The sequence below is a fragment of the Phycisphaerae bacterium genome (assembly GCA_035275405.1).
GTDB lineage: Bacteria > Planctomycetota > Phycisphaerae > UBA1845 > UTPLA1 > DATEMU01.
Map to the genome: position 1 here is coordinate 864,206 of DATEMU010000003.1, position 230,686 is coordinate 1,094,891.

The 230,686-nt window shown below is 60.9% G+C and carries 198 protein-coding genes, 3 tRNA genes, 1 pseudogene and 1 riboswitch (2 of these 203 cut by a window edge); of the genes and pseudogenes, 93 read left to right on the plus strand and 109 right to left on the minus strand.

What is annotated here, in order from left to right; translation table 11 throughout:
- Positions 1-829 carry the beginning of a protein kinase gene (locus tag VJZ71_05595; GenBank protein HKQ47521.1) on the minus strand. It extends 1,733 nt beyond the left edge of the window, so 829 of the gene's 2,562 nt are visible here — the first part of the coding sequence; it begins with the start codon at positions 827-829; its stop codon lies beyond the left edge, outside the window.
- A 730-nt stretch (positions 830-1,559) separates the two neighbouring features.
- On the opposite strand from VJZ71_05595, the gene VJZ71_05600 reads away from it, so the two are divergent.
- The 7 genes from VJZ71_05600 to VJZ71_05630 all read left to right on the plus strand — a co-directional run bounded on the left by VJZ71_05600 (position 1,560) and on the right by VJZ71_05630 (position 9,377).
- Positions 1,560-2,066, plus strand: coding sequence for a hypothetical protein (locus VJZ71_05600; GenBank protein HKQ47522.1), 507 nt, complete (start codon positions 1,560-1,562; stop codon positions 2,064-2,066).
- A gap of 159 nt (positions 2,067-2,225) precedes the next feature.
- Positions 2,226-3,758, plus strand: coding sequence for a TolC family protein (locus VJZ71_05605; GenBank protein ID HKQ47523.1), 1,533 nt, complete (start codon positions 2,226-2,228; stop codon positions 3,756-3,758).
- A complete protein-coding gene (locus VJZ71_05610) occupies positions 3,755-3,964 on the plus strand; it encodes a hypothetical protein (GenBank protein HKQ47524.1) in 210 nt (69 codons plus the stop codon). The genes VJZ71_05605 and VJZ71_05610 overlap by 4 nt, the downstream gene beginning before the upstream one ends.
- A 29-nt stretch (positions 3,965-3,993) precedes the next feature.
- The gene (locus VJZ71_05615; protein ID HKQ47525.1) at positions 3,994-5,583 is read left to right on the plus strand and encodes an efflux RND transporter periplasmic adaptor subunit; all 1,590 of its coding nucleotides are present in this window, start codon (positions 3,994-3,996) and stop codon (positions 5,581-5,583) included.
- A 15-nt stretch (positions 5,584-5,598) separates the two neighbouring features.
- Positions 5,599-5,844, plus strand: a complete 246-nt coding sequence (locus VJZ71_05620) for a hypothetical protein (GenBank protein ID HKQ47526.1) — start codon at positions 5,599-5,601, stop codon at positions 5,842-5,844.
- Positions 5,845-6,162 (plus strand): peroxidase-related enzyme, encoded by a 318-nt coding sequence (locus VJZ71_05625; protein ID HKQ47527.1) that lies wholly within the window; start codon positions 5,845-5,847, stop codon positions 6,160-6,162.
- A gap of 38 nt (positions 6,163-6,200) precedes the next feature.
- On the plus strand, positions 6,201-9,377 hold the full coding sequence (locus VJZ71_05630) for a CusA/CzcA family heavy metal efflux RND transporter (protein ID HKQ47528.1): 3,177 nt from the start codon (positions 6,201-6,203) through the stop codon (positions 9,375-9,377).
- 227 nt (positions 9,378-9,604) lie between these two features.
- Here the strand turns inward: VJZ71_05630 and VJZ71_05635 are convergent, their stop codons facing one another.
- On the minus strand, positions 9,605-10,471 hold the full coding sequence (locus tag VJZ71_05635) for a zf-HC2 domain-containing protein (GenBank protein HKQ47529.1): 867 nt from the start codon (positions 10,469-10,471) through the stop codon (positions 9,605-9,607).
- Positions 10,468-11,124: a sigma-70 family RNA polymerase sigma factor gene (locus VJZ71_05640; GenBank protein ID HKQ47530.1), complete on the minus strand. Its 657-nt coding sequence runs from the start codon at positions 11,122-11,124 to the stop codon at positions 10,468-10,470. Before VJZ71_05640 ends, VJZ71_05635 begins: the two co-directional genes overlap by 4 nt.
- A 246-nt stretch (positions 11,125-11,370) precedes the next feature.
- Between VJZ71_05640 and VJZ71_05645 the strand changes: the two genes are divergently transcribed.
- From VJZ71_05645 to VJZ71_05665, 5 genes are all read left to right on the plus strand, one after another.
- Positions 11,371-12,639, plus strand: coding sequence for an efflux RND transporter periplasmic adaptor subunit (locus VJZ71_05645; GenBank protein HKQ47531.1), 1,269 nt, complete (start codon positions 11,371-11,373; stop codon positions 12,637-12,639).
- On the plus strand, positions 12,639-15,944 hold the full coding sequence (locus VJZ71_05650) for an efflux RND transporter permease subunit (GenBank protein ID HKQ47532.1): 3,306 nt from the start codon (positions 12,639-12,641) through the stop codon (positions 15,942-15,944). Before VJZ71_05645 ends, VJZ71_05650 begins: the two co-directional genes overlap by 1 nt.
- A gap of 48 nt (positions 15,945-15,992) precedes the next feature.
- The gene (locus VJZ71_05655; GenBank protein HKQ47533.1) at positions 15,993-16,820 is read left to right on the plus strand and encodes a hypothetical protein; all 828 of its coding nucleotides are present in this window, start codon (positions 15,993-15,995) and stop codon (positions 16,818-16,820) included.
- Between the two features lie 50 nt (positions 16,821-16,870).
- Positions 16,871-17,863: a heavy metal-binding domain-containing protein gene (locus VJZ71_05660; GenBank protein HKQ47534.1), complete on the plus strand. Its 993-nt coding sequence runs from the start codon at positions 16,871-16,873 to the stop codon at positions 17,861-17,863.
- A gap of 327 nt (positions 17,864-18,190) precedes the next feature.
- Complete coding sequence (locus VJZ71_05665; GenBank protein HKQ47535.1) at positions 18,191-19,603, plus strand: TolC family protein; 1,413 nt, start codon at positions 18,191-18,193, stop codon at positions 19,601-19,603.
- A gap of 648 nt (positions 19,604-20,251) precedes the next feature.
- On the opposite strand, the gene VJZ71_05670 is transcribed toward VJZ71_05665, so the two are convergent.
- The gene (locus VJZ71_05670; protein ID HKQ47536.1) at positions 20,252-20,443 is read right to left on the minus strand and encodes a hypothetical protein; all 192 of its coding nucleotides are present in this window, start codon (positions 20,441-20,443) and stop codon (positions 20,252-20,254) included.
- A gap of 24 nt (positions 20,444-20,467) precedes the next feature.
- Between VJZ71_05670 and VJZ71_05675 the strand changes: the two genes are divergently transcribed.
- The 3 genes from VJZ71_05675 to VJZ71_05685 all read left to right on the plus strand — a co-directional run bounded on the left by VJZ71_05675 (position 20,468) and on the right by VJZ71_05685 (position 23,357).
- On the plus strand, positions 20,468-21,634 hold the full coding sequence (locus VJZ71_05675; GenBank protein HKQ47537.1) for an SLBB domain-containing protein: 1,167 nt from the start codon (positions 20,468-20,470) through the stop codon (positions 21,632-21,634).
- A gap of 274 nt (positions 21,635-21,908) precedes the next feature.
- Complete coding sequence (locus tag VJZ71_05680) at positions 21,909-22,712, plus strand: S1C family serine protease (GenBank protein HKQ47538.1); 804 nt, start codon at positions 21,909-21,911, stop codon at positions 22,710-22,712.
- A gap of 297 nt (positions 22,713-23,009) precedes the next feature.
- A complete protein-coding gene (locus VJZ71_05685; GenBank protein ID HKQ47539.1) occupies positions 23,010-23,357 on the plus strand; it encodes a hypothetical protein in 348 nt (115 codons plus the stop codon).
- Between the two features lie 119 nt (positions 23,358-23,476).
- Here the strand turns inward: VJZ71_05685 and VJZ71_05690 are convergent, their stop codons facing one another.
- Complete coding sequence (locus tag VJZ71_05690) at positions 23,477-23,647, minus strand: hypothetical protein (protein HKQ47540.1); 171 nt, start codon at positions 23,645-23,647, stop codon at positions 23,477-23,479.
- Positions 23,648-23,693: 46 nt separating this feature from the next.
- On the minus strand, positions 23,694-23,984 hold the full coding sequence (locus VJZ71_05695) for a metal-sensitive transcriptional regulator (protein ID HKQ47541.1): 291 nt from the start codon (positions 23,982-23,984) through the stop codon (positions 23,694-23,696).
- Between the two features lie 201 nt (positions 23,985-24,185).
- On the opposite strand from VJZ71_05695, the gene VJZ71_05700 reads away from it, so the two are divergent.
- A complete protein-coding gene (locus tag VJZ71_05700) occupies positions 24,186-25,460 on the plus strand; it encodes a type II restriction endonuclease (protein ID HKQ47542.1) in 1,275 nt (424 codons plus the stop codon).
- 145 nt (positions 25,461-25,605) lie between these two features.
- Here VJZ71_05700 and VJZ71_05705 read toward each other — a convergent pair whose 3' ends face one another.
- Positions 25,606-26,070: a hypothetical protein gene (locus VJZ71_05705; GenBank protein ID HKQ47543.1), complete on the minus strand. Its 465-nt coding sequence runs from the start codon at positions 26,068-26,070 to the stop codon at positions 25,606-25,608.
- Positions 26,070-26,825, minus strand: coding sequence for a type II secretion system protein (locus VJZ71_05710; protein ID HKQ47544.1), 756 nt, complete (start codon positions 26,823-26,825; stop codon positions 26,070-26,072). Before VJZ71_05710 ends, VJZ71_05705 begins: the two co-directional genes overlap by 1 nt.
- A 551-nt stretch (positions 26,826-27,376) precedes the next feature.
- On the opposite strand from VJZ71_05710, the gene VJZ71_05715 reads away from it, so the two are divergent.
- Complete coding sequence (locus tag VJZ71_05715) at positions 27,377-28,336, plus strand: hypothetical protein (GenBank protein ID HKQ47545.1); 960 nt, start codon at positions 27,377-27,379, stop codon at positions 28,334-28,336.
- Between the two features lie 165 nt (positions 28,337-28,501).
- Here the strand turns inward: VJZ71_05715 and VJZ71_05720 are convergent, their stop codons facing one another.
- The 14 genes and pseudogenes from VJZ71_05720 to VJZ71_05785 form a co-directional block, all read right to left on the minus strand.
- Positions 28,502-28,636, minus strand: coding sequence for a hypothetical protein (locus VJZ71_05720; GenBank protein ID HKQ47546.1), 135 nt, complete (start codon positions 28,634-28,636; stop codon positions 28,502-28,504).
- A 415-nt stretch (positions 28,637-29,051) separates the two neighbouring features.
- Entirely contained in the window at positions 29,052-30,968 is a 1,917-nt protein-coding gene (locus VJZ71_05725) for a galactose oxidase-like domain-containing protein (protein HKQ47547.1), read from the minus strand.
- A gap of 99 nt (positions 30,969-31,067) precedes the next feature.
- On the minus strand, positions 31,068-32,012 hold the full coding sequence (locus tag VJZ71_05730; GenBank protein ID HKQ47548.1) for a DUF2231 domain-containing protein: 945 nt from the start codon (positions 32,010-32,012) through the stop codon (positions 31,068-31,070).
- A 155-nt stretch (positions 32,013-32,167) separates the two neighbouring features.
- Entirely contained in the window at positions 32,168-33,520 is a 1,353-nt protein-coding gene (locus VJZ71_05735) for a copper oxidase (GenBank protein HKQ47549.1), read from the minus strand.
- Positions 33,520-34,890: a TolC family protein gene (locus tag VJZ71_05740; protein ID HKQ47550.1), complete on the minus strand. Its 1,371-nt coding sequence runs from the start codon at positions 34,888-34,890 to the stop codon at positions 33,520-33,522. The genes VJZ71_05735 and VJZ71_05740 overlap by 1 nt, the downstream gene beginning before the upstream one ends.
- 199 nt (positions 34,891-35,089) lie before the next feature.
- Positions 35,090-35,173 (minus strand): annotated as a pseudogene (locus VJZ71_05745) (heavy metal-binding domain-containing protein).
- Between the two features lie 464 nt (positions 35,174-35,637).
- Entirely contained in the window at positions 35,638-35,868 is a 231-nt protein-coding gene (locus tag VJZ71_05750) for a hypothetical protein (GenBank protein ID HKQ47551.1), read from the minus strand.
- Between the two features lie 12 nt (positions 35,869-35,880).
- A complete protein-coding gene (locus VJZ71_05755) occupies positions 35,881-36,066 on the minus strand; it encodes a four-helix bundle copper-binding protein (protein ID HKQ47552.1) in 186 nt (61 codons plus the stop codon).
- 22 nt (positions 36,067-36,088) lie between these two features.
- Positions 36,089-36,214, minus strand: a complete 126-nt coding sequence (locus VJZ71_05760) for a hypothetical protein (protein HKQ47553.1) — start codon at positions 36,212-36,214, stop codon at positions 36,089-36,091.
- A 43-nt stretch (positions 36,215-36,257) separates the two neighbouring features.
- A complete protein-coding gene (locus VJZ71_05765; GenBank protein HKQ47554.1) occupies positions 36,258-37,298 on the minus strand; it encodes a DUF2314 domain-containing protein in 1,041 nt (346 codons plus the stop codon).
- Between the two features lie 11 nt (positions 37,299-37,309).
- On the minus strand, positions 37,310-37,633 hold the full coding sequence (locus VJZ71_05770; GenBank protein HKQ47555.1) for a hypothetical protein: 324 nt from the start codon (positions 37,631-37,633) through the stop codon (positions 37,310-37,312).
- Positions 37,630-37,806: a hypothetical protein gene (locus VJZ71_05775; protein HKQ47556.1), complete on the minus strand. Its 177-nt coding sequence runs from the start codon at positions 37,804-37,806 to the stop codon at positions 37,630-37,632. The genes VJZ71_05770 and VJZ71_05775 overlap by 4 nt, the downstream gene beginning before the upstream one ends.
- A gap of 3 nt (positions 37,807-37,809) precedes the next feature.
- Positions 37,810-38,166 (minus strand): four-helix bundle copper-binding protein, encoded by a 357-nt coding sequence (locus tag VJZ71_05780; protein ID HKQ47557.1) that lies wholly within the window; start codon positions 38,164-38,166, stop codon positions 37,810-37,812.
- A gap of 571 nt (positions 38,167-38,737) precedes the next feature.
- Positions 38,738-39,361, minus strand: a complete 624-nt coding sequence (locus VJZ71_05785; GenBank protein HKQ47558.1) for a class I SAM-dependent methyltransferase — start codon at positions 39,359-39,361, stop codon at positions 38,738-38,740.
- A gap of 79 nt (positions 39,362-39,440) precedes the next feature.
- Here VJZ71_05785 and VJZ71_05790 point away from each other — a divergent pair, with 79 nt between their 5' ends.
- Positions 39,441-39,674: a hypothetical protein gene (locus VJZ71_05790; protein ID HKQ47559.1), complete on the plus strand. Its 234-nt coding sequence runs from the start codon at positions 39,441-39,443 to the stop codon at positions 39,672-39,674.
- A gap of 148 nt (positions 39,675-39,822) precedes the next feature.
- On the opposite strand, the gene VJZ71_05795 is transcribed toward VJZ71_05790, so the two are convergent.
- From VJZ71_05795 to VJZ71_05835, 9 genes are all read right to left on the minus strand, one after another.
- A complete protein-coding gene (locus VJZ71_05795) occupies positions 39,823-40,554 on the minus strand; it encodes an MgtC/SapB family protein (protein HKQ47560.1) in 732 nt (243 codons plus the stop codon).
- A 511-nt stretch (positions 40,555-41,065) separates the two neighbouring features.
- Positions 41,066-45,265 (minus strand): efflux RND transporter permease subunit, encoded by a 4,200-nt coding sequence (locus VJZ71_05800; protein HKQ47561.1) that lies wholly within the window; start codon positions 45,263-45,265, stop codon positions 41,066-41,068.
- A gap of 30 nt (positions 45,266-45,295) precedes the next feature.
- Positions 45,296-47,263 (minus strand): efflux RND transporter periplasmic adaptor subunit, encoded by a 1,968-nt coding sequence (locus tag VJZ71_05805; protein HKQ47562.1) that lies wholly within the window; start codon positions 47,261-47,263, stop codon positions 45,296-45,298.
- 222 nt (positions 47,264-47,485) lie between these two features.
- Positions 47,486-48,130: a hypothetical protein gene (locus tag VJZ71_05810; GenBank protein ID HKQ47563.1), complete on the minus strand. Its 645-nt coding sequence runs from the start codon at positions 48,128-48,130 to the stop codon at positions 47,486-47,488.
- 1,490 nt (positions 48,131-49,620) lie between these two features.
- Complete coding sequence (locus VJZ71_05815) at positions 49,621-49,938, minus strand: hypothetical protein (GenBank protein HKQ47564.1); 318 nt, start codon at positions 49,936-49,938, stop codon at positions 49,621-49,623.
- Positions 49,939-50,184: 246 nt separating this feature from the next.
- On the minus strand, positions 50,185-50,499 hold the full coding sequence (locus VJZ71_05820; protein HKQ47565.1) for a hypothetical protein: 315 nt from the start codon (positions 50,497-50,499) through the stop codon (positions 50,185-50,187).
- Positions 50,500-50,553: 54 nt separating this feature from the next.
- Positions 50,554-51,027, minus strand: coding sequence for a DsrE family protein (locus tag VJZ71_05825; protein ID HKQ47566.1), 474 nt, complete (start codon positions 51,025-51,027; stop codon positions 50,554-50,556).
- A complete protein-coding gene (locus VJZ71_05830; GenBank protein ID HKQ47567.1) occupies positions 51,024-51,404 on the minus strand; it encodes a glycogen-binding domain-containing protein in 381 nt (126 codons plus the stop codon). Before VJZ71_05830 ends, VJZ71_05825 begins: the two co-directional genes overlap by 4 nt.
- 139 nt (positions 51,405-51,543) lie before the next feature.
- Positions 51,544-52,038, minus strand: a complete 495-nt coding sequence (locus VJZ71_05835) for a response regulator (GenBank protein HKQ47568.1) — start codon at positions 52,036-52,038, stop codon at positions 51,544-51,546.
- A gap of 284 nt (positions 52,039-52,322) precedes the next feature.
- Between VJZ71_05835 and VJZ71_05840 the strand changes: the two genes are divergently transcribed.
- Positions 52,323-53,735, plus strand: coding sequence for a SpoIIE family protein phosphatase (locus VJZ71_05840; GenBank protein ID HKQ47569.1), 1,413 nt, complete (start codon positions 52,323-52,325; stop codon positions 53,733-53,735).
- Here the strand turns inward: VJZ71_05840 and VJZ71_05845 are convergent.
- Positions 53,724-54,431, minus strand: a complete 708-nt coding sequence (locus VJZ71_05845; protein HKQ47570.1) for a hypothetical protein — start codon at positions 54,429-54,431, stop codon at positions 53,724-53,726. The two genes, VJZ71_05840 and VJZ71_05845, sit on opposite strands and share 12 nt — an antisense overlap.
- Before the next feature lie 1,253 nt (positions 54,432-55,684).
- Here VJZ71_05845 and VJZ71_05850 point away from each other — a divergent pair.
- The 17 genes from VJZ71_05850 to VJZ71_05930 all read left to right on the plus strand — a co-directional run bounded on the left by VJZ71_05850 (position 55,685) and on the right by VJZ71_05930 (position 69,072).
- A complete protein-coding gene (locus VJZ71_05850; GenBank protein HKQ47571.1) occupies positions 55,685-56,587 on the plus strand; it encodes a ParA family protein in 903 nt (300 codons plus the stop codon).
- Between the two features lie 10 nt (positions 56,588-56,597).
- Complete coding sequence (locus VJZ71_05855; protein ID HKQ47572.1) at positions 56,598-57,086, plus strand: hypothetical protein; 489 nt, start codon at positions 56,598-56,600, stop codon at positions 57,084-57,086.
- Between the two features lie 421 nt (positions 57,087-57,507).
- Positions 57,508-57,783: a UPF0175 family protein gene (locus tag VJZ71_05860; GenBank protein HKQ47573.1), complete on the plus strand. Its 276-nt coding sequence runs from the start codon at positions 57,508-57,510 to the stop codon at positions 57,781-57,783.
- The gene (locus VJZ71_05865) at positions 57,780-58,268 is read left to right on the plus strand and encodes a DUF3368 domain-containing protein (GenBank protein ID HKQ47574.1); all 489 of its coding nucleotides are present in this window, start codon (positions 57,780-57,782) and stop codon (positions 58,266-58,268) included. The genes VJZ71_05860 and VJZ71_05865 overlap by 4 nt, the downstream gene beginning before the upstream one ends.
- A 293-nt stretch (positions 58,269-58,561) precedes the next feature.
- Positions 58,562-59,374, plus strand: coding sequence for an ArdC family protein (locus VJZ71_05870; protein ID HKQ47575.1), 813 nt, complete (start codon positions 58,562-58,564; stop codon positions 59,372-59,374).
- Between the two features lie 213 nt (positions 59,375-59,587).
- Positions 59,588-59,791 (plus strand): hypothetical protein, encoded by a 204-nt coding sequence (locus VJZ71_05875; GenBank protein HKQ47576.1) that lies wholly within the window; start codon positions 59,588-59,590, stop codon positions 59,789-59,791.
- A gap of 16 nt (positions 59,792-59,807) precedes the next feature.
- On the plus strand, positions 59,808-60,806 hold the full coding sequence (locus VJZ71_05880) for a hypothetical protein (protein HKQ47577.1): 999 nt from the start codon (positions 59,808-59,810) through the stop codon (positions 60,804-60,806).
- 466 nt (positions 60,807-61,272) lie between these two features.
- On the plus strand, positions 61,273-62,175 hold the full coding sequence (locus VJZ71_05885) for a hypothetical protein (protein ID HKQ47578.1): 903 nt from the start codon (positions 61,273-61,275) through the stop codon (positions 62,173-62,175).
- A 24-nt stretch (positions 62,176-62,199) separates the two neighbouring features.
- On the plus strand, positions 62,200-62,355 hold the full coding sequence (locus VJZ71_05890; GenBank protein HKQ47579.1) for a hypothetical protein: 156 nt from the start codon (positions 62,200-62,202) through the stop codon (positions 62,353-62,355).
- Between the two features lie 510 nt (positions 62,356-62,865).
- A complete protein-coding gene (locus VJZ71_05895) occupies positions 62,866-63,318 on the plus strand; it encodes a DUF2726 domain-containing protein (protein HKQ47580.1) in 453 nt (150 codons plus the stop codon).
- A 47-nt stretch (positions 63,319-63,365) separates the two neighbouring features.
- Complete coding sequence (locus VJZ71_05900; GenBank protein ID HKQ47581.1) at positions 63,366-63,614, plus strand: hypothetical protein; 249 nt, start codon at positions 63,366-63,368, stop codon at positions 63,612-63,614.
- Between the two features lie 460 nt (positions 63,615-64,074).
- Complete coding sequence (locus VJZ71_05905; protein HKQ47582.1) at positions 64,075-64,299, plus strand: hypothetical protein; 225 nt, start codon at positions 64,075-64,077, stop codon at positions 64,297-64,299.
- 303 nt (positions 64,300-64,602) lie between these two features.
- Entirely contained in the window at positions 64,603-64,872 is a 270-nt protein-coding gene (locus VJZ71_05910; GenBank protein ID HKQ47583.1) for a hypothetical protein, read from the plus strand.
- A 53-nt stretch (positions 64,873-64,925) separates the two neighbouring features.
- Positions 64,926-65,303 carry a hypothetical protein gene (locus VJZ71_05915; protein HKQ47584.1) on the plus strand — a complete coding sequence of 126 codons (378 nt, stop codon included), beginning with the start codon at positions 64,926-64,928 and terminating at the stop codon, positions 65,301-65,303.
- Positions 65,304-65,590: 287 nt separating this feature from the next.
- Positions 65,591-66,238 carry a hypothetical protein gene (locus VJZ71_05920; GenBank protein HKQ47585.1) on the plus strand — a complete coding sequence of 216 codons (648 nt, stop codon included), beginning with the start codon at positions 65,591-65,593 and terminating at the stop codon, positions 66,236-66,238.
- A complete protein-coding gene (locus VJZ71_05925) occupies positions 66,225-66,929 on the plus strand; it encodes a hypothetical protein (protein ID HKQ47586.1) in 705 nt (234 codons plus the stop codon). Before VJZ71_05920 ends, VJZ71_05925 begins: the two co-directional genes overlap by 14 nt.
- Entirely contained in the window at positions 66,916-69,072 is a 2,157-nt protein-coding gene (locus tag VJZ71_05930; protein ID HKQ47587.1) for a TraM recognition domain-containing protein, read from the plus strand. Before VJZ71_05925 ends, VJZ71_05930 begins: the two co-directional genes overlap by 14 nt.
- 406 nt (positions 69,073-69,478) lie before the next feature.
- On the opposite strand, the gene VJZ71_05935 is transcribed toward VJZ71_05930, so the two are convergent.
- A complete protein-coding gene (locus tag VJZ71_05935; protein HKQ47588.1) occupies positions 69,479-69,781 on the minus strand; it encodes a hypothetical protein in 303 nt (100 codons plus the stop codon).
- A 355-nt stretch (positions 69,782-70,136) separates the two neighbouring features.
- Between VJZ71_05935 and VJZ71_05940 the strand changes: the two genes are divergently transcribed.
- The 10 genes from VJZ71_05940 to VJZ71_05985 all read left to right on the plus strand — a co-directional run bounded on the left by VJZ71_05940 (position 70,137) and on the right by VJZ71_05985 (position 81,189).
- Positions 70,137-71,186, plus strand: a complete 1,050-nt coding sequence (locus VJZ71_05940; protein ID HKQ47589.1) for a hypothetical protein — start codon at positions 70,137-70,139, stop codon at positions 71,184-71,186.
- Positions 71,187-72,530 carry a hypothetical protein gene (locus VJZ71_05945; GenBank protein HKQ47590.1) on the plus strand — a complete coding sequence of 448 codons (1,344 nt, stop codon included), beginning with the start codon at positions 71,187-71,189 and terminating at the stop codon, positions 72,528-72,530.
- 490 nt (positions 72,531-73,020) lie between these two features.
- Positions 73,021-74,955: a P-loop NTPase fold protein gene (locus VJZ71_05950; GenBank protein HKQ47591.1), complete on the plus strand. Its 1,935-nt coding sequence runs from the start codon at positions 73,021-73,023 to the stop codon at positions 74,953-74,955.
- A gap of 6 nt (positions 74,956-74,961) precedes the next feature.
- Positions 74,962-75,870 (plus strand): Qat anti-phage system associated protein QatB, encoded by a 909-nt coding sequence (gene qatB, locus VJZ71_05955; protein ID HKQ47592.1) that lies wholly within the window; start codon positions 74,962-74,964, stop codon positions 75,868-75,870.
- Entirely contained in the window at positions 75,867-77,174 is a 1,308-nt protein-coding gene (gene qatC, locus VJZ71_05960) for a Qat anti-phage system QueC-like protein QatC (protein ID HKQ47593.1), read from the plus strand. The genes qatB and qatC overlap by 4 nt, the downstream gene beginning before the upstream one ends.
- Positions 77,175-77,187: 13 nt before the next feature.
- The gene (gene qatD, locus VJZ71_05965; GenBank protein HKQ47594.1) at positions 77,188-77,949 is read left to right on the plus strand and encodes a Qat anti-phage system TatD family nuclease QatD; all 762 of its coding nucleotides are present in this window, start codon (positions 77,188-77,190) and stop codon (positions 77,947-77,949) included.
- Positions 77,950-78,345: 396 nt separating this feature from the next.
- A complete protein-coding gene (locus VJZ71_05970) occupies positions 78,346-79,323 on the plus strand; it encodes a tyrosine-type recombinase/integrase (protein HKQ47595.1) in 978 nt (325 codons plus the stop codon).
- Between the two features lie 96 nt (positions 79,324-79,419).
- On the plus strand, positions 79,420-80,028 hold the full coding sequence (locus VJZ71_05975; GenBank protein ID HKQ47596.1) for a type IV toxin-antitoxin system AbiEi family antitoxin domain-containing protein: 609 nt from the start codon (positions 79,420-79,422) through the stop codon (positions 80,026-80,028).
- Positions 80,029-80,035: 7 nt separating this feature from the next.
- Complete coding sequence (locus tag VJZ71_05980) at positions 80,036-80,911, plus strand: nucleotidyl transferase AbiEii/AbiGii toxin family protein (protein HKQ47597.1); 876 nt, start codon at positions 80,036-80,038, stop codon at positions 80,909-80,911.
- 53 nt (positions 80,912-80,964) lie between these two features.
- Positions 80,965-81,189, plus strand: a complete 225-nt coding sequence (locus VJZ71_05985) for a hypothetical protein (GenBank protein HKQ47598.1) — start codon at positions 80,965-80,967, stop codon at positions 81,187-81,189.
- 167 nt (positions 81,190-81,356) lie between these two features.
- Here VJZ71_05985 and VJZ71_05990 read toward each other — a convergent pair whose 3' ends face one another.
- On the minus strand, positions 81,357-81,950 hold the full coding sequence (locus tag VJZ71_05990) for a hypothetical protein (GenBank protein ID HKQ47599.1): 594 nt from the start codon (positions 81,948-81,950) through the stop codon (positions 81,357-81,359).
- A 209-nt stretch (positions 81,951-82,159) separates the two neighbouring features.
- On the opposite strand from VJZ71_05990, the gene VJZ71_05995 reads away from it, so the two are divergent.
- Positions 82,160-82,402, plus strand: coding sequence for a helix-turn-helix transcriptional regulator (locus tag VJZ71_05995; GenBank protein ID HKQ47600.1), 243 nt, complete (start codon positions 82,160-82,162; stop codon positions 82,400-82,402).
- A gap of 810 nt (positions 82,403-83,212) precedes the next feature.
- On the opposite strand, the gene VJZ71_06000 is transcribed toward VJZ71_05995, so the two are convergent.
- On the minus strand, positions 83,213-83,425 hold the full coding sequence (locus VJZ71_06000) for a hypothetical protein (protein HKQ47601.1): 213 nt from the start codon (positions 83,423-83,425) through the stop codon (positions 83,213-83,215).
- A gap of 1,368 nt (positions 83,426-84,793) precedes the next feature.
- On the minus strand, positions 84,794-89,224 hold the full coding sequence (locus VJZ71_06005; protein ID HKQ47602.1) for a strawberry notch family protein: 4,431 nt from the start codon (positions 89,222-89,224) through the stop codon (positions 84,794-84,796).
- 540 nt (positions 89,225-89,764) lie between these two features.
- Here VJZ71_06005 and VJZ71_06010 point away from each other — a divergent pair.
- From VJZ71_06010 to VJZ71_06020, 3 genes are read left to right on the plus strand one after another with little or no spacing between them, the layout of a single operon-like run.
- Complete coding sequence (locus tag VJZ71_06010) at positions 89,765-90,154, plus strand: helix-turn-helix transcriptional regulator (GenBank protein ID HKQ47603.1); 390 nt, start codon at positions 89,765-89,767, stop codon at positions 90,152-90,154.
- Between the two features lie 14 nt (positions 90,155-90,168).
- Positions 90,169-90,942 (plus strand): ImmA/IrrE family metallo-endopeptidase, encoded by a 774-nt coding sequence (locus VJZ71_06015; protein HKQ47604.1) that lies wholly within the window; start codon positions 90,169-90,171, stop codon positions 90,940-90,942.
- Positions 90,943-90,998: 56 nt separating this feature from the next.
- On the plus strand, positions 90,999-91,244 hold the full coding sequence (locus tag VJZ71_06020; GenBank protein HKQ47605.1) for a helix-turn-helix domain-containing protein: 246 nt from the start codon (positions 90,999-91,001) through the stop codon (positions 91,242-91,244).
- Between the two features lie 238 nt (positions 91,245-91,482).
- Here the strand turns inward: VJZ71_06020 and VJZ71_06025 are convergent, their stop codons facing one another.
- Positions 91,483-91,641, minus strand: a complete 159-nt coding sequence (locus tag VJZ71_06025) for a hypothetical protein (GenBank protein ID HKQ47606.1) — start codon at positions 91,639-91,641, stop codon at positions 91,483-91,485.
- 564 nt (positions 91,642-92,205) lie between these two features.
- Positions 92,206-92,385 carry a hypothetical protein gene (locus VJZ71_06030; protein HKQ47607.1) on the minus strand — a complete coding sequence of 60 codons (180 nt, stop codon included), beginning with the start codon at positions 92,383-92,385 and terminating at the stop codon, positions 92,206-92,208.
- A 361-nt stretch (positions 92,386-92,746) separates the two neighbouring features.
- On the opposite strand from VJZ71_06030, the gene VJZ71_06035 reads away from it, so the two are divergent.
- Positions 92,747-92,820: transfer RNA gene (locus VJZ71_06035), tRNA-Arg, on the plus strand.
- A 30-nt stretch (positions 92,821-92,850) separates the two neighbouring features.
- Positions 92,851-93,990: an aromatic ring-hydroxylating dioxygenase subunit alpha gene (locus tag VJZ71_06040; protein ID HKQ47608.1), complete on the plus strand. Its 1,140-nt coding sequence runs from the start codon at positions 92,851-92,853 to the stop codon at positions 93,988-93,990.
- A 92-nt stretch (positions 93,991-94,082) separates the two neighbouring features.
- Here the strand turns inward: VJZ71_06040 and VJZ71_06045 are convergent, their stop codons facing one another.
- Entirely contained in the window at positions 94,083-94,289 is a 207-nt protein-coding gene (locus tag VJZ71_06045; GenBank protein ID HKQ47609.1) for a hypothetical protein, read from the minus strand.
- Between the two features lie 290 nt (positions 94,290-94,579).
- Here VJZ71_06045 and VJZ71_06050 point away from each other — a divergent pair, with 290 nt between their 5' ends.
- Complete coding sequence (locus VJZ71_06050; GenBank protein HKQ47610.1) at positions 94,580-95,668, plus strand: matrixin family metalloprotease; 1,089 nt, start codon at positions 94,580-94,582, stop codon at positions 95,666-95,668.
- A gap of 84 nt (positions 95,669-95,752) precedes the next feature.
- Here VJZ71_06050 and VJZ71_06055 read toward each other — a convergent pair whose 3' ends face one another.
- The 9 genes from VJZ71_06055 to VJZ71_06095 all read right to left on the minus strand — a co-directional run bounded on the left by VJZ71_06055 (position 95,753) and on the right by VJZ71_06095 (position 106,051).
- Positions 95,753-96,142, minus strand: coding sequence for a hypothetical protein (locus VJZ71_06055; GenBank protein ID HKQ47611.1), 390 nt, complete (start codon positions 96,140-96,142; stop codon positions 95,753-95,755).
- 83 nt (positions 96,143-96,225) lie between these two features.
- Positions 96,226-97,845, minus strand: coding sequence for an NADH-quinone oxidoreductase subunit N (locus tag VJZ71_06060; protein ID HKQ47612.1), 1,620 nt, complete (start codon positions 97,843-97,845; stop codon positions 96,226-96,228).
- Entirely contained in the window at positions 97,842-99,572 is a 1,731-nt protein-coding gene (locus VJZ71_06065) for an NADH-quinone oxidoreductase subunit M (protein ID HKQ47613.1), read from the minus strand. The genes VJZ71_06060 and VJZ71_06065 overlap by 4 nt, the downstream gene beginning before the upstream one ends.
- A complete protein-coding gene (gene nuoL, locus VJZ71_06070) occupies positions 99,569-101,554 on the minus strand; it encodes an NADH-quinone oxidoreductase subunit L (GenBank protein ID HKQ47614.1) in 1,986 nt (661 codons plus the stop codon). Before nuoL ends, VJZ71_06065 begins: the two co-directional genes overlap by 4 nt.
- A 28-nt stretch (positions 101,555-101,582) precedes the next feature.
- Positions 101,583-101,885, minus strand: a complete 303-nt coding sequence (nuoK, locus tag VJZ71_06075; GenBank protein HKQ47615.1) for an NADH-quinone oxidoreductase subunit NuoK — start codon at positions 101,883-101,885, stop codon at positions 101,583-101,585.
- A gap of 13 nt (positions 101,886-101,898) precedes the next feature.
- On the minus strand, positions 101,899-102,666 hold the full coding sequence (locus VJZ71_06080; protein HKQ47616.1) for an NADH-quinone oxidoreductase subunit J: 768 nt from the start codon (positions 102,664-102,666) through the stop codon (positions 101,899-101,901).
- Between the two features lie 18 nt (positions 102,667-102,684).
- Positions 102,685-103,233: an NADH-quinone oxidoreductase subunit I gene (locus VJZ71_06085; GenBank protein ID HKQ47617.1), complete on the minus strand. Its 549-nt coding sequence runs from the start codon at positions 103,231-103,233 to the stop codon at positions 102,685-102,687.
- A complete protein-coding gene (gene nuoH, locus VJZ71_06090) occupies positions 103,226-104,413 on the minus strand; it encodes an NADH-quinone oxidoreductase subunit NuoH (GenBank protein HKQ47618.1) in 1,188 nt (395 codons plus the stop codon). Before nuoH ends, VJZ71_06085 begins: the two co-directional genes overlap by 8 nt.
- Positions 104,414-104,431: 18 nt before the next feature.
- Entirely contained in the window at positions 104,432-106,051 is a 1,620-nt protein-coding gene (locus VJZ71_06095) for a 2Fe-2S iron-sulfur cluster-binding protein (GenBank protein HKQ47619.1), read from the minus strand.
- Positions 106,052-106,503: 452 nt separating this feature from the next.
- Here VJZ71_06095 and VJZ71_06100 point away from each other — a divergent pair, with 452 nt between their 5' ends.
- The gene (locus VJZ71_06100) at positions 106,504-108,534 is read left to right on the plus strand and encodes a tetratricopeptide repeat protein (protein HKQ47620.1); all 2,031 of its coding nucleotides are present in this window, start codon (positions 106,504-106,506) and stop codon (positions 108,532-108,534) included.
- 3 nt (positions 108,535-108,537) lie between these two features.
- Here VJZ71_06100 and nuoF read toward each other — a convergent pair whose 3' ends face one another.
- The 11 genes from nuoF to pheA all read right to left on the minus strand — a co-directional run bounded on the left by nuoF (position 108,538) and on the right by pheA (position 117,372).
- Positions 108,538-109,914 (minus strand): NADH-quinone oxidoreductase subunit NuoF, encoded by a 1,377-nt coding sequence (gene nuoF, locus VJZ71_06105; GenBank protein HKQ47621.1) that lies wholly within the window; start codon positions 109,912-109,914, stop codon positions 108,538-108,540.
- 44 nt (positions 109,915-109,958) lie between these two features.
- Positions 109,959-111,263: a hypothetical protein gene (locus VJZ71_06110; protein ID HKQ47622.1), complete on the minus strand. Its 1,305-nt coding sequence runs from the start codon at positions 111,261-111,263 to the stop codon at positions 109,959-109,961.
- 2 nt (positions 111,264-111,265) lie between these two features.
- Positions 111,266-111,928 (minus strand): NAD(P)H-dependent oxidoreductase subunit E, encoded by a 663-nt coding sequence (locus tag VJZ71_06115; GenBank protein HKQ47623.1) that lies wholly within the window; start codon positions 111,926-111,928, stop codon positions 111,266-111,268.
- An 85-nt stretch (positions 111,929-112,013) separates the two neighbouring features.
- On the minus strand, positions 112,014-112,664 hold the full coding sequence (locus tag VJZ71_06120) for a phosphopantothenoylcysteine decarboxylase (protein ID HKQ47624.1): 651 nt from the start codon (positions 112,662-112,664) through the stop codon (positions 112,014-112,016).
- Complete coding sequence (locus VJZ71_06125) at positions 112,645-113,271, minus strand: flavoprotein (GenBank protein ID HKQ47625.1); 627 nt, start codon at positions 113,269-113,271, stop codon at positions 112,645-112,647. The genes VJZ71_06120 and VJZ71_06125 overlap by 20 nt, the downstream gene beginning before the upstream one ends.
- A complete protein-coding gene (locus VJZ71_06130) occupies positions 113,249-113,473 on the minus strand; it encodes a DNA-directed RNA polymerase subunit omega (GenBank protein HKQ47626.1) in 225 nt (74 codons plus the stop codon). The genes VJZ71_06125 and VJZ71_06130 overlap by 23 nt, the downstream gene beginning before the upstream one ends.
- A gap of 16 nt (positions 113,474-113,489) precedes the next feature.
- The gene (gene gmk, locus VJZ71_06135) at positions 113,490-114,065 is read right to left on the minus strand and encodes a guanylate kinase (GenBank protein ID HKQ47627.1); all 576 of its coding nucleotides are present in this window, start codon (positions 114,063-114,065) and stop codon (positions 113,490-113,492) included.
- Between the two features lie 23 nt (positions 114,066-114,088).
- A complete protein-coding gene (locus VJZ71_06140; GenBank protein HKQ47628.1) occupies positions 114,089-114,970 on the minus strand; it encodes a YicC/YloC family endoribonuclease in 882 nt (293 codons plus the stop codon).
- Positions 114,971-114,990: 20 nt separating this feature from the next.
- Positions 114,991-115,461 carry a preprotein translocase subunit SecG gene (secG, locus tag VJZ71_06145; protein HKQ47629.1) on the minus strand — a complete coding sequence of 157 codons (471 nt, stop codon included), beginning with the start codon at positions 115,459-115,461 and terminating at the stop codon, positions 114,991-114,993.
- Positions 115,458-116,264 carry a triose-phosphate isomerase gene (gene tpiA, locus VJZ71_06150; protein ID HKQ47630.1) on the minus strand — a complete coding sequence of 269 codons (807 nt, stop codon included), beginning with the start codon at positions 116,262-116,264 and terminating at the stop codon, positions 115,458-115,460. Before tpiA ends, secG begins: the two co-directional genes overlap by 4 nt.
- Positions 116,265-116,292: 28 nt before the next feature.
- A complete protein-coding gene (gene pheA / locus VJZ71_06155) occupies positions 116,293-117,372 on the minus strand; it encodes a prephenate dehydratase (GenBank protein HKQ47631.1) in 1,080 nt (359 codons plus the stop codon).
- 348 nt (positions 117,373-117,720) lie between these two features.
- Between pheA and VJZ71_06160 the strand changes: the two genes are divergently transcribed.
- The 5 genes from VJZ71_06160 (at position 117,721) to VJZ71_06180 (ending at position 129,686) form a co-directional block, all read left to right on the plus strand.
- Complete coding sequence (locus VJZ71_06160) at positions 117,721-120,438, plus strand: immunoglobulin domain-containing protein (GenBank protein ID HKQ47632.1); 2,718 nt, start codon at positions 117,721-117,723, stop codon at positions 120,436-120,438.
- Positions 120,439-120,670: 232 nt separating this feature from the next.
- Positions 120,671-124,093: a S8 family serine peptidase gene (locus VJZ71_06165; GenBank protein ID HKQ47633.1), complete on the plus strand. Its 3,423-nt coding sequence runs from the start codon at positions 120,671-120,673 to the stop codon at positions 124,091-124,093.
- 241 nt (positions 124,094-124,334) lie between these two features.
- Positions 124,335-127,772, plus strand: coding sequence for an immunoglobulin domain-containing protein (locus tag VJZ71_06170; GenBank protein ID HKQ47634.1), 3,438 nt, complete (start codon positions 124,335-124,337; stop codon positions 127,770-127,772).
- A 104-nt stretch (positions 127,773-127,876) separates the two neighbouring features.
- Positions 127,877-129,049, plus strand: coding sequence for a nickel pincer cofactor biosynthesis protein LarC (gene larC / locus VJZ71_06175; protein ID HKQ47635.1), 1,173 nt, complete (start codon positions 127,877-127,879; stop codon positions 129,047-129,049).
- Positions 129,050-129,092: 43 nt separating this feature from the next.
- Positions 129,093-129,686 carry a hypothetical protein gene (locus VJZ71_06180; GenBank protein ID HKQ47636.1) on the plus strand — a complete coding sequence of 198 codons (594 nt, stop codon included), beginning with the start codon at positions 129,093-129,095 and terminating at the stop codon, positions 129,684-129,686.
- A 33-nt stretch (positions 129,687-129,719) separates the two neighbouring features.
- Here the strand turns inward: VJZ71_06180 and VJZ71_06185 are convergent, their stop codons facing one another.
- Complete coding sequence (locus tag VJZ71_06185) at positions 129,720-131,468, minus strand: hypothetical protein (protein HKQ47637.1); 1,749 nt, start codon at positions 131,466-131,468, stop codon at positions 129,720-129,722.
- A 520-nt stretch (positions 131,469-131,988) separates the two neighbouring features.
- Here VJZ71_06185 and VJZ71_06190 point away from each other — a divergent pair.
- Positions 131,989-132,978, plus strand: a complete 990-nt coding sequence (locus tag VJZ71_06190; protein ID HKQ47638.1) for an NAD(P)-dependent oxidoreductase — start codon at positions 131,989-131,991, stop codon at positions 132,976-132,978.
- A 626-nt stretch (positions 132,979-133,604) separates the two neighbouring features.
- Positions 133,605-134,660 carry a type I glyceraldehyde-3-phosphate dehydrogenase gene (gap, locus tag VJZ71_06195; protein HKQ47639.1) on the plus strand — a complete coding sequence of 352 codons (1,056 nt, stop codon included), beginning with the start codon at positions 133,605-133,607 and terminating at the stop codon, positions 134,658-134,660.
- Positions 134,661-134,708: 48 nt separating this feature from the next.
- On the opposite strand, the gene VJZ71_06200 is transcribed toward gap, so the two are convergent.
- The 3 genes from VJZ71_06200 to VJZ71_06210 all read right to left on the minus strand — a co-directional run bounded on the left by VJZ71_06200 (position 134,709) and on the right by VJZ71_06210 (position 139,358).
- Positions 134,709-135,614: a transporter gene (locus tag VJZ71_06200; protein HKQ47640.1), complete on the minus strand. Its 906-nt coding sequence runs from the start codon at positions 135,612-135,614 to the stop codon at positions 134,709-134,711.
- A gap of 56 nt (positions 135,615-135,670) precedes the next feature.
- On the minus strand, positions 135,671-137,617 hold the full coding sequence (locus VJZ71_06205; protein HKQ47641.1) for an APC family permease: 1,947 nt from the start codon (positions 137,615-137,617) through the stop codon (positions 135,671-135,673).
- A gap of 134 nt (positions 137,618-137,751) precedes the next feature.
- Positions 137,752-137,891: riboswitch (cyclic di-AMP (ydaO/yuaA leader) on the minus strand.
- A gap of 96 nt (positions 137,892-137,987) precedes the next feature.
- Complete coding sequence (locus VJZ71_06210) at positions 137,988-139,358, minus strand: hypothetical protein (protein ID HKQ47642.1); 1,371 nt, start codon at positions 139,356-139,358, stop codon at positions 137,988-137,990.
- Between the two features lie 204 nt (positions 139,359-139,562).
- Here VJZ71_06210 and VJZ71_06215 point away from each other — a divergent pair, with 204 nt between their 5' ends.
- Positions 139,563-139,715: a hypothetical protein gene (locus VJZ71_06215; GenBank protein ID HKQ47643.1), complete on the plus strand. Its 153-nt coding sequence runs from the start codon at positions 139,563-139,565 to the stop codon at positions 139,713-139,715.
- A gap of 27 nt (positions 139,716-139,742) precedes the next feature.
- On the opposite strand, the gene VJZ71_06220 is transcribed toward VJZ71_06215, so the two are convergent.
- Both VJZ71_06220 and VJZ71_06225 read right to left on the minus strand, forming a co-directional pair.
- On the minus strand, positions 139,743-142,466 hold the full coding sequence (locus tag VJZ71_06220; protein HKQ47644.1) for a serine/threonine-protein kinase: 2,724 nt from the start codon (positions 142,464-142,466) through the stop codon (positions 139,743-139,745).
- A gap of 69 nt (positions 142,467-142,535) precedes the next feature.
- Positions 142,536-143,171 (minus strand): RNA polymerase sigma factor, encoded by a 636-nt coding sequence (locus tag VJZ71_06225; GenBank protein HKQ47645.1) that lies wholly within the window; start codon positions 143,169-143,171, stop codon positions 142,536-142,538.
- 179 nt (positions 143,172-143,350) lie between these two features.
- Between VJZ71_06225 and VJZ71_06230 the strand changes: the two genes are divergently transcribed.
- From VJZ71_06230 to VJZ71_06240, 3 genes are read left to right on the plus strand one after another with little or no spacing between them, the layout of a single operon-like run.
- Entirely contained in the window at positions 143,351-144,940 is a 1,590-nt protein-coding gene (locus tag VJZ71_06230) for a hypothetical protein (protein HKQ47646.1), read from the plus strand.
- Between the two features lie 33 nt (positions 144,941-144,973).
- Complete coding sequence (locus VJZ71_06235) at positions 144,974-146,491, plus strand: M12 family metallo-peptidase (GenBank protein HKQ47647.1); 1,518 nt, start codon at positions 144,974-144,976, stop codon at positions 146,489-146,491.
- A gap of 29 nt (positions 146,492-146,520) precedes the next feature.
- Positions 146,521-146,958 (plus strand): hypothetical protein, encoded by a 438-nt coding sequence (locus VJZ71_06240; protein ID HKQ47648.1) that lies wholly within the window; start codon positions 146,521-146,523, stop codon positions 146,956-146,958.
- 12 nt (positions 146,959-146,970) lie between these two features.
- On the opposite strand, the gene kdsB is transcribed toward VJZ71_06240, so the two are convergent.
- Positions 146,971-147,708: a 3-deoxy-manno-octulosonate cytidylyltransferase gene (gene kdsB / locus VJZ71_06245; GenBank protein ID HKQ47649.1), complete on the minus strand. Its 738-nt coding sequence runs from the start codon at positions 147,706-147,708 to the stop codon at positions 146,971-146,973.
- A 147-nt stretch (positions 147,709-147,855) separates the two neighbouring features.
- Between kdsB and VJZ71_06250 the strand changes: the two genes are divergently transcribed.
- The 4 genes from VJZ71_06250 (at position 147,856) to rfbD (ending at position 152,130) form a co-directional block, all read left to right on the plus strand.
- Complete coding sequence (locus tag VJZ71_06250; protein ID HKQ47650.1) at positions 147,856-148,557, plus strand: glutathione peroxidase; 702 nt, start codon at positions 147,856-147,858, stop codon at positions 148,555-148,557.
- A gap of 13 nt (positions 148,558-148,570) precedes the next feature.
- Positions 148,571-149,479, plus strand: a complete 909-nt coding sequence (gene metF, locus VJZ71_06255) for a methylenetetrahydrofolate reductase [NAD(P)H] (protein HKQ47651.1) — start codon at positions 148,571-148,573, stop codon at positions 149,477-149,479.
- Positions 149,480-149,509: 30 nt separating this feature from the next.
- A complete protein-coding gene (locus VJZ71_06260) occupies positions 149,510-151,183 on the plus strand; it encodes a hypothetical protein (protein ID HKQ47652.1) in 1,674 nt (557 codons plus the stop codon).
- A gap of 74 nt (positions 151,184-151,257) precedes the next feature.
- On the plus strand, positions 151,258-152,130 hold the full coding sequence (gene rfbD, locus VJZ71_06265) for a dTDP-4-dehydrorhamnose reductase (protein ID HKQ47653.1): 873 nt from the start codon (positions 151,258-151,260) through the stop codon (positions 152,128-152,130).
- Here rfbD and VJZ71_06270 read toward each other — a convergent pair.
- A complete protein-coding gene (locus tag VJZ71_06270; GenBank protein HKQ47654.1) occupies positions 152,127-153,038 on the minus strand; it encodes a hypothetical protein in 912 nt (303 codons plus the stop codon). The genes rfbD and VJZ71_06270 overlap by 4 nt on opposite strands.
- Before the next feature lie 157 nt (positions 153,039-153,195).
- Positions 153,196-153,873: a hypothetical protein gene (locus VJZ71_06275; protein HKQ47655.1), complete on the minus strand. Its 678-nt coding sequence runs from the start codon at positions 153,871-153,873 to the stop codon at positions 153,196-153,198.
- Positions 153,874-154,118: 245 nt separating this feature from the next.
- Here VJZ71_06275 and VJZ71_06280 point away from each other — a divergent pair, with 245 nt between their 5' ends.
- Positions 154,119-154,355 carry a hypothetical protein gene (locus tag VJZ71_06280; GenBank protein HKQ47656.1) on the plus strand — a complete coding sequence of 79 codons (237 nt, stop codon included), beginning with the start codon at positions 154,119-154,121 and terminating at the stop codon, positions 154,353-154,355.
- 3 nt (positions 154,356-154,358) lie between these two features.
- Here VJZ71_06280 and VJZ71_06285 read toward each other — a convergent pair whose 3' ends face one another.
- On the minus strand, positions 154,359-155,333 hold the full coding sequence (locus VJZ71_06285; GenBank protein ID HKQ47657.1) for a tetratricopeptide repeat protein: 975 nt from the start codon (positions 155,331-155,333) through the stop codon (positions 154,359-154,361).
- A gap of 394 nt (positions 155,334-155,727) precedes the next feature.
- On the opposite strand from VJZ71_06285, the gene VJZ71_06290 reads away from it, so the two are divergent.
- The 6 genes from VJZ71_06290 to VJZ71_06315 all read left to right on the plus strand — a co-directional run bounded on the left by VJZ71_06290 (position 155,728) and on the right by VJZ71_06315 (position 160,605).
- Positions 155,728-155,810, plus strand: a tRNA-Tyr gene (locus VJZ71_06290).
- A 108-nt stretch (positions 155,811-155,918) separates the two neighbouring features.
- Positions 155,919-156,530, plus strand: coding sequence for a CDP-diacylglycerol--glycerol-3-phosphate 3-phosphatidyltransferase (pgsA, locus tag VJZ71_06295; GenBank protein ID HKQ47658.1), 612 nt, complete (start codon positions 155,919-155,921; stop codon positions 156,528-156,530).
- The gene (locus VJZ71_06300) at positions 156,523-157,326 is read left to right on the plus strand and encodes an undecaprenyl-diphosphate phosphatase (GenBank protein HKQ47659.1); all 804 of its coding nucleotides are present in this window, start codon (positions 156,523-156,525) and stop codon (positions 157,324-157,326) included. Before pgsA ends, VJZ71_06300 begins: the two co-directional genes overlap by 8 nt.
- 264 nt (positions 157,327-157,590) lie before the next feature.
- Positions 157,591-158,934: a hypothetical protein gene (locus VJZ71_06305; GenBank protein ID HKQ47660.1), complete on the plus strand. Its 1,344-nt coding sequence runs from the start codon at positions 157,591-157,593 to the stop codon at positions 158,932-158,934.
- Positions 158,934-159,455, plus strand: a complete 522-nt coding sequence (locus VJZ71_06310; GenBank protein HKQ47661.1) for a hypothetical protein — start codon at positions 158,934-158,936, stop codon at positions 159,453-159,455. The genes VJZ71_06305 and VJZ71_06310 overlap by 1 nt, the downstream gene beginning before the upstream one ends.
- A gap of 763 nt (positions 159,456-160,218) precedes the next feature.
- The gene (locus tag VJZ71_06315) at positions 160,219-160,605 is read left to right on the plus strand and encodes a hypothetical protein (protein HKQ47662.1); all 387 of its coding nucleotides are present in this window, start codon (positions 160,219-160,221) and stop codon (positions 160,603-160,605) included.
- Between the two features lie 653 nt (positions 160,606-161,258).
- Here the strand turns inward: VJZ71_06315 and VJZ71_06320 are convergent.
- The 3 genes from VJZ71_06320 to VJZ71_06330 all read right to left on the minus strand — a co-directional run bounded on the left by VJZ71_06320 (position 161,259) and on the right by VJZ71_06330 (position 165,170).
- Positions 161,259-161,966, minus strand: coding sequence for a DUF2071 domain-containing protein (locus tag VJZ71_06320; GenBank protein HKQ47663.1), 708 nt, complete (start codon positions 161,964-161,966; stop codon positions 161,259-161,261).
- A gap of 197 nt (positions 161,967-162,163) precedes the next feature.
- Positions 162,164-163,738 (minus strand): glycosyltransferase family 39 protein, encoded by a 1,575-nt coding sequence (locus VJZ71_06325; GenBank protein HKQ47664.1) that lies wholly within the window; start codon positions 163,736-163,738, stop codon positions 162,164-162,166.
- Between the two features lie 880 nt (positions 163,739-164,618).
- Positions 164,619-165,170 (minus strand): GNAT family N-acetyltransferase, encoded by a 552-nt coding sequence (locus VJZ71_06330; GenBank protein HKQ47665.1) that lies wholly within the window; start codon positions 165,168-165,170, stop codon positions 164,619-164,621.
- Between the two features lie 152 nt (positions 165,171-165,322).
- Between VJZ71_06330 and VJZ71_06335 the strand changes: the two genes are divergently transcribed.
- Positions 165,323-166,789, plus strand: a complete 1,467-nt coding sequence (locus VJZ71_06335; protein ID HKQ47666.1) for a PQQ-binding-like beta-propeller repeat protein — start codon at positions 165,323-165,325, stop codon at positions 166,787-166,789.
- A gap of 102 nt (positions 166,790-166,891) precedes the next feature.
- Here VJZ71_06335 and VJZ71_06340 read toward each other — a convergent pair whose 3' ends face one another.
- From VJZ71_06340 to VJZ71_06350, 3 genes are read right to left on the minus strand one after another with little or no spacing between them, the layout of a single operon-like run.
- Complete coding sequence (locus VJZ71_06340) at positions 166,892-168,913, minus strand: tetratricopeptide repeat protein (GenBank protein HKQ47667.1); 2,022 nt, start codon at positions 168,911-168,913, stop codon at positions 166,892-166,894.
- A gap of 13 nt (positions 168,914-168,926) precedes the next feature.
- On the minus strand, positions 168,927-169,673 hold the full coding sequence (locus tag VJZ71_06345; protein ID HKQ47668.1) for an amino acid ABC transporter ATP-binding protein: 747 nt from the start codon (positions 169,671-169,673) through the stop codon (positions 168,927-168,929).
- A 47-nt stretch (positions 169,674-169,720) separates the two neighbouring features.
- Entirely contained in the window at positions 169,721-171,238 is a 1,518-nt protein-coding gene (locus VJZ71_06350) for an ABC transporter substrate-binding protein/permease (GenBank protein ID HKQ47669.1), read from the minus strand.
- Between the two features lie 114 nt (positions 171,239-171,352).
- On the opposite strand from VJZ71_06350, the gene VJZ71_06355 reads away from it, so the two are divergent.
- Positions 171,353-173,428 (plus strand): hypothetical protein, encoded by a 2,076-nt coding sequence (locus VJZ71_06355; protein HKQ47670.1) that lies wholly within the window; start codon positions 171,353-171,355, stop codon positions 173,426-173,428.
- 8 nt (positions 173,429-173,436) lie between these two features.
- On the opposite strand, the gene VJZ71_06360 is transcribed toward VJZ71_06355, so the two are convergent.
- From VJZ71_06360 to VJZ71_06415, 12 genes are all read right to left on the minus strand, one after another.
- On the minus strand, positions 173,437-173,784 hold the full coding sequence (locus VJZ71_06360; GenBank protein ID HKQ47671.1) for an FmdB family zinc ribbon protein: 348 nt from the start codon (positions 173,782-173,784) through the stop codon (positions 173,437-173,439).
- Positions 173,785-173,787: 3 nt separating this feature from the next.
- Positions 173,788-174,423 carry a nucleotide exchange factor GrpE gene (locus VJZ71_06365; GenBank protein HKQ47672.1) on the minus strand — a complete coding sequence of 212 codons (636 nt, stop codon included), beginning with the start codon at positions 174,421-174,423 and terminating at the stop codon, positions 173,788-173,790.
- A gap of 58 nt (positions 174,424-174,481) precedes the next feature.
- Positions 174,482-175,624 carry a molecular chaperone DnaJ gene (gene dnaJ / locus VJZ71_06370; GenBank protein ID HKQ47673.1) on the minus strand — a complete coding sequence of 381 codons (1,143 nt, stop codon included), beginning with the start codon at positions 175,622-175,624 and terminating at the stop codon, positions 174,482-174,484.
- 102 nt (positions 175,625-175,726) lie between these two features.
- Positions 175,727-177,349, minus strand: a complete 1,623-nt coding sequence (gene groL, locus VJZ71_06375) for a chaperonin GroEL (GenBank protein ID HKQ47674.1) — start codon at positions 177,347-177,349, stop codon at positions 175,727-175,729.
- Positions 177,350-177,393: 44 nt separating this feature from the next.
- Positions 177,394-177,693, minus strand: a complete 300-nt coding sequence (groES, locus tag VJZ71_06380; protein ID HKQ47675.1) for a co-chaperone GroES — start codon at positions 177,691-177,693, stop codon at positions 177,394-177,396.
- Between the two features lie 51 nt (positions 177,694-177,744).
- Positions 177,745-179,436 carry a chaperonin GroEL gene (gene groL, locus VJZ71_06385; protein HKQ47676.1) on the minus strand — a complete coding sequence of 564 codons (1,692 nt, stop codon included), beginning with the start codon at positions 179,434-179,436 and terminating at the stop codon, positions 177,745-177,747.
- A gap of 256 nt (positions 179,437-179,692) precedes the next feature.
- The gene (gene rpsG / locus VJZ71_06390; GenBank protein ID HKQ47677.1) at positions 179,693-180,169 is read right to left on the minus strand and encodes a 30S ribosomal protein S7; all 477 of its coding nucleotides are present in this window, start codon (positions 180,167-180,169) and stop codon (positions 179,693-179,695) included.
- A gap of 75 nt (positions 180,170-180,244) precedes the next feature.
- Positions 180,245-180,640 (minus strand): 30S ribosomal protein S12, encoded by a 396-nt coding sequence (gene rpsL, locus VJZ71_06395; protein ID HKQ47678.1) that lies wholly within the window; start codon positions 180,638-180,640, stop codon positions 180,245-180,247.
- 93 nt (positions 180,641-180,733) lie between these two features.
- Positions 180,734-185,158 (minus strand): DNA-directed RNA polymerase subunit beta', encoded by a 4,425-nt coding sequence (gene rpoC, locus VJZ71_06400; protein HKQ47679.1) that lies wholly within the window; start codon positions 185,156-185,158, stop codon positions 180,734-180,736.
- Between the two features lie 76 nt (positions 185,159-185,234).
- A complete protein-coding gene (locus VJZ71_06405; protein ID HKQ47680.1) occupies positions 185,235-185,753 on the minus strand; it encodes a hypothetical protein in 519 nt (172 codons plus the stop codon).
- Between the two features lie 61 nt (positions 185,754-185,814).
- The gene (gene rpoB, locus VJZ71_06410; protein HKQ47681.1) at positions 185,815-190,284 is read right to left on the minus strand and encodes a DNA-directed RNA polymerase subunit beta; all 4,470 of its coding nucleotides are present in this window, start codon (positions 190,282-190,284) and stop codon (positions 185,815-185,817) included.
- A 436-nt stretch (positions 190,285-190,720) separates the two neighbouring features.
- Positions 190,721-191,545, minus strand: a complete 825-nt coding sequence (locus tag VJZ71_06415; protein HKQ47682.1) for a hypothetical protein — start codon at positions 191,543-191,545, stop codon at positions 190,721-190,723.
- A 230-nt stretch (positions 191,546-191,775) separates the two neighbouring features.
- Here VJZ71_06415 and atpC point away from each other — a divergent pair, with 230 nt between their 5' ends.
- The 4 genes from atpC (at position 191,776) to VJZ71_06435 (ending at position 194,940) form a co-directional block, all read left to right on the plus strand.
- Positions 191,776-192,174 carry an ATP synthase F1 subunit epsilon gene (gene atpC / locus VJZ71_06420; GenBank protein HKQ47683.1) on the plus strand — a complete coding sequence of 133 codons (399 nt, stop codon included), beginning with the start codon at positions 191,776-191,778 and terminating at the stop codon, positions 192,172-192,174.
- 266 nt (positions 192,175-192,440) lie between these two features.
- Positions 192,441-193,277, plus strand: coding sequence for a methyltransferase domain-containing protein (locus VJZ71_06425; protein ID HKQ47684.1), 837 nt, complete (start codon positions 192,441-192,443; stop codon positions 193,275-193,277).
- 119 nt (positions 193,278-193,396) lie between these two features.
- The gene (locus VJZ71_06430; protein HKQ47685.1) at positions 193,397-194,425 is read left to right on the plus strand and encodes a cysteine synthase family protein; all 1,029 of its coding nucleotides are present in this window, start codon (positions 193,397-193,399) and stop codon (positions 194,423-194,425) included.
- Positions 194,426-194,451: 26 nt separating this feature from the next.
- Positions 194,452-194,940, plus strand: a complete 489-nt coding sequence (locus tag VJZ71_06435; GenBank protein ID HKQ47686.1) for a DUF3750 domain-containing protein — start codon at positions 194,452-194,454, stop codon at positions 194,938-194,940.
- Between the two features lie 127 nt (positions 194,941-195,067).
- Here VJZ71_06435 and VJZ71_06440 read toward each other — a convergent pair whose 3' ends face one another.
- From VJZ71_06440 to VJZ71_06485, 10 genes are all read right to left on the minus strand, one after another.
- The gene (locus tag VJZ71_06440; GenBank protein HKQ47687.1) at positions 195,068-195,484 is read right to left on the minus strand and encodes a DUF1801 domain-containing protein; all 417 of its coding nucleotides are present in this window, start codon (positions 195,482-195,484) and stop codon (positions 195,068-195,070) included.
- 92 nt (positions 195,485-195,576) lie between these two features.
- Positions 195,577-196,404, minus strand: a complete 828-nt coding sequence (locus tag VJZ71_06445) for a hypothetical protein (GenBank protein HKQ47688.1) — start codon at positions 196,402-196,404, stop codon at positions 195,577-195,579.
- A 338-nt stretch (positions 196,405-196,742) separates the two neighbouring features.
- The gene (locus tag VJZ71_06450) at positions 196,743-197,063 is read right to left on the minus strand and encodes an FKBP-type peptidyl-prolyl cis-trans isomerase (GenBank protein HKQ47689.1); all 321 of its coding nucleotides are present in this window, start codon (positions 197,061-197,063) and stop codon (positions 196,743-196,745) included.
- 73 nt (positions 197,064-197,136) lie between these two features.
- A complete protein-coding gene (locus VJZ71_06455; protein ID HKQ47690.1) occupies positions 197,137-197,772 on the minus strand; it encodes a YdeI/OmpD-associated family protein in 636 nt (211 codons plus the stop codon).
- A 32-nt stretch (positions 197,773-197,804) separates the two neighbouring features.
- A complete protein-coding gene (locus VJZ71_06460) occupies positions 197,805-198,182 on the minus strand; it encodes a hypothetical protein (protein ID HKQ47691.1) in 378 nt (125 codons plus the stop codon).
- Between the two features lie 123 nt (positions 198,183-198,305).
- Positions 198,306-198,767: a hypothetical protein gene (locus VJZ71_06465; GenBank protein ID HKQ47692.1), complete on the minus strand. Its 462-nt coding sequence runs from the start codon at positions 198,765-198,767 to the stop codon at positions 198,306-198,308.
- Positions 198,764-199,081: a hypothetical protein gene (locus tag VJZ71_06470; GenBank protein ID HKQ47693.1), complete on the minus strand. Its 318-nt coding sequence runs from the start codon at positions 199,079-199,081 to the stop codon at positions 198,764-198,766. The genes VJZ71_06465 and VJZ71_06470 overlap by 4 nt, the downstream gene beginning before the upstream one ends.
- 38 nt (positions 199,082-199,119) lie before the next feature.
- The gene (locus VJZ71_06475; GenBank protein HKQ47694.1) at positions 199,120-199,575 is read right to left on the minus strand and encodes an SRPBCC domain-containing protein; all 456 of its coding nucleotides are present in this window, start codon (positions 199,573-199,575) and stop codon (positions 199,120-199,122) included.
- Positions 199,572-199,901 carry a metalloregulator ArsR/SmtB family transcription factor gene (locus tag VJZ71_06480; protein HKQ47695.1) on the minus strand — a complete coding sequence of 110 codons (330 nt, stop codon included), beginning with the start codon at positions 199,899-199,901 and terminating at the stop codon, positions 199,572-199,574. Before VJZ71_06480 ends, VJZ71_06475 begins: the two co-directional genes overlap by 4 nt.
- A gap of 846 nt (positions 199,902-200,747) precedes the next feature.
- Positions 200,748-201,182 carry a DUF309 domain-containing protein gene (locus VJZ71_06485; protein ID HKQ47696.1) on the minus strand — a complete coding sequence of 145 codons (435 nt, stop codon included), beginning with the start codon at positions 201,180-201,182 and terminating at the stop codon, positions 200,748-200,750.
- A gap of 141 nt (positions 201,183-201,323) precedes the next feature.
- Between VJZ71_06485 and VJZ71_06490 the strand changes: the two genes are divergently transcribed.
- Positions 201,324-202,466 (plus strand): HD domain-containing phosphohydrolase, encoded by a 1,143-nt coding sequence (locus VJZ71_06490; GenBank protein ID HKQ47697.1) that lies wholly within the window; start codon positions 201,324-201,326, stop codon positions 202,464-202,466.
- Here VJZ71_06490 and VJZ71_06495 read toward each other — a convergent pair.
- The 3 genes from VJZ71_06495 to VJZ71_06505 all read right to left on the minus strand — a co-directional run bounded on the left by VJZ71_06495 (position 202,459) and on the right by VJZ71_06505 (position 206,915).
- Positions 202,459-203,763, minus strand: a complete 1,305-nt coding sequence (locus VJZ71_06495; protein ID HKQ47698.1) for an ABC transporter ATP-binding protein — start codon at positions 203,761-203,763, stop codon at positions 202,459-202,461. The two genes, VJZ71_06490 and VJZ71_06495, sit on opposite strands and share 8 nt — an antisense overlap.
- Positions 203,764-203,869: 106 nt before the next feature.
- Positions 203,870-205,687 carry an aspartate--tRNA ligase gene (gene aspS / locus VJZ71_06500; protein HKQ47699.1) on the minus strand — a complete coding sequence of 606 codons (1,818 nt, stop codon included), beginning with the start codon at positions 205,685-205,687 and terminating at the stop codon, positions 203,870-203,872.
- Between the two features lie 88 nt (positions 205,688-205,775).
- Entirely contained in the window at positions 205,776-206,915 is a 1,140-nt protein-coding gene (locus tag VJZ71_06505) for a hypothetical protein (protein HKQ47700.1), read from the minus strand.
- Positions 206,916-207,002: 87 nt separating this feature from the next.
- Between VJZ71_06505 and VJZ71_06510 the strand changes: the two genes are divergently transcribed.
- A complete protein-coding gene (locus VJZ71_06510) occupies positions 207,003-207,716 on the plus strand; it encodes a hypothetical protein (GenBank protein HKQ47701.1) in 714 nt (237 codons plus the stop codon).
- Positions 207,717-207,740: 24 nt separating this feature from the next.
- On the opposite strand, the gene VJZ71_06515 is transcribed toward VJZ71_06510, so the two are convergent.
- Positions 207,741-208,370, minus strand: coding sequence for a lysophospholipid acyltransferase family protein (locus VJZ71_06515; protein ID HKQ47702.1), 630 nt, complete (start codon positions 208,368-208,370; stop codon positions 207,741-207,743).
- A gap of 13 nt (positions 208,371-208,383) precedes the next feature.
- Positions 208,384-209,052, minus strand: coding sequence for a (d)CMP kinase (cmk, locus tag VJZ71_06520; protein ID HKQ47703.1), 669 nt, complete (start codon positions 209,050-209,052; stop codon positions 208,384-208,386).
- A gap of 170 nt (positions 209,053-209,222) precedes the next feature.
- On the opposite strand from cmk, the gene VJZ71_06525 reads away from it, so the two are divergent.
- Positions 209,223-210,290: a DUF6599 family protein gene (locus tag VJZ71_06525; protein ID HKQ47704.1), complete on the plus strand. Its 1,068-nt coding sequence runs from the start codon at positions 209,223-209,225 to the stop codon at positions 210,288-210,290.
- 125 nt (positions 210,291-210,415) lie between these two features.
- On the opposite strand, the gene VJZ71_06530 is transcribed toward VJZ71_06525, so the two are convergent.
- Positions 210,416-214,801, minus strand: a complete 4,386-nt coding sequence (locus VJZ71_06530) for a DUF5689 domain-containing protein (protein HKQ47705.1) — start codon at positions 214,799-214,801, stop codon at positions 210,416-210,418.
- A 453-nt stretch (positions 214,802-215,254) separates the two neighbouring features.
- Here VJZ71_06530 and VJZ71_06535 point away from each other — a divergent pair.
- Both VJZ71_06535 and VJZ71_06540 read left to right on the plus strand, forming a co-directional pair.
- Positions 215,255-215,338: transfer RNA gene (locus tag VJZ71_06535), tRNA-Leu, on the plus strand.
- A gap of 217 nt (positions 215,339-215,555) precedes the next feature.
- A complete protein-coding gene (locus VJZ71_06540) occupies positions 215,556-216,641 on the plus strand; it encodes a prepilin-type N-terminal cleavage/methylation domain-containing protein (protein ID HKQ47706.1) in 1,086 nt (361 codons plus the stop codon).
- 40 nt (positions 216,642-216,681) lie between these two features.
- Here the strand turns inward: VJZ71_06540 and VJZ71_06545 are convergent, their stop codons facing one another.
- The 3 genes from VJZ71_06545 to VJZ71_06555 are packed head-to-tail and all read right to left on the minus strand — an operon-like array spanning position 216,682 to position 218,914.
- Positions 216,682-217,128: a hypothetical protein gene (locus tag VJZ71_06545; protein ID HKQ47707.1), complete on the minus strand. Its 447-nt coding sequence runs from the start codon at positions 217,126-217,128 to the stop codon at positions 216,682-216,684.
- A complete protein-coding gene (locus VJZ71_06550) occupies positions 217,125-217,922 on the minus strand; it encodes a CPBP family intramembrane glutamic endopeptidase (GenBank protein HKQ47708.1) in 798 nt (265 codons plus the stop codon). The genes VJZ71_06545 and VJZ71_06550 overlap by 4 nt, the downstream gene beginning before the upstream one ends.
- Positions 217,919-218,914 carry a hypothetical protein gene (locus VJZ71_06555; GenBank protein ID HKQ47709.1) on the minus strand — a complete coding sequence of 332 codons (996 nt, stop codon included), beginning with the start codon at positions 218,912-218,914 and terminating at the stop codon, positions 217,919-217,921. The genes VJZ71_06550 and VJZ71_06555 overlap by 4 nt, the downstream gene beginning before the upstream one ends.
- A gap of 148 nt (positions 218,915-219,062) precedes the next feature.
- Here VJZ71_06555 and VJZ71_06560 point away from each other — a divergent pair, with 148 nt between their 5' ends.
- On the plus strand, positions 219,063-221,108 hold the full coding sequence (locus VJZ71_06560) for a S9 family peptidase (protein ID HKQ47710.1): 2,046 nt from the start codon (positions 219,063-219,065) through the stop codon (positions 221,106-221,108).
- A 25-nt stretch (positions 221,109-221,133) separates the two neighbouring features.
- On the opposite strand, the gene VJZ71_06565 is transcribed toward VJZ71_06560, so the two are convergent.
- Positions 221,134-221,862, minus strand: a complete 729-nt coding sequence (locus VJZ71_06565) for a class I SAM-dependent methyltransferase (GenBank protein HKQ47711.1) — start codon at positions 221,860-221,862, stop codon at positions 221,134-221,136.
- 147 nt (positions 221,863-222,009) lie between these two features.
- Between VJZ71_06565 and acnA the strand changes: the two genes are divergently transcribed.
- From acnA to VJZ71_06580, 3 genes are all read left to right on the plus strand, one after another.
- On the plus strand, positions 222,010-224,721 hold the full coding sequence (gene acnA / locus VJZ71_06570; GenBank protein HKQ47712.1) for an aconitate hydratase AcnA: 2,712 nt from the start codon (positions 222,010-222,012) through the stop codon (positions 224,719-224,721).
- 116 nt (positions 224,722-224,837) lie between these two features.
- Positions 224,838-225,713 (plus strand): ATP-binding cassette domain-containing protein, encoded by an 876-nt coding sequence (locus VJZ71_06575; GenBank protein HKQ47713.1) that lies wholly within the window; start codon positions 224,838-224,840, stop codon positions 225,711-225,713.
- An 8-nt stretch (positions 225,714-225,721) separates the two neighbouring features.
- Positions 225,722-227,053: a hypothetical protein gene (locus VJZ71_06580; protein HKQ47714.1), complete on the plus strand. Its 1,332-nt coding sequence runs from the start codon at positions 225,722-225,724 to the stop codon at positions 227,051-227,053.
- 44 nt (positions 227,054-227,097) lie between these two features.
- Here VJZ71_06580 and VJZ71_06585 read toward each other — a convergent pair whose 3' ends face one another.
- Positions 227,098-227,715: a CAP domain-containing protein gene (locus tag VJZ71_06585; protein ID HKQ47715.1), complete on the minus strand. Its 618-nt coding sequence runs from the start codon at positions 227,713-227,715 to the stop codon at positions 227,098-227,100.
- Positions 227,716-227,937: 222 nt separating this feature from the next.
- On the opposite strand from VJZ71_06585, the gene VJZ71_06590 reads away from it, so the two are divergent.
- Positions 227,938-228,591, plus strand: a complete 654-nt coding sequence (locus tag VJZ71_06590) for a protein-L-isoaspartate(D-aspartate) O-methyltransferase (GenBank protein ID HKQ47716.1) — start codon at positions 227,938-227,940, stop codon at positions 228,589-228,591.
- Positions 228,592-228,682: 91 nt separating this feature from the next.
- On the opposite strand, the gene VJZ71_06595 is transcribed toward VJZ71_06590, so the two are convergent.
- A complete protein-coding gene (locus VJZ71_06595) occupies positions 228,683-229,069 on the minus strand; it encodes a VOC family protein (GenBank protein HKQ47717.1) in 387 nt (128 codons plus the stop codon).
- Between the two features lie 1,297 nt (positions 229,070-230,366).
- Here VJZ71_06595 and VJZ71_06600 point away from each other — a divergent pair.
- Positions 230,367-230,686, plus strand: partial view of a class I SAM-dependent methyltransferase gene (locus VJZ71_06600; GenBank protein ID HKQ47718.1) — the start only. It continues 412 nt past the right edge of the window; 320 of the gene's 732 nt are visible here — the first part of the coding sequence; its start codon is at positions 230,367-230,369; its stop codon lies off the right edge, out of view.

A 230,686-nucleotide genomic window follows, 5' to 3' on the forward strand; every position in this document is an offset into this window, starting at 1 on the left:
AGGAGCGGATCTCTCGCGGGGGAATTATCTTAGCCGTCCGAATTTCTACGGGAAGCAGCGTCTCCTGATTCGTGTCAAAGGGGAAGGCCCCAGTCATCGCGTAATAGAGCATCATGCCGATGGAATAAACATCGGTCCGAACATCGATCAGCGATGGCCGCGCTTCGAGCTGTTCGGGTGAACTCCAAACCAGCGAGCCCATGAATTCGCCCGTCATACTGGCGGCGTCCGGGCTGCCGTGCCACGGGCTGCGAGCGATGCCGAAATCGAGGACGTGCGGAACGCCATCAACGTCGACGAGGATATTGGCCGGCTTGAGGTCGCGATGTATCACACCTGCACGATGAGCCGCCTCTACGGCCTCGCAGATCTGCACAAAGAGTTCCAGGACTTTTTTCAAAGGGAACTCAGGACGGGAGGATGAACTTTTCTCTGCCAAGGCCGCTCGGTCAAGGGCATGCACATACTCATTGACCGGCACGCCGTCGATGTATTCCGCCGCGAACCAAAGTTCGCCGGATTCCAGGCTCCCCTGGTCGACCACGCGGACAACGCTGCGATGCTTCAGCAATTCAAGGGTTTGCCTTTCCTTCTCGAAAATGGCGCGTGCGCGACTGTCATGACCGTGGCTCGGCAATATGAACTTGATGGCGACTTTGAGGCCGTCGGCCCCGCGAATCGCCTGAAACACATACCCTTGCCCACCATGCCCGAGCGACCTGATTACATGGTATCCAGCCACCCGCGGGAATGTTTGTGTCTTGGCCTGCGATTCACTGTGGCTCGCCAGCTTTTCCTGCTCGCCGGTTGTGAGGAGCGTTGTGTCCACGAGTCGCCATTATACCGCCTCCTTCCGAAAACCCGGAGCGAAACTGCCAATACTGCGCCGCAAAGGACCCTGCAGGATACCCAAGGACATCGCGATCGTCGCCCGGATCGCCGTACGCTCTGAATCGTCGCGAGCGACATGAACCATCACAGGTGTCAATGATCCGCGCCCCTGCTCGCCCTTCGAGTGCCCTGACGAAGTGGTGTCAAGACACGTTTCCGTGCGGCATCCTCATCCCCTTGTTCTGCGAAGTGCCAGAGCCCTCGACGGACAAGTGCCGAGTCGCTCACTCTTCGGGCCGATTCCGATTCGCGCTCTGAGGGCAGTTTGAGGGCAAACGGGAAGTCTATGATTGAGAAGCTTTGCAACGGGAGTTTCAAGAGCTTGTGAACTGCCTCGAAACAATAACGGAAAGGGAGGGATTCAATCTGCCCCGATTTACCAACCTCTTCCGAATGCTCACTTTATCGCCGAACTTGCGAAACGACAACGACTTCGCTCGTCTCGCAGATGTCCTGTTCCTACACGGTTTCTTACCGTGTCGTGATGCGTTTTGAGGGCAGGTTGAGGGCAGTTTCCGACGGTTCAACAACCGTTGGCCGTCGCAGTTCTCCCGCCCCCGCAACCCCTCAGTGCTGCCACCTGCATAAAGCTCCCGGTTGAGTGCAAGTGTTGCCTGTTAGAGCGGCTCCTGGACAATCGCCCGGTAGCCCCATAGCATCAACGAGTGATGTTCGGGGTACTCGGGACCAACACGGCAACGCAACCCGCGCGAGCACTCTTCGTATGCTTGCTGGCTCCACTTCTGGCCTTTAGACCAGCCGGGATCGGCGCCGTTCTATTTCACGACCACGGCTCGGAGGGCCGCCATTTTCATGCCGTCAGCGGCTCAGATTTCAGCCAGGTGAAAGATGAGCACGCGGCATTGCACGATCTTGAGCATGGGCAGCAAGGCCCCCTTTCGTTACCTCACGTCGATGTGACGGAACACAGCGAGGACTGCGGATCGCTGCTCCTCGTTTTCGGTGAAAGCCTCACGGTCCGGGCAACGAATAATTCGCGTACTGTCTTGGATCATTTGCCGATCGAATTGGATTCGGCCAACACGTTGGCCGTGCTCGATATCTACTCGCGATTGGCCGTACCGACGAAATCTCGCCCTCCGGGTTCATCAATCCCACGCGGCGAGCGGGTCATCTCCAGCATTCTGCTGAGCAGTAATTCCCTTCTGATCTGATCCCTTTCGTTTTGATTCCGCGTCAGGGTCTCCGTGCGCGCAATTGCGTCACGCACGTCCCCTTCGCATCGCCAGCGATCGAATTGCCGGTTCATTGGAACGATAGGACCACCGCGAATGTCGAAAAGAACGCCGCTGCGAATCGGTTTGAATCTCGTGATGTTGATTCCGACCGGCTGCGCGCAGGTAAACCCGAGCGCAGATTACCGGCGGGCCGCCACCGAAGTCATCGCGGCGACGGGGCAGGCCGCGGTTTACGACCCAACCGATGATGCGCGAGCGCGGCAAATGGTTTCCGAGCTTCTTGGCAACGGGATGACAGCCGAAGACTCAGTACGCATCGCGCTCCTCAACAATCCGACGCTTCAGGCGGCGTTCTTTCGCATCGGAATGGCGCGGGCCGACTTGGTTCAGTCCGGTCTTTTCTCGAATCCCTCATTGGCGTTCTCTCTCCAGTTCCCCGAGGGCGGCGGGCGTAGCAATCTTCAGGCGAGCTTGGCTCAAAATATCGTGGACCTGTGGCAGGTTCCAGTTCGCAGGAGGGTTGCCGAGGGCACGCTGACAGAAACCGTTCTCACGATTGCCCGCGAGGGCACTCAGCTCGCAGCCGACGCGAAGGCAGCCTACTTCGCCGCCGTTGCCGCCGACCGAAACCTTTCGATCGTGAAAGAAAACCTTGATGTCGCCCAAGGGCTGCTGAAGGCCACCTTGGCACGTCAAAAGGCCGGTGCTGTCGGTGAACTCGACGTGAATTTGGCGCGAAGCCCAGCACTGAACGCAGAATTGGAAGTACGCACGGCTCGCCTGGACGTTGGCACCGCGCGACGACGGCTGGCGACACTTCTCGGCCTAACAATCAAGGCCGAGGATCTGAACTTGACCGACCCTCTTCCGCAGCCGCCGGAATCGAGCTTGTCCCCGGACCAAGTCGTCGAAGTTGCGCTCTCGGCGCGTCTGGACCTCAAGGCCGCGCGGCAGGCCACGTCGGTCGCGGAGGAGCGAGTTCGCGAAGAATACCTCCAGGTGTTTCCCAACATCGAGGTTGGCCCCTTCCTGGAAAGGACTGAACGGCGGGCACTTCCGGGCCGAAACATCCTTGCCGATACCGCTCGTTCGTCCGTCGCTGCGGGATCGTTAACCGCCCCAGACATTCAATCTCGCGGTCAACGGAATCAAGAACGGCGTCAGGAGATCGACTCCATACTGGGACCGGCGCTAACAATGACCCTTCCGATCTTCGATCAGAACCAAGCTCAAATCGCAAAAGCAGAATACGCCTACCAGCAGGCTTTGAGGCAACTCGACGCGATTGAACGATCTGTCGTGCAGGAGACACGACAAGCGGTTGATCGGGCGATGACCGCATGGGAAGTCGCTCGCTTTTATGAAACGCAAATTGTGCCACAGGCGCAGAAGAGTCTGGACCTGTCGGATACATCTTACCAAGCGGGCAAGACTTCTATCGTTACCGTTCTTGAGGCCCAACGAACACTCTTGGCGACGCGTCGAATCGCGATAGATGCGCTGCGGACCGCCGCTGTAACCATCGCGGATCTGGAGCGGATCACCGGGCGTCCCGCGACCGTCCTGTTGTCGAAGGCGACAACCGCATCTCAGCCGACGACGGATCAGGATGCCAAACCGACGCAGGAACGAACACCGGCACAATCAAGCTCGGAGGTACAACCGTGAACGGCACGACTACTTCATCGCGACACCGCAGGCGAGCTTGGCTGTTCTCGATGCCAGCCAGTCTATTCCTGCATATAGGCTGCACGCCGGATGAGCAACAAAGCCTCGTCGATTCGGTCGGCGCCGCGTTGGGCGATGAAGCGGTTCAACTCATCGGCTTCGCAGCCGCCTTTGCGCGGAGCCTGCTTGCCGCTTTCTTGTTTTGAGTGAAATCCACTTGGCTGGAATGAAGGTCATGAAAATACTCACGAGAACAGGTCGCGTTCTTCCTCTGTTGGTCGTGCTTGTCATCGGCGTCGCTGGCGGCGTGTATATCCTCCGATCGGATGTGCAGTCCGTCAGAAACGATGCTCATCAACATAAAGCAGGCGACGACCACGGACACACGGAAGATCACTCGGGGCACGACGAAGAGGCCGCAAAAGGACCGCACGGCGGCCGTATGCTGGCCGATGGCGACTTTGCTGTCGAAGTCACCATCTTCGAGCGCGGTGTGCCGCCGCAGTTTCGCGTTTACGCCTCCGATTCTGGAAAGCCCGTCCCGCCGGAGCAGATCAACCTTTCAATGAAGCTTCATCGGCTCGGCGGACGCGTGGACGAGTTTTCTTTTGCCAAGGACGCCGACTACCTAAAAGGCGACAAGACCGTCGAGGAGCCACACTCGTTTGACGTTGAGGTCGAGGCCAAACACGCCGGCAAATCACATCGTTGGGAATACTCGACCTACGAAGGCCGGGTGACTCTCACAACGCAGATGGTGAAAGAGGCCGGAATCGAGATTCAGACCGCCGGGCCGGCCACGATCAAGTCGTCGCTCGGCCTGCCCGGCCAGATCGCCTTAAACACGAATCGACTGGCCCATGTGGTGCCTCGGTTGGCAGGGGTAACTACAAGTGTGAACAAGAATCTAGGTGATCACGTCAAGGCCGGTGAAGTCCTCGCCAGCATTGAGAGTCGAGAATTCGCTGAGGCGACAAGCGAATACGTCGAGGCCGTCCACAAACACGAATACGCACAACTCGCCTTCGTTCGAACCGTGGAGCTGTGGAAGCAGAAGATCACACCGGATCAAGAGTACCACACCACTCGCCACGCGCTGGAGGAGTCGGAGATCGCCAAGCAGGTTGCCGCCCAAAAGCTCCTTTCGCTCGGCCTCTCTCGGGAAGACCTCGAACTGCTCGCCAAGGAGCCCGGAGGCGAGGTCGTGCCCTTCAAAGTTCGCTCGCCGCTTCCTGTGGGCTTGCTGACCCGTTTCGACATCAAGGCCCCGATCGACGGCCAGATTATCGAAAAGCACATCACCCTCGGCGAGGCAGTGAAGGCCGATGCGGATGTATTCATGATTGCCGACCTTTCATCGGTCTGGGTCGAGATCATGGTCTATGCCGACGACGTGTCTCGTGTGAGCGCAGGCCAGTCCGTCATCATCCGATCCAAGTCCGTCGGCCGAGAGGCCACCGGACGAATCTGGTACGTCAGTCCCATCGTCGGTGAGGAGACCCGCAGCGCCAAGGCGATCGTCGATCTACCCAATTCCGATGGCGTCTGGCGACCGGGGCTGTTCGTCTCGGCGGAAACTCTTGGCAACGAGACCAATGTACCCATCGCCGTATCGGTCGATGCGATCCAGACCCTCCGCGATTGGTCGGTGGTCTTCGTCAACTACGGCGACATTTTTGAGGCACGGCCATTGGAACTCGGACGCAGAGACAGCCAGTGGGTGGAGGTGCTCAGTGGCTTGTCGCCGGGCGAACGGTATGCCGCGAAGAACAGCTTCATTCTCAAGGCCGATGTCGGAAAATCGGGAGCGACCCACGACCATTGACAAGGAGAAACACAGATGAGTTGGATACGGACCGTTGAAGAGAAGGATGCCCAGGGCGTGCTCGGGACGATCTACCAGGAGAGTCGTGCGAAGTTCGGATACGTCATGAATCTCGTAAGGATACAAAGCCTTCGCCCGGAGACGATGGTGCTTGGACGGCAGATGTACCGTCATCTCATGGACAGCCCGGGCGGACTCACGCGGCTTCAGCGTTATCTCATCGCGACCGTCGTATCCAAGGTCAATGGCTGCCTGTACTGAGTGGCCAGCCATGAAGCGGACCTCCGTGCCGAGGTCCAGGATGATACGAAGGTTAAGACGCTTCAGAAAGATTACCGGCAGTTGGCGCTCGATGCCGCAACTCGGGCAATGCTCGACTTTGCCGTCAAGACGACCACCACCCCCGACCGGATGTGCGCCACCGACGTTCAGCGTTTACGCGAGGCAGGCTTTCGCGACGAGGATATCGTCGATATCGCCCAGTTGGCAGCGTACTTCAATTACAGCAATCGATTGATGGATAGTCTTGGCATCGAACCCGATCCGGGCATGGACTATTCGGAGTCGGCCACGACGTGAGCAAAACCGACATGGGGCGAACATGAAAGTGATCCAACATGCTTGAACGCATCCTGCAATTCTCGATTCGCCAGCGGTGGATCATCCTACTGGCCACGCTCGGCATTTCCGGCCTGGGCATCTATGACTTCCAGAAGCTGCCCATCGACGCCGTGCCGGATATCACCAACGTTCAGGTCCAGATCAATACCGAGGCGCCGGGCTTTTCTCCGCTGGAGGTTGAGCAACGCGTCACGTTTCCGATCGAAACCGTCATGGCTGGATTGCCTAGCCTCGAAGAAACGCGCTCGCTTTCGCGTTATGGATTGTCGCAGGTCACGGTCATTTTCAAGGACGGAACCGACATCTATTTCGGCCGTCAACTCATCAACGAGCGCATCCAGGAAGCCAAGGGCAAACTGCCGCCGGGCATCGAACCGGTGATGGGTCCGATCGCCACCGGCCTTGGCGAGATTTTCATGTACACGGTGGAGGCCAATCCCGGCGCAACCAAGCCGGACGACGCGCCCTACACCGAGATGGACCTCCGCACGATCCAGGACTGGATCATCAAGCCACAGCTTCGAAATGTATCCGGCGTCACCGAGGTCAATACGATCGGCGGCTACGAAAAGCAGTTTCACGTCACCCCCGACCCGGACAGGTTGCTTGCCTATCGCTTGACGTTTCACAACGTGCTCGAAGCCCTCGCTCGAAACAATGCCAATGCCGGCGCGGGTTATATCGAGCGAAGCGGCGAGCAGTATCTCGTCCGCTCGCCGGGGCAGGTCACGACGCTCGACGATATTCGCCAGATCGTTGTCGGCACCCATCGCGGCATTCCGATTCACGTCGATGATGTCGCCGACGTGTTACTGGGGAAGGAACTCCGAACGGGGGCGGCAACGGAGAATGGCCAGGAGGTCGTACTCGGCACCGTCTTCATGCTGATGGGCGAAAACAGCCGATCCGTGTCTCACAACGTCGCTCAAAGAATGGAGGAGATCAACCGCACGCTGCCAGAGGGAATCGTCGCCCGGACGGTCTATGACCGTACGGTTCTGGTGGACAAGACTATCGCCACCGTGACTAAGAACCTCGTCGAGGGGGCGCTGCTCGTTATCGTGATTCTGTTTTTCTTCCTGGGAAACATTCGTGCCGCCTTGCTTACCGCGATGGTCATTCCGCTCGCGATGCTGTTCACCATCACCGGAATGGTTTCAAACAAGGTGAGCGCCAACCTCATGAGCCTCGGCGCCTTGGACTTCGGCCTCATTGTCGACGGCGCCGTGATCATCGTTGAAAACTGCATGCGCCGATTGGCCGAGGAGCAGCACCGACTGGGCCGGACGCTCTCCCTCAAAGAGCGACTGGCGCTCGTGTTTGAAGCCTCGAAGGAAGTACGAAAGGCGACGATGTTCGGCGAGCTGATCATCATGATCGTCTATCTGCCGATCCTCGCGCTCACGGGCGTAGAAGGAAAGATGTTTCACCCCATGGCGTTTACGGTCATTGCGGCCCTGCTCGGGGCGATGGTCCTATCGGTCACGTTCGTGCCCGCCGCCGTTGCGATTCTGCTCGGCGGGCATATTTCGGAGAAGGAGAACTTCCTCGTCAGGATGGCAAAGATTCCGTACGTTGGAACGCTCAACCTGTTTCTCAAGAACCGCGCAACGGTTGTGGCTGCTGCGGTCGTGCTTGTCGTGCTCTGCGGCTTGCTGGCAACACGGATGGGAACTGAGTTCATCCCCAGTCTGGACGAAGGCGACATTGCCCTGCACGCATTGCGCATTCCCGGAACCAGCCTGAGTCAGGCTGTGGCGATGCAGCAATCGCTGGAGCGACGACTCAAGCAATTCCCTGAAGTAGACAAGGTCTTTGCAAAAATCGGAACCGCCGAAATCGCGACCGACCCCATGCCGCCCAGCGTGGCCGACAACTTCGTCATGCTAAAGCCACACGATACTTGGCCTGAGCCGCGCCGCACCAAGGTTGAACTCGTTCGCGCGATGGAGGAAGCCGTGAAGGAGATTCCCGGCAACAACTATGAATTCACCCAGCCCATCCAGATGCGATTCAATGAACTCATTGCGGGAGTACGCAGCGACGTGGCCGTCAAGGTTTTCGGCGACGACATGGATGTCATGGTCGAAGCAGGCGAACGGATCGCCAAGGTCATCGAGGCGATTCCTGGCGCCGCGGACGTAAAGGTCGAGCAGGTCACGGGCCTGCCGATTCTGACCATTGAACTCGACCGCGCCGCAATGGCGCGGTACGGCCTCAGCGTCTCGGAAGTGCAAGATGTCATCCAAATCGCCATCGGGGGCAAGAGCGCAGGCGAAGTCTTTGAAGGAGACCGCCGCTTCGAGTTAATCGTGCGACTTCCGGAATCGATGCGCGAGGACGTAGAGAGGCTCAAGCGCATTCCCGTCACACTGCCCAAGGCGGAATCGAGCGTGTGGCTCATCGGACAGGAAAACGGGGCGGTGGGCGAAGTCCTCCCAAGCCATATCCCGCTCGGGTCCGTCGCTGAGTTTGTCATCAGCCCCGGCCCCAACCAGATTAGCCGGGAAAATGGCAAGCGGCGCGTCGTCGTAACTGCCAACATTCGCGGTCGCGACATCGGGTCGTTCGTTCGAGAAGCCCAGGCCGCCATAGAGTCGCAAGTGGACATCCCGGCCGGCTACTGGACTTCATGGGGCGGCCAATTCCAACAGATGATCTCCGCGGCCAAACGCCTTCGCATCGTCGTACCGATTGCACTCCTGCTTATTCTGGTGCTCCTGTTCGTCACGTTTGGAAACCTCAAAGACGCGATCCTCGTCTTCACGGGTGTTCCACTGGCGCTGACGGGCGGCGTCCTTGCACTGTGGATTCGAGATATTCCGCTATCGATCTCTGCCGGGGTCGGATTCATCGCCCTGTCAGGCGTGGCTGTGCTAAACGGCCTAGTCATGATTTCGTTCATCAACCAACTTCGAGCTGAAGGCGATAGCCTCGATGAAGCGATCACGCGCGGCGCCGTCACTCGGCTCCGCCCGGTCATGATGACCGCCCTCGTCGCTTCGCTCGGTTTCGTCCCGATGGCTCTTGCCACAGGCACGGGTGCCGAAGTGCAGCGACCGCTGGCAACCGTAGTGATCGGCGGCATCCTTTCCTCGACAGCCCTGACGCTAGTGGTGTTGCCCGTGTTGTATCGCATATTCAACCGCCCCGATGAGCAGCCAATCGGATAGCCGGGCAATACAAAACCCAATCACGAGGACTTCAAGCTTCGAGTACTCGAAATCGTTGACAGTCAGCAAGTCGATGCTCGCCCTCGCCGGCGTCAACGCGGCAACGAATCCTAGAACCGATTCTTTAAGATGAGCCACAATCACGGGCTAAGCATCCAAGCGAACGAGCCTCGAATCCGCGGTTGTTTCAAAGCGGGGGTGGGTCGGTAGGTCCTTACGCCTTTTCCTCATCGGCCGTGATCGCCTTCAACTTGTGGAAAACTGGGTGCTGACCCGGCTCGCGGCGCCACGGCCATGAGGACAGCCGGCAACTCGGAATTCTCATTCAGCTTGCTCAAAACACAATGACAGGTTGTTTCATCCGTCACATGCACGAGTTTCCATTCTCCGACTACGACCGCGTGGCCGCGATGCTTTCCGATTACGCACTCGTAATCCTTGTGCGTGCCGAATTCCTCGCGATGAACCGGACGATGAAAGATCGCTCCCAAGAACTCGCCGTTGCGGACATACATTGCCGCCGCACCCGACTCGTTGCCGAATCGAAGCGTGTAGGCCGACTCAAGTCGGAACCCACCGGGCAGCGACTCCGGGATGTCAAAGTCCAATTGCGACGCCGTTCGCTTGGCCTCGACAGGCTGGACTTGCCGTGCGTGGTAGTGGGAGAGAAACTTCTCGAATGCTGTAACGGCGTCATTCGGCAGGGCGTCAAGCAACATGCTGAAATCGACCGTGGAGGCTCTTGAAACCGAAGCGCCATCTCCGAATGAGAGTAAGGCCCAAGCTCCAAGCCCGACCGCGACGAGCACGCTCGCGGCGAGGGCGTACCGCCTGAGCAACACGAAACGACCTGGGCGCGCGGGAACCGTTTCGGCTGGACCGTCAAGCCGGCGCTCAATCGCACTCCAAAGGCCTTCTGGCACAACGACGGGGCCGGCCGGAGCGAGCCGCGTTGCAAGATCGCGAATCGACGCCAGTTCATGGGTGCAGCCGGGGCACGCCGCGAGATGGGCTTCGACTTCGCGACGTACCTGGAGCGGCACTTCGCCGTCGAAGTACGCGCCCAAATACTGTCTTGTCGTCTCGCAGTTCATGGACGTCCTCTTTCCATGCGGACCATGTCCGCTGGCGGTAGCGTCGTACGTGCGTTGTTCTCCCCTTCTGTTGGATGCGTTGGGGCTCGGCTTTCTTCCGCAGGATCATATCCATCGGCCAATAATTCTCGCGCCCGCTGCCTGGCCCGGATTAGCCGCGAACCGACCGTGCCGATGGGGCATTCCATGACGGCTGAAATGGCACGATAATCCAGCCCCTCTTGATATCGAAGGAGGAGAACGGCCCGATCGACGGGGTCCATCTGTCGGAAGACCTCCTCCAAATCCATCGCAGCAATGACCCTGTCGTTTTCGGAAGCCCCCGAGGACGCGGCCGACTCCGAATCCGCAGGGAGTCCTAACGGTTCTTTGCGGCGAAGGAACTGAAGCGCTTCGTTGACCGCGATTCGGTACAGCCAAGTCGCCAGCTTCGATTGCCCGTTGAACTGGCCGATTCGGCTGAAGGCCCGCAGATACGTCTCTTGGACAAGGTCGAAGGCGATATCCGGACTGCCGATCATCCTCAAAAGAAGCCTATGAATACGCTCTGAGGTCTGGTTGTACAATTCTTGTTGGGCCTCACGGATCCCCTTGCGACAGCGCTCAACCAGCTCTGATTCCGTCACGCAAATCCTCACCGAGGTGGTGGGCACCGTTTCTTGCTTCGAAAGCCTAGGCTAGGGCGGATTATATCCGTCAACGGCTTGCCTGTCCCCTGGCAGGCATCTCGCCAACGTGGGGATCAAAAAAACGTGGCAGCCCTGCGAAGAATCCACCCTGTCCACGCATCAAAGAATCGTTAGGGCCGCATAGTCTGCGCGCCGAGAGGACTGACCGTCGGAGCACCACGGGGAATACTTATGCGCTCGATTCGACGAAGTAGTCGGTATTTGCTGGTCTTGCCCATCTTAGCATCGCCGTTGGCTCTGTGGGCCCACGAAGGTCATGGGGGCAAGGAGGTCGGGGCCTTCGATTTGGACACCCCCCGCCAAGTGTCGCCGGAGACCGCGGCCCATATCGGGCTGAAGACCGCCGAGATTGATTTCGGACCCGTCGAGGAGACGCTGGCGTTATCCGGCATGGTTCGGGCGGCGCCGGACCGACACTGGACCATTTCAACTCTAGCGGCTGGAAAGGTGCTCGCCGTCCATGTTCAGGTGGGGAGCGTAGTACGCCGGGGCGATCTTCTCGTCGAAATCGACTCGCCGGAACTGGCCAGGCTGCTGCTCGATGTTGTTCGCGGTGAGGGGCGAGTCCAACAGCTTCGCGTCGAGGCCCAAAATGCCGATGAGACCGCAGCGCTGGCCGAGGCGGAATTGCATCGCGTCGAGTCGACCGGCGAAGGTGTCGTCCCGATCAATGTGGTCTCCGAGCGGCGAGCGGCCGCGCTTCGAGCAAGAGGCGAGGCCAAGCTCAAAGCCGTTGACTTAGATGTAACCACCAAGGAAGTCGCCGTTCTCAGGCAGCAGGCCCTACGATGGGCTCGTAACAGCGTTGGGGGAGAGGCGGACTCCGGAGCCGCGGACCTGACCGACGGTCAACTCAATCTGCAACGCCTTGTCGCACCGGCGGACGGTGTTGTCGTGGAGCGTTCGGCTCGACCTGGTCATTGGGCCGCCGCTGGTGAGACGCTTTTGTCTGTCGCCGATTACAGCGTCGTTCAGATTGAAGGCGAACTTCCGGAGTCCTTGATTCCGCGTGTCGCATCGCGTTCGTCCGATGCGGTTCGCGTTCGGATTCCATCACAGCCCGCCTTCCTGGTTGGGGGGCAAGTCAAATTCATAAGCCCGGCGTTGGACCCCGTCAAGCGCACCGCGCATGTCCTCATCGAGTGCGACAATAAAACAGGAATGCTCCGCGATGGCATGTTTGTTGACCTCGCTATTGTCCTGCGCGAGGAAAAGACCGCGGTTGTTGTGCCAGCCTCCGCTGTCGTCCAATACGGGCCGATGCACTTCGTGTTTATCAAGAGCGGTGAGGTCTACAGGAAGCAAGACATCACGCCGGGGCAATCCAACGACCAAGTGGTCGAGGTCCTTGCAGGACTCGCGCCTGGCGACGTTGTCGTCACTCAGGGCGCATACTCGCTGACGCAATTGCGGCCCAAGGCGCCTACCGCGTTGGCTATGGCCGCCCCAACCGCCCAAGCCGTCCAGAAAGAGCCGTAATGCTTAACGCGATCATTCGATTCTCCCTGCACAACCGCGTGCTCGTGCTCGCGGCTGCACTGCTGGTCGCGGCGTACGGCCTGTTTACAGCTTCGCGCCTGCCAACGGACGTGCTTCCCGATCTTAACCGCCCGACGGTCACGATTCTGACTGAAGCACCAGGGTTGGCGCCGGAAGAAGTCGAGACGCAGGTGACGTTTCACCTTGAAACCGCGCTGAACGGAGCAGTCGGTGTGGAACGGGTCCGGAGCGTCTCCGGTCTTGGTCTCTCGGTCGTCTATGTGGAATTCGCGTGGGGAACTGATATTCGGTACGACCGGCAGGTCGTTCAGGAACGTCTCAATCAGGTCGCCGAGAAATTGCCACCCGGCGTGATTCCAGTCATGGGACCGATCAGCTCCATCATGGGCGAAATCATGTTGGTCGGTCTGCGCAGCGACTCGCTGCCGCCGATGGAAATACGATCGCTAGCCGATTGGGTCCTCCGGCCGTCATTGCTCTCCGTCGGTGGCGTCTCGCAAGTCACCGTGATGGGCGGGGAGGTTCGACAGTTCCAGGTTCTCGCCGATCCGGAAAAACTGCGGCGGTATGACTTGACGCTCAACGATCTGGAAGAAGCGTTGGAGAAGACAAATGAAAACTCTGGCGGAGGCTTCATCGTCGGGAGCAGTCAGGAATTTGTCGTTCGCAATCTAGGGCGGGTCGCAACGGTCGTGGATATCGAGTCCTCACTCGTCGCCACGCGGACGAGTGAAGGCGTCACCCAGCCGATTCTCATTCGTGATGTCGCCACGGTCCGCGAGGGTGGAGCGCTCATCAAGCGCGGCGACGGCTCAATGAACGCCCGACCTTCGGTGATTATGGCCATTCAGAAACAGCCTGGCGCCGACACGCGGGATCTCAGCGCCCGCATCGACGAGGCGATGAACGGGCTGCGACCGACGTTGCCAAAGGACCTGATGATCAACGCGGATCTGTTCCGCCAATCGCATTTCATTCAGGCCGCAATCGAAAACGTGGTGGAGGCGCTGCGCGACGGATCTGTCCTTGTGGCGATCATCCTCATTCTGTTTCTTCTCAACGTCCGCACGACGTTCATCACGCTGACCGCCATACCCCTTTCGCTTTGCATCACAGCGTTGGTCTTCAAGGCCTTTGGAGAATCGATCAACACCATGACCCTGGGCGGCATCGCCGTCGCTATTGGCGAACTCGTCGATGATGCGATCGTCGATGTCGAGAATGTTTTTCGCCGACTCCGCGAGAACCGGCACGCGGCCAACCCGCGTCCGGCGATCGATGTCGTGTTTCACGCATCCAGCGAGGTGCGGAATTCGATCGTATTCGGTACTGCCGTCGTGGTCTTGGTGTTTCTGCCTCTATTTGCGTTGTCCGGCATCGAGGGCAGGCTTTTTCAGCCGCTGGCGGTTGCATACATCATCAGCATTCTCTCGTCGCTTTTGGTCTCGCTGACGGTGACACCAGCCCTTGCCTTCTACCTGCTGCCCAACATGAAACGTATGGCAGAGGACAAGGACGGCCTGATTCTTCGCGTATGCAAGCGGTTCGCTCGTCGGCTGTATGACGTCACGATGCCACGACCGTGGACCGTCATCGGCGTTGCCTTGGGGTTCATAGCGCTGGGCGTGTTTCTCGTCACACGACTTGGCAGCGAATTCCTGCCCGCCTTTAACGAGGGAACGGCGACGATCAATGTGATTGCCGATCCCGGCATTTCGCTAGCGGAGTCAGACCGCCTCGGAGCCAGCGCGGAAGAACTCATTCTTTCTGTTCCCGAAGTTAAGTCTACCGGGCGGCGAACCGGCCGGGCGGAACAGGACGAGCACGCCGAAGGGGTCCACTACTCCGAGGTGGATGTGGACTTCTGGACGCCCGAAGAGGCGCAAGAGCCGGCGAAATACACGACAGGCGAGCAGCGCTCCCCTCCGCAGCTCATTCGTCCCAAGCAAGTCGTACTCGCCGAGATACGCGAAAAGCTTGAGACTCTTCCCGGCGTCGCCGTGGGTCTGGGCCAACCGATCAGCCACCGCATCGATCATTTGCTCTCCGGTGTCAGGGCACAGATCGTTATCAAGATCACCGGGCAGGATCTCAATACGCTGCGCAATCTGGGAGATCAGGCGCGCGCGGCGATGGATGGCATTCCGGGCGTCGTCGACCTTCAGGTGGAGAAGCAGGTCCTCGTCCCGCAGGTTCGAATCCGGGTCAACCGGGAGGCGGCCTCGCGTGTGGGTTTCAAACCGGCTGATCTGGTGCGAACGCTCGAGACGGCCCTGAAAGGCAAGGTCGTCTCCCAGGTCTTGGACGGGCTGAGATCATACGACCTTGTATTGATGCTCGATGAATCGGTTCGCAACAGCGTCCGCCGTCTGAACGACGTTCGCCTAATCTCGCCGTCCGGCGCCGTCGTACTGCTCTCCGATGTGGCCGGCCTTACCGAGACGCCCGGGCCGAATCAGATCAGCCGCGAGAATGTGCAGCGGCGAATGGTCGTGTCGGCAAACGTGCAGGGGCGCGATCTGGGAAGCACGGTCGCGGACATAAAGGCATCTTTAGCAATGGACCTGCCGGCCGAGAAGATGCCGCCGGGATACACCCTGAGCATTGGCGGTCAATTTGAGGCCCAGGAATCGGCCACTCGGTTGATTCTGCTTTTGGGAGCGCTTTCGCTCGTGGCGATGTTTGCACTCCTCTACTCGCACTTCCGCTCGGTCGAGATGGTCCTCCAGGTGATGCTCAATATCCCATTCGCCTTCATCGGCAGCGCGTTTGCCCTGTGGATTGCAGGCGAGACCTTCAGCGTGGCGAGCCTGGTCGGATTCGTCAGCCTCTGCGGCATCGCCAGCCGAAACGGCATCCTGATGATCAGCCACTACATCCATCTGGTGACGCACGAGGGAATGGCTTTTGGCCGCGAAATGGTCGTCCGGGGAAGTCAGGAACGAGTAGCGCCGGTCCTGATGACCGCGTTGACGACGTGTCTTGGGCTGATTCCGCTTGTGCTCGCAGCCGGGCAACCCGGAAAGGAGATTCTCTATCCCGTCGCGCTGGTTGTTCTTGGCGGATTGACCACAAGCACATTCCTCGACTTTTGCGTCACTCCCACGGTCTTTTTGCACTTCGGCCGCAAGGCGTCCGAGCGCGCAGTGGCCGAATGGCGCGAGACGCATGTACCACCCGATTTGGTGCCCGGCTCCGATCACCGTCCCGTCGTAGCTGGCGTCGAAAAAATCGAAAGGGACGTAATCCTTGAACCTGCCGGCGTTGGTGCCGGGGCGGACTAGCCACATGAGCCACGGCAGTCTCGCTAACTCTTGAAAGGAGTGTTCAAAATGTCTGGTCGAACGTTGACTGTTTTCGTGACGCTGCTATTGGGCCCCACGGTACCGATCGCCCTGGCACAACACGGCCACATGGAGGGAGAGCATGGAAAACCGGCCGAGTTCAAGATGCCGACGACGTACAAAGACGGTGTAGCCGAGATTCAGCACCGGCTTCACGAGATTGAGGAGCTAATCGACTCCAGCAAACTCGCCGACGTGCATCGAGAGGCGGAGGTGATCCAGAAAGTCGGAAACGTCATCGGCCAACTTGCACTCAAGGCCGACTCCGGAGTGCCCAAGATCGCCATCAAGGAGATCAATAAAGCCGGACGCGAATTGGCGGGCAAGTTCGACGCTATCGACAAGGCCGGCGATTCCGGCGACGCGGCGGGCACGCGTAAAGTTTACGATGAGATGGTTACATTGACCGCGACACTTCAGAAGTACGTCGCCGGCGGCCCGCACGGAGGGTTGGTTGCATGGTCCGTCGATCGGAAGCGCCAAGTCGAGGCAACGCTCTCGGCCGCCAACGAAGTCCGCATTTACCTCTACGATGAACACTCCAAGCCGCTCCCGGTCGACGGGACGAAACCGCAGGCGCACGGCGGAAAGAAGGGCGGCGAACACACGCCGGTCAGTCTCGCGCCCGACGCTTCCAAGTCGTCTCTACGCGGAAGACTCGACTCGGGCACGAGGCCGCCGCTCGCGCTTATGATTTCGCTGGATCTGGGCGGCAAGACGCAAATGTTCACCTTTGATTTCGATGCTCCAACGAAGGCGCCGAGTAGGGAGCACGGCGCGCACGAAAAAGGCGAACACAAGGGCCACAAACCGTAACGGTCGGTAAGCGGCGAAGCTCGGTTAATCTCAGGAAAGGAAGAAAAAATATGTCAACAGTCAAGGGGCTCGGCTACATTGCCATTGTGACAGTCGCCGCCTATGCGGCTTCGGCAAGCGCTCAATCCCCTCACGGTGATCACGAGCACGGCAAACCAATCGCGTATAAGACGCCAAAAACCTTCAAAGACGCGGTCCGCGAGATTCGAACTCGATTGCACGAAATCGAGGACCTCATGGCGTCCGAGAAGCTTGATCAGATCCATCCCCACGCGGACGTTGTTCGAAAGGTGGGAGATCTCGTCGGCCAGCTTGCGCTGAAATCGGACTCGGGTGTGCCCCGCGAGGCGATCAAGGAGGTAAATAAGGCTGGACGAGAGCTTGCCTCCATGTTCGATGCTATTGACAAAGTCGCCGACGCCGGTGATGCCACGGGGACGCGCAAAGTTTATGGAGAGATGAAGGTACTGGTCGAGATACTTCAGCGACATGCGCCGAAAGAATATGTTTGTCCGATGCGGTGCGAGGCGGAAAAAACGCATTCTCAGCCCGGAAAGTGTTCGGTCTGTGGGATGAAGCTCCAGGACATTGATTCACACATGGACCATAAGCCCAAGCACGGCGGCGTTTTCTTCATGGCTCCCGATCAGACTCACCATCTTGAAGGAACCATCTCAGAGAATCGCGAGTTTCGCATTTACTTCTACGACGAATACACTAAGCCGATTAAGGCGGATAAGTTCTCCGCGAAAGGTCATGCACGAAACGCAGGAAAAGACGATGAAAAGCCGCTGGCTCTGAGCGTCGAGCCTGGTAGGGCCTTTCTCAGGGGTAACGTTGATGGGTCGGTGAAGTTCCCAATGGGCTTGAAAATCTTCATTGATTTCAAGGATGGACAGGAGCCGCAGGTCTTTGATTTCGATTTCATGGAGCCCAGCAAATCGTCCATGAGTCTAAAGGCTGAGGAGCAGCATGAAAGCGAAGATAAGGCGGCCGACCTTGAAACGAAGGCGTATAACGAACGCACTCCGAATGACGGCTAAAAGTACGGCGACCTGAGCGAGAGAGACCGGCTAACCAGATTTGCCCCTTGGCGCTTGCGCGTTAAGCTCTGGTTTGTTCGACCTACGATCTGTCGTGGCGCACGGATCGTAGCCATCACCATCGGATTTATTGTTCGACAAGGATTAAGCATAATGATCGGCCGACAGGCGAGTGGAAGGCTGGTTCTGATTGCTCTAATCGGAATCCTGCTTTCATCATGTGGGCGTGTTGACAGCGCAAATGACCTGCGACAAGCGGGCGAAGCTACCCGACAAGCGACGGGGACGGAGGTTTCGTGGTCTGGCGAGATGGAGCTAAAACCGCTCGTGCCGGCACAAGCGGATGTGGTTGCCATCGAGCAAGCGCTGGACTTGGCACTTTTCAACAACCGGGCACTCCGCGCAGACCTTGAAGTCATTGCCCAGGCGAAGGCGGACTTAGTTCAGGCGGGATTGCTTAGTAACCCGGTGCTCTCGTTTGCGGGCATGCTCCCCGAGGGAGGCGGACGTGCCGACCTAACATTCGGGCTGTCCAAAGACGTGGCCGACCTGTGGTTGATTCCGACGCGAAAGCAGTCTGCGCAGGCCATTCTCCAGCAGAGAATTCTGGCCGTCGCTGACACGGCTGTGACGTTGGTCACCGAGGTTCGCTCAAGGTATTACGATTTGCAATACCAATCGCAAGCCATCGATCTTCAAGAGCAGAACCTTCGCGTCTTGCGCGACGTGATCGAACTTACTCAGGCGAGGCTGAAGGCGGGCGAGGCGGGTCAATTCGATCTTTACCTGACGCGCGGCCGGCTGCTTGAGTCTGAACTCCAACAGCTTCAATTGCGCGCTGATTACGATTTGACGCGCCAAGCGCTCCTCCGCTTGATGGGCGTGGCAGACGCGCGGGAGCCGTGGTTCCCGACCGAGGCCGACACGCGGTTCAACGCCCTGGCCGCTGACGAGACGGCGATGATCGATACAGCCCTTCGCCAACGCCTGGATGCTCAGGCCGCGCACTGGGAATTGGAATCTGCGTTGGCGGACTTTCAGCAGCAGCGGCTGCGCGTGATCCCAAGTCTCAACCTCGGCGTGGGAGGAGAGCGTTACGAGCGGCGAGCCCTGCCGGGCCGCAAGATTCTGGCGGACACAGCCCGGGCTTCCGTTGCCGCAGGGCAGTTGACGGCGCCAGAGCTCGAATCACGGGGTGAACGAAATCTGGAACGTCGCCAGATCATCGACTTGGTTTTGGGGCCAATGATCGAGGTTCCTCTGCCAATCTTCGATCAAAACCTCGCTCAGATCGCCAAGGCTCAGTCGAGGGCTCGCGAGCTATTGCAGCGATATGAGGAGATCGAGCAGAGGGTGGTTGAAGGCGTCCGCTCGGCACTAACGCGACGACGACTGGCCGAGGACCGTGTTCGCCTGTATCGGGAGTCACTATTGCCCGTTCAGCAGACAGCCCTTGAACTGGCACGAAAGACTTACCAGGCCGGCCGGGAGTCGATTGTCGCGGTTCTCTTGGCGCAGGAATCCCTGATTCTCACGCGGCTAAGTTACGCGGCATCCGTACGAGACCTGGCAACTGCGACCGCGGACCTAGAACGCCAGCTCTCGGGACGCATTCCCGACGAGCTACTCCGTCCACTCACCACGCAGCCAGCCCCGGCCAGCCAACCGGGGAGTACGGATGCCCCAAAGAGCCCGGCCACGCAACAAGCAGAGAAAGGAGAATCGGAGACCGAAAGATGACGCCTACAGACCCCATGCAAGTCTTTTGGGAAGCGCTATCTGCGATCCTAACGGTGCTTATTACGTTCTTTGGCGATTTCTTCCGGCAAGGCTTCGCGGCGTTCCTTTTCTAAGAACCGTCGCACTCGGTAGGAAACCGCACTCTCAATGATGCGTTGTCATCCAAGGGAGCTGTTATGAAGCACGGCCCTATTAGCCAGCAGGGGGCCGGGCCATGTCCGCAGGAATGCGAGTTCTAGTCACGATGATGTCCACCGTGACGACCGCGGCGGGTGTAATACGGATGCCGGCTATGGCCTGAGAGATTGAAGTGCGGCGCCGGCCGGTAGTGGCCGTAGTTACGATGGCTGTACGAGTACGGCCGGGTCACTGCCCACCCCGACGGCGGGATGGCCCCTCATTTCTTCTTGTCCAGACACGACAGGCACTGAATCGTTAGGGGGATGAGTCTGGATGCACCGCCGGCGAGGCAGGTGCTGCGCGGCTCGTTTCTGGGCCCTCACTTTTTTTGAGACGTTGGGAAGAACGAGCCCGACCCGTGCATCAAACATACGGGCTGTGTGCCGTTCTTGACTGCCGATGGCAGCAGCGGAACCGTTGCGCCTCCTATCGCGTGCGTCCGGAACGGCGATGACCAATCGTTGTGCACTAATCTGTAGAAGCGTCGGTCCCACGGAAAGCCCCGTCCAACGTCGCTGCCTTTTTCAAGCCTTGATCTGCTTGTTGCTCGCCGTTGTAGGCTGCAAGAAACCAGAGAGCGCGAATTGGATTCGAAACGGATTCCTCGATCCCACGCAGGTAGGTCAGTTCCGCGAGCCTCAGCGCAATCCAATTCGCCATTCGCTCAGCCTCCTTGAGGAGCCGATGCATCTTGAAAGAGCCGAGGCTCCGGCAGCGGAAGACCTCGTCCCAATTTACGAAGAGTCGAAAATAGCGGGCGGGGATACGATCACGGTTTCGATCTTTGAACTACTCGCACCTGGACAGGATACCTCACAACAGATCAAAGTGGACAACGGTGGGGCCATTACACTGCCCATCTTGGGGCCGATCCGCGTTGCTGGGCTGATGCCGCATGAGATCGAGTTGGAGATCAAGTCACAGCTTCGAGCTAAGCAGATCCTCGAAGATGCCGATGTGCAGGTGCGGCTTTTAGAATCCCCTGGATTGAGCTACTCGATTCTTGGCGAAGTCCGGCGTTCCGGCGCCTACCCGATTCCGACTCCTGAGTATCGCTTGCTCAATGCGCTCGCGGATGCAGGCGGTGTTCCGCCCGAACTGCACGAACTCTATGTGATTCGTAGGGGCACAGCAACGGACTTGGAACCCACATCCGCGCCCGCGCATGGGCATGGCCATCATTCCGCTGCAAATAATATTCAAGTCCCTCACACGTCAGCCGCACCATCAAGTAAGGCGGCACCGCAAGCTCTTAGACCAATTCCATCCGAGACCCTGCTTCTGCACGAACATGGTACTGCGCCAACGACTCAACCAGAGTCCAACCGAGTCATCATGATCGATGTCGAGGATCTGATGAACGGAGTACCTAGCCAGAACATCGTCGTCCGCCCTTTCGACCTGATCTACGTCTCGCATGGCGCCATGGGCAATTACTACATGGCTGGCAACGTCGCCCGGCCCGGGGCTTATGAGTTACACGGACACGGCCCCACTCTGAAACAAGCAATCGCGTCGGCTGGCGGTTTCGGTCCCCTCGCCTGGCCGGCAAGGGCAGAGATCGTGCGCCGGTTGAATGACGACGAAGAGCAAATCATACAAGTAGATCTGGACGCGATCTTCGCTGGAACGGAGGCCGATGTGATGCTGAAGCCCAATGATCTCGTGAATGTTGGTTCGACGGCCTTATCACCGTTCTTGGCGAGCTTAAGAAACGCCTTTCGCTTCTCCTATGGATTCGGGTTCGTGTACGACCGCAATTTCGCGGATGGCGACACCGCGCAGGCTCGCGAGCAGGTCAAGTCGCGACGGCTTCAAGAGTCGCAATCGCGAGGTCTACCAATAAGGTGACCTACGGTTGGTTAGCGTAGTGTTTCCGCATGGCCCGCACCCAATGACTCCGCAAGGGAGGTACGTAACCTAGATGATCGCAATCAGTCGTTATTCCCGGGGCCTAATCACGGCGGCGCTTTCCGTCTCCCTTGCCTCTTGCCAACCGCGCCTTTGGGACAGGTCGTCTGCCGGGCGATCGACGCACGACGACCTGCGTCAGCAGTTGGAGGCGTGCCGGAAGGAACATGCCGCTCAGGTCTCTACGGCCGAGGTTGAAGCTCTGCGGTCTGAAATGCACCGCTACACGAAGGAGGAGACGCTTCGCCGCGAGTCCATGCGGCGCGTAATGGACACGTACGCCCAAGGCGTCTGTCTCATCCACGGTGTCTTCACGTTTCACGATCGCCGCGGGGCAACATCCGCGCCCGTCAAGGATTCGGAGGAAAAGCCGGTCGAGTTGGAGTATCTTGGGTCTGGCTTTCTCGTAAGCGAACATGGCCATGTCGTCACCAACCGTCACGTAGCCGAGCCCTGGTGGAACAACGAGCGCATCGCGCCGCTTGTGGCCGCTGGCTTGGAACCTGCGTTCATCCACTTAACTGCCACTTTTCCAAACCACGAGCCGATTCCCATTGACCCCCAAACGATCCGCGTCAGCGCCGAAGACGTGGACGTGGCCGTCTTCACAATATCGGCCAGTGATGTTCCCGTGCTTCCGCTCTCCGATCACGATCCGCGAGAGCTGCGCGGCGAGCCGCTCATGCTCTTGGGCTATCCGACCGGACTGTCAGCGCTCCTCGCCCGGGCAGACCCCGATGTTGCATCTGCGGTGTTGGCCGAGGCGAATGACACCACGACCATGATCGCAGCCCTAAGCCGACGGCATGCGATCTCGCCCGTCATCACGCACGGAACGTTGAGCGATGTCACCAATTACCAACTTATCTACGACGCGGTCACGACTTCGGGCGGTTCCGGCGGCCCCGTGTTCGGTCCAGACGGGGAGGTCATCGGAGTCAACTTCGCCATCCTGCGCGACTTCCAGGGTTCCAATTTCGGCGTACCGATCGGTTTTGCACGGCCTTTGCTCCCGTGACTCGCCAAAAGTCGAAGCTGAGGATCTCATCAACTTGATCGCCGAAGAGGTGTCCGGACGCTGAAATTGAAGTGTTATTGGCATCCTGAAAGAAAAATCATCTCCGAACGCCCCGCGTCTCGAAGCTTCGGGAACTGGCAGCGACGATATTGCCTAACCAAGGCTTGGATCCCGTGTCTTGATTGGAGACTCGCGTGTGTCGAGTCGGCCGGTGCAAGTGTCGGAGAGTCTCAATTCCCTCGCGAGCGGCGGCATCGGTGATTGGGTTTTGGCAGCAAAACTACGGGAGGTCCCCTTATGTCGTTTCGCAAACTTCGCAATGTGCTCGCTTTCGGCGTCGCCGCATTGGCACTCGGCTTCGCCGGCATCAGTCCGGTCCGCGCGGACCATGACAGTTGTGGTGGTGGTTCGTATTATTCGCCCTCGTATTCGTATTACGGCGGCGATGGATACGGCGGCTCTGGCTATTCCTCTGGCGGCTACAGCCACCATTCCCCGCGCGTCTACCTTCCAAGCTACCGCAGTTCGCGGCCCTACTACTCCCCGTCGTACCATGCTCCGCGGCACCACGGCTCCAGCCACGGTTTCTCTTTTCAACACAGCACAGGCCACCATGGCGGTCATCGCCGCGGTCATGGCTGGTGAGAAGCGCCACGACTGATGTCGAAATGAGTCTGAGTCAATGCATGGCGAAGAGGACCGAGGACTGCTCGGCCCTCTTCGCTTATTTCAGTCCAAACTGCCCCCGCACGCCCGACCGATCGCTATTTCTTGGGATTCAGCGGGCAGCACTTTGGGCAGGGCAGTTCCTCGCCCGTGAGCGGGCAGGTGTAGCCGTCCTTGGCGGGCTGCGTCTTCGTGGCCTTCGCGTACACGATCCCGCCGATTGCCAACGGCAGCGCCAACAAACTCATCAGAAACCATTTTCGACGCATGATACGTCTCCTTCCTAAACGAAATCCCAGCAGAACACGCGCCTGCCTATTTCATGAACCGGTACAACATCTCCAGCAGTTCGTCGTAAATCGCCTTGTCCCCGGAGCGGATCGCGTCAGTCGCGCAGCGCTCCAGGTAGTTCCGCAGCACCAGCTTACCCGTCCCGCGGAGCGCGGCCTCAATGCTGCTGAGTTGGTTCAACACCTCTACGCATGGCCGCTGGGCTTTGACCATGCTCGCGACCCCGCGGACTTGCCCTTCAATTCGGCTGAGCCGGTCCTCGATGCCGCGCTGCACCTCTTCGACATACATTGGAAGCAACGTTTTTTTCGCCATAGCCGTACCCCCTACCAGTATATCCGCGGCTCCGCTGGAGTCAAGCCGGCACGAAAAGGTCGGGAAAGTCGCCTATTAGCGAGGCCCGTGCTTCGCGGCACGTTCGCTTTATAATGCGGGCGCATCGCGATCGTTGCGTAAGTCGACATGACCGCAGCCCTTCAGGAGGGCCGATCCTGTTCATCTTGAACGAGGTCCGCTGTGGTTCGTGGTACTGTACAAATCTTGATCCAGCGTTGGCGTGACGACGCCAACGCCACCTACCGAACGTGGTTCCTCTGGGAAGAGCGGCTCAAAAACTTCCGCTCCATCCGCACCGGTATCGCCGAGGTGGTCCGCGAGATCGAAGCGGGCACCTTCGGCAACGTGTACAAAGGCTCCTCGCTCGAAACTGTCGTCGGCTCCATTGCCGAGCAGCGGCAGATCTTCAAGGGCGCCGACCACGCCTTTCTGTGGAAGCCGAAGCTCCGCATCCCCGACATCTACGAAAACCCCGACCACCAACGCGCCTTCGGCCGCTTCCTCCACACCTGCGCCTGCTGCAACGCCGAGCCGGCCGTGGTCGACGCCATCCGCAATCTCGCCGAGCACCGCATCAAGGGCCTCGGCCCCGCGGCGGCGAATCTGCTCTACTTCCTGCACCCCACGCTCATCCCGCCGTTCAACACCGCCATCGTCAAGGGCTACAACGCCCTGACCGGCTCAAAAGTCAAGCTCGGCTCGTGGGAAGAATACCTCGCCATGCGGGCGGGCATACTACGGATCAACGCCGAACACCGCGCCCTGCTCTCCAACGACCTCGGCGCGATCGCCGGGCTGTTGTTCGACGTGGGCACAGGCCGCTACGTTGCGCCGCCGCGGGAGGATGATGCCGGAGCGCTCGCTGCCTGGCAGGCCGATCTCGCCACGGTCCGCGAGGAATCGGCGGCGTCGCGCAAGGCGATGCAAAAGGCCGAGGAGCAGGACCGCACGCACACGGAGGTGCAGGGCTGGCTCCGCGACCTGGGGCTGGCACTGGGTTTTGGCGTGTGGGTCGCGTCTAATGACCGCGGCCGTCTCTGCGCGCAGGGCCGCCTGGGCGATGGCTGCCTCGACGCGCTGCCCGCCGGCCTGGCAGACAACACCGACCTCGACGCGGTCCGGCTGATCGACATCCTCTGGACCGACTGCGGCGACGGCGGCATCGTCGCGGCCTTCGAGGTCGAGCACACCACGAGCATCTATTCCGGCATCGTCCGCCTGCTGGACCTAGCCCTGGGCATCCCGGCCCGGACGGTGCGCGGCCTGTTCCTGGTCGCCCCGGATGACCGCGAGGAGGACGTGCGCTCGCAGATCCGCCGCCCGGCCTTCCGGCATGTCGCCGACCTGGATGTCCGCTTCCTGCCCTACAGCGAGCTGGAGCAGAACCGCGCGGCAATGGCCCGCTTCGGCGAGGGGCTGAAGGCGATCCAGGCGGTCGCAAGGCCTATTCGCTAATCCGTCTTGAACCCGACGTGATCCGGAAGGGTACCTCATCTGTGGGCGATGGTGGACAGCGGATCGCAGCACACTTGAAATTCTGGGCGCGGCTGACAGGCAAGAGCTTCACGCTCAGTCTTCGGCGGCGCGTGCGAGGATTGGCTTATTGGGTTGAATCGACTTGGTCGGCGACGATCGTCGGCGGACGGCTTTCTGCAATAGCCCGGTGACAAGAGTTGCACGCCTCCGCCATGGCTACGAACGCCGCGCGCGCGTCCTCCGGGCGACCATCGTCCCACGACTGTTCGAGCAAGGTCGCCTGACGGATCAGTTCGCGGGCCGACGGCGTAAACTTGGCATCACGACTTCGGGGGTCCGGCGCAAAGACCGCATAGATGTCCTGGGCGGTCTGGGCCAGCCGCTCCATCTCCGTGAAATCGGCCGGTAGATTGTCTCCCGACCGTTTCATCTCCACGGCGGTGGCCATGTAATGTTTGTGCATGCCTTCCATGTACGGTTTCACGCCACCGTATCGACTCACGTCGTGCGACCGCCACCAATACACGCCGATCAGGACTAACAGGAAGGCAAAAACGACGGCGATGACGACCTTGGGGCGGAAGTTCATCAGGGCAATTCCCAGGGCAAGCCGAGCTGGTCGTAATTGACCAGATGGTGATTTCGACTCCACTCGGCGTGGCCATCGCCAAAAAGGTAATTGCTTCCCTTGCGGTGCCGCAGGGGATTCGTCTCGTTGGCGTCAATCTGCAACTGCGTCTCGCGAACGTACTCCCGCGAACGGATGCCGCCCAGCGTGGTGAAGGCCTCGCCCAGCCAAATCAAATCGGCGCTACGATAGGTCGCCTTGTTCTTGTAGATACCGCCTGTCGGGAGCGACTGATTGTGTCCGGTAGCCACGTAGTCCGCCCGATATGAAACGGGCACCTCCGCCATGTTGCCCCACACTCGCTCGATTTGGGCCGGACACTGAAAAACCTTCGCCCGCTGGCTGGCCATCCCGGCCAAGTAGACGCCCGGCCAGTCTTCCGCGTGGTCCGGGTGCGGTATCCGATCGACATCGATTTCCGTCTCCAAATGGCGGCCCTTCAGGAGAAAATCGCTCCACGAGTAGGCGAAGTTCCGGTTCTCAAGGGTGATCGCGTCCCAGAGATAGGGGGGAAAGTCGTTCGCATTAAAGTAGTTCGAGGAGGCCACGCCAATCGAATGCAGGTTGGCCAGGCAAGCGGTCTGCAACCCCGTGGCCCGCGCGGAGGACAGGGCGGGGAGCAGCACTCCAATCAACAATGCAATGATCCCGATGGACACCAGAAGCTCGACGAGCGTGAACGCCCGAAATGGACACCCGGTTAAACGCTGCTGCATGATGGGCCGCCGTTGATTCTTGTTACTCGTTGCAGGACGGTACCCACAAGGGTTGTGACCATTCTAACAGCAAGGGATTTTTTAGGTGACATTTCCCCTCTGACTATTTTTGGAAGCGGACTTGCGGACCAAGTGGACATGATGCCGTGATCGAACGTCGCGACGCGATGATTTCTTCGTGCCGCCAGGCGCTTGGTGCGGTCGCGTACACGTTTCGAGACGGCGGAACGGCCCATCGGCCCTCTATCTCTTTACCCGTACCGGCACCGGCGGGACTCAATGCCACCTCTCCGGCATTTTGGCGCGTCGCCGACCTCATGGTCGGTTCCTGGCCCAACCGCAAATTAATCAAGTAGCGACGCGACGCTCACCTCGGTGAGGGTCTGAAGGCGATTCAGACAGTGGCCCGACCAGTGGTTTGATCAATCCCAAGTCCCAGCAGTAAGCATGTTTCTGATATTGATTCACGGCGAGCTGCTCTTGACGCAGGCGATGGGGCCGTTACGCTGCTCTAACTGAGACTCAGTCTCAATTAGTCAGGAGGGACCCAGATGGCCCGTAGTTCGATCCTCGTTGTGCTGTTGTGTGCCGGAGGATGTTCCCAGAACCGCACCGGCGTGCTGGTCATGGCCCACGGAGGCAGTCCGGAGTGGAATCGGGAGGTCGAGGCGACCGTCATCCCGCTTCAGCACCAGTACCCAACCGAAATCGCCTTCGGCATGGCCGCGCCTTCAACCATCGAGGCTGCAGTGGAGAGGCTTGAGGCTCGCGGCGTGCAAAGGATCGCCGTGGTGCGGATGTTCATCTCCGGTGAGAGCTTCGTCGAGCCGACCGAGTACATCCTGGGACTGCGCTCCGACCTGCCCGAGGATCCGCACGCGGGCCACGCGATGGCCGCCAAAGCACATGGCTCGCATGAGACGGCGTCACACCACCCTGTCGAAACGGTGTCCTCATTGGAAACGGGTCACGGACACGCTGCGCACTCCGGCGATTCACCAGACCATCACATGGAGCCGCCGAGGAGAATCACGGTCCATGCGCAGATCGTCATCAGTCGCGATGGCGTCGTCGACTCCCCGCTCATCGATCAAATCCTCGTAGATCGCGTCCGCGCTCTGAGTCGCGACGCATCGAGGGAGTCGGTGCTGATCCTCGGACATGGCCCTGGCGACGATAGCGAAAATCAGCGCTGGCTCGCGAAAATGGCGCAGCGGGCACAGGGCATCCATCAACTCGGGGCGTTCCGACATGTCCAATGCGAGACGCTTCGCGAAGACTGGCCGGAGAAGCGTGTCGAGGCGGAGAAACGCATCCGGCGATTCGTGCAAGAAGGGAATCGCGACGGTGGCCGCGTCATCGTCATTCCGTTCCGTGTCGCAGGCTTCGGGCCGTACAAAGAAGTGCTCGACGGCTTGACCTACGTCGCCGACGGACGCGGCTTCTGCCCCCATCCCAATATGACTCGATGGCTGGAAGAAACCGTTGATCAGACGGACGCCGCGCAATAGCTGTCTTCTATGTCTCCCGGTTCAGAGGCCGCACGCGGTTGCGTCCTCTATGCCTCGGGGCGCCAGGCACCGGTCACATGCAACGCCTTTCGGCGCGCAACAGGCATGTGGGCACGCCGGCGGCGTCTGCCTACCATCGCTTCCGACAGGTTGACCAGAGATGGGCTACGCCATCATCTGATTGAAAATCTGCTGCATCGATTCGAACATCGGACCGAAGAGCATCGTCATCATCTCGCCAAAAAACGACATCATACCCATGAATCCCATGAAGGCGCCGTCAAACATGCCACCCATCATATAGTTCTCCTATGGCTGCACCGGAAGGCGACGAACGGTCAATCGCCGGTCCGAAAGGATGCCAATTCCGGCCCGACTTCCGTCATCGGGCAACCGGAATGGGCTCATTATTCCACTGGCAATTTCCGTGCCACACTATCCTTCCATTACTGCAATCCCCTTCAAGGTCCGCCGTTTCTCTGTTGCCGATCTTTCGGGTTTATCGTGGATAGATTCGAATTTCCGAAGGCATCCCGACGGCGGTGTGGGTCTGCTTCCGAAGGCCCAGCGGAGAAGAAAAAGAGGCCATGAGGAAGGAGGCCTGAATGTAACTTATTGCCCCAGCATGGCTTGCATTCTTCATGGCTGTCTTTTCTCCTCGTTCGACATGGCCACGCATGACCAACTTCCTTCCAACCGCATTCAGAAAATCGAGCTACAGCGCGAGAAGCCGGGTAACAAAAGGTTGCAAGTCCGCACCATCGGCGACGCCGTTCATGCTTAGATCGGCCATGCTGATTTCAGCACATCCAGCGTCCGGGTCGAGCAGCACCGCAACAAATGGGGCGATGTCGGCTGTATCGACACGGCCGCTGCCATCAAAATCACCGGGGATCACTGTCTGAGAATCCACACGAATAATCTTCGCGACCGAGGGGATGTCATCAACCATCGCGAACAGCATGTAATGGCCCGCTGGAAGGGCATTGGCGTTCATAGGCAGAGTGACGCAAGCCTCTAAACTCGATTGCTGTACAGGCAGTTCCAGGCGGCGGGGGACGCCGCCATCGACCCAGTGCGTATGCGCCCCGCAGCCCATGAGCACAACGCCCGTCAAGCTCATGGTTGGGAAAATGTCGAGAGCAATAGTTTGCCCAAGGCGCGGCTGAGTCGTTGAAATCTGCGTGATCTGCGGACGCACACCCCGGAAAAGATATGGCGGCGAAAACGCTTCGATGTCCGCACTCGTCGGTCCAAACTGGAATTTAATGTGAGTTCCCCCGGTCATGACCACGCGGCCATCCGGCACTAGCAAGGTCACGGCGTGATACTCGCGGAACCAGTTCATATCCGCGACGCGCCGCCAGGTATTGCTTGGCGGGTCGTACAAGTCTGACCACTTGACAATGCCGAGGACACTGGGATCCGGCGGAGGATTAGCCTGGGTTTCGCCGCCCGCCGCGAGGACCCGTCCGTCGGGCAATTGAACGACCTCGGTCTGGAAGCGGACTAGCCCAGAATTCGATGTGAGGCTCCAGGTCTCGGTTGACGGGTTGTAGATCTCGCCCATGGTGGAGTTGGTTGTTCCATTTGGGCGAAGAATGCCGATTACGAGTGCCCGACCATCGGCCATCATGACCAGCGAATGATCCGAGTGCCCGGGCCAGCCGCGCGTCGGTTGATTGAAATTACCGGTAGCACGCCATTGACCGCTCACGGGGTTGTAGAGTTGCGGCGGCGACCAGGTGGCCAGCACTTCGCCGGTGTGCAGCAGTGCAGACGGCGGAAACTCGCAGGGATTGAGCATCGATCCCGTGTAACTCCAGGTCAGGGTAGACAAGTCCATTCTTTCGCAAGTCTCGGTGCGTACCGCCGAACAGCAGGTGCCGCCGCCCATCACCAGAAAGGAACCGTCGGCCAGGCGCGCGAGCCCAGGATACCAACGGCCGGTCGGGTGCTGGAGGTCCGGCGGATCGTCCCATGAATCCGTTAGTGAGTTGTAAGCTTTCACCCAACGCACGGCATTGGTGAATGAGCCGGGGTCGTCCCCGTCCTGTCCGCCGATCATCATGATCCGTCCATCCGCCAGCAGACTTGAACTCATGCAACCCTGCGAGGACCAGGAGCCGACCGGGAACGTTTTCACTCCGCTAACCGGGTCAAAGAGGACGGGGTCCACGGTGTCGTGACAGTAAAAGATCTTACCGTCGGGGCGAAGGATCGCGATGTCCGTAGCATCGAAGAACTCGGGCAGCGTGTTACCGATGACTGTCCACTGGCCTGGGTGCGACTCTGGACCGAGCAGGAACGTGTGTGCAAAAGTCCCACCCTTGACCACGGCTTCGATTTCGATGTACTCCCGACTCAGACTGCACGCGCCCAGCCGCCAGATATCGACAACGGGAAGATTTGCAAACGTGAACTGACCCAGGGCATCGCTGCGCGTTTCCTTGAAGAACGTCAGAGTTGGTTCGAAGAGGATGACGCGGGCATTGGGAATGGGCGCCTGAGTCGCACTATTGCGTACCTCGCCGGTCACTTCGTTGCCTCGCACCGGTGCGGTCACGGCAACCAGGCCGGTAAGAACATATATGCTCATCGAAGGCGAGAACTGCGCGCCAGGCCGAATCATGAGCTGCCCCTCCGAATAGTTGTACTCTGATTATACTCGACAGCAGGTGCCCAACGCATAAGTCAGCACCAGGGCACGCTATATGCGATCAGCCATTGTCTATTGGTGATGGTCGCGCGTTTCCACTTTGTCATGACCATGTCCAAAGGTCATCGTCGCCCCCAGATGGCCCTGCACGATCAGGGCCAGAAGCAGTGCCGTTGCACACATTAGATAGAGCTTCTCAGGTCTATCCCCACGTCTGTAAATGATCGCGCGCCAGAACGCAAGCCCTGGGATGAGGATCGCCAAGCAAGTGCCTAGCCATGGATGGATGGCCATTTGCCAGTGGCCCATGTCGCCGACTTCTCCAAGCCATCGCCAGCCTGCAAGCGCCGTAAATGGAGTCGTAATGGCTGCGAACAGCAATACCCACCAGCCTGCCGCGCTGAGCGACTGCCGATGAAGCAGGCGGCCCAGCCAGTCCGCCAAAACCGCGATGGGGAACAGACCGGCTGTAAAGTTCACCAAGAGCGGATGAACCGGTGGTAGCATGATGATGTGATCATGCTTATGCTCGCCCCGCCGGTCGTTGTGGCCGCTTGCGGCCTGATCATCTCGGTGCGAAGCGCTTTCGGTGTGCGCAAACTCTTCGCGATTCTCGCGCTCGTGCGGCGTGGCGTGCTCGTGCTCGCGTCTCTCTGCATCTTGGAGATGAGGGGCTGCCGCCGATTTCTGGTGTTCGACCTGGAGCTGTATCTCTCGCCATTTGCCATTGTCCCAGACATACATCGCGCTTGGTCGGATGGACCGAAAATCATCGAGAATCCGTCCCTCGACCTTCACCGTTGCCCCGGCGTACGGAGCGAGCACCGCCGGAGAGGTAAGCAGATAAAGCAGGTCCTGCAGCTTCTCGCCACCTTTGGGCAGGACCGCAGCCAGCCCACCTTCCGCCAGTCGCTTTGCTGCCTTTGCAAGACGATCGTTCTCGGAGCCTGGGTCTGAGGCAAACCATGCTGCATCGACGAGGATACCTTCAACGATCGTTGAGGTGGTCTGATCCATAACTTTTTCGGTCGGCTTGTCGGAACCTCCGTGCTGATGCTCTTGCGCTATCGCTATGGCCCCGACGAGGCAAAAGACTAGAGCACAAGAGATCACCAGCGAATTCAGGCGCCTTGCCTGAACTCTTTCGAAGTCTCGTGCCGGAGACCGCTTGTTCAATGGCGGTGGTCCTCCTGCGCATTCTTCTTTGCCGGTGCTGTAGTTGTCGGCTGATAGAGGGGTGCATTCGATTCCACTTCTCGCCATTCCACGGGTTCAGCGACCATTCCTGCGGCGTGATCGTACCAACCGGGATCTTGATAGCTCGTGATGTCCGAGCGAACTTTCAGCACGGTCATCATCCCGCCCATGTCGATCGTGGCAAACGGGCCTTTTCCGCCGACCATCGCGACGGTATTCCACGGCTGCTTCATGGCGTGCTCCATGCTCATGCCGCCCGTCCCCATCGTCATGTAATCGGGTACCAGCCGGCGGATCTTCGGCTCCAGGTCGTCGGTCTTCACGGCGATCATGTTCGGGAACCCGTGACCCATCTGGTTCATGATGTGATGCGTCATGTGGCAGTGCAGCGCCCAGTCGCCCGGCGCGTCGGCGACGAATTCGATGTTTCGCGTGCTGCCTACGGGCACCAGGACGGTCGTCTCCGGCCACTGCGCCGACTCGGGGATCGCCCCGCCGTCGGTGGCGGTAATCCGGAACTGATAGCCGTGCAGGTGAATCGGATGGTGACTCATCGCACTGAGGTTGCCGATGCGGATGCGGACGCGGTCACCCTGCTTCACGATCAACGGCTCCGTGCCAGGGAATGCCCGGCTGTTAAACGTGAGGATGTTGAACTCGGTCATTTCCAGCGGATTCGGTCGCCCCGTTCCCGCGTCGATGCGCCACTCGGTCAACATGATGGCGAAGTCGCGGTCGATGGGCGGATCGGGTCGATGCCGCGGGTGGATGATGAACAACCCCATCAGACCCATGCTCATCTGAACCATCTCATCGAAATGCGGGTGGTACATGTGCGTGCCGTGCTGCCGCAGCGTGAACTCATACTTGAACGTCTCGCCGGGCTTGATCGGCTTCTGATTGAGGCCAGACACACCGTCCATGCCATTGGGCAGCAGAATTCCGTGCCAGTGGACGCTGGTCGGCTCGGGCAGGTTGTTGGTCACATAGATGCGCACCCGGTCACCTTCAACCACTTCAATCGTCGGGCCTGGGGTTTGGCCGTTATAACCCCAGCAGTTCAACATCAGACCGGGCATGAACTCTCGCTGCACTGGCTCAGCAACCAGGTGAAAAACCTTGACGCCATCTACCAGCTTCCAGGGCAGCGTGTTACCGTTAGGTGTGAGTACTGGCGTGTAAGGCAGATCACCGCCATGCCCGTCCTGGGAGTCGGATCGAACCGGCGGAGGCGCATCAGCTCGTGCCTGCTCCGCGGCGCTAAGAAGTCCACGTCCGGCCGTCACAACGGCGGCGCTTGAAACGATCATCTCTCGTCGCGTGATCATCAGTGACCTCCGTGGCCATGCTCTTGAGTTTGTCGCTCCGGTTCGTGGGATTGTTGCCCGGAGGGCTCCGTCCCTGTCGGTTGCATAGTTGGCGAACTTGTCGGCAAACGCCCGCCCACCACCCGCTCCAACTCCGCGCGGGACACCCAATAGTTACGTAATGATTCGATGTACTGGCGCCCAGCATCAAGCTGTGCCTGTCGTGCCTGGAGCAATTGAATCGGCCCGATCTGCATGGCGTTGTAATGAAGCTGCGACTCCTGGACGATTCGCTCGCGCAAGGGCAGCGTGATCTGCTGGTAGCGCTCTGCCAGCCGGCGCGCCGCGAACATGCTCTCCTTTGCGACGCGAACTTCGGAGCGAATCTGTGCTGACAGCGCTGCAAAATGTTGCTGACTCTGTCGCCACATCGCCTCGGCGCGGGCCAAAGCAGGCTGTCCCTGATTGAATAGAGGCAACGTGATTTCGAGCGACGGCCCCGCCGTACCAATGCCTTCTGGCTCGCGCTCGTAGTGGCCGCCGATGTCCAGTTGAGTAACCCCGCCTGCCGCTCGCCGCAGGCGTGCAAGGCCCAGTGACTGTGCGACCGCTTCGATTTCTTGGCGGGCCTGAGAAAGTTCCAGACGTTGGGAGACCGCGAGAGACTCAAGATCATCAGGGGAAAGCTCCGGTTCCGGCAGATCGGGCAAGCGCCCGGCGATTTGCCACCGATCGGCATCTTCGCCCCACAAACCCATAAACCCGTTTAGTCGCTCGCGCAGCGTGCGCACCTCACCTTCGGACAGCGAAAGCTCTGCCATCGTTTGCTCGCGCAGCGCCTGTTCATTGCTTCGATCCAGCTCGCTGATGTTTCCAGCCTGGAATTGTCGGCTGGCTAATTCGGCCGATGCCTCGGTCGCTTGTGCAGCAGTGGCGCGCAACTCGCGAAGTTGCTTGGCGCCCTGAAGAGTGTAGAAGGCGCATCGCACCTGCGCGGCGTGTTCCACCACCGTTGAGGCGACGCGGGACTTGACCCGCTCAAATTCCGCCTCGGCCGCGCGCTTGCGCAGCGGGAGAATGAAGATGTCCAGAAAGTTCAGAACCACGTCAGCTTCAAAGGGCGTTGCGGGCCGGGCAGGAAAGCGGACCTGGCCAATGAAGACTGGGTTTTGAAGCAGTCCGGCTTTCACGAGATCGGCTTGGGCGACGCCGAGTTCTTCGTACGTTGCCTGAAGCCGTCGGTTGTTGAGCAGAGCCACCTGCACGCACTGGTCTGCGCTTAAGTCCAGAGTCAAGAGCTCTCGGACGGATTCGGTCGCCGCGGCATCGGCGTCCGTGGCCTGATTCCAGATGATTCGCTGGCCGATCCGTTCCCGCACGGCGTCTTGCACCGCACCGAATCCGGCCTCGCGCGGTACGTTCGCGCAGCCGGCAATCAGGCAGGCGAACCCGGCTGTGATTCCTCCGCCCCGCGCTTTCATTTGCTCTCTCGATCAATCAGGATTGCACCGATGCCCCTCGTCATTCGCGCGCATTCGGCGTTCCGGAAAAACATGGGCGAAGGCATCAACGACGACATTTGCATCACTTTTTCGGCACGAGTTCCATCCCGCACTTCGGGCACTTGCCGGGGGACCCCTGCTGCACCTCTGGATGCATCGGGCACGTATACACAACAGTAGCGCCGCTGTTCGGAGGCGATTCCGACTTGACGCCTCCGCTACCACCGCCGGATCCGCAGCACCCGCCGGTGCTTTGGGAGCAAGCCACGGGCATGAAGATGCCGGCACTCAAAACAACCATGGCGACGAATTTGCGAATCATGCAACCTCCATTCAGGTATCGCCAACATTATCTCAACTGGACCGCCTAATTTAGCTGATCGTCGCCCTTTCAGCGTCCGCGGCCCAGACCGGCTCCCGCACGAACGGGAGGCGCGGTGCCGTCGGGCCTGCGCAGATCATCCGCGCGGGGGGCGGCGGATCGCACAGTTTCGAGCCACGTGGTTGCGCGTCCAGTCTGCGGTACTATTCGGCACCCTGGTGACGCGTGATGGTGCAGCGTTGCAACTCGCTCGCCGGCCGCTCTCCATGTCGATGGGATCGCTCAATCTTATTTGGTGAGCAGTTTTCATGGGTTCATCCACACTGCCGATGTACGATGCCATCGAGAAGCCCAGCGATTCCCATGAGGGACAGCACGATCGCATCATTGAATAGATGTTGCTCGCTGAGGCCGAGGAACGTGCCGCCGCGCAGCGCCGCCATCCAGGCGCCCAAAAGGGCCAGGAACGCCAGCGTTCCCGCGACACGCGCGCCGACAATGGCGAACATGCCCATCCAGCGATTATCGAAGGACAACATTCGCATAGAGTTCATCGATCAGACCGTCGCCCCCGCCATCTTCCCACACGACTGGGCGCACTTGCGGCACACCTGCGCGCAGGTCTTCATTTGCTGATCCCCGTTAGCGATACGGTCGCAATCGGCAAGCAAGAACACACACGGAAGCCCGAACGCTATATAGGCCACCAGCCGCACGCATCCGTTCGTCAGAAACATTCGCATCGACGCACTCCTGAACGCCGCTTCACTTCATTCGCCCGCACATTGGACATCGCTCCATCGCCAGGAACCCGATGGCCGCGATGATCGCTGCCACCAGCACTACCACTGCGGCACCGATCAGCACTCCGCGCCAGAAGCGGTCCTTCACGGCTGTGTCTCCCGCGGGCGCACGGCCACGCACTGGCCAGCGTTTACGGGCGTGACGGAGCTTGAGCCTTCGCGGCTTCCGCGAGGACCTTCTGGGTGAAGCCGCCTTGGGGCTGCTTATCGGGGCCGACGTAGAGCCAGTCGTCCACGTCATCAAGTTTGATGTGCAGGTCCTGGCCGAACTCGAAGCCCTTTAGATCGACGGTCGCGTTAGCCAGCGTGCCATGCACCAGCTTGTCATCGATGTCGCTGATGGAGAGCCACGCGTATTCGGCGTTTTCGCCCTCCACGAGTCGGCCTTTGACAGCGAAGCGCTGGCCGGTCTTTTCACGAAAAGCGCGGACGAATTCCGGCCAGCGCTTCTTCGCCTCGTCTTCGGCCGCCTTCAAGCGCGGGTCATCATCGCGGATGAAGATGGTCGCCGGCTCGGTCAACGCCGACACGAAGCTTTGAAGGGGATCGTCTCCCTTGAGCGTTTCGGCCAGCGCCGCGTCATAGGGCAAAACACTGTCCGTGTCGGGGTTGCAAATCGCCAGCGTGTCCGGTCCGGCCAGGGCCACGGCCATTTTGCCGATCTGCTGGTAGGCCTTCTTCAGGTCACCCTCCTGTTCCGCCCAATCAATGGAAAGCCAGGCACGGTGTTCACGGATGGCCCTGGCCAATTGGCGGTCCTTCGTCTCGTCAGCCAGCTTGTAGGCATTCTTGAAGTAGGGCTCGGAGATGCTGTTGATGACAAACCTGCCCGCGTCGAGCTTGACCAGATAGTAAGGCGGCTTGGCCACGACGAAATGGGCCGCGTTTTCATCGTGCACATGCGAGATGCCGACGGCCTTCGTGATGGTGTTGGCCAACGAATGCTCGTCGAGTGGCCGCGGTTCACGAAGCAGCAGCACAAGGCACACGAGGCGATCCTCGTCTTTCGGCGGCGCCGGCGCCGGAGTGTCGTGGGCCTTCTTGTGTGCGTCTTGCGCAGCGGCGCGAGCGACGAACGGCGTCGCACTCGTAAGCGTCAGCAGCAGGCAGGCCGCCTCGGTGATCCATAGCGGCAAGCGCTCGTTGGGGCGGTGACTCCGATAGATCTTCATTTGGCTCTCCTCTAGCGATGGCGGTTGTGACTGCGGCTTCGGCCGATATTGAGTTCGAACAAAGGCCGATAGGTCTGCCGGTGATAGTCGTGACGATCGGAATAATAGATGCTGGAACGCGGATAGATCGGACGAGTTTCAAACCGGTAGTAATCGTGGTCGGAAGACCACCCATAGCCGTGGTCGCCAGAGCGGTAATAGCCGGAATAGCCCCGCGGCGCGTAGTGATGACCGGTCGATCCGCCTTCGTGGTGCTGCATTGCCGCGGCCGCGGCTGCGGCGCCACATGCTGCGATCAGAAACGCGAGCGACAGGACGAGTGAAGACGTTTTCATGAGCTGGTCCTTTCCCGATGGACGATGGCATCGATCAGCGCGGCGATCCCGAGCAGCGCCAGCAGCGCCAACATGGGCAACTCCCGCCCGACGATCACCATCGTGTGAGCGGCCCTTTCGGCGCGCACCCCGACATAGCTCGCCGGAGACGTTGATGGCGCGGTGGAGTTCATGGGTCAGACTCCCGCGCCGGCCATCTTTTCGCACGACTGGGCGCACTTGCGACACACCTGCGCGCACTGCTCCATCTGCTGGTTCCCGTTGGCGACACGGTCGCAATCGTCGGCGCAGGCGGTGCAGAGCTCCGCGCACTCGCGGCAGATGAGACTGTGGTGATGCGACGCCCGGCTCATAAACCGGGCCGCGGTCCCGCAGATGTCGGCGCAGTCCTGTAGGAGAACTTGATGCTCGGCCGACGCATGTTCGCCTCCAAGCTGGAGGCAATGAGTGGCAGTGCGGTGACAAATGTCGGCGCACTCGTAGCACTTTCGAGCGCATTCTTGAAGTTCCGGGTTGTTCATTTGATGAGGCATGAATAAGCTCCTGCGACCGAGTGCCAATTGGCAATTCTTCGGAACCGCGCTGGCACGAAGGTTCACCAATAGTAGATGCACCGCCTCAATGTTTTCTTCTTGACGGTTTGCGATAAATCCAACGTTATTTCATCGTCATCCAGAATTTAGCCCAATGTACGCGACAACCATGCTGTCTCCTGTTTATTCGCTCGCGCGGCCACGATTGCCACCAGTTGCAGGGGCCTCCGGTGACGCGGCCGGGATCGGTGGAAGGCATCGGTCGCAGGGTTGCCCTGCAGGTGCGCACCGAACGCAGCGAATCATGACCTTGCCGTCGCCACCCTCATAGAAAGCGACGTCGGTCTTGCACTCCTCACAACGGTGCCGCTGAATGTACTTGTACCGCCGGTGCTTCGGCGAGCCTGTTAAGACCCGGACCGTCTCGTCATAGCAGAGTTGACAACGGAGGCGATGCCCCTCGCCTGCCGGAATGACCTCGTGCACGACTTTCGACTCCGGTTGCCGACAACCAGCCAGTGCGAGCAAACCGATGGCAAGGCCACCGAATCGCAACCATCGGATCAGGAAGTTATTCATGGCACTCCTCCACGGATGAAATCGCGGACCTCGGCTTTCGTCCGCGTATCGCAAGGATGATGTCGAGATAGACGCTATCGATGCTCGTGATCTCAAACCCCGCCTTGAGGACGTTGCTTACGGTGTCTCGATTCATCTCCGTGCCGAGTCGACGGGTCCACAGCGTCATCAGGTCCAGCGTCAGGCCGAAGATCGTGTTGCGGCTGCGGACATGCTCGATCATCAGCAGCTTGCCGCCCGGCCTCAGAACTCGATACAGTTCCCTTAAGGCGCGAACAGGATCGGGCACCGAACAGAATGTACAGGAAGTGACTGCCATGTCGAATGAGGCATCGAGAAACGTGAGATCCATCGCGTCCGCTTCGACCAGCTTCAAATCGCCATTGTATCTCTTCTGCCGTCTCTCCGCGCGACGGAGCATTTCGTTGCTGATGTCCACCGCCACGATCCGGCGACCTGGGGGAAATTGAGCGATGTCAACGCCGGTTCCAACGGCCACGAAGAGAATACGCCCCTCCATGTCGCGGAACAGCGTAGATTTGGCCGGCCCGCGGCGTAGTGTCGAGCCCTCGCACACATCGTAAAGCCTGGCGCGCAGATCCCATACTGAAGACATCGCTCACCTCAATCGACATGAGTAGATTTCGCACAAGGATCGCTTCACCTTCGCGCCGTAAATTGCTACATAAATGAACATGGCCGCCCCAAAGCACGCCCCAAGTAAGATTGCCGTAGCGCCGCTGGATTCGCAGCCGAACATGTGCAAGGTGCAAATGGACATTGGACTGACCATCCCGATGACCATGGAGGGTGTCATGGTTTCAATGGAGCCGAGTAGCGGCGCGGCGCAGAACGCCATCAGCATCTGGACCAACATCGTCGCGGCCATCCCGACGATGCATGTCACGGCAAAGTTCCAGCCCAATTGATGCAAGCCGTACATCACCAATGTGGTAACGATCCCGACAGCAACTAAGAACAAAAGGTCGCCGATGCCAAACAGAGTGTTTCGCCATCGCTCTTCCAATCGGAATGATGGCCGCTTATGTAGCGCCCGATCATGGGCGGTTGTCGCGATCATCGAGTTGGCTCCTGTGCCGGAGGCGAGGCCGGCGTCGCCGTTTCGACGATCCGACGCACGCAGGACAACGCAGCAAGCGTCGCCAGAAAGCCGCGATGCTGGCGATGACGGACGCAACACCGAACCGACACGGCGCCGATCTCTTCAGTAGTGCATGCGAATGAGACAAGCTCGTCAGGAACTTGATGATCGTCGAGGATTTCTTGAATCAGCCAATGGGTTCTACCCTCACTGGGGTCGAAGTCGATCCGCATCGTGGCCCACTGGCACCGACCGCAAAGAACAGACTCGATGGTGCGCTCGGCTGCCAACGTACCAACCACTAACAGTGTGAAGAGAACGCCCGCTGCGGCGTAGCCGCTGCCTAGCACGACGCCGATGGCGGCGACTACCCAGATCGCTGCGGCCGTCGTGAATCCGGTCACCGCGCCTCGTCCGTGGATGATTGCGCCCGCGCCCAGGAACCCGATGCCCGTCACGACTTGAGCGGCGATGCGGCCGGGGTCGGCGCGGTCGCCGGCGACCAGCAGGCTGGCCTGTGTGAAGATGCTCGCACCCAGACAAATGAGCATCATCGTTCGCAGGCCGGCAGGTTTCTGCCGCTTGCCTCGCTCCACACCGATCACGGCGCCGCATAGGATTGACAGAACAGCCACGATCACCCAGCAGTACTGGTGCGGCAGCAGACCGTGGATGGTGCCCATCCAGCCTGGGATTCCATCGTTCATTATGCCGCTCCCTTAATCGCCCTAATGAATCTGATTGGTTCCACCGACATCAATCGCCTCGTCACAATCCGTAGCGCGCACGTCAAAAGCCAGTCTCGCTCGAATCACAACCGGAGCATGCGATCCGCAAAGGATAATTCACTGAACCGGCGCGTCCGGCGGTAAGCACAGGTCGCAATCCAACCCCGCAGGCGCGCACGTTTGACACTTGACCTTCAGTGTCCCCTTCTCGCGGTAAATCGACATTTCCGATTTACACTCGGGACATTGATGGGCCTTGACGATCACATTGAACATCGTGTCCGAGTGCGGCGCTTGGCGACGAATGGTGCTCACCTCGTCGTAGCACTTCTGGCATACAATCCGTGTTCCGGACTTAGCCTGAGCCATGCGGTGTTCGGGCCGTTCACATCCTGCAAACACGACACCGACCAGACAAGCTGCCACCAAACATGCTGAGTACTTCGTGAACCGGTACATGATCATTCCTTTCCTAAAAATTCTCACTCAACTATGATGCCGCACCTGCGGCAACGCTGTCTTCAGTGACGGAATGCAATCGGCGCCATTTGCGGCACTGATACCAGTTGAAGATCACCGGCAGCAGCAGGTCGATGACTTCATCGGCGACTAGCAAACCACCGAGCACGGGCGCGGCCATCGGCCGCATTACCTCCGCGCCTACGCCCGTGGCCCACAGCATGGGCACCAAGCCGATGATCGTCGTGCCCTCGGTCATGAGCTTCGGCCGCAGGCGATGCACCGCGCCGGCGACAACGGCCTCGGTTACTTCGCGGATTGAGCTGATCTTGGCCAGTCCGCCACGGGTATTGATCGCGTCGTGGAGATAAATCAACATCACAATCCCAGTCTCCGTCGCCATGCCGAAGCAGGCGATGTAACCAACCCAGACGGCCACACTGAAATTGAATCCAAACAAGCTTTGGAAGATCACGCCACCGGCCAGCGCGCCCGGAACGGCCAACATGATCAACAGCGAATCACGAATGTCATTGAACGTCACATACAGAATGACAAAGATGAGCAGCACGACCAACGGGAAGAGGACTTGAAGCGTCTTTCGGGCGCGAACCTGGTGCTCGAATTGGCCGCTCCATTCGATGAAAAAGCCTGGGGGGAGCTTGACCCGTTCGGCGACCGCCTGCTGCGCCTCCTCGACGAAGCCGACGATGTCGCGGTCACGGACATTGAGTTGGACGTAGGACCGCAGCATGCCGTTTTCGCTCTTGATGACGCTCGGCCCCTCGACGACCTTGATGTCGGTGACTTCCGAGATGGGAATCTGATACGCCTGCCCGCCGCCCATGCCGCTGGCGGCCGCCGACCCGATGGATGCCAGCGACATCCCGGCGCCAGCGCCCATAGCGACACTATCCGTCTCGGCCGGCGACGCGCCACGGCGGCCAGTCACCAGGATGCGCCGCAGGGCCTCCTCGGTCTGCCAATAGTCGCGTGCGTAGCGGACACGTACCGGAAAGCGCCTTCGTCCCTCGACCGTGGTCATAATGCTCTTCCCGCCCATAGCCACTTCAATCGCTTCCTGGATGTCCCCGACATTCACGCCATAGCGCGAGGCCTTCTCTCGGTCGATGTCGATTTGCAGATAGCTCCGCCCCACGATCTGATCGGGGAACACATCAACAGCGCCGCGGATCCCCCGCAAAACGCCCGCCACTTGATTGGCGATACTCTGAATGCCCGGTTCCTTGACAACCGTCTTCTTTACGCCTTCCTGCCCCACCTCCTCGGTGAGGTCCTCCTGTCGTGGGCCGAATACCTTGACACCGATCATGGTACGCACGCCGGTCGCCAGCATGTCCACGCGATTGATGATCGGCTGCGTCCAGATGTTGCCCCAGCCGCCCATCTGGAGTTCGCTGTCCAATTCCTTGACCAGGTCGTTCTTGGTCTTGCGCCAGAGGAAGACATTGCTGGCGAACTGCGGCTCGCGCTCTTGGCGGATGCGCTGAAGATCCGCCGCGCTCGGCGCTTTGTCCAAGAGATTGCTGGCCTTTGCTTGTTTGGTGAGGTTCTCAATCAGCGACCAGACCATCGCCCCCCGGGCCAGGTCCTCGAGTTCCCAGTTGACCACCTTGACGCGGGCGACCCACTCATCATGGAGGCGTTGCTCAAAGGCATTGAAGAGTTCGCTGAATACGGTGCTTTTCTCCTCGCCGACCGCGGTCATTACGACATCTCTCAAGTCGTGCCAAAGCGACGGCGCGGGCAATAAAAGCTCCGGCTTCTGCTCCACCACGCCCATCGACGCCAGTCGGCCGGTCGCCTCCGTCGCCAACTTCGTCATCTCCTCGCGCCGTGGAACCTCAACCAGCAGCAGGCCGTGTGCTGAGGTCAGCGATTCGGCCAATTCGTCGAGTTGCGCCGCCGAGGGCTCTGCGAGAAGCTCACCCTTGCGCCGGAAGAGCGCGAGCAGGTCGTCTAGTGTCGCCCGGACAAGCTTCTTCGCCAGAACCGGCGCGTACTCTACCTGTCGACGATGCGCCAGTTCCCGCATGTTCCGGTCGAACTCGGTCATCGCGTCCATCGTGGCCGTGGAGGCGAGATTGCCCAGTTCGTCCGGCTTGGCTGCCGCGGAAATAAACCCTTCCGCCTGCAAAGCCGCCACTACGGCCCCGCCCTCCTCTTCGGCATCCTCGAAGCGCACCTTCCGCTTGGGCCACCACTCCTTCGGCCGCATCGTGACGATGGTCTCAATCATGTCGATTCCGGATGGATCCGTGGGAGTGTCGGCCCGGCCCGCCTTGCCCACGACCTGGTCGATCTCCGGAAAACTCAGCATGATCTGGTCCCGCATCCGCAGGTCCTCGGCGGCCTGTGTAATGTTCACCCGCGGCACCGTCACAGGCATATCCAGGACGCTGCCTTCATCCAATGGCGGCATGAACTCGCGGCCCAGCTTGGGGAAGCGCCACGCCCAGGTGGCGGTGGCCAGCAGCAGGACGAGCGCCAGCGCCATGCTGGACCACCGCCGGAAGAACACACACCCGAAGAAGAGCGCCAATATCGTGATGCCGATGAAGAGCGAGCGGCTGCCGATGAATCCGGCGGCCAGGACATAAAGGAAGCCGACAAACCAGATGCCCGCACCGGGAACCCGCATCAACCAGGTCAACACCGGCTTATAGATGTTGATGAAGCTGCGGACAATCCAGTTCTGCTGTTCGGAGCGCAAGCGCCCTCTTATCAGGATCGGGATCATGGCGGGCACGAAGGTGATCGCCAGACAGGCGACCCCGACCATGGCGAAGGTCTTCGTGAACGCCAGCGGGTGAAACATCTTCCCCTCCGTGCCGCTGAGCGCGAAGACGGGGATGAAGGAGACCAGCATGATCATTACTGAAAAGAAGATGGGCTTGCCGACCAGGCGGCAGGATTTCACCACGATCTCCGTCGTGTCGCCGGTGATGCGGCCCGCGCCCCGTTCCCCGGTCAGGCCGTGGATAGCGTTTTCAACCATCACGATGGAGGCATCCACGAGAACGCCGATGCTGATGGCGATCCCCGAGAGGGACATAATGTTGCTGGAGACTCCGAGGTAATACATCAGGATGAACGACACGAGCGCGGCGATGGGTAAAGTAACGCAACAAAGCAGCGCGCTGCGAACGTGGCCAAGGATGAGGATGACAACGATACTGGCGACCAGGATCTCCTCTTTCAACGTACCGATAAGCGTGTGAATGGCGCCCTCGATCAGCCGTGTGCGGTCATAGAACGGCACGATCCGCACGCCGGGCGGCAGCCCCGGCTGTAATTGCTCGATGCGCTGCTTGATGGCCTGCGTCACGGTCAATGGGTTTTCGCCGTAGCGCATCATCACGACGCCGCCGACGGCCTCCTGATTGTTCTTCTCCAACATACTGCGGCGGTATTCAGGGCCGAGTTGCACCGCGGCCAGACTGCGTACGTAGATCGGCACGCCGTCGCGCTCGGCGACGACGACGTTTTCGAGATCCTTCACGCCGCGCAGCCAGCCGACGCCGCGAATCAGGTACTCGGCGCTATTCTCGAAGTAGACCTTGCCGCCGACGGCGATGTTGCTGCGCGCCACGGCGCTAAACACGGAACCGAGCGCGAGGTCATACGCTCGAAGCTTTTCTGGATCGACGTCGATCTGATACTCGCGGACGAATCCGCCGACGCTGGAGACCTGAGCCACGCCGGACACGTAGAGTTGGTAGCGAACGTACCAATCTTGGATCGCCCGCAATTCGTCCACGCTGTAGCCATCGCCCTCCACCGTGTACCAGAAGATCTGTCCGAGCGCGGTTGAATCCGGCGCCAGATACGGAACAACGCCGGCCGGAAGGAACGTGCCGGCGATATTGAGCCGCTCGAGAACGCGCGTGCGGGCGAAATAGAAATCAGTCTTTTCGTCAAAGATGATGTTGATCATCGAGAAGTTGAACTCGCTCGATGACCGCACTGCCTTGATACCGGCCAGGCCCTGGAGGTTTACGGAAAGCGGATACGTAATTTGATCGTCTATTTCCTGCGGCGATCGGCCCATCCAGTCCGTGAAGACGATGACCTGGTTCTCCGACAGATCCGGGATCGCGTCGATCGGCGTCTTTATGACGCAATAGACGCCCCAGACGGCCACGGCAGCGGTCAGCAGGATGACGATGAATCGGTTGCGAACGCAGTATTCGATGATCCGGGGCACCATGATGCGGCTCCTGCCAGACTACTTCATCCGCTATCCACCGTGCTGATGTTGCTTCTGCTCTCCGCCGGATGAGCCGCCGCTGGCGCCGAAGTACTGCACGCCGGCAGCCGGATTAAGACGGTTCTCGGCATCGACGATGAACGCGCCCGCCGTGGCCACGCGCTCCCCAGCCTTCAGCCCCGACTCCACGGGGAAGAAATCGCCGGCCTTCGGGCCTAGCCGTACTTCGAGCATGTCGTAGGTTCCCGGCGCGCTCTCGCGATACACCACCGTGCGCGTGCCCGTGTTGATGACGGCGGTCGCCGGAACTGCCAGGACCTTTTCGACTCGCACGAACTTCATGGGGAACTTGTCAATCGGACATTCGCGCGGCTCCTCGAAGAGTCGGTCCGGGTAGATCGGACAGAAATACCCCTCTGCGAACTCGCCGCTCTGATGGCCGGCCCCGCGCCGAATCCTGCCGGTGACCTGCCCGCACCGTGGCATCTCTGATCCGTAATAAGGGTTGGCGACTTCCTCCGATGTTTGCAGCCAATCGGCGTCCACCATCGGGCAATGAACCGTGAAGAGCGTCACATCGACCGGCGGGCGAGCGCGCAGAAGTTCGATGGTCTTCGCGCTAAGCGTCTTGAGAATGCCGCGCTGGCCCTTCAAGTCCGCGCCGGTCATCTTCTTGCCCAGTGCGGCGATCTCCGAAGCCAGCGATTTGACCGGCTCCTCGGCGTGCTCCGTGAGGGCCTTCGCTTCGTGGCCCACGTGCGCGATGGCGCCTGAGTCGGACTTGTCCTTCGCCAACAACTCCACGAGTGCCGCATAAGCGCGGGCCACGCCGTCGGTGGAAGGGCCGCTCGCTCGGGCCGGCGCCGATGTCGTAGCCTCGACTACGCGGCCGACCGGCAGACGGATGCTCGCGTTCGCGTACATGCCCGGCTTGAGTTTGAAATCCGGATTGCTGATCTCAACGCGAGCAGCCAGCGTCCGCGTTGCCGGATCGACCGTATACGAAATGAACGTAATCGTCCCGGCGAAGATCTCGTTGGGGTATGCAACACTGGTGACTTCGACTGCTGTGCCTACCTGCACGCCGCTGATCTGGTCCTCGAAGACCTTCGCCTGCATCCACACATTGCTCAGATCGGCAATTGTGAGAACGTCCGTTCCCTCGTCGACGTATCCCCCTTCCAGCACTTTTTTCTCGGTGACGATCCCCTCGATCGGCGAATAGATTGTCAGGTGCGTGTCCGCCTTGCCGCGCCGGATGATCTCCTCGACCTGAGCCTCAGTGATGCCCCAAAGGACGAGTTTTCGCCGGGCCGCTTCCAGAACCGACGCGCCGACCGCCGTGTCAAATTGGCTTCCGGCGCGGTCCTCCCTCATCTGGCGCATGGCCACGAGCAGTTCGTCCTGTGCGACGAGCAGATCGGGGCTGTAAATCCAAACCAACGGGTCGCCCTTGTTCACCTTTTGGCCGACATAGTTGACGATCAGCCTGTCGAGACGCCCCTTAATCCTCGACGCAATGAACGCTCGGCGAGTCTCATCATATTCGACGATTCCAACGGTCCTGATCTCTCGACTCAGCAGCCGCCGCTCGACCGCCGACGTGGCAATGCGGCCCATCTGGACCTTCTGCGGACTCATCTGGACCTGCGCCAGCACGCCTTCAGCCAGTTCCTTGCGTCCTGTCTTGGCGCGTTTCGCCAGCGGCATCCCGCAGATCGGACAGTTGCCAGGCTCGCCGCGGACGATGTTGGGATGCATCGGACAGTAGTATTCGATCTCCTGAGCCTGCACCGTCTCAGGCATTTCGGCCGGTCGGCGCCATCGGTCGTAATAGTTCTGGAGCCGCTCCCAGTTGGCCGCGACCAAACCGACCAGCACCATCAGGAAGATGAAGCGCAGCCGCACGTTCATAATTCGAACGAACGCCCAGACCCGCCCCATGACCGACGGATGCGAGGAACTCAGGAGTCCCGACGAAGGTCGTTCTTCTGACATCGTTTCAACCTTTCGTTACCGCGGCCAGGCGCAGGATATCTAACGTTGACCGCCGACGGGCGCGCCCCTGTTGAAACGACTCGGTGAACTCAGGAGCGGCCCGCGGCGGATTTCGCATTGCCGCGAAAACAAGTTGTAACGTAAGAGAAGACCGAGTCGTTTCAGTATTCAGAGCAAAAGAACGTGGACGCCTGGCCAGTCATTGGGCGCCCAATATAGCCATCACGGTGCCTTTTTCGTCAGGTCCAGACGGAAACCTTGCTCTTCCAGCTTGGGTGCAAACTGACGCGGGTCCTTGTGAAACTTGTCCGGGCAATCCTTTGAGCAAAAGAAGACGGTTTCACCGGCCGGAGCTGTAGCCGAGATCTGTGGGGCGATGGGCTTGCCGGTGACAGGACAGTTGTTCTGATACGTATAACTGTTGGCGAGGTTTGCCGCGTACTTGGCTGGGTCCTTTTCATATTTGCCGCGGCAGTTCTGGCAGCAGAAATACACCTTGCTTCCCTTATCCTCAATGAAAATGGTGCTCTTGACCGCCTCCCCGCTAAAAGGACAAATAATCTGAGTCCGGGGAAACTGGGCTAAGGCCTTGCGCTGGTCCGTCACCTTGTCAACGAATTTCTTGGGCTCCGCGTTGAACTTCTTGATGCAGTTTGGGCAACAGAAGAAAACTGGCCCGTTTTCCGAACTGGTTTGCACGGCGAAGCTGATTGGCTGCCCGCCGACCGGACAGTCGGGAAGGGGTCGCCCCGCCACCGTTATCGCCTTCGGCTTCGGGTTGGCCTGAGATTGCGCGAGAGCAACGATCAAGCTAATGCCAATGATGGGTACTCCGACGAGTACGATTGTGGTTCCGAGTCGTTTCATGATCGATTCACCCTTTCGTTTCTTGAACGCCTCATGCCGACGCCCGTTGACTCGCCTCTTCATGCCTGCAACTCACGCGGGCGATGACCGCCGGGACCGCCCCGGCTTTTTCGCGAGGAACGGGCGGCGGCATTAACGTTCATCCGATGGTTTGATGCACGGACCGGCTAAAATCTTCCCGCAGCTTGCCGAAGAGCATCAAAAGACCCGATTCAAGGAAAAGAGCAGCTAGCCCTCCTGGATCGTTGGCCTTGACGCGTAAGGAGGGTCACAGCCGGTTAGATCCTCCGGCCGGGCTTGCATCGGTCACAAGGAAGGCCCTCTGTAGCACATCGCGCGCACCTGACCCTTAGGCTGCCGCGCCTTACGCCAGCCGCACACACAACCCAAACCAAAAACGCGCCACGTCTTAGGGCTTAGACCCATGCACATGATCCGCCTGAGCCTTGGCGGCGGAACCATCGGTTAAACCCGCGGGAGCCGATGTCGCCGAAATCGTCGGCACATTGGATCCTATTGGCGCCTTTTGGCCGCACCAAGCACCACGCGCTTCTGAAAGCACCCGCAAGGTAGGTGACTGCTGGGGACGCGCAGTCCCAGGCTCGGTAAGAGACATCGGCTTTGAAAGTCGAGGGGGCAATCTATAGGCGCTCCTCAGAATAGTCTCCCGAAGTACCGAGTCCCAATCCGTGTTCTCAATTCCCGAGAATGAGCTAAGGCCATCAGCGCCATCGCCTTTAGAAGCTTCATTCTCGAGAGCGCGACTACGCCAATCAGCAAGGGAGTCATGGCCGTAGTGCTGGTTAAGAGAAAGCGGTTGGCGGGTAAAATAACTATTTATGTTCCGTCCGGCCATTTGCTGTCCATAGCCATCCATCAGATTGGAAGAAGACATCCCGCCATTGATTGGACTTGACCAGCGCGTCGATTGTGCCCAACCCATAGAGCGCGTGAGGCTTGACGCGAATGCGCGATTGTCGACGAAATTGCTTAATCCCGTCGCGGTGGCGGGATGAAATCCGTGGCTATTACCCGGGGAGCCGGACAACCGCGGAGTTCCATAAAACGATTTGTGGGCATCGCCAAGATGATTACCGCCCCAGGTGCGTCCGTTGCCGATCGTGCGACCTGCGGCGTGTCCCCCAATAGTATGGCCCCCACCGACATGAGTCGCCGACAAACCACTACCGTGACCACTCCCATGACCGCCCCCATGACCGCCGCAAGAGCCGCCACCCCCACCGCATTGAGCTTGCAATGCGCCAGGGAAAACTAACAAGGCCAGTCCGAAACAAGCCGCTACCCGTACATTGACTACCATCCAGTCGATTGACATATTGCACCTCACTCTAACTACCGATCGATAAGGGCCAGCCGCGCTACTCGAGACCATGCTGAGTGTCCTGGCTCTTTGTGCTGCTCCCTTAACAGACACTTGCCGTCTTGAGGAAAGTTTCTTGCTTCAGTCATCCAAGCCGACGACGAAATCCTCATGTAGCAAGATTCGCCTGCCACCTCCTTAGTGCGCCAGCTACAAGCCGGCCACGCCAACCACCATATTCGTTGGCCAACGATATCATGTCGCTTCGAATGAACTCATCGCCATTTTTGAAGCACGCAAAAAGCTCTGCGCCAAGGCGTCCCCAGAGCCGCATCCAGGATTTGAGATTGTCGATGGCAGGAAGCTGACACCCAGCCACATGAAGCAACAAGGGCCAGGCTGAGCGATGGAACCAAGTATATTCGTGCGGTCCCAACGCTTCAAATCCGCACGGCTGGAATTCAGTTGGCATTGACGTGCTGTTCATGGCTGCTCCCCAGCGTTGTGGTGCCATTCGAATATGCGTCCGTTGCCTGAGTGGTTACCGGATGGGTTCCGCTGTCGTGCTTCATCAATCCGCTGCCGCACATGGTGCCATGGGTTTTGTGGGACTGCGATACTCGATCCATGAGTCCGCCAACTCCCATGCACATGCAACCAACTGCCGATACGAGCACCAGCGTCATGATGCCAAGCCACAAAACCCGGAAAACTCTATCTGCCATAAAGGCACTCACCCCAGCAGCAGCGTTACCGCCTCGCGCGTCGAGGGCTCCGCGCTACTCACTGATTCGGGCTCCCCATACCGCGCAGAAATGTCGGAGGCAATCTCAGAGCGGGATCGGCTGTCCGGGTCAAAATCTAACACCGCCATGCACTCACGAAACAAGCGACAGCGCGGGCGCGAACAGCGCGCCACTGCTAGGGAAAAATGAGGTTCATGCCCCTCGTTGCGCTGCCGCGCGTGAATGACCTGAATGTCGGGCAAGTCGCCGGATTCCGGCGGCTTGCGGACGGCACAATCGCTGGCAGCATGAACGTCGAGCATGGGGCAAATCCCCTGAGTGGCCGCAAGAGTATTCAGGTCCCAATCGGCTTCCACCTAATAGTCTAGAATCTTGTGTGCGCTAAGAATCGCCCGCGACAGGTCTTCAACATCTGCCATCCTGGCACCCTTACGCAGATGGTCCGGGCTGATTTCCGCTACTTCAGAACAGTGATGGCACACAAGAACCTGGCCACCGTTGTCAACGAGCGATTTGTAAATCTCTGAGAACGGTCGGAATCCGGGCACTGGCCTTATCGCTCCGGCAATCTGGTCATCGGCAAGGCGTACAGCCCGAAGCTCCAAGAACAGCGTCACATTCGCCCCACTGTGCTGTAGCCGATCGGCAAGTTCAAGTGCCATGTAGGTCGCGTGAATTTCCGCGGTGTACTCTTTCATATGGATGAGAATGCGCTGTGTGTCTTGCGTCGTTGCTACCGGAGGTTGTGCTTGCGAAGCCAAGCCCGCGACGGCAATTCCGATCGTCAGCAAGAGAAAGGCGAAACACCAAGTCAAATGAGGCGGCTTCATAGGATTCCCCTCTCCAAACCCCCGACTTGCGATACCATTAGCGCGGCGCGATCTGTTTCGCTTTCCCGCTCATCCCGCGACGGAATGTCGATCATGTGGTTCATCGTTCCAAAGAGATTGGGCACGCAGTTCGGGTCCATTTCATCCTCGGAGTTTGGTTCACAACACCAGTGCCCATCAACGACGAATTTGAATTCATACCGCCCCGGAGGCAGATTCAGCGTGATGCGCCAGGTTCCGTCCCTCGCTCGCTCCATCGGCGTGGCTGATTCGTCCCAATTGTTGAAGGTACCCGCCAGGAATACTGCCTTCGCTCCGGGCGGCCGGCACTCGAACAGAGTTCCGTGGGCCGCCTTCTTATAAACCGACTTCATCATGACACGCTCCTTGAATTGTCAGGGAATCCACTGGGCAGGTCGTTGGCAAAGTCCCGAGCCGGCCCCAAACCACGATGGCCCAGCCGTGGAATCAATCGCCGGGTCGCCCCGCGGGCTGGCAATGGGGCAGAGCTGTCCATCATCGTTTTTGATGCACGAAGCGGCGAACTTCTTCGCGCGGATTCTGAGCCGCATTACCGTCCTGTATGGAGGGGGCACCAAACGAACCGCCGTTCCCGCTTGCCAGAGTCCCCCGCGGGGATTCGCCGATCGTGACGCCGACCTCCAATGCCCTGGCGATCGCTTCAAACAACCGTTTAACCGGCCCTGGCCAGTGCACGATGTCCCTCGCCCCAAGCGTGCGAGCCATCCGGGCACTACGAGGGGCTTCAAAACGAGACAGCCCGATCACAGGGGTTCGCGGGTGGAAAAACCGTAGCCGCGCCAACACGGCGGTTGCACTTCCATTGTTTCCACCGTAGTCCATGACAATCAGGTCGGGCTTACGGCCGCGAAGCAACCTTTCCGCTGCAAGACCGCCGTGAGCCGCGACAACCTTGTATTTGCCCGCCAGGATTGCGCAGAGTTCGTGGCGAAGCCGCCGGCAGTGATAGAGCAGAAGAACTGTGCTCATCGCTTATCCTCCCTAAGCTGTCGGTTATCCGCGTTATCAGTTGGATGCGAAAGCAAGCTCTTTTCTTCCCACAACTCACATATTCGAGTGGAAGGCGCGTTTGGGTACACGGAGGCATCGACGTGGAAGAAACCCCGTCTCTCCTGCATCAAACCAACAGCGCACTATTGCGAGGTAACGACCAGCGCGCAGGTGGTGACGGATTGGTCAAAAGGTAACGCATGCGTCATCAATTCGGAGGTGCCCCTGGCCCCGTGCGCCGGGTTCCGAGGATCTGGGATACCTTGGCCTTCCGCATCGGGGTACTTGTAAACCTTGCGGTGCTGTTGGTTCTCGGCATGGCGGCCGTACTCGGCTATCAACAGAAACGTGCCTCGCTCCTTACGGCTGAAGCGGAGCGGCTGAGAGAAGAAGCGAAGGTCATTGCGGTCGCTCGCGCTAAGATGCCGGATCAAGAGGTTTTCCGAAGTTTTCTCGATGAATTCTGCCATCAAATGAGCGTGGCGGTCTCACCGGGACATCACATCATCGCGCTCGATGAGAAGGGCCAGATTCTCTTCAGGGCCCATGCACGGGCGAAAGCGACGCTTGAGGCGGAAATGGTAAGGGCGGCACGCGATGGAACTCAGCAATTCACATCGGGTGCGGAGGGTTTCATCATAGCAACCGCACCCACCAGCGGACGCCTCATGATTGCTGTCGCGCAGTCAACCGATCAGATCCGAGAGACGATTCGGCAGGAAGCGGTTGGTCGCGCCATGAGTGTGGTCGTTTTGAGCCTGTTGATTTTCGTTGTCACCAGTCTTGGCCTGCTCGTTTGGGTTCGTCAGCCGATCGCCAACTTGTTGGAAATCGTCCGGCAGATTGGCGCGCGCGCCTTCGATGTTCGCGTGAAAAGTATGGGCACTACAGATCTCCGGTTGCTAGGAGACGGCGTTAACACCATGGCAGAGTCGCTGGAACGTGTCGAACGCGCGAGGCTGTCCGAAATGCTCCGCGCCAAGGAGATTCAAGAGCGCCTATTGCCGGTGCTGACCGACGAAGTCAACGGGTTCCGATGCGCGGCACAGTTTCTCCCCGCGGATAATGTTGGAGGCGACCTCTTTGATATCATTCGTCAGAAGGACGGATCGGTCTTGCTCGCTGTATTGGACGTGTCCGGACACGGCGTTGCCGCGGCACTCTACACGGCGCTCTTGCGCACCGTCTTCAGGTACGAGGCTGAACGGGCTCAGGACCCTGCTACGGTACTCGCCGAAATAAACGCACGATTGCACGCGGTTACTCGCCTCGAAGACTTTGCGACCTGTTTCCTTCTCCGAATCGCCCCTGGAGGCGATCTCGTGTCTTATGCAAGAGCTGGTCACGATCCCGCGGTACTGATCCGCGCGGATGGAACAACGCAGGAACTCGAAATCGGAGGTCTGCCCCTCGGAGTTTTGCCATCAGTTTCTTATGTGTCGTCTCAAGAGAGAATCGCTTGCGGCGATCGGCTCTTCCTCTACACGGACGGATTACACGAGGTCTTCGACAAGGAAGGCACACTCTTTGGTCGGGAGCGGTTGAAAGACTTGCTGCGCGGCACCATATCGTTTGCCCCGCCTGATCAAGTCCGTCATGTAATTGAACATGTCCGCCTGTTCGGGCACGCAACCGACCTCGCAGACGACGTGACATTGATCTGTTTAGCCAAATAAGATGGATGAATCACACGGCATCGGAGAGCCTAAACGTTTCCATGCTTGCGATCGATCATCGACAAGCACACTCGTTTTCGCGTCACAATTCATCGCAAGAGATTGTTCCACGAGCCGGCGAATGTGCGCAACCTGAGTATCACTTTCGGTCAAGTCCGTCACTCGCGAATCGCCGTACCGGTCTTGTTCCGGCGGCAATTCGGACTGGCTTTCTCCCCGCGTTCCCACAAGAAACCGGTGCTCAGAGGTTTGTTTCAGACGGGCATTTGCGGCATCCTCGTCGTCCTGTGTGATGAAGTGCCAGAGCTTTCGACGCGCCAACGTGGCGAACAATCCACACGGATTCCGCGTGCCGATGGCTTTCGCGTGCTCGGCCGCCGCGAAGAAGCGAAGTCGATCGCACTCAGAGGTGCTCACGAGCCTCGCGATGGCTGCCTGCCTGAAAAGCTCCAGGAGCCGCGTTGGATCTCGGAGGTCCTCAGCCACCACGTGCCGAAGCGTCGGTGTTGTTCCCCTTCCATTTTGCTTGAAAACACCAGCCGGCCCGTGCGCGGGTTTCTGGTGTTGATCAAATCTCGAAGAGAGTTTCTTGTCTTTATAAGGGGGTGCTGATCCGGTGGTGGAAAACGCCGGACGGGGTGATCGTTTGCCGCTCCGACTTGTGTCATTTCTCGACCAATCGAGGTTGATCCGCATACGCTGGCCGAATCGATTCAGGTAAGTTTGCCGCCGGACGAGTGGCAGAAGCCAGCCGATCGCCACCAGGTGTTGCCGGGCTGACTTGACGTTACGAAGACTCACACCGAAAACATCCGCGATCCACGATGCCTTGCACGATCCCTCCGGTTCGCAGCGACCGTTTCGGTAATAGAGGCAGCGAAGGAGGTGTGCCAGGATGGTTGCAATCACGACGCGCCGCGCGCCACCCGCGATGAGCCGGATGATACGACGTGGTACCGGCACTAGGCGCCGATGGTTCGGGACGTACGCAAAGACCAACTCCAGATCAAGATCTTCATCCGACAAGTCGGGCTTGGGGAACGTGATGCATGATTCGCCCCAGATGACAAGCCCCGATTTTTCAAGCCGACTGGCCGCGTGGCGGATATGTTCGCCCCCTGCTCCGCCAACCAACGACCGGACTTCGTCAAAGCTGTACTTCGGCCGGATGCCTTTTTTAGCCACGCAGCGCCTCGCCACGAGTTCAAGGCACGCGAACCATACCCTGAGGTCCAAAAGACGCAGATCGCCGCGCCTGTAGGCAGCCCAGGCCCTCAAAAGCGATGTTCCCGAGACAAGGCAGAATCCCCCAGCCGGTTTTCGCGGTGGGGCATCCCCTGCCCCGCTTAATTTTGATTCCATGAGTATCCTCATTCAACACACGAAGAGCGTTCACCCAAATTTCGGGCGGCGTAAGATACACGACATCGATACAGCGATGAGATAACTCTTGACGGAGTCGAAGGGCGCGGGCTAAGTTGAACGTGCGAGATTCACTTGGCCTTGCGATCTCCGGCCCTGCCGCAGATTCTCAAGCTACGAAAGAGGCGACCCAACGGTCGCTTTTTTCGTTTTTTGATGTTGGCGCTACGTCATACGCTCTCCAGAATTTGCACGGCGCCGGGCGGGAACAATTTCCCGCTCCTTCCGCCGATCATTCCAGCTCTTGCACGCCTGCAACTACCTGACAAGACACAATCTTCTGCATGCGCTATCGAATCCCCGCATGCCGGAATGCGGGCATTCGGGAGTGCGGGAGTTCACGCACGCGGGCACGCAGGATTGCGGGCATGCGGGACCGGTTCCGCCAGAAAATCCCATCTTGTTCAAATACTTGATTCATGATGGAACGGAGGAATGCGGGCGCGCGGGTGTTCGGGCAGGCCCGATCGCGGGCCAGCAGCCATGCGGGCATTCCCGCAGGCGGGATACGAATCAAGGAGGCAAACATGACGAATTCAAATCAAAAGAGCGTGGCGATCGCCGTTGGAAACCAGAAGGGCGGTGTAGGGAAGACCACCAACACCGTTCACATTGCCGCGGCGCTTGGACAACAGGGGTTTCACTGCCTGATCATGGACCTCGATCCTGCGGCAGGAGCGACGAAGCACTTGGGTATTCCCGTCAATAGTTTCGCAGGGACTCTGGAGCTTCTCACCACCGATGAAACGGTGGACACTCTCGCCATTGCCGAAAACATGCCGCAAAACGTGCACCTTGTTCCCTCGCGACCGCAGCTTAGCGAAATCGACAACCTCGTTTCCAAGTACGTGGACCGCACCCGGATTCTCGAACGTCCCATCGAGCAGGCGAGGGCGAAGTACGATTTCATTTTCCTCGATACAGGACCATCGGCCGCCTTCACCACCACCGTCGCGGCCTACTCGACCGCCGAATGGTTCTTGCTATCGGCCTTCCCGCATCCGCTTTCACTAGGCGGCTTGACCGAGGCCTTCAACGACATCGCCGACGTTCGCAAGCATCGCAACCCCGGCCTGGAGGTTCTGGGGGTTGTGTTTACGAATGTCGATCGGCGGGCCACGAAACTTCGCGCTCAACTGGAGGACGTGGTGAACGAAGCACTCCCCGGCCGGCGCTTCGACACATCGATCTCGCAGGCCGTGATCCTTCCCGATGCCTCGGGCCGCGGAAAGACACTCTTTCAGTTTCCCAAGTTCGAGAACATTCCCGTCGCTCAGCAATATCTGCGGCTCTCGATAGAGGTCGAACACCGCGTGCGACATCGGGAGGAGTTTCTGCAGGGCATATTGGGGGCTCCGCCCTTTGCCGCTTTCGGCATGCCCGACAGCGAGGCCGAGCAAGTCGCACCGGCATTGGCAGCCAACGAATAGGTGAGGGGATATGGCCAAACCGCTCCGCACTCTGCCGCCTTCATCATCCATCGCGAGGCTCTTCGACCTCGACGCCGCCGCACGAGCCGTCGCAGCGCCGGTCGTGACGCAAGAGACGACGGAGAGCCAGCCAGCGCAACAACCAGAGCCAGTCCTGTCCGCCAGGATTCCCGCCAGCCCGGCTCCAGCGATCGCTTCGCCACACATCAAGCGCGAATTCGTTTTCACGCCTGCGTCGGAGGCCACCTTCTCGCAACTCGTCGAGATCTACCGCCGAACCACGGGAACAAAGCTCACCGCGAGTCACGTCGCCCGTGCTTTGATGAAGGGCGTCGCTCACTGCATGGAGTACCTCGAAAAGGAAGCCAAGCGAATCGGACCGCTGAAATTGCCCTCCAATGCACGCGGAAAGGAGTTCGAGCGAGATCGCTTTGAGGCCCGAATCGCCGATGCCTTCATCACGGGTATCCGCTCCGCGCCCGCAATCGACCGCGAGTGACATCGGCCCAGCACGCGGCATGCGCTTGATTCGAGATTCACCGGCCGTTATCTGTTGGGCATGAATCCAAGCACACAGTCGCCATCGCCGTTTTTTCACTGGCTCTCCGTAAACCAGATACGCAAGATGCAGCGGATGCGCCGCCAAACTGTGATTCTTGCTATGGAATCCGGCGAGCTTCCGTTCGAGCGCCGTGGGCGGATTCGCTTCGCTCGGCTCGCCGACGTACTCGCTTGGGAGGAACGCCGTCTTTCGCATCCCGAGACACTCAGCACATTCACAATCCATCCCGATCTCGCCGATCTTGCTGGATAGCCGACACCCATCACTCGCCAAAGACGCCCTCAAGTTGCCCGCCGCTCCCGCGATTCGTCTGGCGAATTGGACTTGATTGCGGTATAATTATTTGACGAGGCGCACGATGCAGACGCTTAATTTCCCAGGACCCATAGAAGAAACGCTCAAAAAGGCGTTCGGGCAGGACCTCGACCAGGCCGCGCTGGAGGCGCTGGCGATTGAGGGCTATCGCTCCGCCAAACTCACGGCGGGCGAGGTGGCCAAGATTCTGGGACTTGCCACCTCCATCGAGGCCGTGGATTGGCTTGGCCGTCACGGCGTCGCCCTCAACTATTCGCTCGAAGACCTTGAGCAGGACCGAGCGACCTTAGCGAAGCACTTCCCCGAGTTGGCGCGATGATCGTTGTGTCCGATGCGAGCCCGCTGAATGTGCTCGTTCGAATCGGATTCATTGATACCCTTCCCAAGCTCTTTCAGATCGTTTTCATTCCCCCCGCTGTCGCCGCAGAACTCACCCATGCCGGGACGCCCGAGCCCGTTCGAAGCTGGCTCGCCTCAAAGCCCTCGTGGCTGACGATCAAGGCCCCGAGCCGCATCGATACGACGTTGGAATTCGACGACGCGGGAGAACGCGAAGCGATCAGCCTTGCCCTGGAGATCAAGGCCGACCTCCTCCTCGCCGACGACCGCAAGGCCCGCAAGGCGGCGCTCGCCCGCGGCCTCGCCATCACCGGAGCGGTCGGCGTTCTCGAAGCCGCTTCCGCCAAGGGCCTTCTCGACCTTCCCGAAGCCTTCAAGCGTCTCCGGACCACCTACTTCATCGTCGCTGAAAGCATTCTTGCCGAAGCGCTACGGCGCGATGCCGCTCGAAAAGGCGCCACTTAAGCCGACTCCCGTCGGCGCTGGTTGAAGGCACTCCATTCGACCGTTGACGAGCTTGCTCACTTTCTGATCGCTCCGCCTCCGGCCCGCTCCCGGCTTGACGCCGCCGGTCCGGGCTTGCATCGGTCGCGCCAGGCACACTTCGTTCTTCGCCTTCGGCTCCGGCCTGTCACGCCCGCTGCCATCAGCCCGCCCCTGGAGCGGCCCGGACGCGTCGCTCTTGTCCGTCCGGTTTGGGATTTGGTTTCCCACGGTTTGTGAGGAAACACAAAACCCCAAACACGGAGGACAAGACCATGAAAGTAGAGCAAGCCAAACAACTCGCCGAAGAGGCCCTCAACCAACTCATCGCCGACGTGGAGCGCGGCGGAAGCGACGCCTTCAAGGCCTATCTCGCCACGATGGCCCGCTTTCACCGCTACAGCTTCGGCAACTGCATGCTGATTGCGATGCAACGACCCGATGCGACGCACGTGGCCGGATTCAACCGCTGGAAGGAGATCGGGCGGTACGTGAAGGCCGGCGAGAAGGGTATTGTCATCATCGCGCCGATGCTGCTCCGGAACAAAGCCGACGAGGCAAAGGGCGAGCCGGCCACGGACGAGGCCGCCGAAAAGCTCTTGCGGTTCAAGGCCGTGTACGTCTTCGATGTCAGCCAGACCGACGGCCAGCCGCTGCCCGAGCTCCACCGCGTCGGCGGCAATCCCAACGGTCATACCGAGCGGCTCAGGGACTTCATCGCCAAGAGTTCCATCGCCCTCGAATACTCCGACGACATCGGTTCTGCCGACGGTGTCTCCAAAGGCGGAACCATCGTAGTTCGCACCACGCTCAGCCCGGCCGAGGAGTTCTCTGTGCTGGTGCATGAACTCGCCCACGAGATGCTGCATCGCACTGAGCGACGCAAGGAAACCACCAAGACCATCCGCGAAACCGAAGCCGAGGCCGTCGCGTACGTCGTCTCTCAGGCCATCGGCCTCGACACCAACGGCGCTGCTGCCGATTACATCAAGCTCTACAATGGCGACAAGGAGACGCTCACCGAATCGCTCGACCACATCCAGAAGACCGCCACTGCCATCATCGAGGCCATCAGTGGGGAGCCATGAGGCGTCGCCTCCCATGCGGCATGGTTGCCCGCCATGCCGTAATCCACCCGCGTCAAGACCCCCACAGAACAGGGCAGTTCTCAAAACTCATCACACTCAAAAACTCTTGTCTGGATGCTCCAGCCTGTCTTCCACCACCTTGAATCGAGCCCAGGGCGTGGTTACAATAGTGCATGTCGGTCGTAAGGCGAGTCTTGAAATAGGAGCACCATCATGTCGGTTCTCGTGAAGCTGGCTGGCCGCAGGATCCCCGAAGACCGTTTGAATTCAGATCCCCCACAATCCCCCGACTTGGCGGATCTTTCCTATGAAGATTATCTCTGGCATGTACATGTTCACGAGACGATGACCTCCTCCACCTTTTCGGCGTCAACAACATTTGGTTCCGACAACGACGCCGACGATAAGGACAAGTGAACTTCTCGGCCTAATAATGATCATCGTGGTCTCGTACCATGACGACCCCCATGCCGTACTGGTAGAGAAGGCCATTCGAGAAAGCGGCTTTTCAGATACCGTGTGGCTTGACCTGGAGCGCGTTCTCGATGAACTGCGCCTCGTGGTTGCGCCTGCCACTTGGACACTCACCGATCGAAAGTCGGGCAAACTCGTCTCTGCCCATGATGCCCGTACGATCTGGTGGCGCCGTACTGGGAAGCTGCCTACCCCCAATTCTCACGCAGACCTATCTCAGGCTGACTTTGTCGAGGCATATTGGGCTACGCGCTGGCTAATGGAATCTCTTCCGGATCGTTGCTTTCCTTTTGGTCATCCCCGTCACCTTCGGGTTGCCGAGAACAAACTCCTTCAACTTCAGGTTGCCCAGAAGGTCGGCTTTAAGTGCCCCGACTACTACATAGGCAATGACCGGGCGCAAATCATGGAATTCTGTCGCTCGCAAGAGCGATGCGTCGTTAAGCCACTTTACCTAAGCGCAGTGCGAGAGGGTACAAAGGACGCATTTACATTCTACACGACTGCGATTGAGTCGAGTACTCTCTTAGAATCGCTTGCCCAGCAAGAAAAAACCGCAATGCTTTTTGTCGAGACCTGCATCCAAAAATCCCGAGACGTGCGCGCAATCGTGTTTCCTGATGGAACGTATTTTGCATGCGAAATTGACAGCTCCACTCTCCCGTCTGGCGAAGTTGATTGGCGTCCCACCACTATGACTCACCCACATGTCGAATGTCAGCTACCAGCAGATGTATTGTCGAAGGGAATGGATTACCTTCGAACGATGCGTTTATCGAGTGGTTCCTTTGATTTTGGCATCACAAGCGACGGCCATTGGGTATTCTTTGAATGTAACCCGAACGGACAGTGGCTGTGGATGGAGCTAAAGACAGGGGTGCCGCTTGCGCGGCGCTTCGCCTCGATACTGACAGATCATCACCAAGGTAGTCTCGGTGGTAGCTGGCCGACAGATTGACCGATAAGCCCTGAAATAGGCGCAGAACAACTGGATAGTTGAATCCAGTATGTGGCAACAAATGATGCAGAGTTCGTTGGTCTCGTGAAAGATATGCTTGCGTTGCAAGTAAGTAGCACATCCACCAAGGATCGACACTGAGGGTTTCGGCGCGACACACGCAAATAGCTTCACTAATCAATTCCCCACCGATTCTGACGTTGCCACGCAACGATTCCAATTGTGCGAGATGAAACGCGTCTAGCGACATCAGGTAATTGCGATCCATGACTATTCAGATTCAAGTCGGCCAATGCTGGATTCTGGACCGGGACTGAAGTACTTCACGCCCCAGCTTGCTTTGGTGAGGATTCAGACGAATCTCCCGCTTGACTTGTGAATGCCGCTGCCGCGGGGCGCTGATTCATGCCGCGCTCCACACGTGTCACAACCTCCGCACAACTCCGCATAACATGGCATAGTTGTTATGACCCGTCACACGCAGCAACTTTTTGAGTGGGCGCAGGAATCACCCGACGCCCCGGTGTCTTCGCCGCGCGCATCGCCAGGGCCGCAGCCGGTGAAGCCGGACCTCCAAGCCAACCTCGAAACACTTCGAGCACCCGAATGGTCGGATGTTCCGCTCGCGAGGCCCTTGCCAGAGGCCGTCACCCAGGGAGTCTTTGGCGCCACCACCGACGGTTCGATGGAACCCGATGATGAAGAAATTCGCGGCATGACCGAGGAACATGGCCGCGAGATGGTCGCCATCCTCGCCGACATTCAGGCCGTCGAGGATGCGCGGCGAACAGGTGAAGACCCACGGACCGGCAAGCTGCCGCGAAAGCCCGAAGCCGAGGTGAAGCTTCGCGAGTTTCTTGACCAGGAGGAGCCGAGGCTTCGCTCCGCCTACGCAGCGGCACTTGACGCCTACGCGAAAGGCTTCGGTCCAGAGGCGACAGCGGCGCTCGATAGTTGGGCGCGAAAGACCGTCGCCGATTGCACTATTGAACCGAATGACCGTTACGACCCCAGTCATCCCTGGCACTATCTGGCCGAAGGCGACGCCGCCGCCCCGGTCCCCGTCGATGCGATCGAGCCGGACATCGACGTGGGGAAGTTCATCGAGCGGGAACTGCCCAAGAACCACGTCAAGCGGAAGGAAAAACTCCGTACGCTGCTGGAGCAGGAAAGCCAGCGCGTGGCCCACGATAAACGACGCTATCAGGAAATCGTCGAGCGGGGCGCAGAGGCACTCTCGCGGTACGACCGCGAGATCGCCCACACCGGCGACGAGATAGCCGTGGCGACGGCACTTGCGTTGAAGCACAACCACATCCGCTATGGCCTTGGCCGCGTCGCGTGGCTCCAGCGAGCGCTTGCGCCGTGACCATTTTCTTGGCATCATCCGGCGATGCGACTCTCCAAGGAAACAAATGACAAGCTCGAAGGTGTGTTGTGGCGTCTTCAAGAAGCCGCCAAGGACATCGAGGCGAAGTTCCCGTTCAAGGCCCAGTGTCTGCGCAGTAGTGCCGACACCATTGACCTGTACTATATGGCCCGGGAGTGAAAGAGGAGTTTTTCATCTCGCTGCCTTCCGGCCAATACTTGGTCAACTGTAAGGCGTTTGTGCTCGGCTCGACGGAAAGGCTTTACGTCGAAGGAGCGCCACTCGATCCGTAAGAGTCTCCGTCTCCAACCTTGATGTCGATGAAATCTGAAGCCGCGCTACCCAAATCATTGCTGGTGCGTTGCCGCCGATCTACCAGCTTGTCCAATGCATGAGCCCCCGACTCTGCACCGATCCGGCAGGGTAGGTGAGGGCAGGGGAGTGGGTCAGGTCTTCACCGGCCTGCCTCCATCGTCCGCCCTCGTCGGGGGCCCCTCTGGTGAGCCCCGACGACGACGGCCGAATACGGCAGGCGAGCATGAAGGATTTGAGTAGCAGCGCATCGCGTGCTACACGTTGAGGATGGGCAGATTCATCCGTCGTGCCAGCAGGTTCCCTCGGCTCCGCCGATTCCGACGCGCGCGGGGGCGAAGAATATGGAACTTCAGCAGTCGGCGACAGCGCAGATCCATGCCGTATACCAGCCGGGAGACGTTGCTGTCGAGAGGGGAGGCGGCGTTTCATGGACCGCTGCAGGAGGCCGTGGGCGGACAGTATCTCATCATGTGCAAGGTTCGGGTCGCCGATGTGCTTACCTGTACCGATGCCGATTGGCGGCGGGGGCACGGCGGCGCCATCTCCCAGAAACACCTGGACTTTGTGCTCTGCGAGCCGGCGAGTACCCGGATCGTATTGGCCATCGAGTTGGATGACCGCTCCCACGAGGCCGAACATCGCCGCCGGCGTGACCTGTTCCTGAACGAGGCTCTCGAAGTCGCCGGGGTGCGGCTCCTGCGGGTCAAGGCCCGCTCGAACTATTCCGCGGCGATCATCCGGACCTTACTCGACGCGGCGATCGGCCGCTCCTTCCCCGCCGAGAGCTCCATCCCCGCTACGTCACACGAACACGCCCCCACACCATAACCATCTTCACAGGTGGATTGTCCGACCTCCGGAAAGGATGGTGCGTTATGCCGAAGAACGAGAAGAATCGCCCGGTGCGGGAGATCCGTTACGGAAGCGTCAAGGTCCTGGTCTGGGAGAACGAGACCCAGAACGGTTCGATGCACAATGTGACGGTCTCGCGGTTATACAAGGATGGCGAAGAGTGGAAGGAGACCTCCGGCTTTCATGCCGAGGATCTCCCCATACTCGCCAAGGCCCTCAACGACGCTCACTCGTGGGTTCACGAGCAGGCGGCGGCGAAGAAGGCCTCCTGAATCGCCAACGTCTCGAAGGGTTTTTTTCAACAAGGACAACTCGAACAGGTTTCATGTGAGGTCCGGGCACCACCTGCCTACTTTCACGACCCGTATGCACAATCAAATCGCCCCGCTAAGCGGGACTCTGTTTTCGCCGGGGATCGTCTCGGCTCCGGTTGCGGCATCGCAAGGGCCGCGCCGGCCTTCGGCCGCCCGCTTCGCGGGCCGCTCCGCGGTCACGGTCCTTGCCATGATGCCGCTGCCCTCCACCTTCGACTCGCCCCGCGTTCATCCAAGCGGAATCGAGCAGTAGCTCGATCCCTAGTTTTCGCTTTTCCCTGGGGCCGGTTTTTTCCGGCAAGAACAGTGACCGAAAAAAACCGACCCCGACGGGAAAAGCTGGTTTTGGCTGGCGATGACCCGCGGACAACGTGCCGGCGCGCTCGGGGTAGTGCCGGCTCGATTGGAGATGAACAACATGAACGGTGAATTGAAACCCACATTCCTTCCCGAAGACCTTCGCTCGGCCCTGTACGTCGTTCTGGAACGCGTCCGGCGTGCCGAATACTTCGACCTCCTGGTGCGTGACGATTTGCTGGGCGACGCCCTGGAAGTGGTCCGCTGCCACCTCGTCGGCATCGCCGCCGCCGATGACGACGGTGTTACAGAGCCCCAAGTCCGCGGGGAGGGCTGGAGCTTATGAAAAGCAAAGACAACACGATTGATGACGCCGCTTTGGTAGAGCTAAGTAGCGGTGCCTTCCAAGGTCATTTCGGGGGATGTCCACATTGCGGATACAGCGAGGGACCACACAACGTCGGCCGAGCCCATTGGCTGGTGTGTCCAGAGCACCGCGTGCGGTGGTGGATTGGTGAGAACCTCTTCAGGGGATGGCGGAGCGAAACCCCCGAAGAGTGGGAAGCCACTGAGCGATGGCTGAGCGGCTTCCAGATTGTCGACCCAGTCTATGAGGATGATTCGAAACTGGTCGGGGAGGCCGACAGCGATGGCCGTTAGGTTCGAACTGGGAAGGACCGTCATCACGCCTTCGGCTCTGAACATCCTGCAACCCGAGGATGTGCATGCTGCGTTGCAGCGGCACGCCGGCGGCGACTGGGGCGAGTTGAGCCAGGAGGATTGGGCGGAGAACGAGCTTTCGCTCGACCAAGGCTTCAGGCTTCTGTCGGTCTATCGGGACCGCCATGACCGGAAGTTCTGGATCATCACCGAGGCCGACCGCTCGGCGACGACCATCTTGCTGCCGGACGACTACTGACATGAACCCGCCGCCTCAGATTCAGGGGCGGCTTTTCAAATAGGATCCAAACCATGAAATACGAAGTCGAGCTAAGAAGAGCCTTTTCGCAATGGGGAAGGACCACCATCGAGGCGGAAAACAAAGGCCATGCCCATGTCGTTGCGTGTACGCTGAAGGCCAGCGACATTGAGACCTGGAGGCCGCCGGAAGACTTCCTGGACATCGTGTCGGTCACCGAATGGGACGGGGAGGGACGCTGTGCCGGCGAAGACTCACCTTACCGCCTTCCGCCCCCTATCCGGGAGGCCCTGCGGGCCGTCATCGAGTATCTGTACGACGACGAGGCCGAGGACTACCAGACCCTGACGAAGTCGGAACAGGACGGGCACATCTTCGCGTCTGTCCTCACGCTCAACCGCTGGCTCCGAGGGCCGCAGCGCGATAGGTAGGAGGTTCCAGACGTTGAGACGGTCGGGCGGCGGGGATGGGTACCGCCTCGACGTAGCCCGAAGCCAGGTCGGCGACCTGTCCGTGAGCCAGCCGCTTCATCAAACCTGTTGAGACCGCCGGTCTGGTCCCGTCACTTCTGACTTTTTCAGTCTCCGATTGCCCGGTCCTAGGTCCCGCCCTCGAAAAAGCCTCTGCCAAATTGTTAACTTGAACTAAGACCGTCATTTGCAAACCCCGTTATGCGCAATTCCCGTACCATTCAAGACGACGGGGGATGGTTCCGACGATGGCCCTCAATCGAGCCAACTTGACTCCGCGAGACCGGGACATCCTCGATGCCCTGACGCTGCGCGTGCGGGTGATGTCGATCGGCCAGATCGCCCACACTTGGTTTGGCCGGACCGCCGAGCCCGCCCGGTACGCGGCGCGCCGGCTGACGGCCCTGGCGGCGGCCGGACTGATTGACCGGCATTCGATGCCGGCCCGACCGGAGCTGCTGCTCCACCATCCCCTCGTCACCTGGACACCTGACACAGCGCCGCCCGACTTCGACCGCCTGGCCTACACCTTGGAGGTTCGCTGGAAGGCGCCGGCGGTCCCTACGCACATCGTCATTGCGTCGCGAGCGGCCGGGAACTGGATGGGCGGCTCCGGGGGCCGACTGCCGCGGCGCAGCGAGGTCAGCCATGACCTGACGCTCGCGCGGTTATACTTGTCGTGGCGGGTTCGCGCCGCCCGCGCCGGCGGGAGGTGGATCTCCGAGGCCTCATTGCGGCAGGAGGGATTCGGCGACGATGACCGGCTCCCGGACGCCATTGTCGAAGAAGACGGGCGGCGCCGCGTCATTGAGTTAGGCGGCGTGTATGGCGCCGCAAAACTACGCGACTTTCACGAATTCTGCGTTGAGCACGAGTGGCCCTATGAACTTTGGTAAGCTGAGCGAACGCCAGCGGCAGGTGGTCGGGCACATTGCTCGATACCGCTTCACCTTCCAGGAGGTCCTTTCCTGTCTCTTCTACGAGGGGGCGGACCCGCAAAAGGAACTCGACGATCTGCGCAGCGACGGCGTCATCGTTGCCCGCAAGTTTTGCAAGGGCAATCGCAGCGCCTATCAATTGCAACCCAAGGCCGCCGATGCGTTGGGGATGAAACGACGAGCCGATACCCTGGGCTCGGCGGCCCTGCCGACCCACCTGGCCATTTTCAGCTTCTGTCTTCTGCTTGGCCGTCCCCGCATACGCTTGGAGGATAAGGAACTCGCGTCGCTCTTTGAGGACCGTCCGCCCGGCGGACGTTACCACTGCCTGGAGCGGAGTAGCCGGGCGAAGCGGGTCTACCACGTGTATGTTCCCGGCGATGGCACGAAGCCCAGTGACGTGGTCGCCGCCACCCGCCAGCACATCGCCGAGGTCATCCAGGTCCCGGGCCTCTTGCCGTGGCTGGCCAATCGCGTGTACTACCACGCCATCCTCGTGGACTCGAACGAAAGGCAGGACAAGATCAAGACTGCGATCGACCGCGCCACCTTTGACGACCGGATCTTACTTCGCGAAGTCGCCCCCATCCGCGTCCAATGCGTGCCCGGTTTCAGCAACCTGGAGGAGTCGCTTCATGCCCTGGCCTAGGAAACCCAAAACCCTCGACCTTTCGGCCTTTGAGAAATATCTGGCCGAACAGCCCCAGTCCAACCTGCCGGCCACGCTTGATGCCCATGGGCCGGCCCTCGTTTGGAATCGTCCGTTGGATATTCAACTGGCCCGCTTCGATGTGGAAGGCATGTGGCGGCGAATCGGTGACCGGGCCTGGGACATCCTCCAACACCGGAGGATGAGTGACATCTTCCCTGGCGAGCCGCCCTGCGAGTTTCGACGATACCTCGACATCCTCAGGCGCTCCTCGGCGAAGTTCCGCGAGGAGATCTTCGTCGGACTCCGTCACCCCAGCTACGAGCCGATCCTGGTCCCGCGCTTCGTCTTCAAGAACCACTCCTATGTGCTCGGCGGCTCGGGATCGGGGAAGACCACGCACGCGATGGCCCAGATCCTCCTCCAGCTCGCCGAGGAGTACACGGATTCCAAGAACCGGACTCATCCGAGGCCGCCGATCTTCATCATGGACCTCAAGCAGACCGGCGACCGATACCTGCGCTCCCTGGCGCGGCAGATCGCCGACGAGCGCGGCCAGGAGTTGAGATTCTTCTCCGTGGACCCGGAGTACGAGAGCCTCCGCTTCGATCCGTTCTATTGCCTCCGTCACGTTACCTACCCGCTCAAGCGGACGGAGTTCTTCCTGAAGGCCCTGTCCATGATTTACCCGGAAGGCTACGGGTCTGATTTCTTCACCAAGGAGCAGCGAAGTCAACTTCAGGAGATCCTCTACCACGCCCGGCCGACCACGATGGATGAGATGATCGCCTTCATCCGCCACGCCACCCAGGGCAAATCCGGAAACAAGGATGCCCGTGGGCTCTACAGCGCCCTCTCGGCCTTCGGTTATGCCAAGAACCTCCACACCAATGGCGAACCCTTGGGAGTGGATGAAATCATCGACTTCGACCGATTCTTTGATGGGCAGCAGGTGATCTACTGCCATCTGGACTCCCGCGAGCAGCCCCTCCTTTCCGGCGACGTGGGCAAGATGCTCCTCTTCTGTTTGCTGGAGGCCGCGGCCCAGCGCCAGAAGCGCGGCGTGGCGACGCAGTGCTTCGTGGCCATCGATGAGTTTCACCGGCTGGCGGCCCGCAATATCGTCGAGATGCTCGAAGATGCCCGCGGCGCCGGCGTGGGTTTTGTCCTCGCCCATCAGTCTTCGAGTTCGCTGAAGACCCGCGATGCCGACCTGTACGGGACGCTCTTCGAGAATTGCAGCTTCAAGCAGTGCCTTACCCTGGAGGACCCGCGGGTCATCGAACTGTTTCAGACCATCGCCGGCCGCACCGTCGAGTACAAACATGGCGGATCGACCGGGGAATCAGAATCAACGGGGAAGTCATCTTCGTTCTCCACCTCGCAGGGATCGTCGGGCGGGGTATCGACCTCTTCGACCATGGCAATCCTCGGCGGCCCCGACACCCGCTCGATCAGCGATTCCTCCAGCAATTCGACGGGAACGTCGACGGGGACGAACGAGTCCCGCGGAAAGACCGAGACGAAATCGTGGGAGGAAGAGAAGATCCCCGGGTTGACGCCGGAGATGATCGCCGCGGTCAACGACACCAATCTGCTTTCCCTCATGCACATCAAGGGGACCGGCGGCCGATGCCTCACGCCGACGGGAGGAATACCGCTCCTCGTCCAGGGGCTCTATCCTTTCACGGAAGAGATGGCCGCGGAAATGACGTCGGAGTCCTGGCCGACCCGGACCCTCTCCGACCCGGAGTGGTATTACGAAGAGGCGCGCCCCAGCATCCCGAAGGCCACCGCCGGGCGAACGAAGTCCCGCTCTTCGCCCGGCTCGAAGAAATCTCTGTCCGCCGGTACACCGGGCCGTTCATCCGGCTTCGCGGGGGCCAACGAGGCGGACCAGCGCGGCCTGGAGGCGAGGATCAGGGACTTGGCCGAGCGGCTCGCCCCTGAAATGCTCGAAGAGTCCATGGACTTGCTCCGTTTCGCACGGCACTATCACATTTCGGTAGCGGACGTCATTGCGGCCGGGGCGAGCATCGGTTTGGACCTGTCCGGGCGGCGGGGCAGCCTCACTCCGGGTGAGGTTCGTCGACTCAAGCGGGCAATCCTGTTCGGCCCCTCCGCCGACCCTCCGACGCCGTAAAAGACAACGGGTCCCAAACAGGACCCGTTGTCAATTTCTGCGTGCGGCCCGGTGTTGTCCAATCGTTCCGGGTGGGGGCTCCAGCGGTTCCATGTTTTTTGGTGGTCTGGACCGCTTTAGAGGGCACGCTAAAAGTAATTCCAAACAATGTTAGCGATCTTGCTAACAGGTGTCAAGTCGGTACTTGCTGGGGCGGGCCGGAACGTGCTATCGTCGAGCGATGGAAACCAAAAAAACAATTCGCGCCGTTTGGCGCACCTTGTTCGGGGAGCCCTTCAGCCCGGAACTTCCGTGGAGTGCCCGGATTCAACTCATGATCTTCGGGGGAGGCCTGGGGCTTTTACTAGGCCTGGCTTCGCTGCCGTAAAAAAAGTGAGAGGCCGTTTTTTAGGCGACCTCTCTAGCGTCAGAACATGTGTGAAAGGTAATAGACTGCGCGCACAAGTGCGAGCACTATTACCGTGGCGACGACGGCCCAGAATCGACCTTTCCAGACGTTCGATCGTTCGAGGACAATGATTGCCTCTCGAAGTTTCTCGCCCGATTCGTGAAAGAAGATGGTGTAACCCGTCTCTTCCAGGAATAAGGGTCTGTCCAGGTCCGGCGAAATGATCGTGACGCTACCGACCGATCGCCATTCCGGCGTCTTGCCTGCTCTTTGGTGGAAAATGCGGGACTTTCGTTCCGCGATTTTTTCTTCTTGGTCCATATGGTACCTCCTGTTTTGGTACGGTGGAATTACCGCACCATAATTGGAAGCCCGGTGATGGACCCCGCCAAAAAGCAACCCGCGGATTTTTCGATCCGAGCGGGCATCAGGATCGTCGCGTGTTCGAGCGGCGAACGCATCGCACGCACCCCAACATCGCAAATCCTCAGCATTTTTTAGAGCCCTGAGGAACGGCTAGAAAAAACTCTGCCCTGATTATATCCACCACGCCACCCGGAGTGGGGACTTGCCGCAAAAAAATCTGGCGGTAAAACATTAGGCGGAGCCACAGCCGACGGCCGGGGCCGCTCTAGGGGTTGCCGAGGCGTTCCAAGCTTCGTGAACACGGACGGTTATGTACCAAACACTCTTCGAGAGGTTGGGTGTCACGCCGGAAGCCTCCGACCAGGAGGTGAAGGAGGCCTTTGACGGCTGGTTCGCCCGCTGCAATGGCGACCTGGACCGAATTCCTTGCGATGTGCGAGATGCTCACGGGTTTCTGGCCAATGCAAACAATCGCGCCTGTTATCGTGAGCTGCTGGAGGCCTGCGAACACGACCTGGTACTCATCTTTCCTCGTGAAAAACATCGAAGCCTCGGGCAGTTGTGTGATCACACCGAAATCGTAGCCTATCGCCATCCGTACCGAGAGAACACGTTTCGTTTTCGACGGCCGGATCAGCCCGAGCCGAAGTGGCACCAGGGGACGGTCGAACGGCCCATCGTCATCCGGGATGATTCATCACCCCTGAGACGATTTGTGACGTTTCAGGTGTTTCGGAGGGCGACACCCCTTCAGAAGGCGGGCTTTGCCTTCCTTTACGCCATCCTCATCGTGGCCATCATCGGCGGCGTGGAATGGGCCATTAAGGGGCGAGACAACAGCCGCTTCGCCGCCGTCGCCGTTGGCCCGAGTCCTCTCGCCATTGAGCAGGCCCGGCGCCGCGCCCTTGAACAGTCGATTCTCGCCAAGCATCAGGAGGCCTCGAAGATATTCAAGTCGCTGGACGATAGGACGGCTCGCCTTCGAAGTGATTTCAAGCAGGTTGTCGGGCTTGAGTGGGAGTTGGCTGACACCAGCGGCGTGCAAAAGCCCCGCGCCTTGGACTTGGCGCTCATTCGCGAGCAGTCCGTGCGAGAAGCATGGGCCGACCTGATCGCTTCGCGAATCCCATCTCCCGAAATCGATTCACGTCGCCAGGTCGTCGAGGCCATCGGTCAAGCTGTGGCATCGGGGACCTTCCGCGCCGAAGATGAAGACAAGCTCAGAAAAATCATCGAGTGGGGGCAGGGGAGGGAACAGATCATGCAGTCTCAGCCCCTCAACCTTGAGCACATTGAAGTCATGCTCGCCGCCGAGGAGTTCAGACTGGCCGGCGACAAAAAAGAAAGGAGTTCGCCCTAGATGTTGAACCGCATCACCTACATTCAGCGCGCGCCGGTCGCCTTGCTAGCGGCCTGCGGCCTCCTGTTCGCGTTTGCACGACCGACATCGGCTCAAAGCACCGATGCAATCGACAAGTCCGAAGTCGAAGCCCGCAAGGCCGAACGTGAGCGCAGGTACAAAGAGATTGCAGACGCCCAAACTCGACAGGAGGTCGAGGACTTTTCGGCATCCATAAAGGAGACCTGCGAGTTACTGGCACGGCTGGAGACGAAGTCTACCGCATTGCGCGATCGCCTTCAAGCGCTGCTCACGGATGACGACGGCAAGCGACTGGCGCAGGACGATATTTCGTATCACGCCTACCTCGATCTGAGGGACCAGCCGATCGCTTCTATTCGTGAGATCCAAAGTCGAAGGAAAAACATGGATTCGATTCTCGATGGACTTCAGGCCGAATTGAAAAGGTTGAACGTCGGATGGGTTCCTAGCCCAAGGCTTCGTCAGGAAATGGACGAGAATAGTACTTGGGCGAAGAGCCGACTGGACCAACTTGAACGACAGGAATCGCGGCTGGCGGCCATCCTCTTTCGGGCTCCAAAGGAGTTAGACCCCGTCAAGGCAGTGACTCTTGAACAGAAGATCCGTCAGGAGGAGGCACACCAGGTTGAGTCGTGGGCGCAGGCCCTCATCAGAGGGGAGGCGGCGGCCAAGTCGGAGTCCGAGAAGACAATCTTTGATGCCGCCCGCGCTGCCGGCCTAGAGCGCGGGAATGAAGAGGCCAATCAAATACGCGAAGCGAGGCGCGCCGAATTGGCCGCGCTGCGAGCCGAGTTCGAGGCTGAGATCAAGCGACGCGACGCCGAGTCCCAACGCCTGCTCGCTGAAGCCAATAGAATACATGCGGACGAGATTGCGCAGCTGCGCCGCGAATTGAAAATCGCCTCGGCCAAACGTCAGGCAGAGGATGTCCGCGCTGAGATCGAGAAGCAAGACGTCCTTAACGCCGCCGACCACGAAAAAAAGAAGCAGCGTTGTCATGCTGCGGAAGTCAAGCAACTCCTTGCGCCATTTCTGGCGGAGGGCTACACGCAACCGGGGTCCGTCGAACAACAATATAACAAATTGCCCATTTCGTATTCGAAGCTTGTTTCTTCTGGCGCACTGAATCCCGACCGCCACGGTCTTTGTCAACTCCTCGGGGTGGTAACGTGGAAAGGGGACAAGGTTCGCCCACGTTGGAAAATGTCTGGTCGAAACTTCGAGCAATTGAGCCCAGAAGAAATTGAGCGGACCAAGAAAGTTCAACAACTTTTGATTGAGCTTGGTCCGACGCTGGTTGAGGAAAAACTGCTATCACCATAATTGAACATTGTCGCCACCTGGAAGGGCGACAAGGTTCGGCCACGGCGGTCGGTTTCTCAAATCTCTAACGGGCTCTCGCCGGACGACATCGAAATGGTCAAGAAAGCGCTGTCGCTCTTGATAAAATTGGGGCCGACGATGGTCGAGATTGGGATGCTTCAGCCGTGAGCCCCCTTATCGGATGCTTGCGGCCGACACCTGCTTGCGTCCGCGCGGATTTCAGTTTCTGATGCTGCCACGCCTTTGACAACGTAACGGCCGCGCCGGACATCCCTGTCCGTCACGTCCGCCACCCAGGTGCTTCGGCGGTAGAATGAGGAACCCTCTGACTCGGAGCCTTACCGGCAGGTGAGGGGAGGAACGGAACGCGGAAGGCAGCCCGTCGAGCCGGCCATCGCGCGGGTCCCGGCCGCGGGTGAGGACCCGACGACGACGGCCTTAGACGGCAGTAGCACAGTGTGGTATCCAATTCGGATGATGAGGACTTTCAATGTGGTCAGATAATGAAACAGCAGTTGATCTTTTGGGATTTCAGCACCTCGTCGCCGGTGTAAACTCTATCGCCTGCAACGACAGTCTCCTGCCGGCCACCATCGGAGTTTTTGGGGATTGGGGAAGCGGTAAGTCGAGCCTTTTGCAAATTGCTACAAGTGTCCTTAAGAAAGACGACAACAACCTTGTACTCTCATTCAACGGGTGGCTCTTTGAGGACTACGGCGACGCAAAAGCCGCCTTAATGGGAAATATTCTCGACGCCCTTGCTGAAGACAAGACTCTTACCGCAGATGCAAAGGCCCTTGCCGTAAAACTGTTAAGGCGCGTCAATTGGTGGAGAGTGGTGGGAGCGGCAGCTAAGGCAGGGATCGGGCTTGCCGCGGGCGGGCCGGCTGGCCTTGCCCTCATAGCCGGTGGTGATATCGCCGCAATTGGCAAAGACCTCTTGAAAAAAGGAGATGAGCTTAAGGAAGAAGATCTGACCAAGTACCTGAAGGAGAGTCCCGATCACGAAGAGCGGCGATCGATACGCGAATTTCGCGAGGATTTTGCCAAACTTCTCGGAAAAACAAAACATAAGCGGCTTATAGTCGTTATAGATGATCTCGACCGGTGCCTGCCGGACACAATCATCGCGACACTTGAGGCAATCAAACTGTTTCTCTTTGTCGAGCACACGGCATTCATCGTGGGAGCAGATGAGCGGCTTGTGCAATACGCTGTGCGTCAACGATTCCCCGAATTGCCCGGCGAACGATCGGAAGTCGGGCGAGATTATCTAGAAAAGCTAATTCAGTTTCCAATCCGAGTACCCCCGTTGGGGCGAGTGGAAACCGAGCGATACATAAGCTTGCTCTTTGCGGAACGTGCGGATCTTGAAGCAAAAGACCTTGAGTCACTGAGAGATGGGGCGATCAAGTGTGATCCCACATCGCTGCACGGACTGAGATTCAATCAAGACGTTGCCGCCAAGGTCTTTACCACCATCCCCGAGAAGTATCAGGCGGACTTGTCTCTTGCAGAACGAATCGCTCCGATCCTCGCCAGCGAAACGCTAGGTAATCCGCGTCAATGCAAACGATTTCTAAACATGTTGAGCATCCGACTCGCTATGGCAGACTCACGTGGTGTGAAGACCCTCCAGCCCCGGATTCTCGCGAAGCTAATGCTGCTTGAGTACTACAGGAACGAGTCATTTCGCCAACTTGCCGCCGTTCAGGCGGAGGAAGAAGGCAAACCATCAGCGATCGCACGTGCCGAGAAGCAACACCGTCTGCCGGCAGGAGAGGCTAAGGCGCCGCCACCAACTGTGAAGAGCACTTCGGCAAAAGGAGCGAAGTCCGACGATGATGCAGTAGAAAAGGTGGACGTGGTCGAAGATCTGCCGCTATGGCTGCTTGACTCCTGGGTGACAAAATGGATTGCGATGGAACCCGCTTTGGCAGATGAGGACCTACGGCCGTACTTCTATTTCTCTCGTGATTCTCTTGGCGTAATCGGAATCGCCATCCAACGTATGAGTCCCGCGGCCCAAGAGGCATTCAGAATGCTGATGAGCGACAGCGATGCCGAGAGGCGTAATGGTCTCAAGCGGGCCGCAAGTCTTTCGCCCGCTGATGCGAGCGCAGTCTTCGAGGGTCTCGCAGAACGAGTTCGGATGGAAGACGACTTCAATGACGACAACGCGGTATTCCCGAGAATAATTGACTGGACAAAATCGCGACCCGAAATCGCTGGTCAACTAGCCGCACTCCTCGCGAGTTTTCCGCATGATCGGATTCCAGTAGCGACCCCGCTAAAGCTTGTGCCGCTTAACACCGGCGGAGCGGAGTCGCCCATAGGCAAACTCTTCGCTGTCTGGTCCGCAAGTTCCACAGGCAGACTCAAAGCTGCAACGGAAACAGCCATGAAGCGACAACAGGGTCGGTGATCGGATATGGGAACGCAAGGTTCATACGGAGGTCCGGCTGACGTAACACCGCTGCTTCCGGCGTGGGCTGTTTCTCCACCACTTCAAGTCCCTCAAGTGCCTGAACAGCCATTGGTTCCATCCGATGCTGGCCCGCTCCTACCTGAAGCGCCAGTCACAGGGCCGTTGGACCCGGCCGATGCAGGGGCAGTGCCGCCGCCGAACAATCCCATCGCTCCACAACCCAACATTCCTCGCGGTTCTTGGTCCGGTGCAAAGAGCAGTTTTTCGCGAGCTGTTTCCTCAGGTACGCGGCAAGGATTCCGACGTGCAGCGAAGTCCTACACGCGAGCAGGTGGTGGATCTGGAAGAGCCGCAGGAGCGTCCCGCGGAGGAAACCGGTCCACTGTCTTACTGGGAAACTTCCTCGCTTCCGCGGCGACTCGTGGGCTGCAAGCGACCCTTCGAGGCTTGGGTCTTCAAGCAGTTGTTGGCCGCGACGTAAATGAGGTACTTGCAGCGATCGCTGGCATTCTTGCACCGGATGGTGCGACAAAGGAAGAAGCAGCCGCACGAGATGCAATTAGTGAAACACTCCAGAATCTATTTGAACGGTTCATGGATGAGGGACGAGATCTAACGGCCCTTGAGAATATGACTCGGGAGGACATTGCCGCTGCAATTGAGACTTGCATCGGTTCATATATTTACAACCGCTGGCTTGGCGATCTTGGTATCAAGATCGAAGAGCACGCCATCACTGCAACAGAAGCCGTTCGCTTGGAACGAGAAATGCGAGAATTCGTCCGCGAAACTGTACGGCTTGATATGAGCCGGGTCGATGTTCTGACTCTCGATTGGCAGAGCCAAGCTGGGCAACTATTCGTGGACAATATCTATCGTGATGCATATTCGCTTTTCGGGGGTGAAGCATGACGTGGCATGTCATTGTTCGCATCGGCACCGGCGACGCCTTCTTTCCGACCATGGGCCAGCATGACCCACGTCTTGTCGTTGTTTTTGAGGACGCAACGAACAGACGGTATGTCAACAACAATGTTCTAGACCGCATTCGCCAAGAACTCGGTCAGGAACCATCGCCGGTCGTTACGGACTTACTTCATGTTGCGATGGCTATCTATTCGGCCGACCTGAGAGTGAACAGGAAACACGGCACAGACCGCTGGTCTCGCGACTTCATGTTGCACTTGCCTGTTTCAGACGTGGCGATGTGGACACCTGTTACCACGATTCTTTCTCGGATGCTTCATTTTCTTACCGGCGATGATTGGAAAGTTTCGTTTCGTCAACGAATTCTCCATTTGACGCCCGAAGTCCAAGCTGTTCAACCAAGAAACATAGACGTAGTGAGTTTGTTTTCCGGCGGTCTCGATTCGCTGGTTGGCGCAATTGACTTGCTGGCGAGTCGCCAACGAGTCGCACTCGTCGGCCATCATGGAGCCGGAATGGCGAACGCCGTCCAGACGGCGGTCTTCGACGTTCTGCAACGGCGGTTCACGACAAACGCAATGCCGTTCATGTTCTACGTGCAGCCTCCACGTTCCGACGCAGATGACGGCGAGCCCACCATGCGATCTCGCTCAATTCTGTTTCTCTCGCTCGGAGTCGCCATCGCCAAGACTGTCGGCAACGGCGTTCCTCTCGTTGTCTCCGAAAACGGACTCATATCGTTGAATGTGCCGCTCACCAGGTCACGGACGGGAAGTTCAAGCACTCGCACGACGCATCCGCACTTTCTTGCGCTCTTTCGACAACTCGCGACCACATTAGATCTCGCCGTTCCGATTCGCACGCCCTATCGTTTTCAAACAAAAGGGGAGATGTTACGAAACTGTACATCACAAGATGCCTTACGCGACGCCGCGATTCACTCTATGTCCTGCTCCCATCCGGAAGCTGGACGCTATCGAGGCCACTCACCGGGCCAACACTGCGGATATTGTGTGCCATGTATTATCCGGCGCGCCTCGCTTCACGCCGCCCAACTACCGCAAAGCGCATACGTTATTGACGTAACGCAAAATCCACCAGATCCAAAGACGAAGACAGGAAGCGACTTTCGTGCTTTTCAGATGGCACTCGAACGACTTCGACACGTTCGGGACAGTAGATTCCTCTTCGACGTTTTGGCCACAGGGCCAATTCCACCGGAGGACGCTTCAGAGTTTGCGGGCGTATATCGCAGAGGGATGGAAGAGGTGAGGGCGTTACTTGAATAGGGAGAGCAAGCCATTGAAGCGTGACGATGACCGGGCACTGGCGGTCGTTGACGCCCATTGCCATATCGACTTGTTTCCTGACCCCAAAGCGATCGTGAGTCAAGCCGAAGCACTTAGGATACACACTATCGCCGTGACAAATGCTCCATCGGTCTTTCATTTCACGCGAGAAATTACGTCCAAGTGCGCATACGTTCACCCCGCCGTCGGTCTGCATCCTGAACTAGTTCATTCACACCGCCACGAGTTGCCGCAATGCATCCCGCTACTGGAGGGTATCCAGTACGTTGGCGAGATCGGGCTCGATTACACGACCAGTGACCAGAATATTCGAGCATTACAGCGAGAAGTGTTTTCTGCCATAGTCGAACGATGTTCTTCCCTTGGCGACAAAGTGTTAACCATTCACTCGCGACGTGCAGTGCCCGACGTACTTGCGACGCTTGGAACGACGTTCAATGGAAGAAGCATTCTGCACTGGTTCAGCGGTAGCGTACGACAAATGGAGCAGGCTGCGGATGCCGGCTGCTACTTCTCAGTAAATCCAGCTATGCTTCAGTCTAAGAACGGCATAGCGCTAATACAGGCGATGCCACGAAACCGCGTCATTACTGAAACCGATGGCCCTTTTGTAAAAGTCAATGGAAATGCAGCGACACCACCGGACACAGGTCTCGCGATCGTTGGACTTGCAAAAATCTGGCACCTTGCGCCAGCGGAAGTTCGCAATACCGTTGTCGCCAATCATAGTGCAGTGATTCAGAAACGAGGCTAACGGGCTGAAGACACTCTGGCCGCTTCGTGAACAGCAATCTGGGGAATCCCTGGACCCAGTCACGTGACTGCGAACGAACATCGCCTTGATTCAATGTCGCCGCTGCAAGACGAGAAGCGCGACGTATCCGCCTGCGGCCCAGAGTGCCGCGTTCGGGTATTGGACCAACGGCGCGACCACGACAAACCCAAACAACAGGTACATAGCCGTTTTTCCTGCCACAAGCTGTCCAAAAAGTCACGTCATCCGACGCCGGATTTTGGGCTGGACAGACTCCCCTAACTGACGTACATAAAGGACGTTATGATACGCCGATCGGGCCGGTAGGGGACCCCTGTGAATAACACCGTTTGAGTTCGAATCTCGTTTCCCGCCGACTTCATCATCCAAAGGAGCATGACCGACGAAACCGCCCTCACATCACGGAAGCAGCTTGGCCGCATCGGGCTGGAGTCGCTTCCGTCCATCATCATTCAGGCTGGAGAGCGTGCCGGTCGCCGCTTCATCGAGTTTTTCACTGCGAACATTAGGAACAAAAACACGAGGCTCGCGTACGCCCGCGCGGTATCTCAATTCTTCGACTGGTGCGACGCCCGTGGGCTTCAGCTTGAGACCATTGAGCCGGTCGTCGTGGCCGCGTATATCGAGGAGCTTCAGAAGTCGCTCGCGGCGCCGTCAGTCAAACAGAATCTCGCGGCGATCCGCATGCTCTTCGACTGGCTCGTCGTTGGACAGGTTGTCCCGATCAATCCGGCCAGTTCCGTCCGTGGCCCCAGGCACGTCGTAAAGCGCGGCAAGACGCCCGTGTTGACCGCCGACCAGGCCCGGAAACTCCTCGACTCCATCGACACCACCACAATCGTTGGCCTCCGGGACCGTGCTCTCATTGGTGTGATGGTTTATTCATTCGCCCGCGTCGGCGCCGTTGTCGCCATGCGCGTCGAGGACTACTTTCAGAGCGGCAAACGCTGGCATGTCCGGCTCCATGAAAAAGGCGGAAAGCGTCACGAGGTGCCGGCCCACCACAACGCCGAGGCGTACCTCGACGCCTACATTGAGGCCGCCGGCATCGGCCAGGACAAGAAGAGCCCCCTCTTCCATAGTGTTGACCGCCATCGACGCTTCAGCGAACGCCCCCTGCATCGCCTCGACGTTCTCCGCATGATAAAACGCCGCGCCAAGGCCGCAGGCTTGCCCCAAACTACTTGTTGTCATACGTTTCGGGCCACCGGGATCACGGCGTACCTGGAAAACGGCGGCACAATCGAAAAAGCTCAGGCGATTGCGGCCCACGAATCGCCGCGAACGACCAAGCTCTACGATCGGACGAGCGACGAAATCACGCTTGATGAGGTGGAACGGATCGCTATCTGACGGGCGATTCGCAGTAGTCTTCGACTGCTTGAAAGCACTATTGACGCGACAGATGAGCACTGTTAAAATGTCCTTAAAATGAGGACATTCATGCGTATGGCCAGAAAAAGCTCAAATGCCCTTCGACGCGACATCCATGCCGTAGCTACTTCGCAAGGTGGATATTTCACCACGAACCAAGCAGCCCAAATCGGATATGACCGTAGGCGACTTGTCTACCATGTCAAAGCTCGGAACTTCGAACGGGCCGGACACGGCCTATACAGAATCTCCACTCTCCCGCCCTCCGAAAACGACGACCTGGTACGTCTGTCTCTCTGGAGTCGCGGACGGAATGACAGGCCCCAAGCCGTTGTTTCGCACGAAACCGCCCTTGGCCTTCACGGCCTCAGTGAACTCATCCCGTCCAAGACCCATCTCTCCGTGCCGAAGAGTTTCCGGAAGAGACCCCCGAAGGGGTGCGTGCTTCACAAATCTACGCTGACTAAGAATGATTGGAATGAACATGAGGGATTCAAAGTCACCACCCCCCTTCGTACCCTCCTCGACGTTGCCGCGTCGGACACGGTTCCTCAAGAGCAGCTCGATAAGGCTGTCTCGGAGGCACTGGAGCGCGGACTGATCCGAAAGGCGAAGGTCTTGGACTCCATGCGCGGCCATCCCGCCGAAATGCGGCTGTCGCGATCACTTCGGAAGAAGCGATAATCCCTTCATGGCGAAATCCTTCGGCACGCCCGCAGCTTTCAAACAAGCGCTTGAAGCTCGTCTCAAGAAGGCTGCCGACGCCCGCGGCGTTCCTGTCAATAGCCTTCGCCTCAAGTTTGTCATCGAGCGCTTGCTTGCGCGGCTCTTCGCCAAGCCGAGTCCGCCGTGGCTTCTCAAAGGCGGCTACGCCCTCGAACTTCGTTACCGTCCAAAGGCCAGAACCACGACAGACATCGACCTGACCGTAAAGGAAGCGGGTGATGCGGCCCTTATGCAAAGGCTCGATGCGATTCGCGACGAACTTCAAGATGCCGCCGACGCGGATCTGGGAGACTTTCTGGAGTTTCGTATCGGAGCCTCGTGCGGAGAACTTCCCGGACCGCCTGAAGGCGGGTCCCGTTTCCCCGTGGAAGCATTGCTCGCGGGCCGCAACTACGGTCGGTTCCATATCGATGTGGGATTTGGTGACGCCGTAATCGGCGATCCGGAGATCTTGGCGGGCGACGACTTCCTGAGTTTCGTGGGCATCGCTCCCGCGAAAGCTATCGCTATCCCCCGCGCACAGCAGTTCGCCGAAAAGCTCCACGCCTACACTTATCCATGGACCGACCGGCCCAACACCAGAACCAAGGACCTCGTGGACATGCTGCTCCTCATCGAAAAAGGGCTCGCTCCCGACGATGAGCTACGGCGGGCCATTCACGCGACGTTCGACACCAGGAAACGACAAGCGGTCCCGCACGACCTCGTGGTTCCTCCGGATAGTTGGCAAGAGGACTTCGCCGCGATGGCCAGAGAGGTGGATCTCTCCACGTCAGATATTACTCTCGGATTCAACAATCTCACCGATTTCTGGCGCAAGGTCCGCAACAAGAATCGCTGAATCACTTTTGTCTATTTATCGATAGTTCCTTTCGCGGTGCGTAAGCCGGTCGAATGATTGCCCACACCTTCTCCCACGAATCGAATTTTTGGTTGAGACCTTGGCAAACCTTACCTTTTGACCGAGGCATCGACTCCGACCCGCAGCCGTTCGGTTCGCCTGACTACGGCAAGGAAGAATTCGTCGCCGAAATAGCCGCAGCGTTCCTGGCTGAAACAACTGCGGCAGGACAAGAAACTCGTTATTGCCGCCGCCGGAGCCGCTCAGAAGGCGTCTGACTGGATTCGCGGCGAGCGAAATTCAACCAGGTTCCCAGTCAGCAACGGAAGCGAAACGGCTGGGACCAAGACGAAACTTGGTTGCCAGCCGATTCACTCTCCAAGTTTTTTGGTGCTCTTGAATGAGGCGCCATTAGGGACGGACGACGCCTGTCGAAGGCCCGCTCTTATTCTTCTCCGTCGTGGCGCTCGGAGGCGAGGCCGGCTTCTTCTCCTCGATCGGCTTCGCGTCCTGGTCCCTCTTTTCGTGTACCTGCGTCTCCGACGCCACTCCCCATCCGTGTTCTGGTCCGCCGCCGTTCGTCATGGCTATCTCCTTTTCGTCGGGACTCCGCCGATCGTAAGACCTGCGAGACCCGCTCATAATATTTTCGAAGCGCATCCCGCGACGCCGCGAGAAGAACCGCTTCGACCATCACAAATCCGAAGTCCGTCCACCCGAATCCGCCGCACCACGGACACCCGCCGGCGAGGCGAACGAGATACCCGAGCCCTACGGCGATGAATGTGTTGGCGTTGAATTGGTAATACCGATAGTGGAACTCTACGAGGATGTTGTAGGCCGCCAGATTCGCCTCCAGGATCGAGAAATCCCACTTGGGCGGCTTGATTCCTGTTCGATGATGCACCGTGTCGACAAGCATCCACCGAAGGGAGCTGACGAGCATTCCAGCGGCTACGGATGCCAGAGTAACGAAGAGAAACCCGCCCACAGTCGGCTGTCCCTCCGGCACGGCAAGCCACGGCTGAATCGTGGGCACGATCCCACCCACGGCAACGACAGTAATGAAGCCTGGAACCAGGTATGCGATGACCAGCCCAAAATTCCGGGCCTAAAGCTCTCCCACCGACTATCCAAATGAAACCGAGCATCACGCAGCCTCGCACAGCGCTCCCGCAATCGCCCACCGGTCATATTATTGCCTGAATCCAAACGGGTTTCAAGTCCGGCCGCCATCATGCTGTCGACATGCCGACAAAGCCCCAGCACGCTCGACGCTATCGCACAGTCCCTAATCTGATTCGTGAACTACGTGTGGAAGCCGGGCTAACGCAACGCGCGCTCGGCAAACGGCTAAGTCTTCCGCAATCATGGGTTTACAAGTGTGAAACCGGCATCCGCCGTATGGACATCGCTGAATTCTGCGATTGGTGCAAGGCCTGCGGTATTGAGCCGGTCATCGGTCTTCGCCGATTCCTGCGCACCGATTGAATCGCCACCGCTACCTGGCCCGTCGCCGATCTCGCTTCCAGCTTCGGCGTGCCCTGACCCCGAACAAGCTTCACGGAATGGCCGCACGACCCGGCGCCGAAGCTGGAGCGCCGAGACGGGCACCGCTTCGAATTCTGCCGCTACCCTGACCCGATTAACCGCCCGCAGCAGGTTCAGATACTGTCGCCGCACGGGGGCGTACGCCTCGAAGCGGATGTGTCGAAACTCACCAATCAGGTTCTCCACCGATCGATGGCAGGCAATGTTCAGCAGGTGTGCCTTTAGGCTTCGGTACGTCTCCGGATGGATGCGCACCGAGGGATGCCACCGTCGGTCGACGCCCCGCCGGTAGCCGATGCTGTAGCCGCCGAAGCGGATCGCGTCGCGGCGGACATCCTTGTGCTTCGGCTCATCCTGAAAAAAGCGATGCTCCCCGCGCGATGCGATGAGCACAAAGAAGCGGTCATGCCGGATGTAATGGACATTGGCCAGGCCGGCCCGTTTGCGCCTCGCCCTTGCCCACTTGGAAAGCCCCGCCTCATATTGCTCCAAGAGTTTCTCGTCCACATATTGCGGATCCTTCCGCTCCGGGATGACACCCGTCACGTAGAACCAATAGCCATGCCCGATGTAGCTCACGGCAAGCTGCTGGACAAAGCCCTCCACCGAGGCCGTCTCCCACCTATACACCACACCACGGCGTACCACGCACGGCGGTGCTACTCAAATCGTCTAAGGTTCAAAGAGATAGGGATTGTTTGCTGGCACAATCCCCCAAAGCCCTTCTCAACCTTTCTGCGCCCGTGTTCCTCATGGGTTCTGAAACCGCAAGAGCGCCTTCAAATCCTCTTCCGTAGGCTCGCGGCCCAAACCCTCGCGATACCGTTCCACAATGCCCATTCGCACGTGGTCCGGCAGATCGCTTGGCTTCTCAAACCGAATGCCTACGGCCTCTAACTCATCCAGGTAATCGAGCGCCGGATCCCCGAGGACCCCGCCCTCGCCCGAACGCCACCAACCCATTCGTAAACACCTCCCTTCAGCTTTGCTGAAAAACACTTGTTATCATCCAACCAACCTTTGCATCACCTCCTCGCTGCCGTCGCGCATCCGGGCGCGCCGTCTGTATTCCAGATCGGCCCCCGCCCAATACATACACGTAGCGCAGCAAAAACCTCCGGCGAATCCTGGATACACCTCCAGTGTTCGCCGTCATTCCGCCATCAAAAGACGACTCACGTCCCCGTGAGACCTCTTTCGATCGCAGCATCGTCCTTCCCAGGAACCGGCCGGCGGGCAGGCGCAAAAGCGCCTGCCGCGCCGACCGCACGCTTCAAGATGGATATGACCCGTCACCGCTTTCGTTGTCGTCTATCCCCGGCACCACCCGTAAGGACACGAACGGCGCACCACTGCCTTGCAGTGCATCCGCTCCGCTCCCGCGGACTTCTACTTGCGGCACTCTCCCAGACTACGGCCTTTGAATCATCCGCCTGACTTGGCGGACACCGGGCACCACCCCGGCAGCCACAGTCCTTCCCCGGTTATTGATAGTCGTTGCACAATCGGTCACGTCGGTAGGGCCGGTTAAGGCCCGGTCCGGCAGCGTATGTCCGAGGCTCCCGCCTCGGCATAGTTTCCATCCGCAAAAGCACGGATGATTTCGAGGTCCAGAATACAGAAGCTGACCCCTACCCTTCGCTGCGGGATATTTTCCTGTTCGGCACCGTCTCCGATTGCACTGACCGGCAAGGGCTTGACGCCCCTTTCATCGTTGAGCTGTTCACCAATCGGGCTTATCAAGGCGGCTCTCGCCGCTCACCCGAATGCCGAGCGTTGTCATCGCCCGGTTCCGCGTGTCGCCACGCGGAAGCTCCCGACGCCGGCAAGCGTTGAACGAACCTGACGGGATTTGCACCCGAGTTGCCTTGCGGCTTTGGTCCGGACCCCGCTGGGGGATTTGATTCGCAAATTGCGGATCGCACCCCTTCGACCATCACGGCCTGCCCGAAGGCAGGCATGTCCCGGTCGCCCGATTTCCAGTTGCACTATGGGATAGAACTACAGGATTACTTCTTCGAACTACATCGAAGGGATTACTCTGTAGAGCCTCCCTCGAACCGGACGAGCGCCTCGCGGCGCATCCGGCTCTACGGGTCGTGGACCTTGACGGCTGGTGAAGCGCGTCCCCTTAGCCTGATTGGTGGTCAGGTTTACCGGGCGGTCCACGCCCATCTTAAAGCGTCAGATACGCGGTTCGCGTTCCTGACAGCAGCGAAATTGGTAATCTCGCTAAGAGCCACCATAGCGCAGTCACAAATGCAAATCATCATTCATTACAACGCTTATTGAAACCATCCAGAGCAACACGCACCGCCAAACTCAAAGCCACTAATCCTCGTCTCGCGCTCCACCAATCGGCTCTTCCGCCGCCGTGATATCGCGGACCGCCCGGCGATGTACGAGTAGCTCTGCAATCACCGCAGGCGCATCCTCCAGGACCGCGAACCACCGCCGCTTGTGGTGGATGATCTCTTCGGCGAGGCCGTAGCGGCGAAGTTCCTCGCGGTTGGCGGGTATCCCGTTCAGCACCAGCTCCACGACTTCATCGCCGACGATCCACGCCGTCGTGAGCTGCCAGCCGTTGTCCAATTCGATGACCGAGCCTCCGGACAGCAGGTCGAGGATCTCCTGCGGCGAGGCCTCGCCCAGCGGCGTCCCGATTCCCAATCTCTGCTTGACGCTGGGTACGTCCGAGGCGACAAGGTTGAGGCCGACCAAGGCTCGACCATCCGCAAGAATCGCCCGCGCAATCTTGACGCTCTGGATGCCGGAGGAACCCACGATCTTGTCGTAGATCGGAAAGATGGCCCCGCTGAGGATGTAGAACCGTTTCAACTCCGTCGCCGGCGTTCTCGCATACTCGTCATCCCACCACCGCCGGGCCTCCTGCAAGTCCACCATCTCGTACTTGTCGCCCAATTCAAAGCGGTTCACTCCGTGGCGCGGCCCCTTGACCGACCCCAGGAGCACCTCGTCCGGACGCGTCTCGAAATGCGGTGCGACTGAATAGACGTACCCGCTATTTCGATTGCGGCAAAAGCCCTCAGCGGCCCGCGTTGCGCGCGCTTCCTCAAAGGTATAGCGTTCGACATCCACCTCGCCCTCCAATTCGTGGAGGGTCGTCCGTGCCCCCGATGCTGGGTCCACGAAGAGCGTCTGCGGCTCGGCGAGGCTCTGGAGGTTCCGCGCCCGGATCTCTTCCACGCCGAAATCAAACGCCCCAGCTCGCTGCGCTGCCTCGACGGCCCGCAGATAGCCCTCATAGAACAGTTCGAAGAATCGGTTCTGTTTCTCGACGTGGAGCACCATGATGCGATTCAGGAACTGCTCGACATTGCTCGCCACACTGTCGCGGACCGCGGTCTTCTCCTTGTTCAGGACGCCCATGCGTTCCAGTTCACGCATCCCGATGCCGGCATCGACGTGTTCGTTCAACTGGACCTGTCGATACAGCCGCGTGAGCGCCGCCTTCCCATAGGCGTCAGTGACATCTTCCGGCCGGAACAGGTCGCCCGAGAGCGAGTGACGCTCCCCCTTGGTCAAGGCTCCGAGCGCAGCGAGTCGTTTGGACACCGCGTTGACCAGTCGCTTTTGGCCCGCCAGGTCCAGGAGCGCCAAGCGGATGACCGGCGCTGAGACTTGGTTCGAGCGATGGACGCGCCCAAACGCCTGCATCTGCTGGTCGGCTGACCACGAGAGCTGGAAGGCGTAGAAGACCCGGCGCTGCTGATTCTTCGCTGCCATGTCGGCATGGACGCTGATGCCGGTCGCCCCCGCGCCGGAGAGCACTGCCAGGCGCTTGCGGCCGGCCTGGAACTGCCTCGTTTCATACTCGTTCAACTGTCGGCGGTGGACGCCCTGGAGTTTTCGGCGGACGTAGCGGCCGTTCTCCCAGCGATGGGTGCGGCCACTGATCTCTGCGACCCGCTCGACGCCAAAATGACCAATCAGCGCATCCATCGGGTTGTGCGGGAAGTCCAAGTCGGCCACTTTGTCGAGCAGCTCCTTCTGACGCCGGAGGTTTTCGCGGTTGATCTCCGGATTGCCGGCGGCATCGAGGACCCGGACGCTGATGACGTTGCCGGTCTTGGGGTCGGTCTCCTCCCGGTACTGATAGATCGGGAACTGCTTCTCGATGAGCTGGACGATCATCTCCCGCGGCGTGGCATCCAGTTCGCTGAGTTCGACGCCTTGGGCGCGGGCATCCCGCACCTTGCGGTCGGCTTGCGCTTCGCCCGTGTTGAACAAGCTTATAACGACCGAACGCCCGGCGGCCAGATCCTTCTCAATCTCCGGGACCACGTCCGGCAGGGTGTAGGCCATCATGAGTTGCAGGAAGAAGCGCTGCTGGGCGGAATAGAATTGGGCGTAACGGCCTCCGCTGCGTTTTTGGCAGGCGTTCTCCTCGCCCGCCTCGAACGCAATCAGGAGTTCCATCCACAGGTCGGCGATCTCGTCGTACTGCACCCGCTCCGCCTCGCTCAGGCGGTGCAACACCGGCTCATATTCCACGGCGCTGTCGGGGACCATGCTGCCGTTGGCACCATAGGTGGGACCGTAGCTGATCGTGCGGGCCAGGTAGGTGCCGACGGATTTCAGGTCGCGGCAGAGCATCTCCATCGCCGCCACGCCGCCACGCTCCATGGCCACGAGGAATGCCGAGAAGTCGGCAAAGGGAGCGCCGTCACCCCAGAGCCCCAGCCGCTCGTAAGGGGCCATGTGGCGGGCCTCCGTTGCGCCCGTGGCGCTGAAATATCGCACCCGCGCGAGTGGGAACTCCCGTTGTAGGGCGATCCCCATGTTGCCGCGCAGCGTGCCCTCATCGGTCGTCGCCCTGCCGCCATGCGGCGTGACCGCCGCGTTCTTCATCAAGTGGGCCTCGTCGAAGGCGATGACGCCTTCAAAGTCGGGACCGAGCCAGTCGATTAACTGTCTGTACCGCGGCCGCTCGCCGTCGAAGTCAGAGCTGAGCATCGTGTAGGTGGTAAAGAGGATGCCGGACTCCGCCGTAATGAACTCATTCGGTTTGAAGCGGGCCTGATGGATGATGGAGAGCGGTACGCCGACGGCGTCGCGGTCGCGCTCCGCGTCGGCGCAGAGCTGGTGGGACGCGGAGATATGGACATGCTTGCATCGTCCCTGTTGAAGCTGGTCGAGGATGAAGGCATAGACCTCGCGGCCCTTGCCGATGCCCGTGCCGTCGCCGTTCCAATGTCCCTTCCGCGATCCATCGGGCAGCAGCACCTCTGTAGCCTGCCCGGCATAGACGACATCTTCCAGTTGCAGATCCGAAATCCGTCCCTCGATGATCACTTCGCTCGGGATGTGATGGCGGTAGGCAGCGTCCGGCGGCTCGACCGAGGCCATGGCCGTCGATTCAACAACATGGGCCGGATGAGGCTGCGACCCGCGAACAATGGCCTTTTGCACTCGGTATTCAGAAAAGACCGTCCCGGCCTGGATGCGAAGTGCCTGGGACTGCGCGCCGCTTTCGAGCTGGCCTACTTCATGCCCAGCCGGTCCAGCGTCGCCAGGAGCAGGTTCGCCGCCCAGCAGCGCATCGCTTCCGGTTCGGTCGGCATCGCCGCCTGCTCGCGTTCCAGTTCCCGCGTCAGCATCCGCGACAACACCTCCGGCCGCTCCAGCAGGAGCCGGTTCCAGGTGTGCCACTGATCCGTTGTCACCGGCTCGTCCGTTGTCGGCGTAAGGCCCCCGGCTCCGTCCTCCAGGAGACAGGCCACCAGTTCCAGCAGCGGGTCGGCGTTGGGTTCCGTTTCCCGATGGAACATCACCCGCATGGCCGCCATTGCCTCTTCTCTGAGCGCGTTCGAGAACTCGCCCGCGGATGTCCTCCTGCGATAACGCCTTGAGTTGTTCATATGCCTCCTCCAGTGCTAGACCGCTACCGGTGATGATCTCCGATTCGCTTCGCGTCGGGCCGTCACGCTCGATGACGATGATCTGGTTGTCAAAGGTCGTCCCAAACTTGCCGTAAACCGTGCCATCAATGCCGATGTTCGCCCGGACGCGATAGCGCCCTTCAATGTCGGCCCACCATCCGCGAAACGCCGGACGGTCCAGGGCCATGCCGCCCCCGACGATGGCCACCAATCTCCCGCCGGGGTTCAAGCGCAAGAGGGCCTGTTCCACGTGTCGGGCAGCGAACTGTGTGCTGTGACCGCGAACACGGCCGCCGGTCGCCGAGAAGGGCGGGTTCATCACGATCACGTCATAGAACTTGTCGGCGGGCAAGAGGTTGTCGAGCCGTTCGGCGTCGACGCTCGTCGGCTCGAATCCTTGCAGTGAAAGCAGGTTCTTGCGGCGTTCGTCGATTTCGTTGGTGTCCACGTCGGCGCCGGCGAGCCGAGCCAGCACGGCGATGTTGCCGGTCCCGGCGCTCGGTTCGAGCGCCGTCATGCCCGAACACAGCGCAGCGGCCTTCACCACGAGCAAGCCTTCCGCCGGCGGCGTGCTGAATTGCTGGAACTCAATTTGCGTCTCGTCTCGCCGCGTCTGCCTGGGCATCCGGTCCTGCAAGGCGAGCAACACCTTCAACGAGCTGGGAACATCGTCGAAATCCACGCCCAGGCGGTTGAGATAGATGTTCATCCCCGCTTCGGCCGCGTCGTAGGCGTCGCGGGCATGTCCCGCGGTGCTTCCGAACACTTCTCGGGACAGCCGTTCAATGGCGGGGTTGTCGAACGACATCGATGGATCGGCTTCGAGCATCGCGGCAAACCGCAACGCGAAATCAAGCACTGGAGTTAGAGCTTCGGGGGCTTTCTCCGCCCCCAAATTGCCTGTCCGAATTTCGGTCGATAAGGGCGGAGACTCGCTCGCCCCGACCAAGCCGTTGCTGGCAACGGTCGAACCGTTCGATTCGAAGTCCAAAAGGAGCTGCCCGCCGCCCTGATTGGCGGGCGTGGACCTTGACCGCTGCCCTTGCCCCACTCTCAACACATCCCCATCCGATTGATGATTCGTCTCGGTATGCGTTATGGAGTGGATCGCGGCCCGCGTGCCCTTGCTTTCCGCCCGACGGCTGAGTCGGGCGGTTCGCTCGCCCCGTCGGGACCACTCCGGTCCGCGCTCGTAAGGATGGAGGTTTGGCGGCCGATCGCTCCGCTCTCTCGGCCGGTTCTGCTTGGAACCCCCGCACGCCGCCGGTTCCAAGCCTCCCCCGCCCCCTTTTTCCCCTCCGCATGGGGCGGCGGAGAGTCTTCGAGAAAATCCGGAGAAGCCGCTTGACGGGGCCAGATTCGGGTGTTAGCATATTAGCGAACAGTGAGGCCCGCCCCGATGCCCCGAAAAAATCAATCTTCCGTCCCCCAGGAAATCGGCGATGTCCTCAGAGCCCGCCGCACCGACGTGCTCCAGAAGGGACTCCGGGAAATGGCCAAGCTCTTGGGCATCACGCCGCCGCACCTGACGGACATCGAGAAGGGCCGGCGAAGACCCTCCGACGACCTGCTCCTCCGAATCAGCCGGCAATACGACATCCCCGAGGCCGACCTGCGGTCCGGTTGGAATCGGGCAGCCACAATTGTCGAACAGATTGCTACACAAGACCCGCTGGCCGCCGAGAAGGTCCCCGAACTGCTTCGCAAGGCCCGGGGGCTCTCCTCCTCCTCCCAATGGGATGACCTGATCAAATACGCGGCCCAGATATCCAAACGGAAGCCCAAGTAACGGAGCGTTGCGACATGCCCGCGCCAGCATTTGGAAAGATATTCGAGCCCAAGCCCGGACTTCTCCGGACAGACCGCGCCGCGTGGAATTGCATTGAGCGGTGCTGCGCGAAGCTCGGCTTGCAGGAGGTCCCCGCCCCCATCCCCGTCGAACTATGGATCGAGTCGGCCCTAGACATCCGCTTCGGCGTCGCGGATTTGACATACATCGGCGAGGACGTGCTCGGGGCGGCCTTTGTCCGCGACCGCGAGATCCTCGTGTCCGACCGGATCACGCACGAGGGTTGCTTTCGCTTTACCTGCGCCCATGAACTGGGTCACCTGCTTCTACATCGCCAGCACGCCGAGGTCTTTCACGAAACCCTGGAACTTCCCTACCTCGAAGCGACTCGCCTGGAGCGGCAGGCGGATTGCTTCGCCGCGGCCTTCCTGATGTCCATTCCCACCCTGGAGCGAGAATTGATCGGGATCTGCCAGGCGGAGGAACTTGATACCGACTATTGCCTGACCGAGCTGATGATGCCCACGGTCCGGTCCGAGTGGCTTTGGCGGACGATTTTTCTCCCAGCGATGATGAAGCGCTTCGGGGTGTCCAAGACGGCAGCCATCATTCGCTGCCGTGATTTGCGTCTCCTCTCGCACCCGACGCGCGAGTTCATGCCCATCCGTTTCGGTGGCGTCCTGCGCGAACGTGCTACCGCCCCGGAGCTTCAGTGGATGCGTATCGAGGATGGACGTCCGGTTGTCGTGCGTACAAGTTCTGGTGCGGACTTATACAGACACAGGTGAGCCATTTTTTTGAACGAGTTGTTAGCAAGTGTGCTAACGAGTGGACAGCCGATCCTATGGATGCCGCGCAACATGCCGCACTCGCCACCAGTCAGCGTCTCGCGATTACGGCGGACGAAGTGGCGGAACTCCTCGGTATCAGCCGCGCCCACCTGTGGAAGCTCCACAGCAGCGGCAGATTGCCCCGCCCTATCCGGCTGGGTCGCGCTGTCCGCTGGAGTGTGAGCGAAATCCAGGCGTGGCTCGCGGCTGGCGCCCCGCCGCGTGAGCGCTGGGAAACCGTGCGATCCACTTCGCGATAGCGGATCGCTATGATCGGGAAAGGAGGTTGTGAGCATGCGTCTCTTCAGAACGACCTACCGGGACCGGGAAGCCCGTGTTCGGCAAGCCTCCAAGTGGTACGTGGAATTCCGAGACCATCGAGATGTCACACGCCGACTCCCCGGCTTCGCCAGCCGAAAGGCTACGGAGGAACTTGCGCGGAACCTCGAACGGCTCATCGCATTCAGGAGTGCCACCGGTGGCCAGCTCGATCCAGCCCTACGCAAATGGCTCACTGACCTGCCCCGCTCCACGGCGACAAGGCTTGTGGAAATAGGCCTGGTAGATGCCGGCGACGTTGCGGTGAGCGTTGCGCTCACAGAGCATCGAAGGGACTTCGTGGAAGCACTTCGAGTCAAGGGCGTAACCGCGAAACATGTCTGCCTCATCTCGACCCGCCTCGATCGCATCCTCGATGGCTGCGGCTTTCGCTACTGGTCAGATATCAGTGGAAGCCGCGTCATGCGCTTCTTGAGTGACTTACGATCCGACCGCAAGACCGATGACGGAGAAACTGTGAAGGGCATCAGTCCGCAGACGTTCAATTTTTACCTCCAAGCGGTAAAACAGTTTTGCAGTTGGGCCGCGAGGGAGCGAAGGATCGATCAATCGCCAGTTGCGGTCCTGAGACCCCTCAATGTGAAGATCGACCGGCGCCATGATCGGCGTGCCCTTGAGCCGAAGGAACTCCGAACCCTCATAGACACAACAAACTCGGGGCCGAAGCGGTTCGGTATGACAGGGGCTGAGCGAGCGCTACTTTACCGCTTTGCTTCCGAGACCGGGCTGCGCGCCGGCGAGATTCGGAGTCTTCGCAAGCGGTCGTTCGACCTGCAAGGAAATCCGCCCACAGTGACCGTTGAGGCGGCCTACAGCAAACGACGCCGGGCAGACACGCTGCCGCTTCGGATTGATACGGCCGAGATGCTGAGGAATGAGATCTCAAGTCGCACCGATGATGCTCCAGCCTTTCGCCTTCCTTCCGAACACAACATGGCTGACATGCTCCGGGCCGATCTTGTTGACGGCGGGATCGAATGCAAAGACGATGCCGGCCGGGTCGTGGACTTCCACGCCCTTCGGCACACCTTCATCACCAACCTTGCTCGCGGAGGCGTTCACCCCAAGCTCGCCCAGGACCTCGCACGGCACAGCGACATCAATCTCACGCTATCCCGATACTCCCACACGGTCATCGGAGAACAGGCGACCGCCCTCAAGGCATTGCCGGATCTCTCGCGTGCCGAGAGCACATCACGACGCAAGACCGGCACCGACGACTCGTCCATCTCGACGCTGCCAACCCCAGCAAGAACGCCCGACCTTGTCTTGGCGTTTTGCTTGGCGCTTTTCGGCGGGCGCGGGCAGAATTCGGTAGACTCCGGTGGACTGAAAGACGCAATTGGCGTCCCGATCGCAACGCCTTTAGAATTAGGAAGAAGCGTTGAAAACACCTGTGTTTGCAAGGCTGTTTTCACGCATAGCGCCCGTAGCTCAGCTGGACAGAGCAACGGTTTCCTAAACCGTAGGTCGTAGGTTCAAATCCTATCGGGCGCGGTTCAAGATCGTCCACGCGGAGGAAGGGAAATGACCATGCACGAATCCGTCAGGGACATTGTCGGCATCTACGACGCCTCGGCTTCGCTGGCGCGAGCCTACACGATTCCCGCGCCGTGGTATGTCGATCCGCGCATCGACGCGCAGGAGCGCGCCGCCGTGTTCGGGCGCACGTGGCAATATGTTGGTCGCGTGGATCAGCTCGCCGCACCGGGGAGCTTTATCACCGCCGATGTCGCCGGGGAGCCGATTGTCATTGTTCGCGGGGCCGACAACACCTTGCGGGCTTTTTTCAACGTCTGTCGCCACCACGCTGCGCTGGTGGCCTGCGAACCGGCGGGGGCATGCAGCGTTTTGCAGTGTCCCTATCACGGCTGGACGTATGGCTTGGATGGGGCGCTCAAGGGGATGCCGGAGTTTGAGGGCGTCGAGAACTTCGCGAAGAGTGACAACGGACTTGTGCCGGTTCGCGTGGAAACATGGGAGAACTTCGTTTTTGTGAATCTCTCTGATAAGGGCGGGCGAAAAGGGCCGCACGACGGGGGGTCGCTGACGGAGTATCTCGGCGACGCGGTGGATCGAATCGCGCCGCTGGGCCTGTCCAAGCTGCACTTTTTCGAGCGGCGGAGCTATGCGCTGAACTGCAACTGGAAGGTGTACGTCGACAACTACCTCGACGGCGGCTACCACGTGCCGCACCTGCACAAAAGCCTGAGCACGGTGCTGGAATATAAGGATTATTTGATCGAAAACGGCCCGCGGTATTGCCTCCAATGGAGTCCGATGAAGACGGGCAAGGACGCCGCGACGGCCGCCGTTCGCAAGGGTGACATGGCGTACTACTACTGGTTCTATCCGAACTTCATGCTGAATTGGTACGAGGGAGTCATGGATACGAACCTCGTCCTGCCGCTCGGCATCGACAAGTGCCTGGTCGTCTTCGATTTCTACTTCGACCAGGTGGCCGGCGACGCCGAGACGCGCAACCGCCAGAGCATCGCCGTCGCCGAGCGCGTCCAGCAGGAGGACGTGGATATCTGCGAATCCGTGCAGCGCGGCCTGACGAGCCGGGCGTACGTCGCCGGGCGGCTCAGCGTCCGCCGCGAGGCGGGGGAGCATCTGTTCCACCGCTTATTACATGCGGACCTTTCCGCGGCTGATCGCGGTTGAAGCGGGGCTTGCGTTCGCGAAAAAAAAGAAGGCCGCCATGCAACGTGACATGGCGGCCCCATTTTTCAAATAGGGGAGTGGCAGAGCGCGACCTACTTCTGTCCGCCGCACTGCTTCTCGCCGCCGCATTTCTTTTCCCCGCCGCATTTCTTCTCGCCACCGCACTTCTTTTCGCAGCAGGCGCCCTGCTGCTTCTCGGCGCAGCCGCTGGCGGTCGCGGCGACCAGCGCGCTGCCGCCGACCAAGGCGGCTACGGCCGTAGCTTTGATTCCGTTAAACGCGAGCTTCTTGAGGGTCATTCGTTCGTCCTTTCAATGTGGGGCGTTTGTCGCCCGGGGTTTTGGGCTGATGCCCATTCAGGTCCCATTCCGGTAGGAACCATTTATTTTCGTGATCCGGACCCGGTGGGGATTATTCCAATAGCTTCGGGAGTGTCAACCACGAGGGGGAGGACCCAATTATCGGCGCTTTTGCCTTGACTAACCCGGGTCCCTTTCCAATACTTAGTCCAATGGGGGAAGCTGATTTCACCCTACGTGCCGGCCGATTCGGCCGATGAATCTCAAAACTCGCCTCGCCACGAGAACGCATGAATATTCGTCATCGTCCATTCCGTGCGGCAATCCTCAGTTGCCTGGGTGCAATCTGGGCCGTCAGCCTGCCCGGGGGTTGTCCGGCCATGCCCGGCGACGGGATGCCGCCCCCCGGTCCGATCGGGGGAGATTTCGCGTCGGCGACACTGCTCAAACTGGACGCCGAAGGGAAGGTCAAGCTCGCGTCGGCACTGGCCGGCGAAAAGGTCGACGTGTACGACCTGGGGCCGGTGAGCGCCGGGGACCGCGTCATGGTGTCGATCGTTCCCGCTGCGGGCAGCGTGATGGACCCGATCGCGGCATTGTTTGACGCCAACGAAGAACTTTTTGCCGTCAATGACGATGTCAATTATCCGGCCCAGCTTGATTCGGCGATCGACGACGTGGTTGCGGCGGACAGCCCCCGGTTCTTCCTGGGGGTCGCCAAATACCAGGACGAAGGCGCGTATGAAGGGACCGTACAGATTCTCCGCGGGCAGGGCGTTCCCGTGCCGCTCGCACAATATGTGTTGCTGAACTTCGACGGCGGGACCGTCAACATCCCCAGCGAGGGAGGGCCCATCACGGTCGAAGCCTTCAATTCCGCGGATGTCGACCCTGCCTATGCGGGCGATACGAACGCGATCAAAGTGAAGATCGCTCAGACGGTCCGGCAGAACTTCCAGCCGTTCAACATTGAGATTGTGACGAGCGACGAGCCGGCGCCGCCGGGCGATTGCCTCAGCACGATTTTCTTCGGCGGGTCGAACACCCTGAAGTTCGGCGTGGCGGAATCCGTCGATCAGGGCAACCGCGATCGCTGCGACGATGGCATCGTCTTTACGAACGACTTCGACGATCCGTTTTTTCCGCAACCCACGACCGAGGGCATCGGCATCGCCATCGGCAATGTAGCGGCTCACGAGGCGGGCCATCTCCTCGGCCTCAATCATGTCGCCGACGTTGCGGATGTGATGGACTCGACCGGAACGGCCAGCACGCTGTTGGCGGATCAGGAATTCAAGACCTCGGTACTCGTCGGCCAGATCTTCCCGATTGGCAAGCAGAATGGCCCGGCCATTCTGCGCCGCGTCCTGCCGCCGTAGTACGGTTTTCAAGATTCAGAACCAAAAGAAAAGCCCCGACCGACCGGCCGGGGCTTTTTTGATGTTGATGATCCGTTGACGCTCTTATTTCGTCGTGCACGGGGCGCTTCCTGCACAGCACTTGGAGCAGCTCGCGCAGCCCTTCACGCGGCAGAGTTTTTGCGTCTTGTCCTTGTGCGTCAGGTCGAGGCAGTCGCCGGAAACCTTCGCTCCGTATTCGCGCATCTCATCCTTCATGCACAGCGTCAGCTTGTCGCCGACCATCTTATAACAGCCGGAGATGGCGTGGGATTTGCCGCTGCCATAGTCGGCGTTGGCCGTGAAGGTGCCGTCATGGCAGAAGGTGACCGCGGCGATGGGGTTGTCGGGGCTCGCCGCGCCGCTGCCGCACCAGGTGCCGCAGACCGGACTCGCGCAGCCGGCGGAAATGAGGGCGAACAGGGCCAAGGACAGTAAGGTTGCACACACACGCATGTTGAATCTCCATGTCGACAATGAATTGCGACCCGAAAGGGGTTCGCTCGGCACGCGATTCTGCGACAAACCGACAAGGGTTGTCAAGGACCGCGGACGTTTGTGATCACGGCGCTATCCGCCGTGGGCTCGGGGACAGGGCTTTGCCCGGCGAGAATACGCACATTTGCCGCGGCGATCCCGGCGCGCCGGGACTGGTCGAAGAGCAGCCCGGGCCGCCAGAACGCCGCCAGAATAAAGGTGGCGCACACCACCATCGCAAGGCGGAGGGCGGGACACGCCGAGGGCTGCAGCGGAGCGTGCTCGGCGGCGGGCTTTCGCACATAGCATGCGCCGACGATTCGAAGGTAATAGGCGGCTGCCACGGCCGAGTTGAGCACACCCACCAGTACCAGAAGGATCATCGCGGCCTGTCGCTCGGTCCCGGCGGACGCCGACAGGGCGGCGCTGAAGACGTAGAGTTTGCCGAAAAACCCGCCGGTCGGAGGCAGACCCATGAGGCTGAGCACACAGATGGCCAGGGCCAGGCAGGCCCAGGGATGTCGCGCGGCCGTCCCGGCGAGATCGTCCAGCGAATCGGCGGAGTCTTCTTCATCGTCCGCGCCAGGCTTGCGGAAATACGACAGGCAGGCGAATGCGCCGAGGTTCATTACACCGTAGACCGTCATGTAGAAAATGAGTGCGCCGATGCCGCTGGAAAGGGGGGATGACGCGGTGCCGTCCGTCCCACCGGGTCCCGCCAGCAGCCCCACCAGCATGTAGCCCGAGTGCGCGATGCTGGAGTAGGCCAGCATCCGTTTGACGCTGTGTTGCATGAGGGCGAGCGTGTTTCCGACGGTCATCGTCGCGGCGGCCATTGCCCAGAGCAGCCAGAACATCGCATCGTTGAATTCCCAACCGCGCAGCGACATCAGGCGAATCAGGGCGAGCAGGCCGGCGAACTTGGGGACGAAGCCGAGCAGACCGGTGACGGGCGAGGCGGCGCCCTGATAAACGTCCGCGACGTAGAAGTGCAGCGGAACCGCGGCGATTTTGAACGCCAGACCGGCGATGGCCAGCAGGACGCCCAGCGTGACGAGCCGGTCGGCGGCATTGGAGGGCAGGGCGAGGTGCGCGGCGATCGACGTTGGGGCGGAGGCGGTTGAGAAAAGCTGCGTCGTGCCCGACGTGCCGTACAGGAATGAGAAGCCGTAAAGCGTCAGGGCGGCGGCGAGGGCGCCGAGGAAGAAGTACTTGCCGGTCGCTTCCTGCGCGCGAATGTCGCGGCGGGAGAGGCCGACGAGGATGTACGTCGGTACGCTGACGAGTTCCAGCGCGAGGAAGAGAAGGATGAGATCGTTCGCGGCGGTCACCAGCATGACGCCCGCGAGCGAAAAGAGAATGAGCGCATGGAATTCGCCACGTTCGGCGGCTTCGGGGACATGGCGTGCGGCCAACAGGATGACGAGGCCGACGGAGAGCGTCGCCATGCGGGCATACGACGCCAGTGCGTCGATGTTGAGCGAAGCGACCGGACCGGTGTCAGCAGGCCTCCAAGTGGCCCAGAAGGCGACGATAAGCGTGAGGATCGCCAGGTGCGAGGAGCCGTTGGAGGCCGATCGCTGACCGCCGAGTCCGAGGAGCAGCACCAGCGATGCGCCGATGACGAGGATCAGTTCCGGCAGGAGGGCGGCGATCAGGGGGTGGAGGGAGTCGGAGGTCATGGTGCAGCTTCCGCTATAGGGTGGGCTTCGCCCGCCGAGCCGTCTGCGGTTGGATCCAAGTCGGCGTGTAAAGCACGCCCTACGGGACGCCTATGGCCTTCTGCCAACATTTTGCCGGTTGGAATCGACTCAACGTGGGCCAGCACGTTCTTTTGCAACGAAGGCTCCATGATGTCGATCGTCGATTTGGGATAGACGCCGAGCAATAGACAGCCGAGCGCGAGAGGCGCCAGGATCGCGACTTCGCGGCGGTTGAGGTCTTGCGACAGTCCCGTCGATGCATCAAAGCCGTGGCCGGGTTCCTTCACGGGACCGAAGAGGACGCGACCCGCCATGTGCAGCATGTAAATCGCGCCGAGGAGGATGCCCGTAGCGGCAGGTACGGCGAACCAGATACCCAACGGTCCGGCACCACCATTTGCAGATGCTTGTCCCGAGGTGAACGTGCCGAGCAGGACGAGGAACTCGCTGACAAAGCCGTTGAGCCCCGGCAGGCCGATGCTGGACATGGTGAAGACGATCAGGAAGAAGGCCATGATCGGCATCTGCCGGGCAAGCCCGCCAATTTTGGCCATTTCGCGAGTGTGGTAACGCTCATAGATCATGCCGACGATGAGGAAGAGCGCGCCCGTCGAGAGCCCGTGATTGATCATGTACAGCAGCGAACCGGTCAGGCCGGCCATCTTGAGGCTGAACATGCCGAGGAGGCAGAAGCCCAAGTGTGAGACGGAGGAGTAGGCGACGAGCTTCTTCACGTCGGTTTGCACCCAGGCGGCGACGGCGCCGTAGATGATGCCGAGTACGGCGAGCGTGCCGACGACCGGTGCGAGTTCGATCGAGGCGGCCGGAAGCATGGGCAGGCTCAGCCGCAGAAAGCCGTAGGTTCCGAGTTTGAGAAGGATGGCGGCGAGGATGACGGAGCCGGCGGTAGGGGCCTCGGTATGGGCCAAGGGCAGCCAGGTGTGCATCGGGAAGAGCGGGACCTTGATAGCGAACCCGGCGAAGAAGGCGAGGAAGAGCCACCATTGCGTGGAACCCGGGAGATGGCCATCGGCCGCGAGTTGATAGAGTCGATCGAGTTCGAAGGAGAATTCGTGAGTACCCGCCGCGCCGAGCGCCACACTGGAAGCCTTCCATCCCAGGTAGAGAACGGCGGCGAAGGTCAACATGCTGCCGGACAATGTGTAAATGAAGAACATGTCGGCGGCCTTCTGGCGTTGTGGACCGCCCCAGATGCCGATCAGGAAGTACAGCGGGATCAGCGTGAACTCGAAGAATACGTAGAAAAGGAGGAGGTCGCGGGCGCAGAAGACGCCGAGCATCGCCCCGTGGAGCAGGAGCATCAGTGCGTAATACTCGCGATGCCGATCCTTAATTCCGCTGAAGCTGCCCCAGATTGCCAGAGGCGTGAGCAGGGCGGTCAGGAGCATGAGCGGGAGACTGATTCCATCAACACCGACGTAGTATTGCACGCGGACCGGCGTGGATTCATTTCCTCCCATGACCCAATCGGCGCGCTCAACGAACCGGTAGCCACCGGGTTCGGTGGACGACGATGGGAAAAGGTACATCCACTTGGCGCAGGCCGCGAATACGAGCGTCGCCAGGGCGATGCCGAGCGCAAAGCGACGGATCGTCGCGGGGCTCCATGCCGTGCGCGTGAATAGCAACGCCGCCCCGGCGATGGGCAGAAAGATGATGATCGAAAGTATGCGATCCGTTATCACGTCGCCACCAGCATCCACCACAGGATGATCAAGACGCCCGCCGTCATTCCCAGCGCATAACCCTGCAACGCTCCCTGCTGCCAGCGCTTGAGTCCATAGCCGATCGCCCGCGGGACCGCGGAGATGAACCACAGAATTCCGTTGATGAAGAAGCGATCCAGGCCGTAGCAGAACTCGCCGAACCAGCGAAGCGGCCGAACAAGGACCGTGTCGTACAGCTCATCCACGTAATACTTGTTGTAAAGCAGCCGGTAGGCCGGCTCGAAGGCCAGCGCGATGGCCATCGGGATCGTCGGGCGGCGGCGATAAAAGAACCACGCCGTAAAAATGCCCCAGACAGCAATGCCGGCGGAGGCATACATCAGCCAATGGCTCTCGTGACCGGCAGCGGGCGTTTCAGCGTGCGGTTGGGGCAGCACGGATGAGAGAAATTGATGGAAACGGCCGTGCGGTTCAAAGACGCCGAGAAACCCGCCGCCCTGGATCGTTACGCCGGCGTAACCCGCGAAGACCGCGCCGATCGCGAGCAGCAGGAGCGGTGCGGTCATCCACGGGCCGGATTCATGGGCGTGCTCGACGCCGTGCGGAAGGCGCTCTTTGCCGTGAAAGGCGAGGAAGATCATGCGGAAGGTGTAGAACGCCGTGAGCCACGCGGTGACGATGGCGACGCCGCCGAGCCAGGGCATGGTACTGCCCAGCGCCGCGTGGACGATTTCATCCTTGCTCCAGAAGCCGGCGAGAAGCGGGAATCCAGAAAGTGCAAGCCCGCCAATCCAGAATGTGGTAGCGGTGATGGGCAATGCCCGGGCCAGTCCGCCGAAGCGGCGGATGTCGATCGTGCCTGCCATGGCGTGCATGACGCTGCCCGCGCCGAGGAAGAGGAGGGCTTTGAAAAAGGCGTGCGTGTAGAGGTGGAAGATGGCAGAGTCAAACGCGCCGACGCCCAGGCCGAGAAACATGTAGCCCAATTGGCTGAGCGTCGAGTACGCGAGGATCCGCTTCATGTCGAATTGCGTGAGGGCGATCGTCGCGGCGAAGATCGCGGTGACCGCCCCGATCGTGGCGACGATCCACATGGCGTATGCGCTGGCGGCGAAAATCACGTTGCAGCGGGCGACCATGTACACGCCGGCAGTGACCATCGTGGCGGCGTGGATCAGGGCGCTGACGGGCGTGGGGCCTTCCATCGCGTCGGGGAGCCACACATGCAGCGGGAGTTGGGCGCTCTTGCCGACCGCGCCGCAAAAGAGCAGCAGGGCGATCGTCGTAATCCGCGAGGGGTCAAGTTCCGCGCCGCCCGCGGCTTTCATCTGACGGACCATGTTGAACACGGTCTCGTAGTCGAGGGACCTGAAGGTGTAATAGATCAGGAAGATGCCCAAACCGAAGCCGAAATCGCCGATGCGGTTGACTAGAAAGGCCTTCTTGGCCGCGGCGGCGGCGGACGGGCGCTGATAGTAGAAGCCGATGAGCAAATAGCTCGACAGACCGACCAGTTCCCACCCCAGGTATAGAAGGAGGAAATTACCCGCCAACACCAGCATGCACATGGAAAAGACGAAAATCGCCAGGAAGGCGAAAAACCGCTCGTAGCCGCGCTCGGGGTGGCCGTGGTGATCGCGCATGTAACCGACCGAGTACATCACGACGAGGAGCGAGACCGCGAGGACCACGATCAGCATCGTGCAGGTCAGCGGGTCGACGCGGAAAGAGACGTCCAGCCAATTCCCCGCGCCCGCGCTCATCCAGTGATAGAGGCTGAAAGACTTGGTCAAGACGGACGCGCCCGGTGCACAAACGCGTTCGCCCAGCAGCCAGGTGTTCCCGGTCAGCCGCGCGGCGGCCACGAGTGCGGCGGCGACGGGGAGGATGACCAGCCAATGCGAACGACCGCGCAGCCCGCGCAGGCCAACAAGCCCAACGAGGATCGCCCCGGCGAGAGGAAGGAGGGGGATGAGTACAGCCAGCGTCTTAGCGTCCAAAGGAGTCTTCCACTTTAGCCGTTGCGGATCACCCGCGCATGATCCGCCAACTCTCGGCGTCGAGCGTTCCGCGCCGCCGATAGAGCATTACCACGATCGCCAAACCCAGCCCCGCCTCGACGGCGGCGATGACCAGAACGAAGAGACCGAAGGCCTGGCCCTGGAGATTGCCATGCGCCAGGCCCATGCCAACGAGGTTCATCAGGACGCCCTGAAACATCACTTCCGTGCAGAGGAACATGATGATCAAGTTTCGGCGCGTGAGGAAACCGACGAGCCCCAGCCCGAAGAGGGCAGCGCCGAGAACCATGAGTGCGGTCGTTTGAGCCATCCGTGCCAGTTTCCTAATACGGCGTTACGTGCCGGCCGATCTCGCCGGGCGGCAGCATCTCTTCTTCGTGTTCGCCGCGGGGCAGCTTCTTCCGGGCAATGGCGATCGCGCCGATCATGGCGACCATCAGCAGGACGCCGGCCAGTTCGACGCTGACGGCAAAATCCGTGAGCAACACCCGGCCGAGCGCGAGCGTGTTGCCATTGGCGGACTCGCCGACGGAAACGCCCGCGATGGGTTCCCACTTGCGGCTAACGATGACGCCGGCCAGGGTGCCAACGAGGACAAACCCCGCCAGGACCGCGGCAAGCGGCTCGCGGGCGTCTTTGTCGTAGTCCAGCGCGGCGGCGAACTGTCCGCCGGTCGTCGGAGACGATTGCTGGGCGAGCATGATGACGAAGACGTAGGTGACCAGAATCGCTCCGGCATAAACGATGACCAGCGCGGCGGCGAGGAATTCCGCGCCGACCAGGACCATAAGACCGGCGGTGCTGAGCACGACGAGGACGAAAAACAGGGCCGAATAGACGGGCCGGGGGTGAGTGACGACGCGGACCGCGCCGCCAAGAGCGAGGAGGGCCAGCAAGCAAAAATAGACATTACGGCCGAATTCGCCGAACAGATTGTTAAGCATGAGGATAAAGCCGCCCATCGCTAAGGCTAATACAGTTGTCGCGAGACCTTTGCGGGATCGCTGGCCCTCTCTGGGCAGCGTCACAAAAATCGCGACGGCTCCGAGGGCGGCGACAGCGTACGCGAGATAGACGAGGGCTTGTTCCACGAAACTCTGCTACTCCGTTCAATACCCCGTAATCGCCGGGTTCTTCCGCGGCTTATCGTCCTTGGTGCGATCGAAGACCATCAGGAGCTTTTCCTTGTCGAAGATCATCTCCTCGCGGGAGCTGCCAACGAGGCTGTATTCCGGCGTCAGCTCGATCGCATCGACCGGGCAGGCCTCTTCGCACATGCCGCAGTAGATGCACCGCAATTCGTCGATGTCGAAGCGGATCGGGTATTTCTCACGATCCGGCCAGGGGCTGTCGGCGCCTTCGATGTGGATGCAGTGTGCCGGACAGGCCGTCTCACACATAAAGCAGGCGACACACGCCACGCGGCCCTGTTCATCGCGATTGAGCCGATGGACGCCGCGATAGTTCTCCTTGCGGAGGATTCGCTTCTGCTCCGGGTATTGCACCACGGTTTGCTCGCGGAGCTTCTGCTTAAACATATGCCGAAGCGTCGTTTTGAGACCCCCGAAGATCTGCGGCAGGTAGAGCCGCTCGTGCATCGTCAATTCCGGCTGATCGACGTAAACGATATCGGTGTCCCGCCAACTTGCGCTAGCCATGTTGCACCCCCCAACGGGCCCGCGCCGGAAGGCTGAGCTGCCGGCCGGTGATCTGCTTTCCGCTCGCCGCACCGACGAAGGCCCCGATGAATAGAATCATCACATTTGCTGGGAGGGCGAACCACTGCGGCCAGCCGGCGTAGAGGATTATTCCCTGCACGGCCACGATCCCCATCGTCATGGGAACCAGACCTTTCCACGCGAGGCGCATGAGCTGATCGAAGCGAAAGCGCGGCAGGGTCCAGCGGACGATCATGTAGACGCAGATGACAAGGAAGACTTTGAACGCGGTCACACCCATCCGGCAGCACATGGCCAGGAACGAGCCGTCATTGTTGAGCCAGTCCCAACCGGGAACGAGATAGCCGCCAAAAAAGATGGCGACCATAAGGGCGCTGGACGTAATCATGTGTGCGTATTCGGCGAGGAAAAACAAGGCCAGCTTCATCGCGCTGTACTCGGTGTGGTAGCCGCCGACGAGTTCCTGCTCGGATTCGGCGAGGTCGAAGGGCATGCGATTGGCCTCGGCGAGGGCGGTGGTGAAGAGGATGAACGCGGCGACCGGATGGTATACGACCGTCCAAACATGGTTGGCCTGGTAGGTGACCATGTCTTCCAGACGGAGGCAGCCGGTCGTGAGGATGGCAGCGAGGATGGCCATACCCATGGGGATTTCGTAGGAGAGCATCTGCGCTGCGGCGCGCATGCCGCCGTAGAAAGAATACTTGTTGTTGCTCGCCCAGCCGCCGAGCACGACCCCATACACGCCGAGCGAGGCGACGGCGACGATGTAGAGCAGGCCGATGTCGATGCTGGCGACCTGGGCCGTCAGGGCCGGGGCGTCAGCCGGCATCCACGACCACCGGAAATTGCCGCCCCAGGGGATGACCGCGAAGCCGATGGTGGCGACGACGAAGATCATCCACGGCGCAAAGAGAAAGAGCGCCCGGTCAACGCTCGCCGGGATGATGTCTTCTTTGAGGAGGAACTTGAGCCCGTCGGCGATGGGCTGAAGCAGGCCGCCGGGGCCGACGCGATTGGGGCCGTAGCGATCCTGAATCCAGGCGGAGATCTTGCGCTCCAACAGAATCGAATACGCCACGGCGCCCATGATGAGCCCGAAGACAACGAGCATCAGGATAATGCTGAAGTTGAATTGGTCGCTCAAGAGATTCTTCATATTCCTATCACGGACGCGTTAATGCGCGTGCTCGGGTAGCGGAGGCGGAACGTGCAGCGTCGCAAACTCCGGCATCGTTAGGGACATCATCTCGCGAATCTTGGCGGCATTGTAAATACCCGTCAGCCCGGCCAGCGTGGCGAGGTATTGACCATCGCGCTGGCAGCCCTCCCGCGGGGCTATCGCCGCCTCAAACGGCTGGATCTTTCCATCCACATTCATGAACGAACCCGACCGCTCGGCCCAGGAGACGCTGGGCACGACGACCGTGGCGGCTTCCGTGACGGGGTTGGGGAAGATGTCCTGGGCGAAGATCAGCGGAATCTTCGCGAGGGCCTTGCCCAAGTCCGGCGTGACCCAATCGGTCGGGTCTCCGCCAGTGATCCACGCGGCCGCGAAGGCGCCCTCCGCGGCCTTTTTGACGAATTCGTCGAAGCCGCACGTAGCACCGCCCGCCGCCGCAAGGATTTTCTCTATGCCGCGGCGGTTGGGGCATTTTTCGGCGCGGATAGTAAAACGTACCGGGCGGCCATTCCCCTTGGGGAACTTTTCGTCTTCGCCATGCACGGGAACCGGCCCCATTGCAAGCGTTGCCTGTGGCGCGACGTCGCGGATGAACTTCGCCAGCAGCCACGCCTCTTCGCAACTCATCCAGGGCGAGAGCAGCGCGCCCACCTTCGCCGCGCCGTCGGTCTTGACGGTCTCGGCGAATCGATAACGCGCAATCTCCGGGAGTTGGCTCCAATCGGGCGACTCAGTCTCGGCGCCGCGGCGGACGGTTAATCGATTCAGGCGTTTCGGGTCATGGACGTACTTCCAGCCGAATCGGCCCTCGTCGCACATCCACCAGTCGTTGACGCCGGGGTTGTATCGGGGTTTCAGCCGCCACACGGTGTTTTCATTTTGATGGATTTCGATCGCGCAGCCTGCGGAGCAGTTTGGACAGATGCTCGGCGTCTCCTTGAGGAACCAGACCCGCTGCTTCATCAGGAAATCTTTGTCGAGCAACGACCCCACGGGGCAGACGTCAACGACATTTCCTTGCAGGGCATTCTCTAACGGGATTCCCGGGAAAACATCGATCTCCGCCCGGCTGCCGCGGTTGACGATGCAGAGTTCGTTTGTGCCGGAAACTTCATCGCAAAACCGCACGCATCGGGAGCACATGACGCATCGATCCTGATAAAGCAGGGTCTTGCTGCCGACGTCCTTTTTGGGGTTCTTGTTCTTGGCTTCGACCATCCGGCTCGCCGCATCGCCGAACTCCAGGCTGTAATCTTGTAGGTAGCATTCGCCGGCCTGATCGCAGACGGGACAGTCGAGCGGGTGATTGATCAGGAAATACTCCATACAGGATCGCTGATTCGCGCGCACGGAGTCCGAATCAAAGCGGACCTCCAGTCCATCCTTAACCGGCGTCTGGCAGCTCGGGAAAAGACGAGGTGCCCAGTCCATTTCCTTGGTTTTGGGGTTCGGCATCTTCATTTCCATCAGGCAGAGGCGGCAGGACGCCACCACGGTCAGGCCGGGATGGAAACAATAAAAAGGAACGTCCCACCCGGCCTCGATGGCGGCCTGCAAGACGGGGATTTTGTCCCTGCAGTCGATGGGTTTACCGTCGATGGTGATCTTGGGCATAGGGCCTTTGACAATACCTCGCCGCTCGCGACGGAACGCCGCAGCGACCGAGATTGTGAAGGTTATCACGAACCTGCCAGAGGTGCAAAACGTGCAGACAAGATTATGCCCCATTGAAATTTAAGAGGTCTGCGGCGATAAACAAGCTTATGATTTTACGAAGACTTACAGCAGTTGGAATCACGCTGTTGGCATGTTGGGCCGAGCTGGGATGCAGGCCCGGCACTCCTGAACCCGAGCGAACGACTACCGCCCCCGCTCCTGTTCGGGAACCAGTGCCGTCGTCATTTCCGGCGGATGCTGAAGTGGTGCCGCTAGACCATCCGACCCCCCAGGTCACTCCGCGCAACCCCGTCCCTGGAAAAGCACAATCTCCTCCAACGCCTGTCTCCCCAGCGCGAGAGTCCCTTCCTAATCGAGGGCCGTCTCCTTCTTCGGCGACCCTCGCCGACATGCCCTTTGAAATACCGCAACTCGAACTGGTCGGCTTGCAGCCCGTTGTGAAGGAATCCATTGACGAGGCCATGATAGCCCTGCGCGGCAGCCCCGCGGACGCCTCCAAGGCCGGCGATCTCGGAATGGTCTTCTTTAACGCCGGTTGCCCCCAGGCGGCGGCCAGCTGTTTCGAATACGCCGCGGGTTTGGAACCGACGGCGATGCGCTGGCGCTATTACCTGGGCCTCTCGCACGTTGCGGTTTACAACTCGTCGGCCGCCGCGGAGGCGTTCGAGCGCGCGCGGGAACTGGATGCGCAATATGCCCCGATCCTGGTGGAATTAGGGGGGCTGCGGCTCAAGTCGGATGTACCGGCGGCTCGCCAACTTTTCCAACAAGCGACAGAGCGAAACCCCCGGGAGCCTCGGGGGCATTTTGGCCTGGGTGAGTGCGCGCGGTTGCGCGGTGATTTTGCGGCCGCGATTCCCCATTATCAAAAGGCCCTCGAACTCTCGCCCACCTATGCGGATGCGCATCAAGCGCTGGCGCAATGTCTGGAGTCGACCGGCAAAAAGACAGAAGCCAGGCGGCATCGCGCCTTTCGGGCCGTCGGCGGCTCGCAGCCATCGGCCGAGGATCCGCTGCTCGTGGAGTTGCTCAGCCGGGCGACGGCGGGATCGCAATTGATCGACTTGGCGAGGGCCCTCACGGAAGCCGGAAAGGTCGCACAAGCCATCGAGACCTTGGAAACCGTCGTGGCCAAGGACGGTTCCGACATGATCGCCCGTGGGGCCCTGGGGCTCCTGCTGGACTTGACCGGCCAGCAACGCGAGGCCGTTCAACAGTTTCGCGCCATCTTGGAGAAACAACCGAACGACTTTCCGTCGGTGTTGAACCTGGCCAAGGCGCTGACCGAAGCAGGAGAATACGAGGAAGGGGAACGCTATTACCTGGAGGTGTTGAACAGCGAGCCGCGAAACAGCCGGGCGCTTTCGCTTTTTGGATGGCATCTCATGGGCTGCGGTCGGATGGAGGAAGCCGCGAAGTACTTCGAGCGTTGGGTGCAACTCAAGCCGGACGAGCCCGAAAGCCACCTCGCATTGGCGCTCGCGCTGACCTGCTTGACGCGTTACGAGGCGGCGGCCGATCAATACCGGCGGGCGAATATGCTCAAGATTGGAAAGGAGGACACGTTTGCGCGGTTCTTGTGGAATCTTGCGGAAGCGCTGATGAGGCAGCAAAGATACATGGCGTCAGGCCGCGAGATCGCATTGACGAGTGTCCGCTCGGTCAGCGCCCTGGCCGACGTTTTGGATACCAAGCAAATGTCCTCGGAAGCGGCGGCCGCCCGCGCCTTCGATGCCGTCCTGTTGAGAAGGGCCGTCGCTTCGGCGCAAGCCGGTCATTTTGCGAACGGCCTCGATTACGTGCGCCTGGGTCTCGCTGATGAGGAAAACAAGACAAAGGCCGGGATCATCGAGGAAATAAAGAAGAACGTCGCCGCCAAACCGGAGGACATCAACGTTCGGCATCTCCTGGCGATTGTGCTCGTGGATATCGGCGAGCGGTCCGCCGCCAAGGAACACTGGCAGCAGATCATCAAGGTCCAACCCAGATTCGTATTGGCGTACATTGCTTTGGCCGTCGAATCGATGTACGAAAATGACTTTGCGCAAGCCCGGGGCAACTTGGAAGCGGGGCTTCAACACGAGCCGGATTCTCCCTGGCTGTCCAACGCCCTCGCATGGGTCCTGGCGACGTGTCCCGAAGACGAACATCGGGACGCGGCAGCGGCGCTGCGCTGGGCCCAAAAAGCCTGCCAGGCGACCGGCAATAAGAACCCCGTATTCCTTGATACGCTGGCGGCGGCTCACGCGGCGACGGGCAACTTTTCCGAGGCGGTCCGCGTGGAGGGAGAAGCGATCCGGTTCTCCACCGAGATCGGCCAGACCATCTCCATTCCCGTGTACCGCGAGCGCCTGGAGCTTTACGAGAACAAAAAGCCTTACGTTCAACGGGGCAAGCGGGAGCTGAACCTGGAAAAATAGGGATCAGGCGCTCGAAAGCCGGCCCGCCTGTTTTCGGGTCGGCTGGAGAATGGGCAATTCATAGGCCGCCGGATTGAGGCGCTTCAGCACGCTGTTGACGCGGCCGGGTTCCTGCCTGCGAATGTGCGTTTCAAACTCGTCGCGGTATTTCTCAACGATGGTCCGGACCGGAAAGGCCGCGCCGTCCGGTAGACCGCAGATGGACAGGCCGCCCATCATGCCCATGTTCTTCGAGATCTCGAGGAGCAGGTCGAGGTCCCCGAGGCGGCCGGCGCCCAGTGCGATCCGCAGGGCGATTTTGTACATCCAGTTCGTGCCTTCGCGGCATTGCGTGCACTGACCGCAGCTTTCGTGGGAGTAGAATCGCGTCACATTCGCGAGAACCTGCCGGATGTCAGCGTCGTGAGGGATGACGATCGCGCCGGCCGTCCCGAGGCCCAGAAGACCGTATTTTCGCACGTCGTCGAAGTCGAGCTTACAGTCAAGCTCGGCCTCGGTGAGAATCCCCATCGAAAGGCCGCCCGGAATACACCCCTTGATCTTCTTGCCGTCCACCATCCCTTGGCCGAAATCGTCGCCGAAGATGAGGTCGCGACAGGAGAGTCCGAGGGGGGCTTCAAAGCACCCGGGACGCTTGACCGGTCCGCTCAGCGTGTAGAGCTTCGGACCGGCCGAGCCTTCCGTTCCGATGGACTTAAACCACTCCGCTCCGCGATTCACGATGTGGGGGACGCAGCACAGCGTCTCGACATTGTTCACAACGGTGGGCTTGCGGAAAAGCCCTTCTATCGCGGGAAAGGGCGGCTTGATCCGCGGCCAGCCCCGCTTGCCTTCGAGGCTTTCGATCAGACCGGTCTCCTCGCCGCAGACATACGCCCCCGCACCGCGGTGGATGTAGCACTCTACGCTGTAAGCGCTGCCGAAGACCTTTTTTCCGAAGAGTCCCGCGGCATAAGCCTCGTCGAGCGCCTTTTGTAGAATATGAAATTGTTCGTGAAACTCGCCGCGCATGTAGATATACGCCACAGTGGTCTTGGTGGCATAGGAGGCAATCAGTGTTCCCTCGAGGAGTTGGTGCGGGTCCTCCTCCATCAGCACGCGGTTGCTGAACGTACCCGGCTCGGATTCATCCGCGTTGACGCACAGATAAGTCACCTTTCGATCCGGGGGAAGGAACGACCACTTCATGCCCGCGGGAAAGCCGGCCCCGCCGCGGCCCCGCAGGTTCGCTGCTTTGACGCATTCGATCGTCTGTTCCGGCGTCCACTCCTGGATGACCTTTTGCGCCGCCGCGTAGCCGCCGCGCGAGCGATAGGTCTCGAGCGTGCGGCTATTGGGCACGCCGACATTCTTCATAAGGATGGGTTCGTACTTGGGCATATTGAGATAGAGCCTATCTTTCCATTAGGACCTATTCTCTCTCCTCACGCATCCGGAACGATCGCCTGGAAGTAAAGCAGGGCCCACGCCGTGCAGCCGAGTGTAAACCACGTTCGCCAGCCGCCGCGTGTCTGACCGGCGATAACCGCCAACCAGATCGGGATGAAGTCCAGCGCAAAGCGGTTGTAGCCGTGCTGGAGGTATCCCGTCGAGTGGTAGCATAAGAGACCCAGCATGACCGGCAAAGTCGCCAGTATGAGCAGCCGCCGCGGGCCGTCGCGGAACCAGGAGGGGGCCGCCAGAAAGACGAATAGCAACAAGGGCGACGTGATCCAGAGACTGGTGCCCATCTGGTTAGTCTCCGTGATCTTCAGCGAGGTCAACGTGGGCTCGATGTCCAGTTGCGGCGGTTCGATGTGCATGTAATACGCATTTTCAGGAATGAAGTGGGCTGAAAAAAGGCCGTGCGCCTGGAACCGCTCTTCGATGCCATCACCCTCGCGGCCGACGTAAATATATTGATACCCGGAGTCCCAGGGCTTCCCAAACTTGAGGTAATTCAGCGTCAGCAGCGGCGCGACCATCACCGCCAGACCTGCCAGGCAAAGCATCAGCCGCTTTTTTTGCCACGCCACTGCTATCAGCGGCAGGGCGTAGAGAATCGTCATCTGCCGCGTCCAGACCGCGATCGTCAGGCCGATCAAGGACGGCCAGATCCGCCGCCGGCCGAGCATGTCCGCGGCGAAGATGAGCAGCCCGACTTGCGAGAGCACATGATTCGTCTGGCCGAGATTCCCCGACCCCGCGAAATACAGGTTGGGCAGCAGGGCGGTTCCGCCCATATAGGCGAGGGTCAGGAGTCCCGCCCACGCGCTGTCGCCGGTCTGTCGTCGGAAAACGATGAAGGAAATAATCGGAACGGGCCAGAAAACCAGGAGAACGTACGGCAAGGCCAGCCACATATCCGTGCGGTCGATGAGGTAGCGATGCAGCGGGGCCAGGGCGACCGTCAGAAATCCCATGAGCGGTGGAAAAACGTTGTATACTTTTTCGTTTACGAGCGCCGTGTCGTGCATGCGCTCGCGCAGGAGATCGGGACGCTCCTGGGGAATATCAAGCCGGCCATTCAACCAGGATTCCCCTTCTGCCACGCCGGAATTCGCGGACGCCTGGACTTTCCATTGGGACAGGCGGATCTTCGGTCCAAGGGCCAGTTGCAGTCCGGCGAGCGTGAGGAGAAAGCACGCCCACGCGTACCAGCGAGGTTCACGGGAAATCGCGGATGGGGGAGGGGGACTCTCGGATTGATCCATTGCGTCGACGAGTTGCGGCAAGGTTTGGGAGTCCAACGTCATGCTTCTTTCATCTCGCGGACGTCGGAAGTCTTGCCGATCGAGTGGGTCTCCGCACTCCCCTTGACCTCACCCGCCGCGGAGGCGGTGTTGGTGTCTGGTCGATCAAACAGGGTTGAGCGGGGGACGGCGATTTCGGCGTTTTTTGAGTCCTTGAGCAGCTTGGGCACGGCGTCGACCTTGACGCACTTGTGCAGCTTCTCGTTGACTAAGAGGCACGGGGCATGATCGCACGCCGCCAGACACTCCTCCGTGATTAGGCTGTACTGACCGTCGGTCGTGGTGCCGTGTTCGTCGATCTGGAGTTCGCTTTTCAAGGCGTCGAGGACGGCGTCGGCGCCCATCACCTGGCAGGAGAGGCTGCGACATAGGACGATGACCTTCTTGCCCTTGGGGTGGTCCCAGAAATGGGTGTAGAAGCTCAGCGTGTCGATCACCTGGCTCGGCGGCAGCTCCAGCACCTCGGCGACCTCTATCATCGCCTGATAGCTGACGTGGCCCAGCGCATCCTGCACAACGTGCAGCGCCGGCAGCAGCGCCGCCCGCTTCGTCTCGTACCGCGGAAAGAACGACCGGATCTTCTCCCGCACCGCCTCGGAGAGAACGGCGGGGGCATGGTCGTCGACAACGGGGGTTCGGCGATCGATTGCCTGCCAAGCCATGGCAGAGAGTGTAACTTACCCGCGCGTGGCTGGGTAGGTTCGCCTCCCCTCGGACCACACCGGAGTTCTCGGCGATGCCGGAGGCTTAGCGTTCACCTGCCATTTTTTCGACTTCCTGTATCAGCCGCCGCGCGATCACCCGCTTGTCCGCCACGGGCCAGGCCTGCCATTTCTCCCCGCGCACCAGAAACTCCATGCGGGCATGATCGGCGCCGATCGATGAAGGGCGGTTCAGGACGATGGCATCGCAGGCCTTCCGGCGAAGCTTCTCCTCGGCATGGCGTCGGGCGGCGTGGTCTTCCAACGCGAAGGCGACGGTGATTCGGCGGCCTTTTCGGCGGCCCAGCGTCGCCGCAATATCGATCGTGGGGACAAGGGTCAGAGACATCCCCACCTGGCGCTTCGGCATTTTGAGACGCGATCGCTTTTGCGGCCGATAGTCGCAGACCGCAGCCGTAAAGACCGCGACATCGGACTTCGCAAAGGCCTTTTTCGCGGCGGCCGCCATCTCCCCGGTGGTTTCGACGTGAACGGTGCGAATGCCGGCCGGGGCCGCGATGGCGACCGGGCCGCTCACCAGCGTCACTTCGTGTCCCGCCGCGCGGGCTGCGGTAGCAAGGGCATAGCCCATTTTGCCGGAGGAGGGGTTCGAAATGAACCGAACGGAATCGAGGTACTCGCGCGTCGGCCCCGCGGTGATCAGGATGCGCAGGCGTTTAGCGGTTCGGCGCGGCATTTTTGGGGGGGCTGGCTTTCAACAACTCGATCGTGCGGGCAAGAATCTCATCCGGCTCGGCCATGCGACCGGACCCGATGGTTCGACAGGCGAGCCAGCCTTCGCCGGGAGGGACGATCCGATAGCCCCGGGCCGCCAGGGATTTCACATTGTCCTGTACGATCGCGTTTTCCCACATCCGCGTGTTCATCGCCGGCGCCAGCAGTACCGGACAGGCCGCCGACATGACCATCGTCGAAACGAGGTCGTCCGCCAGGCCGTGAGCGATCTTGCCGATGATGTTGGCCGTGGCCGGGGCGATGACCATTACGTCGGCCCCCTCGGTCAGGCGGATGTGCTGTGGGTCGAAGTAAGCGGTCGATTCCCAGGGGCTGGTAAAGACCTGCCGCGCGGTCAGGGCCTCGAACGTCAGCGGGCCGACGAAGTGCTTCGCCGCGGCGGTCATCGCGACCGTCACGCCCGCGCCGCGCTGCACAAGCGCGGAGACCAGGGCCGCCGTCTTGTACGCGGCAATGCCCCCGCAGACTCCGACGACGACCTCGCAGCCGGTCAGTTCATCGGTTCGCGGGGAACTCGCGGAGGTGTCAGGATTTCTTGGCCCGCTCACTGTCGGCCTTCTCATCGCCCACGGCGATCTTGCCTTCCATGATCTCGCGGACGACGATTTCCATGGGCGTCATTTTGCCGGTCGCGATCATCGGCCGGGCGCCGAACATCAGCTCCTTCCAGCGCTTCTGGATGAGCGCGGTGAGCTTGAACCGCCCGCCGACTTTGTTGATCAGGTCCTCATTCTTCAGGTCGTGAATCATCGTTTTCAAATCTCCGTCACACGTTCTTGACCAGCTTTGCGTATATCTTATCCACAGTTTCGTTTAAGTCATCATTGATGATGAAATCGTCATAACAGCCGGATTCCATGGCATAGCGGATCTCGCCGTCGGCCTGGGACAGCCGCTCACGGATCGCCGTCGCATCGTCGGTCCGCCGGCCCTCAATCCGGCGGCGCTGTTCGTCCGACGTCGGCGGCAGGAGAAAAAAGGTCCTGGCATCGGGCATCTTTCGCCGCACCTGGATGCAGCCTTTTATGTCGATCTCCAGGACAATCACGCGGCCTTGGGCAATCGCGGTCTCGACCTCCGCCAACGGCGTGCCGTACCAATGACCATAGACCTCCGCCGATTCCAACAGGCCGCCGCTGTCTTTGAGCTTCGCGAACTCCTCCGGGCTGATGTAATGATAGTCGCGGGCATGTTCTTCGTTGATCCGCCGCTTTCGCGTCGTGACCGACACGCTGAACTCCGCGGGCACTTTTTCGCAGAGCCGCCGGCAGACCGTGGACTTGCCCACCCCGCTGGGTCCGCTGACCACCACCACTTGTCCGCGCTTTTTCGATGTCTCCACAGGCGTCCTTGCTATTACCAATGCTACTCGACGTTTTGCACTTGTTCCTTGATGCGGTCGATGGCCGCCTTGATCTCCACCACGTGCCGCGCCAATTGGGCGTCGTTGGCCTTGCTGCCGATCGTATTGGCCTCGCGAAGCATCTCCTGCGTCAGAAAATCCAGCTTGCGTCCCGCTTCCTCGGATGAGCCGCATAGCTCTCCGAATTGGTCCAGATGGCTGGCCAGCCGGGAGACTTCCTCGTTGACGTCGCACCGGTCGGCGAAGATGGCCACTTCGCGCGCCAGGGCGTCCTGGTCCAATTCGACGCTGGCCGCGGCGACCAGTTGTTGAACGCGGGTCTTGAGTCGCCTGTGATATTCCTCTACGACCTGCGGCGCTCGCCGGGCCACTTCCTCAAGCCCCGACCGGATCGCCGCGCACTGCTGTTCCAGGTCCTTTTGCAGGGCGGCGCCCTCCGCACGGCGCATGACGATCACACGTTCCACCGCCTCGCGGGTCATTTTTTCAACGATGCGATACTGCGCGTCGAGCACCGCCGGATCGATATCCGCCGGCTCACAGACGCCGGGCACCTCCAGCAGGCCCGCCACGTCGATCTGGATCCCGCTCTGCCCCGCCGTGATCTCGCGCAATTTGTCCACGTAATGCCTGACCGCCGCCGTGTTGATCTGATAGGCCGACGGCGCGTTCTCGTCCTTGACGCGCAAATTGTACGTCACGCTGCCGCGGCCCAGCATCGAGCGAAGCAGCCGGTCGATGTCTCCTTCGAAGCGTTGAAAAGTCTCGGGCAGCTTGATCGTCGCCTTGAAGTAACGGTTGTTGAGACTCCGCACCTCGGCGCGGAAGGCCACCCCGTCGGCTCGCGCCTCCGCCGCTCCAAAACCCGTCATGCTCAAGATCATTCAGACGGCTCCGCCCAGTGCTACTTTCCCGCGGGAGCGCTCGTCGGAGTCGTGGAGTCATCCGACGGGATCAATACCGGCTTCACGATGGTGGTGGAGCTGTTTTCGGTCTTCTCCGCCGGCGCTGGAGCCACCGGAGTGGCGGTCGCAGGACCGACCGGTCCCGGCGCGCCGGGAGGCGGCGGACTCGAAGGGCCGGGGGGCGCCGTGGCGACCGGGGGCGAGGCGCCGGACTTGGCCGGCTCAAACACATAGTTTCCCATGATGGAGAGCAGCAGGAACAACGCCGTCAGGCTGACGGTCACCCAGGTAAGGAAGTCGCCGGTTTTGGTACCGAAGGCCGTATGTCCGCCGACGCCGCCAAAGGCCCCGCTGAGACCGGCCCCGCGATTCTTTTGAAGCAGAACCAGTCCGATGAGCAACAGCGACACCGCCACGAAGGCGATGGTCAACAGGATTCTTCCGAAGGAAGCAACCACAAGAATCGTCATGAGAATCTACCCAGTCCTTTTGCCCTGATGCAGGCGTCAATGATGGCGGCGAAATCGGTCGCCTTGAGGCTGGCGCCCCCAACGAGGGCCCCATCCACATTGGGGCACTTCATTAACGCCGCCGCGTTATCCGGTTTGACACTCCCCCCGTATTGTATACGAATTTCCTCGGCCACGCCCCTGCCGAATCGCTCGGCCAGAAGTGTACGGATGTGCAAGTGCGCTTGCTCCGCCTGGTCGGTCGTGGCGTTTCGGCCGGTCCCGATCGCCCAGACGGGCTCGTAGGCGACGACGAAATTCGCTGAGGCGTCGATGCCGGCGAGGCTCCCGGTGATTTGCCGCGTCAGGACGGACTCGGTTTGGCCGGAGTCCCGCTCCTCCAGCGTCTCACCGACGCAGACGATCGGCGTTAATCCGGCCGCCAGAACGGCGCGGCACTTGGCGGCGATCATTTCATCGGTCTCGCCGTGGATGCGACCGTTCGAATCACGCGGGCCGATCGTATGCCGCCGCTCGCTATGGCCCAGGATGACATAGGTGCAGCCGGTCTCCTTCACCATCTTTGCGGAGACTTCGCCGGTAAAGGCCCCTTCGGTCTGCGACCAACAGTTCTGCGCGCCCAATCGGATGGCGGAATCGGCAATGGCCTTGGCCATCGGAAAAAGATAGATGGATGGCGGACAAACGGCGACATCGATCGGCGGCGCGGCGCCGAGGCGCGTGCGCAATTCGCTGACCAATGATCGACCCGCTGCCAGATCGAGGTTCATCTTCCAGTTGCCGGCTACAAAAGGGCGTCGCATCTCATCTGCCTTCCACCAAAAGCGGCCGTCATGCCGCCAGAACTTCCGTCGCCTTGGGATACGACCCCAATACCCGCAGCGTCTGACAATGTCGCCGGGCTTCGTCGAGCGCGATTTTCACGGGCGGATCGGCCTCATGGCCGTCCAGGTCTACGAAAAAGTTGTAGTTCAGCTCCGCCGTGGCGCTGGGCCGCGACGTAATCATGGTCATATTGATCCCGGCCTTCTGAAAAACAAGCAACACGTCCACCAGTGCGCCCGCCTGGTGGGCCGTGGTAAACATCAGGCTCGTCCGGTCGCGTCCCGTGGGATTCGGCGGCTGCCCGCCGAGGACAAAAAAACGCGTTGCGTTATCGGGATGATCCTCAATGTGTTCCGCCAGGATCGCCAGTCCGTGAAAGCGCGCCGCTAGCTTGCTGCCGACCGCCGCCGCGCGGGGCTGTGAGGCCGCGAGTTCGGCGGCCTTGCTGGTGCTGGGCGCCCCGGCGGTTCGCCCCGACAGCCCGGTCTCGGTCAGCCATCGCTGGCACTGCGCCAGTGCTTCGGGGCGGGAGTAAACCACTTCGATCTCGTCCTGACGGCACTTGGCCAAGAGGTTGTGATGGATCGCCCGCTGAATCTCGGAACATATCCGTACATCGTGCGTGCAAAAGGAATCGAGCGTGTCGAGGACCGCGCCGGCGGTGGAATTCTCCACCGGCACCACGCCGTAATCGACGTGCGCGCGGGTGATCTCGTCGAAGACCGCCCCGATATCGCTCAGCGGCTCGTATTCGACGGACGCGCCGAACTTGCCCATCGCGGCCTCGTGGCAATACGAGCCCTCGGGACCGAGGTAACCGACGCGAGGCGCCCGCTCCAGGGCGAACGACGCCGACATTAATTCGCGATAAATCGACAAGAGCGAGTCCCGGGACAGAGGGCCCCCGGACAAGGCGGTGACCCGATCCAGCACTTCGCGCTCCCGATCGGCGGAAAAAACAGCCGCGCCGGACGCCGTCTTAAGCCGCCCGATCTCGACGGCCGCCCGGGCCCGCGCGTTGAGGAGCCCGACAATCTCGTCGTCGAGGCGATCGATGCTCTGCCGAAGTTCCTGTAACGTCGCCATCCGGTGCCGTGTCCGCTGGGGTTGGGGGAATCTGCCGAAACACGCCATTAGAAGGCATAGCTTCTGTCCTGTCAACGAGTTGTCGTGGCCGCAGGGGTTCAAACCCAGGTCCCGCCGCCACTCGGAAGGGGACAACGTCACCACCCCAATTTCGGACCATGGCCGGGCAAATTTGATTCGATATCCCATTCTCTCGGACCCACCTTTGGGGATAGAATAGACGGGCGTAGAGAAGGGGATTTCGCACAACAATCCTCCAGGGGATGCGCCCGCAAAGGTATGAGTTCCCGGCGAATCCGCACTTCGCCGGAAGTGACCCTTACTAGAGGTTGAGGAGAGGAATACGCCATGATGGTCTTCCCGGAGCGCATCCGCAGATCCCCGGTGGTCTTCTGCGCGGCACTCATCACGGTCGTGTTCGCTCGATCGGTGCGCGCAGATGATCCGCCAATGGGCGAGATCATTAGCGCGGGCGCAGCGCCATTCACCGAAACACTTGACGACATGATCGCCCGCGATGCGGCGAACGCGGAGGCACCGCCCGGCGAATCCGCCGGTGATCAGTTCTCAGACCAGTTGATCATCCCCCGGTATCAAGGCAATCCACCCCCAGACTCGGAAACTCCCCCTGGATCGCCCGTTGATTCGCCCCCGCAATCGGATCCGGCCCAACTGATTCCACCCCTGCGATTAGCCCCTCCAGCGATTGGCGCGAGTTTCACCGGCCTTACGTTGCAGGACCAAATTGATAGCTTCGGTTCGGGCATCAGCCCGCCGGAGACGATGGGCGCGATCGGCCCCAATCACTTCGTGGAAATACTCAGCGGCTCGGTGGCGATCTACACGCGGACGGGCACGCGCCTGTCGCACGTTTCCTCCAACTCGTTCTTCGCCGTGTCCTCGGGCGGAATCAACTATCCGCGCAATGGGAGTCGTTCTCCACGCATCCTCTTTGATCGCCGAAGCAATCGCTGGTTTGCGTGCATACTCGAAGTCGGCGTGCAAGCTTCCAACAATCAACTCTTGTTCGCCGTCAGTCGAACCTCGGACCCCACCGGCACATGGGACAAGTACGTCATCCTGATCGGAGAGCCCATCGACGGGCCCATCAGCCATTTCACCTTCTATCCGACCATGGGCGTCGACGACAACGGCGTTTATTTCGGCGTAACGATCCTTGAAATCCCGGTGGCTACCTTTTTCTCAAAGATCGCGGCCACGCCCAAGGCGCCGCTGATCGCCATGTCGCCCAGCCTGGGAACCGTCACGCAGTTTTCGGACATCATCGACGTTTATTTGACGCCCCAACCCGCGCACAATCATGACATCGTCCCCGCCAATGGGCTGGCCTGGTTCGTCGCCGCATCCGACTCCGCGCTGGCGAATATCCACTATCGTACGTTGATGTGGGTCGCGGGAGCGCCGGTATTAAGCGGCAACTCCATTCTTAGTACGGCCGCCTATGGCGACCCTGCATTGATGGACGCGCCGGCAAACGGCAGCGCCGTTCCCATCGAAACCGGTGATGACCGCATGCAGACCGCTGTGATCCGAAACAATCGGCTGTGGACGTGCCGAACGGTCGGACTCAATGGAAGCGGCGGCGCTTCGCCGGTGACTCGAACCGGCGCCGAGTGGTACGAATTGAATGTCAGTTCGGCGGCGGCGTCGCTCGTACAGCAGGGTCGCGTTTTTGACAACGCCGCCAACGACCCGCGCTTCTACTATTGCCCGTCGATCATGGTCAGCGGGCAGGGTCACGCAAGCATGGGTTTCTCCGGCTCAAAGTCAACGGAATTCGTCGGTGCGTATGCCTGCGGGCGACTCGCAACGGATGCCGCGGGGACCATGAGCCCCGTGACGACCATCAAGAACGGCCTTGCGGCCTACCAGATCCTCGATGGCCTGAACCGTAATCGGTGGGGCGACTACAGCTACACCAGCCTCGACCCCAACGACGACATGAGCATCTGGACGATCCAGGAATTCGCCGCCGCGACGAACATCTGGGGAACCTGGGTCGCACAGCTTCGTGCTCCGCCGCCGGCGACGCCGGTCAGCACCAACCCACCAGCCCTGGGCGACGTCGCGATGACGACCGACATCATCCTGAATGCTTCGTCGAGCGCCGGGTCGGGCTTTTTTGATCCCGGTCCCGGCTTTCCCAATCGAATCGCCGTCAGTATCGACGGCTCGGATTTGGTGATTAACAGCGTGACAGTCAACAGCCCGACCCAGTTGACGCTCAACGTGACCGTTCCCGACAATCCGCTGTTTGGTATTTTTCCCATCACCGTGACCAATCCGGACGGACAGTCCGCGACGTCGGCGTCGGGAATACTGGCTGTCCAGTGCGAAGCGGTCTCGCTGGCGATCACGCAGCAACCGGCCGATCATCTGTCCTGCGGCGGCGATACGATCACGTTTTCAGTGACGGCCGTTTCCTCCACCCCCCGAACCTATCAATGGCGCAAGAACGGCGAGCCCATCAATAGCGCCACGCAGCCGAGTTACTCCATTGAAGACTCGGGTATTGACGACGCCGGCCAGTACGACGTGGTCATCACCAGTGATTGCTCGCAAGTAACGTCGCGGAAGGCCTCACTCGTGGTCATTCATCCCTTTATCGCGGGCAGCCCGGGTGAACTGACGGTAAAAACCTGCACGTTGATTACGTTTAGCGTGGTCCTGGAGGGTTCCCAAATGCTCTCCTACCAATGGCGAAAAAACGGTGAGCCGCTGGTCAACAGTGACCGCTTGGAAGGCGCCCAGGAAATTACCCTCTCCATTGGTCCGGTTTCCCGGGATGACGCGGGAGTCTACGACGTCGTCGTGGAAACGGATTGCGGGGCCATGGTAAGTAATCAGGCCATCCTGGTCGTTCAGGGAAACACGAATCCCGAGGACTGTCCGCAAACGTCGGCGCAGGGAGTGGAGGAAATCTGCGCGCTGTGCGGGACCAATATGAGCCTTACCCTGACGTTATCGATCGCAGGATGGTGCGCCTGGCGTCGCCGCCACCCACGGGGTTCGTCGAAAGCCCCACGCCGCGATCGAGAACCGTAAACTCCCTTGCGAGCCCGAATCAGGTAATATTCGGGCGTGGGATCGCAATGGGGATTGCTAATTCAGTCGGATTTGCTAGAATACGGACCCGTGCGGAAGGAGTCCCGCGCGACAATCTCTCGGGCGATCCAGGTGAGCCGATCGATTCCCCGGGTGATGGGGTTCAAGGGCCGCTTTATGCGTCCTCACGCCGCGCCGCTATTCGCCAATTAACAACGGTAGAGGAGCCGTCATGGAAAGCCGCTGGAGTTCGTGTGCCTTTGTTGGCATCGCTGTTTTGCTGGCCGCGGTCATTCGATTGCCCGCCGCCGAGCCGGCGCCGGTTGAGCGGTTCGGCAGAGCGGGATCCGTAAAGGTGAGGATTCCCAGATCCGCCTGGTCCCCGGACCGTCTCAGCGACGATGTTCGCCTCGTCGCGCAATACGACGGCTTCGTCGTGGTCGAAGCTCTGGTCGGAGCCGTGCCGGCCATCGAGGGCGCACAGATTCTGCACCGCGAGAACCTCGTACTGCTCAACGCCGGCCCGATCGACACGTCACGAAGCGAGGCCCGGCAACTGCAACAGCCGCGGGGCGAGTTCGCCGGCCGGCGTCTCCACCTGGTCCAATTCGCCGCGCCCGTTCAGCCGGATTGGTATGCCGAGTTGGAGCAATCCGGCGCGAGGATCGTCACCTATATTCCGAGTAATACGTATCTGGTACTGGGCAATTCCCAGGAACTCGCGCGGATTCAAGCCTATGCGGACGGCGCCGCCCAAGTCCAATGGAATGCGGCCTACCTCGATGATTACAAGATTCATCCCGCGGCCCATCCGCAGACCGTCGCCCTCGACACGCCCCCTGGCGTCAACCGAATGTATGCACTTCAACTCGTCACGGATCCTGTCGCGAACGCCGATACGTTGGCCGTCGTGGATCGACTCAAGACCGCGCCCATTCGCCAACAGTATGAATTTCTCGACTATCGAAACATCGTCGTCGAACTTTCCCCCGACGCGGTCCTCGACCTCGCCCGGCAGCCGGACATCGTTTCCATCTATCGTTACGAACCTCCCCGTAAGAACTGCGAGCGACAAAACCAGATTATTGCCGGGAACCTTACCGGCGCGGCGCCCTCGGGCCCCGGCTATCTCCCCTGGGTGCTATCCAGGGGATTCACACAGGCCCAATTCGACGTCTCCAATTTCTCGGTGGACGTGACGGACAGCGGCATCGACAACGCCACCACGTCGCCGAACCACTTCGGTCTGTACGTCACCGGGACACCCTCGAACGCCAGCCGCGTTACGTATGCGCGGCTCGTCGGCTCGCCAAACCTGGACAGCACGCTCCAGGGCTGCGACGGTCACGGCAACATCAACGCCCACATCATTGCCGGATACAGCAACGTCAACGGCTTTCCGTTTCAGGACTCCTTGGGATATCACTACGGCCTGGGCGTGTGCCCGTTTGTGCGGGTCGGTTCGTCGGTTATTTTTGATCCGAACCTTTTTACATCTCCGAATTACACCACCCTTCAATCGCAGGCCTACGCCAGCGGCGCTCGAATCAGCTCGAACAGCTGGGGATATCAGGTCAATCTGGGGGCGTACAATTCCGACGCGCAGACCTATGACGCCCTGGTCCGTGACGCGCAACCGGCCGGGTCCGCCGTGCCGGCGGCCGGCAACCAGGAAATGGTTATTGTCTTCGCGAACGGCAACCAGGGTTCGGGGGCCCAGACGGTCGGTTCGCCGGCCACCGGCAAGAATGTCATCAGCGTCGGCGCCGCCGAAAACGTGCAGCCGATGGGGGCGTCGGATACATGCGGCTGGCCCGACTCGGCGGCGAACAACGCCAATGAGATCATCTTTTTTTCCAGCCGCGGGCCCTGCGCGGACGGCCGGAAGAAGCCGGACATTGTCGCGCCGGGGACCAAGGTCTCCGGCGGAGTCGCCCAGGCGCCCAACCCCGGCCCGAATGGCACCGCGAATGCGTGCTTCGACGGCGGAGGCGTGTGCGGCGGCGTCGGCAGCCTCTTTTTTCCAAGTGGACAACAGTTCTACACAACGTCGACAGGCACCAGCCATTCCTGTCCCGCCGTCGCCGGCGGATGCGCGCTCATCCGTCAGTTCTTCATCAATCAGGGCATGCCGGTGCCCAGCCCGGCCATGACCAAGGCCCTGCTCATCAACTCCGCCCGCTACCTGAACGGCACTGGAGCCGGTGGGAATCTCTGGTCCAACAGCCAGGGCATGGGAGAAATGCATCTCGGAGAGGCCTTCAATCGGGGAACCGCCACACAGACCATGTTCTATGAGCAGGACACGGTGAATCGGCTGTTTACCGCGTCCGGCCAGTCACACCTGTATGCCGGCGATGTCGCCGACGTAACCAAGCCGCTTCGTGTGACGCTGGCCTGGACCGACGCGCCCGGTAGTACCACCGGCGCGGCCCACCGAAACGACCTTGACTTGACGGTCACTGTTGGAGGAAACACTTATCTCGGCAACGTATTCACCCTGGCCAACTCCACGACCGGCGGCAGCGCCGATACGCAAAACAATGTGGAGAGCGTATTCCTCCCGGCGGGAGTCAGCGGCACGTTGAACGTGACCGTCATCGCCACCAACATTAACTCGAACGGCGTCCCGAATCTGGGAACGGCAACCGATCAGGACTATGCGCTCATCCTCGCCAATGTCATGAATTGCGCGCAAATTGCCATCGGCCCGACGGATTTGCCCGACGGCGTTACGGCGACCGCCTACAACCAGACGTTGACGGCCCAGGGCGGGACGCCACCCGTGACGTGGTCGGTGGTTTCAGGCGCGTTGCCGACCGGCCTGACCCTCTCCAGCGGCGGTGTCATTTCCGGCGCGCCGGCATCCGCCGGCGACTTCGACTTCACCATCAGGGCGACCGATGACACGGGATGCACTCAAACGCGGAATTACTCGATCTTCGTTAATTGCCGTATCGCGGGAGTGCCCGCCATCACGGCTCAGCCCGCGGACCAGGCGGCGTGCCAGAACGGCGCCGCCGCGTTTTCGGTTGCGGCCCAAAGCCCGACGCCGATGACTTTTCAATGGCGGAAGAATGGCGTGGCGATCGGCGGCGCAACGCAATCCACCCTCCAGATCAGCTCGACGAGCGAGGACGATATCGGTGCGTACGACGTCGTCATCCGCAATGAATGTTCGCAGGTCGTTTCGCAATCGGCGTCGCTGAGCATTGTGCAACCCGTTATCGCCGGCAACCCCGGCGAGTTGACCGTCCAGATGTGTAAGACCATTACCTACAGCATCCTCCCGAGCGGTCAACCTCCGTACACCTATCAGTGGCGAAAGGACGGGACGCCGCTGGTGGACGATGATCGCTACCATGGAGCGCAGTCCGAAACGCTCTCCATCGGCCCGGTCATCCGCACGGACTCCGGCGCGTATGACGTCTTGGTCACCACGGCCTGTGGAGAATTGCTGAGCGATGTGGCGGTGTTGGTCGTGCAGGGCACCACAAACCTCAACGATTGTCCGCAACAAGCGTCCCCCGCCAATTCGGGTGGCGTTCCCTGCGCGCAGGGCGTTTTGGGAATGGGCCTCATGCTCACCGCCTCGATCGTCGGCTGGAGCGCCTGGCGGCGCCGACGTCGATACCGCGAATGGGTCCAGCGGTAAGCGAGAATAGGTTCAAGACCTGTTAACTCCATCTCTCACGCGAGATTCATGAGGGGGAGGGAACGGGATTCTGCCTTGTCCCCCTTCCCGCAGCGTGGCAAATAAGTTAGAATGGCTAATCGTGTGGCGGGGTTCCGCACGGCTGACTCTCGGGCGAACGACCGCTTCTGAATGGGTTTTCCCGGGCAAGTTCGTCGCCCATCCCCGGCCGCAAATATGAGTCGAGCGGGAGGGCCATCGCATGTTCTCGAAGGGGACCTGTCTTGTTGTGTCGACTTCCGCGTTCTTGGTGATCGCGTGCAGCCTGGGGGGCGTCGCTTCGGAAGCCGTTGCGACAACGCCGGTACTCAGTGAACCTTGCGTGCCTTCGGGCGGCTCGCAGTGCGGATTCGTTCCGGCTGGCGCGATCTCGCCGCCGATTTCGGATTCTTCCGGCGATAGTCAGACTCGAGAAGATCCCGATCTTCGTGCCCCTCCTCTGACCAACAGCTTTGAGGGAATCAACTTCGAAGAAGATGGCGCCAATACCGATTTTCTGCACATACCACCCGATCCGTGCGGGGCTGCCGGTCCAAACCACGTTGTGTCAGTCGTTAATTGCTCCATTGAGTGGTACACCAAAGATGGCAGCCTTGAGAATAGCCAACGGCTCGGCAGGAATTCGAGTACGGCGGCGGGCAGCTTTTTCGCTCCGGTCGCGCCGGTCAACAACACTTTTGATCCCAAAGTGATCTACGATCAGTACGACGGCCGCTTTGTGGTGGTTTCACTGGAACGACAGGACTTCGGGGCGGGCAATCCCTCCAACACGTCGCGCATCCTGGTGGCCGTTTCCGATGACAGCGATCCCAATGGTACATGGCGCGTGTCTGCTATTAATTCAAAAATCAACATAAGTGGTTCGGATTGCTGGGCCGATTATCCCGGTTTCGCCGTGGATGACAATGCGGTCTATATCACGAATAACATGTTCAGCTTTGGCAACAACGCATTTGGCGGAGCCCGGCTTTGGATCATTAACAAGACGCCTTTCTACTCCGGGGGGGCGATCGCCTTTACGGTTCACGATCCTCCCGGCGCCAGCGGACAGCAGGCCACGACGATGCAGCCGGCGCACATGTTCGGCGCCGCACCGGCGGGCGTCGGTACCTTCCTTGTTCGTTATTCGGGATTCACTGAGGCCTCGATCGAGTCCTTGAGCATCATCCGCGTGGATAATCCGCTCGGCGCCGTTTCATTCAACCACGAGTTCGTAGAGGCGGGTGATATCGACAACACTTCCTCCAGTTTTCCCGGCGTCCCCCAATCCGGAACGAGCACGACCATCGACGGCGGCGACCGGCGGGCGCTCCACGCCGTGTGGCGGAACAACGCCCTTTGGATGACGGCCTGCGTGCTCCCGCCTTCAGGGGCCGATGCGGGCCAGGTCACTGCTCATTGGTTCAAGGTCGACACGACGACGTTGTCGTCCCTGTCGATCGCCGATCAAGGGAATATCAGCGGCAACGATGTGGCGGCCAATGCCCACACTTTTTATCCGTCGATTGCAGTGAACGGCAATGGCAATATGGCCGTCGGATTCGCTCTATCGGCGGCAACCATATTCCCGGGCGCGTATTACACGGCGCGCGCGGCGGGCGATGCCGCGGGATCGGTACAGCCGACCGGCACCCTGGCCACAGGATTGGATTTTTATGTACGGACTTTCGGCGGCGGCCGGAACCGCTGGGGCGACTACAGTGGAATCTCACTGGATCCCGCGGACGAATTGTCTTTCTGGATTTTCAACGAATACGCCCGGACACGATCCCTCTTTCTCGGCGAGGACGGCCGATGGGGCACGCGGTGGGGCCAGGCCCCATTCCCCGAAAGCCGCCCGACCTGCACGATCGGCGCCCCTTCGCCCAGCGCGGTCTGTTCGGGCGGGACCATCGATTATCCAGTGACCTACGCCAGCGCCAATGGGCTGACCGTTAACTTGTTGGCCAGCAACGTAATCGTGAACAACATCTCTGGCTCAATCGGCGCCCTCGTTATGGTCCTGAACGGAACGACTGCCACGCCGACGGTAAGAATCACCGCCGCCGGCTCGGGGTCATTTTCCATTTCGATTGAGCCAGGTCGGGCCATGGACTCGGAGGGCCATACCGACACGGGTGCGACGGCGGGAACCGCCGTGACCGTCGCCGGCCCGCCGACGACCGCGAGCGTGGGAACCCCTCAAAACATCTGCACCAATGGCACGTCCGCCGGCTTGGGCGGCAACACGCCCACCACGGGGACCGGCACGTGGTCGATCGTGACCAGCGGCTTCACAGGCACCTTTAGCCCGTCGGCCACGACTCCCAATGCGACATTTACGCAGACCGGCGGTGGAACCGGTGACTTCGTGCTCCGCTGGACCATTTCCAGCGCACCTTGTCCGCCGTCCATGGCCGATTTGTCAATGACGGCGGTTCCTTCGCCGGTGGCGTCCGTCGGTGGCCCGCAAACGATTTGCATGGGGGGAACTACCGCCGGTTTGGGCGGCAACACACCCGTTAGTGGATCGGGTAGCTGGTCTGTAGTAAGCGGTGGAACCGGCATGTTCAGTAACAGCGCGAATCCTAACGCGACGTTTACCCATACGGGCGGCGTCGGGCCAGTTATCGCCCGCTGGACGGTTAGCGACCCCCCATGCAGTACCGGGGCCAATGTCGTCCTGACCATTGCCCAGCCACCAACGACAGCCAGCGTCGGGGGACCTCAGACGCTCTGCATTAATGGCACGACCGCCCCCTTGGGAGGCAATCAGCCGACAATTGGAACCGGCATGTGGTCCGTGGTGAGCGGCGGTTCGGGAACATTCAGCCCCAACAACACGACCGGAAATGCCACATTCACCCAAATCGGGGGCGTAGGGTCCGGACTTATTGTCCTTCGCTGGACCATCTCGAACGCCCCCTGCACGGCTTCCGCTGCCGAACTGATCGTGACCGTGAACACCCCGGACCCGCCGACGATCACCCTTGAGCCCGAGGATCAAGTCGTGTGCGCGAATGCCCCGGTGACCTTTCAAGTCAGCGCTGCCAGTCCAACACCCGTCACTTACCAATGGCGGAAGAACGGAGTCGCCATCGCCGGAGCCACCCAAAGTGCGCTGTCGATCAGCGCGGTGAATGAGGATGACGCCGGCTCATACGACGCGATCGTGAGGAATCAATGCTCGCAAACTACTTCAGCGTCGGCATCGCTGGGTGTCTTCGGCGCCAAGATCGCCGGCAATCCCGGCGAGTTGACCGTGGAGAAGTGTAAGACCGTAACCTACAGTGTCTTGCCGGAGGGTTTGCCGCCGTACACGTATCAGTGGCGAAGGGATGGCGCGCCGCTGTTGGACGACGATCGCTACCATGGATCTCAAACCGAAACACTCTCCATCAGCACGGTCATACGAACCGACTCCGGCGCATACGACGTCGTCGTGACGACCGGATGTGGCGAGTTATTAAGCGATGCAGCCGTGCTGATCGTTCCAGGAAATACCGACCTCAGCGAGTGCTCGCCCACTGCGACGGGAGGCGAGGCCGGCGGAGCTCCCTGTGCCCAGGGCGTGCTGGGGATGAGCTTGAGCACGACGTTCTCGATCGTCGGCTGGGGCGCTTGGCGTCGTCGCAAGCGCTCGCTTGATAGTCTATGCTAAAGACTGCGATCGTCTCAGGGTCGTGGCCGTTTCTCCCGCTATTGCCCGTTGCGCACCTTTGTCGTAGGTTCATTATGCGCGGTGCAGGTTGAGGATGCGGCAGGATGCGAATCGGTTATTTCGATTGTTTCAGCGGCGCGGCGGGCGACATGATCCTCGCGGCGCTGGTTTCCGCCGGCCTCGACGAAGCCGCCCTGCGCGCCGAACTCGCCGGGCTCAACCTGGCCGGCTACGAATTGGAGATCGCAGCCGTGAAGAAGCAGGGTTTCGCGGCGACGCATGTTCGCGTGCGGCTGACCGACCAGCCGGGCCATCGTCATTTGCACCACATCACGAAAATCATCGACGATTCAGCTCTATTGGGGGCGATTAAGGACCGCGCCAAGCGCGTCTTCACGCGCCTCGCCGAGGCGGAAGCCAAGGTCCATGGAACGAGCATCGAGAAGGTCCATTTTCACGAAGTCGGCGCGGTCGATGCCATCGTCGACGTCGTCGGGGCGGCCATTGGCGTCGAACGGCTGGGACTGACCCGGATCATCTGCTCCCCGATCCCGACCGGCAGCGGCGTGGTACAGTGCGAACATGGAACCATGCCGATCCCCGCGCCAGCCACGGCCGAACTCTTGCGCGGCGTTCCTCTCGCGGCTTGCGACGAGCCGGGCGAGTTGATAACGCCGACGGGCGCGGCGATTCTTACCACGCTGGCGGACAGCTATGGACCCCTGCCCGCTATGCGGATCGCACAGATCGGCTATGGCGCGGGAACGCGTGACGGCAAGACCCGGCCCAACATCCTGCGCCTTCTCGTGGGGGAATCCGAGGGTTCGAGCGACGAGTGCGACGAAGTCGTCCTGTTGGAAACGAATCTCGACGACGCCACGGGAGAGCAGATCGCGCACGCATTCGAGGTCCTCTTCGCCGCCGGGGCGCTCGATGTCTTCACGATCCCCATTTTCATGAAAAAGGGCCGTCCGGGCGTGCTGCTTTCCGTACTGGCGCCGCTGGAGCGGGCTCCTGCCTGCGAGGAGGCCTTGTTCCTGCACACCACGACTTTCGGAATCCGGCGGCAGACTTGCTCCCGTACCAAGCTCGCCCGGCAGGTCGAGACCGTCACCACGCGCTTTGGGCCGATTCGGGTCAAGATAGGTCGCCGCGGCGGACGAATCTTAATAGTGGCCCCGGAGTACGAGGACTGCGCCGCGGCCGCCCGGTCGCACCACGCGGCCCTGCGCGAAGTTATGTTTGAGGCCGAAACGGCGTGGCGGCGGCAAGCGTAGCGGCCGGCCCCCGTGCCGGCCGTGGAACGCTGGATTCCCACCCATGTCGCCGAAATTGCTTCTCGCCGCCGACGCCTTCACCCCCAGCACGCGGCAAGTGGCGATCATGGCGCTGCTCGCGGCCACGATTCTCTACGCGTATTGGTATTCCCGGCGAAGAATGGCCCGCGCAAAATGGCCGGAGATTCGGAGGACGGAATTGGATTCCGGGGCGTCCAATGCCGCGGCCCGCAACGAACTCGCCACCCTCGTAAAACAGCTCGACGACCTCTCGCGCCAGGTGGAAGGCCGCCTGGAAGCCAGGGTCGCTGCTTTGGAGCAATCGATCCACAACGCCGACCAGCGGATCGCCGTCCTGCGCACGCTCCTCGTTGCCGCCCAATCCGCCGGTGTCCAAATCGAATCGGGACGTGTCGAAAAGAACCCCGCGTCCTCAAGCCTCAAACCTCAAGTCGAAGACTCGACGCGGCGAGCCTCAAGCCTCCTGGACCCCCGCACCCGCCGCATCTACGAACTGGCCGACGCGGGCCGCACGGCCCCGCAGATTGCCCAGGAGCTTCAGCAGCGAATCGGCGAAGTCGAACTGATCCTCAATCTGCGCGAGACAGCGCAGCATGCCAACGACCGCGCGGCGTAAGCACCGGTGCCGGATCACTCTCGAAAATGAAGCCTAATTCGACAGCCCGCTCTTGTCGGCGCTGGCGGCGGCCTCCTGCCGATGCGCGAGCGTCACGTCGAACGTGCTCAGGCGGCAGAGCGGGTCTTCCAGGAAATGCACCTGCAGCGCGTGGTTGCCGGGACTTATGCGGCGGAGATTGAGTACCAGAGGGATAGAAATCTCCTTCTCCGGTTCCAACAACAGCGGCAATTTGGGACAAGCCTTGGGATCCGGGTTGATCTGGCTTCCGTTAATACGGATGACCGGCCAGCAGGAGAGGCGCGATCCGGATTTGTTCCTCAGCTTGAGTCTGGCACCGGCATTGCTTTCAAAGTAACTGAGGCCGAAGTCGGTCGTCGCGGCGGCGAAGGCCCATTCGCGCGGGCCCTCCAACGCGATTTCGATCGGTAGCGGTGGCGGGATCGCCTGCGGATCGACGGAGGCGACGATCCGCACTGCCCCCTTGTCCGGCAGATCGTACGCCACGTCGCAGGCCCAGTGTTTTCCGCAGTCTATTGCCTGCACCAGCCGCCCCGGGGCGACGTCCGGCTTGCGGCCATTGGGGGCCTTCGCAATGCGCAGCCAGACGTGCGCGTTCTCGAAGCTCTGATTCAGGGCATTCTGTATCGTCACGGCGAGCGTCGAGAGCGTGCCGTCGTTGGGACCGTCGAAGTAGGCCCGCAGCCGGCCGGTGGGGATCGAATGCTGCAAATTCTCCGGCGCGCTGTCGTTGGGATAGGCGAAGGCGAGTTGGTCATCGTCCACCTCGATGACGCGATAGTGCGAAAAGCCCGTCGCCCGGTCGCGCAGGGACGTGCTGGACTCGTGCGTGCGAACGAAGGAGAGGCCGTCGATTCCTTGCAGCTTCTCGGCGAACTCCTTGAAGTCCCAGTCCGTCGCGCCACCGGTCAGGATTAGCTTGATCTTGTGATCGCGGATGAAGTCCTGGACATTGCCGCCCTCGCGCCAGATATCCAGCAGCCCCAGTTCGTCGCTGTTGGAGGCGATGAAATTGAAGCGCTTGTTGCGATTGCGCTTCAGATCCGCTTCCACCCATTGTACCTGACTGAAGTCCTGATCGATCGGGTTGCCGGGGTGATCGAGCAGCAGCAGTCCGTGATAGTTGCCGTAGTCGATCGTGCCGATGGGTTTGCTGGCGACGAAGCGCGTGAAGCTCGCCTCGTGATCGTGCGATCCGCAGAGCATGAAAACCGGCGCGTTGAAGCGCTCGAAGAACTTGAGCACCTTCGGCCAGCTCGACGCGTCGTCCCGCGCCCGCGCCCATTCCGTATAGTCGCCCGTGGCGATAATGAATTCGGGGGCCAGAAGATTGATCTCGGCGGGGAGCATTTCATCGAAATTCGGCGCGGTCAGGTCGCCGATGTTCATGTTCGATAAGTGGACAAAGCGAAACTTGTCCTTAAAGGTGTCCACGATCTTGACGCTGCGCGGCGCGGAATAGACCGCGCCATCCGCCTTCACCTGGATGTCGTAGAGTCCCGGCGCGATGGTGGCCGGCACTTGCAGGATGAGACTGCAATATTCGTTGTTCACATAGGACGGCGGCGTCGTCGGCTTCAGAGGTACGCGGATCGACGTTTCGATCGAGTGCAGAAGTGCGAAGCTGACATCGCCCTTCACCTCCGGCGTCAATCGCATGACAAAGTAAAACGTTTCGCCGGGCGTCACGAAGATCGGTCGGCCCTGTGAAGGCTCGCGGATGACCGCGGAAGGCCCGTCATCAACGGCGGGGGTCTTCATGATCGAGGCTTGAGCCTCAATGGTCCGCCGGGTCGGTCGTTCGGAAGGAGTCTCACCAGGCTGGGATGGCGCGGGCCGATCTTCTGAAGGCCCCGATTTCGTCTGTTCGCCTGAGTCGCGCGTCGCCGAAGGCGGCCCGCTTTCGTCATTGGCAGGCGATTTTTCGGCCGATCGAGGTTCTTCACCTGCGGATTGAGCGGTCGCGATATCCGCGGCGCGCATCAAGAACAGGACGCATAGCCCGACGACCATTCCACTCGGCAGCCTTGCCATAATCGCTCCCTCGAATTTCGGTTCCTATGGTCTCTTTTTTCACGATTTTTGTTGTGATCCCAATGAAGGGCGTTATTATACCGTGTGACAGGTCACAAGGCTATGTTTTCATTCTGTCGGCCAAGTGACCCAATGACGGAACGTATCACGCGGGTTGTGGCACAGCGACCCTAAACCTCATTCCCGGTTTGGCGTTGCGCCATCGATCGGTTGCAGTGGGCCCCGCGGGATGTGAATTCCTGCCCACATGTCTCTCTTTGAGGTGCAAGACATGAGGGGAGACAAGTCCTACAAGATCGTTGTGGCGGAGCCCTTTTCGCCCGAGGCGATCTCTCGTCTCGAACAGATTGGTCAAGTCACCGTACTCCAGGATGCCGCTCCCGAGACGATGATGGCGGCGCTCCCGAACGCGGATGCGCTCCTGGTTCGTTCCAAGGCGCACGTTACCGCCCGGATTATTGACGCCGCGCCGAATCTGAAAGTCATCGGCCGGGCCAGTGCGACGGCGGACCATATCGATCTTCGCGCCGCCCGGCGCCGAAACATCAGCGTCGTTTACGCTCCCCAGGTCGCGGTATCTTCGACGGCCGAATTCACACTCGCGATGATCATGGCGCTCCATCGCCGGCTGCATTTCTTCGATCGGCAGATTCGCGAGGGACAGTTTGACGTACTGCGGACACCCGCCGGACGGGAAATGAGCCGTGAAACGCTCGGGCTATGGGGCCTCGACCCGATTGCGGAACGTCTGGGCGTCCTTTGCACTGCCGCGTTCGGATTGCGCATCCTTTACCACGACCCCGCCGGGCGCGATCCCGTCGATTTCAAGGGCGAGGCCGTCGATCTCGATCGGCTGCTGGCCGAGTCGGATTTCCTCTCGCTGCATCTGCCGCACTCGGCTGAGAACAAGGCCATTCTCAACGCCCAGCGTTTGGCGAAGCTCAAACCGACCGCCATCGTGGTCAATACCTCCCGGGGCAGCTTGATCGACACTATCGCCCTGGCGCAGGCTCTCAAAAAAGGCGATATCGCCGGCGCCGGCCTCGACGTATTCGAGATCGAGCCCCTTCCCGCCGACCACCCGATCCGCCGCGCCCCGCGTTGCATCCTTACACCGCACGTCGCCGGGGCCACGCTCGACGCCTCCAGCGAGCGCTTCAACGTCGCCGACGACGTAGTACGCGTCCTGACCGGCGAGCCGCCGCAGTTCCCCGTCCCGCTGCCCGACCAACCATAGCGGCAGATTCTGCTTAATTTCCGGAACCCGCCTGCATCCACCGGCGTCAAACAACCGTAGCCACGCGGCTACGTTTTGAGGTGCCGCCATGGATTTGAGTCGTCCATCGACACTGTTTTGCCTGGTCCTCTCGCTGGTCACGGCAGTAGGTATCGGGCACTACCGCAAGTCCCGCAAAATTCATGAATTTCATGGCACGTTGCGTCACGGCTTCGCGTGCATCCCGGAAGATCCATGTGGGGAGGCGTTGCTCGTGACGCCCGCCGGGAGCTATGAGTTGAGTTTTGCCCGATGCCCGGAGTGGCGGGCGCAGTTGCCGGCCTTAAGAGGTCAGGAAATCATCGTTCGCGGCACGTTGCACATCTGGCCTCGTGGTTCTCGATTTCAACGCGACCGCCTTCGGTACTGGCGGGATCGGTTCCGGCTCTGGCTGGGTCGGCCAGTAGCGGTCCATCGCCGAATTCGCGTCCACGAACTGTGCCTGGTCGGACCGGCAAAGACCGCCGTTTCATTGGAGCGTCAGGGCCTTCGAATCACCCATTGCTTGACGCGGCCGAACCATTTTCCTACCTTCTCGTACATTCCCCAAGGGGGGAATCGCAACAACGACTACGGAGACCCACACCATGGCGGTCAAGATCGGCATCAACGGCTTCGGGCGAATCGGCAGAATGGTCGCGCGGGCGATGGCCCTGCGGCAGAACGAGTTTGAAATTGTGGGCATCAACGACGTCGGCCCGCCGCCGAAGATTCATGCTCACCTGTTCAAATACGACACCGTCCACGGCACCTGGCAGGGCGAGGTCGGCCACACAGAGAATGCACTAATCGTCAACGGACGCAAGATACGCGTGACCGGCGAAAAAGACCCGACGAAGCTGCCGTGGAAGGAACTCGGCGCTACGGTCGTCATCGAATCGACCGGCGTCTATACCGCCAAGCGTGACGCCGCCAAAGGCAAGCCCGGCTACGATGACCACATCACCGCCGGCGCTCGAAAGGTCATCCTCTCCGCCCCCGCGAAGGACACCATCGACGCGACGGTCGTCCTCGGCGTCAACGACGAATCGCTCAAGCGCGAACACACCTTTGTCAGCAACGGTAGCTGCACGACGAACTGCCTCGCCCCGATCGTCAAGGTCCTGGCCGACAACCCCCAGATGTTCGGCGAGAACATCACCGGCATGATGACGACAGTCCATGCCTACACCAACGATCAGAAGATTCTCGACCAGGTGCATGGCGACGATTTGCTGCGGGCCCGGGCGGCGGCGATGAACATCATCCCCTCGAGCACCGGCGCGGCGAAGGCGATCGGCCTTGTCGTCCCGAAGAAGTCCATTCAACTCGACGGTTTCGCCCTCCGCGTGCCGGTCATGGACGGCAGCGTCGTCGATCTCACAGTGGCCCTGGAAAAAGAAGTCGAAGTCGAGGCGGTTAACGCCCTCTTCAAAAAGGCCGCCGCGGAGCCGCGTTTCAAGGGCATCCTGCAATACTGCGAAGACCCCCTTGTCTCCAGCGACGTGATCAACAACCCCTACAGCTCGATCTTCGACGCGACGCGTACGATGACGGTGCCCAAAGGCAAGGGCAAGGTTCTAAAGCTGTTGAGTTGGTACGACAATGAGTGGGGTTTTTCCAACCGCGTCTGCGATTTGGCGATCCGCCTGGCGGCATTTTGACGATCGTCCGGTGCCAGATCTGCACTTACTACGGGAAATCGAACTGGTTTAGAACCGGATCGAAAGGCCCCAGTTCACGAAGAAATCCGGGGCTTCCTCGTTCAGGCCCAAGCCAATGGCAAGATCAAGCTGGATGTTGTCGGTGATGAGATAGACCGGCCCGCCGTTAAGGTTGTGCTGGCAGTCCGTATGGTGCGTGCTCGGATAAATCCCGAAGTACTCAATGAAGAAGCTGAGTTGGTCACTAACGCTGTAGGAGCCCGCCAAAGACGCGGCGGTTTGCGAGAAGCGCGATCCTTCCGGGTCGGTGACTGACGCGATCGAGCCGACGCCATAAACAAGAAACTTGCCGGTTACCGGATAATTCCAGGCAAGCAGCAACGAGGGATCGACATCGTCGCTGGTCTTCGTGCGGCCTCCCGTGGGAAGGGACAACGCGGGTACGACCGAGAGGTTCGGCAGGTAATTCGTATCGTCGTGCTTTAATAGGGGAGCCTTGAAGCCGACGCTCATGTCCGTCGCCCCATCGTCATGCTGGTGGTTGGTAAAAGTGCGACCTCCGGGGGTCACATCCCGGAACTTTGACTCCGTCAGAGACATCCCGCTCCAGCCGACTCGAAATTCCAAGTCATCGAGCAAGCCGACGCGCAGGGACGTGCCCGGCACGAGGTGATTTTGGGTTTCGGTGTGCTTCTCCTGGTCATAGGAGTAAATATGCCCGATCTCCAGGTGCGCGTGACCGCGCGGCACGAGAAAGGCCGTATTCGAGAACCCCGGCCGGTCTGTGGCCAGCGGACCCTCCAATTTGGCCGGCTCGGGCCAGATGAAAAACGCCGGGCCCGACTCCGGTTCAGACGATGGTTGACTGGTTGGCGCCTCCGGTTGCGATTGAGCAAGGCAAAGCGACGCCGCCATCATGAATACGAGCCCCGAGATACACCGTTGCAACTTCATTCACATGGCTCCTCCGCACATCTGCGGTTCGACAGCATGATCCTCGCGACTTCCTGTCATTGCCTCACACGTACGGGCAGAATCACCATCGTCTTGTCGTGCCACTGTAACCGCCGCTGAATCGTGAACGCCGTCTGGTTGTGCAATAGTCGCTGATACCAGCGATCCCGCTGGAAAATAAGTTGGCCGGAAAAAAAGACGCATCGCGAAAATTCCCTGCCGATCGCCAGACAGAGTTCCTCAGCCTCACTGACGACTTCCGTGCCGACGGAACACCGGAAATCCGCCGCGAAACCCAGGCGCTGCGCCAGTTCGACATATTTCTTGAGCGCGGCTTCGGTACCGGACCTCAGGGCATCAATCTCCTCTCCTCCCTTGAACGCGCCGGAATCGATAACTCCCACCGATACAAAGATAAAGTTCTTGAACTGATGCGGAAAGGAGCGAATCACGTGGAGCACCGTATGCACGCCGATGCCGCCATACGAGCCCACCAGAATAACGGCCGTAGGGTTCGCGGGGTCCGGTTGACGGTCGATCACCCCTGCCGGCGCCGGTATTTTTTCGATCGGCCCCAGGTCGCTATCCAGCCGTGTCAAGTGCGATTGCACGCTGGCATAGTGTCGACGGATCATGAAACACGTCGCGATGAATGCGCCGGTGACAAGCAACGTAATCCATCCTCCTTCGAGAAACTTCTCGTAAATCGTCACCATGAGAATCGTCAGGCACATCGTCAGCCCAATGATGTGAATGGAAATCTTCCGCTTCCAAAGCCGGTTTTTTCGGCGTTCCCCAAAGTAAAGGTGGCACATGGAGGTCTCAGTCATCGAAAAAGTGATGAACACATTGATACTGTACATGACAACGATCTGGCGAACGTCACCGTGTGTGTAAAAGAGCGCAGCGAGAGCGGTGAGCCCCATCAACAGAATTCCGTTTTGCGTGGTGAGTCGGTCCGACAACGCCGCAAAACGACGGGGTACCCACGAGTCGTTGGCCATGTTCGCCAGAACCCGTGGGCCGTCCACGAATCCGGCCTGCGCCGCGACGACGAGGATCGCGCCCTCGGCGAGCATCGTCAGGATGACAAACGTCGACCCCAGCGGCACGACGCCGACGAATTTCTCGGCGAGCACCGCATTCATGGTCTTTCCCTCGACCGCCGTAACCCCCCAAAGCAAATAACAAAGCAAGAGACCCGACGCCGTAAATGCCAGCGACGCGGCCATGTAAAACATGGTTCGCTTGCCGGTCTGCACCTTTGGATCGCGCATGATGGCCAGGCCGTTGGAGACGGCCTCGATGCCCGTATAGGTGCCCCCGCCCAGGGAATATGCGTGCAGGAATAGCAGCAGCATCCCCCCCATACCCAGGGTGGTCCATCCGCCGGCAAATCCGCTCCCGGCCGCATGAAAAGTTTCCGGCAGTTGTGGCGCATGCGCGATCACGCCGCCTGCGATCAGGACAACATGAGTTACCACAAAGAGCATAAAAATGGGACTGAGTATCAACACGGATTCCTTCACACCGCGAAAATTCAGCACGATGAGCCAGACGATAAGGACGACTTCGGAGGGCAGCTTCCAAACGTGCCAGTGCGTGGGCAAAAAGCTGAACAGCGCATCGCCCGCAGCGGCGATGGAAATCGTGATCGTCAGCACATAGTCCACGATCAAAGCGCTGCCGGAAACGAGACCGGCCCGTTGGCCAAGGAGCTTGGAGGCGACGACGTATCCGCCGCCTCCATGAGGAAAATGCTCGATGACGCGGCTGTAGGCAATGGCGATGATGATGACGGTGGAGGCCATCACAACGGCCAGACCAAGGGCGAGATAGGTGTGTCCGCCCAATGTCTTGAACGCCTCTTCCGGCCCGTAACACGAGGACGACAGTCCGTCCGCGCCGAGGCCGACCCACGCCAGGAATGGAATCAGCGAGAGTCGGTGAAAGAGGGAACGATCCGCGAGATCGCGCGGTCGCCCGATAAGGCGACGGCCCATGCGCGCAAGGATCCCCGGCGAATCGGTTTTATAAGAATTTATTGAAGGACGACCGCCCGACGAACTGTTACCGTCCACCGTCGAAAACCTCCGAAATCCGCCATGAGAGGTAGATCTCTGGCGCGAATTCGCGAGATTCTCCTCTTCGACGCCTACGAGGTTAGCTGACGGACTCGGGCAGAAGATTTGCCCTACGGTCGCTACGGCGACCGATTCGCCCCAGGGAAATCGGGTCCCCCGTTCTCGCAATTACGAGATTCGGCGAGCAATGGCTATATAGCTGCAACTGTAGGCCGGAGAACCAAAAAGTCAATTGTTGGCAGAATGGCCCGGAAAAACGTCGAATTTCGGGAATGCGTGGCCGGCGTCGCTAGCGGTTGTTGTTCGACGAGCTGCCCGAATTGCCGAAGCGGCTGCCGCTTTGGCGAGATCCAAATCGGCTTCCGCCGGACCGGCTGCTACCCGAGCCAAAGCTGCTGTTGGAACCGCCGAAGCTGCCTCCGGATCCAAAACTGTTGGACCCGCCGGACCGGTTGTTGTTACCGAATCCTCCCCGGTTCCCGAATCCCCCGCCGCCGAAGCCCGAATCATTGAATCCGCCGGTGCCGCCGAATTGGCCGGAGTCGTTGTCATTGCGACCGCTGCGCGACCGCGAACGATTCGACGACCCTCGCATACTATTCGACCGCGACGAACGCATCGAACTATCGCCGCTCGACGACAACCCCCCGCCGGATGAGGAGCCGCCGCCCTTGCTACTGCCACTATATGGTCCGCCCACAACCTTGGGCCGTTTCGCTCGGGCCTCTGCGAAGATCTTTTCCTGACGCGCCTGGGCCAGTGCCGGATACTGCTCCAGATGGGCCTCGAGATAGGTCGCCCGATCAGGCATCGACGGCCCCGAAATGGCCGCCGTCTCCTGGTAACGCCGTTCAAAGACAGCGTGCTCCTTCAGAAAGGTCACCAACTCGGTCGGGGGGAGAAGCAGGTCGTGCGGAAGCACCTGGCGATGCTGCGCATACCAGTAATCAACGGCGCCGCGAAACCCGTCGGGGTTCCGCTCGCGCTCCCATTGGTCCACGACCTGCGCCGCCAGCTCGGGATACTGATCCGCATTCGCCAGGACGTACGCCGCCTGTTCACCGGTCGGGAAGTGAAGACCGGGTGTGCCCACGGGCTCTTTCGCCTCGATCGCACTGCTTGGCACAGTCTGGATGACCGCGCGGAGCTGCGTCCCCGCCGCTTGGTCGCTTGCCAACCGCTCGTGCCAGGCCTTGGCGGAGGCCGCCGACTGCTCTGCCCGTTTCAGGCCGACTTGATCGGCCATTTGCCGGACCGTGTCGCGCTCTTTCGCATACATCTGGCCCAGCAGGCCGGCGGCGACGATCCGGTCTCCCACCTTCTTCAACAGCGGCGGGTTCGCCAGCAGCAGGCGCGCCGCCTCCGCCGCCGTCGGGGGATACTCTGACAGGAGCTTTTCCGCGGCGCCCGGGGTTGAAATGTCCAGGTACTTGAGCCGTACCAATAGCTCTGGATGCTGTGCTGCCTCCAGCACCGCGTTGCGAATCTCCGCCGGCTGGGCCAATAGCTCATCGAGTAGCTCTCGGGCCGATCCACTCGCGGCGCTGGCCTGCGAATCGAGGCTGGACTTGAGATAGAACAACTCCTGCGCCTCGACCGTGCCCACGAAAAGCCCAGCCAAGACTATCACAACAAGGTTCGCAGATGGTCGGTTTTTCATGACAGTCGCCTCCGGGGCCGGCCTCAAGCGATGAACGAAAAAAGGCCGATCCTTGCATAGACCGGGCGCGCGAACCGGCACCGATATTATATACACATCGGCCGCCCGCCGGTCGCAGAACCATAAGGATCAATCGCCCGCGACTGCTTGCCACCCTGTACGTTTTGAAACCCAGCCGCGCGGGCCCAACAGGAAACCTCACTCATGAGCCAAGGCCTCCTCTGTGACGGCATTAACCTGCTGCTTGACGTGTACCAGTCGATCGTCGATGTCTTCTTTTTCTGGCTGAGCTTCGTTGGCGTCAGCGCCCCCGACATCACCGCCGGGATCGGCTCTTATCTCGGTTGCAATCTTTAACCCTGTCCATCCTTCCGTCCGGCGGTCTCACTGCGTCGGTGCCGGTGGCGCCGCCTCCAACCGCCCGCGCCATTCGGCCGCTTTCTCAGCCTTGCCGGTGTTCGGTTCGGCGGCATCCCAGGCTTCATAGAGTCGAATGAGGCGAGGCAGCGCGTCCATGAGGCGCACTTTGGGCGTTTGCGGATTCTTCTCCAACGCGACATAGCTTTCGGTCAATAGCGGCTCGGCCTCCGTGTAGTTCTGCTGCGCGGCCAGGGCCTCGCCGAGCATGCTCCGCGCGTAAGCAATGAGCCAGTCGTCGGGCTTAAGCAACTCCTCCCGAAGCCCCAGGCAGGAGCGGATGATGGGTTCGGCCTCGGTGTACTTCTTCTGGCGGAGAAGGCACAGGCCGATGCGGCCCTGGGCCTTGGCGACATCCGGGTGCCGGTCTCCATGCAACTTCCTGGCGACCTCGAGCATTTCGCGGAGGATCGCCTCGGCGCTTTCCTGGTCGCCCTTCGCCTCGAAGAGTTCCGCGAGGTTTCCCAAGCCCTGTGCAATGTAGGGGTGAACGTCGCCGAAGTTGCGACGAAGAAGAGTCAAGGCCTCTCGATAGAGCGGCTCGGCGGCATCATAATCCTTCTTGTGCGTGAGCGCTTTGGCGGTGTTGTTCAAGCTGGCGGCCACGTCCGCGTGATCTGGGCCGAGCAGCTTGCGGCGCAGGGCCAGCGCCTGTCGGTGAAGCTCGATGGCCTCGTCGTGACTCCCGCGAGCGTCGAGAAAGACGCCGAGGTTGTTGATGGAGGTGGCGGTGTCCGGGTGTTCGTCGCCGAGGACCCGCACGCGCAACGCCATGGTCTCGCGAAAGAACGGCTCCGCCTTTTCGTGGTCGCCCCGCTGCAAATAAAGACTGGCAAGGCTGTTCAGGCTGAATGCGACGGCCGGGTGGTCCGGCCCCAATACCCTGCGGCGAGTTTCAAGCACGCGGAGGTTGATCGCCTCCGCCTCGTCCAGCTCTCCCTTTTCGGCAAGGACCACGGCGATGTTGTTCAAAGCCGCGAAGTACTCCTCGCTCTCCTCTCCGGTGTCCTGGCGTGCGACGTCGGCCGCTTCTCGATAGAGAGATTCGGCCTCCTCGCGGTCGCCGCGGATCTTGCGGAGGATGGCCAGTTCATTCAGGCTGAGGCCGAGGCCGTTGTCGGGTTCTCGGGGCAGACGTCGAAACATAGCGACGGAATCACGGAGAGCGGCCTCTGCTTCCTCGTAGGCGCCTTTCCCTCGCAGGGCCTCGCCGATGCCGTAAAGGATTTGCGCGGTCGGCGTGCTATCACCGGGTGATTGCCGCTGGGCGAGTTCAAGGGCTGGGCGATTCGTCGCCTCGCAGTCGGCGTAAAGCCCAAGGTCGAAATACGTCTTCCCGATGGTTTGGCGAAGCGCGATCTCCACGTCCGGTTGCGCGGCAAACGACCCTTCGTCGATCTTACGCCTCGCTGCGTCCAGAGCCTGCTTCACGGTCATGTCCGGACTTCGGGCGACGGCCGGGTCGGCCGAGGCCAGCATCTCCGTCAAGAAATTGTTGATCGCCTGGGCCTTGGCGGCCTCAGCGGTCTCGCGCTGTCCGGCGGCGACGGCTTCATCACGCTGAAATGCCGCCCGTCGCCAAAGCCAGAGAGAGAGTACGGTCGCCACGGCGAGCAGCAATAAAAAGGCGGTTGCCGCGGCAACAGTCGTCCGGTGGCGATGTAATGTCTTGCGAATCACATAGACCGTCGAATCGCGCCTTGCCTCGATCGGCTCCTGGCCCAGATAGTGCCTTACGTCACGGGCCAACTCGCCGACGGATTGGTAGCGGCGCGGGGGGTCCTTAGCGAGACACCTGAGAACAATGGTCTCCAGATCGTCGTCGACTTCCGGCGCGATGCTGCGCGGGCGGACCGGCTCGGCGCCGCGTATCGCCGCCAGCGCCTGCTCCAGGCCGCCCACCGTCGAATAAGGCAGGCGATCGGTCAGCAGTTGGTAGAGGATGACGCCCAAAGAATACACGTCGCTGCGAATATCCACTTCACCATGCAGCCCCCGGGCCTGTTCCGGCGAGGCCCAGGGGAGCGAGCCGATGAACTGGCCAGTCTGCGTGGCGCCGTGAACGGAGTCCATGTCGATTTCGGACAGCTTGGCCAGACCGAAATCGAGAATCCGCGGCTCGCCCGCCGCATCCACGAGGATGTTCCCCGGCTTCAAGTCCCGGTGAATCACGCCGCGCAAGTGGGCGGCCGTGACGGCATCGCACACCTCCGCGAACAAAAGCAGCCGCGCTTTCAGGTCAAGACCGTGCTCGCGCGCGTAGCGGTCCAGCGGGCGGCCCTCAATGAAGTCCATGACGAGATAGTGGCTGCCGGACGCGCTGCCTCGATCGAGAATCCCGATGATGTTGCGATGCTGAAGTTGGGCGAGGATGCTCACTTCCCGCTCGAAGCGGAGCCGATCGGTCTCGCCGGCAAAGGGCCCTTCCCGCAGGACCTTTACCGCGACCGTTCGCCGCGTGGATTCCTGCACGGCCTCATAGACGACGCCCTGCCCGCCGCGATGGACCTCACGAAGTATTTCGTATCCCGGCAGCGCCGGCCGAGATCCTTGCCTGGACACGCGGCCCAATGGCTCGGCGTTCGACGACCCGCCGGTAGGAATACCCTGGTGGACGGCCTGCTCGAATTGCCGGCGCGCCGCGGCGATCAAGTCCTGATGTCGGCGGTCCGCACCGATGGTGTCGAACAAGTCAGACCTCCTGCGATGGCGCGGCTTCTTCCGCGCTCTATTTGAGATGCGACAAACGGGGCGATTCCTTCACGCGCTGGATCCGAACCAGGCCGAGGCGGTTCCCAACAACTCGCCCAGTCGCTCGTGGGCCCGGGCCCGAAGCATGTGCACCGCCCCAGTTGAACGGCTCATCGTCGCTGAAACTTCCGCGATGGTCTTGCCTTCCAGGTCGTAGAGCCTCACCGTAGCGGCATAATCGGGCGGCAATCGGTCAATCGCCGCTTGTAGCAGTTGCTGGATGTCATTTCGGGCCGCCAAGCGGCTGGGCGTGGTGGTCGTCGCCGCAATCTGCTCGTAAAGCCCGACGAAGGAATCGGACGAATCCCGCTGCTGAATGCGCTTCGACGGCGGCATCTGCTTCTGTCGTTCGAGGCCCCGAATGGCATCCCGCAGATTATTTTCCGCGATCCGCCGGAGCCACGCTTCAAAGGAACCGGCCTGTTCGGGTCGAAAGGTGGAGATCTGGAGAAAGGCCTCCAGATAGGTGATCTGCATCACGTCGCCCGGTTCAATCATGGACCGCCACGATCGCCCGATCTTCAGATTCGCCTCGACGCGGGGGCCGTAGATCGCCAGAAGCTCGCTCAGACCGTCGGCGTCACCCTTAACGGCGCGGTCGACCAGCGCGGCAACGCAGACTTCATCTGGCGGTTGGGATATCATCGCTCCGGCACACTCCAACGGCCATTCTAACCCCTTTTCCGGAAATAACCCGAATCCGCGTGTATCCCGCCGTGCCCGCATCGCATGGAACGGAAGGGAGGGGTTCCGCGGTCGCTGCCGCAGAAAACACCTTCTCACGGTAAATCGGACCGGAAGTTCAGAAAAACAGGGAGAACGTCATGAAACGAATGAACTGGATAGCGCTGTTTATTACCGGCGTCATCGGGCCCACAGGCCTGCTTTTCGGACAGGGCACTGTTTTCACCTACCAGGGGCAGCTCAAGGACGTCGGCTCGCCTGCCAACGGCCCTTACGACATGATCTTTCGCGTTTTTGACGCCGACATGGCCGGGACACAATCCGGGGTCGATTACCCCCTCGCCGCCGTGCCGGTCGCGGATGGCCTGTTTACCGTCAATCTCGATTTCGGCCCCGCCATCTTCACCGGCGCCCCGCTGTGGCTGGAAATCGAGGTGAATACCGTCGTGCTCGCGCCGCGACAGGCGATCACAGGGACGCCGTACGCCCAAAAGGCCGCCTCCGCACAAGCCTGCAATGTCGCGGACTACGCATCCGCCCCGTGGGTGACTTCCGGCGCTGATCTCTATTACAACGACGGCAACGTCGGAATCGGTACCGCCACACCCACGGCCAAGCTGGAGGTCGTGGGCACCCCCGGTGTCGACGGGATCAAGTTCCCGGATGGCACGCTCCAAACGTCGGCGACCACCGGCGCTGCCGGTTTTTGGTCGGCGAGTGCTGCGAACATTTTCAGCAACAACGCCGGAACCGTAGGCGTTGGGACCGGCACGCCTGATGCGAAGCTCCACGTCGCCGGCGGCCCAGTATGGACATCCAACGGATGGACGAAGTCTCTGGCGGTCAACAATGCGGCCGCGATCGAGCTGGGCTACGGCAGCGCGACCCGATTCGGCATCGGCTCGTCGTCAAACGGCCTGTATTTCTTTCGTACCGCAACGGAAGCCGTGGCCGACGCGGCACATTACTTCATGTCCGCCGATTCCGCCGGGCGCATCGCCATGGGTGACATCGTGGGTTCGTTAACCGCAAAGCTGGAGATTTTTGCTACAGGGGACGGAGCTGAACTGCTTCGACTAAATACCGAGCGCCCGTGGGTGTTCAAACAAGCATACACCGGTTCGGGCGCTGCGCTTCGACTGCAAAACGTCGGCGGCGGGTCGAAAAACTTCGAAATTACCTCCATAGGCGGCACAAACGTGGCCACATTTTGGACCAACGACACCGACCCCCGGGTGGGCATTGGGACCACCGCGCCCCAAGCGATGTTGGATGTCAACGGCACGACACGCATCAAGGTACTCCAAATCACCGGCGCGGACCTGGCCGAAAAGTTTCCCACCACCGGCGAGAAGGTTGCCCCCGGGACGGTCATGGAAATTGATCCCGAGCATTCCGGCCTGCTCCGCACGGCACGCGGCGCCTACAACCAGCGCGTCGCCGGCGTCGTCAGCGGCGCGAACGACTTTCCCGCCGGAGCCATCCTCGGCCATCTGCCCGGCAACGACGACGCCCCGCCGATCGCGCTCTCCGGTCGCGTCTGGACCTACTGCGACGCCAGCGGCGCCCCCATCGCTCCCGGCGACTTGCTGACGACCTCCGCCACACCGGGTCATGCCATGAAAGCCCTCGATCGCGAGCGCTCGCACGGCGCGGTCATCGGCAAGGCGATGTCGGGGCTCGCGCGCGGCGAGCGCGGTCTGGTGCTCGTACTGGTCAACCTTCAATAGGCGGATCGTCAACAGGAGATACGGAGCGACATCATGAAAATCACTGAATATACACTTGCAACTGCCCTCGTGTTGCTAACCGCCCAGATGGCCTTCGGGCAGGCGTTGCCGAACTCGGCCGCGAAGGAGCAATGGGCCGCGCCCCTTTCGAAGACTTCAACGGTCACAGACCCGCTTCCCATCGAGTTGTTTGCCGAGCTGCGGCCGGCTGCAAAGGACTTGTTGAAAGTGGCGGACCTGGAGTTGCTTCAGATCGCGCCCCGCGATGGAAACGGTGAGAAGTTGGTGGACGTGGCCCTCGACGGGCAGATGCACGCCATACGTCTGACGCCGTACACCATGCGCTCGGAAGATTTCCAGGTTCTGGTCCCGGACGCCAGCGGCGCCCTCGTTCCAACAGAAATCCCCGATGCCCTTACGTATCGCGGATACTTGACCGCCGAACCACAGAGCCAGGTCGCCGCCTCGATTATCGATGGGAAGTCCCACATGACGATCCTTCGCGCTGACGGCGAAATTTGGAACGTCCAGCCAATCCAGACCGGCGCTCTTCGAGCGGGACTGCCGGACGACCTCCACGCCGTCTATAAGGCCCGCGACGTAATCGGCGGAGAAGGGGACTGCGGCGTTGCCGGGCTGCCGGTTCAGATCCCATCGCCGAACGGCGGGGGCGAGCCGGCCGTAATTCCCGAGGGCGGCGGTCCTAGAATCGCAAATCGGCGCTGTAGGATCGTGTTTGACACCGATGTCGAATTCTACCAGGCGAACGGATCATCGATCAGCGCCACGGTCACTGACATCGAGATGATCATGAACCAGGTCGGCCTGATCTACCAGAACCAGGTCGCCATTTCGTATTACGAGACGGCCGTCATTGTGCGAACGGCCATACCGCAGCCGTATTCGTCCTTTAATGCCGACACGCTTCTCTGCCAGTTCGGAGAAAATTGGAACAACAACCTCCCGAGTTTTCCGCGCAACGTGGGTCATCTTTTCACTGGCAAAGACCTGAATGGTACGACCGTGGGGCTGGGCTGGATCGGCGCAATCTGTGCCGGGAATTTCAATAACTGTAATCCCAGTGGCAGCAGCCTGGCCTACTCCCTGGTGCAATCGCAATTCAGCACGACCCTGGCCTCACGGGTGCAGGACTCAGCCCACGAACTCGGGCATAACTGGAACGCGTGCCACTGCAACACCGGCGGCAACTGCGGCGGCGGCACGTCCAACCCCAACAACTGCGGGATCATGACGTCAAACATTTCCGGCCAATCTACGTTCGACGCGGCCGCCATGACTGCCATTACGTCATGGCGAGACAGCGCGAGCTGCCTCGACGCGTGGCAAAACCCCACCTATGTCAATTGGTCCTACGTCGGCACATCGACGGGGAGTGTGTTTCAGCCGTGGACAACCGTTGGCTCGGGCGTCTATTCCGCGCTGGTCGGAGGCGAGATCGTTGTGCAAGCCGGGAACTACGTTGAGAACCTGACCATCCACAAGCCGCTCACGATTAACGCCATCAATGGAACGGTAAGGATCGGTAACTGATTACCGGGAGGTTATGGACGATGTTTCGCATGCGAAGCTCAATCATCACGATCGCCGCGGCTACGGCTTGTCTATTCACAGCGCGGCTAGCGTTCGGACAATTCGAGATTGACTGGCACAGCATCGACGCCGGCGGGACTACGGCCCCAAACGCCAGCACCGGCGGTTCGTTTGCAGTGGCCGGCACGATCGGCCAGCCCGACGCCGGTCCCGCGACCGGCCCCATGATCGGCGGGACCTTCGAAGTGCGCGGAGGCTTCTGGCTCGTCCCGCTCGCCTGCCATTGCCCCGGCGACATGAACGGCGACAACACCAAGGATGGTCTCGACGTACAGAAACTCGTCGCCTGCCTGACGGCGAGTGGCGGCTGTACTTGCGCCGACGTGGATGCCGTCAGCGGCGTGACCCTCGACGACGTGACGGTCTTCGTCGACGACCTATTGACGGGCGGCGTGTGCCCCAAGTAAAGCGTACGCCGGCTAGCGGCCATGTCGCTTGACGAACGCCGCATAGTCCTCCGGCGTGTCGATCCCTATGGTGGCCTGATTGACTAAACCGACAGCAAGCGGATAGCCGTTTTCCAGCACACGAAGCTGTTCGAGCTTTTCGTCTAGTTCGAGCGGCGTAGGCGGCAACGTCGCGAGCTTGAGAAGAAACTCGCGGCGGTAGGCGTAGATCCCCAAGTGCAGCAGCCATCGGTGCGGCTCCGTCGGGCGACCTCCCGTGTCGCGGGGAAAGGGAATCAGGGCGCGGGAAAAATACAACGCCCGGCCACGAGCATCGCATACAACTTTCACCGCGTTTGGATCGCTCGGGTCGGTGTCCTTCGGAAAAGGGCACGCCAGGGTGCCGATAGGAATGTCCTTGTCGGCGGCCATCAAGTCCACGAGTTGGTCGATGTACGCGGGGTCAATTTCTGGTTCGTCGCCCTGCACATTGACAATCACGTCGGCAGTCAGCCCGGCCGCCACTTCGGCCACGCGATCCGACCCGCTGGGGTGATCGGCCCGCGTCATCACGGCTTTCCCGCCGAATGACCGCACCGCATCCGCAATCCGCGGGTCATCGGCGGCGACGATCACATCGCCGAGTCGCGCCGCCCGGCGGGCCTGTTCATAAACATGCTGGATCAGGTACTTCCCCGTCTCCTTGGCGAGCAGTTTTCCGGGGAACCGGCTGGAGGCATAGCGGGCAGGAATGATCGCAACCGCCTTCACGGTAGGCAACGTATCCTCGCCATTATGCGATGTCAAAGCGGGCGGTCGAGCCAGGAGGGGCGGCGCAGACGTTTTCGGCGCTCCCGCTATAATGGCGGGCGGCGGGTCATCGAGCGTGCCGAGCCTGGGAAACATCGGAGGCGAATTATGTCCGCAAGATCGTTGTTCAAAATGCCCGTCGCGAGTTTTTGCGCTATCGCGGCCGTCATGCTGGTATCCGAGGTCACCTGGAGCTACCCGCCCAGCGGTCACATGAGGAAAAAGCCCAAGGCCAAGCCGGCGAAGAAAGGAAGCCTTCACGACATGCCCGCATTGAGCTTCAAAATGAAGGACATTGACGGCAAGGAGCAAGACCTCCGGCAATACTACGGCAAGGTCGTGTTGATGGTGAACACGGCTTCGAAATGCGGCTACACGCCGCAATACAAGGGGCTGGAAGAAATCTACGAGAAGTACAAGGATGAGGGTTTGGTCGTTCTCGCCTTTCCGGCCAACGAATTCGGCAAACAGGAGCCCGGCAGCGATTCGCAGATCAAGGACTTTTGCACCACGAAGTACGACGTGACGTTTCCGATCTTCAGCAAAGTGAAGGTCAAAGGTGACGGTCTATGCGCTCTTTACAAGTATCTCACGGCCACCGACGCCGGCCACAAGTTCGGCGGCGAGATTACCTGGAACTTCAACAAGTTCCTCGTCAACCGCAAGGGCGAATTGATCGGCCGGTTCGACACGAAAAAGGCTCCTGAAAAAGGCGAGGTCCTGGCCGCCATTGAAAAAGCCCTGGCCGAACCCGCGCCGGAAGATGCCGCCGGTGCGGAGAAGAAGCCGGCCAAGCCGAAGAAGAAGTAAGCTGCCCTGACGCATGAGAATCCGCGAACTGCTTTCCACCGGCCGACCCTGCTTTTCCTTCGAGTTCTTTCCCCCCAAGACCGACGGGGGATTGGAACAGCTCCGCGCCTCCGTTCGCGCCCTTCGCGATCTGAAACCGACGTTTGTTTCGGTCACCTATGGGGCAGGGGGGAGCACCCGCGATCGCACGATCGACCTCGTCGCCGAGATTCAGCGGCACTATGGGATTGAGGCGATGGCGCACCTGACCTGCGTCGGGGCGTCGCGCGACGAGATCGCGGCCGTGCTCGATCGCCTGCGGGCCGCGCATGTGGACAACGTCCTGGCGCTTCGCGGGGACCCACCCAAGGGGCAGGAGAAATTCGAGCAGGCCCCCGGCGGATTTCGCTACGGCAGCGAACTGGCGGCGTTCATCAGGTCCGCGCATCCGTTTTGCCTGGGCGGCGCCTGTTACCCCGAGGGGCACGTCGAATGTCTCGCGCCCAATGGCTCGCGCGATCTGGGCCGCGATCTGGAGAATCTGCAACGGAAAGTCGACGCCGGCGTCGAGTTCCTGATTACCCAGCTCTTTTTCGACAATCAGGCCTACTTCGATTTCGTCGCCCGGGCCCGCGCCGCGGGCATCGGCGTGCCGATCATCCCCGGAATCATGCCGATCACCAACGTTGAACAAGTGCGGCGGTTTACGCAAATGTGCGGCGCCTCCATTCCGCCGACGCTGCTGGCCGAACTCGATCGCCTCAAGGACAACGACGACGCGGTATTGTCGCAGGGTGTGGCCTATGCCACCGCGCAGTGTCTCGACCTCTTGCAGCGCGGCGCGCCGGGCATTCACTTCTATACGCTCAACAAGTCCTCGGCGACCCGGACGATCCTGACCGCCTTGCGCACCATCTGGCCCCCGGCCGCACGGCCGGCGTGAGAAGTAGTCCGTGTGTTCGCGTGCGGTTCCATGACGGACGCTTTTAACCAGCAACCGCGACCACATCAATCATCACAAGCGGACCTCCAGCAGCGCGCGGCGACTGTGCCCACGGCGAGGAAGCGCGCGAACCTCGTCTATTGCGCAGTGCTGGTTGGGGTCGCGTTCGCCGTGTCCTACAACGGCGATATCGACGGGCCGCTGGACCTGTACCACGAGGGAGACCGCGTCGCGCACTACGACACCGTCAAGGCCGGGGGATTACCTTTTCGTGATTACTTCGTACAGCACGGGCTCGGGGAAGACGTCCTCAAGCCGCTGACGGCCTTCAAGCTATGGGGAGAGTCGATCGCATCGCTACGCCGACTGGGACAGAACACTTTCGTGTATCGAGGATATCTGCCGGCGCTCGGCGCGGCGGGGGTCGTGTTCGCAGGTTGCGTCCTGTTGGGCGGTGGTTGGCCGGCAGCCGTGCCGTTCGCATTGGTTGTCGCGGGCCTGTACGAGGTGAGTGAGCGGCCGATGCTGGGGTTCATGGCCGTCGCAGCGCTGGGAGCCTATCTCGGCAGTGGCCGACGGTTCTGGCTCTTTCTTGCTGGATGTGCGACCGGGCTTGCGGCGCTCTACAGCCTCGAAGTAGGTCTGTCGACTGGCGCGGCAGCCACGCTTTGGTTGTTGACGGATCGGTATGTGGGCTCCGGTCGCTGGAAGCCGCGAATCATCGCCCTGGCCATATTTCTTGCGGGACTCGGCGTCATCCTCGCGCCGATGCTCATCTGGTGCCAAGGAAAGGGCATCATCCCCGACCTCCTGGGCAACCTCTCACTGCAGTTGTTCAGGCGAGGCGAATTGTGGGACGCGGAGTATCCGCTGCCTGCGTGGCGCGCGAGCGAATCCTTCATCGACAATCTGCACGTTTCGATCGGCGTCATTTCGCTTTTCTATTTGATTCCGTTGACCTATGGTCTGGGCATCGTCCTGGGGCTGGTCGCGCGCGGCCGGACGTCCTCAAAGATAAAGTCCGCGACGTTGTTGTGCGCCCTTTTCGGCGCCTGCCTCTGGGCCAGCGTGATCGGGCGGCCGGACTTGTGGCACCTCGCCTATGCGATCGGCCCCTTTTTCCTTTTGGTGCCCCGCCTCGTGGGAATGGTCCGCGAGCGAGGGGCGGATCTGAAACGGTCACGCGTCCTGGTGTATTTTCTGCTTGCGCTCCCCTGCGTCTTCGTTTTCGAGTTTGGCGAAGGCGGAAGTCTTGGACGACGGTTCGCGGGCCACGAAAGCATGATCCTGCCGTCGCATCTGCGGAAGGATGATCGCGAACTCGTGGAATCGACCCTCCCACGGCTAAACGGGCTGCGCATTCCCGCCGATCAGGCGGCGACGCTCGAGGCGCTGGTGCATTACATTCAAGCTCACTCCAGCGCGGAGGACCCGATACTCGACTTGAGCGATCAGGGAATGATCTACTTTCTCTCCGAGCGCCGCTGCCCGTCGCGGTTTCACTTTCTGTCCCATTGCAGCAGTCCGTCCCTGAAGCAGGAAATGCTCGACGAGGTCCGCGCCGCCGATCGACTTCCTCGGCTCGTTATCCTCCCCGGTCCGAACCCGCCGCAGGAAGACGTCATCGGCGACTTCCTGCGCGCCAACTACGTACGAGCGATACAAATCGGCCCGTACCAGGTCCTCCGGCTCGCGGTCCCTTGAGGCGGCACTGGCCGCGCGGGTAGGATCGGCGCCGCGATACAGATATCAGCGCAGTGCGCGTAGAGGAATGGACTGTGCAGGAACCCAGAAAGCGGGTCATCATCACCGGGGCCGGCGGGCTGCTGGGCACACGCGTGAATGGCGCGTTTCGTGCGAATGGCGATTGGGATGTTCACGCGCTAAGCCATGCGGACCTCGATATCACTCAGGAGGATCAGGTCGCCCGGGTATTCGCAGAGGTACGCCCGGATCTCGTCGTCCACTGCGCCGCCTATACGCGGGTCGATGATTGCGAATCGCATCGCGCATTGGCCGACGCTGTCAACGGCGAGGGCGCAGGGATTGTCGCCCGCAAGGCCGCCCTGTCAGGCGCGAGATTGATCCATTTTTCCACGGACTATGTCTTCGAAGGCGATGCTCGCCGACCCTACCGGGAGGAGGATCCACCGGGCGATCCCGAAAAACTCTCTGCCTACGGCCGCTCAAAATTGCTCGGCGAAGAGCGCGTCCGGGCCGCTTGTCCCGACGCTCTGATCGTGCGGACTGCATGGGTCTATGGGCCGGACGGCGCTTGTTTTCCAAGGACCATTTTGAAAGCGGCTCGCGAAAAACCCGAACTCCGCGTGGTGAACGATCAGACCGGAACGCCGACCTATGCGATGGATCTGGCTCAGGCCATCCTCCGGCTGGCGGAGACTGACGCGCGGGGAATCGTCCACGTAACGAACACGGGGCAATGTACGTGGTATGAATTTGCGTGCGAGCTCGTGCGGTTGGCGGGACTCAACGTCCGCGTGATTCCTGTGACGACGGAAGAGTTCCCGCGGCCGGCCCGGAGGCCGAAATACTCGGTCCTCGATAATTCGCGTCATGTGCAACTGACCGGCGCGCCGATGCGATCGTGGCGCGAGGCAGCGGCCGATTACGTCCGCGACTTCGAGCGCTAATCGTCGTCCGGCCTCCCGGGAATGATGACGATGTCGGGATTCAACAACGTGAAATTGAACACGAACACCGGGTGGTCAAAGGCGGCGCGCATAATCTCGCCCATGATGATGAACGGCGTGCAAAACGCGATGATCATCACCTTCGTAGCCGCCACCACCAGGTCAACGTAAAAGTGAATCATGGCCTCCATGATTCGGCCCATCAGCTTAACCATGAAGAACCCGACGCTGGCAAAGCCGTATTGAAACGAAAAGACGAACAGCGAAAGGGCCACCGGCGAATTCGCGCCGTACTTATCCAACGCCCCCGAGTCCAAAGCGCTCTGAATCAGCTTGCCCGTCTCCGGGTCATCGGGTAACGGGTTCGTTGAAATCTGAATGCCGGTCAGTTCCTCGATCTTCCGGGCGAGTTCAGCCAGTGCCTCCAGAAGGTCGACGTCGAACGCGATCGTATGCGTGTCCTCGAGCCCGGCGAAGTGCATATGGATTTGCCCGGCCAGCCGCGTGTCGGTCACGGTGTCGTAAGAAATGTCCACGCGCGAGCCGTCAAAGCTCGTTGCGGACTTGAGCAGCGTCTTTCCCGAGAATTGACCGAAAACCGCGGACGCTTCCTTCCCCTCCGCGTCGCGCAACACTGCGGCATCGAGCGTCTCGATGGTGCCGTCGTCCTTGAAGGTGCCATAGGCGAAGGCGGATTTGCCGTCGACCAGTCGCAGGCCGCCAAGGACCTTCGCGGCGGCGTCCGTGTTGATCAAAAAGCCAGTGGGGTTGGAGAGGTCGACCGAATCCTGCCCGTCGCCCCCGAATTGCACGCTTTGGCAACCCGGCCCGCCGAGGATCATGATTCCTCCGAGCATCGCCGTGATGAACTGTCCGCCGATGGAGTAGGGGAGTTTCGCAATCCGCATGGGCGACCTCCTGTCAATGCGAGACGGCGGGAATTGTGCGCGGCCGTGACTCGTCGGTCAAGATAGTGTTTCGGCAGAAAGCAACCGTGGGCGGTTATTTCAACTCATCGCTACATGTCGAGTCGAGATATAGGGAGTCTTCGGTGTCGCCTTCGTGTCACCAATCCACGTCGATACGAACGGATCCGCGCCGCCACCAGGGCCGACACTCATAATACGGGCGATAACGGACGAAGGGGCGATAGATCACCACGGGAGGCGGCGGCCGATAGACCACGACCGGCGGCACGGGGGGCGGCGGGGGCGGACCCTCGAAGACGGGCTCCTCGTAAGCCACTACTTCCTCGACGAACTGCGGCGGCAGTCGACCGACCTTCACGCACGTGGAGTCATCATCCAGAACTTTGCCGGACGTCCGGCAGATCACTTCCCCGCAGACGCGCAAGTCAAAGGGATCTTCGATGAGTGTTTCCCCGAGACGGACGGTTATTTCATCCTCCAGCTCGGCCTCATCATCATCGCAGCGCGACCGAAATTCGAGCGGTGCGGAGACTCGGACGACTTGTTCGGACGCATCCACCAATTCACGACCGCGGTAAAGCGGCGTCAGCACCAGCTCAAACGCGTCCCGGGGATGAACGTCTTCCAGTTCGATCTCATATCGGATTGACAGACACCAGTCGGTTCCCGTCCAGTCGAGTCGCGCGCACAACGAATCCAAATCAGCCTCGGCACAGGACGAGCGGCAATCATCATCGGCCCCGGCCCGTGGAGTCGCCGCAAAAAGCACGAACCCGAATGCCCCTACAGTTGCCAACCTGACGACGTTAGACATGGGAATGCACTCCTTCCGTGCGCCGACCGATTATAGGCCCCGAGAAACGAGACCTGAGTTTAGTACCTATCTGGCAAGACCCATGGGGACACGGAGAAGTTAGGTCGGACCCTCCGTGTAGGCGACAATTCGACTCTGATTGTGCGACTTAGGGGAGCCGCGTGGAACTCTGCCTTTGACCTGAATAATTCGAAAGGTCGGTCTGGCTAGTATTCTGACATGCCGCGGGGCGGACTGGAGATGTCATGAAACGCATAGCAACAGCCCTGGCATTTGGGATTCTGACCACGTCGCTCCTGGCCTCAACCGGGTGCGCCTTCTTCACGACGAAGCGCGTTGCCACAACAGTCGGCAAGCACGTCGTGAAGAAGGGCTATGAAAAGTTCAAGGAAGACCGGGAAGAGAAGAAACGGCAAGAGCAGGAGCAGCGCGTCGAGCAGACGTCTTACGAGGAACCGGAATCACCGGACTCGGCTCGCTGATCCCTACGACCTGCCGCGCATCCGCGCCAGATCCGCCTCCGCCGCGATGTGCCCGAACGCCGGCCAGTACCAGAGGGCCGCGACTCTTTCAAACGTCTCGACGGCCTTGGCCCGGTCGCCGTTGTAAAGATACCAGTTGCCCACGCCGTAGCCCATCGTGACGAGGTCGACGTCACTCGCGTGCGCGACATTCAGCAGGTCCTCGGGCGTCGCCAGCCCCTTGTACATGAGCAGCCGCTTGTGGTAGGCCTGGTTCTCGATGATGTCCATGTCCGGCGTGATCGGCTCCAGCACCTTCGCGGCCTCCTCGTCCCGGTCCATCCGCCGCAGCGTCATGTAGAGCCAATCACTCGCGGCGACGAGGTTGTCGTCGTACTGGCCGCAGTGCTTGAGCGTCTCCTCAAACGCCGCGCGGGCCCCATCGAAATCGCCCTTGAGATATTTGGCGAGTCCGAGGTGGTACCACACGTTGAAGGCCGTCGTCGTCAGGGGGATGTTTCGCGCGTTGGGCATGCCGTCCGGCTCGATCTCATCGGGCTGGCCCGTGATGAGCCGCGAGGCGGTCGTCAGGTCGGCGATGGCCTTGTCGAACTGCCGGATGGTGAGATACCGATGACCGCGATGGCGATAGAGCGGGGCGTACGAGTGGTGGGATTCTATGCCTTTGGAAAAGACCTCAATGGCCTCCGTCATCCGCCACAGGTATGCCAATCTCCTCCCGACCCACACGATCTCCTCGGGATCATTGGGGTGGAGGGCGAGGCGACTGCGCGCGGCCTCCAACTCGGCTTCGAGCCTGGGCCGATCTTCCGCGGGAGGCGTGGCGTACAAAGGCCTGCCGAGGAGGGACAGCGCCTCCGCCGGGCGATAGTCGCTGGGAAAGCGCTTGCTGTCCGTCTGTGGCGGAGGATTCGCTTCGATGCACCCTACGAGCGCCGAAACCAGAATGAGGATGCGATACCTTTTGGGCCGTCTCAATCGCCAGTTCGGGTGGCACGGTCTCGCAGCAGCGAGGCCGTGGTGCGCATTTCCAACACGGCCTGCCCGCTTCGCGGCCAGACCCTGCCACCCCTGAACCCGCACGTTTAATTGAGACATCGCACTACAATCCCGCATGGTTGTTCCAAATCCGCCGATCAATTGACGGCCGCGGCCTCAACTCACAGCGACCGTCAGAGCGCAGCCCGGGGGCGGAGCCCCCATCAATGGTATCGGAATTCAGGGCGCGGGAAGGTGAAAGTCGCGAAAGAACCGCGGCCGGAAGTGGGCTTGATTTTCAGGATGAAACGGCGGATATTGCATGGCTCGCGTTGCGGTCGGCGACCGGCCGATCCCACGCGGTAACAGCCCGTCACGGCGGTCTGTAAATAAGGGGCGTGTGTCCGAGTGGCCAAAGGAGACGGGCTGTAAACCCGTTGGCTTATGCCTTCGCTGGTTCGAATCCAGCCGCGCCCAGTTGTTTCGGTTGATCCGTAGGTCGGACCTGGACTTGCATCGGGTGTCGCGGGCGGCGGCCCCTCACGTCCCTTTGTCAACGCGTTCCCCAAGAGTGAGACGGTCCCGATGCGGATGAACCTCCCCAACCAGATCACCGTCGGCCGGTTCTTCCTCTCGATCATCTGTCTCTTGCTGCTAGCCGCCTATGACGATACTCGCCGCGGTGAGCACCTGTGGATGCTGGACACGGCGTTCTACCTCTTCATCATCGCCGCCGTCTCCGACATCCTCGACGGCTACTTGGCCCGCCGTCAGAACCAGGTCACCGCCTTCGGCCGCATTCTCGACCCCTTCGTCGACAAGATCCTGGTGTGCGGCGGATTCATCCTGCTCCTGAGTTCGGGTTTCGATGATTCTAACGGCACGAGCGTCACCGGCGTGGCGGCCTGGATGGTCGTTGTCATCGTCGCCCGCGAGCTACTCGTCAGCGGCCTGCGCGGCTTTTCCGAGTCCGCCGGCAGGCCCTACGCCGCCAACTATTGGGGCAAGGTCAAGATGGTTGTACAGTGCGCGACCGTGCCGTTGATCATCCAGACCGTCGGGCGCTGGCGGGACATTGAGTGGATCATGATCTGGCGGACCGTCATGATCTGGCTCACGGTCGTCGTGACCGTCGCCTCCGTCGTCTCCTATCTCGCCGCCTCGCGCGACGCCCTCGCGGAGCAGTCCCGTGGGTGATTCCCTCCGTGCCGTTATCCTGGGCATCATCGAGGGCCTGACCGAGTTCCTGCCGGTCTCCAGCACCGGCCACATGATCCTGGCCATGTCCGCGATGGGGATCGACGGCGAGAAGGACCCGTGGTCGAGCTTCCTTTACGTCATCCAGATCGGCGCGATCCTCGCGGTAGTCGTGTACTTTTTTCAGCCGCTGCGGCAACAGCTCCTGCACCGGCCGGATCGCGGCTGGTCGAATCACATGCTGACGAAGCTCGCCGTCGGGACGCTCCCCGCCGTCGTCATCGGCCTGCCGCTGAACGACATCGCCGAGAAGTACCTGGAAAAGCCCATGCCGGTCACGCTCGCGCAGATCGGCGGCGCGATCGTCATGGTCCTGATCGAGCGCCGCCATCGCGGCGACACCGGCCCCGGTGTGGAGGCAATAACGCTTCGCCAGGCCCTTTGGGTCGGCCTGGGGCAATGCGTCGCGATCATCCCCGGCACTAGCCGCTCCATGGCGACGATCATGGGCGGTCTCCTGGTCGGCATGTCCCGCCGTGCGGCCGCCGAGTTCTCCTTCTACCTGGCCATCCCGACGCTCCTCGGCGCAGGCCTGCTCCGGGCCTTCAAACATCGCCACGCCCTGATGGGAGCCAACGCCCTGACGCTGGCCATCGGTTTCGGAGTAGCGTTCATCGTCGCCTGGATCGTCGTAGCCGCCTTCATGGCCTACATCCGCACCCGACCCCTCTGGCCCTTTGCGATCTATCGCGTTCTGCTGGGACTGTTCCTAATCGGCTGGTTCGTCTTGAGCTAGTGTGGCGCCGGCTCTCAGCCGGCGTTGTTCCGAATTACGCATTGGTCTTGGGGGGCTAAGGGGGAAATTCTACTTTATTGACATCTCCACCGCCCGCTGATAGCCTCGTTCCGCACAGGCATATCCCAATTCCAGGACTTTCCGTGGCGATTTGGTGGTCTTCATGACCGACTATCGACAGGAATGCCACAAAAACTGTAGACTGGGTTTTTCTGCGGAGCATTGCTGTCCCTATTTTCCTACAAGAAAGTGAAAGTGGATTACATGCCATCGAAACTGATCACCACATTCGTCGCCAGTGTGATGCTCTTAATCGACGCCGGCTGCTCCAAAGAGCCTAATGGCGTCAAGACCGGGGCTATTTCCAACAATCCACGCGGTCCGACGATTACCGAATTGACAGCCTTACCGCCCCACGCCAAACCGGGCGAGTGCTGGGCCAAGGTGTATGTGCCACCTACCTACACGACTGTCAAGGAACGCGTCCAGGTTCGAGCGGCGTCCGAAAGGCTCGAAGTGGTGCCCGCCGAGTACGAATGGGTCGAAGAGCGGATCATGGTTAAGGAGGCCTCCTCGGAACTGGTGATCGTGCCCGCCGAATTCGCCGTCCGCGAGCGGACGATTGAAACCGCTCCGAGCCACACTGACTGGGAGGTTAAGGAGTCCGCCGATTGTGATGTACCCAGCAGCCAGCCGGCGAGGGATGTCTTCTGCCTAGTCGCGCATCCGCCGGAGCAAAGGACCGTTCGCGAAGAGTACCTAGTCAAGCCGCCAAGCGTTGAGGAACGAACCATTCCTGCCGAGTATCAAACCGTTCGCAAGCAGCGTCTGGTCCGGGCCGCCACCATCAAAAAGGTAGCGATTCCCGCCGAATTCGCCGAAGTCGAGCGCACCGTCAAGGCCAGCGAGGCAAGGATCGCCTGGAAGCGGGTCGCCTGCGAAGGCCACCTATTAGAGACAGATAACTTAAACAGCCAAATACCGAGCTTTGAGTGGCCGCCACCGGCTTATTCTGCGATCGCTCGCCTGCCACGATCTCTCATCTTGCGGGATTGCCATCAATTGCCAGTAGACCGCATAACTCTTAGTAATGTTGGTGACTGTATTGTGGACGCACTGACCAACGCAGGGTATCCAAGATATAGCTATTATCAGTTGACCTCCGGACCCGGCGAAATTCCTTTTGGATTTGCGATCGCCGCTCAATTAGAGCGAATCAAAGATGATGGCAGTCCGGAGGAAGGAGATAGACGTTTTGAGTTGTCCATTCGGTCTCCTAGTAAGTTCAGCGAATACATTCACTCGCTCTTTCGCGCCACGAGTGGCCGATACAGGGTCATTGTGTTCATGGTCACGTCAAGTCCAATACCAGGTTCGACTGTCCAGGCATCTGAATCTGTTGCAGGGAAGTGGCCAATTACCGGTGCGAGCGATCTGCCGGATCTCATCAAGCAGATCGAATTTGAGGAACGGTTCCAGTGTTCTGCCCTAATCTACGAGTTCGTAAGGCCCACGGCGGATGACGAGAATGCTGAGCCTGTGCCGGCAAGCAAAATCCCGGGCATCGACCATCTTCGGAAGGCCAAGATTCCACTTGGAGGACTCTAATGTTGCTTGAGATGAAGAAGTGCAAGCAATGGCTAGCGATAGTGTGGTTCATTGGGGCCGCAATCATCTCTAGCGTCGTGATCGTTCAGAGCATTCTTGGGCGATACGGCAATAAGGAAAGTGAGGCCATTGGTTGGCTCTTGCCGACTGTTATGCCCACCCTCTCATTGATGATTGCAGTATTTGCAGCAGAGGCGCTAAAGCCTGGGAGAAAAGGTGAACGCGTTGATTCTTTCATGTTTTGGCTAAATGTTGCAATTTCTGTTTTCTATTTGTCGGTGGTTGCAGCGACGATTTTTCTGTCCCCCTTCGCTACAATAGGCCCGCTTGCACTGATGAAGATGTCAAACCTATGGCTTGGTCCATGCCAAGGATTGGCGGCTGCGGGGTTAGGAGTGTTCTTTGTTAATTCTCAAGTGGCTGGCTCGGTGGGCGGCGGGTTTCCGGTTCAGTCTTATTCGAAATCTCCTTCGGAAATACGAGTAGAAGATTCACGGGAAGCAAATAACGAGGAAAGGTAAGGTGTCAGGATGAATTACCTACGTAGAAAACCAAAGGCGGATAATTCGGGCCAGCGGGGCTGAAGAAAAAAGTCTGTACTATTCTTGGCGGATGAGAACCCTCGCCGTGCAGGTTGTCGCGCCGAGCGTGCAGCCCCGCCCGATTTTGGTCCCTCAACTTTTTACTTGACTTCCGCCGAATCGATGTTAGGATAATGTTCGGAAGGATGGTGACGTCGGGGACCGGCGCTATTCCCTTGGTGTGCCTCGCCGCGATGTCGGAATTTCCGCGCCCATGATCGCAAGCCCTCCCATCGAAACGAAGTTTCGCCCCTCCGGCCCTGTGTGCCTCAGTGCCTACGTGCCTTTGTGCCTTTCGCCAGCGATCTTCAGACGATCCTGTCCGAAGTCTTCCGCTTTCTTCCGGTATCTTCCGGCCAAAAAACATCTGCGCCGAGGAGTTCACCCGCCGAGGCGGACGCCATCTGCGGTTTCTTCCTCAGGTCTCAAGCCTACTCGTTCCGTTCGTTTCCGCTCGATTTCGGCCCCCCGGGGGGGCGGGGAGGGGTACCCCCGCATCGAACTAGACAAGTCAGGTCGAGATAAACGCGCTTTCAGCAATCGTATGCTATCCTTTTATACGGACCCCCTAACCGAAGGCTCTAAGGGGTGTCTATAGCGATGTACGCCCGCTCGCGTGAGCGGTCTGACAACGACTGGGCCTGTCCTGCGGGGGAGACGAGGCAGGCCGGTCGCGTGATCATCGGTGATAAGGAGATCTGTCATGTCGGCTCATCGGATCAGAATGTTCGGAATCGGCGCGGCCGCCGCGTTGGCACTGGGCTTGTGGCAGACGGACACCGCAAAGGCCGGCGGCTGGTGCGGCGGTGGCCGCGGCTTCAGCATTGGTTTTGGCTACGGGGGAGGCTACTACGGCGGGGGCTATTACGGCGGGTGCGCTCCCGCGTATTATTCTGCGCCCTGTTACCCTGCCTATTACGCAACGAGCTATTACTATCCCCGACCCTACTACCGACCGGCATATAGCTTTGGATTCAGCTATGGCCACGGCGGCGGCTATTACGGCCACCACCGAGGCTGGGGCCATCGGGGCTACGGCGGCCATCGCGGCTACGGTCACCATGGCCACGGCCGGCGCGGTCGCTGGTAAGTCGCGCGCTGCGGTCCGAACGGTCTTTGGAGTATCATTAAAAAGCCCAGGGAGGTCCCTGGGCTTCTTGCTGCGCCAAGTAAATGAAAGACGCCGCCGCCCAGCCTTGGGTGAGGGGACCGCTCGCACAACTCGTCGAGTAGTTTGGGAGATTGGCGATCGAGCCGCGGTCTGAGCGATCCTTGGTCCTCACCGTGTCGGGATTGGAGAGGTGCAGGGCCGGGGCGAACGGCGTCTTTCCAGAGGGAAGGTTCCGCCAACGTCAGGACATGCCGATCGCGTTATGCGAAGGGCGAAGTTGTCCCGAACAAACGGGTGAGGATCTCCTGAACGAAACCCCACAGGGTTTCAAACAGGGGTGAGATGCCGGCGAACAATCCGCCGAGATCAAAGTCCATAACAATACTCCTTGGTGAGCCCGAACGGGTGTGTGCCCGGCCCCCAGACCGAGCGTATGAGGATTGTCTTGAGCAAAGTCCGTGCCACAATGCGGAGGACATCCCAAGGTGCTCTTATTTGGCCAGAAACGCGGGATTTGGATCGCCCCGCTGGGAAATTTTCCCCAGCCCTATGCGCCGATGTCGGGAATCAGGGAGCCATTATCCGGACCGCCGGGCACATGCGTTCTGCTAGTTTTTTTAGACGCGCGGCGCTCAGCACGGAATCTCTTCGATGACCCGGGGGGCCTCGATTTCGACTGCCAATGATCCGGGAGCGAAATGAGCGCCCACCAGGTTGGCGTCGTCCAGCCAATCTCGGCTTAGACGAAGCAGGCCCAATTCAATCAGCTTCACTTCCGCGCGTTGGATCTGCCACGGCGGGTGTTCCACGCGCTGTTCCCGGATGAGCCCGCCGTCGTGAATGAAGGCCGTATCGCGTTCCATCAGAAACTCATCCAGCGATCCCGCTTCGGCCGGGCGGGGCGGTGGCGAGTTGGCCACGCTCGCCTCATAAGAAAAAGCCATGCCCGTCTGAGCGTCGACCACGCGTCCGTGAAGTTGTCCGAGACAATCATGTTCCTGTTCTATGTGACCGTTGTAAAACGGCAGGCCCGCCGTCATTCGGGCCAGGCTCGCGCCGATCTCGCTCGGCATCCATTCGCCGAGAAAAAAAATGCCCGGCCGGGTCTTGTGTCGCACATAGGTGCGAATATTCAAGGTGGGTTCGGGGATAACGGCTCTGACCAACATCTCACCGAGAGACCCCGTCCCGGTCGGCCGCGTGTGGCACATGCGGAGGACAAAGACGCTGACGTACGCCGCCCCGCAGAAAAAATCAGGTTCAAAGGGGGAAACATCCAGCGTGGCTTGTGGAACTCGAAAGTGAATGGCGAGGACATCCTTCCACTCGGATTGCAACACGGTGGTTGCGCCATCGGGATCTGGTTTCCGGTTTCCCATTGGGAATACCCCGTCGACCCGGGCTCCTTCGATCGCCGGAACTCCTTTCATTGTGAGCATACAGCGATGCACATAACGCACGGATGAAAAAGCGGTGTCGAAGTCGTGAGAAGCCCGGCCGTCCAGCGACGGATCGCGTCGTCGGAAGACACCTATGATCATTCATCCGTTTGGGGGCCGCGCGAGTACACATCGAACCCCTCGACGTGGCCCATCGGCAACCAATGATTCGGCCCGGTGGGCGCCTCTGCGGACTCGGAATGGACGAATAAGAATTCGACCTCGGGAACCAGCGCGTCACCGGTTGGATCGGCGAGATCGCGCGGCGTTTGAATGACGCGTCGTCGGGCGAGGTAGCTGCCGCCAAGCAGCGTCGTTTTGGCGTCGTTGCGCGGCCGAATGTAACCGGCAAGCGATGCGCCGGGCGGAAGATTCGCATCCTGCCAATCCGCGATCCGCTGCATGGCCGCGACACGGAATTCCGCCTTTTCACGCTGTCGGGCGAGGGCAGGCACAGCCAGGCCCAGCTCGCAGAGGTGGGCGATAAGAATCCCGGCCAGTGCAATCGTGACGATTCTCGACGCCCTCGGGCGCGCGGCCAGGGCGCGTTGCGCGTTCTGCCCGGCCCAGATGAGGTAGGCAAAGAAGAACGGCAGCAGCGGCACGACCATCCGCGGCCCTTCGTCGTAGGGCCAGAAGCAGAGCATTCCCAGCGTTGCCATACAGTAGAAGTCGACCGGGCTGCGCACGCGCCAACATCGCCAAACCGTCACGAGGATCATGGCTCCGCCGATCAACCAACCGGCGATCGCCGCGGTGGATCCCTGAAACGACCGCCATCCCAGGCGCGGCGGCACCAGCGCCGAATGAATGTCCCGCAGTCGCATAGGACCAAAGCGCGACAGCCGCTCGATTTGCAGCGCCAATCCTTCGGAATCGCTGTGTTCGCTGGGCCGCGCGGTCTGCCAGGCGCGGCCGTAGCTATTGCCGCGAGGATAGTGGGATTGGCGAAGCTCCCAACCGACCAGGGGCACGGCGAAGACCGTGGCGAAGAGAATCGTCTCGGCGACACGATGACGGAGGCCGGCGCCGGGCCGCAAGAACAGCGCCAGCCCCATGATCGGCGCGAGGACAATTCCCATCGTCCGGACCAGGGTTGCGGCGGCACACAAGAGGCCGAGCGCGACAATCGTCGACCAGCCTGTCTTCGCTCGGGCGCGCCCTGACTCCACCAGCAGAAGGCTGCCCAGGATCAGCGGCATGAAAGCCGCTTCGGACAGCAAGGCGGCAGATTGCGCCGACATGGCCGGGCTGGTCGCCAAGAGCACCGCGGCCAGCCACGCGCCTACCGTACCAAGGTGACGCCGAAACAACAAAAAAGTGAATGCGCCAGACGTGATCCAACACGCAAGATTCATCCACCGAACCGCCAGGAACGGCAAATCGCCCAGCGAGAGCAGCGGGGCCAGCAGCGTCGGAAAGCCCGGGGGTACGATCATGCGGAGCGGTGTATATCCACCGGTCTCATAAAGGCATCGCGCCGCGTCGAGGTAAGTAAAGCTGTCGGGCGTGAGTCGGCTCCACGCGCCCAATCCCGGTAGACCGGCGGCGAGCGTCGACGCGACGATGGAGACCAGCGCAATCGCGTTGCGCGGGATGGCGGGGTCGGCCGGGGCCTGGATGGAAAGCCCGGCGTTGCGGCGCGCGAGCAAGGTCGCGGGAAGAAAGTTCATGAGGGCAGGGTTCCGATGTCGCGCAGGACGGCTGCGGCGATCCTACTTTCATCGGCGACGCCGCGGCGGCGCTGGACCGGGACGTCTGGTTTCGCCTGGAAAGATCCCTGTCTCGTCTCTTGGAAGAAAGCAAACTCCACGGCAAAACCGGCGGCAAGCAGATGAGTGACGCAGGCGTGGCCAATTCGGCGTCGCCGTACGTCTTCGGGCCGCATCTGTTTAGGTTTTTTGGGTAAAAACCGCCCTCAGACCACCTCCACCTTTCTTGCCAACCGAGTACAATTCCCTCCATGGGCCGATCGCGACGATTTTTTCGTGGCATGACCTGGGCCGGTGGCATTTCCTGCTTCCTGCTCTTGATCGCATGGTGGTGGTCCACGCGAAACTCGGCAATGTACATACGTGACAATTGGCGAATCAATCTGTTCAGCGGGCAGTTGTCCTACGAGCAAAACCAGCTGATTGCCGCCATTACCGCAATTCGGAGTCGGTCGTCCCCATTTCAATCGTCGAGTGGCCCGACACCGAACGCGACAACAAGCATCTGGTCGGTGGTCCCGGTGCCAAGCGGTTTGGACAGCACCTACGGGTTCCGCGGATGTCATATTGAATTCGGTCAATGGGATAACACCGTCATCCTGCCGATGTGGATGAGCTTTTCGATGGCTGTCCTGGGTACAGGATTTTGTGCGTGGATGAGTCGGTGGCGGCTGCGGCGCGGTTTCTGTTCGGAATGCGACTACTGTCTGACCGGCAACACCAGCGGGGTATGCCCCGAGTGTGGGTCCGCCGTTGCAGTTTCAAATCCCGTCCAGGCCCCCCTCACATTGACGTGAAATAGACCGTCTCACAGTAATCAAACACCACAGCTGTAATGGGGTCAGCCGCGGGACGCGTCTGGGACATGCAGTTCCTTGTAGAAAATGACCGCGTCGTGCGGGGTAACGCCATCCGGGTCGAAGGCATAGCGGGGGATTGAGCCCACCGGGGTCCAGCCGGTCCGTCGGTACAACTGCTCGGCCGCGCCGCCGCGCTTGGCGTCCAGGGTGAGGAGGCGATAGCCCGCGCCCCGCGCGGTGTCCTCGATCGCCTGCATAAGCCGTCTTCCCAGACCCGCGCGGCGGCCGCGCCGGTGGACCAGGAGCTTCACAACCTCCGCGCGGTGCGGCTGGTTCGGCGCCCAGGCCGGTTGAAGCTGGACGCTCCCGACGATCCCCTCGGCGTCGCGGGCAACAAGGAAGATCGCACGATCGTGGGACGCGGCAAGCGTCTGCCGCCACCACTCCTCGGCTCCCTGAAGCGGGAGCGGCGCGAGAAAACTCACCGCCGCCCCGGATTCGACCGCATCGACGAGCAGCGCGCCGAGGTCCCGGACGTCGGCATCACTGACGGGCTGGGCCAATTGCTCGATTGAGGTCAGATGTTCGGTCATGGCGGGCTCACAATGGGCTGACCGGACAATCATAAACGAGGTTGAGGCGTGGGGCTTTGGGACTTCTGGGGAGGCGAAAAAAAGCCCGCTACGGCGCAGCGTGAGAAACGCCCCTCTTTCGCGTATTCTCCCCTAACCGGAGGACGCCGACCATGTACATGAACGCTATAAGGTTGCTCGCGCTGACGATGATCGTGGGGCTGGCCATTTCGGCGGCGCTCCTGGCACAGGAGAAAAAGAAGTCAGCGGAGAAGAAACCGGGGGCCGCTGCCCGACAAAAGAAGCCGGGCAACGCTGCTCAACCGTCGTCCAAGGGTACCAACTGGCCGACGTTTCGCGGGCCCAATGCTTCCGGCGTCGCCGATGGGCATGCGCTGCCCGCTGAATGGAGCGTTCCCGAGAAAGACAACGTCAAGTGGATGACCGAGATCCCCGGCCTCGGCCTGTCCAGCCCGGTCGTCTGGGGCAAGCGGCTCTTTGTGACGACCGCCGTCGGCGGCGAGGGCTCGACGGGACTCAAGGTCGGTCTCTACGGCAACATCGATCCCGTCGAGGACGACAGCGTCCACCAGTTCATGCTCTATTGCCTCGACAAGAAGACCGGCAAGGTTCTGTGGAAAGAAACGTGCTACGAAGGCGTGCCCAAGATCAAGCGCCACACCAAGGCGTCGCACGCGAATTGCACGCCCGCGACCGACGGGAAGCACGTCGTCGCGTTCTTCGGCTCCGAAGGGCTCTACTGTTACGACATGGTGGGCAAACAGCTCTGGAAGAAGGACCTCGGTCTGCTCGACGCCGGCTATTACGTCGTGCCCAAGGCGCAGTGGGGATTCGGCAGCTCGCCGGTCATTCACGACGGCCTCGTGATCGTCCAATGCGACGTGCAGAAGGGCTCCTTCCTCGCCGCGTTCGATGTGAAGACCGGGGACGAGAAATGGCGGCAGGATCGCGACGAAGTGCCGACCTGGAGCTCACCAACGATTGTGGAGACCGGCAAGAAGAAGCAGGTCGTTGTCAACGGGTACAAGCACATCGGCGGGTACTCGCTGGACGACGGCAAACAGCTCTGGAAGCTCAAGGGCGGCGGCGATATCCCGGTCCCCACTCCCGTTGTGGCCCACGGCCTGATCTTCATTACCAACGCGCATGGCCAACTCGCCCCGATCTACGCCATCAAGCCGACGGCGACTGGTGACGTATCGCTGGAGGGAAGCGAGACATCAAACGAGGGCGTCGCTTGGGCGAAACTCCGCGAAGGCATCTACATGCAAACGCCGCTCGTTTATGGCGATGAGCTCTATATGTGCCGCGACAACGGCGTCCTGTCCTGCTACGACGCAAAAACAGGCGAGCAGCATTACAAACAACGGCTGGGAAAGGGCCGTTCGGGATTCACCGCATCCGCCGTCGCCGGGGACGGCAAGGTCTATTACACCAGTGAAGAAGGGGACGTGTACGTCGTAAAGGCCGGGCCGAAGTTCGAAGAGCTTTCGCAAAACCCGCTGGGCGAGGTCTGCATGTCAACGCCGGCAATCTCCAAGGGCGTGATCTTCTTTCGCGGGCAGAATCACGTGATTGCCGTCGGCGACGGCTCTCAACAAACCAAGACGGCGCAGTAATGAGTCAACCGCAGAGGCGCAGAGACACAGAGAGTTGATTAAGATCATCATTTGAACTTCCTCTTTCGTCTCGGTGCCTCTGTGTCTCTGTGGTGAACAGCGTCACTTGCTCTGCTGCCGGCTTAGCCCTTCGTAGTTCGCCCTGGCCACTGGATGATTCGGCGCGATCCGCAGCGCCGCCTGGTATTCGGCAAGGGCTTCGGTCGTCTGACCGCGGCGGGCGAGGATGTTCCCGAGGTTGATGCGCGCGTCGGGAAAGGATGCGTCGGCGCGGATCGTGTCGCGATAGTAGGAGACGGCCTCATCCGTTCGGCCGACGGCATCGAGCGAAATCGCCATGTTGTAGAGCGCGTCGCGGTGGTTCGGGCGGATCGCCAGGGCCTGGCGGTAAAGGTCCATTGCGGCGGCATGGTCTTTGTCTTGTTGGGCGACGATGACGCCGAGGTTGATGTACGCCTTGACCAGCGACGGCGCGACGCGTATGGCCGCGCGATATTCCTCTTTCGCCTGCTGATAGCGGCGCTGTTCGCCAAAGACGCGGCCCAGTTCGTAATGGGCGCGACCGAAGTGCCGGTCCAGTTCGAGAACGCGGCGGTACCCGAGAATCGCGTCCTCCACCCGGCCGGTTTCGTACAGCGTGTTTGACAGATTGTAGTGCGCCGAGGCGAAGACGGGGTTGACGTCGATGGCCTTGTGAAACTCGCCGATCGCAGCCTGCTTATCACCGGACTTGGCCAGCGCGCAGGCGAGGTTGTAGTGGGCCGACGCCGCCGGCGGACCGTTCCGCGTGGCGTGGGTCCAGAGAGTGAGCGCGCTGCGCCAGACAAGACACTGTCGCCAGGTTAGGACGCAGAGTGTCACGACGATGACAGTGGACGCAACCCCCACGACCGGCCGTACGTTGTGGATCGGTCGGGTCCACACGAACGCCGCGATGCCGCCGATCAGGATGCTCCATCCGATCGCGGGCAGATAGCTGTATCGGTCGGCGACTTCCTGCGGCCCGCTTTGCGCAAAGCCCAAAACAGGCAAAAGGAAAATGACATGGCAGAGGGCGACGGCGGCCAGCGCGGGAAAGCGTCGTCGAAGGAGCGCGACCGTGGCGGTGAGCCCCAATAGAACGATCGCCGAAACGATGTACTTCGCAGCCAGGACATTGAGCGGCAGGCGCAGCTCGTAAATTGGGGATAAGTTTAATGGCAGAAGAGACTTATAAATGTAGAAAACCAGCCCGTAGGCCGCCTGGGCGATGCGGCCGTCCATCCCGTGGCGGGAAAGTTCAATGGCCGCGCCGACATCTTTTTGTGCGATTGGCGCAAGGATGGCGGCGGCGGCGGCGAGGGCGATGAATGGAATCTTTTCCAGCCAAACACCGCGGACCGCGCGATTGACGTAGCCGCGCCCGCCGCCCAGGCGCTGGAGTGGATAGACGTCAAGAACCAGGAGGATAAGCGGAAGTGTCACGCCCATGGCACGACTCAGGAGCGACAGCAGGAAGGCGGCGACCGCCGCGGCGAGCAGCTTCCGGCGGCTTTGCCCAGCCGCCTCGTTCGCGCGGAAGTAGAGAAGGACCGTCGCGAGGAGAAAGAAGGAGCTGAGCACATCGCGGCGTTCGGTGACCCAGGCGACCGACTCGACACGGAGGGGGTGGACGGCGAAGAGCAGGGCGGCGATAAACGCGCCGGCGTCGACCGCGCTGCGGCGGATGGCATTGCCCATCCCGAGGTTCAACAAGCGTCGAGCAATCAGTAATACCAGGACGGCGTTGGCGGCGTGCAGCAGGAGGTTCGTGAGGTGATAGCCCCGCGGGTTCTTGCCCCAGATCACGTAGTCCAGGCCGAGCGTGACCCACGAAAGCGGCTGATAGTGGCCCATGTGAAACGTGGTGAACATCCATCGCAAATTGGAGATACCCAGCCCGCGAAAGTCGCGGTTCTCGAGGATGTTCTTCTCATCGTCGTAGTTGAAATCGTTGGACAGGCAGGGAAGAAACGCAATGAAGACGATCGCGGCGATAGCCACTGACAACCAGGCCGTCGCCCCGCGATGCGTCTGGGGCTCGTCGGTGCGCGGACCCCCGCCGGATTTTTCGCGGGCGTGACGGTTTCGGCGCGATGCCTTCATGCGCAGTCCGCGATCAGGTGCAGCACGCCTCCGCGAGAAATTCGCGCGTCTGGGGATGCTCCGGCGACTCAAAAATCTGCTCGGGCGGCCCGGATTCGATCACCCGGCCCTCCGCCATGACGTGAACCTGGTGCGCCGAGCGCCTTACGAACCCCATCGCATGGCTGACGACAAGCATCGTTTGACCGCCCGCCGCAAGATCGGCCATGACCGCCAGTACTTCGGCTGTCATCCGTGGATCGAGGGCGCTGGTCGGTTCGTCGAAGAGAATCGCTTCGGGTTCATTGGCCAGCGCGCGGGCGATGGCCACGCGCTGCTGCTGACCCCCGGAAAGCGCCGCGGGCTTGTGGTGCAGCTTGTCGCCGAGGCCTACGCGATCGAGCAGCTTCTTCGCACGGTCAGCGGCTTCCTCGCGCGGGAGGCCCAGGGCATATTGCGGTCCGCTCATGACATTTTCGAGGGCGGTAAAGTGCGGAAAGAGATTGAATTGTTGAAACACCATACCGACGCGGCGTCGCAGAGCCGCGTAAACGCCGTTGGAGGATTCGCCATTCTCGCCGGGCGAAAGCGTCAGATCGGCGACATGGACCGCCCCCGAATCAAAGGGCTCCAGGGCGTTGATGCAGCGCAATAGCGTGCTTTTGCCGCCGCCGGACGCCCCGACCACAACCGTCGCCTGGCCGCGCTGAACGTCCAAATTGACGCCGCGAAGCACCTCGGCGCCGGCATAGTTCTTGCAAAGCCCCTCGACGCGAATCATTTTGTATCAGTGACTCCCACAGGGCTGGCGCAGCCCGCTCCAAAAAACTAGACGGCTACTGGTTTACCGTGGATGCTCAAATGTCGCTCCGCCCGCCGCACTACCCATGATAGCGGGTAACTCATAGTCAAGTATAGCAGCGCTGTCATCGCGGCCACGGTCAGCACGGCGTTCGTGCTGTTGGCCAGCATGTTGTACTGCTTGGTCAGCTCGACGACGGCGATCACCGAGCAGACGGATGTGTCCTTGAAGAGAGCGATGAAGTCGTTGGTGACCGGCGGGATCACGATACGGACCGCCTGGGGGACGATGACCCGCCGCAGTGCGGTCACGCGGGACATGCCCAGGGCGAGGGCCGCTTCCATCTGTCCGCGGGGGATAGCCTGAAGCCCCGCCCGGTAGATTTCGGCCTCGTAGGCGGAGTAGTTGATAGCGAGGCCGGCGATGGCTGCCGCGATGGGGTTGAGCGGGATGTGCAGGAGCTTGGGCAGGAGGAAGTAGATGACGTAGAGCTGCAGGATGAGTGGCGTGCCGCGAAGGACCTCAACATAGACCACAAGAAGCGGTCGAAACAGCGCGGGGCCATAAAGGCGGCCGAGGGCGACGAACAAGCCGACCACGATGGCAATGGGCATGGAGAGGACGGAGAGCAGGACCGTGACGCCGGCGGCCTTAAGCAGGATCGGGCCGTATCGTCGGATCGTTTGTCCGAACGACATTTCGGCTGTTTCAGTCAATCGCGGCGCGGCGTCAAGCAAACCGTCCTGGGAACGATTCCAGAGTTCGTAGCGATCGTAAACGCCTTTGAGCTTCCCGGTCTTGTGCAGGCGTTCAATGGCGACATTGAGGGCGTCGGCGAGGCGGTTTTCTCCTTTTCGGAGATACATGACATAGTAGCCCTGACCGACAGCCGGGCCGACAAAACGCAAGCTGCGGCCCTGCGGCCGATCGCGGTAGAAGATGGCAATCGGCAGGTCCTGGAGCGTCGCGTCGTGGAGACCGGACTGGACCTGCGCCATCGCGTTCGTGTTTCCGTCGTATTCGAAGAGTTCGACGGTGTTGCTGAAGTGCTCCCGCAGATATGTCGCCGCCGCCGATCCGCCGAGGACGCCGACGTGATAGCGCGATCCGGCAGGGGGGTGGTCAAGATCCTCGACGGTCCTGAAGCGAAGATCGTCCTGCCGCGCCAGAAGCTGAAGCTCGTAAATGTAGTAGGGCCGGGTGGCGAGCAGTCGCGTCGCGCGTTCTGGCGTCCATTCGTAGCCGTTCAGGACGACGTCGATGGACCCATTTTCAAGAAACTCCGGCAGAGTATCCCAATTGCATTGCTTGAATTCCGCGCGGACGCCGAGCTCCGCCGCGAGCAGAGCGGCCAGATCGACCTCAAACCCGACGACGCGGTCGGCATTGGCCGGGTCGGGATAGACGTAGGGCCCGCCGCCTTCCTGGTCCGCGCCCCAGATGAGTGTGCCGCGAGCGCGGAGGTCATCGAGTCCGTCGGCCCGCGCCGTGGTGGCGACGGAACATGCCCATATTGCTGCAAAGCTGGCGCCAAACCGTATCATCAGTGTTCGAAGTCTCCCGCTCGACGCGAACGCGAAATTCCATCTTAGCCGACCACCAATCGATCGTGCTACTGCGCCGGGGAGTGGTTCTGCTAAAATGCCGCCGGGTGACGGATGGCCAAGACGATCGTTGAGAATCGCCCGCGCGCCGGCCGCGGTCAGCCGGCGGGCGACGCGTCGTCCGGCCGACAAGTCGCCTCGTCAGCATTGAAGGCCGCCACGCCGGCTCCGTTTGCCGTGCGCATCGTCCTGGGCATCTGTCTGGCGGGGCTTCTGGTTCATATCGCGCTGTGCAGCTTTCAGTGCGACGATGCCTTCATATCCTTTCGCTACGCGCGGAACTTCGCCGACGGCCACGGCCTGGTCTTCAACCCCGGCCACGATCGGGTCGAAGGATACACGAATTTCCTGTGGGTGCTCATTTTGGCGGCGGGAAGCTGGGCGGGAATGCCGCCGGAATCGCTGGCCAGCCCGCTCTCCATCCTGTTTTCGTTGGGCTTGGCGGTCTGGCTGTTGTGGTTCTGCGATCGGAACCGGCCCGTCAGAGTCAGTCCATGGTGGCTCGTGGTCCCCGCGGCGTTTCTGGCGACGAATCGCAGCTATGCCGTATGGTCCACCAGCGGGCTGGAAACGAAGCTCTTTGAGATGTTGGCTGTTGGCGGGGTGCTTAGCACGCTGGACGAGATGAAGGCGATGCGCGAGGGCAAAACGCGCTTTCCGATCAGTGCCTTGCTGCTGGCTCTCGCGACGCTGACGCGGCCGGACGGCCTGCTCATCTCCGCCTGTGTCATCGGAACGCGGATCCCGTTCCAGATCATCGACCGAAGCATCCGAATCCGACCGCTCGCCATCGGGACATTGGTCTTTGGCGGGCTGGTGGGCGGGCATTTTCTGTTCCGCAAAGCGTACTACGGTGACTGGCTACCCAATACCTATTACGCCAAAGTCAGCGGCCAGACTTGGTGGGAGATGGGCGGCAAGTATCTGGCGGGGTTTGCCCTCGAATATGGGCTGGTTTTCTGGTTGCCGCTTCTGGTCGCCGCGGGTGTCAGCCTGTACCGGTTGAGGCGAGCGGACATTCTGCTGGTCGTCCTTGCGGCGGTCGTCCCCCATGCACTCTACATCGCGGCGATCGGTGGCGATCACTTTGAATATCGACCCCTGGATATCTACGTTCCGCTCTTGTTGGTACTTCTTTTCTATGGCTGCACCATCGTGAAGTCCCGTCCGGCGACCATCGTCGCGGCGGCCTATTTGGCGCTCTGCGGGACCGTGAGCCTGACCATTCCAATACTCACGCGCCTCGACTTTCCCGGCGACTATCGCGCGGGCTTTCCGGGGATCACGCCGCGCGAGGATGACCGACGGGAGCTGATCGATTTAGCCGCGCACCCGACCCTGGCTGAAACTCCCGGCGTTGGCGGGTACCTCCGACTGTACAACGACGTCATGCGCGATATAAGCCGCCATTTTGTCGGCCTGCGCAAGGAGGAACACGCCCTGTTCCTCGCGACCGCCAAAAAGCAGGGCGAGTGGTTGCGAGAACTCGTTGACTCCGCGAAGCTGCCGCACGACGTCCACATCGCGGTAGGCTGCGTCGGAGCGATCCCGTATTACAGCGGGGTCCGCACCTTGGATCGCCTGGGTCTGACCGACCGCGAGGTGGCCCGCCGCCCCTCGCCAGAGGGCAAAATCCGCATCATGGCCCACGACAAGGCGGCCGATCCGCGCTACGCCGTGGAACGCGGCGTCGATCTGTGGGCGGCCGATACGGTTCACCTGATCTTGCCCACCGGTCATCCACGACTATTTCACTACGCCTATCTTTCGAAGACGGGAAGGATGACGCCGTTGATCGCCGACGTGGGCCACGGCCGGTTCATCCTTGCGTTCGCAATGCAGGGGATCGACGTGCTCCAGCGACGCTGCCCCAATCTGCGGTTCTTTCCGGCATCCCAATACTTGACGATTGAAACCAGGGCGAGCGGCGGTCGGTTTACACCGGTTCCTCGCGACGAGCAGCTCGATATTCCTTACGACATTCACTACGCTGTGCTTGGGCACAAAATGATCACCAAGTACGGCGATCTGGAAGGGGCCAGGAGGCACCTGGATCGGGCGCTGGCGATAAACCCGAAGAACTCCGAAGCGAGGCAACTGTTGCAGGCGCTGGTGAATCAATCGAAGTAGATCGGTAGTTATTTAGTGGAGTCCTTCTTCGAGGACGACGGTTTGGACTCGTTCCCCGAGGACTTGCCCGGGGTATCGGCGGTCGTTGTACTATCCGTCTTCTTGTCGCCGCCGCTCGACTCCTTCGCCGGACTGTCGGACTTGGCCTTCTCCTTGTAACTCTCACTGCGATAGTCGGTCTGGTAGAAACCGGAGCCCTTGAACAGTACCGCGCCGCCCGTGCTGATCAGCCGTCGCACCGGTTGAATCTCGCCGCACTTTTCGCAGCGCGATCGGCGCAGCGGGGCTGATTTGATGGACTGAAAAACATCGAAGACGGTTCCGCACGTCTTGCATTCGTATTCGTACGTCGGCATACCTTAGGCCTCGTCGGACGAATCTGGCGGTTCCGCGGCCACAGTCACCCGCGCCGGCCGCAGCACCCGTCCGTGCATCATGTAGCCCCTCTGCAATTCGCTTGTGACCGTCCCCGGCGCCAGATTAGAGGTCGTATCGGACATCATCGCTTCGTGAAACATCGGATCGAACGGCTTGCCGACGGCATCGATCGGTTCGACGCCATGATCGCGAAGAACCTTGTAGAGCTGATCGGCAATCAGCTTGATGCCGGCAATGACCGTATCCTTTTCGTGCTCGGCGGTCATCGAGGCGATCGATCGTTCAAAGTTGTCGGCGATGGGAAGCAGTTCGCGCACCAGCCCCATGCCGGCGAGTTTCAGGGCCTCGGAGTGCTGCTGGTGCAGCCGCTTGGGAATATTGGCGCACTCGGCCTGGGCGCGGAGCAGCTTGTCCCGGAGCTGGTCGCGCTCGATCCGCAACGACTCGATGGTTTCGATAGAGGCGTCGCGGGGCGGAGTCGAGGATTCCGCTGTGCTTTCCACGTCCGCCGGTTTCTGCGGGTCGGCCGCATCGACGTCCGCCGCAAAATGCCCGACTTCCTCCGGAGCCGTGACCGTAATGTTGTCCACCGAGATATTGTCTTTCTTATGGCGCATCGGATGACTCAGTCCGTCCAATAGATTGTTGCGCGGCCGTCGGTCGTTTGCCGTGGAGTTATTCGCCCAGGGTGCTCCAGAACTCCTTTAGCTTCTCCAGAAAGCCCTTGCTTTGTGGCAGCACGCGGCTGTCCTCCGTCTTCACAAACTCACGCAGCAATTCCTCCTGCTTCTTGCTGAGTTTTTGGGGTATTTCGATCAGGACCCGTACCACCTGATCCCCTTTCCGCCGCGAGCGAATGTCCGGCAGTCCCATCTTCGCGAGGCGGAACATCTCGCCGTGCTGTGTGCCGGGAGGGACCGTCACTTCGGTCTTTCCGTCCAGCGTCGGCACTTCCAATTGCGTGCCAAGCGACGCCTGCGTAAAAGTGATGGGAACATCGCACAACAGGTCGTTGCCATGCCGCTGGAGGAAGGGGTGCTCCTTGACTCGAATGTAGCAGTGCAGGTCGCCGCGCGGCCCGCCTTGCTCGCCCGGCTCGCCCTCGCCGCGAAGGCGGATCATCTGGCCGTCGTGAATGCCCGCCGGAATCTTGACAGTCACGACGCGGTGCTTGGGCATCTTGCCGGTGCCTTTGCAGTCTTTGCACGCCTTGCTGAACGAACTGCCGCGTCCCCGACAATCCGGACAGGCCGTGACGAAACGCGTGGAAAAAAAGCCCATGCCGCTGGCCCGCTCGACTTGCCCATAACCGCCGCACGTCGAGCAGGTGTGGACCTTCGTACCGGGTTCGGCGCCCTTGCCTCCGCAGTGGTCGCAGTAATCGCTGCGCGTGAATTCCAGTGACCGCTCGCTTTCTTTCGCGACATCGGCCAAGGAAAGGATTAACTCCGTCTGCAGATCGATGCCGGCGTCGCGCCGGCCGCCGAAGGATCCGCCAAAGATGTCGCCGAAGATGTCGCCGAAGACGCTGAAAATGTCGTCCGGCCTCATGCTGGAGAAATCGTGACCGGCGAATCCGGACAGGCCCGCATGGCCGTAGCGATCGTAGCGATTGCGTTTTTCGTGGTCAGCGAGGATCTCGTACGCCTCGGACGCTTCCTTGAATTTACGATCGGAGTCGGGATCTTCGCTGGCCCGATCGGGATGGAACTTCATCGCCGCCTGGCGATAAGCGCGTTTGATATCGTCGGCAGTCGCCTCGCGGCTGACGCCGAGCACTTCGTAATAGTCGCGTTTTTGGGCCACGTTCGTCGCCATTGCCATCCCGTCGCGCGATTTCGGTGCCGGTCAGCGCGAGCCTAAACGACAATCGGGACGAGCCCCTGCCCGTCCCGATTGGAAGCAAACGGTCTCTACTTCTTATCGGACAGCGCCGGGAATCTCCTGGTCTTTGTCCTTGTCCTTCAGTTCCGTGACCATGACGTTGGTCATGAGCATGACGCCGGCGACGCTCGCCGCGTTTTGCAGGGCGCTGCGGACGACCTTGGCGGGATCGATGATTCCGGCCTTTACGAGGTCGCCGTATTCGCCGCGTCGGGCGTCGTAGCCGTAGTTGCCCTTGTTTTCCAAAATCTCGGCCGCCACGACGGCGCCATCCTGGCCGCTGTTTTCGGCGATCTGCCGGGCGGGCGACTCAAGGGCGTGCGCGATGAGCATCATGCCGGTCTTTTCATCCCCGGAAGCATTCTTCGCGGCGTTCTTGATCGGCTCAATGCAGCGAAGCAGCGCGACGCCGCCACCGCAGACGATGCCCTCTTCCGCCGCGGCTTTGGTGGCGTGGAACGCATCATCGACGAGGTCTTTTCGTTCCTTGACCTCGATCTCCGTGGCCCCGCCGACGCGAATCACCGCGACGCCGCCGGTCAGCTTGGCCAGGCGCTCCTGGAGCTTCTCGCGGTCGTAGTCGCTGGTGGTCTTCTCGATCTGGGCGCGAATCTGATCGGCCCGGGCGTTGACCTCGTTCTTCTTGCCCGCGCCCTCAATGATCGTCGTGTTGTCCTTGTCGATGACGATCTTTTTGGCGCGGCCAAGCTGGTTCGTCTCGATGTTTTCGAGCTTCAGACCGCGGTCCTCGCTGATGAACTCGCCGCCTGTCACGGTGGCGATGTCGCCGAGCATGGCCTTGCGCCGGTCGCCAAAGCCCGGGGCCTTGATGGCGCAGACCTTGAGGATGCCGCGGAGCCGGTTCACGACCAGCGCCGCAAGGGCCTCGCCCTCGACGTCCTCAGCAATGACCAGCAGCGGCTTGGAGGCCGTCGCGATCTTTTCAAGCAGGGGGATGAAGTCGCGGAGCGAGCTGATTTTCTTTTCGTAGATCAGGATGTACGCATCTTCCAGGACGCACTCCATCTCCGCGGGATCGGTGATGAAATAGGGCGAAATGTAGCCCTTGTCGAACTGCATGCCCTCGACGACCTTCTTCTCGGTCTCCAGGCTCTTGCCTTCCTCGATGGTGACGACGCCTTCCTGGCCGACTTCTTCAAGGGCGGCGGCCAGCATCTTGCCGATCTCTTCGTCGCCGTTGGCGCTGACCGTGCCGACCTTGGCGATGTCCGCCCAGTTGCCCTTGACCTTGACGGCCATCTTGGCGATCTGTTCGACGGCGATCTCCACGGCCTTGTCGATGCCGCGCTTGAGCAGCATCGGATTGGCGCCGGCGGAGACATTCTTCAGGCCTTCGCGGAAGATCGCCTCGGCCAGCACCACGGCGGTCGTCGTGCCGTCGCCGGCGACGTCCGACGTCTTGCTGGCGACCTCGTTCACCATCTTCGCGCCCATGTTTTCGAAGGGCTGCGGCAATTCAATCTCTTTCGAGACCGACACGCCGTCCTTTGTGACGCGCGGCGAACCCCAGGACTTTTGAAGCAGGACATTGCGACCCGTCGGGCCAAGTGTCACCTTTACCGCTGCCGCGAGCTTGGAGAGCCCGGCGCTGGCGGCTTCGCAGGCCCGCTGATCGAAAAGCATCTGTTTAACAGCCATGTGCGTATTCCTTTCCATCTCAGCCGAGGGCGGCTGGGCAAACTTTATTTCTCGATGATCGCCAGCACGTCGCTCTCGCGGAGCACCGTGTATTTCTTGCCGTCCACATCGACTTCGGTGCCGGAATATTTGCCGTAGTACACCTCGTCGCCGATCGTGACGGACATCTTTCCGCGATTGCCGGAATCCAGCATCTTGCCCGGCCCGGCCGCAAGGACGGTTCCCCGCGTCGGCTTTTCCTTCGCCTGTTGCGGGAGAATGATCCCGCCGGCGGTCTTGTCCTCGGCCTCGTGCTGCTCAACGACGATACGATCATCCAGGGGGGTAATCTTCAAACGTGCCATTTCTTTGACTCCTCTTATTTTGGAATTCGTAGCTCGAGATTCGAAATTCAATTACATCATCCCGCCCATGCCACCCATGCCACCCATGCCGCCCATGCCGCCCATCTCGTCGTCATGATCGTGGCCGCCGGGCATGCCGCCCTCGTCCTTGTCCTTGGGCTTCTCGGTGACGCAGCAGTCCGTGGAGAGCAGGATGCGAGCGACGCTGCTGGCATTTTGAAGTGCCGTTCGGACCACCTTCGTCGGATCGATCACGCCGTCCTTCACGAGATCGGTGTACTCCTCCGTCAGGGCATTGAAACCGAACGCGCCCGGCTTGCCTTCGACCTTGTGCAGCACGACGCCCGGCTCGACGCCGGCATTTCTGGCAATGGTCATGATCGGGGCGGTCAGGGCTTTGCGGATGACTTCCACACCGATCTCTTCGTCATGGCTGACCGTCTTGACCTTGTCGAGCGCCGAGCGCGAGCGGATCAGCGCGACGCCGCCGCCGGGAACGATACCTTCTTCGATCGCCGCGCGAGTCGCGTGCAGGGCATCTTCGTAGCGGGCCTTCTTTTCCTTCATCTCTGCTTCCGTCGCCGCCCCGACATGAATCTGGGCAACGCCGCCGGCCAGCTTGGCCAGCCGCTCCTGGAGCTTCTCCTTGTCGTAATCGCTGGTGGTGACCTCGATCTCCCTGCGGATCATCTCGATGCGGCCGGTGATGTCCTTGGACGAGCCGGCGCCTTCGATGATCGTCGTGTTATCCGCGTCGATCCCGATCTTTTTGGCCTGGCCCAGGTCGGTGATCGCCACGCCGTCGAGTTCGATGCCGAGGTCCTTGAAGATCGGCTTCGCGCCGGTCAGGATGGCGATGTCTTCGAGCATCGCCTTGCGGCGATCGCCGTAGCCGGGCGCCTTCACAGCGGCGACTTGCAGGATGCCGCGGAGCTTGTTCACGACGAGCGTCGCCAGGGCCTCGCCCTCGACATCCTCGGCAATGATCAATAGGGGTCGCTTCGTCTTGGAGACTTTCTCGAGCAGGGGAATCAGCTTGGTGACGTTGCTGATCTTCTCTTCATAGACGAGGACGAACGCCTTCTCCAGCTCACATTCCATCTCGTCCGGGTTGGTTACGAAGTGCGGCGAGAGATAGCCGCGATCGAACTGCATGCCTTCGACGACATCGACCGTCGTCTCCAGGCTCTTGCCTTCTTCGATGGTGATCACGCCGTCCTTGCCGACCTGCTTGAAGCAGTCGGCCAAACGCTCGCCGACCTCGCGGTCGTTGTTCGCCGAGATGCTGGCGACGCGGATGATGTCCTCGACGTTCTTGGCGTCGGCCTTGACGGGGCGGGACTGATCCTTGAGGGCTTCGACGACGGCGTCCACGGCCTTCGCGATGCCGCGGCTGATCGCCATGGCGTCCGAACCGGCGGCGACGTTGCGCAGGCCTTCCTTGAAAATCGCTTCGGCGAGGACCGTTGCCGTCGTGGTCCCGTCACCCGCGGCGTCAGAGGTCTTGCTCGACGCCTCCTTCACGAGCTGCGCGCCGAGATTCTCATACTTGTCCGAAAGCTCGATCTCCTCGGCGACCGTCACGCCGTCCTTGGTGATCGTCGGGGCGCCCCAGCCCTTGTCCAGGATCGCCGTCCGCCCGCGCGGGCCAAGAGTCGATTTGACCGCTGCGGAGAGCTTCTCGACGCCCGCCAAAAGGGCGGCCCGGGCATCCTCGTGAAACGTCAGTTGCTTTGCTGCCATTGATGTAGGCCTCCAGGGAATGCGTTAATAAGGGGTTTCAGATGGTCGGTTCTTCACTTCTTGCCAAACCTCAGGATAGAGAATCCCTCACCCGACGATAAAGCAAGAACCATGCCCAAGAACGACGGGGAGCAGGATCGACGTATCTTGTTGTTTGATAAAGGTTTAGTCGCGAGACAGGATATGCCCGAATTGGAATTCCCCTGCCACTGCGGCAGTTGAGAACCAAGGGTACTGCCGTTGTGTCAGGGACCGCCTACCACGCAAAGTGAGCAAATGCCTTGTTCGCGTCGGCCATGCGGTGGACATTGTCGCGGGTGTTCATCGCCGCGCCCTGGCGGTTGAAGGCGTCGATAAATTCCGACGCCAGGCGCTGGTCCATCGGCCGGCCCTTCTTGGCGCGGGCGGCTTCGAGAATCCAGCGGATCGCCAGCGATTGGCTGCGCCGAGGGTTGACCGGCATGGGGACTTGGTAGTTGCTGCCGCCGACGCGGCGGCTGCGAATCTGGATGTTCGGGCGGACGTTGTCGACGGCGGTCTCAAAAATCTCGATCGGCGGCACGTCGGCAATCTTCCGTGAAACGGCGTCGAGGGCCTTGTAGAAGATCTGTGACGAGACGGTCTTCTTGCCGCTCCACATCATGCAGTTGATAAACTTGCTGGCCAGGCGGCTGTTGTACTTCGCGTCGCCGCGCAGCTGCTTGCCGGAGTTGGTCCATTTCTTAAACGCCATATCGAACACCTCGGTGGGGCGGGCTTTGCCGCCATTCTCTCTCTCGGCGGGTGAAACCCGCACGACGTCGTCGGATTACGCCTTCTTCCTCTTGGTGCCGTACTTGCTCCGCGACTTGTTTCGCCGCACGCCGAATTTATCCTGGTCTTCGACGCTCGCACAGTCGAGCACGCCGCGAACAATGTGATAGCGAATGCCGGGAAGATCGCGGACGCGGCCGCCGCGGACCAGCACGATCGAGTGTTCCTGGAGGTTGTGGCCGATGCCCGGGATGTAGGCCGTCACTTCGCGGCCGTTGGACAGCCGCACACGGGCGACCTTGCGCAGGGCGGAATTGGGCTTCTTCGGCGTCATCGTCTTGACGATGAGGCAGACGCCGCGCTTCTGTGGCGAGTTGTCCAGGTCCTTGGACTTGCTCTTGCGCACTTCATGCCGTCGCGGGTTGGCACACAGTTGATTGATCGTGGGCATGTCGTTCTCGATATACCTTTCTGGCCGTCCCCTCCGCTGGCAGGACGGTGGAAAACCCTACAGTTTACGTGACGGCCGCGGGATCCGTCAACACTACGCCATCGTGGCCGGCGATCCCTGAGAATCCTCGGCCGCGCTGGTGGCGAGCGAACCGCTCGTCGTGCCGGCCAGCGACCCTTCGGTCAGTCCCATGGTTTCCGGCTCCGCCGAGGCCGGGGCGCCGACCAATTCGGGCATTCGCACCTCCGCGGGCTCCTCGGGAGGCGGTTCCCCGAGGTGATCGACCGACATCTCCACAAAGTCCTTAAAGGCCGTTCCCGCGGGGATAAGGTGGCCGAGAATGACGTTTTCCTTGAGACCCACCAAATTGTCCACGGCGCTCCCCAGCGCCGCCTCGGTGAGGACCTTGGTCGTCTCCTGGAAGCTGGCCGCGGAAATGAACGATTCGCTCTGCAGCGCGGCCTTGGTGATGCCGAGCAGCACGGTCCCTGCCGTGGCCGGCTTGGGCTTGCGACCCTTGGCCGGGGCCTTGCCCGACTCTTCCAGCTTTTCGTTTTCCGCGTTCAGCTCTTCCTTGGTCACCGTCTGAGCCTCGACAAAACTCGAGTCGCCCACATCCGTGATCTTGACGCTCTTGCTCAAGCGCTGGTTCTCTCCGCGGAAGCGGAACTTGTCGATGATCTCGCCGGGCAGCAGCGCCGAATCGCCCGCCTGATCGACCTTCACCTTGCGCAGCATCTGGTTGATGATCGTCTCGATGTGCTTGTCGTTGATTCCCACATTCTGCGAGCGATAGACCGACTGCACTTCGTGGAGCAGGTAATTCTGCAACGCCTCCTCGCCCTTGATGGCGAGGATGTCGTGGGGGACCAGCGGGCCGTCGCACAACGGATCGCCGGCCTCCACGCGATCGCCCGCATGAACCAGCAGGTGCTTGTCCTGCGGGACGTGGTGCTCGCGAGCCTCGAGGTCCTTGCTGTCCGGGTGGATGACGATGGTCATCTTCCCGCGTCGACGGTCGCTGCGAATCTCAATCGTGCCGGAAATCTCGGCCATGACCGCCGGCTCCTTGGGCTTGCGGGCTTCGAAGATCTCCGTAACGCGGGGCAGACCGCCGGTGATGTCCTGCGTGCCGGCCAGTTCGCGGGGCCGGCGGGCCAGGAGCCATCCGGCCTTCACTTCGTCCTTTTCCTGCACTTCGATACGCGCCTTCGCGGGCAGATAGTGGTATTCCAGAATCTTCCCGTCGGCGTCTTCGATGATGACCTGCGGGTTCTTGTCGCCGCGGTGCTCGACCACAACGTACTTGGAGGCCTTGCCTTCGGTCTCCAGCCGCACCGTCTCGCCTTCGATGACGTCCTGGAAGCGGATGAAGCCGCCGGCCTCAGCCAGAATCGGCGTAAGGTGCGGGTCCCAGTTGCAAAGTACGGTCCGGGGCTTGACGACATCGCCGTCGGCCACGTGTACGCGGGCACCATAGGGTATCTTGTGCCGCTCGAGTTCACGGCCTTTTTCATCATTGATGGCCAGTTCACCGTTGCGCTTCAGGACGATGAGGCACTTTTCGTTGCTCGCAGGATCTACGAAAGGAACCGCATTCAGATCGTGGAACTTCACGGTTCCGCCGCTGGACGCCTTGATGTCGCTTTCAATGACCGATCGGCTGGCGACGCCGCCGGTATGGAAGGTCCGCATGGTGAGCTGCGTTCCCGGTTCGCCGATGGACTGGGCGGCGATGATCCCGATGGCCATGCCGGATTCGACGACCTTGCCGGTGGACATGTCCACGCCGTAGCAGCGCGAGCAGACGCCTTGCGTGCTCTCGCAGGTCAGCGGGCTGCGGACGCGAATCTTCTCCAGACCCAGGCCGCCTTCGGCCGGAGGACTTTCGATCCGCCGCGCGATTTCGTTCGTGATGATGTCATTTTCCTTGACGACGATCTCGTCGGTCACCGGATGGCGGATGGTGTCGCGGGCGATACGGCCGACGATCGACTCGGTCAGCGTGATATCGACCTCTTCGCCCTTGTACCGGGTTTCCTTGGTGATGCCGTTAATCGTGCCGCAATCGCGCGTGGTCACGATGACGTTTTGCGCCACGTCGGCCAGCTTGCGTGTCAGGTAGCCGCTGTCCGCGGTCTTAAGGGCCGTGTCAGCCAGTCCCTTGCGGGCGCCGTGGGTCGAACTGAAGTACTCCAACACGGACAACCCTTCGCGGAAGTTGGCCTTGATCGGCGTTTCGATGATTTCGCCGGAGGGCTTGGCCATGAGGGCACGCATGCCGGCGAGCTGGCGGACCTGGTCGGTGCTGCCGCGGGCGCCCGAATCGGTCATGAGAAAAATGGGGTTCAGATACTTGCGCCCACCGGGCGCGCCGGGCTGCACGTATTTCATGTCCGTGTCGCGGAAGTCGTTCTTGATTTCGTGCATCATCGCCTCGGTGACGCGCTCGCGAACGTGGACCCAGGTATCGATGAGCTGGTTGTAGCGCTCGAGGTTCGTGATGGCGCCCTGCTGAAACGCCTTGGTGATGCGGTCGACCTTCTTCTGGGCCTCCTCGATGAAGAACTTCTTCTTGTCGGGGATGCGCATGTCGGTCAGGCCGAAAGACAATCCGGCGAGCGTGCTGCGCTTGAAGCCCAGCTCCTTGATGCGATCGAGGAAGTCGATCGTCTCGGCGCGGCCGAGGTGGGCGTAGCAATCGGCGATCACGCGACCGGCGCCCTTTTGACTCAGCGGGTAGTTATAGAACGGCATGCCCACGGGAAGGATGTCATTGAAGATGAGCCTTCCTACTGTGGTCTTGATGACGCGATTGGCAGCGACAGGCACCGGCCGCTTTTTCTGCCCCTCCACCATCTGCTCGCGATCGATGCGAACGCGAATCTGCTCGTGGATCGAGATTTTGCCCAGCTCATAGGCGAGCAGGGCCTCTTGGAAGGTGGAAAACGATCGCTTGGGCTCCAAACTGGCCTCATGGGCGTGGTCGCACGTCAGATAGAAGATGCCCATGACGATGTCCTGGCTCGGCGACATGATGGGAGAGCCGCTGGCCGGGCTGAAGATGTTGTTCGTGGCCATCATCAGCACATGCGCTTCGACCTGCGCCTCGATGGACAGCGGCAGGTGGACCGCCATCTGGTCGCCGTCAAAGTCGGCGTTGAACCCTTTGCACACTAGTGGATGAATCCGGATCGCGTTGCCTTCCACGAGGACCGGCTCGAAGGCCTGAATACCCATGCGGTGCAGCGTCGGGGCGCGATTCAGCAGGACCGGGTGCTGGTAGATCACCTCTTCCAGAATATCCCAGATCTCCTGATCACGGCGCTCCAGCATCTTCTTCGCGCTCTTGATCGTGTCGGCGAAGCCGCGCTCCTTAAGCTTGCGGATGATGAACGGCTGGTACAGCTCCAGGGCGATCTTCTTGGGCAGACCGCACTGGTGCAGCTTCAGTTCCGGGCCGACGACGATGACGCTTCGCGCGGAGTAGTCCACGCGCTTACCCAGCAGGTTCTCGCGGAAGCGGCCCTGCTTGCCCTTGATCATGTCTGTCATGCTCTTGAGGGGGCGGTTGGACGAGCCGAGCACCGGCCGGCGGCACCGGCCATTGTCGAAAAGGGCGTCGACCGCCTGCTGAAGCATGCGCTTTTCGTTGCGAATGATGACTTCCGGCGCGTTCAGGTCGATCAGCTTCTTCAGGCGGTTGTTGCGGTTGATGATGCGGCGGTAGAGGTCGTTCAAATCGCTGGTGGCGAAGTTTCCGCTATCCAGCAGTACGAGCGGCCGCAAGTCCGGCGGGATGACCGGGATCACATCCATGACCATCCACGTGGGATCGTTGGCGCTGTTGCGCAGGCTCTCGACGATCTTCAGGCGCTTGGACAGGTCCTTGATCTTCTGCTTGCTATTCGTGTTGAGGATGGCCTCGCGCAGCTCCTGCCCGAGTTGGGCCAGGCTGAGCTTCCCCAGGAGCGTCTTGACGGCCTCGGCGCCGATCTGGGCCTCGAAGCTGTCGCCATACTTGTCGATGCTGCTGCGGTACTCCTCCTCGGAAAGGATCTGGCCGCGCTTCAGCGGCGTGTCCTTCGGCTCCACGACGACGTAGTCCTGGAAATAGACGACCTTCTCCAGGTCGGACGTTTTCATGTCGAGCAGCGCGCCCAGCCGGGAGGGCATCGCCTTGAAGAACCAGATGTGCACGATCGGCGCGGCCAGGTTGATGTGGCCCATCCGCTTGCGCCGCACGCGGCTGTGCGTCACTTTGACGCCGCAGCGATCGCAGATCATGCCCTTGTGCTTGGTGCCCTTGTACTTCCCGCAGAAGCACTCCCAGTCGCGCTCGGGTCCGAAGATCCGCTCGCAGAAGAGGCCGTCCTTTTCAGCGCGGTACGTTCGGTAGTTGATCGTCTCGGGCTTGCGGACCTCGCCGTACGACCAGGAGCGAATGTCGTTGGGCGACGCCAGCGAGATCTTCACCGCGCCGTAATCGTTCACGCGATCGTAAATACTGTCAGCCATCGTTTCCTTACCTCTGCGGCCTTGTCACAGTTGGCCGCGGCAAAAACTTTGAACCGCTTTCGCGTTGATTCGTCCCTTACTTCTGCACGGCTGCGACCGGGGCCGCCCCCGCCGTCGCAAGCCCCGCGCTCTTGCCGGCAATCGGCGTCACATTGAGCATCATGGGCACGACGCCGGCCGCTCGTCGAAAACCCAGCTCCTCGCAGAAATCCACTTCCGTTCCATACGCGGCGGCGTCGATCCGCTCGCAGCCCTGGTCGGCCAGCGTGCGGATCACCAGCTCCGCCATCTGCCGGGCGATCCCGAACTGATCGTGCTCGATGCGCCCATCAATGTGCGTCACGGCGCCGGGACCCTGCCGGGCCGGATCCAGCTTGCACTCCGTCAAATAGCCGCGAACCCCGTCAGCCAGGCCGCGGGCAATCCCGATGAGCCGGCCATCGCCTTCCCGGGCCGTCACAAAGCAGACGGAGTTGTCCACCATCCTCGACAGCTTGTCGACCGATTGCGGCATCAGGCATCCCTGGGCGTCGTAAAACGCCTTCAATTCGCCGATGTCGATCTTGTCCACGACTTCACACTTGATCTGGTTCATGATCGAACGCTCCTTCGCAAGGGCGTCGGGCCGCTCCAGCGGCCGGGCGTCGGGCCACCAATCAAATTAACCTGCCTTTTTCGAGCTGGATGTTCATCCCCAGCCCGCGGATTTCATTGCACAACACGTCAAAGGACACGGGCGTGCCCGCCTCCAGCGTGTTCTCGCCCTTGACCATCGACTCGTAAATCTTCGTCCGGCCTTCCACGTCGTCGGACTTGACCGTGAGCAACTCCTGGAGAATGTACGCCGCGCCATACGCCTCCAGGCCCCAGACTTCCATTTCGCCGAACCGCTGGCCGCCGGTACGGGCCTTGCCGCCGAGGGGCTGCTGCGTAATCAGCGAGTAGGGGCCCGTCGCGCGGGCATGAATCTTGTCATCCACGAGGTGGTGCAGCTTCATCATGTAGATGTAGCCGATCGTCACGGGCTGATCGAATCGGTCTCCGGTTCGGCCGTCGAAGAGGTTGATCTTGCCTCCGTAGGGCATCTTCGAGAGCATGAGGCCCTGTTTGTCGGCCACGGCGACGGCCTTGGGATCGGCGGCGAGGGTCTCGACCTTGCGATTGGCCTCCTCCACCGCGGCGTGCAGTTCTTCTTCCCGGCATCCGTCAAAGACCGGGGTGATCGCCTGGAAGCCGAGGATTTTCGCGGCCCAGCCCAGGTGCGTCTCCAGAATCTGCCCGACGTTCATGCGCGACGGCACGCCCAGCGGGTTAAGCATGATGTCGACGGGCGTTCCGTCGGCGAGGAAGGGCATGTCCTCGACCGGGAGGATCTTGGCGATGACGCCCTTGTTTCCATGACGGCCGGCCATCTTGTCGCCGACCGAAAGCTGCCGCTTGGTGGCGGTGTAGACCTTGACCATTTCGAGGACGCCGGAGGGCAGTTCGTCGCCGCGTTTGATCTGGGCGATTTTCCGCTCGCGCTCCTCGATGTGCTCGGCGATGCGCGGCCAATAGCGATTGTAGATCGGCTCGCACTCGTCGCGCTTGTTGGCCGGCTTGACCCACTTCACATTGAAGCGCCAGTTCTGCTTGTCGTCGCAGATCTGTTCCATGACGACGTCGGGATTGTCGCTGCGCCCGACGACCTGCTTGGTCTCGGGGTCCACGATGGGCTGGCCCGCGACGGCTTCCATCTCCTCGAGCATCTTTCGGAAGACGGCGATAATGCGAAGGTTCGTCGTGTTCTTGTAATCCTTGATCCGTTTCTGCACGAGGCGCTTCTGATCTTCGGAAAGATGGGTGCGCCGGCTGAACCGCTTGGCGTCGATCACGATGCCGGAGATGCCGCTGGGCACTTCCAGGGAATCGTTCTTCACGTCCTCGCCGGCGCGGCCGAAGATTGCGTGCAGCAGCTTTTCTTCGGGCGACAGCTCGCTCTTGCTCTTGGGCGAGACCTTGCCGACGAGAATGTCGCCGGGCTGCACTTCTGTCCCAACGGTGATGATTCCGTTCTCGTCGAGGCTGCGCAGCGCCCGCTCGGAGACGTTGGGGATATCGCGGGTGAATTCCTCGCGGCCGAGCTTCGTTTCGCGAATTTCAATCTCGTGCTCGTCGATGTGGATGCTGGTAAACGTATCGTTCTGAACGAGCCGCTCCGAAATCAGGATGGCGTCCTCAAAGTTGTAACCGTCGTACGTCATGAACGCGACGAGGACATTGCGCCCCAGCGCCAACTCACCGTTTCGCGTGGCCGGACCGTCGGCGATGATCTGTCCCTTCTTGACCTTTTGGCCGAGCTTGACCAGCGGAATTTGATTGAGGCAGGTTCGCTCGTTGAGCCCCTGGAACTTCCGCAGTTCGTACTCTTCCGTGTTGTCCAGCACGATCCGCGACGCATCCACGAAGGTGACCGTGCCATCGGTCTGGGCGTGGACCACCATGCCGCTGTTGTCCGCCACCACGCGCTCCATGCCGGTCGCCACGACCGGCGGCTCCGTAATCAGGAGCGGTACGGCCTGCCGCTGCATGTTCGAGCCCATCAGCGCGCGGTTGGCGTCATCGTGTTCCAGGAACGGGATCAGGCTGGCGGAGACGCCGACGGTCTGCTTGGGAGAGATATCGATATATTCAATCTCGTCCTTGGTCACGAGGGCCAGATCACCCCGAATCCGCGCCATGATATGGTCACCCGTCACGCGGCTCGCCTTCGGGTCCACCGCATCCGGCGGCGCCAGCACCGTCTTCATCTCCTCGTCGGCACGCAGGAACTCGTGTCCGCCGTTGACGCTCCCGCCCTTCTCCACCTTGCGATAGGGGGTAATCAAGAACCCATACTCATCGACGGTCGAGTAGATGCTCAGCGACGCGATCAGACCGATGTTCGTGCCTTCCGGCGTCTCGATCGGGCAGATGCGTCCGTAATGGCTGATATGCACGTCGCGGACCTCGAAGCCCGCCCGCTTGCGGTTCAAACCGCCGGGGCCGAGGGCCGAGAGCCGCCGCTCGTGCGTGAGCTGGCTCAGGGGATTGGTCTGGTCGACGACCTGCGACAACTCGCCGCGGCCGAAGAAGAACTCGATCGCCCCGGAGATTGCCTTGGAATTGATCAGCTCCGGGATTTTCCCGAGCTGGTCGGGCTCGCGCATGCTCATGCGCTCCTGCACCGTGCGGCGGAGCTTCAGGAAGCCCTTGCGAATCTCATCGCAGGCCAGTTCGTCAATCGTTCGCAACCGCCGATTGCCGAGGTGGTCGATGTCGTCCTCCGCGACGATGACGCGGGTCTGCCGCCAGCCGTACTCGTGGACATTGCCGACCGATAGCAGTTCCTTGTTGCCGTGCTTCTGAAGCACGGCGGAGACGCTCTCAAACGGCTCGAAGGCGGAGTGCTTGATGCCGCTGCCGAACAGCTCGCGCCATTCCGCCTCGATCGTCGCCTCGCCCGAAGCCGTGAGCCGCTTCGAATCCGCCTCGTTAAAGGTGTAAATCACCCCCGGCCGCGGGTAGTAGTTCATGAAATCGACCTGCACGACCTCTGGCTGGCCGTGCTTCGATGCCGCCAGATAGGCTTCTATCCCCTCCAGCAATCGCGAGGCGCGCGTCCGAATCGTCGCCACGATGTAATCGCGGGCCAGCTTCGTCACGTCCGAATCGCGGTCCTGCTTGCCCTTGCCGAGAAGCTGGCGCATCAGGTCGAGGTCGATCGAACCGGTCGGAGCCCATTCCGTCGGAGCATCGCAAAGGCTGCGAAGCTGGCGGTAGAGTTCCTTGACCACATCGATCGGCTGCAGTTTCTTGCGCCCGTCCCGGATCGAATCCAGTTGTCCGAGGACCACGCCCTCCTTGGGGTCTTTGACGGGCTGGTTCTTGGTCAAATAGCCGCTCAGTTGATCGGCCAGCTCGCGCGTCCAGCGGAGCATGCACAATTCAAACGGCACCCGCTGCGGCACCGAAAAACCAATCCGCTCCTGGCTGCGCAGGTCGAGCAGGTATCGCAAACACGCGACGAAGTCCGCCGCCGTCAATGTGTTCAGCGAAGTCGGGATCGAGAGCCCGAACTTGCGGTTGATGCGGAATCGACCGACCCGGCCCAGGCGATAGCGATTCGCGTCGTAGAATTTCTCGTGGAAGAGCTTGACCGCCTTGTCGAGCTGCGCCGGGTTGCCCGGCCGCAGACTCTTATAAATCCGCATCAGCGCGTCTTCATGGCTGTGGCTGCCGTCTTCGGCGAGGGTATTGAGGATCAGCGGGTCGCCGACCTTGTCGATGACTTCGAGTTGCTTGATGCTGCTGCCCTGAATCCGGGCCACGGCGTCGCCGACCTGGCAACCGGCCCGCACCAGCGGCTCGGCGTCTTCGCTCTCATCGAGGCGGACCTCGGACACGACATACATATCGGCGCGAAGATTGGCCACGCGGATCGTCTTCGTGGGATAAAACTCGCGGATGATGTCCTCATCCTTCCCATACCGAGGGTCCATCGCCCGCAGGAAACTCGTCGCCGGGATCTTGCTTGACTGGTCGATTCGGACGGCCATCACGTCCTTGCGCGTGATATTGATCTCCACCCAGCTCCCGCGCTCCGGAATGATGCGGCACGCGTGCAGCGGCCGGTCCGCCTCCAGCGTCTCTTTGATGAAGTCCACGCCGGGCGAGCGGTGAAGCTGCGACACGATGACGCGCTCGGCCCCGTTAATGATGAACTCCCCGCCGCCGATCATGATCGGGATATCGCCGAGGTAAATCCGGTCTTCGAAGATCTCGTCCTTATCCTTGCGGTGCAGCTTGCAGCGGATGCGCAGCGGCATCCCGTAGGTCAGGCGAAGCTGCCGGCACTCGTCCGGCGTGTAGCGCGGCTTGCCCAGCGAATAGTCGAGGTACTCCAGGACGATGTTCTCGTCATAACTGGAGATCGGGAAAACTTCCCGCAACAGGCCCTCAAGACCGGTCGGAGTCCGGTGCTCGGTCAGCGTGCCCTCCTGAAGGAAGCGCTTGTAGGAGCCAACCTGAATCTCGATCAGATTCGGCATGGCCATCGCGTCGCCGAGTTTGCTGAAAGAACGAATCTCTTTGGTGACGATCATCATGCACCCTTTGAACAGACCAGCGTGTGTGGTGTTGAAGCGGCTTCGATGTGCCGCGCTGCGGCGCGGACCGACCCGTTCGCGCGCGCGGAGCGGGCGTGGGGGAGGCCACTCTGTCGAAAAGAGGACCCGGAACGATTCGCCAACGGCGAGTACGTCATCGAGGAGCGCGCGGTCGAGCCGACGTTAAGTACCCAGGGACTGTCCTCCGCGGAGGCCATCTGGCGTCCAGCCGACCAGTCCCACACCCGATCAGCCAATTCCCGCCTCCGCGGCGGAGAAGTCAGTCAGTATAAGCGAGTTACGGGAAGGTGCCAGTGGAAAAATATTAGGCGCCGAAAACCTACATAAATATAGTGGCAAAAATAAGATATGATTCGGCCCTTGTTTTTCCTTTGGTCCTATTCGACCCTTATGGCCCTGGCGTCCTTTTTCATTTCTACTCCAACCCCTCCCCATCCAGCAAAAAACCATCGTTCCGGTGCGCCTTGCAATCCAGTCCGCGCTTCGGCGTCTTTTTCTTTTCGCGTTTGATCGCCGCTATCTCCTTCTTCAATTTCTTCACTTCTTCCGGTGTCACCTTGTCTATCGCATCCGCCGGCGCATGAAGTAGCCGCAGCCTCTGCCAAAACGTCGCCGCCGACCCTTTCGGCTTCTTCGTACGTACTTGCAATAGCCGCGCGAGGATCGACACTCGCTCTGCCGACTTACGCGCCTCCCGATCGTCTTTCGCCTTTGGCGCGCCCTTCGCCCCGCGGCCGGTCTTGGCCAGCAACTCGCCAAATTCGTTGTGCGGTTTGCGACCCCGACCTTCGCCCGGCCCTCCGTCCTTGTGACAAATGTTGCAGCTCACGACCGACTGAATCCGTTCGGCCGTCTCGGCGTCCGGTTTGTCTTTCGCATTGGCCGGGCTCTTCCGCGCCAGGATCTCCACCCAGTTCGGCACGCCGTCGCCATCCACATCTCGATCGTCCGCCGCGGTCTCATCCCCGTTTTGCTTCCGCCCGCCCTTCGCGTCGCGCTCCAGCCGCGCAATCCGGTCGGCCAGCGGCATCGACTTGGGCTGCGCCGCAATCCGCTCGCCATAGGTGTTTAGCTTGTTCCCCGCAGCCGTCGTATGACACGACACACACGACGCCATCCGGCTGATCAGTAGCACCCGCACCTGCTCATAGTGCCGCTCCTTCGCCGACGCCGGCATGACTTGAACCAGGAAACTCAGCCCAAATCCGATGACAAAAAGCAGGTAATTCCGCCCCGACATGCCTCCATATTAGAGCCAGTAGCTTCAATCTCAAAGAGCAGGTAGCGAGATCGAGGAGGGCGGGAGTCTTTGCTTACCGGCCTCCGGATTTCTTGCCTTCCTCCGACCCCTGCCTCCGCCAATCCTGTAAATCTCGTAAATCCAGTCATTTCCCTCTGCCCATTCCGCATTCCGCATTCCAACTTCCGCATTCGCTTGACCCCTCGTCCATTCCCCCTTAATAAATCCCCATGGCCACCGACCCCATCACCTGCTCCGTCATCACCCCCGAACGCCAGGTCCTCCAGACCACCGCCAATTCCGTCGTCTTCCCCGCCCACGACGGTCTCGTCGGCATCCTCAAGGACCGCGCCCCGTTGCTCTGCGAACTCGGCGCCGGCCCGCTCCGCGTCGAAGGCGGCGGCGGCACCAGGGAGTTGTTCGTGGATGGCGGTTTCGCCCAGGTCCTCGACAACCAGGTCACGATCCTCACCGAGCGGGCCATCCCCGTAGAAGACCTCACCCGCGAAAAGGCCCAGGCCGCGCTCTCCGACGCCGAAAAAATGCCCGCCTCCGACGAAGCAGCCGTCACCGCCCGCCAAAAAGCCATCGACCGCGCCAAGGCCCAGATCCACCTCGCCAAGAAATAGCGTCTGCCCCGAACCTTCCCGGTATACCCGCCTGGGCGGGCCGTGGCCGGTGGCGGTCGGATTCCCGCACGTCGCGAGGGCGTGCTGGTGGGTTTGATCGCTAGGTGGACCGGCGAAACAGGCTTGGAAACCTGCCACGCGGCTTGTGCCGGAGTGAAGTCGTGGACAAAAAGTCTCCGATGCCACCACGTCTTTCCGTGTCCCGATTTGCACGAGGGCGGGTTATGTTAGACTTTTGGTGACGCGCTTGGCCGTGTTTGTAAGCCATGACGACAAGTGACTCGACGGAACGTACCCCGCCCGCCTCAAAGGTCGACTTCTATGACTCGACCTACGGCCGGTTTGACGATTCACTCTACCGGGAGATCCGCCAGGAGACGTGGCAGGACGACTTTGGCCAGAATGGCTGGATCACCGCGAGGGAGCAGGATGAATTCATCGAATGGCTCTCACTCCGCCCGGGACAGCACGTGCTGGACATCGCTTGCGGCTCGGGTGGGCCGTCGCTCAGGATCGTCGCGCAAACGCGCGCCACTGTCGTTGGGGTCGATATCCATCCCGACGGAGTCCGCACGGGTCGGCAAGAGGCCGCCCGCCGCGGTCTGTCCGACCTGGCTTCATTCGAGGTGATCGATGCGCAAGGGCACCTCCCGTTCGCAGACGGTTCATTCGATGTTGTCATCTGCATTGACGCGATCAACCACCTTGCCGATCGGACCAAAGTGCTCACCGAATGGGCCCGGGTGCTCCAACCGGGTGGGCGTCTGTTGTTTACCGATCCGGTGGTCGTTACGGGTCCGCTCACAAGCGAGGAGATCGCCGCGCGCAGTTCAATCGGCTTCTTCCTCTTCGTCGCACCGGATACCAACGAGCGCATGCTTATCGACACAGGATTCCGGTTGACGAAGAAAGCCGACTTGTCAGGTGCGATCGCTCAAGTCGCGACGAACTGGCACGCGGCTCGTCAGAAGCGGGCCGACAAGCTGAGAATCATTGAGGGCGTTGAGACGTTCGAGGGTCAGCAGCGATTCCTGAGTGTTGCGGCCCGGCTCCCGCTCGAGCGACGCCTCTCACGATTTGCATACCTGGCGTGCACGCTCTGAGCATCGTCGTGCTCGCTCGTCGGCTCGCCCCGGGTTCGACTTAGGGGATGGAGGCGTGGGTCTGTCAGTAGGGGGCTTTGGCCACGGTCGAAATACTCGATTAAACTCATCTCCGACGCATGAGCACCCTCCTGCAATCCGTCTCGACCCCCACCGTTGTCGACACCCTCACCGCCCTGATCGGCCGCACGCCGCTCCTGGAGATCCGCTACCGCCTTAAGGGCTCCCCGCGCCGCCTGTACGCCAAGTACGAAGTCATGAACATGACGGGGAGTGTGAAAGACCGCATGGCCGCCCACATCATCCGGCGGGCCTACGAATCCGGCGAGTTGCAGCCCAATAACACGATCGTCGAAGCTTCGAGTGGGAATACCGGCATCTCCTTCGCAGCGATCGGCCGCGCCCTGAGCCACCCTGTACGCATTTACATGCCCAACTGGATGAGCCAGGAGCGCGTGCACCTGATGCAGAACTTCGGCGCGGAGGTCGTGCCGGTCTCTCGCGAGCAGGGCGGCTTCCTCGGCTCGATCAAGATGGCCGAGGAATTTGCCCAGGCGACGCCCCGTGCCTTCCTGCCGAGGCAATTCGACAATCCCGCCAACATCGAAGCCCACGAATTCACTACCGGCCCGGAGATCGAAGAACAACTCCTCGAGTTCGGCATGCAGGCCGACGCCTTCGTGGCCGGTGTGGGTACGGGTGGCACCGTCATGGGCGTCGGCCGTTACCTTCGACGAAACGGTCGAAATGTTCGCGTGCATCCGCTGGAGCCGGCCAACTCACCCACGCTTCGCACCGGTTGCAAGGCCGGCAAACATCGCATCCAGGGAATCTCCGACGAGTTTATTCCATCCATCGTGAATCTCAAGGAATTGGACGACATTGTGGACGTGTGGGACGGCGACGCCATCCTCATGGCCCAGTTGATCTGTCGATCTCTGGGCCTTGGCGTAGGCATCTCGGCCGGCGCGAACCTGGTCGGTGCAATAGGGTTGGTGGAGGCTCTCGGTTCCGACGCCACCGTCGTGACCGTCCTGAGCGACTCGAATAAGAAGTATCTTTCGACCGATCTGTGCCGCGAGGAGCCCGTCCGCGACGACTACTGGACGCCCAGGGTGCAATTCGAATGCCTCCGCGCCGTTCGATAACTCCCGTTTGCCTCGCGACTCTTGGATTGGCTCTTGGCCTCTGTGGCTGTGACGCGGGATTCTACCCGGACCAGAATCTGTTTGTGCCGCTGGAGGTGCTGGCCCGTTCGGACGAGGCCGTCGTCAGGCTCTACACCGCCCCGGTCCCGCTCATTGGGCTGGTCGATGTCCACACGTGGTTCGTCGTGAAACGGGCGGAGGCTCGTCAATTCGATCGCTGGGAATCGTGGGCCGTGGTCATCCCGCCGGAGGGATTCATCATCAAAAACCGTGAGGAGCCGGAGGGCGATCTGGCGGGCTTCGGCGGAGTCCGGGTGCTGGCGGAGCTGCGCGGGCCGGCGGCGACGCCGATCATCGACTTCCTCGAGACGCGGGCCGAGGAGTACCCGTGCGTCAGCGTGTATGTCGTCTTGGGCCCCAACAGCAACACCTGGACGCAGTGGGTGCTGGATCAGGTGGGCTGGCCGGTCGAACTGCCGCCCACGGCGATCGGGAAAGACGCGGCGTGTCCTTGAGGCGAAAGGACAAATCGAAGACGCAAGAAAGGCTGGTCGACGAAGGGCTGGAGGTCGGTTGTAGCCGGTTACCTGAGTCCCAGCACATTGCCGCCGGCAAGGAGACGAATGGCCTCCTTGAGGAAATTCAGGACTCGCGCGCCATACTCGCGACTTTCTTCAATCGTACAAGCCTGCCCTTGCGCTTCACGATGTTCTTGTAGTCCCACTGAATCTCGATCGACTTCTCGAGCCACCTTTTGAGGTCCTTGGCGACAATCTGATCGACAGACGTGTACCTCGCTTCGGCGGCCTTGAAACTGCCCTCGGTCTCCAGACCACGCTCATCGAAGGATTGGCCGCTCCAGAACAGGAGGCGGATGCAGTCCTTGAGCTTGCTGTAGCCGACAATCGGGTTCCCGTCGAGGAACCAGACCGGGTGCCGGTGCCAGATCTTGTTCTCCGCGTCGGGCAGGTGTCGATCGATGGCCTTGGCGAGGGCGTCACAGATGCGCTTGTCGCCGGTCGATTGGGCCGCGTTGTACGCGAGAATGTCTTTGTGAATCGGCATGGGGGTGTTCCTTCGATCGCGGTGGCGGCGCATCATCGCGCCGGCCGCCCCCGGCTGCAAGCGAGGGTTAGGCCGCTCACTTGTCATTATTGCGCATCTCCTGCCCGCCGGAGCAGCACGGCGCCCAGTAAGCAGGGCATGATCCATGGAATGGCCGGGATACCGGCGATCACACCTGGCCGCGTGTACAACGGTGCGGTGTTGGCGGAGATTTCCGGGAACTGGAGACCCCTCAACACCAGGAGCAGCACGAAAATCCCGCACGCTATCACGTAAGCACGGGTAGCGCCGCGGCCAAGAAGGCGCGCCTGCCCCAGCGCGACGGCGAATATCCCGGTCGTAACGTAGGTCATCAGGCATGCGAAGAATTCGAGCGCGCTGTAGAGCGTCCCCAGAATCGCGGGCGGAGGGGTCTTGTCCCCGCCCATGGCCACGGCAACGTGCGCGAGGGACATGTTAAGGCAAACGAGATAGGCCCCACCGGCGGTTACGTTCGCGGCGAAGCCGATGGTCGCGTAGAAGCGCTCGCCGCCTTCGTACAGAGCCTCTTTCAGGACAACGAATGCGCTGGTCACAAGGATCGAATTCGAAACAAGGACCAGATAACGCATGTAGTTCTCTCGTACGGTGGCCTGAAACGGTGGACCAATTCCCACCCACAACAGCGAAATGATTGCCCAGGGCAGGATGAAGAGGACGCCAGCCAGCGCCAATTTTCGCGCCCCGGCCTCCTTGAGGCCGATCACACGGGCGCCGACGGACCACGCGGCGATCACGACTGCTGTGAACAGGAGGCCTCCGATTCCTTGATATACACCCACACTCCGCAGAGGACGTGCGCTAACAGCTGCAACAGCGAGAAAGGGGAGCACGCAAAGGAAGATGTACGCGATACGGCGAAAACCTTGGTTCATCGAGGTCTCCTCAGTAACCCGTTTCACGGGCGGCCCAACCGGCCGCTTTCATGCGATGATCATACACGGGGCCACCATCGCCTGATTCGGTCGCAGTAAGCTTCTTACTCCTGACCGAAGGTTCGTCGCAGTGCGGGCTCCTCGTACTCTACCACGAAGGGTTAAGAAAAGGTGTCAGGATGAATTATGGAGATCACAAAAATCTTCCTGACACTTTTTTCGCGCGAGCATATTTGCAAGAAATCAGCCAGGCCTCCGACTCCGAGGCATGGTGCTAGTTGAGCCGGTCGCGCCACTGGTCGAGTGTCCGTACAAGCAAGGTCTTCATGCAAGGGTTATCACGCTTCGATCTTTACCGACTTGATGGTCACGATCAAGGCAGCGTTCTTAGGAATGCGATCAAGTTCTTTGTCGCCGTAGCAAAGATGAGGCGACGCCTTGAATTTCCGCATACCACCTTCACGCATTCCCTCTATGCCATACCTGAGGCCGGCGATGATGTTGCGATCGTCGAGAGCAATCGTGTCCCACTGCTCTTGAACCAGGAAGTCTCCGTGACTCAGTTGCATGTCGTACAGAATGCGCACTCGATCCGTCGATCGGAGAACTGCGCCTGAACCAGTCGAATCCTCGATGATCTTTATGCCAGACTTGGACATGGATTCGCCTTCAGGATCCACCGGTCTCAATCGGAACGAGAGCCAGCTTCTTGTTCCATGTCGCAGCAGCTTCTCATCGAGCACTTGCCTCGTCATCGGCGACAGGGCAGCTCAGGCTGTTGCTATACATCCCCGACCGATCGAAGCAGCAGGGGCGTCGCTTCCCCTTGGCGAGCATGTCGCAGGCCGTCGCGATGCGTTTCACGCGAGTCTCCGCCTTTTTGCCCGAATTGATCCAGTGAATGAAGTCCCGTCGCGCGGCCGGCGTGATGTCCGACCACGCCTCCCGCGCCTTCGGCGGGGCGGCCGCGAGCGCCTTCCGCAGATCAGTCGGCACTTTCGGTTCCGGTTCCTCCGCCACCGGCGCGATTTCCAGCGTGACGACGTCTCCCGCCTCCGCGCCCGCGGTTTCGCGCATTTTGCGGTCCACTTTGAGCCAGTGGCCGCCTTGGCCGTCCGGCTCGAGCGTGGCTCGAAGGGGGCGGCCATTGAGCGTGCCTTCCACGGTCACCTGTCCCCGCGACGGAAGTTTCGCACTGGCTTCTTTAGGCAGGGTCAGAAAGGTCCACGCGACGGTATTCCCGGTCGCCTTCGGTTTGAGGAGTGTCGCACGGAAATGGATCGTGGAATTGGTCTTGGAATCGCCGCCGTTGCTTGTTGTAAGGGGGCGACCGACCTTCGTTGACTTGATGGACGTGTTGTTGGCCATTGCGTTCACTCCAACGATGGACTCTGCGACATTCACCGACGGCCGCGAAAGCTCCTCAGGAGACGATGAAGGAATCTCGGCTTCAGCAGTGGTTGCGAGCCTAGCCGTTCGTTCCACTCGCCGGACGCGTTGCGCACCAGATGTCGGTTTCCGATGCGCAACTCGGTCCCGGCGGCGTGGTCAACAAACTCAACGAACTGCGGCGCAAACCACAGTTGCTCGTTCCTGGCGTCGATCATCACGTTGATGGCGAAGTCCTCCGTCATCTCGCCGATGACTTCGACACCGGTGACAGAAGGCGTGGTCTCGCCGTAGACTCTGCCGGTCAATCCCGCGAGACCGAGACTTTCCGTAAGCGACGTCGCCCGAATGCGAACATGATCGCCAAAACTGGGAGTGATGTCGCCCATGTCGAATAACGTATGGCCGTTGAGCAACCGGGGCGGCGCACGCGCGACGCTCGACCGCAAGTAGATTATACCGTCGCGGCGGTTCGCTCCAGCGGCGGGCTATGCCACTAAGCAACTGCCCGGTCAGGTCGGCGAACCAGCGGGGACAACGGCTGTGACTGGGGCAGCCGCCGTGCTCGGTGTGTGACGCGGGTCCCTGTAGACCAGCCCAATGACCAGACCGCTCATTAGGTTCTCGACGAATCCAATCCCGATCCAGCAACCCGCCAAGGCATCGGACATGCGCATGAACGACCAGAAGCCCACCGTCATCGGTACGGAATAGAACAGCCACACGATCAGCCCGTAGCGAAGTCCAGCCCGTACTCCGCGACGCGGATACCAGCCGGCAAAGATGAACACGAACAGGCTGACAAACAGCACACGGCTGAGCATGTAAATCGCCACATGTTCCTGCTCTTCCGGCCGGGTGATTGACGAATCGATAGCCAGGCGGCCCATTATCAGTCCGAAGATCACGCCGTTTGCCACGGCCTGCGTGATGAAGACCGCTGCGATGGCTATCGCGATGCGCCTCTTGTTCATGCGAGCACCTGCTTTTGACTGTGATGGGCACGTCCCGTGCGGCGCAGGCGCTGGGGAGTCTGTCCGGGCACGCGAACGAGTTGACCTCTCGATTCCAAGTCAAGTTGAACGACCTTGGTGTACCACGACACCGAGCCGGCTTTGGGAAACAGATCGGCCGACACTTGTGCCGCGACACGTGCAACCAGCTCCTTGAAGGTGAGGCCCGGCCCGCCGCGCGGGACGGACGCAAGAATGGCGGTGCGGATTGGTTCGTACTTCTCGATCGTCACCGCGAAACCGCCGCAGCTTCTGTTCACGTTTTCGGTCTTCATGTTCACCTCCCGGTTGGGGGTTTTGTCGCGGGCAGACGCTACGCGCGTGCCCCGTCCAAAACTTCGCACAGCTTCTTTTCGACCATCTTCTTCCATCCCTGGCTGAGCATCGCGTGCAGCTCGCCGCCCCACGGTTCCTGGAAGTTCGTGTGCTCAAGCATCAGCCGGGTGCCGGCGCCGGCCGGTTCCAGCGTCCAGCGCACGACGGTCGGTTCCTTCCAATCGACGTCGCCGAGCCACGTGTACGCGAGCTTGCGGGGCGGGTCGAGTTCGATGACTTCGCATTCGACGAATCCGCGCCAACCCGGCATCGGCTTGGACTGAAACCGGAAGCGGTGGCCGACGAGAGGCTCAAAGTCGTTGGGCATGAGCCACTCCGCGAGCAGCACGGGGTCGGTGAGGGCGCGCCACACCTTCTCCGGCGAATGAGGCAAATCGAATGCGAGCGAAATGGATTCAGATTGCGATCGTGCGGTCTTGTCGGAGGGAGTCATTTGTCCATTCTCTCCAGCAGTTGTTCAAGGCGATCGACGTGTTCCGTCCAGAAGGCGCGGTAGTGCGCGATCCAGTCGATAAGCGGCTTCATCCCGCGCGGTTCCACCCGGTAGTAGGCACAGCGCCCCGCGCGCCGGTCTTTGACCAGGCCGGCGTCTTTCAAAGCGGCGAGGTGCTGCGAGACCGCCGGTTGCGAGATATCGAAGCGCGCCGTGAGGTCCTTCACCGCCGCTTCGCCGCGCATGAGTACAACGAAGATCGCCCGGCGGCTGGGGTCGGCCAGCGCCTTGAAAACCCTATCTTCGACTACGGCCGCGCTGTGCATCTTCAAATCATAAGCAAATACTTATTGATTGTCAAGCAGGAAAAATGGGTAGATTTCGGCGGATGAAGCCACGAAACGGGCGAATCCCCGAAATCGTCTGTTTAAACTGCCGTCTGCTTGGCGTCGCTCTTATTACCACAATCAAAAAGCACATCGACGCGCTCGTCGAAGGGTTCAATCTCTCAAAAGTCGGTGCGACTGGATTCGAACTCTTCGTCCTGCCATCGTCGGTTTCATGCTTGCCGTATTTATTCCTTATCCCCTCTCCATACACCACTTGCGTGTTATCCACCCCAAAGCCTGATTTTAGAGGGAGCGCCGAGCAAGGTTGGTGTTCAGGACAAAAACGAAGGCTGACCGCGTGCCTCGGCCAAAACCCCGTCGCTCGCGGCCCGGGAGATTCCCCGCGCCGCCACCGACGACTCGTGGTCGATCGCACGCAACGAAGTTGTTCTGGGAATTTCAGTATTTTTTAGGTTGCGACGCCCTGTTCAGCCGAAATGCAGGACCGCAGGTGTGAAGATGGGTAACTTCAGCAACGCTTCAAATGCTGCAGGTGCTCGCGACAATGGAAGGCCTGGATCGGTGTCCATCATAGAACCTGTTTATGCCTCTTTGCGGCTCAATGAGGCTCCTTGTAGGGGGGGCACGATATTGCGCACCGACCCGGCCCACCGGCGGATGTGGCCGCTCTTGCCAATCGGCAAACCGAGATCATGTTCATCTGTCAATCATGTCCACTCTTCCGTTCGATTCCGCTCGTTTGCACAAAAAAAAATTGGTCGCGCAGCGACCCGGCCATCCATCCCTTCGTGCCTATGTGCCTCAGTGCCTTTGTGCCTCTCTTCACAATCTCGTCCCTTCCCCGTTCTCCGCCCTCACAAACGGATCGTACGCCAACTCAATCCGAAACAACCGCGACGGATCAATCGGCACGTGCCGCGCGTCCAGGTCCTCCAGCGTCGGCTCAATCGCATGCCGCAGCCGATCGAGGAAATCAGGGATGTCGAGGCCCATGAAGACGGGCGGGAGGCCCTCGAACAATTGCCCGCACGACACAAAAACCTGCCGCACCCCGACCGCCCGGCCGCGGCGGAGCAGCTCCAGTGTGACCGCCCCCTGGATCAGGGCGCGATAAAACCGTTCGCGCCGCGAGTCGCGGACCTGCGACCAGGCCTCCTCCCAGGTCTCGTGGGCCTCGAAATAGTCGCCCTCGTTGAACAGCCGAAGGCCCTCCAGGTAGATGCGATGCTCGGTGTCGAGATTGAAATCATCGTTCATAGCGTTGCGGCCTGCGACCGAGAATTGTACCGCCCGCTGCGACCGGGCCGTCGTCGTCCGCCCACACCTGTGAATGGCCCGTTTTTCTCACGTCCGCCGCGGTTATCCGCCGAACTCCAATCGTATGGTTGGACAGTATCTATGAAGAATTCCTCCGTCATCACGCCGCCGCGCCGCGCGCGGACTGAACCAAACCGCCACGACCGTGAACTGGCTTCGCTCATGGAGGCCGGCCGCGCGATCGGCGCCGCCCGCGACCTCCCCGCGCTGATGGCCGTCGTGTGCGAGCACGTGGCCTCCGCCTTCGCCGCCGATCGCGCGACGCTCTATCTCCACGACGCCGAACGGTGCGAACTCTGGACGAGCCATGCTGCCGACCCGAACGAGTGGCCTCGCGATACTCGCATCCCCGACGACCACGGCCCCTGCGGCCGCGTGTTTCAAACCCACCAGCCGCATTGCATCGTCGACGCGACCCGCGAGTCCGGCCTCGCCCGCCGACCCTGCGAGCACGACGGTTTCCTCATGCACTCCCTGCTCTTCGCCCCGGTCATGCAGACCCCGCGGCGTTGCGTCGGCGTCCTGGAGGTGATGGATCGGCGCGAGGGCTATTTCAGCCAGGACGATGCCCGTCTACTCGAAGCCATCGCCGTTCAGGTCGCGTTGTGTCTCGACACGATCCGGCTCGTCCGGGCGCAGCAGCGGCAGTTCGAGACCTTCGTCTCCGCGATCAGCGCGGCGCTCGATGCCCGCGATCCGCTGACGACGATCCATTCGATCAACGTGGCCAACTACGCGATGGGCATCGGCGAGATCCTCGGCCTGCCGTCCGACGAGATCGCCTGGCTGCGGATGGCCGGTCTGCTGCACGACATCGGGAAGATCGGCGTCTCTGACGCGGTCCTGACCAAGGCCGGCCGCCTCAGCCCGGAAGAGTTCGACGAGATGAAGCGGCACGCCGCGTATTCTCGCAATATTCTGTCCAGGATCGCTTTCACGGACGAACTGGAGGAACTGGATGTCCTCGCCCCCGCGCACCACGAGCGGCTCGACGGCAGCGGCTATCCCGAGGCCCTGCGCCACGACCAGTTGCCGCGCAAAGCGCGAATCCTCGCCGTCGCCGACGTCTACGACGCCCTGACGCAGACACGGCACTATCGCCGGGGGATGACCATGCACGAGGCCTTCAAGGAACTCGACGCGATGACGCCGCATCAACTCGACCGCCACTGCGTCGCCGCGCTCAAGGCCTTCCTCGGCTGCGGCCCCTGGCCGATCAAGTAGCAAATGCCCCCGGTAGCGTGGCACGGTCTCGCAGCAGCGAGGCCGTGGCTTCGTCGACTCGAGTTGGCCGCTCACTTTCGAAATCGTCAATATCTTCCAGCGCCTCAACGACGACGTGCGGATCAATATGCGCGACGCCGCCTATCGTGCGCTCGCCCACCACCATCACCCGCGCCGCCCGGGGCTGGTCAATCGCGTACGTCAGGGCGTCCCGCTCGCGAACGTGCAGGCCGATCGCGTACTCGCCCGGAAGCAGGTTCATGCGAAAGTCGTACCGCACCTGCCGACGATCACCGGATTTGGCCGGCGGCGCAATGACACTCAGTCGGGTGCTGCTTGTCTCGAAGACGGTCAGATGATCTTCGAGCCGGATAATCGAAAGCCCGAACGACGGTCGCTCCATCGTCCCGTGAAATTCGAGGTCCATGCCTACGCGCACCGGTGCACCGGGCACGAGCGTCACCGCCGGCCGCCCCGGCGGGCTTTCCACCCGAACCTCTTTGATAGAGACGATGGGCTGTCCCGCAAGTTGCTTGTCCAGCACCGGCTCGCGGCAGGCGTCGTAATAGCGGCAGATCGCCTCATGCGCCGGCCCGCAGAACAGTTCGCGCCCGCCGGACAGGACGAGCACGCGCTGGCAGAACCGCCCGACCGCGCCGAGATCGTGCGACACGAAGATGACCGCCACGCCGTCCTGAAGAAAGCGGTTCATCCGGTCCATGCACTTCGCGCGGAAGACGCGGTCGCCGACGGAAAGTACCTCGTCCACTAGGAGGACGCGAGGCTCGACATGCGCGGCGATGGCGAACCCCAGACGGGCGTGCATCCCACTGCTGTAGCGCTTGACGGGCGTGTCGAGGAATTCACCGATTCCCGCGAAGTCGGCGATCGCGTCGAACTTCCGGCGGATTTCCTCGCGCGACATGCCGAGGATCGTCGCGTTGAGGTGAATGTTCTCGCGGCCCGTCAGGTCGTTGTGGAAGCCCGCGCCCAGCTCGATCAGCGCCGAGATCCTTCCGCAAACGTCGATCGTGCCTTCCGTGGGACGCATGATCCCGGCCAGCAGCTTGAGCATGGTGCTCTTGCCTGCCCCGTTGGGGCCAATGATGCCCAGTGCCTCGCCCGGCCGGACGTCAAAGCTGATGTCGTGGAGTGCCCAGAAATCCGCCTGGGCCGCCGGTCGCTGAATGCGCCGCCGCAGGAGCCGCGCTGCCAGGAGATCGCGCAGCGAATCGAAGTGATCGCCCCGGCGAAACCGCTTCGAGACGCCGACGGCGCGTATTAGGGGTGAGTCCATGGGGCTGATCCGATCTTCCTTTATCGGCGGCGGGAAGGGCGCCCCTCATGTAGCGTAGAAGTAGCGAGGCGCAGGACTTGCCGGTCACCACCGTGGCTCGTATCAACTATTGCGGATTGAGCATGTGCAGCCCGAGGTCCTTGAGCTGCGCCTGCGTGACCGGGGAGGGGGCGTTGGTCAGCGGGCAGACGGCCTTGGCGTTCTTGGGGAAGGCGATGACGTCGCGGATGGAGTCGAAACCGCCGAAGAGCATGACGATGCGGTCGAGTCCGAGGGCGATGCCGCCATGCGGCGGCGCGCCGTATTGCAGGGCCTCGAGCAGGAACGCGAACTTCGCCTTCGCCTCTTCCTGTGTGAGGCCGAGAATCTGAAAGACCTTGGACTGCACGTCGCTGCGGTGGATACGGATCGAGCCGCCGCCCAGCTCGATGCCGTTCAGTACGACGTCGTAGGCCTTGGCGCGGATTTTGAGCAGGTCTTCCGCCGGCGCGACGCCGGGGCTTTCCAGCCCGAGAAGCGCGAGGTCCTCGTCCTTGGGGCTGGTGAACGGGTGGTGCATCGGAAAGACGGCCTTCGTCTCCGCGTCGTATCCAAACATGGGGAAATCGACGACCCAGCAGAAGGCCCACTTGTCTTTGGGAATCAATCCGCGCCGCTCGGCGACGGTCGAGCGCAGCCATCCCAGGTACTTTGACACGTTGGCCTCCGTGTCCGCCGCGAAAAAGATCAGATCGCCCGGCTTCGCCCCGCTGGCCTGAAGCAGCTCCTGCACCAGGGCCTCGCTATCGAAGAACTTGGCAACGCCGGTTTGCAGGACCGTCTTGCCGCCTTCGGCGGCGACCTTGACGAGCGGCAGACCGCCCGCGCCGATGCCTTTGATTTCCTCAACAAGGCCGTCCGATTCCTTCCGCGTCATCTCCGCGCCGCCGGTCAGGACAATGCAGCGGACCGCGCCGCCGGTGTCGGCGGGTTGGCGAAAGACATTGAAGCTCATCTTCTTCGCCAGCGGCGTAAGGTCTTTGATGGTCATCTCGTAGCGAAGGTCCGGCGCGTCGCGGCCGTACAAGCGCATCGCGTCGGCGTATCCAATTCGTGGCAGGGGCAGCGGCACGTCCAAACCGATCGCGACCTTGGCGATCTCGGCCAGGCACTCCTCGACGTGCTGCATGATGTTCTCGGGCTGGATGAACGCCATCTCCACGTCCACCTGGGTAAACTCGGGCTGGCGATCGGCGCGCAGGTCCTCGTCGCGGAAACAGCGGGCGATCTGCATGTAGCGATCCAGCCCGCCGATCATCAAAAGCTGCTTGAAGAGCTGCGGCGACTGCGGCAGGGCGAAGAACGAGCCATGCTGCAATCGCGACGGGACGAGGTAGTCCCGCGCGCCCTCCGGCGTCGACTTGGTCAGGATCGGCGTTTCGATATCCAGAAAGCCGTTGCGATCGAAGTAGTCGCGGATAGTCTTAGTAATTCGATGCCGGAGCATCAAGGCCTTCTTCATCGGCGCGCGGCGAATATCGAGGACGCGGTTCTCCAGCCGCAGGTCCTCGTTCGTCTCGATTTCGTCGGCGATCAGGAACGGCGGCGTCTTGGACTTGCTCAGGAGGTCGATCTCGTGGACGGCAATCTCGATCTCTCCGGTCGGCAGGTTCGGGTTGACGCTGCCGCCGCGATGGACCACCTCGCCGCGGATGGCGATGACGTACTCGCTTCGCAGGCCCCGGGCCACGTCGTGCGCCTTGGGGTCCGTCTCGGGATTGAAGCGAAGCTGCGTGATCCCGCCGCGATCGCGGAGATCGATAAAAACCATTCCGCCCAGATCGCGGAAATTGTCCACCCAACCGGCCAGCAGGACGGTCTTCCCGGCATCCGCCGCGCGGAGCGCGCCGCAATCGTGGGTTCGTTGGTGATAGGGGAGGGGCATTCCAAACTCCTGGTGCGAATCTTAGTCGCTAACAATGTCTCGGGTAAACAAGTCGGTGCGTCATCCAGCCGAGCCGATATGTGACCGTTCATCCACCGGCCCGGGCCGCGCCGTTAGGTTTATCGGCGACTTGCAGGGCCTTCTTTTCCGCAAACCACTGCCGCAAGATCTGCTCCGCCGGTTTGCCGCGGGGGGTGTAGTTGTAGTCGTTCTTGCCGCCTTGCGAGGTGTCCCATTCCCACCAGATGAAGCCTCCGATGCCGGGCTCATCGGACCAGGCCTTGATGAACGATTCGTACAGCATCGCCTGCTCGCGATGCCCCGCTTCGGTCGCCTTCTCGCTGGCGTAGTAGTTCCAGCCCTCGTGGGCGGCGCCCTCTTGGCTGCACCAGCCGATCTCAGTGAAGAGGATGGGTTTGTTCACTTCGCGCTGAAACGCGCGGATCTCGTCCTTGATCTTCACCCAATTCGAATCCACCTCGGCGATGTTCGGGTTCGGGCCAGCCGCCAGCTCGTAATAGGTCGTCATGCCCACGAAATCGAGCTTCGGCCAGAACCCGATCTTCGACGTTTGGTAGTGATCCCAGTTCGCCGAGTAGCCCAGTGCCCCGCGATAGTTTTGGCGGACCTCTTCAATCACCCGCTCCCATCGCTCCACGTAGCCCTCGGTCTTGATCAGTTCTGAACCGACCATGAGCATTGCGACCTTGTGCTTCTCCGCGATGCGGGCGAAGTGGACGATGAAGCGCGTGTAGCGTTTGAACCAGGTGTCCCAATCGTGTCCCTCGGGGATGATCTTGCCTCGCCATTCGCTGTTGCGCGCACGCTCGAGGAGGACGATCGGCATCAGGATCGTGCGGAGGCCGTGCTTCGTGGCCAGGTCGCACAGCCGCCCGAGCGCCTCGGCGCCAGCCGTCCGTCGCGCGTCGATATGCAGATCGAGACTTCCGCCATGCTCCTGCCAACCGTGTACGACAAAGAGAACCGTGTCCGCCCCCAACGCCGCGACTTCAGGAATAAGGTGATGATAATGATCGTAGACGTCCGCGCCGCCATGCAGTTGAATCGCCATCCCGCGATATTGGCCGGTCGGGAGGGCCGGTGGAGGCGTACGCGAGGGGGAGCCGCTGTCGGCTGAAGCCCTCCGCGCGGGAGGATCGACCTGCCCGACCTGCCAGGCCAGCACCAAGGCCGCCACCGCTGACGCGATTTTCAACGTTGTTTGCACGGCTCTCCATGATAGTCGAGGGCCCGCGCCGGTGTCGATGAGGGTCTCCCTTGGAATCTTCACCATGCCGCGCCGGGATACCCGATATTGGACAATATGCATGGCAGTCAGATTTTGTCGGTTCGTTTTGCAGTCGCGATGCTCTGCATCAGCTCCTTTTCAGCTTGTCGCCGAACCGCGCCCGCATCAGCGACGCATTCGTCCGCCTGGGCGGCGGTGGCATCCTCCGGCGCGTCACCGCTGGAGACGGCCAGGCTGCTGCACGCGCTCCACGAACAGCGAGAATATGGCAAGATGGCCCAATGGATCGTGGAGGAGGACCGGGCCCGGTTGATGCGGCTCGTGATCGCCCTCGACGAGGCCATCGCCGCCAATGCCGCCCTTCGCCGCACGGCCGAATTGACCTATTTCGGTCCGCAGGAGGAATGCTGGGATCTTGCGTCGATGGAAAACAACCTCGGCATCTTTTCCAGGAGGGTGTCGTTTATCAACATGACCTATCGGGGAGAAGTCGGCGAAGTCACGGTGCAACAGGGCGATGCGGTGCCGCTCATTCATGTCGAATTCGTCCAGCGCGACGGTCGTTGGCTTCTTCAGCCGGAGCCGACGCCCGAGGCGGTGGCCGCGGCGCTCGACGATTTGACTCGCATCCTCCGCGAAGTAGAAGTCGAAGTGGCCCGCGGGGCGTCGCTCAACGCCTACGCGGACGCCTTTTTTTATCGCGTCGTTCCCCAGATGCACCGCGTCGTCACAGCCGGCGAAACGCCCAGGCCGGCGATGGCCCGCTCGTCCGAGGAGTAGCGCGCGGAGCAACCCCATCGGCAATTACCCAGTCCTCTCGGTCCTTCTTCGGCGAGAATCTTCCAGAATCGTGATCATCCGCTCGCGAACCGTCTGCTGTATCCGTTCGATCGGCCAGTCGCGGACCTCCTCCTGCGAGATCGGCTCGGCGTAGGTCACGTGAATCGCACGGGGGCTCGGCAGCACCTGGGTTCTTGGCCAGGCCTCGAACGCGCCGTCGATCACCGTCGGCACGATGGCGGCGTCCGCCCGCTTGGCGATCAAGAGGCTGTTGGCATTGATCTCGCCGATCGTTCCATCGCGCGTCCGCGTCGCTTCGGGAAAGACGGTCACCAGCTTGCCATCCTTGAGCCGGCGGAGGATTTCCTTGACCGCACCGACGTCCGCGGCCCCTCGGCGAACGGGAAAGGCATTCAGCGCGGTGATCAATCTTCTAAACAGTGGCTGCAGAAAAAGCGTGTCGCGGGCCATGAACTGGCACTCGCGAGGGATGGCCAGACCGACGGCCACGGGGTCAAAAAAGCTCTGGTGGTTGCTCGCGAGTAGCGCGCCGCCGGTGGCGGGAACATTTTGCGTTCCAAACGCACGGCCGCGGAAATACAGGACAAAGACGACTTGCGACCAGAAACGCATGAACCGGTAGAACAGCCTCATGCTTCGCCGGCGGCTATTTCCCGAGGTTTTGTCGGCGGACTTCTTCGAGAAGGCGCTCGACGACCTCGTGGATGGTCATGTGGGTGGTGTCGATGTGGATCGCCGTCGCAGGCTCGAGGAGCGGCGCCCATTGATGTTGATCGTTGCCGTCGCGATCGCGCAGGTTCTCCATGATCATCTCATAGGAGGCCTCCTCGCCGTCGGCAATCAGTTCCTGGAACCGGCGCATGGCCCGTTTTTCCAACCCTGCGTCGAGGAAGAACTTCAGATCGGCGTTGGGAAACACGACACTGCCCTGGTCCCGGCCCTCGGTCACCAGGGAGCCCAGCCGGGACCCGATGGTGCGTTGTTTCTCCACCAACATCTCGCGGATGCGCGGGATCCGGGCGACGAAGCTCGTAGCTTGATTGACCGCCATGGACCGGACGGCCTCGCTGACATCGATGCCGTTCAGAAAGACGCGCGTGTGGGTCGGGCCGCAATCGACGTGGACATCGGCCTTCCTGGCGACCTCGACGAGGGCGTCATCGTCCTTGAGCCGGGCGCCTTCCTGCAGCGCGGCCAGGGCGATCGCGCGGTACATCGCACCGGTGTCGAGATAGGCGATGGCCAGTTTGGCGGCGAGTTTTCGGGCGGCCGTGCTCTTGCCGGAGCCCGCGGGGCCGTCGATCGTGATGATCATGGGAAGTCCTCGAGCCTCCGTCACTAAAGTTCGACGCGTACGTTTGGATTCTAAACATCGGTCCCGCCCGCGTCAAAACTTCGATTGCTCGCGGCGAAGCGGTCGATACAATCCCCGGCGGATGGCGAAGGGATTCGCCGCACATTGAGCCGCCCGAAAGGAGGTTCAGGATGTCACGAAGACACCGTCTTTCATTCTTCCTTGGCCTCAGCGCGATCGTTTCTTTCGTTGGCGCGGGAGGTTGCCGCGAAAAGCCCGAATCGCCCGCTCCCGGATCACCGCCCGGTGGGGCCGCGCCGCGCCTCCCCGCGGCGCCGACGGGGACGCCCAAATCACAGGCTGCGCCCAGCGCCGGAGTCGATGCGCAGGATGCGCCCCATTCGCCCGCCAGCCTGCCGAAGAGCCAGCCGGAGGCCGGTTGGGTCAAGCGGGAACCGGTTCGCGTTTTTCCCGCCGCCAACCTGGCGGGCGCGCTGGCCAGGGACGAGGCGATTCGTCTGAGTTTTTTCCGAATCCGCTCGGCGGCGACCTGTGCCTATGACCTCATACACAGCGACGCGAAGCCCCGGCTGGCCCGGGTTCTCCTCATCGACACGGAATCGGCGGAGGACGCCTACGGCTGGCTGTCCTGCCAGGCGCCGGCGACCGAGACGTTCAAGATTGGCGGCGAAACGCGCGTGGTTCGCGAGGGCGGGCTCCACCTGCATTGCTGGCAGGGCCGTTCCTATGTTCGCGTCAGCATTTCAGAAGCCGATGCCGAGACGACGGAAAAAGTCATCCGGTTGCTGCTCAATATCACCGGTCAAATCGGTCGTGCGGATCGCCCGGTCTTGCTCGATGCCGTTCCCTCGGACTCCGCGGGGCTGCAGCGCAAATGGCTGGTTCGGCACCTGGGCAGCCTGCCCGCCAAGTCGTTTAATCTCGCGTTTCCACTCGACGTGCTGAAGACGTCCGGGCTGCTGGGTTTGGACAAATCGACACAGATGTGCATCGCCCAATACGAAGTTCCGCAGGGCATGCGCTCCAATGTCGTGTGGGTCGTTCGCTATTCCAGTACCAAGGCGGCCTACGATGCCCATGCCAATTACACTCGGTTTATCACTGAAAAGAAGGAACCTGCAGCGCAATCCACCAATCTTTTTCCGCCGCATGGTCCATTCCTGATCGGCACATGGACGGCCGAGGAGGAATCTCTCCAATACATGATGCCTCGAATCGGCAAGCTCCTGCCGCAGTAGATCACCGACGGACGGTCCTATCGCGCACCGGCGCAAAACAAAGCCCCGAGCGATCTTCGCCCGGGGCTTTGTGGTTTTCATCAACTTCGCGCGACCGTAGATCACTGCCGCGGAAGTTCGTTGTCTTAGGGAACGATACGTACCTCCATCACGACCGGGAGGTGATCCGACGCCGAATGCAATTGATCGGCGATGAACGTACCCTCCGGAATGGTCGGCGGGTCGTTGATGTCCAAGTTCAAGTGATTGCCGTCCTGGCCATATGCCTTGTAGGTGCCAGTGAGGTACTTCAGACCGGAACCGCCGCCGAGCATATTGTCGGAGACGAGCATGAAGTCGAATCGGTCGTCCATGCCGCCACCCGTCGCGTTGCCGGGGGCGCCGGGGTTGTCATTGTGCGGCGACTGCGTGTGGTAGGAATCGAACGCGCCGTTGGCGTGCCAGATGCCGATCTGGCTGATCGGGTCATTGCCGCGCCCGGCGCCGACAGCCGTCAAGTTACCCCATGCCGTTTCGGCCGGATTGTCCGGCAGGTCGGCGATGTTGCCGTTGTAGAGGTTGAAGTCGCCGGCGTAGATGAATCGCGAACCGCCGGGCAGGGCATTGGCGTCGGCCCGCATGATGGCCGCCTCGGCGGCACGGGCGTCGACGTTGGTCTGACCCTGACCTGCGCGAAGGTGCGCGGAATAGACGTAGAACTGGCCGGCGGCGCCCTGGCCGTCATGTGACAGGAACCAGCGATCGACGTTTCGCAGTGCCGTCGCCAGGACGACGTGATTACCGTTGGTGTAATCCAGCTTGATCGTCCGGTAGTAGAGCGCGTTGTCGGTGTCCGGACCGTCGGTGAATTCGGCCATGGCGTAGCCGCCGGGGCCATCGGCCGCGTTCAGAACGTTGGTCAGGAAGCCACTGGCGCCCCCCGAACCATTGACTTCCTGGGCGATGATAACGTCGGCCTGCATCGCGTTGGTCAGCTTCTTGAACGCCGCGTTCCTCGCCGAAGAGCCGCTGTAGTTCAGCAGATTGTAGGTGACGATGCGAGTGCCGGTGGGGGCGCCCAGGCCGCCGCACACGCTGCCGGAGAGGACGAGATTGGCAAACGGGCCGACGTCTGCATAGGTCAGCGCCGAGTCGAGCGTGATGTCGGCACAACCGTCCACGGGGCCGAACAACAGGGCGTCGGTGAAGGGCTTGATATCCTTGCCGTTGACCAAGCCGTCGTTGTTGATATCGCCGGCGCAACTGCCGCACGCACAACCGGCGGGATTCGCTGTGCCGGGCGTATCGGAACCCACCAGCGGGTCCTCCGGAAGAATCTGCCACTGATTAAGCAGCGGACAGATCGCCACGTGGCTCGGCGACGTAGTGCCCTCGGGGCCGACCGTCGTCGCGCTGTAGTAGTACTCGTTTCCGTCAACATTGGGGACGGGGTTGAGCTGTTTCACGACCGCCACGCTATCGACGATGCGCAGCCAGGGCGTGGTATTGAGCACGCCGTCATCAGGCGTGTCGAGGTCCTGACCGGTCGCGCCGGTAAAGTTCTCGACGATCATGTGGGTCGTGTTGTCGTCGTTCTCAAAGTTGAGGAAGGTGCTCTGATCGTCGGGTGAACCGCCCAGCGTGTAAGTGGTGCTGGTCGCCAGATAGTGCCCGTCGGCGGGGATCTTCTCGCTCGTCAGCCGGCGGAACGCCTCGATGACGCCGCTGCTGCCGGTGCCGTCGCCGATGACCACATAGGTCAAAGAGCCGAGCGGCGTATTCGGCGTTCCCTTGAGTTCGAAGTACTCGTCGAGATCCGTGCTGGGCTGATCCATGCGGATTTCGTTGATCCGTACATCATCCACGGTCAGGCACGGCGTCGCCGGAGGACAAGTGGCATCGCCGGGATTGAAATAGCCGCCCGATCCATTGCACAACGACTCGTTCAGGTCGTTGCGGCAGGTTCCGCCGGCCCCGCAGCAGGCCGCCGTGGGCCCGCAGTTTGCCGGAGAATTATTGAAATCTGTGAGCTTCCGCGGTGCAAGCTGGTAGTTGCTGTCTTGCGGAACCGTACTATCAAACTGGCCGAGGATGCCGGTAATCGTGGTCATTCCGGTCGGGATCGGCGAATTGATATAGTCCAGCGCGTTCGTCGAGACGCGCAGCGCGAGGTTGTTCGGTCCGGTGTTGATCGTGTAGTTGGTCGAGCCGGCGAAGTTGGGTCCGGGCGGACTGACAAACGCGACGCACTCTATCGTCACCAGCTCGCTCTCGCGTTGCTCGGCAAGGGGATTGCCGGTGGTGAAGTCCGAACCGGGGACGACGATGGGTACGACCGGCTGGTTGTCACCGTAATTGTGGACGAGCGCCAGCGCCCGGAGGTTGTTGTTGGACAACTCCATGAGGCCGTTGAAGTCGATCAGCGTGCCTTGAACGTCGATACGGTCGCCTTCATTCACGGATCCGAATTGCGCCGAAAGGAGTGCGGCGGTGCCAAAGATGGTCAGCCCGCTTTGGCCGTCTGCGCCACTGAGATCCTGAATCGCGTAGGACGCGTTGGGATTGTTAACCAGGCTCGTCTTGGAAGAAAGCCGCACATTGCATATACGTACCGGAACGGGAATCCGCGGAGTCGGCGGGTTGGCGGGGGGATTGAATAGCTCGAACCGCGCGCGGGCGTCCGCGATGGTCAGACATTCGGAACAGTCGATCGAACCGGCGTCCGGAGGGCAGGGAATTTGATTGCCCTGGAAAACGCCCGTGCCTCCGCCCAGCCCGGCGCAGGTATCCGGATCCGTAACCGTACAGGCATAGGCCTCGCAGTACGCGGGATCGGCGTCCGCACAATAGCAACAGGCGCCTTCGCAGGCTTCGTTGATCATGTCGTTGTCAGCGTCACAAGGGACGTCGCGCCCCTTCCAGATGCCCCCAAATCCGTCCACGCATTGGGTGCGAGTCTGGGCACTGCAGAACGAGCCGGCCTCGCAACACGCGCCGGTCGCCAGCGCGTTGCTCGCCCCGGGTGTGTCGTTGGCCAGGGCGGGATCGAATTCGGCCAGGAACACCCACGCATTGGCGGCCGTGCTGCCGTTGGGGATGCGTGAGCAATGCGCCGGGACGAAGGAACCATCCGGCCCGATGGTGTTGGGCGGAACGCCGTTGAGGCCATAGTGGCACTCCGTTGTCGTCGGCGGATTGGATTGCTGGATCAGGGCGACGCGGTCCACAATGGCCGCCCACGGTTGCGGCGCATCCAGCACGCAATCGCTCGGCGTGTCGAGGTCCTGTCCATTGGTGCCATAAAAGCCACTGACCAACAGGTGCGTCAGGTTATCGCTGTCCTCGAAGTTAATGCCCGTAATCTTGTTGGCCACCGCGCCGAAGGTGTCGGCGTCCTCGGCGACGAGGAAAAAACCGCCGGCTGGAATGGAATGGCCGGACAACTCGATGACCTCTTCAATGAAGCCCGAATTGCTCGGCTGCGGGGCGTCCAGGTCATCGCCAATGACGACATAGGAGAGGCCGTTGAGGCTACGAGTGCTGGCGCTGCTGTTGTAGATTTCGAAAAAGTGCTCCGTGTCGGCGCCCGGTTGTTGCGTTCGAATCTCGTTGATGAACAGGCCCGAATAATTGGGCGGACAGGCGCCGGTGCAGGAAACCCCTTCGCCGAGGAAGATCAGGCCGGCCGCCTGGCAATTCTCACGAAGTTGCTGAGAGCAGGAGGCGCCGCTGCAGCAGGCCCCGGTAATTCCGTCGCAGGTCGTCTCTCCGCAAAAGACCCCCGCCCCCTGGAATATTCCGCTGGCCGTCGCGCAATCCGTCGAGGTCATCAGCACGCAACCGCCACCGATGAGACAGCAAGCGCCGAGATTCGGATCAGGGCAATTGACATTGTTCGAGGCCCCGGGCGACGGTGTCTGTGCCAGGTAGCGATCGGTGTTCCGTGCGCCGCCGCTGTTGTCCGGGCATCGGCCGATCGAATCGTTCGTGACGTCGCCGCCGCTGGCTTCGTCGACCTGCGGCTGACTGGCGTTCAGCAAGATGAGGAGGCCGGCGTCGTCGGGGTCGGCGGTGTCGTACACGAGGGCGTCGACGAGGTCGGCCGTCGTCGGCGCGGTGCCATTGGGAAAAGGGGTATCCACGGCGTAGAGCGCAACGGCGTCAGCGCCGTTTTGGAGGACGTTTGTTAGTCCGATGTCCAGGTTATTATTGCCTGGCGTCCCGATTACGCCGGTATTGCCCAAGAGGAAGAATCCGTTGGCGTCGGTCGACTTGCCATCGAGGTCGAAAGAGGCGTAAGAAAGGTCGTCGCTGCCGTTGAAGAAGACGACGATATAACCATCAAGCGCGGTATTTCCGACGCCGCCATCGTAAAGCTCGACGAATTCAGCAACGTCGTCGCTGGGAGTGTCGGAGTCTATTTCATTGATCAGCAAGACCGGGACCCCGGCCCGTGCCGATGTCGGAGTCAGCAGGGTGACGAAAGCCAACCCGAACGCGATAAGAATTAACAATGACCGTGACGTCTTCATTTACCTGATCTCCTGTGGGTCGCCCGGTTCATCCAGGACGCCCTGCTAATTCCAAAATCACCGCGACCACTCCATGATCGTGGCTGTAGAAGTTACCGTCAGACTATGAATCGTTGTTGAGCGCTGCGCGTTGGTCGCGCTAAATTTCCGGGACGGCCGTCGTGACCGTCGGAACCGGGACGCTCGTGTTGTCATTCCCCTTTTGCGTTGCTCAATCTCGTGGGCCTTCCCTGGGCCCGTCCTCTGGAGAAGGTGGGTGGGGTACTTACTCCGCATCCTATTGTACCGCCCTCGCCCCCCGGAATGAAGCCCCAACCTCAACTTTTCGGACCCAACTTTCCGACTCTCTAATACCCTGCAAATGTGCACGATGACACAACATCGACCTGCCGCCCCGGCGATCTGAGTTGGCTTGTCGCTTTCCCAGCCTCCGGCTAGCATCCCCCATCCCCAGCCGAAGTGGCGGAATTGGCAGACGCGCCGGATTCAAAATCCGGTCCCCGCAAGGGGGTGTGGGTTCAAGTCCCTCCTTCGGCAATCCTTAGCCAAGCTCTGCTCCATCGGGAGCCTCCCTTCCGGACCGGGCGAGCCCGTCGTCCCCCGGTTCATCAGACCCTGACACATCTTCAACCAAACTTTCACCACGTGCTAATCAGACCTTAGCAATTCGGGTCTACCGTTCATTTTCAGACCGGAGCGTGGGCGGTCCACATCTCCTCGATTCCACGGCCAATTCTTGAAAGGAGTCCTCGCCGTGAAACACTGCCGCACCCCCTCGAAAGCGTTCACTTTGGTCGAGCTGCTGGTCACGATTTCCATCATTGCCCTCCTGGCAAGCATCCTGCTGCCGGCCCTGGGCAAGGCCCGCGAAGCCGGACGGGCCTCCGCGTGCGCGGGAAACCTGCGCTCGTTCGGAAGCGCCTTTCAGATTTACGCCAGCCAGGACAGCATGGGGGCGATGACCTCCGGTGCGTTTGACCATCTTCGGGACGGCGACGTCCGCAAGTACGGCTGGGTGGCGGATGTCATCAATCTGAAAGTAGGCTCGCCCGGTAAGATGCTCTGCCCGAGCAATCGCTGGACGATTAACGAAAAGGTCGCTGACTACACGGGAGCGGGCGCATCGGGGGCCAGCAACCCGCTGCGCGAGCATGACGTGCCGATCGTTCCCGTGGGGCCGAAGTCCGCCGATTTCTGGGCGGCGGGCTACAACACGAATTACGCCACGACGTGGCACCTGGTGCGCGGCGACCCCACGGCGGCCGATGGCTACGGGATCAACGGCAATACCGACGATCCCTCGAAATCACCGCTGGATGGCGACGGCCCGCTGAACCAGAAGCACTTTTCCAATTTGCTGACCACGCCGGACCAGGTGGCATTGATCGGCGACTCTCGCGCGGGCGACGGCGCGGAAGCGTCCGTCACCGCTCCGATGGCCCAGACCATTAATACATTTGCCGATAGTTCGGTCGTGAATTCCGGCGACTACACGGTCGAGTCGTTTACCGACGGGATGGCCGTCGATTTCAGCGTCGTCAGCGGCAACGCGGGTGAGAAAGTGCACGAAATCAACGACATCGCCCCGGTCCACAATCCCAAGAAGGGAGATTACCTCGGCGGATTCACCAACGTCCTGTTCTCAGATGGCCATGTCGCCGCGGTCAACGATAATGGTGGAGAGAATGACGCCCCCGATGGATGGATCGGTCCCTATAAGGCGAACGGCTCCGGAAACTTTGAGATCAACAACAGCGCGTACAAAGAAGTTCGCGGAAAGATCTGGCTCCAGCGGCTGCGGTCGAAGGCCTCGTCCGGCGGAGGCAGCAGCGAAGGCTAACTTCAGGGCCGATCGCATTACATCAAACTGAGCGCGGCGGCTACTTCGCGGGAGGGATGCAGAAGAATAGTGCCGCCATGGCCAGAAGGGCCGCCGCGCTCAGGACGATCGCCGCGACAATCTGCCGCTTCCGTTGTAAGGACCGCCATTCCGAGTAGCTCTTGTAGATGTTTGCTGCTAATGGCCGCCATTGCATTCCGCCCTCCGGCGGCGCGGCCAGTTCGATCTCCACTCCTGCCGAACGCCATTTTTCGAGGTCGGCCTGTTCCTTCCAGATCATTTCCAAGAGGGAATTGAGGTCTGCAAAGACCACGCGGACAAACCGACCGGCGCAGAGCCAGGCATTCAATTCGTCGTCGTCCTTTGGCAGGAACCTCGTTGCCGTCTCCCACGCCACCGGCCCGACGAATACCGCGATCGCCTGATGTTCGGATTCTTGCGCGGGCAGGCGAATCGCCACGCCGCTTGTTGAGGCCTTCTCGCTCATGGCGGCCCATAGTAGCGATGGACAAAGCCCGTCAACAGGGCGAGCCCGGCGATGCCGACAACGCCGGCGAAGGGGAAGATGCTCGCGCCCGTTATCCATGCCGGGCCGCGATAGCGCACGAACGGCCGGAGGCCCATGATGGCCAAGATTCCGCCTGCGTGCAGGCCGGCGGGCAGCCAGAGAGTACGTGTTTGCACGAACGCGACGCAAAGGAGCAGGCCGAGCATGACGTGACCGGGAAAGGTCCAGCGCCGCTTGACCGCGCGGACGTAATGGGCGGCGGCAAAGATTACCGCGCCGGCGGCGATCGCGATCGGCCTTGGAATCCACGACGTCAGTAGAAGGTCGTTCAGCAGCACGCCGCGAAAGAGCAGTTCTTCCACAAATGCGCCGAACAGGGCGGTCGGAATGAGAAGGACGAGTCGGCGGATCCACTTCTTGCGGGAGTGGTGGATGTCGATCTCCAGCCTCCCGGTCGCCAGCCAGACTCCGAACAGGAAACAGAGAAATAGCACCGAGACCGCCGCCCCGTGAATGAATTGAAGCATCAGCGGCCCGGGCGGAAGCAGCGATTGATAGTAGGCAAGGACGCCCTGGCCGCAGATCAGCGGATAGGCAACGATAACGGCAAAGAGCGAAATCTGCGTGGCGATCCGCCCGCCGGCCCGCACGCTCTTCGGCGCGCCATCGGCGTCAATTCGCCAGCGAATGGGAAAACCTGCCCGACGGAACTGCGCCGTCTGCACGGCCCACATCACAACCGGTACCGCGGCCAAAAGAAGCAGGGCAATCATGCGACGCCTTCCGCCTCTTGTTTTGACTTTTTGGGGATTTGACTTTTTGGCGTTTCTGGCACGGCGTACCTCGGATCACCGCGAAACACCCGCGTCCAGCGGCTGTCCCCCCACAGAAACCAGGCCTGAGGACACGCCCTGACGAAAGCGGTGAACTGCTCGGCCCATTGTTGCATGACCACGCGCAGCGCCTCGTTACGCCCGCCTTCTGCACGTGTGCGCGGCGAGACATAAAGCGGGGCGCTCGCGTAAATCACGTGCGTCTTGCCCGATAGGCGGCCGAACACCGGGACGATCGGCGCCTCGGCGAGCATGGCGATCGACGCGGGGCCCACGGGAAGGCATGCCGAATGCCCCAGGATTTGCACGCCGACGCCCTTGTCGCGGTCTTTTTGGGCGATGTCCGGCGTCATGACCAGCGCGCGACCGGACCGCAAGGCGTCCACACACGCGGCGGCCCGGCTCGTCGGATTGGACTGATCCGGTGGCTCGAGAATGACCGGCAATCCCACGGCCTCACACCATCGGCGCTTCATATCCAGCTTGTGCTGGTTGGGCGACCAGCGGAGGTACACCGTCAGGGGCACCTCTCGGTTCAGGCGCGCCAGGGTGAAAACGTAGTTGCAGACATGCGGGGCGGCGACGACCGCGCCCTTGCCCGCGTTTAGCGCGTCGCGCAGTTGGCCCACGGAAGGATCGATTTGGACCTGGTCGTCAATCAGCCGCGCCAGGGCCTCCTGCTTGTCGGCCCACTTGAAGATCCGCGCCGAATTGCCCAGGTGCAGCGCGACCTGTTCGAAATAGGCGCGGAAGACCGGCTCGCTCCAAACGCCGGCGGCCCGCATGTTGGAGCGAACATGCGCGGACAGCCGGGGGAGATGCCGCGCCAGGCGGGCCACGACCCATTCCACGACGGGAAGCGGACCGGCGGGCATGATCGTGGCCCAGGCGCGCGCGGCCGCGAGCGACTTCTCGGTGAGTAAACGACGCATACGGCGCAACGACTTCACGTGGGGTAATGATAACCGCTCCCAAGCGGCACGCCGCCGGCGGTCGCGCGCTGGCCCCGGCAAGAGCGTGGCGTACAATGCCGTCGCCCGGATGCGGAAACGCGATTTCAATTTTCAACAGGAGCTTTCGATGATTCGATCAGTGGTGTGCGTCGTTGTCACGCTTTCGATGGGAACGTGGGCCGCATCGTCGGCCGTCGCCGCCGAGCCGCATCCCTTCAGCATCCACGACATGCTGGCCATGGAGCGAATCAGCGACCATCACGTCTCACCGGACGGTAAGCGGATCGTCTTCGTACTTCGCACCACCGATCTGGAGGCCAACAAGGGCCGCACCGATCTCTGGCTGGTGGACGCGGACGGCTCGAATTTGCGCCGGCTTACGACGCATCCCGACGCCGACAATAACCCCCGCTGGTCGCCGGACGGACAGTCGATCCTTTTCCTCTCTACCCGCTCAGGCTCGTCACAGGTCTGGCGCATTGCGGTTGAGGGAGGAGAGGCTCAACGACTGACCACCGAGCCACTGGATGTCTCCAACCTCGTTGTCTCACCCGACGGAAAGCAGATCGCCTACAGCATGGATGTCTTCCCCGACGCCTCGCCCGCCGAGACGAAAGAGCGACTCGACAAGATAGAGAAAAGCAAGGAGACCGGCCGCGTATATGACAAGCTCTTCATCCGCCACTGGGACACATGGAAGGATGGCCGGCGTTCGCACGTCTTCGTCCGTTCGCTCGACGGGAAAGAGTCTGTCGATGTCCTGAAGGGGCAGGATACGGATTCGCCGAGCAAGCCCTTCGGTGGTCCCGAGGAAATCGCGTTTACCCCGGACTCCAAATCCATCGTCTATGTCACGCGCGACGGCGGCCGCGAGGAGGCCTGGTCCACCGACCTGAATCTGTATGTCATCGCCATTGACGGCTCCGGCAAGGCCCGATGCCTAACCTGCGCCAACGACGCCCTCGACACTTCGCCGGTCTTTTCGCCCGACGGCAAGACGCTGGCGTATCTGGCAATGTCGCGCGCCGGCTACGAGGCGGACAAGCAGACGATCATGCTCATGTCCTGGCCGGAGGGAACGACGAAGCCGTTGACGGACAAGTGGGACCGCTCCGCCGACGGAATCACCTGGTCGTCCAATGGCACGATCTTCACGACCGCACAGAATGTCGGTCAAAAGTCGCTGTTCGCCATCGACGCGAAAGGCGGCGACGCGAAGAGCACTGTCTGGGAGGGTTCGATCGGCGGCCCCGAGATTGCGGGCGACCGAATCGTGTATGCCATGAACAGCCTGCGCGGTCCGGCGGAACTGTACAGCGTCAAGTTCGACGGCTCGGACATCCAACCCATCACGAAGATCAACGCCGAGCGGCTCGCCGCCGCCAAAATGGGCGCTCCTGAGCAATTTTCCTTCACCGGCTGGAACGGCGAAAAAGTGTACGGGTATGTCGTCATGCCCATCGACCTGGATGTGACCAAAAAATACCCTGTGGCTTTTCTCATCCACGGCGGCCCGCAGGGTTCGTTCGGCAACGACTTTCATTATCGCTGGAACCCGCAAGCCTACGCCGGGGCCGGTTACGCCGCCGTCATGATCGATTTTCACGGTTCGACGGGCTACGGTCAGGCGTTTTGCGACGCGATCCGGGGCGACTGGGGCGGCAAGCCGCTGGAGGACCTGCAAAAGGGCCTCGACGCCGCGCTGCAGAAATACCCGTGGATGGATCGGGATCGGATTGGCGCCTTGGGGGCGTCGTACGGTGGCTATATGATCAACTGGATCGCGGGGAATTGGCCGGATCGCTTCCGATGTCTGGTCAGTCACGACGGGAATCTCTGCGAGCGTCTAGCCTACTTCGATACGGAAGAGCTGTGGTTCCCCGAGTGGGAGCATGGCGGCACGCCTTGGGAAAATCCCGAAGGCTACGAGAAGCACAACCCGCTCAACCACGTGAAGAATTGGAAGACGCCGATGCTCATCATCCACGGCGGCTTGGATTTCCGCGTCGTCGAGACGCAGGGGATGTCGGTCTTTGCGGCCGCCCAGCGCCGGGGCATCCCCAGCAAATTCCTCTATTTCCCCGATGAAAACCACTGGGTCCTCAAGCCCGCCAACAGCATCCTGTGGCACGAGACGGTTTTGGGGTGGCTGGATCAGTGGACAAAAAAGTGACTTCCGGCATCGTACCGGGCGTCGTTTACGTTTTCGTTTTCTCCAGGACGTAAATGACCCACGGCGCGATCCGGGTTTCGTTGACCCAATCGTAGGGTTCATCAACCCTGCCCAGCGGCCGGCGAACTTCGACCATCTGCAGGCCACCCGCGCGATACACGTCAAGGTAATCGTCGTGCGGCCAGAGGATGTCGACGGTAGGTCGCGAATCCCCTATTGCGGTATTGATGATCCGCACCGGATCGCCGCACTTTGCCCGGCGGTTTTCGGGGAACTGCTTCGTGCTGAAAGAAGCCCACTCGTGCCAGTAAATCTCCGGCGAGGACACGAGATTTACGATTCGGCCGTCCAGCTTCAACATCCGTGCCATTTCGCGGAAGAGGCGCACCTTTCCGGCCCAAGTGGGGATGTTGTCGAACGGAAATGCTGACAATACCAAGTCAAACGTACCGGCGGGCACGGTGCTCAAATCGCCATCCGCGATCTGCCGGTAATCGCCGGCTGGATCGGTGGCCCGCGCCTGGCGAATCATCTCCTCGGCAATATCGACTCCGACCGTGTCGAATCCCAATTGGCGGAGGAAGCGGGTCGAGCGCCCCGCTCCGCATCCGAAGTCCAGTGCGGTTCGGCCTGCTACATGCCGGGCCAGGATTCCCGGAAGGTCGCGAAAGGCCAGGTAATACGTGCCCGGAAACTCCAGCTTGGCGTAGGCGGCGGCGAAGTCGGTATCTTGATAGGTGTTCCTGAAGTTCATGCTGACCTTGGGCCCTCAAGATAGCACCAATTCTGCGTGACCGCGATGATTCCCGGGTTTAGGATCATCGGCAGGCAGCCCCTTCCAGTCAGCCGACGATATAATGGCTCCGGAACAACAAGACAGCCAATCGGAGTCAACGCCGCAATGCCATCGCAAGACCCCTTCAACACCAGCGCCACGCTGAACACGAAATCCGGCCCCGTCATCTATCACAGCCTGCCTGCGCTCGTGAAAGGGGGCGTCGGTAACGTCGATCGCCTGCCGTTCTCCATTAAGATTCTGCTGGAGAATCTCCTTCGCCACCTTCCTACAAAAATTGTCGGTGACGCGGATGTGGCGGCGCTCGCGGCCTGGGATCCCAAATCCACTGGCACGCGCGAGTTGCCCTTCATGCCCGCCCGCGTCGTTCTGCAGGATTTCACCGGCGTGCCCGCGGTCGTCGACCTTGCCGCCATGCGCTCGGCGATGGTTCGACTTGGCGGCGATCCGAAAAAGATCAACCCGCTGGTGCCCGTCGATCTCGTCATCGATCACTCCGTACAGGTCGACAGCTTCGGCTCCGGCGATTCGCTCGGCATCAACGAGGACATCGAGTTCGCCCGCAATCGCGAGCGCTACGAATTCCTGCGCTGGGGCCAGCAGGCCTTCGCTAACTTTCGCGTCGTGCCGCCCGCCACCGGAATCGTCCACCAGGTCAACCTCGAATATCTTGCCAAGGTCGTCACCACGCGCAAGCAGGATGGCAAGATGATCGCGCTGCCGGACACGCTGGTCGGCACGGACAGTCACACGACCATGATCAATGGCCTCGGCGTTCTGGGCTGGGGGGTCGGCGGCATCGAGGCCGAGGCCGTCATGCTGGGCCAGCCGATTTACATGCTAGCCCCCGAGGTCGTCGGCTTTCGCCTCAGCGGCAAACTGCCCGAAGGCACAACGGCGACGGATCTCGTGCTGACCGTCACGCAGATGCTTCGCGCGAAAGGTGTCGTGGAGAAGTTCGTCGAGTTCTTCGGCGACGGTCTCTCGGAGCTTTCGTTGCCGGATCGCGCCACCATCGCCAACATGGCCCCGGAGTACGGCGCAACGGTCGGCTATTTCCCGATCGACGACGAGACGCTGCGCTATATGCAGCGCACCGGTCGCACGCCCGACGAGGTTGAACTGGTCGAGCGTTACGCCAAAGAGCAGGGGTTGTTCCGAACCAACGGCATGCCCGACCCGGCATATAGCGACGTAATGCACCTCGAACTCGGCACCGTCGAGCCCAGTGTCGCCGGACCGAAGCGCCCGCAGGATCGTATCCGCCTCTCCCAGGTGAAGTCATCGTTCACCGCCGCATTGACGGCTCCGATCAAGGATCGCGGCTTTGCGCTTTCACCGGACGACGTCCTGCGGAAAGCGACCGTCAAGGACAACAGCCGCTCCGCCGAGATCGGCCACGGCGCGGTGATCATCGCGGCCATTACGAGCTGCACAAACACCAGCAATCCCTCCGTCATGGTCGGGGCCGGTCTGCTCGCCAAGAAGGCTGTTGAGCGCGGACTGAAGATCAAGCCCTACGTCAAGACGAGCCTCGCCCCCGGCTCGCGCGTCGTCACCGAGTACCTCGATGCGGCGCAGCTCACGCCGTACCTCGACAAGCTCGGCTTCCAGACTGTCGGCTACGGCTGCACCACCTGCATCGGCAACAGCGGCCCCGTCCCCGAGCCCGTGGCGAAGGCCGTGACTGAGGGGAACATCGTCGCCGCCGCCGTGCTATCCGGAAATCGCAACTTTGAGGGCCGCATCAACCCGCTCGTCAAGGCGAACTACCTCGCCTCGCCACCACTGGTCGTGGCCTACGCCCTCGCGGGCCGGGCGGACTTCAACTTTGACACGGACCCGCTTGGCACGGACCCGCAGGGCAAGAACATCTATCTCCGCGACATCTGGCCTTCGCAAAAGGAAGTCACGGAGGCCGTTGCAAAGAGCCTGACGCCGGAGATGTTCAAGAAACAGTATGCGAACGTCTTCGACGGCAACGAGAAGTGGAACCGCATTGCGGTCGGTAAGGGCGAGGCCTATGCATGGGACGACGCCAGCACCTATATCCAGGAGCCTCCGTTTTTCACCAATCTTACCCGCGAACCGCAGCCCATCCAGCCGATCGCCGAGGCCCGCGTGCTTGCAATGGTCGGCGACTCCGTCACGACCGATCACATCTCGCCCGCCGGCTCGATCAAGGCCGATAGCCCCGCCGGACGGTACTTGCAGGAGCATGGCGTGACGCCGACGGACTTCAACAGCTACGGGGCGCGGCGCGGCAACGATCGCGTCATGACCCGCGGGACTTTTGCCAACATCCGGCTGCGTAACCTGCTGGCCCCCGGAACCGAAGGAGGCGTGACGCGTTACTTGCCGACCGCCGAGCCGATGAGCATCTACGACGCGGCCATGAAATATCAGTCCGACGGTACGCCGCTCATCATCCTAGCGGGCGCGGAGTATGGAAGCGGCTCCTCGCGCGACTGGGCGGCCAAAGGCGCGCTGCTCCTCGGCGTCCGCGCGGTCATCGCCGTCAGCTTCGAGCGGATCCACCGCAGCAATCTGGTGGGCATGGGCATCCTCCCGCTGCAATTCGAAAAAGGCGCGACCCGCGAAACGCTCGGCCTGACGGGTGAGGAGATTTACACGATCGAGGGACTGACCGACGCCCTCAAGCCGCTCTCCAAAGTGAGCGTGATCGCCCGTTCGCCCGACGGAACAAAGGAGAAGAAGTTCCGCGCAACGGTCCGCATCGATACGCCGGTGGAGATCGACTACTACCGCAATGGCGGCATCCTTCCGACGGTGCTTCGCAAAATGCTACGTAACTAGAGATGACTTTCCGCAGATCGACGCAGTTTGGGGTGAAAAAGGCGCCAATTGGGAAAAAAGGGCAATCTCACTTATCATCTGCATCTATCTGTGTTCATCTGTGGATAATCTCCATCATGCCGCACCCCGACGCCGTCATCTCCATCCAGAACCTCCGCAAGACGTTTCAGAACGCCGGCGGGGAGCCGGTGACCGTGCTGCACGATGTGACGTTTGACGTGCATCGCGGGGAGACGATCGTGATCATGGGCGGCAGCGGATGCGGGAAGAGCACGCTGCTGAACTGCCTGATCGGCGAACTACCGGTGAATCACGGCCACATCCGCTTTAAGACCAAGGACATGCGGGAGGCGGTCGATATCGTTGGCCTTGACGATCGGCGGATGAACGAGATCCGCAAACGTTTCGGCATCCTCTTTCAAAGCGGGGCGCTCTTTAACAGCATGACCCTTGCGGACAATATCGCGTTGCCGCTCATCGAACACAGCCAGGTCGATCCTTCCGTCGTCGATATCGTCGTTACGCTCAAGCTCCAGACCGTCCACATGCTCCCGCACCGCGACAAAATGCCGTCGCAGCTCTCCGGGGGCCAGAAGAAGCGCGCCGGTCTGGCCCGGGCGACCGTGCTCGATCCGGAGATCCTCTTCTATGACGAGCCGTCGGCGGGGCTCGACCCCGTGACCAGCGCGGCGATCGACGAACTCATCATGGACCTATCGAAAAAACTGAACGTGACCAGCGTCGTCGTGACGCACGAGATGGACTCGGCCTTCCGCATCGCCGATCGCATGGTCATGCTCGACCGGGGGAAGGTCCTGAAGATCGGCTCGCGCAGCGAGTTTGAGGAGCTGCGCACCGCCCCGGCGGATCGGCTCACCACGCGCGAAGACCGCCTGATGAACCAGTTCCTGAATGGTCATACCAACGGCCCCTTGACGGACTCCGAGGGCCTCAGCGAATATGAGAAGCTTCTGGTTGCCGGCGAAGAGTGAGGTCATTGATGCCCGCAGAGAGAAACGCCTTCAAGGTCGGGTTGGTGACGATCGTCACCGGCGTGGCCTTTTTCGTGATCTTGATTTGGATCAGCCAGACTGTCGGCGGCGACCTGCAGCGGATCGCAGTGCGCTTTAAATCCGCGCCCAGCATGCCGTCGCTCATGGAGGGCTCGGGCGTCCTCGTCGGGGGTCAGAAAGTCGGAAATGTCGTTTCGGCGGAGCTGCGCAGCGAAGAAGTGGCTGACGCCGATAAGGGCTCGACGCACACGCAGTACTATGTGTACGTCGAGGCCGATCTTCGCGCCGACTTGAAGCTCAAGTCCGACGTAAAGGCCATCGCCGAGGGGCCGCCGCTGGGCGGCGACGGTATCCTCAAGATTGATCTGGGCACGGCCGCGACGGCGTGGGATACCGCACGCGTGATCGAAGGCGCCGAGCCGGCGGGTTTTGCCGCGATACTTGCTTCCCTTCAAGGCGAGTTCAACGCCGGCGATCCAAAAAGTCTCCTCGGACAAATCAAGGGCCAGCTCGATCCCAACTCGGAACTCTCGTTGATGGCCAAGCTGCTCAAGTCTGTCAGCGATGTCAACGCGATGACCGCGGCGCTCAACCGTCAGCTTACCTCCGAAGAAAAGGCCACGCTCATGGCCAAGCTGCAGGGCATCATGGACAACGTCAATGGCGCGACCGGCGCGCTTCGCGCCGAGATGGAATCCCAGAAGCCCGACGTCCTGCTGGGTAAGATCCACCAGGCCATGGACTCGATGAACGGCGGTCTCACCACAATCGCCCGCGTGCTCACGACGAACGAAGGGGCCATCAACCAGTCCATGGAGAACGTGCAGCAGACGACGGCCAATATCGCGCGGGAGACCGACGCCACCAAGCCCGAGAGCCTGATGGCGGACTTCAAGCAGGCCGGGGACAAGCTCAATCAGACGCTGGCGGACCTCAACACCGTGACGGGCACGACGCGCGAGGTGATGGTCCTGAACCGCGAGAACATCAGCCGCATGCTCCTGAACTTCAAGGAGTCGTCGGACCATCTCAAGAACGGGATGAAGTACGTCCTGCACCATCCGTGGCTGCTGCTGAATGAGCCCAAGGTCCAGAACCTGCGGCAACAGGCGATCGCTGACGCAGCGCGCAGTTTCACGGACGCAGCCGCGCGGATCGACGACGCCGCCTCGCAGCTTCGCGTACTCTCCGATCTGCACGGTGGGAAGATTCCCGGCGACAGCCCGGAGTTGGCGAAGATTGAGGCCGACCTGCGGAGCACCCAGGCCAAATACCAGCAGGCCGAAGCGCAACTCTGGAAAGAACTCAATGTGAAGTAGCGTGGGCTCTGCCCGCCGTTGAGATGCGTCGTGCGACGCACGCCCTACTTGCCGGGTTGCGACGCCGTCGCGCCGGATGACGTTGCGACCGGCTCGTGATCGCCTTCGACGAGCGGCCGGCCGAATTCCTGCACCCAATAAACGCCGCTCGGGCCGCCGGCCTTGATCGCCACGCCGATCTCCGTGAACTCCGGATCGAGCAGGATCGCCCGATGCGTGGGCGAAGCCAGCCACGCGGCCAGCGCCTCGTCGACGGACTCCTGACCGGCGGCGAGGTTCTCGCCGAGCTTGTCGAACGCATAACCAAAATCGGCCGCGCGGCTGCCGACGGTCGACCCGCCGAACGGGTCTTCGTGCGCGAAGAAGCCGCCCTCGACGAGTCGGCAGGCGTAGAAATCGGCGATCTGCATCAGCGTCTCTTCACCGTGGACCGGGCCGGCCTTGTGTTTGGCGCGCTCGGTGTTGACGGCGTCAATCATCCGGCGGATCAGAATCTGTTCGCCGGCCGGGTCGATGCAGGCGCCGGGACGGATGCGATCGGTCGCGGCGGCAGGGCCGAGCAGGCTGGATGCGGAAAGCGGGGAGGCGTCCTGGCTGTCGCATCCGCTCGCGGTCAGCAGCGCGCCGGCTACGAGCGTGGCGGCGCGACGAAGGCGGAGCATTCTGGAACTCGACGGAGATGCAGACGGGGCGGTGTTATGCGGGGGGAACTTCGCTTGCGATGATGCCATTCGGGAACCCTGGTACCTAACCATTCTATCGGGTGCGGAGGGAGGAAACTCACGCGCCGACCTCCCCGACCATAACCAACCGCCGATAAAGGAGCTACGGATTTCCAGCCGTCGGGGTTCGCGCCAGGTTATCCACCCTCGGCTATCGTCTGCATGATGGGCAGCGACGATTTTGCGGCGGCGCGGCGGGCGATGGTCGAGCAGCAGCTCGCGGCCCGGGGCATCGCCGATCCGCGCGTCCTGGCCGTGATGGGGGCGGTCCCGCGCGAGGCCTTCATCCCGGCGGACCTGGCGGGCAGTGCCTACGAGGATCGCGCCCTGCCGATCGACGCGGCCCAGACCATCTCGCAGCCCTACATCGTCGCGCTCATGAGCGAGTCGCTCCAGGTCGAGCCGCACCATCGCGTCCTCGAGATCGGGACGGGCACGGGCTATCAGACGGCCGTGCTGGCGCGATTGGCGGCGCAGGTTTATTCCATCGAACGGATCGAATCGCTCTCGGCCGCCGCGCAGCGCGTCCTTGCGCGGCTAGGGGTCGCCAATGTCTCGTTCCGCGTCGGCGACGGGACGCTCGGCTGGCCGGAGGCCGCGCCGTTTGATCGGATCATGGTGACCGCCGCGGCGCCGAAGCTGGTGGACCCGCTGGTGGCGCAGCTCGCGGAGGGCGGTCGGATGGTGATCCCGCTGGGGGAGGACGCGGCGCAGCAACTGGTAACGATCGAACGGGCCGGGGTGACGACGATCGAACGGCCGCTGATCCCGGTGCGGTTCGTGCGGTTGATCGGGGCGTCGGGGCATCCGGAGTAGTCGGCGAAAAGACTTGAGGCTTGAGACCTGAGGCTTGAGGGCGTGAGCGGAAGACGATTACCCCGGCCCTCTCCCCAAGGGAGAGGGGGCTTTATTTCGCCGGCTTGGGGACGTGCTGGTCGATGAGGATCGGGTTTCCGTCGGGGTCGGTCAGGGTGATATAGGCGGGGCCGGTCGAGGATTCGTCGGCTTCGTTTTTCAGCGTGAAGCCCCGCTTCTTCAGTTCCTTCTGGATCTCGCGGACGTCGGTGAAGTCGGCGAGCGTCTTCTTGTCGCGATCCCAGCCGGGGTTGTAGGTCAGCGAGATCCTGTCGACCATCCCCTGGAAGAGACCGATCGTGCTGGTCTCGTTCTGCATGACGAGCCACTTCTGCGATTGCTTGCCGCCCCGGACATGGAAGCCGAGCTTCTCGTAGAAGGCGCGGGAGGCGGCGAGGTCCTTGACGGGGAGGCTGACGGAGAAATTGCCGAGTTCCATGGGGGCCTCTCCTTTTTGTTTTGGGGCGCTCTTCTTCGAGGGGGACTTGGGGGCCGACTTCGGGGCGTACATCGAGGTGTAGCCGCCGAGGAAGAATACGAGGACGCAGACGATGGTTCGGGTCATGGGGGGCTCCTGACTCGACCGCTCGAAGGCCGAGGGCTCTATGGTAGTTGAGGGGGAGGGAACGGGGAACTGGGGCAATGCGGAATGCGGAACGCGGAATGAAGAACGCGCACCACAGAGGCACAGAGAACACAGAGTGATACTTTTTGGGGGGTAGAACTGGGGAGGGATTGAGGGATTGAGGGAATGAGGGATTGAGGGGCGGGCGGGGCCATGTCGGATGGCGGATTGAAGAATGCGCACCACAGAGAGGCACAGAGGGCACCGAGACGAGGATCTTTTGGGGCGGGAAATAGTGGAAAATAGGGGAACGACCTGGGGGGACGGTGGCCCCCTTTTTTTTGTTGGTGGAACAAGGCGGAACGGGCCGGAACAGCGCCAACGGGGAATGGACCGGATCGACAAGAAGAACACGATTTCGGAATGCGGAATGCGGAATGCGGAATCGGGGAAGGGAACAGGGAACGGGGAACAGGGAACAGGGGAGGACCGGAGCAGGTGAGCAGGTGAGCAGGAGAACAGTGGGCGGGAAGGCACGGAGGCACGAGGGGTGGCGGTTCGGTCCAATTTTTTTTTTACACGGAAAAAGCCGGAAAAAAACGGAACGGGGTATGAGCGATTCATGGCGGGGAAACTCCGAGGCCACGAGCCGCCGGCGATGCGCGGACAGCCGTGAGCCGAGCGATATTTCTTCCAGCTAACCACCACTCGTGCTCAGCGCTCCCTCTAAAAAAGGCTTGAGGCCTGAGGCCTGAGACTTGAGGGGGAATCAGAGTAGGGGAGCAGGAGAGCAGGTGACGGGCGGAGCGGGGGAACAGGGAACAGGGAACAGGGAACAGGGGTCAGGGGCTAGGGGCTAGATGCGAAGTCGGATGTTGGAAGTTGGAGGTCGGATGGGGGATGGGTCCCGCAGTCGCCTTGGCGACCAGGCTCCGGCACGAATGCTTGGCGGTACGGAATGGCAGGGTTGGTCGGGCCGGGTGAGAAGGGCGTGAAGGACTGGCCTGATTGCCCGCCTTTGGCGGGTAAGCCCCGTGAACGGGGCTGTACGTAATTGGAGCAATTCGTCGACGATTCAATCCGGCGGCGGCGCTCGCTCAAAGTGGCAGAGTCGGGCAGAATATTCGCGGCATCGTTGTGATGGAGCACTTTTGATGAGGGAGCATTTCTTATGAGCGAGCGTGTGACCGCTCGACGGCGCGGTTCGTATGGGATTGACGCGCCCTTTGCGCCGGCCTTCATGGCCGCCATGGCCGCTTTGGAGTTCTCCCTCGCCGCCACTAATCGCCGCGTGTTGCCCGTGCTGGCCGGCGTATTCATCCTGGCCATTCTCGGCATCTACCTCCACGCCACGCTTCGAGGCAAGTTCGTGGTCTGGGCCGAATTGCTCGACGAATTGAACCTTCGCGGTGACGAGCGAATCCTGGACATGGGGTGCGGTCGGGGGGCGGTTCTGCTCATGGCCGCTCAACATTTGACCACGGGCCGGGC

Bases quoted from the DNA above. Each gene is read 5' to 3' on its own strand.
- VJZ71_06445 (HKQ47688.1), bottom strand. From the start codon at position 196,404: ATGAACCAAGGTTTTCGCCGTATCGCGTACATCTTCCTTTGCGTGCTC.
- VJZ71_06485 (HKQ47696.1), bottom strand. From the start codon at position 201,182: ATGAACGATGATTTCAATCTCGACACCGAGCATCGCATCTACCTGGAG.
- VJZ71_06335 (HKQ47666.1), top strand. From the start codon at position 165,323: ATGTACATGAACGCTATAAGGTTGCTCGCGCTGACGATGATCGTGGGG.
- groES (HKQ47675.1), bottom strand. From the start codon at position 177,693: ATGGCACGTTTGAAGATTACCCCCCTGGATGATCGTATCGTCGTTGAG.
- VJZ71_06315 (HKQ47662.1), top strand. From the start codon at position 160,219: ATGTCGGCTCATCGGATCAGAATGTTCGGAATCGGCGCGGCCGCCGCG.
- VJZ71_05600 (HKQ47522.1), top strand. From the start codon at position 1,560: ATGTTCGGGGTACTCGGGACCAACACGGCAACGCAACCCGCGCGAGCA.
- VJZ71_05900 (HKQ47581.1), top strand. From the start codon at position 63,366: ATGCCGAAGAACGAGAAGAATCGCCCGGTGCGGGAGATCCGTTACGGA.
- VJZ71_05880 (HKQ47577.1), top strand. From the start codon at position 59,808: ATGATCATCGTGGTCTCGTACCATGACGACCCCCATGCCGTACTGGTA.
- VJZ71_05620 (HKQ47526.1), top strand. From the start codon at position 5,599: ATGAGTTGGATACGGACCGTTGAAGAGAAGGATGCCCAGGGCGTGCTC.
- VJZ71_06180 (HKQ47636.1), top strand. From the start codon at position 129,093: ATGTCGCCGAAATTGCTTCTCGCCGCCGACGCCTTCACCCCCAGCACG.
- VJZ71_05635 (HKQ47529.1), bottom strand. From the start codon at position 10,471: ATGAACTGCGAGACGACAAGACAGTATTTGGGCGCGTACTTCGACGGC.
- VJZ71_06170 (HKQ47634.1), top strand. From the start codon at position 124,335: ATGTTCTCGAAGGGGACCTGTCTTGTTGTGTCGACTTCCGCGTTCTTG.
- VJZ71_06100 (HKQ47620.1), top strand. From the start codon at position 106,504: ATGCCCTTTGAAATACCGCAACTCGAACTGGTCGGCTTGCAGCCCGTT.
- VJZ71_05920 (HKQ47585.1), top strand. From the start codon at position 65,591: ATGGCCCTCAATCGAGCCAACTTGACTCCGCGAGACCGGGACATCCTC.
- VJZ71_05755 (HKQ47552.1), bottom strand. From the start codon at position 36,066: ATGCGAATGTTTCTGACGAACGGATGCGTGCGGCTGGTGGCCTATATA.
- VJZ71_06580 (HKQ47714.1), top strand. From the start codon at position 225,722: ATGCCCGCAGAGAGAAACGCCTTCAAGGTCGGGTTGGTGACGATCGTC.
- VJZ71_06050 (HKQ47610.1), top strand. From the start codon at position 94,580: ATGAATATTCGTCATCGTCCATTCCGTGCGGCAATCCTCAGTTGCCTG.
- VJZ71_06525 (HKQ47704.1), top strand. From the start codon at position 209,223: ATGTCACGAAGACACCGTCTTTCATTCTTCCTTGGCCTCAGCGCGATC.
- VJZ71_05670 (HKQ47536.1), bottom strand. From the start codon at position 20,443: ATGGCGAATTGGATTGCGCTGAGGCTCGCGGAACTGACCTACCTGCGT.
- VJZ71_06460 (HKQ47691.1), bottom strand. From the start codon at position 198,182: ATGGGCGACATCACTCCCAGTTTTGGCGATCATGTTCGCATTCGGGCG.
- VJZ71_06345 (HKQ47668.1), bottom strand. From the start codon at position 169,673: ATGATTCGCGTCGAGGGGCTTTGCAAGAACTATGCCGGCGCCGAGGTG.
- VJZ71_06010 (HKQ47603.1), top strand. From the start codon at position 89,765: ATGCCCCGAAAAAATCAATCTTCCGTCCCCCAGGAAATCGGCGATGTC.
- VJZ71_05930 (HKQ47587.1), top strand. From the start codon at position 66,916: ATGCCCTGGCCTAGGAAACCCAAAACCCTCGACCTTTCGGCCTTTGAG.
- VJZ71_05855 (HKQ47572.1), top strand. From the start codon at position 56,598: ATGGCCAAACCGCTCCGCACTCTGCCGCCTTCATCATCCATCGCGAGG.
- qatC (HKQ47593.1), top strand. From the start codon at position 75,867: ATGACGTGGCATGTCATTGTTCGCATCGGCACCGGCGACGCCTTCTTT.
- VJZ71_05915 (HKQ47584.1), top strand. From the start codon at position 64,926: ATGAAATACGAAGTCGAGCTAAGAAGAGCCTTTTCGCAATGGGGAAGG.
- VJZ71_05660 (HKQ47534.1), top strand. From the start codon at position 16,871: ATGTCAACAGTCAAGGGGCTCGGCTACATTGCCATTGTGACAGTCGCC.
- VJZ71_05950 (HKQ47591.1), top strand. From the start codon at position 73,021: ATGTGGTCAGATAATGAAACAGCAGTTGATCTTTTGGGATTTCAGCAC.
- VJZ71_06555 (HKQ47709.1), bottom strand. From the start codon at position 218,914: ATGCGTCGTTTACTCACCGAGAAGTCGCTCGCGGCCGCGCGCGCCTGG.
- VJZ71_05605 (HKQ47523.1), top strand. From the start codon at position 2,226: ATGTTGATTCCGACCGGCTGCGCGCAGGTAAACCCGAGCGCAGATTAC.
- VJZ71_06270 (HKQ47654.1), bottom strand. From the start codon at position 153,038: ATGCGGATTGCGAAACTCCCCTACTCCATCGGCGGACAGTTCATCACG.
- VJZ71_06465 (HKQ47692.1), bottom strand. From the start codon at position 198,767: ATGAACAAGAGGCGCATCGCGATAGCCATCGCAGCGGTCTTCATCACG.
- VJZ71_05820 (HKQ47565.1), bottom strand. From the start codon at position 50,499: ATGCTCGACGTTCATGCTGCCAGCGATTGTGCCGTCCGCAAGCCGCCG.
- VJZ71_06330 (HKQ47665.1), bottom strand. From the start codon at position 165,170: ATGACCGAACATCTGACCTCAATCGAGCAATTGGCCCAGCCCGTCAGT.
- VJZ71_06055 (HKQ47611.1), bottom strand. From the start codon at position 96,142: ATGCGTGTGTGTGCAACCTTACTGTCCTTGGCCCTGTTCGCCCTCATT.
- VJZ71_05655 (HKQ47533.1), top strand. From the start codon at position 15,993: ATGTCTGGTCGAACGTTGACTGTTTTCGTGACGCTGCTATTGGGCCCC.
- VJZ71_05685 (HKQ47539.1), top strand. From the start codon at position 23,010: ATGTCGTTTCGCAAACTTCGCAATGTGCTCGCTTTCGGCGTCGCCGCA.
- VJZ71_06480 (HKQ47695.1), bottom strand. From the start codon at position 199,901: ATGCACAGCGCGGCCGTAGTCGAAGATAGGGTTTTCAAGGCGCTGGCC.
- VJZ71_05895 (HKQ47580.1), top strand. From the start codon at position 62,866: ATGCCGTATACCAGCCGGGAGACGTTGCTGTCGAGAGGGGAGGCGGCG.
- VJZ71_05725 (HKQ47547.1), bottom strand. From the start codon at position 30,968: ATGATTCGGCCTGGCGCGCAGTTCTCGCCTTCGATGAGCATATATGTT.
- VJZ71_05945 (HKQ47590.1), top strand. From the start codon at position 71,187: ATGTTGAACCGCATCACCTACATTCAGCGCGCGCCGGTCGCCTTGCTA.
- VJZ71_06595 (HKQ47717.1), bottom strand. From the start codon at position 229,069: ATGGAACTCGGCAATTTCTCCGTCAGCCTCCCCGTCAAGGACCTCGCC.
- VJZ71_05905 (HKQ47582.1), top strand. From the start codon at position 64,075: ATGAACGGTGAATTGAAACCCACATTCCTTCCCGAAGACCTTCGCTCG.
- VJZ71_06215 (HKQ47643.1), top strand. From the start codon at position 139,563: ATGAGCCAAGGCCTCCTCTGTGACGGCATTAACCTGCTGCTTGACGTG.
- VJZ71_06190 (HKQ47638.1), top strand. From the start codon at position 131,989: ATGTCTCTCTTTGAGGTGCAAGACATGAGGGGAGACAAGTCCTACAAG.
- VJZ71_05730 (HKQ47548.1), bottom strand. From the start codon at position 32,012: ATGGATCAGACCACCTCAACGATCGTTGAAGGTATCCTCGTCGATGCA.
- VJZ71_05815 (HKQ47564.1), bottom strand. From the start codon at position 49,938: ATGAACAGCACGTCAATGCCAACTGAATTCCAGCCGTGCGGATTTGAA.
- VJZ71_06085 (HKQ47617.1), bottom strand. From the start codon at position 103,233: ATGGCTAGCGCAAGTTGGCGGGACACCGATATCGTTTACGTCGATCAG.
- VJZ71_06450 (HKQ47689.1), bottom strand. From the start codon at position 197,063: ATGTCCAAGTCTGGCATAAAGATCATCGAGGATTCGACTGGTTCAGGC.
- rpsL (HKQ47678.1), bottom strand. From the start codon at position 180,640: ATGCCCACGATCAATCAACTGTGTGCCAACCCGCGACGGCATGAAGTG.
- VJZ71_05860 (HKQ47573.1), top strand. From the start codon at position 57,508: ATGCAGACGCTTAATTTCCCAGGACCCATAGAAGAAACGCTCAAAAAG.
- VJZ71_05985 (HKQ47598.1), top strand. From the start codon at position 80,965: ATGATTGCCCACACCTTCTCCCACGAATCGAATTTTTGGTTGAGACCT.
- rpoB (HKQ47681.1), bottom strand. From the start codon at position 190,284: ATGATGATCGTCACCAAAGAGATTCGTTCTTTCAGCAAACTCGGCGAC.
- VJZ71_06565 (HKQ47711.1), bottom strand. From the start codon at position 221,862: ATGAACTTCAGGAACACCTATCAAGATACCGACTTCGCCGCCGCCTAC.
- VJZ71_06325 (HKQ47664.1), bottom strand. From the start codon at position 163,738: ATGAACTTTCTTCCCGCGACCTTGCTCGCGCGCCGCAACGCCGGGCTT.
- atpC (HKQ47683.1), top strand. From the start codon at position 191,776: ATGGCCACCGACCCCATCACCTGCTCCGTCATCACCCCCGAACGCCAG.
- VJZ71_05890 (HKQ47579.1), top strand. From the start codon at position 62,200: ATGCGACTCTCCAAGGAAACAAATGACAAGCTCGAAGGTGTGTTGTGG.
- VJZ71_06545 (HKQ47707.1), bottom strand. From the start codon at position 217,128: ATGAGCGAGAAGGCCTCAACAAGCGGCGTGGCGATTCGCCTGCCCGCG.
- larC (HKQ47635.1), top strand. From the start codon at position 127,877: ATGCGAATCGGTTATTTCGATTGTTTCAGCGGCGCGGCGGGCGACATG.
- rpsG (HKQ47677.1), bottom strand. From the start codon at position 180,169: ATGGCGTTTAAGAAATGGACCAACTCCGGCAAGCAGCTGCGCGGCGAC.
- VJZ71_06310 (HKQ47661.1), top strand. From the start codon at position 158,934: ATGTTGCTTGAGATGAAGAAGTGCAAGCAATGGCTAGCGATAGTGTGG.
- groL (HKQ47676.1), bottom strand. From the start codon at position 179,436: ATGGCAGCAAAGCAACTGACGTTTCACGAGGATGCCCGGGCCGCCCTT.
- nuoK (HKQ47615.1), bottom strand. From the start codon at position 101,885: ATGGCTCAAACGACCGCACTCATGGTTCTCGGCGCTGCCCTCTTCGGG.
- VJZ71_05695 (HKQ47541.1), bottom strand. From the start codon at position 23,984: ATGGCGAAAAAAACGTTGCTTCCAATGTATGTCGAAGAGGTGCAGCGC.
- gap (HKQ47639.1), top strand. From the start codon at position 133,605: ATGGCGGTCAAGATCGGCATCAACGGCTTCGGGCGAATCGGCAGAATG.
- VJZ71_06470 (HKQ47693.1), bottom strand. From the start codon at position 199,081: ATGAAGACCGAAAACGTGAACAGAAGCTGCGGCGGTTTCGCGGTGACG.
- VJZ71_05615 (HKQ47525.1), top strand. From the start codon at position 3,994: ATGAAAATACTCACGAGAACAGGTCGCGTTCTTCCTCTGTTGGTCGTG.
- VJZ71_06210 (HKQ47642.1), bottom strand. From the start codon at position 139,358: ATGAAAAACCGACCATCTGCGAACCTTGTTGTGATAGTCTTGGCTGGG.
- tpiA (HKQ47630.1), bottom strand. From the start codon at position 116,264: ATGCGACGCCCTTTTGTAGCCGGCAACTGGAAGATGAACCTCGATCTG.
- VJZ71_05925 (HKQ47586.1), top strand. From the start codon at position 66,225: ATGAACTTTGGTAAGCTGAGCGAACGCCAGCGGCAGGTGGTCGGGCAC.
- VJZ71_05780 (HKQ47557.1), bottom strand. From the start codon at position 38,166: ATGCCTCATCAAATGAACAACCCGGAACTTCAAGAATGCGCTCGAAAG.
- VJZ71_06490 (HKQ47697.1), top strand. From the start codon at position 201,324: ATGAAGAATTCCTCCGTCATCACGCCGCCGCGCCGCGCGCGGACTGAA.
- VJZ71_05970 (HKQ47595.1), top strand. From the start codon at position 78,346: ATGACCGACGAAACCGCCCTCACATCACGGAAGCAGCTTGGCCGCATC.
- VJZ71_06130 (HKQ47626.1), bottom strand. From the start codon at position 113,473: ATGATTCACGACCTGAAGAATGAGGACCTGATCAACAAAGTCGGCGGG.
- VJZ71_06140 (HKQ47628.1), bottom strand. From the start codon at position 114,970: ATGATCTTGAGCATGACGGGTTTTGGAGCGGCGGAGGCGCGAGCCGAC.
- VJZ71_06350 (HKQ47669.1), bottom strand. From the start codon at position 171,238: ATGATACGGTTTGGCGCCAGCTTTGCAGCAATATGGGCATGTTCCGTC.
- VJZ71_06365 (HKQ47672.1), bottom strand. From the start codon at position 174,423: ATGCGCCATAAGAAAGACAATATCTCGGTGGACAACATTACGGTCACG.
- VJZ71_05805 (HKQ47562.1), bottom strand. From the start codon at position 47,263: ATGTCAGAAGAACGACCTTCGTCGGGACTCCTGAGTTCCTCGCATCCG.
- VJZ71_05675 (HKQ47537.1), top strand. From the start codon at position 20,468: ATGCATCTTGAAAGAGCCGAGGCTCCGGCAGCGGAAGACCTCGTCCCA.
- VJZ71_06455 (HKQ47690.1), bottom strand. From the start codon at position 197,772: ATGGCCAACAACACGTCCATCAAGTCAACGAAGGTCGGTCGCCCCCTT.
- VJZ71_05870 (HKQ47575.1), top strand. From the start codon at position 58,562: ATGAAAGTAGAGCAAGCCAAACAACTCGCCGAAGAGGCCCTCAACCAA.
- VJZ71_06430 (HKQ47685.1), top strand. From the start codon at position 193,397: ATGAGCACCCTCCTGCAATCCGTCTCGACCCCCACCGTTGTCGACACC.
- VJZ71_06575 (HKQ47713.1), top strand. From the start codon at position 224,838: ATGCCGCACCCCGACGCCGTCATCTCCATCCAGAACCTCCGCAAGACG.
- VJZ71_05770 (HKQ47555.1), bottom strand. From the start codon at position 37,633: ATGAAAACGTCTTCACTCGTCCTGTCGCTCGCGTTTCTGATCGCAGCA.
- VJZ71_06200 (HKQ47640.1), bottom strand. From the start codon at position 135,614: ATGAAGTTGCAACGGTGTATCTCGGGGCTCGTATTCATGATGGCGGCG.
- VJZ71_06015 (HKQ47604.1), top strand. From the start codon at position 90,169: ATGCCCGCGCCAGCATTTGGAAAGATATTCGAGCCCAAGCCCGGACTT.
- VJZ71_06045 (HKQ47609.1), bottom strand. From the start codon at position 94,289: ATGACCCTCAAGAAGCTCGCGTTTAACGGAATCAAAGCTACGGCCGTA.
- VJZ71_05850 (HKQ47571.1), top strand. From the start codon at position 55,685: ATGACGAATTCAAATCAAAAGAGCGTGGCGATCGCCGTTGGAAACCAG.
- VJZ71_06160 (HKQ47632.1), top strand. From the start codon at position 117,721: ATGATGGTCTTCCCGGAGCGCATCCGCAGATCCCCGGTGGTCTTCTGC.
- VJZ71_05825 (HKQ47566.1), bottom strand. From the start codon at position 51,027: ATGAAGCCGCCTCATTTGACTTGGTGTTTCGCCTTTCTCTTGCTGACG.
- VJZ71_06495 (HKQ47698.1), bottom strand. From the start codon at position 203,763: ATGGACTCACCCCTAATACGCGCCGTCGGCGTCTCGAAGCGGTTTCGC.
- VJZ71_05795 (HKQ47560.1), bottom strand. From the start codon at position 40,554: ATGAACGATGGAATCCCAGGCTGGATGGGCACCATCCACGGTCTGCTG.
- VJZ71_06250 (HKQ47650.1), top strand. From the start codon at position 147,856: ATGTCCGCAAGATCGTTGTTCAAAATGCCCGTCGCGAGTTTTTGCGCT.
- rpoC (HKQ47679.1), bottom strand. From the start codon at position 185,158: ATGGCTGACAGTATTTACGATCGCGTGAACGATTACGGCGCGGTGAAG.
- VJZ71_05735 (HKQ47549.1), bottom strand. From the start codon at position 33,520: ATGATCACGCGACGAGAGATGATCGTTTCAAGCGCCGCCGTTGTGACG.
- VJZ71_06515 (HKQ47702.1), bottom strand. From the start codon at position 208,370: ATGAGGCTGTTCTACCGGTTCATGCGTTTCTGGTCGCAAGTCGTCTTT.
- VJZ71_05935 (HKQ47588.1), bottom strand. From the start codon at position 69,781: ATGGACCAAGAAGAAAAAATCGCGGAACGAAAGTCCCGCATTTTCCAC.
- VJZ71_05680 (HKQ47538.1), top strand. From the start codon at position 21,909: ATGCACCGCTACACGAAGGAGGAGACGCTTCGCCGCGAGTCCATGCGG.
- VJZ71_06475 (HKQ47694.1), bottom strand. From the start codon at position 199,575: ATGACTCCCTCCGACAAGACCGCACGATCGCAATCTGAATCCATTTCG.
- VJZ71_06260 (HKQ47652.1), top strand. From the start codon at position 149,510: ATGACGGACGCTTTTAACCAGCAACCGCGACCACATCAATCATCACAA.
- VJZ71_05785 (HKQ47558.1), bottom strand. From the start codon at position 39,361: ATGTCTTCAGTATGGGATCTGCGCGCCAGGCTTTACGATGTGTGCGAG.
- VJZ71_05765 (HKQ47554.1), bottom strand. From the start codon at position 37,298: ATGAAGATCTATCGGAGTCACCGCCCCAACGAGCGCTTGCCGCTATGG.
- VJZ71_06415 (HKQ47682.1), bottom strand. From the start codon at position 191,545: ATGTCGGGGCGGAATTACCTGCTTTTTGTCATCGGATTTGGGCTGAGT.
- VJZ71_06230 (HKQ47646.1), top strand. From the start codon at position 143,351: ATGAAACGAATGAACTGGATAGCGCTGTTTATTACCGGCGTCATCGGG.
- VJZ71_06405 (HKQ47680.1), bottom strand. From the start codon at position 185,753: ATGAACCAGATCAAGTGTGAAGTCGTGGACAAGATCGACATCGGCGAA.
- VJZ71_05710 (HKQ47544.1), bottom strand. From the start codon at position 26,825: ATGCAGCAGCGTTTAACCGGGTGTCCATTTCGGGCGTTCACGCTCGTC.
- VJZ71_05630 (HKQ47528.1), top strand. From the start codon at position 6,201: ATGCTTGAACGCATCCTGCAATTCTCGATTCGCCAGCGGTGGATCATC.
- VJZ71_06275 (HKQ47655.1), bottom strand. From the start codon at position 153,873: ATGTCTAACGTCGTCAGGTTGGCAACTGTAGGGGCATTCGGGTTCGTG.
- VJZ71_05940 (HKQ47589.1), top strand. From the start codon at position 70,137: ATGTACCAAACACTCTTCGAGAGGTTGGGTGTCACGCCGGAAGCCTCC.
- VJZ71_06360 (HKQ47671.1), bottom strand. From the start codon at position 173,784: ATGCCGACGTACGAATACGAATGCAAGACGTGCGGAACCGTCTTCGAT.
- VJZ71_06225 (HKQ47645.1), bottom strand. From the start codon at position 143,171: ATGATATCCCAACCGCCAGATGAAGTCTGCGTTGCCGCGCTGGTCGAC.
- pheA (HKQ47631.1), bottom strand. From the start codon at position 117,372: ATGGCGACGTTACAGGAACTTCGGCAGAGCATCGATCGCCTCGACGAC.
- nuoH (HKQ47618.1), bottom strand. From the start codon at position 104,413: ATGAAGAATCTCTTGAGCGACCAATTCAACTTCAGCATTATCCTGATG.
- VJZ71_06020 (HKQ47605.1), top strand. From the start codon at position 90,999: ATGGATGCCGCGCAACATGCCGCACTCGCCACCAGTCAGCGTCTCGCG.
- VJZ71_06095 (HKQ47619.1), bottom strand. From the start codon at position 106,051: ATGCCCAAGATCACCATCGACGGTAAACCCATCGACTGCAGGGACAAA.
- VJZ71_06585 (HKQ47715.1), bottom strand. From the start codon at position 227,715: ATGCTCCGCCTTCGTCGCGCCGCCACGCTCGTAGCCGGCGCGCTGCTG.
- VJZ71_06305 (HKQ47660.1), top strand. From the start codon at position 157,591: ATGCCATCGAAACTGATCACCACATTCGTCGCCAGTGTGATGCTCTTA.
- VJZ71_06040 (HKQ47608.1), top strand. From the start codon at position 92,851: ATGACCATGCACGAATCCGTCAGGGACATTGTCGGCATCTACGACGCC.
- VJZ71_05865 (HKQ47574.1), top strand. From the start codon at position 57,780: ATGATCGTTGTGTCCGATGCGAGCCCGCTGAATGTGCTCGTTCGAATC.
- VJZ71_05715 (HKQ47545.1), top strand. From the start codon at position 27,377: ATGGCCCGTAGTTCGATCCTCGTTGTGCTGTTGTGTGCCGGAGGATGT.
- VJZ71_05650 (HKQ47532.1), top strand. From the start codon at position 12,639: ATGCTTAACGCGATCATTCGATTCTCCCTGCACAACCGCGTGCTCGTG.
- VJZ71_05750 (HKQ47551.1), bottom strand. From the start codon at position 35,868: ATGCGAATGTTGTCCTTCGATAATCGCTGGATGGGCATGTTCGCCATT.
- VJZ71_05690 (HKQ47540.1), bottom strand. From the start codon at position 23,647: ATGCGTCGAAAATGGTTTCTGATGAGTTTGTTGGCGCTGCCGTTGGCA.
- VJZ71_05975 (HKQ47596.1), top strand. From the start codon at position 79,420: ATGGCCAGAAAAAGCTCAAATGCCCTTCGACGCGACATCCATGCCGTA.
- VJZ71_06185 (HKQ47637.1), bottom strand. From the start codon at position 131,468: ATGAAGACCCCCGCCGTTGATGACGGGCCTTCCGCGGTCATCCGCGAG.
- VJZ71_05980 (HKQ47597.1), top strand. From the start codon at position 80,036: ATGGCGAAATCCTTCGGCACGCCCGCAGCTTTCAAACAAGCGCTTGAA.
- acnA (HKQ47712.1), top strand. From the start codon at position 222,010: ATGCCATCGCAAGACCCCTTCAACACCAGCGCCACGCTGAACACGAAA.
- VJZ71_06235 (HKQ47647.1), top strand. From the start codon at position 144,974: ATGAAAATCACTGAATATACACTTGCAACTGCCCTCGTGTTGCTAACC.
- qatB (HKQ47592.1), top strand. From the start codon at position 74,962: ATGGGAACGCAAGGTTCATACGGAGGTCCGGCTGACGTAACACCGCTG.
- nuoF (HKQ47621.1), bottom strand. From the start codon at position 109,914: ATGCCCAAGTACGAACCCATCCTTATGAAGAATGTCGGCGTGCCCAAT.
- VJZ71_05885 (HKQ47578.1), top strand. From the start codon at position 61,273: ATGACCCGTCACACGCAGCAACTTTTTGAGTGGGCGCAGGAATCACCC.
- VJZ71_05910 (HKQ47583.1), top strand. From the start codon at position 64,603: ATGGCCGTTAGGTTCGAACTGGGAAGGACCGTCATCACGCCTTCGGCT.
- VJZ71_05845 (HKQ47570.1), bottom strand. From the start codon at position 54,431: ATGCGGATCAACCTCGATTGGTCGAGAAATGACACAAGTCGGAGCGGC.
- VJZ71_06550 (HKQ47708.1), bottom strand. From the start codon at position 217,922: ATGATTGCCCTGCTTCTTTTGGCCGCGGTACCGGTTGTGATGTGGGCC.
- VJZ71_05995 (HKQ47600.1), top strand. From the start codon at position 82,160: ATGCCGACAAAGCCCCAGCACGCTCGACGCTATCGCACAGTCCCTAAT.
- VJZ71_05835 (HKQ47568.1), bottom strand. From the start codon at position 52,038: ATGAGCACAGTTCTTCTGCTCTATCACTGCCGGCGGCTTCGCCACGAA.
- VJZ71_06000 (HKQ47601.1), bottom strand. From the start codon at position 83,425: ATGGGTTGGTGGCGTTCGGGCGAGGGCGGGGTCCTCGGGGATCCGGCG.
- VJZ71_05775 (HKQ47556.1), bottom strand. From the start codon at position 37,806: ATGAACTCCACCGCGCCATCAACGTCTCCGGCGAGCTATGTCGGGGTG.
- VJZ71_05830 (HKQ47567.1), bottom strand. From the start codon at position 51,404: ATGATGAAGTCGGTTTATAAGAAGGCGGCCCACGGAACTCTGTTCGAG.
- groL (HKQ47674.1), bottom strand. From the start codon at position 177,349: ATGGCTGTTAAACAGATGCTTTTCGATCAGCGGGCCTGCGAAGCCGCC.
- VJZ71_06025 (HKQ47606.1), bottom strand. From the start codon at position 91,641: ATGTTTCGCGGTTACGCCCTTGACTCGAAGTGCTTCCACGAAGTCCCT.
- VJZ71_06115 (HKQ47623.1), bottom strand. From the start codon at position 111,928: ATGGCTTGGCAGGCAATCGATCGCCGAACCCCCGTTGTCGACGACCAT.
- VJZ71_05790 (HKQ47559.1), top strand. From the start codon at position 39,441: ATGGCCGCCCCAAAGCACGCCCCAAGTAAGATTGCCGTAGCGCCGCTG.
- VJZ71_05705 (HKQ47543.1), bottom strand. From the start codon at position 26,070: ATGAACTTCCGCCCCAAGGTCGTCATCGCCGTCGTTTTTGCCTTCCTG.
- VJZ71_06425 (HKQ47684.1), top strand. From the start codon at position 192,441: ATGACGACAAGTGACTCGACGGAACGTACCCCGCCCGCCTCAAAGGTC.
- VJZ71_05720 (HKQ47546.1), bottom strand. From the start codon at position 28,636: ATGATGGGTGGCATGTTTGACGGCGCCTTCATGGGATTCATGGGTATG.
- VJZ71_06205 (HKQ47641.1), bottom strand. From the start codon at position 137,617: ATGGGCCGTCGCCTTATCGGGCGACCGCGCGATCTCGCGGATCGTTCC.
- dnaJ (HKQ47673.1), bottom strand. From the start codon at position 175,624: ATGGCGACGAACGTGGCCCAAAAACGCGACTATTACGAAGTGCTCGGC.
- aspS (HKQ47699.1), bottom strand. From the start codon at position 205,687: ATGCCCCTCCCCTATCACCAACGAACCCACGATTGCGGCGCGCTCCGC.
- pgsA (HKQ47658.1), top strand. From the start codon at position 155,919: ATGCGGATGAACCTCCCCAACCAGATCACCGTCGGCCGGTTCTTCCTC.
- VJZ71_06240 (HKQ47648.1), top strand. From the start codon at position 146,521: ATGCGAAGCTCAATCATCACGATCGCCGCGGCTACGGCTTGTCTATTC.
- VJZ71_06340 (HKQ47667.1), bottom strand. From the start codon at position 168,913: ATGAAGGCATCGCGCCGAAACCGTCACGCCCGCGAAAAATCCGGCGGG.
- cmk (HKQ47703.1), bottom strand. From the start codon at position 209,052: ATGATCATCACGATCGACGGCCCCGCGGGCTCCGGCAAGAGCACGGCC.
- VJZ71_06560 (HKQ47710.1), top strand. From the start codon at position 219,063: ATGATTCGATCAGTGGTGTGCGTCGTTGTCACGCTTTCGATGGGAACG.
- VJZ71_05875 (HKQ47576.1), top strand. From the start codon at position 59,588: ATGTCGGTTCTCGTGAAGCTGGCTGGCCGCAGGATCCCCGAAGACCGT.
- VJZ71_06060 (HKQ47612.1), bottom strand. From the start codon at position 97,845: ATGACCTCCGACTCCCTCCACCCCCTGATCGCCGCCCTCCTGCCGGAA.
- VJZ71_05810 (HKQ47563.1), bottom strand. From the start codon at position 48,130: ATGAAACGACTCGGAACCACAATCGTACTCGTCGGAGTACCCATCATT.
- VJZ71_06165 (HKQ47633.1), top strand. From the start codon at position 120,671: ATGGAAAGCCGCTGGAGTTCGTGTGCCTTTGTTGGCATCGCTGTTTTG.
- secG (HKQ47629.1), bottom strand. From the start codon at position 115,461: ATGACGATTCTTGTGGTTGCTTCCTTCGGAAGAATCCTGTTGACCATC.
- VJZ71_06355 (HKQ47670.1), top strand. From the start codon at position 171,353: ATGGCCAAGACGATCGTTGAGAATCGCCCGCGCGCCGGCCGCGGTCAG.
- VJZ71_05800 (HKQ47561.1), bottom strand. From the start codon at position 45,265: ATGGTGCCCCGGATCATCGAATACTGCGTTCGCAACCGATTCATCGTC.
- VJZ71_06280 (HKQ47656.1), top strand. From the start codon at position 154,119: ATGAAACGCATAGCAACAGCCCTGGCATTTGGGATTCTGACCACGTCG.
- VJZ71_06120 (HKQ47624.1), bottom strand. From the start codon at position 112,664: ATGCCGCGCCGAACCGCTAAACGCCTGCGCATCCTGATCACCGCGGGG.
- metF (HKQ47651.1), top strand. From the start codon at position 148,571: ATGAGAATCCGCGAACTGCTTTCCACCGGCCGACCCTGCTTTTCCTTC.
- VJZ71_06530 (HKQ47705.1), bottom strand. From the start codon at position 214,801: ATGAAGACGTCACGGTCATTGTTAATTCTTATCGCGTTCGGGTTGGCT.
- VJZ71_06590 (HKQ47716.1), top strand. From the start codon at position 227,938: ATGATGGGCAGCGACGATTTTGCGGCGGCGCGGCGGGCGATGGTCGAG.